Source organism: Mycobacterium sp. 050128 (genome assembly GCF_036409155.1).
Lineage (GTDB): Bacteria > Actinomycetota > Actinomycetes > Mycobacteriales > Mycobacteriaceae > Mycobacterium.
In genome coordinates this window covers 457,653-688,338 of record NZ_JAZGLW010000002.1, presented here as the reverse complement: position 1 = coordinate 688,338, position 230,686 = coordinate 457,653, and the positions used below count along the sequence as shown (strand labels likewise).

Genomic DNA, 230,686 nt, shown 5'->3' with positions numbered 1-230,686 from the left:
GACGGCGCGCGACCACGACGTCATTTTCCACCTGGCGGCGAATATCAACGTGGACAAGTCACTTGACGATCCGAGAAGCTTTCTCGAGACCAATGTGATGGGCACGCACCACATTCTCGAGGCCGCACGCGAGTACGGGTCGCGAGTCATCTTCGCGTCGACCTGTGAGGTGTACGGAGACGGTCACAGCCTCGCGCCGGATGCGCTGCTCGACGAAACGGCCGAACCGAGACCCAACAGCCCATACGCCGCGTCGAAGGCCGCCGCCGACCGGCTGTGTTACTCGTACTTCCGCTCGTACGGCATGGACATCGCGATTGTTCGTCCGTTCAACATCTTTGGTGAGCGACAGAAAAGTGGAGCCTTCGGTGCGCTGATTCCGATCCTGGTGCGCCGCGCCATCGCCGGTGAAGAACTCACCGTCTTCGGCGACGGCTCCGCGACCCGGGACTACCTCCACGTCAGCGATGCGGTGGACGCCTACCTACTGGTGCTCGACACCCCAGATCTCAAGGGCCGCGCGATCAACTTCGCCAGCGGCACGAATACCCGGGTGCGCGACATCGCCGAATACATCGCCGCGAAATTCGACACCCGAGTGGTCAACGGACCCGCGCGGCCGGGCGAGGTGAGTCGGTTCCCCGCCAGCATCGCCTTGGCACAAAGCATCGGGTTTGCACCCAAGGTCGGCATCTGGGAAGGCATCGACCGCTACATCGAGTGGGCGAAAGCCCAGCCGCAAGAGCTAGCCGGTTAGCTTTACCGCTCGCCAGCGCAGCCGGCCGCCGCGCACCTCGACCTCGACGTCGCCGAATCCCGCCGCGCGCAAGCGATCCGGCAGGGTGTCCGGCGAGACGGTGTTGCAGGTGTCGCGGAAATGCAGGATCCGGAACCGCAGCGAATTCACGCTGTCGCTGCCGGCGAAAACACCGCCGGGGCGCAGCACCCGGAAAGCCTCGGCGAACAACCGATCCTGCAGATCGACCGTCGGGACGTGGTGCAGCATCGTGAACGACACCACCGAGCTGAACTCGTCGGCCGGCAACCCGGTATTGGTGGCGTCGCCGTTGATGATTCGCGCCCGGTCGCCGTAGAGGCGCTGCAGTCGCTGCGCCATCGGGGTGTCGATCTCCACCGAGGTGAGCTTCGGCGTCCTGTCGACCAGCACCCGCAGGATGGCGCCGTAGCCGGGCCCGATCTCGAGGGTGTTGTCGCCCAGATCGACGTCGGCCAGCGCCCAGGGCAGCAGATCGTCTTCGACTGCTTTGGCCCAGCGGTCCGAGCTGCAGATCCGTCGGTGCGCGAGGTTCATGGCCATGTGGAAAACGTTAGCCCAGCAGCGCAATAGCATTTGTCGGATGGAGTCGCGTTGGGTCCTGCACCTGGACATGGACGCGTTCTTCGCCTCCGTCGAGCAGCTCACCCGGCCGACGCTGCGAGGTCGGCCGGTGCTGGTCGGCGGGCTGGGCGGCCGGGGAGTGGTGGCCGGGGCGAGTTACGAGGCGCGGGTGTTCGGGGCGCGGTCGGCCATGCCGATGCACCAGGCCCGCCGGATGATCGGTGTGACCGCGGTGGTGCTGCCGCCGCGCGGCGTGGTGTACGGGGTCGCCAGCCGGCGGGTGTTCGACGTGGTGCGCGCCGTGGTGCCGGTCGTCGAGCAGCTGTCCTTCGACGAGGCTTTCGGGGAGCCGCCGCAGCTCGCCGGGGCGTCCGCGCAGGACGTCGAGGAGTTCTGCGAGGGGTTGCGACGACGGGTGCGCGACGAGACCGGGTTGATCGCCTCGGTGGGCGCCGGCTCGGGCAAGCAAATCGCCAAGATCGCCTCCGGGCTGGCCAAACCCGACGGCATTCGGGTGGTCCGGCGCGCCGAGGAACGGTTGCTGCTCGACGGGTTGCCGGTGCGGCGGCTGTGGGGAATCGGCCCGGTCGCCGAGGAGAAGTTGAATCGGCTCGGCATCGAGACGATCGGGCAGCTGGCCGCGCTGACCGAAGCCGAGGTCGCCAACATCCTGGGCGCGACGGTCGGCCTGGCGCTGCACCGGCTGGCCCGCGGCATCGACGATCGCCCCGTCGCCGAGCGCGCCGAGGCCAAGCAGATCAGCGCCGAATCCACCTTCGCCGTCGACCTGACCAGCCTCGAGCAGTTGCACGAGGCGATCGCTCCGATCGCCGAGCATGCGCATCAGCGCCTGCTGCGCGACGGCCGTGGCGCCCGCACCGTCACGGTGAAGCTGAAGAAGTCCGACATGAGCACGCTGACCCGCTCCGCGACCTTGCCGTATGCGACGACGGAGGCCGCCGCGCTGGTCGCGCTGGCCCGGCGGCTGCTGCTCGATCCGCGCGAGATCGGGCCGATTCGGCTACTCGGCGTTGGGTTTTCGGGGTTGAGCGACGTGCGCCAGGAGTCGCTGTTCCCGGACCTCGAGCTCGCGGCGCCCGGACCGGAGGCGCCGCACTCCTTGCAAACGACAACCGAGACCGCGACCGACGCCATGTTCGCGGCGGCCCCCGAGGCCTCGCCGTGGCGGGTGGGCCTCGACGTCGAGCACCGCGAACTCGGGCACGGCTGGGTGCAGGGCGCCGGCCACGGCGTCGTCACCGTGCGGTTCGAAACCCGAAGCAGCGGGCCGGGTCAGGCCCGGACATTCCCCGCCGACACCGCCGATCTCGCCGGCGCCAACCCGATCGATTCGCTGGACTGGCGTGACTATCTGGGCGAGCTGCGCACCGGGGACGCCGCCGGGGCCTCAGCCCCAGCGGGCGATGACGTCGCCGACCGGTGACTGTGCGGCCAGCGCGGCCATCAGCAGCACCCTGGCCTGCGGCGGCCGCAACCGCGGCACCATCACGGCACCGGCTTCGACCAGTTCGTGGCCGGGGCCGTAGCCCGCGCTGACCCCGCCGCCGGGCACCCGGGTGGACACCCCGACGACGATCCCGTTGGCGCAGTGCCGGCGCACGCCGTCGACCACCGCGGCCCCGGCATTGCCCGACCCCAGCGCCTCGAGCACGACGCCCCGCGCTCCCGCGGCCACGAAGGCATCCAGCGCCACCGAGTCGCTGCCCAGGTAGGCCGCGACGATGTCGACCCGCGGCGCGTCGGCCGCCCGCAGCTCACCGAGGTAGGGGCGGATTTTGGCGCCGTAGCGTGGCAGGCCGCCCGGCGTCGCGGCGACCAGCTCGCCGGCGAAGCCGCTCAGGTCCTGGGTGGCCACCTTGTGCATGCCCAGCGGTTGCAGCACCCGCCCGGCGAACGACACCAGCACACCGAGACCCCGCGCGGCCGGGCTGGCCGCGACCGCCACCGCGTCGCGCAGGTTGGCGGGCCCGTCGGAGTCCGGGGCGTCGGCGCTGCGCATCGCGCCGGTCAGGACGACCGGCGGGCTGCCGGCATAGGTGAGGTCGAGCCACAGCGCGCTCTCCTCCATGGTGTCGGTGCCGTGCGCGACGACCACGCCCTGGGCGCCGTCGGCGACCGCGACCCGCACCGCATCGGCGATCCGGTCCCAGTCGGGCGTCGTCAGCTCCGAGCTGTCCACTGCCATCAGGTCGACGACGTCGACGTCGAGACCGGCGGTGAGGTCGGATCCGCTGCGGCTGGGACGGCGCACGCCGTCGGCGCCGGTGCTGGTCGAGATCGTGCCGCCGGTGGCGATGACGGTGATGCGGCCCATAGCCGAATCATTCCGCACGCGCCGGGGCGGCGAGGCCGCACCCGACCGAGCCGGGTGCTAGGGGATGATGGGGAGGTGCCTGAAGAACCAACAGGATCGGCCGAGCCGGTGACGTCCGCGGGGGAGGCCGAAACGTCCGGGGAAGTGGCAGAACCCGAAGCCGGTACGCCGCGGTCCGCTCCGAGGCGGCTGCGGCTGCTGCTGTCGGTCGCGGCCGTCGTGCTCGCGCTCGACGTCGTGACCAAGGTGCTCGCCGTCCGACTGCTGCCGCCTGGGCAGCCGGTGTCGATCATCGGCGACACGGTGACCTGGACGTTGGTGCGCAACTCCGGGGCCGCGTTCTCGATGGCGACCGGCTACACCTGGATGCTGACGCTGATCGCCACCGGTGTGGTGCTCGGCATCTTCTGGATGGGCCGGCGGCTGGTATCGCCGTGGTGGGCGGTGGGCCTGGGCATGATTCTCGGTGGCGCCACCGGCAACCTGGTCGATCGCTTCTTTCGCGCGCCGGGACCGCTTCGGGGCCATGTCGTGGATTTCTTGTCGATCGGCTGGTGGCCGGTGTTCAACGTCGCGGACCCGGCCGTGGTCGGCGGCGCGATCCTGCTCGTCGTGCTCTCGGTGTTCGGCTTCGATTTCGACTCGGTAGGTCGTCGCAAGCCCGACCCGACCAAATGACCAACCGCTCGATGCCCGTTCCGGAGGGATTGGCGGGCATGCGTGTCGACGCCGGGCTGTCGCGCCTGTTGGGGCTGTCCCGCAGCGCGGTCGCGGCCATCGCCGAGGACGGCGGCGTCGAACTCGACGGTGTACAGGCGGGCAAGTCCGACCGACTGACACCCGGCGCCTGGCTGGAGGTGCGGTTGCCCGAGGCGCCGGCGCCGCTGGAGAACACGCCCGTCGAGATCGAGGGCATGGCCATCCTGTACTCCGACGACGACATCGTCGTCATCGACAAGCCGGCGGCGGTGGCCGCGCACGCCTCGGTGGGCTGGAGCGGGCCGACCGTGCTCGGCGGCCTGGCCGCCGCGGGCTACCGGATCACCACGTCGGGTGTGCACGAACGGCAGGGCATCGTGCACCGCCTCGACGTGGGGACCTCCGGGGTGATGGTGGTCGCGATCTCTGAACGGGCCTACACCCTGCTCAAGCGGGCGTTCAAGCAACGCACCGTCGATAAGCGCTATCACGCTCTGGTGCAAGGACATCCGGACCCGTCCAGCGGGACCATCGACGCGCCGATCGGACGGCATCGCGGCGGGGAGTGGAAGTTCGCGGTCACCCAGAACGGTCGGCACAGCGTCACCCACTACGACACCGTCGAAGCGTTCGCCGCCGCCAGCCTGCTTGATGTGCACCTGGAAACCGGTCGCACCCACCAGATTCGGGTTCATTTCGCCGCGTTGCACCATCCGTGCTGCGGCGACCTCGTCTACGGCGCCGACCCGAAACTCGCGAAAAGGCTTGGCCTGGAACGTCAATGGCTGCATGCCCGGTCGCTGGCGTTCGCCCATCCGGCCGACGGGCGGTGGGTGGAATTCGTCAGCCCGTACCCGACCGACCTGCGCCACGCGTTGGGCGTGCTGCGCGACGAGGGCTGATCAGCCGGGCTTGCGGGCCTCGACCAGCACCCGCGTCGGGTGCGTGACGAACCGGCCGTCCGCCTCGATGATGTCGTGCAGGGCGCGCAGTCGCCCGTAGTACGGCTCGACGGTGAAGTCCGGCACGGTCCAAATCAGCTTGCGCAAGAAGTAGATCACCGCGCCGATGTCGAAGAACTCCGCGCGCAGCGTCTCCATGCGGATGTCCACGATCTGCAACCCGACGGCCTGTGCGTCGGCGCGCTGCACGGCCGGCTCGAGGTGGGCACCCAACTCGGGGTGCGGCCCCATCACGAATTCGACCAGCTCGCACACCGTCGCCGGGCCGGGGTGCTGCGCGAAGTAGGTGCCACCGGGCCGCAACATGCGGGCAATCTCGCTCCACCACACCGCAATTGGATGCCGGCTGGTCACCAGGTCAAATGCCTCGGCGGCGAACGGCAGCGGGGGCTCGTCGCTGGTCCGGATGACCACCACGCCGCGGGGCCCTAATCGCCGGGTGGCCAGTGCGGCGTTGGGCGGCCATGATTCGGTGGCCGCCATCGTGGGCGGGAACGACGGCACACCGACGAGCACCTCGCCGCCACCGGTGTGGATGTCCAGGGCGGCCGACACGGCGGCGAGCCGGGCGCTGATCTGCCGCTGGTATCCCCAGGACGGGCGTTCCTCGGTGGCCCTGCCATCCAGCCAGGAGAAGTCCCAGCCCACGAGGGGCGCCGCGACGGCCTCCGCCATCAGCTCGTCGAACGACCGTCGCATCCCGGGCTCAGCTGACATCCGGCTTGCGGGCCTCGACGAGAACCCGCGTCGCATGCGCGACGAAGGGGCCATCGGATTCGATGCGCTCGTGCAGCTCGCGCAGCCGATCGCGGTAGCGCTCGACGGTGAAGTCCGGCACCCACCAGATCACCTTGCGCAGGACGTAGACCACCGCGCCGATGTCGAAGTACTCCTGCCGGAGGCGCTCCGGCCGCATATTGACGATCTCCAGCCCGGCTGCCCGCGCCGCCGCGCTCTCGTTGTCCGGGTGTCTTACATCCGACGCTTCGGGCAGTGGCCCGGTGAAGTACTCGATCAGCTCGGACACCGTCGCGGGTCCGATGTGTTGAGCCAGGTAGGTGCCGCCCGGCCGTAACACCCGGGCGATCTCAGGCCAGAACAGCGTGTGCGGATGCCGGCTGGTGACCAGGTCGAAGGCCTCATCGGCGAACGGCAGGACCGACTCGTCGGGTGTGCCCACCACGACCACGCCGCGCGGGTGCAGGAGCTTGGTCGCCAGCGGGATGTTCGGCGGCCAGGACTCGACGGCCGCCATGGTGGGCGGGAACGGCCCGGCGCCGGCCAGCACTTCGCCGCCACCGGTCTGCAGATCCACGGCGGCCGTCACGGTTGCGAAGTGACGGCTGATCAGCTGTTGGTAGCCCCAGGACGGGCGTTCCTCGGTGGCACGCCCGTCCAGCCACGAGAAATCCCAGCCGTCGACGGGTACCGAATCGGCGGCTGCGACGAGATCGTCGAATGTGCGGCCCACGCTAGGCATTGTGGGGCATCAGGACGTGGTGCAGACGAACTTGGTGCCGTTGAAGTCAATTGTTACCTCGCCCTGGTGCTCCCAGTATTCGGAGCCCTGCCGGCCGTACCTCGCCCCGCTGCCGGACGGCAGCAGAAACAGAATCTCCTGGTTGCCTTTCCAGTTGAGCACCGCCGTGCGCGGGTCGAACTGGTTGTAGAACTGGGCGGTCAGCGGGCCGGCGTCGGCGGGGCAGTGATAGGTGATGACCGGCGGAGCCACCGTGGCGGGGTCGGCGATGGCCAATTGGACGAGCCGGGTCTGATAGGCCTCCAGCACGCAGGTGTGCACATCGACATTGCGGGCACAGTCGTCGCGGGCCGTCGTCCAACCGGTTTGGGCCTCCGCCAGTGCGGCGGGATCGGCGCCGGTGCGGGCGAGCGCTTGCTGATAGGCGGTTTGCAGGCGGTGGTCGAGCTCGGTCAGGTGTGGGTCACTGCAGACCAGCTGCTGCACGGCGTTCGCGGGTTTGCCGCAGTCGACCGCCACCGACGCCGGTGGCTTGCTGGTGACGGTCGGCATCCCCGAACCGGACGGCCGGGTGGACGGCGAGCTGCACGCGCCCACCATCAGTGCCGCGGCGATGACTGCGATCGGCCTCATACGTGTTGACTACCGGCTGCGCCGCGATCGCCGGGCGCGACACGCCCGCGCGCCGGCGAATTCATATCCGCTGTGCGGCTCAGCGCTTGGCAGTGCCGGCGTCGCTCGATGCGATCTCGGGGGCGAGCGGTGCGACGACGCTCAGAATCTCCGTCACCGTCATCGGCGAGACGCCCGCCGCGGCCAGCGCATCGGCCAAATGCCCGGCCACCAGGTTGAAGTGGTGCATCGTGATGCCGCGCCCCCGATGCACTTGCTTCATCGGGGCACCGGTGTAGACATCGGGTGCGCCAAGCGCGGCCGCGAAGAACTCGATCTGCTTGCCTTTGAGGCGGTTCATATTGCTTCCGGTGAAGAAGCCGGCCAGTTGGGCATCGGCGAGCACCCGGACGTAGAAGTCCTCGACGACGACTTCGAGCGCCTCGTGCCCGCCGATCCGGTCGAAGATGGTTGTCGGCTCCGGTTTGTGGAACGTTGCCAAGAGTTTCATGTAACCAGCGGACCACTGCGGCGTTGCCCCTCAGTTAGTCCCCGATCACGCTCGGATTGCCCGACGTAACAAGCCGATTGCCGGCACGTAGCCGCATCTTCGGCCGCTCGGTGAGACGGTTCGCCTCGTTCAGGTGACGGTCATCCGTTCGTCGCCGCCGCGTCATGCCCTAGGTTGGCAGTATGACCCACGTCACACCATCCGCCGTTAGGAGCGACAACCGATGAACCTTGGTGACTTGACGAACTTGGTGGAAAAGCCATTCGCGGTGGTCTCCAACATCATCAACACGCCGAACTCGGCCGGGCGATATCGACCGTTCTATCTGAGGAATCTGCTCGAGGCGGTGCAAGGGCACAGTCTCGGCGAAGCCGTCGACGGCAAGACCGTCCTGATCACCGGCGGTTCGTCGGGCATCGGGGAGGCCGCCGCGAAGAAGATCGCCGAAGCCGGCGCGACGGTGGTGCTGGTGGCCCGCACGCCGGAGAACCTGGAGAAGGTCGCCGCTGAGATCCGACGCGACGGCGGCATCGCCCACGTCTACCCCTGTGATCTCTCGGACATGGACGCCATCGCCGCGATGGCCGACAAAGTGCTCAATGAGCTTGGGGGAGTGGACATCCTGATCAACAACGCGGGCCGGTCGATTCGGCGCTCGCTGGCACTGTCCTACGACCGGATCCACGACTACCAGCGGACGATGCAGCTGAACTACCTGGGCGCCGTCCAGCTCATCCTCAAGTTCATCCCGGGGATGCGCGAGCGCGGTTCCGGGCACATCATCAACGTCTCGTCCGTCGGTGTGCAGACCCGCGCACCGCGGTTCGGTGCCTACATCGCCAGCAAGGCCGCGCTGGACAGTCTCTGCGACGCACTGCAAGCCGAAGTCGTCAACGACGACGTGCGATTCACCACGGTGCACATGGCGCTGGTGCGAACCCCGATGATCGGCCCGACCAAGATGTACGACAAGTTCCCGGCGCTGACGCCGGACCAGGCGGCCGGGGTGATCACCGACGCGATCGTGCACCGGCCGCGGCGGGCCAGCTCACCGTTCGGGCAATTCGCCGCGGTCGCCGACGCCGTCAACCCGGCCGTGATGGATCGGGTGCGCAACCGGGCGTTCGCCATGTTCGACGACTCCACCGCCGCCAAGGGTGACGAAAACTCCACCAGCGCAGCACAATTCAACAGACGCAGCGAGACGTTCCTGCAGGCGACTCGCGGAATTCACTGGTGACGCTATGAGCCTTCCGAAAGCCGGCAGCCAGACGACCGTCGTCATCACCGGTGCCTCCTCGGGGATCGGCGCCGAACTCGCGCGCGGCCTGGCCCGCCGCGGCTTCCCGCTGTTGCTCGTCGCGCGACGGCGCGAACGCCTCGACGAGCTCGCCACCGAGGTGGGAGCGGAGCACTCGGTCGCGGTCGAGGTGATGCCACTGGACCTCAGCGACAGCAAGTCGCGGGCGAAACTGGCGACCCGGCTGCGCACCGAACCGATCGCGGGCCTGTGCAACAGCGCCGGCTTCGGCACCAGCGGGGTCTTTCACGAGTTGCCGGTCGAACGCGAGAGCGAGGAGGTCACCCTCAATGCGCTGGTGTTGATGGAACTCACGCATGCGGCGCTGCCCGGCATGGTCGAGCGCGGCGCCGGAGCCGTGATGAACATCGCGTCGATCGCCGCGTTTCAGCCGCTGCCCTTCATGGCGGTGTACTCGGCGACCAAGGCCTTCGTGCAGACCTTCTCCGAAGCCGTCCACGAAGAGCTGCACGGCACGGGGGTGTCGGTCACCGCGCTGTGCCCGGGCCCGGTACCGACCGAGTGGGCCGAGATCGCCAACGCCAAGCGATTCAGCGTGCCCCTTGCCCAAGTCTCGCCGGCCGATGTCGCGGAGGCGGCGATCGACGGCATGCTGTCCGGCAAGCGCACCGTCGTCCCCGGCGTGGTGCCTAAGGTCGTCAGCAATGGCGGCAGGTACACGCCGCGCAGCTTGCTGCTGCCGGCGATCCGCATCGGCAACCGATTCCGCGGCGGCCCCAGCCACTGAGCTTGCGGCGATGCCGGCGGGTGCCTTCCCGTCGAGTGTGCGTCCAGGGCGGCGACACGCCGAGCCGCGCCGCCCCGCGCGCGCAGTCAAAACCCTGAGCGCGCACTCAAAGCCGGGCTAGGTTGGCTTGATGGCCGCTGTGGAGCTGACCGCCGACGTCCCGATGACCCCGCAGGACATGTGGGACCACGTCTCGGATCTGTCGGACCTGGGCGACTGGCTGACGATGCATGAAGGTTGGCGCAGCGATCTGCCCGACGAGATCGCCGAAGGCACCCAGATCATCGGCGTGGCGCGCGCCAAGGGCATGCGTAACCGCGTCACCTGGACGGTGACCACGTGGGACCCGCCGCATGAGGTGGCGATGTCGGGCTCGGGCAAGGGCGGAACCAAATACGGCGTCACCCTGACCGTGCGGTCCAGCGGTGCCGGATCGACCCTGGGTTTGCGCCTTGAGCTGGGCGGTCGGGCGTTGTTCGGCCCGGTCGGATCGGCGGCGGCGCGCGCGGTCAAAGGCGACGTCGAGAAGTCACTGAAGAACTTCGTCGAGTTGTACGGATAGAAACCCGAGAAACACCTACGCGACACGCCGAGGATACGTCGGTGCTCGGTCATAGACTGGCCTCCCTATGACCGGTTCGATTCCTCCTCACGCGAGTGTTCGCCGCGAGTCCTCGTTCGTGCACCTGCACAACCACACCGAGTATTCGATGCTCGATGGTGCCGCGAAGATCACGCCGATGCTGGCCGAGGTGGAGCGGCTGGAAATGCCCGCGGTCGGCATGACCGACCACGGAAACATGTTCGGCGCCAGCGAGTTCTACAACGCGGCGACCAAGATCGGGATCAAGCCGATCATCGGCGTCGAGGCCTACATCGCGCCGGGCTCGCGATTCGACACCAAGCGGATCCTGTGGGGTGATCCCGGCCAGAAGTCCGACGACGTCTCGGGTAGCGGCTCCTACACCCACATGACGATGGTGGCCGAAAACGCCACCGGCCTGCGCAACCTGTTCAAGCTGTCGTCGTTGGCCTCCTTCGAGGGGCAGCTCGGCAAGTGGTCGCGCATGGACGCCGAGCTGATCGCCGAGCACGCCGAGGGCATCATCGCCACCACCGGGTGCCCGTCGGGTGAAGTGCAGACGCGTCTTCGGCTGGGGCATGAGCGCGAGGCCCTGGAGTCGGCCGCCAAGTGGCGCGAGATCTTCGGTGCCGACAACTTCTTCCTCGAGCTGATGGACCATGGGCTGTCCATCGAGACGCGAGTCCGCGACGGCTTGCTGGAGATCGGCCGCAAGCTGGGCATCCCGCCGCTGGCCACCAACGACTGCCACTACGTCACCCGCGACGCCTCCCATAACCACGAGGCGCTGTTGTGCGTGCAGACCGGCAAGACGCTGTCGGACCCGAACCGGTTCAAGTTCGACGGCGACGGCTACTACCTGAAGTCGGCCGCCGAGATGCGCCAGATCTGGGACGGCGAGGTGCCCGGCGCGTGCGACTCCACCCTGCTGATCGCCGAGCGGGTGCAGTCCTACGCCGACGTGTGGACGCCGCGCGACCGGATGCCGGTCTTCCCGGTGCCCGAGGGACACGACCAGGCGACCTGGTTGCACCACGAGGTGATGGCGGGCCTGCAGCGGCGCTTTGGATCCGGTGTCGGCCAGGAATACATCGACCGGGCCGAGTACGAGATCAAGGTCATCTGCGACAAGGGTTTTCCGGCCTACTTCCTGATCGTGGCCGACCTGATCAACCACGCGAAGTCGATCGATATCCGGGTCGGGCCGGGGCGTGGTTCGGCGGCGGGCTCGCTGGTGGCCTACGCGCTGGGCATCACCAACATCGACCCGATTCCGCACGGTCTGCTGTTCGAGCGCTTCCTCAACCCGGAGCGTCCGTCGGCCCCCGATATCGACATCGACTTCGACGACCGCCGCCGCGGTGAGATGGTGCGCTACGCCGCCGACAAGTGGGGCTCCGATCGCGTCGCGCAGGTCATCACCTTCGGCACGATTAAAACCAAAGCGGCCCTGAAGGATTCGGCACGGATCCACTACGGGCAGCCCGGGTTCGCGATCGCCGACCGGATCACCAAGGCGTTGCCACCGCCGATCATGGCCAAGGACATTCCGTTGTCCGGCATCACCGACCCGAACCACGAGCGGTACAAGGAAGCATCCGAGGTTCGCAGCCTGATCGAAACCGATCCGGACGTGCGCACGATCTACCAGACGGCGCGCGGCCTGGAGGGCCTGGTCCGCAACGCCGGCGTGCACGCCTGCGCGGTGATCATGAGCAGCGAGCCGCTGACCGAGGCGATCCCGCTGTGGAAGCGGCCACAGGACGGCGCCGTCATCACCGGCTGGGACTACCCCTCGTGTGAGGCCATCGGCCTGCTGAAGATGGATTTCCTGGGCCTGCGCAACCTGACGATCATCGGCGACGCGCTGGATAACATCAAGGCCAACAGGGGAATTGACCTCGACCTGGAGTCCGTGCCGCTCGACGACAAGGCCACCTACGAGCTGCTGGGCCGCGGCGACACCCTGGGTGTCTTCCAGCTCGACGGCGGGCCGATGCGTGACCTGCTGCGGCGCATGCAGCCCACCGAATTCAACGACATCGTCGCCGTGCTGGCGCTGTACCGGCCGGGACCGATGGGCATGAACGCCCACAACGACTACGCCGACCGCAAGAACGGCCGGCAGGCGATCAAGCCGATCCACCCGCAGCTCGAGGAACCGCTGCGCGAAATCCTTTCCGAGACTTACGGTTTGATCGTTTATCAAGAGCAGATCATGTTCATCGCCCAGAAGGTCGCCTCCTACACGATGGGTAAGGCCGACGCGCTGCGCAAGGCGATGGGCAAGAAGAAGCTCGAGGTGCTCGAGGCCGAGTACAAAGGCTTCTACGAAGGTATGACCGCCAACGGCTTCTCCGAAAAAGCGGTGAAAGCGTTGTGGGACACTATTCTTCCGTTCGCCGGCTATGCGTTCAACAAGTCGCACGCCGCCGGTTACGGCCTGGTCTCGTACTGGACCGCGTATCTGAAGGCCAACTATCCGGCCGAGTACATGGCCGGGCTGTTGACGTCGGTGGGCGACGACAAGGACAAAGCCGCGGTCTACCTGGCCGACTGCCGCAAGCTCGGCATCACGGTGCTGCCGCCGGACGTCAACGAGTCTCTGGTCAACTTCGCGTCGGTCGGCAAGGACATCCGCTTCGGCCTGGGCGCGGTGCGCAATGTCGGTGCCAACGTGGTGGGCTCGCTGATCAAAACCCGAAGCGAGAAAAGCAAATTCACCGATTTCTCGGATTACCTGAACAAGATCGACATCTCCGCGTGCAACAAGAAGGTTACCGAGTCGCTGATCAAGGCCGGCGCGTTCGATTCGCTGGGGCACGCCCGCAAGGGGCTGTTCCTGGTGCACACCGACGCCGTCGACTCGGTGCTGGGCACCAAGAAGGCCGAGGCGATGGGCCAGTACGACCTGTTCGGCGGCGGCGATGCCGGCGGAGACGCGGTGTTCACCATCCGGGTGCCCGAGGACGAATGGGAAGACAAGCACAAGCTCGCCCTGGAGCGAGAAATGTTGGGGCTCTACGTATCCGGACATCCGCTCAACGGGGTGGCGCATCTGTTGTCCGCGCAGGTGGACACGCAGATACCGGCGATCCTGGACGGCGACGTCAACAACGAGACCCAGGTGCGGGTGGGCGGCATCCTGGCCTCGGTCAACCGGCGGGTGAACAAGAACGGAATGCCTTGGGCGTCAGCCCAATTGGAAGACCTCACCGGTGGCATCGAGGTGATGTTCTTCCCGCACGCGTACTCCGCCTACGGTGCCGACATCGTCGACGACGCGGTGGTGCTGATCAACGCCAAGGTTGCGATCCGCGACGACCGGATCTCGCTGATCGCCAATGAGCTTGTGGTGCCTGACTTTTCCAATGCCCAGCCGAACCGGCCGATCGCGGTCAGCCTGCCCACCCGGCAGTGCACCGTCGACAAAGTGAGCGCACTCAAGCAGGTGCTGGCCCGGCATCCGGGAACCTCCCAGGTGCATCTGCGGCTGATCAGTGGAGACCGGATCACCACGCTGGAGCTCGATCAGTCGCTGCGGGTGACGCCGTCGCCGGCGCTGATGGGCGACCTGAAGGAACTGCTCGGCCCGGGCTGCCTGGGCAGCTAGCGCCCGGCTGTGCGTCCACGGCCGGACCGCTCGGCGTGTCGTCGCCGCCAGCGCGCACTCGAATGCCTAGGCGCACGCTGATTACGACAGCTGGACCCGGACGATGACGCTGTCGGCCCAGACCCCGCGATCGCGCGCCCGGCGCAGCTTCTCCCGCAGACCCAGATCCCGGTGCACGTTGGTCACGCCCGGCACCTTGACCAGTGGGACGATGTTCCATTGCCAGCCGTAGCGCCGGTGCAGGATCCGATTGGCCCGCTGCGCCTCGGCCCCCGACAGCAGCGTGGCGCGCCCGGCCACCGTCGGCGCACCGTCGCGCACCCGGCCGCGGTGGTCGCACGCCCGCAGCTCGATGTCGGGGTGGGCCGTCAGCCGTTTGGTCTTGGGGCCGACCTTGGTCCGGAACACCACCGCGTCGCCGTCCATCGCGAACCAGATCGGAGTGTCGCGGGGGATGCCGTCGCGGCGGAAAGATCGGAGCAGGGCGTAGCGGGCGTCGCCGAGTGCGTTGTGGTGCATGGTGTTGAGTCAACGACTTAGAGTTGACTCGAAGTCAAGTGCTGAGGATTCCGGGAGGTTCGATGGCTGCCGCGGCAACCGGCCGCTCGCTCACGATCGGCGACGTCGCGCGTGCGACCGGGGTGGCCGCGACGACCCTGCGCTACTACGAGCAGATCGGGTTGCTGCCGTCACCGGCGCGGTTGGCGGGCCGGCGCCGCTACGACGACTCGATCGTGGCCCGTCTCGAGGTCATCCGGCTGTGCAAATCCGCCGGCTTCGCGCTGGAAGAAATCCAGCTGCTGTTCGCCGACGATGCGCCGGGGCGCCCCGCCAGCCGCGCCCTGGCCGAGGCCAAACTCGCCCAGATCGACGACCAGCTGGCGTCGCTGGCACGGGCGCGGGCCGTCATCGAGTGGGGGATGAGCTGCACCTGTCCGTCGATCGACGCCTGCACCTGCGGCATCCATCCGGCCTAGAACTGGTAGCGCAAGATCCGCGCTTTGCGGGCCGACACCTCGAACATCCCGGAAACCTTGGTGGCGAACCGAATCCAGCCCGGAAACAGCTCGACCTCGGGCGCGTGGGCGAGGCTGACCTCTTCGACGAGCTTCAGCAGCGGATTCCATTTTTCGGGCGTTCGCGGGTCTTCGAACCCCGGATAACCCCATTGGGCGCCGACGGTGCTGAACATTCGCTGCGGGGCCAGTTTCACCGCAAGCCGGGTGAACCAGCCGATGCGGCCGTAGTCGTTGAAGGCCAGTTCGCCCGAGGTGAAATACGTGGTGATGCGCCGGAAGACGGCGATCAGCACCGGCTCGGACAGGAACGCGAACAGCCCGTCGGCGATCACCATGACCGGCCGGTCGGCGGGAATGGTGTTGGGCCAGCTCTGGTCGGCCAGCGAGGCGGTCACCACATGGGCGCGCTTGCTGGGCGGCAACAGCTGGCGGCGCAGCGCGCTGACACCCGGAAGGTCGACGCTGTACCAGTCGACGGTGGCGGGCGGCTGCACCCGAAACGGGCCCGAGTCCAGCCCGGCGCCCAGATCGACGACAACGGCATCGGGGTGCTCGGCGGTGAAGGCGCGTACCCGCTCGTCGAGCATCTTGGCGCGCAGCGCCGTCTGGCAGATCACGCTTGCCGGGATGCCGAGACCCGCGAAGTCGTAGTCGATCTTGTCGACGATGTCCGCGGCGAGCGAGTCGGCGAGAATGGGCCGCGCCCATTGGCTGTCCAGCGCTCGGGCGTATTGGGTGAGCAACGCGGTCTCCTCGAGCGGCGAGAGATGGCTCGCGCCGATCCGGGGTTGGGGCCGCATCATCCGAACGTACTCGGCGCCCACCGATCGGGCAGGTCGGTCGGGCCGCGAAATGGCGGAATGTGTTCCGTGCCACCCAACGGCGGACGTACGCTCACCGAGGGATGTGGAGAACGCGCATGGTGAGAAGCCGGTCCCGCCACCCGGCGACACCTTAAGGAGAACGCGAATGACGAGAACGGTGCGAGCGGTATGACCGGCCGGCGGCTCGCGACAGCGCGTGAACTCGGCCGCGGTAGAGCACGAAAGCTGTTGCAGCGCAGCGGGATTATCGACGAATCCGTGACGCCGCTATCGACCGATCCGGCTGCCGTGGCCCAGTTGCTGGGCGCGCCGTGGTACGACGAGAGGCTGGCCAAGCTGGCCGACGAGCTCGACCGCGACCCCGGTGACGTGCGGGCCGAGGCGGCTGTCTACCTGCGCGAGATGGCGGCCTCCCTGGACGAGCGGGCGGTGCAGGGGTGGCGCGGGTTCAGCCGCTGGCTGATGCGGGCTTACGACGTGCTGGTCGACGAGGACCAGATCGCGCAGCTGCGCAAGCTGGATCGCAAAGCGACGTTGGCCTTTGCCTTTTCGCACCGGTCGTACCTGGACGGCATGCTGCTGCCGGAGATGATCGTGGCCAACCGGCTCTCGCCCGCCTTTACGTTCGGCGGAGCCAATCTCAATTTCTTCCCGATGGGCGCCTTCGCCAAGCGCACCGGGACGATCTTCATCCGGCGCCAGACCAAAGACATTCCCGTCTACCGGTTCGTGCTGCGCGCGTACACCGCTCAATTGGTGCAAAACCACACGAACCTCACCTGGTCGATCGAGGGAGGGCGCACCCGGACCGGCAAGCTGCGGCCACCGGTGTTCGGCATCCTGCGCTACCTCACCGACGCCGTCGACGAAATCGACGGTCCCGAAGTGTTTTTGGTGCCGACCTCCATCGTGTACGACCAGCTGCACGAGGTCGAGGCGATGACCACCGAAGCCTACGGGGCAAAGAAGCGGCCCGAAGACTTTCGCTTCCTGGTCGGCTTGGCGCGACAGCAAGGCAAGCGGCTCGGTCGCGCTTACCTGGACTTCGGCGAACCGCTGCCGCTGCGCAAACGCCTCGAGGAGATGCGCGGCGAGGAAGCGGTGACCGGGACCGAAATCGAACGCATCGCACTCGATGTCGAGCACCGGATCAACCGCGCGACACCGGTCACTCCCACCGCGGTGGTGAACCTGGCGTTGCTGGGCGCGGACCGGTCGTTGTCGATCAGCGAGGTGCTGGCCACCGTGCGACCGCTGGCCAGCTACATCACGGCGCGAAACTGGTCGGTCGCCGGCGCCGCGGACCTGACGAATCGCTCCACCATCCGGTGGACGTTGCACCAGCTCGTCGCCTCCGGTGTGGTCAGCGTGTATGACGCCGGCACCGAGGCGGTGTGGGGGATCGGCGAGGACCAGCACCTGGTCGCGGCGTTCTACCGCAATACCGCGATCCACATTTTGGTCGATCGCGCGATCGCCGAGACGGCGTTGCTGGCCGCTGCCGAAAACGCCGAGAATTCGGCGGATGGCATGGTGTCGCCGGTGACGGTGCGCGACGAGGCGCTGAGCCTGCGTGAGTTGCTGAAGTTCGAGTTCCTGTTCTCCGGCCGTGCCCAGTTCGAAAAGGAGCTCGCCGACGAGGTACGCCTGATCGGGGCGGCGGACACCAGCCACGCCGCGGCCGCCGCCGACGTGCGCGGGCTGCTGGCATCGGCCGATGTGCTGTTGGCGCACTTGGTGTTGCGGCCGTTCCTCGACGCGTACCACATCGTCGCCGACCGGCTGGCCGCCCTCGCGGACGAGTCCCTGGACGAAAACGCCTTCCTCGCCGAATGTCTGGAGTTGGGCAAGCAGTGGGAGCTGCAGCGCAGAATCGCCAGCGCCGAGTCGAGGTCGATGGAGTTGTTCAAGACCGCGCTGCGGCTGGCGCGCCACCGTGAGCTGGTCGAGGGTTCGGATTCCGAGCAACTCGCCAAGCGTCGCCAGGAGTTCGCGGACGAGATCGCGACCGCGACCCGACGCGTCAACGCGATCGCCGAACTCGCCCGGGCGCAGGTCTAACTCCAAACCGCTTGCGCGCCAATTCGCGCCCGCCCCGCGGCACCGATACGGGCATACAGTGGTGCCATGCCACTAGAAGGTGAATACGCCCCCAGCCCCTGGGATTGGTCCCGCGAACAAGCCGACAAGTACGCCGAATCCGGTGGAGCCGACGCAGCGGACATGAAGGGCAAGCCCATCATTCTGCTGATGACGATCGGCGCCAAGACCGGCAAGCTGCGCAAGACGCCGCTGATGCGCGTCGAGCACGACGGCGAGTACGCCGTGGTCGCCTCGCTCGGCGGCGCCCCGAAGAACCCGGTTTGGTACCACAACATCGTCAAGAACCCGCGGGTCGAGCTGCAGGACGGGTCGGTCACCCGTGACTACGACGCCCGCGAGGTGTTCGGGGACGAGAAGGCCGTGTGGTGGGAGCGTGCCGTGGCGGCCTGGCCGGACTACGCCGAGTACCAGACGAAGACCGATCGCCAGATTCCGGTGTTCGTGCTGACCCCGGTGAGCTGAGCCGATTAGGCAGGTGGCGGGGGGTGCGTGGCACCATTAACCGGTGTCCGCCGAACCGACCCAGAGCCCGAACGTGTCACCGCTGTGCGCGGCCGACATTGACAGCGCTGCTCAGCGGATCGCCGCGGTAGTCACTCCGACCCCGCTGCAGTACAGCGATCGACTGTCGGCGATCACCGGTGCGCAGGTTTACCTCAAGCGCGAAGACCTGCAGATTGTGCGTTCCTACAAGCTGCGCGGCGCGTACAACTTGCTGGTGCAACTGTCCGACGCGGAGATCGGCGCCGGCGTGGTGTGCTCCTCGGCCGGCAACCACGCGCAGGGCTTCGCGTACGCCTGCCGGACCCTCGGCGTGCACGGCCGGGTCTACGTACCGGCCAAAACGCCCAAGCAGAAGCGCGACCGGATCCGCTACCACGGGGAGAGCTTCATCGAGCTGATCGTGGGCGGATCGACCTACGACATGGCCGCCGAGGCGGCACTCGAGGATGTGAAGCGCACCGGTGCGACGCTGGTGCCGCCGTACGACGACCCGCGCACGATCGCCGGCCAGGGCACGATCGCCGTCGAGGTGCTGGACCAGCTGGACAAGCTTGGTTTCGCGGAGCCCGACCTGGTGGTGGTCCCGGTGGGTGGCGGTGGCTGCATCGCGGGCATCACGACCTACCTGTCCGAACGCACGACGACCACCGCGGTGCTGGGCGTCGAACCGGCCGGTGCCGCGGCGATGATGGCGGCGCTGGCCGCCGGCGAGCCGGTGACGCTCGACCATGTCGACCAGTTCGTCGACGGCGCCGCGGTGAAGCGGGCGGGAACGTTGACGCATGCCGCTCTGGCCGCCGCGGGCGACATGGTGTCGATCACGACGGTCGACGAGGGTGCCGTGTGCACCGCGATGCTGGACCTCTACCAGAACGAGGGCATCATCGCCGAGCCGGCGGGCGCCCTGTCCGTGGCCGGCCTGCTGGAAGCCGACGTCGAGCCCGGGTCCACCGTCGTGTGCCTCATCTCCGGCGGCAACAACGACGTGTCGCGCTACGGCGAGGTGCTCGAGCGCTCACTGGTCCACCTCGGCCTCAAGCACTACTTCCTGGTCGACTTCCCGCAGGAGCCCGGTGCGTTGCGCCGGTTCCTCGACGACGTGCTCGGGCCCCACGACGACATCACCCTGTTCGAGTACGTCAAGCGCAACAACCGCGAGACCGGCGAGGCGCTGGTCGGCATTCAGCTGGGTTCGTCGGCCGACCTGGACGACCTGCTGGACCGGATGCGCGAGACCGAGATCCACTTCGAGACGCTGCAGCCGGGCTCGCCGGCCTACCGCTATCTGCTGCTCTAGTCACCGCGAGTACGACGTCAGATAGTCCGGCACCGGGGTAGCGGCATCGAGGTCGTGCGCCGGTATCGGTGCACCGGCCGTCAGACGCAGCGGAACCACGCCGGCCCAGTGGGCCAGCGGGTAATCCTCCGGCTCGTCGACGGGCCCGCCGTCGCGCACCTTGGCCGAGACCTCGACCAGGTCGAGGGCGAGCACCGCGGTCGCGGCGAGCTCGCGCGCATTCGGCGCCCGGCAGTCGGCGGCCCGTCCGGGCGCGATGTGGTCGAGAAATCCGTTCAGCGCCCGCGACTTTTCCGCCGGGTCGTCGACGAGGCGGGCATCGCCGAGCACCATCACCGAGCGATACACCAGCGAATGGTGGAACGCCGAGCGGGCCAGCACGAGCCCGTCGACCAGGGTGGCGGTGACGCACACGGGCAGGCCCTCGCCGGCACTGCGCATCGGCCGGCTCCCGGTCGACCCGTGCAGGTAGAGGGTTTCGCCGAGGCGGGCGTGCGTGGTCGGCAACACCACCGGGCGGCCGGCGCTGAGGTAGCCCAGGTGACAGGTCAGGGCCTCGTCCAGGATGCGATGGACCGTGTCGCGGTCGTAGCGGGCGCGTTCCCGGTAGCGGGTGGGCGTCGTGCGAGACGTGGGGCGATAGTCCATCGGATTGCCTTCACTATTGTAATAGTACATAATGTTAACTGTGCCAGTGCAATACAGCATAGCCGGGACGGGTGCGGAGTCCATAGCCGCCAACATCGAAGAGGGAATCTCGAGTGGTGCCCTGGCGCCCGGCGACGCGCTGCCCCCGGTGCGCGACCTGGCCGCGCGACTCGGCGTGAACGCCAACACGGCTGCCGCGGCCTACCGCCTGCTGCGCGATCGCGGGGCCGTCGAAACCTCGGGCCGGCGAGGTACCCGGGTGCGCCACCGTCCCGCGACCACGCCGCGGTCGCTGCTCAGCCTGGACATCCCGGCGGGCGTGCGTGATTTGTCTACCGGCAACCCGGATCCCGCGCTGCTACCTATTGCTGCTGTGCCACTTAATGATTCGCGTGGACACCCGGTGCTGTACGGCGAGCCGGCCATGTCGCCGGAGCTGGTCGCCGCTGCCCGTGACGCGTTGAGCGCCGACGGCGTTCCGGCCGACCATCTCGCGGTGACCAGTGGGGCGCTGGACGGCATCGAGCGGGCGCTCACTGCGCATCTGCGCCCCGGCGACCGGATAGCCGTCGAGGATCCGGGCTGGGCCAACCTGCTGGATTTGATTGCCGCGCTGGGACTTTCGGTCGAGCCGGTACGGGTGGACGACGACGGGCCCCTGCTTGCCGATGTGGGGCGGGCGCTAAGCCGCGGGGTGCGCGCGCTGGTCATCACCACGCGCGCGCAGAACCCGACCGGCGCGGCGCTGTCCGCACAGCGCGCCGGCGAGCTGCGCGCGCTATTGACCGGCCGTGACGTTCTCGTGGTCGAGGATGACCATTGCGCCGGCATCTCCGGTGTGCCGCTGCATTCGCTGGCCGGGTCGAGCGGTCACTGGGCATTCGTGCGGTCGGCGTCGAAGGCGTATGGCCCCGATCTGCGGGTGGCCGTTCTCGCCGGAGATCAGCGGACCGTCGAGCGCGTGCACGGGCGACTTCGGCTGGGGCCGGGATGGGTGAGCCATCTACTGCAGGATCTCGCGGTCGGGTTGTGGTCCGACGACGCCGCCGAGCGTCTCATTCACCAAGCCGAGCAGCGCTACACCGACAACCGCACCCGGCTGTGTGCCGCGCTGGCCGACCGTGGGATTGCCGCTCACGGCCGGTCCGGACTCAACGTGTGGATCCCGGTGCCCGACGAGACGGTCGCGATCACCCGGCTGATCAATTCGGGATGGGCCACCGCGCCCGGTTCGCGGTTCCGGATCGCTACACAGGCCGGAATCCGGGTCACCATCGCCGATTTGGCCGAGGCCGAGATCGATCCGCTCGCGGAGTCGATCGCCGAGTCGATGCGCAGCGCGGGCCGTTCCAGCGTTTAGACTTGCCGCCTGCTGCCAGGATTTCGTGGAACAGCGCGTTGCGCAGCGCGAGTTTCCCGCGGATCACACATGGCGCGGTGGGTCGAGTCCTATCCGTGCCGCAGGATTGCGACCGAATGCCCTTGCAGCACGGTGCCGCCATCGCCGACGCTCGGCTCTCCCCACGCCAGGACGACATCGCCCGCGGCCGGGACCGTGACCGGTTCGTCGCCGAGGTTGCACGCTATGCGTAACTGCCCGCGTGACAACGTGATCCAGCGCAGCTCCTCGTCGTAGTCGACGGTGAGATGCTCCAGCCAGGGGTTGGCCATGTCGGGGTCGCCGCGCCGCAGGGTGATCAGATCCCGATAGAACGCGAGCAACCGTGCATGCTCCCCGGCGTCGAGCTCGCCCCAGTTCAGCTTGGAGCGCAGGAAGGTCTGCGGATCCTGCGGGTCGGGGATATCGTCGGCATCCCAGCCATGCTCGGCGAACTCGGCCTTTCGCCCCTCGGCGGTGGCTCGGGCCAGCTCCGGTTCGGGATGCGAGCTGAAGAACTGAAACGGTGTCGACGCTCCCCATTCCTCACCCATGAAAAGCATTGTGGTGTAGGGCGACCCGAGCACCAGGGCGGCTTTGATCGCCAGCTGGCCGGCGGCGAGGTACTGGGACGGCCGGTCGCCGAGCGCACGATTGCCGACCTGATCGTGCGTGCAGGTATAGGCGAGCAACCGGCTCGCCGGGATGGCTTTGGTGTCCAGCGGCCGGCCGTGCCGGCGCCGGCGGAACGACGAATAGGTGCCGGCGTGAAAGAAGCCACGGCGCAGCGTGTCGGCCAGCGTGGCCAGCGAACCGAAGTCCGCGTAGTAGCCCTGGCGTTCGCCGGACACCGCGGTGTGGATGGCGTGGTGGATGTCGTCGTCCCACTGCGCGGTGATCCCGTAGCCGTAGTGATCACGCGGGGTGATCAGCCGCGGATCGTTCATGTCGCTTTCGGCGACCAGCGACAGCGGCCGGCCCACTTGTTGTGACAGCCAATCGGTTTCGCCCGCCATCTCTTCGAGGATGTGGACGGCCGTGGTGTCCACTAGCGCGTGCACCGCGTCCAGCCGCAGCCCGTCGGCGTGAAAGTCGCGCATCCACCGCAGCGCGCAACCGATGATGTAGCGGCGTACCTCGTCGGAGTCGGCATCGGCGATGTTGACGCCCTCGCCCCACGGGTTGCTCCCCGACGACAGGTACGGTCCGAACCGCGGCAGGTAATTTCCCGATGGGCCCAAGTGGTTGAACACCGCGTCGATCAACACGCCCAAACCTCGTGCGTGGCAGGCGTCGACGAACCGGACCAAGCCGTCCGGACCGCCGTAGGGTTCGTGTACGCTGTACCACAGCACGCCGTCGTATCCCCAGCCGTGGGTTCCGGCGAAGGAGTTGACCGGCATCAGTTCGACGAAGTCGATCCCGAGATCGACCAGATAGTCCAGCTTTTCGATCGCGGCGTCGAAGGTACCCGCCGCGGTGAAGGTGCCGATATGCAGCTCGTAGATCACCGCCCCTTCGACCGAACGGCCCGCCCAGTCGCCGTCCGTCCAGGTGTCGCCGGGTTCCCACAATTGTGAGCGGGCGTGCACGCCGTCGGGTTGGCGTGCGGATCGCGGGTCGGGCAGCACCTTGGGGTCGTCGTCGAGCAGGAACCCGTAGCGCGCATCCGACGGTGCGTCGACGGTCGCGTGCCACCAGCCGTCCTGTGTGCGTGTCATCGCGTGCACCGCGCCGTCGACGTCGAGGCGTACCTGTGCGGGCTTGGGAGCCCAGACCCGGAATTCAGCCATGGTGGCGCTCCAATAAGACGACGGGCAGGTCTGCGAACAGCTGGGCCGCCGACGTCGGACCGTCGGCGATGGCGCCGGTGAGTGTGTCTTTCCAGGTGCCGTCGGGCAATGCCAAAACAGTATTGCCCCAGCCCGTTTCGGTCAGGCGCACCGTCCAGCGAGTCACCGCGACCACGATGTCGTCACCGCGGCTGAAGGCCAGCACGTGATCGCTGGCCTCGCCGTCGGCGAGCACGGGAAGGTAGCCACCGTGCCCGAAGGTCTCCGGATGGGAACGGCGCACCCGCAGCGCCGTGGTGACGACGCGCAGCTTGGGGTGCGCCAACTCGCCGAGAGCGGCCCGGCGCGCGGCATAGTCGACGGGTCGACGGTTGTCGGGGTCGACCAGGCTGTCGTCCCAGAGCTCGGTGCCCTGGTAGACGTCGGGGATGCCGGGCACCGTCAGCGCGAGTAGCTTCTGGCCCAGCGCATCGCTGGCGGCGTGCGGATTGAGTTGGGCGACAAGCTCGGTCAGCTGGCCGGCCACCGGCCCGTCCAGCACGGCGTCCAACCATCCGTGCACAGCATCCTCGAACTCGGAGTCCGGTTCGTTCCACGAGGTGTGCAGCGCCGCCTCCCGGATGGCCTTCTCGGCGTATCCGTGCAACCGGTGGCGCAGCTGGGCGGTGACTTCGCCGCTAAGCGGCCACACGCCGAAGATGTTCTGCCACAGGAACTGTCCGGTGGCGGCATCGGGGGAGGGCGTCTGGACTTCCCAACGGGCGACGAACTCCGCCCACAGCGAGGGCACCTGGGACAGCACCCCGATGCGGGCGCGCACGTCCTCGCCGCGTTTGGTGTCGTGAGTGGACAACGTGGTCATCGCCTGCGGCCACAGCCGGGCCCGGGTGGCGGCGCGCTGGTGAAACTCCGCGGCGCCGACGCCGAACCGGCGCGGTTCGCCGCCCACCTCGTTGAGCGAAACCAGCCGGGCGTCGCGATAGAACAAGCAGTCCTCGACGGCCTTGGCGGTCACCGCACCGCACAGTTGTTGCAGGCGCGCGGCCGGCTCGCCGCCGTGCGCCAGCGCCGCGGTGAGCACTTGCAGTGCCGGCCCCAGTTCCGGTTGCGCGGCTTGGGTTTCGGCGAGTGCGGTGGGCAGGACGGCGCTAAGGCCCAGGTAGTCGCTTCGGTAGACGTCGATGTGGCTGAGCAGCGCGGCCACGGCCGCGGGCAGCTGCGGGTGATCCGTCCCGGCGGCGCCCACGATCGCCCGCCGCAGCCTGCCCAGCTCACTGCCGAGACTGTCGGTGGCCACCGACACCTTGAGGTCGGCCAGCAACTGGGGGATGCCGTGATAGTCCACACCGGCGGACTCGACAAGCTGGGTCAGCGCGGGGGCCCCTTCCGGGTCGACGAAAACGCCACCGGCTTCCCGCAGTACGTCGTAGCCGGTGGTGCCCTGGATCGGCAATGTCGGCTCCAGCGCCTCGTCGACGGCCAGGATCTTCTCGATCACGATCCACGCCGTGGGCCCCAGCAATTCACGCAGCCACGCCAAATACCCGCTGGGATCGGTCAATCCGTCGGGATGGTCGATGCGCACACCGTCGACAAGTTCCTCGCGGAACCAGCGGGCGATCTCCGCGTGGTTGGCGTCGAACACCGCGCGATCCTCCTGGCGCAGGCCCGCCAGCGAGGTGATCGAGAAGAAACGCCGATAGCCGACGACGCCGTTACGCCAGCCCACCAACCGGTAGTGCTGACGCTCGTGTACCTCGGGGCCGGTGCCCTCGCCGGTGCCCGGGGCGATCGGCAGCGCCAGATCGCCCAACCGCAGCAGGTCGCCGTCGACGGTCAGGTCTGCGGCGTCGTCGTCGGAACCCAGCACCGGCAGCACGATGCGGCCGTGCGAGTCGAGATCCCAGTCGATATCGAAAAACGTTGCGTAGTCCGATGATCGGCCGTGCCGCAACACATCCCACCACCACGGATTCTGCTGGGGCTGGTCGACGCCCACGTGGTTGGGCACGATGTCGACGATCAGGCCCAGGCCGCGGGACTTCGCCGCCGCGGACAGCCGGGCCAATCCTTCGGCGCCGCCCAGCTCCGGCGACACCGTCGTCGGATCCGTCACGTCGTAGCCGTGACCCGAGCCGCTGACCGCGGTCAGGATCGGGGACAGATACAGATGCGATACCCCGAGATCGTCGAGGTAGTCCAGCAGGTTTTCGGCGTCGGCGAAGGTAAAGGCGCTACCACTCTCGGCTCCGCGCAACTGCAACCGGTAGGTAGAACGCACCGGAAAAGCCATGTGTTAGGCGGTCTTTCGCAGGATCAACACCGAGCGCCCAGGCACCGCGATCTTTTCTTCGGCGGCAACAACCAGATCGGCCTTGCCGGCGGGATGATTGGTATCCAGCACTACTGTCCATTCCTGCGCATAGTCGTCGTGCGGCGTGACGAATTCCACGTCGCGGCTGTGGGCGTTGAAACACAACAGGAATGAATCGTCCACAACTCGTTCCCCCCTGGAATTGGGCGCGGTAATCGCCTCACCGTTGAGGAATACCCCGACACACTTGTCCAAACCCTGGTTCCAGTCGTCGTGCGTCATCTCCCGGCCACTTGCCGTCAGCCAGGCGATGTCGCGGACTTCGTCCCCGCTGCGAATCGGCTCGCCGTCGAAGAACCGGCGCCGACGAAACACCGGATGCTTCCTGCGCAGCTTGGTCACCTTGCGGGTGAAGGCCAGCAGGTCGGCATTCTTGTCCACCAAAGACCAGTCCATCCAAGCCAATTCGGAGTCCTGGCAGTAGGCGTTGTTGTTACCCTGCTGAGTGCGGCCGAGTTCGTCGCCGTGTGCGATCATCGGCGTGCCCTGGCTGACCATCAGCGTGGCCCAGAAGTTGCGCATCTGCCGGCAGCGCAGCTCGGTGATCTCGGGGTCGTCGGTGGGACCCTCGACCCCACAGTTCCAGGACCGGTTGTGGCTTTCCCCGTCGCGGTTGTCCTCGCCGTTGGCCTCGTTGTGTTTCTCGTTGTAAGAGACCAGGTCGTTGAGGGTGAACCCGTCGTGCGCAGTGACGAAGTTGATACTGGCGCTGGGGCGCCGGCTGCTCGCCTCATACAGGTCCGACGACCCGGTCAGCCGGGAAGCGAACTCGCCCAGGGTTGCGGGCTCGCCCCGCCAGTAGTCACGCACAGTATCGCGATACTTCCCATTCCACTCGGTCCACAAACCCGGGAAGTTGCCGACCTGATAACCGCCCTCGCCGACATCCCAGGGCTCGGCGATCAATTTGACCTGGCTGACGATTGGGTCCTGTTGGACCAGATCGAAGAACGCGCTCAATCGGTCCACGTCGTGCAGCTCGCGGGCCAGCGTGGCGGCCAGGTCGAAGCGGAACCCGTCCACGTGCATCTCGATCACCCAGTAGCGCAGCGAGTCCATGATCAGCTGCAGGACGTGCGGGTGGCGGGGGTTGAGGCTGTTGCCGGTGCCGGTGTAGTCCTTGTACAGCCGCAGGTCCTCGTCGACGAGCCGGTAATAGGCGCCGTTGTCGATGCCGCGGAAGTTGATCGTCGGCCCCAGGTGGTTGCCTTCGGCGGTGTGGTTGTAGACCACGTCGAGGATGACCTCGATGCCGGCTTCGTGCAGGCTGCGCACCATCATCTTGAATTCGGCGACCGCGCCGCCCGCCTGCCGGTTCGATGCGTACTGGTAGTGCGGGGCGAAGAACCCGAAGGTGTTGTAACCCCAGTAGTTTCGCAACCCGAGGTCGAGCAGCCGCTCGTCGTGCATGAACTGGTGTACCGGCATGAGTTCCAGCGCGGTGACGTTGAGCGACTTGAGGTGATCGATGATCACCGGATGGGCCAGCGCGGCGTAGGTGCCGCGCAGTCCCTCGGGTATGCCGGGATGCGTCTTGGTCAGCCCCTTGACGTGGGCCTCGTAGATCACCGTCTCGTGGTAGGGGGTCAGCGGCGCGCGATCGAAGGCCCAGTCGAAGAACGGGTTGATCACCACGCTGGTCATCGTGTGGCCCAGGGAGTCGATCATCGGGGGAGTGCCGGTGGCCGCGGTGTCGCCGTTCGGGTCGATGGCCTTGAGGTCATAGGAGAACAGCGCCTGTCCCCAGGTGAAATCCCCGTCGAACGACTTCCCGTATGGGTCAAGCAGCAGCTTGCTCGGATCGCACCGATGGCCGGCCGCCGGATCGAACGGTCCGTGCACCCGGAATCCGTAGCGCTGACCGGGGGTGATGTTCGGCAGATAGGCGTGCCAGACGTATCCGTCGACCTCGTCGAGCGGGATCCGCGATTCGTTGCCGCGCTCGTCGATCAGGCACAGGTCGACCTGTTCGGCGATCTCGGAAAACAGCGAAAAGTTAGTGCCCGCCCCGTCATAGGTGGCCCCGAGGGGATAGGCGCCCCCGGGCCAAACGGTGGGCAGCGTGGGTATGGCCTCGTCCGCTGTCGCAGCACCCGATGCTGCGGCCGGTCGGGAAGCCGGGTTGGTTGACGGCACCACTTGACCTTATCCGCGGCGGACGGTCCTGTCCGGGCTACCACCAGCCGGTGGCAGCCGCGATCTGCAGGCCGAGCGCGTGGGCCAAGGTTCGCATGTAGGTGGGGGTCAGGTGATGAGCGCCGTGGTAGATCAGCACGTTTCCCTCGACCGGGCGGCAGACATCGGCGCGGCAGATGGCATCTGACATGTCGAGCACCTTGAGTAGCGGGAATTGCTCGACGAAATCCAGGGTTTGGTTGCGGTCGGACAACACATCGGAGCGTTTGATCGCGCACGACGTCGCGTTGCCGCCCTTCTTGGCCAAGCAGTCGGCGGGGTCGAACGGCTGGCCGTTCTTGACCAGCCACGGGGTGTCGCGCATGCCGAGGATCGGAATGTTGTTGTCGGACAACGTCTGCCAGATCCCGATGTAGGTCGCGGGCATCACGTCGCCGGTCTTGATGTTCCACGGCCGGGTCGTGGTGGTGAAGACGTAGTCGGGGCGATCAGAGATCAGCTTGTCCATCGTCGCCTGCACCCACTCCCGGCACTGGGGGTAGGGCGCGTTGTTTCCCATGATCAGCGGGACCTGTTCGGTGGACAGCGGGCAGCCCATTTTGAGATATGTCACAACTTTGAAGTGATGGGCGTGTCCGAGTACATCCAGTGCCGGCAGCCAGTGTTCGGCGTGCGACCCGCCGGCCAGTGCGATGGTCCGGGTCGCGGCGAGGTCGCCGTAGACGCAGTTGACCACCGCGGGGTTGACGAAGTCACTGATACAGCCGTCCCGGGTGGTGGCCGGCAGGTCGTTTTTGACCTCCAGGACGCTGGGCCGCATCGGCAGCGTCGGGACCCGCACGTGTTCGGTCAGGGCGCGGGCGCCGGGGTAGTCCTGCGGGTTGAGTACGGACAGTTCCTTGCCCGCGGCCCGCAAGACCGTGACGTGCTGGCGCCAGGTGAACGACGTCGCGGTCAGCGTGACGCCCAGCAGCACCACCGCCGCGCCCAGCGCCATCGTCGGCCTGCGCAACCGCGACCACAACGGCAGTGCCGGCGCCGCGACCGAACCCTGGGGCGCCCGATAGCGCAGCGGGTCCTCGACGAGCTGAGTGGTCAGGTACGCCAGCACGCCGGAGATCAGCAGCACCGCCGCGCCCTCGGCGAAATTGGCGTGCTTGTGGCCGGTGTAGGACAGCCAGAAGATGAGCAGCGGCCAGTGCCATAGATACAGCGAGTACGCAATGGCGCCCAGCTCCACCAGGGGCCGGGTGGCCAGCAGCCGATTCGGCAGCGGCAGCCGCCCGCTGGTGTCCGCATCGCCCGGCAGGTTGGCGCCGGCCAGGATCATCAGCATCGTGGCGCCGACCGGTACCAGGGCCCACGGGCCGGGAAACTCGTCGACGCCGTCGATCAGGGCCCCGCAGGACACGACCGCCGCCAGCGCGACGGAGGCGGCCGCGGTCCGCAGCCACATCGGCCACCGGATGTCGGCCACGACCGCGCCGACGAGCGCGCCCAGCAGCAGCTCCCAGCCGCGGGCAAAGCTGTCGTAATAGGCGATCGACTGGTCGTCGGCGTGGGCGAAGATCGCATAACCGAACGAGGCGATCGTCAGGGCGCTCAGCAGCACCACGAACAGCGTGCGCAGGCGGGTCTTGAGCGGGCGGCGGAACAGCACGGCGCAGCCCGCGACCAGCAGCAGGAAGGCGACGTAGAACTGTCCCTGCACCGACATGGACCAGATGTGCTGCAACGGGCTGACGGCCTCGCCCGCCCGCAGGTAGTCCGATGCGGTGTTCGCCAGCTCCCAGTTCTGGTAGTAGCCGAGACTGGCCAGGCTCTGGTCGGCGAAGGTCTCCCAGCGGGTTTGCGGCTGTACCAGGATGGTAAGCACCGCACTCGCGGCCAGCACCACGACCAGGGCGGGCACCAGACGTCGGATCAGCCGGGTGATTTCGGCGACGGGCGACAGCGAGACGGCGGGGTTGAGCGCGGCGCGCAGGATTTTGCCGCCGAAGAAGAACCCCGACAGCGCCAGGAACACGTCCACCCCGCCGGAGACCCGGCCGAACCAGATGTGGAACACGGCGACCAGCGCGATCGCGATGCCGCGCAAGCCGTCGAGATCGTAGCGATAAAACCCGGCAGACCCCTTCGCGCGCACCTCTGACCCGCCCGGATCCGCCGTGGCGGCAGGGGTCTGGGGCGGTGAGGTCGGCATGATCACCAGTAATTTACCCAAAAACGCCACCTGCTCCGCAGCGCTCGCCTGGTGGCGAGGCTGCTCAGCGGAGCAGGTGGCGGTCGGGAACGGTCGCGGAGACTACCGCGCAGGAGCCGGCTGCAGAAGTGTCTGCAGGTTCGGCAGTTGCGGCAGCGCCGGCGGTGCGGGCGCCGGCTGTTGCACGGGCCCCGCCTGGGCAGGCAATTGCTGCAGCGGCGCCTGCTGCAGCGGTGCCTGCTGGGTGGGCAGCTGTTGCAGCGGGGCCTGCTGGAGCGGTGCCTGCTGGGTGGGCAGCTGTTGCAGCGGGGCCTGTTGCAGCGGTGCCTGCTGGGTCGGCGGCTGCTGCAGCGGGGCCTGGCCCGGGACCTGCTGCGCCGGAGCCGGCTGCGCGGGCAGTTGCTGCAGCGGTACGCCGATAACGCGGACCAGGTACGGCGTCATGCCGGCCGTACGCACCGGCGAGACCTGCACGACGTCGCCGACCTCGAGCATCTGGTTGTTGCCGAGGTACATCGCGACGCTTTGCGTGCCTTCAGGGCCGTAGAAGATCATGTCGCCCTTCTGGGCCTGCTGCGGCAGGACCTTCTGGCCGAACCGGTAGATCGCGCCCGACGACCGCGGCAACCTGATGCCGGCGCCGGCATAGGCGTACTGCATCAAACCCGAGGCGTCGAAGCCGACGGTGTTGATGCCCGTCCCGGTGCCGCGGGAAGGGCCGTTGATTCCGCCGCCGGCCCACGAGAACGGCACGCCGCGCTGCGACAGACCGCGCATCACGACGACGTCGGTGGCCTGCTGGTAGTCCATCGACCGGGCGCCCGGGTCGGCGGCCGCGATCTCCGGGGCGGCGGCCATCGGGGCCGCCAAGATGGCGAGACCGATGGCAAACGAATAGATGCGCTTCATTGGAGTTCCAGCCTTCCTGAACTCTGTCGGGTTACGGCCTCGGTGCTGTGGGCGCCGCGGCCGCCGTTCGATGACTCGCGACGACCCCCGCGTTGGGGATCGGCCGCCGCCTCCTTGCGGGGACGTGAATCAGTCGGTTGGCCCGTTGAGTCACACCAGTCACTATAGAAACTTTTACAACAGAAGTTGCGCGCGGAGAATAGCTGGTGAGGTGCACGAAAGATTTGCTGCTGGACCGTGACCCGATGGTGACTGCCGATCCCAAATCTTTATCGGCAGTTGTGATTTCGGTCTCACACCGGTGCTCGGCCGCAACGTTTACGAGCGGACCGGGCAGTTGAGAATCAGTGCCAATAGCGGGCGCTGAACACCGTGAGCGCGTCGCCGATCACGGAGCTGACCATGATGATCGCGAGCGACAGAACCGGCCAGAAGGACATGTACCAGCCCTTGAGCAGGGAGACGAACGGGCCGATCCCCGCCGCGGCGATCGCGGCGCCGATCCCGCCCCACACCACCGGGTAGATATACACGTCGACCTGGAAAGGAACCAGGCCACACGAATCGTCCGAGCACACTTCGCCGAGGAAGCCATAGAGCCGCGTCGGCCACGTCGTCGCCGTGGCCAGCACGACGAGCAGCGTCACCAGCGTGAGCGTGGCGACCAGGTCCCAGGGGGCTACCCGAAGCCGAATGACACGCGGCTTAACGTCAGAGTCGTTGTCGCCGTAGGTCATTGGCCGGAAATCGCCCGGCTCGCCGGCCTCGTTAGCCTGCTGTTGAGACTCGGGACGACCGCCGCGATGCGGATCTTCGAACGGGTACGGCAACGCCATGCCGATAGATGCTTCCCGATGGTCGGCTTTTGTGCGAGCCGGCTGCTTTACGCTCGATCTCTATGCCTGCGGCGAGATCCGGGTTGACGCCCGAGCAAATCAGCGCGATCGACGCCGCTCATCTATGGCACCCGTACAGCACCATCGGCAGGGAATCCATCCCTCCCGTGGTGGCCGTCGGCGCCCGCGGCGCCTGGTTGACGCTGGTCAGAGACGGTGAGCCGGTCGACGTGCTGGACGCGATGAGTTCCTGGTGGACCGCTATCCACGGCCACGGTCACCCGGTGCTGGACGCGGCGCTGACGGCCCAGCTGAGCTCGATGAACCATGTGATGTTCGGTGGGCTGACCCACGAACCGGCGGCCCGGCTCGCCCAGTTGCTGGTGGAGATCACCCCGGCCGGTCTGGAGACGGTGTTCTTCAGCGACTCCGGGTCTGTCTCGGTCGAGGTCGCGGTCAAAATGGCGCTGCAGTACTGGCGCAGCCGCGGCCGATTCCGCAAGCGCCGGCTGATGACCTGGCGGGGCGGCTACCACGGCGACACCTTCACGCCGATGAGCGTCTGCGACCCCGACGGTGGCATGCACTCGCTGTGGACCGACATCCTGGCCGACCAGGTGTTCGCCCCGCAGGTGCCCCGCGACTACGACGCCGCCTACAGCGTGGCGTTCGAGGAGCAGTTGACCCAGCACGCGACCGAGTTGGCGGCGGTGGTCGTCGAACCCGTGGTCCAGGGCGCCGGCGGCATGCGCTTCCACGACCCCCGCTACCTGCGCGACCTGCGCGAGATGTGCAGCCGCCACGACGTGCTGCTGATCTTCGACGAGATCGCCACCGGGTTCGGCCGCACCGGCGAGCTGTTCGCCGCCGACCACGCCGGCGTCAGCCCGGACATCATGTGTGTCGGCAAGGCGCTGACCGGCGGATACCTCAGCCTGGCCGCCACGTTGTGCACCATAGACGTCGCGCACACGATCAGCTCCGGTGCGGCCGGCGCGTTGATGCACGGCCCGACGTTCATGGCGAATCCGCTGGCCTGTGCGGTCTCGGTGGCCAGCGTCGAGGTGCTGCTGGGCCAGGATTGGCGGTCGCGCGTCGCCGACATCGCGGCCGGGCTCGCGGCGGGACTCGAGCCGGCCCGGGACCTGCCCGGCGTGGCCGACGTGCGGGTGTGCGGTGCCATCGGCGTCATCGAATGCGCGGAGCCGGTCGATCTGGCCGTCGCGACGCCGGCGGCACTGGATCACGGCATCTGGCTGCGCCCGTTCCGCAACCTGATCTACGCGATGCCGCCGTACGTCTGCGGGCCCGACGAGATCGCCCGGATCACCTCGGCGATGGTCGAGGTCGCACGGCTCACCGGCTCTCGTAGTCTTTAAGCCAAATGAAGGCACCGATCGAGGTTTCCCCGCTGGCCTGGCTAGAGGCGACCGAGCGGCAGCGCCGCGAGGCCGGGCTGCGCCGGTCGCTGCGGCCGCGCCCGGCGGTCGCCACCGAGCTTGACCTGGCGTCCAACGACTACCTCGGCCTGTCGCAGCACCCCGGCGTGATCGAAGGCGGCGTCGCGGCGCTGCGGGTCTGGGGTGCCGGCGCCACCGGATCCCGCCTGGTCACCGGCGATACCGAACTGCACCAGCAGTTCGAGGCCGAGCTCGCCGACTACGTGGGCGCCGCCGCCGGCCTGCTGTTCTCCTCGGGATACACCGCCAACCTCGGCACCGTCGTCGGCCTGTCCGGCCCGGGCTCGCTGTTGGTCTCCGAGGCCCGATCGCACGCGTCGCTGGTGGACGCCTGCCGGCTGTCGCGCGCGCGGGTGGTGGTGACGCCGCACCGTGACGTGGATGCCGTCGACGCGGCCCTGGGCGCCCGCGACGAGGAGCGCGCCGTCGTCATCACCGAATCGGTCTTCAGCGCCGACGGCGTGCTGGCCCCGCTGCGCGAGCTGCACGAGGTCTGCCGCCGCCACGGCGCGCTGTTGATCGTCGACGAAGCACACGGCCTCGGGGTGCGCGGCGGCGGCCGCGGGCTGCTGCACGAGCTGGGACTCGCCGGTGCGCCCGACGTGGTGATGACCACGACGCTGTCCAAGGCGCTCGGCAGCCAGGGCGGCATGGTGCTGGGACCCGTCGAGGTGCGTGCGCACCTGATCGATGCGGCCCGCCCGTTCATCTTCGACACCGGCCTGGCTCCGGCTGCCGTCGGTGCCGCGATGGCCGCACTGCACGTGCTGCGTAGTGAGCCCTGGCGGCCCGACGCGGTGCTGCGGCACGCGCGCGAGTTGGCCGACATCTGCGGCGTGCCCGAGGAACCGCAGTCGGCGGTGGTGTCGGTGATACTGGGCGACCCGGCGGTGGCGGTGGCCGCCGCGACCGCCTGCCTGGACGCCGGGGTGCGGGTGGGCTGCTTTCGGCCGCCCACCGTGCCTGCCGGAACGTCGCGGCTGCGGCTGACCTCGCGCGCGTCGCTCGACGCCGCCGAACTCGAGGTCGCCCGGCGGGTGCTGACCGATGTCCTTGCCGTGGCGCGCCGTTGACCGTCCTGGCCGTTACGGGTACCGGCACGGGGGTTGGCAAGACGGTCGCCGTCGCGGCGCTGGCCTGTCACGCGCGTCTGGCCGGGATCGACGTCGCGGTGTGTAAACCCGCGCAGACCGGCACCGATTCCGGCGACGACGACCTCGCCGAGGTGACTCGGCTGTCCGGGGTGACCGAAACCGCCGGCCTGGCAAGGTATCCGCAGGCTCTGGCGCCCGTGGCGGCCGCCGAGCAGGCCGGGATGCCGCTGCCCACCCGCGATCAGATGCTGGGGCTCATCCGCGGCCTGGACCGCCCTGGCCGGCTCACCCTGGTCGAGGGTGCCGGCGGGCTGCTGGTCGAACTCGCCGCCGCCGGCGTCACCCTGCGTGATCTCGCCGTCGAGTTGGGTGCCGCGGTGCTGGTCACCGTCACCGCGGAACTGGGCACGCTGAACCACACCGCGCTTACTCTGGAATCACTTGCTGGACAAGGGCTTTCATGCGCCGGTGTGGTGATCGGCAGCTGGCCGTCGCGGCCGACGGTGGTCCAGACGTCGAACCGTTCGGCCCTGGAGCGGCTGGCGCCGGTGCGGGCCGCGCTGCCCGCGGGGGCCGGTGCGCTGAGCGTCGACGATTTCGCCACGATGAGTGCGGCGGCATTCGACCCTGACTGGGTGAGCGCGCTGGCCGGCTGATGGTCCATTCGATCGAGCTGGTCTTCGACCGCGACACCGAGGCCGCGGTCCGCCGGATCTGGGACGAGCTGGCCGGTGCCGGGATCCCCAGCCAGGCCCCGACCGGCCGACCGCACGTCACACTTGCTGTCGCGGAAAGCATTTCGGCCGACGTCGACGAGCTGTTGCGTCCGGTGAGCGAGCGGCTTCCGCTGAGCGCGCTGATCGGCGCGCCGGTGCTGTTCGGCCGCACCAGCGCGGTGTTCGCCCGGCTGCTGGTGCCGAGCGGCGAGCTGCTGGCGTTGCACGCCGAGGTGCACCGGCTGTGCCGCCCGTATCTGGCGCCCGCACCGATGCCCAACAGCCTGCCCGGCCAGTGGACCCCACACGTCACGCTGGCGCGCCGGGTCGGTGGCGCCCAACTGGGGCGCGCGCTGCGCATCGCGGGCCGGCCGTCGCAGATCGAGGGCAGCTTCGCGGGCGTGCGCCGCTGGGACGGCAACAAGCGGGTCGAGTACCCGCTCTAGCCGCCGAAGAGCAGGTACAGGCCGGTGAACGTATAGCCGACCATGACCAGCATCATGGTGAGCTGCCCGGTGAGCTGATGGCCGGCCGGCAACAGCCGCAACGCCCGGTCGTGCGCCGCGATCACCGCGACGATGTGCCCGGTCACCACGCAGGCCACCTTGATGCCGGCCAGCAACGGCGGATGCTGGGACAACACATAGGCCACCCGTAAATGGGCCAGCCCCAACAGGTTCCAGCCGTGCCCGAACGGATCGGCCAGCGCGATCACGGCCTGCTGTCCGCGCTCCACCAGATAGGACAGGTAGTGCGCGAAGATGTAGCCGACCACAATCGGGATCAGCGAGTGTGCCAGCTGACCGGGCAGGGCGCGTCGCTGCTCGCGGTCCACCCCGCCGGTTGCCCGGGCTGCAAGCGAAAAGGTCAGCGCGACAACCGAAACGAAGATCACCAGCCCGACGGTCCGCAGCGCCGACGACATCAATGCCGGCGGCACGTCGTGCGCCAGACGCGAAAGCCGATCGGCGAAGTTGCGCCAGGTCGGCGACGACGAGTAGCTGTCGAACGCCGTCGACCCGAGCAGCACCGCCAGCATCGCGACCACACCGGGCCGCACCGGCAGCGACGGCAGATGGTCGAACGGATTGCCGATGACGATCTGCCCGTTGGCTTTCGAGCGCCAAAACGGAGACAGTCGCGACACCGCCATGCTGTACACGCCGAACGGGTCGACCCTGGCCAGCCAGCGTTGCCCGCACAGCCACGACCCGACCAGCATCACCACCGCGTAGACCAGCAGCCAACCGCGCACCCACGCCGGCGACGCCGAGTTCGGGCTCGCCAACTCCAGCCACACGAAGGCGAACAGTCCGGCCGCGGCCGGACGGTAGCCCCAGCGCTCGGGGTAGCAGAGTCGCGGCCGGCTCAGCCGCTCGGGCACGGCGCGCCGCAGCAGCAGGTACACCGTGCGCACCGGGGAGATGACCCGCCATACCGGCCCGAACGCCAGCGACAGCGGGACCAGCCCGACCCACAGCAGCACGTAGAACGCCCCGAGTAGGCCGTTGGCTTGTGTCTGTGGGCCAAAGACCCCGGCGAGCACCACCCACACCGCGAAGGCCAGCGCCACACCCGCAACCGTCCAGCGCGTCGCGCGGGCGTCGACCAGCGTGGTCACCCATGCGGGCAGCCGATGACCGGGCGCCTCCGGGTCGAAACGCGGGCGCCGCCAAGCGAAGGCGACCAAGGCGAACGTGAACGTCAGCGCCCATGCGGCGCCGACCATCGCGTACGCGTAGGGGACCGGGAGATCGCTCGATCCGCCCAGACCGTGCGCCAGCAGCTGCGTCACGGTCCGACTTGAATCGTCGCTATCGTCCGGTCCAGCTGGTGGAGTTCCACTTCAACGTTGCCGGGGACGTCGACGGTGAAGTGAAAGGTCTGGTTGGGTTCGGCGGCGACCTGAAACTTGTGATCGGGCACCGAGTGCACGTGCAGTTCATCGGTCGCGTCGCTGGTGACGTGCAGGACGATCGGCTGCTTGACCTTCGCCTGCAGCACCGCGTTCGTCGGGGTCACCTGCTTTTGGAAGATCTTCACGTCGATGTCCAAGGCGCCGGGCGCGGGCTGGCCCTGAGGGCCGCCGCAGGCGATCAGGACGCACATCAGCACCGTCACCCACGCCGCATTGACCATGCCGCGCAACGTCATTGGCTCATGCTGCCCGCGGTAGTGGTTGTTTTACCTCGACCGGCTCCGGTTCGGACAGCGCATCGTTGATGCGGCCCGCACCCCACGTCAGACCGGCGATGACCATCAGCGTCAGGACCAGCACGACGACCGAACCGGCGTTGTACAGCCAGCCGGGCGCGTTCTGGTCGCGCTCCCGCTGCAGGATGGTGATCTCGTGCACGAACGGCCGGTCGATCGAGGACAGCGCGGGAACCTCGGCCGCGGGAATGGCCTCGTCGGCCGGCTCGTAGATCGGCACGCCCGTCATCGTGTAGCCGTCCTGAATCCGCAGCAGCGTCTTCCACGATCCCCAGACCGGGACGGGCTGCGTGGACCGGTAGTGGCCCGGGCCGACCTTCTCGAGCCGGTCGATCACCAGACCGCGCTGGTTTTCCATGCGGCCCTGCCAGGACAGAATTGTCAGCCAATCCGGTTGCGAGCCAACGACATCGGGCGGCGTCAGTTGCACGTCGGCGGACACCATGCGCTGGCCCGGAGCGCTGGGCAGCTCGGTCAGTGTGATGGCGGCCTTGCCCTGCTCGGGGACCGCGATGTGCAGGCCGTTGGCCACCGCGCCACCGATCACCAGGACGGTGGCCACCACCGTCGAGACGCCGATCCAGCGGTGCGGCAGCCGCTGCCCCGTCAGTACCATGCCGAACAGCGCCCCGCACATTCCGGACATCACGCCCACCGGAACCGCCATGGCCAGGGCCTCGCCCCACATGCCGACCGGCCATGGGTAGTGGTACACCGCTGCGATCCACAGCGATTCCAGCCAAAGTCCCACCGTCGCCACGCCCAGACCAGACACGGCGCCAAAGGCGATGGGGCGCTTGACCAACGGGGTCAGCGCCACCAGTTCAACCACCAGCGCGGGGCCCAGGTACAGGGGGAACCAGTTGATCGGTGCGCCCAGGATGGGGCCCACCAGCACCGCGACCGCACCGCGCAGCGCGATGGCGAACAACGCCGCGATGATCGCGGCACCGCGGCCCATCGTGATGCGGGCCGCGGCAGCCGCCAGTGCCGAGGCAAAGGCGATCATCATCGGCTGCAGGACCAGGCGGAATTGCTCGACACCGAAGTCGTATTCGATTTGGTAGACCGACAGACCGATGAACATTCCGCCGAACGACAGGTAACGCAGGAAGGTGATGAATACGCCTTGGGTGAGCTTGTCGCCCTCTGCGGCCTCGCCTTCGCGCTCCAGCATCAGCACCGCGAACAGCGAGAAGCAGGCACCACCGATCATCATCAAATGCGTTGGGCCCCAAAGGGTGACATCCTGACCGAAGATGCGGTGCCAGATGTCATCGAGCGGGAAGCCGATCATCGCGTAGAGCCCGCAGCCGGCCATCAGCACGCCGCCGACCGGTGCGTGCCAGGTCCGGGTGATGCGCACCGCCGCCGGGCCGGGCTTGTCGTACGGGATGACGATCGCGATCATGCCGGCCAGGAACACCCCGAACAGGCCGATGATGATGAAGTAGTGCGCCGGGTTGGCCAACGGCCCGGGATCGCGGCCGTTACCGATGTGCCAGCTGACGTCCCAGATGAAGCCGAACAGCGCGCAGATGATCGATGTCGTGAAAACCAGGACCGGCAGCGCCACCCAGTTGGGGCGGTGGAATTTCTCGCCCAGCTTGTCGGCGACGCGTGTCAGCCACGTGATGCGATGAGTGCGGTGCGCGTAGCCCACCCACAGCATGACCAACGTGATGACCATCGCGGCCACCGACAGGCCGATCACCTGGTTGAGTCCGGCCCCGCGAGCCGACGGCTCGGCGAGCAGCGGCAGTCCAGTTGGCACCATTGTCATGTCCTCCCCACAGCGCCGGGACGTCCCGGGAGATCCAATCGACGACTAGTTGTTACTCGCAGGTAAGTTCACGCAATCCAAGGTGTAATGCCCCGATTCGGGGCGTGTCAATCACGCTTTTCGCTCGGCGTGTCGCTTTGCTGGTGGGCGTCGTCGGCTTGTCCGGAGCGACGGTCCTTCAGCGCGGCGTAGAGGATCACGGCGACGACGATGACGGCCGGCAAGAAGGCCGGCAGCGCCAACAGAAGCATGTGGTGTCCCAGGTACTCGACGTGCTGAGCAGCCATGGTTCCCGTATACCCCTGAAGTCGACATATCCACGGCCCGGCTCGCCCACGTCGCGGGCCTGCACGCGCGGGCCGTTACCCTACGTTGAACACCGTTTCGTTCAGGCTGCCACGACGTCGTGGCGGATGTGACCGCTGACGCGGACGCGACAAAAGATGCAGGGGAGTACTTGGTGACTCAAGCGGCAACTCGACCCACCACCGAAGCCGGCCATGAAGCTGACATCCTGGCGGTAGCCCGCCAGCAGGTGCTCGAGGGCGGCGAGGGATTGAGCCGGGACCAGGTCCTTGCGGTGTTGCGACTGTCCGACGACCGGCTCGAGGAGCTGCTGGCGCTGGCCCACGAGGTGCGGATGCGCTGGTGCGGCCCCGAGGTCGAGGTCGAGGGCATCATCAGCCTCAAGACCGGCGGCTGTCCCGAGGATTGCCACTTCTGCTCGCAGTCCGGGCTGTTCGCCTCGCCGGTGCGCAGCGCCTGGCTGGACATCCCCAGCCTGGTCGAAGCCGCCAAGCAAACCGCGAAGTCGGGTGCCACCGAATTCTGCATCGTTGCCGCGGTACGCGGTCCGGACAAGCGGCTGATGTCCCAGGTCGCGGCGGGTATCGAGGCGATTCGCAACGAGGTCGAGATCAACGTCGCCTGCTCGCTGGGCATGCTGACCGCCGAGCAGGTCGACGAGCTCGCCGCGATGGGCGTGCACCGCTACAACCACAACCTGGAGACCGCCAAGTCGTTCTTCACCAATGTCGTCACCACCCACACCTGGGAAGAGCGCTGGCAGACGCTGACGATGGTGCGCGACGCCGGCATGGAGGTCTGCTGCGGCGGCATCCTCGGCATGGGAGAAACCTTGGAGCAGCGCGCGGAATTCGCCGCCGACCTCGCCGAGCTCGGCCCCGACGAGGTGCCGCTGAACTTCCTCAACCCGCGGCCCGGCACGCCGTTCGGCGACCTCGAGGTGATGCCGGTCAGCGAAGCCCTCAAGTCGGTGGCCGCCTTCCGGCTGGCGTTGCCGCGCACGATGCTGCGCTTCGCCGGTGGCCGGGAGATCGCCCTGGGCGACCTCGGCGCCAAGCAGGGCATCCTCGGCGGGATCAACGCCGTGATCGTCGGGAACTACCTGACCACCCTGGGCCGCCCCGCCGAATCCGATCTGGAGCTGCTCGAGGATCTGCAGATGCCCATCAAAGCGCTCAATGCCAGCTTGTAAGCCACTCTGTAGCGGCTAGGTTCGAGTCTTGTGGTTCCAGATCTGGGCGCTCCGGTCAGCGCCGGCGTCTACAACGTCTATACCGGGGAATTGGGGGGTACGACGGTGCCCACCGCGGCCCAGTTGGGCCTTGAGCCCCCGCGCTTCTGCGCCGAGTGCGGGCGCCGGATGATCGTCCAGGTTCGCCCCGACGGCTGGCGCGCGCGCTGTTCGCGGCACGGCGAGGTGGACTCGGTGGATCTGGAGACTCAGCGGTGACCGAACCCTGGGTGCCCGCGGCTCCCGAGCCCGCGGTACCGATGACTGCGGAGCCCGCCGGGCCCTCGCGGGTGCGCGCGATGATCGTTGCGGTCCTTGGGCTTTCGGCGACCGGCGTGTTGGTGGGCGGCCTGTGGGCGTGGATGGCCCCGCCGATTCACTTGGTGGTGGCGATCACCCGCTCCGGCGAGCGGGTGCATGACTATCTGGGCACCGAGTCTGAGCACTTCTTCGACGTGCCGTGCCTGATGCTGGGTCTGTTGACGGTGCTGGCGGTGGTGGCGCCGGTGCTGGCGTGGCAGTGGCGCCGGCTGCGGGGCCCGGGCATGGTCGTCGCCCTGACGCTCGGCATGGTCGGTGCGGCCGGTGTGGCATCGGCGGTGGGGGCGGTGCTGGCCCTGCTGCGCTACGGCGCGCTCGATGTCGACAAGGTGCCGGTGGTGGGCAGCCCCGCGGTGTCCTACGTCATCCAGGCGCCGCCGGTGTTCTTCGGGCCCGGCCCGCTACAGATCGCCACCACGCTGCTGTGGCCCGCCGCCATCGCGGCACTGGTCTATGCCCTGCTGGCGGCCGGAAGCGCCCACGACGACCTGGGCAGCTCCGGGCTCACCGATCCGCCGTCACACGCGCTGCCGATGGAGCCGGAAGCCTCCGTCTCCTAGCGGACGTCTCACAGCGGACGGCGATGAATCTTTCGTCCCGTGAGGACCTTGGCCGCGATCACGCCCAGTCGCATCATGCCGGCGTAGGTCATGGGGTTGAACGCCGTCGGCCAAACGGTCCTGATCAGGTGGTCCTCGATCGGTCGGCGGGCGAAGCGGTCGGTGAGCCAGCGCAGCGTCATCGGCGCCGACAGCGGGTGCAGCAGCATGTGCTCGTTGAACGCGTCGCGGTGGTAGGTGACGCTGGCGCCGCCGGCCGAATAGGCGTCCGCCAGCGCGTCGATGTCGTGCACGTCGATCAGGTAGTCGTGGACGGCCTGCACGATCAAGACCGGCGGCGCGGGTGTCGCGACGCCGAGCTTGATGTTGTCGAAGACATACGACACCTCGGGGGTCGACAAGATGTCCTCGAGCGGCTCGTCGAGATAGTCGCCCATGTTCTTGCCGGCCATTCGCAGCACGGCTTCGACCGTCGTCATCGACTCCAGCCGGTCCAGCAGGGCGCGTCCTTCGTCGTTCGTGTGCTCTTCGATGACCCTGTTCAAATCGGGGTAAATGTGTGCGAGCGCGGCCACCACCATCGCCGGTAGGCCCGCCAGGAAGCCGCCGTTGAGGCGCCGGAAGGTATGGCCCAGATCGCCGACCGGCGATCCCAGCACCGCGCCGACAACGTCCAGCTCGGGCGCGTAGTCGGCGCACATTTCGGCGGCCCAGGCGCTGGCCAGCCCGCCGCCGGAGTATCCCCACAGCCCGATCGGCGCCGACGTAGACGTCGGGATCCGGGCCGAGTTCATGGCGGCCCGGATGCCGTCGAGGGTGCGGTAGCCGGGCTCGTAGGGGGCACCCCACAAACCCAGCAGCCCTTCGTGGTCGGGCACCGAGACCACCCAACCCTCGGCGACGGCCGCGGCCATCAGGAAGAGCTCCAACTGGGCGATGGAACCGAGGGCCTTCGATCTCCTGCGCAGCGCATAGGACGGAAAGCAGCGCGCCGACATGGCGTCGATCGCGCACTGATAGGACAGCAGCGGGGTGTTCGGTCCGACGACGCGCTCGGCCGGGATGAGGACGGTCGTCACGCACGCCTCGGGGGCGCCGTTCATGTCCGTGGTCCGGTAGAGCAGCTGGATGGCCGAAACGGATTGCGGAATCAGGCCAAGAAAGGCCAGTTCAACCTCGCGGGAGCGCAGCACGGTGCCGGGCTCGGCGTGTTGGAAACCGGACGGCGGCTGATAAAACGGGTCGTCCGAGGGCAGCACCGGGCGCGCCCTGGGCTGCAATTCCTCGTGTGGCGGGCGACCGATCCATTCCGCACCGTCGGTACCTGCCAAATTGCCGAGTTCAACCAATTCAGGATCCCTTCTAGGCCATCGGGCATTTTCGCGCATGAACAGTCGGTAACCAAACTGTAATGGCCAGGAAGTGAACGATTCCTCGTCGAGCGGTTGGGGTGACGCGGATCAAGGCTGGCCGGGCGGCCGAAGCGCGGCGAATTCGTCGGTGACTCGCAGCGCGGCGTCGGTGAAGTGGTACAACGCCGCCGGCCGCCCGCCGCTGCGACCCGACTGCGCGATGGTGCCGGTCTGCGTGATCACGCCGCGACGGACCAGCACCCGCTGCAGATTCGTCGCGTCCACTTGATAGCCCAGCGTTGCGCTGTAGATGTCGCGTAGCGTGGAGAGTGCGAATTCCTTTGGCGCCAAGGCGAATCCGATGTTGGTGTAGGACATCTTGGCGATCAGCCGGGCATGTGCGTGCGTCACCATCGGGCCGTGGTCGAACGCCATCGGCGGCAGCGCGCTCACCGGGTGCCACCGGGTGTCCGGCGGCAGCTCCGGAGTGGCGGGGGAGGGCACCAGGCCCAGAAAGGTCGACGCGATCACCCGCGCGCCCGGCACGCGGCCCGGGTCGGAGAACACGGCGAGCTGCTCCAGGTGGGCCAGCTCGCGTAAATCCACTTTTTCGGCCAGCTGGCGCCGCACGGACGTGGTCATGTCCTCGTCGTTGCGCAACCGCCCGCCCGGCAGCGACCAGGAGCCGCGCTGCGGATCGCGCGCACGCTGCCATAACAGCACGTTAAGCTGCGGTTTTCCCTTTCGGGAGGCTCCCTTAACCTGCTCGGTCGTCTGGTGAACTTGGAACACGACCGCGAGCACTTCATGTGCGGTGCTACCATTGGGCATGTTTTCGATTATAAGTCGAAAACCTCCTACGTCGAAAGGAGCCGCCGTGACGGTCATGAATCGCATGGACACGCTCGCCGAAGACATGGTTGCCGGCATCGCCGACTCGCCCACCGGCTACGGCGGTGTGGACGGTGATCAGCAGTGGGCCGACGAGATCCGCCGCCTGGCGAACCTGCGGGGCGCCACCGTGCTCGCGCACAACTACCAGCTGCCCGCGATTCAGGACGTCGCCGATCACGTCGGCGATTCGCTTGCGTTGTCGCGAATCGCCGCCGAGGCGCCGGAGGACACCATCGTGTTCTGCGGCGTGCACTTCATGGCCGAGACGGCCAAGATTCTGAGCCCGCAGAAGTCGGTGCTGATCCCGGATCAGCGTGCCGGTTGCTCCCTGGCCGATTCGATCACTCCCGACGAGCTGAGCGCCTGGAAGGACGAGCACCCCGGCGCCGTCGTCGTCTCCTACGTCAACACCACCGCGGCCGTCAAGGCGCTCACCGACATCTGCTGCACCTCGTCCAACGCGGTCGACGTGGTCGAGTCGATCGACCCCGACCGTGACGTGCTGTTCTGCCCGGACCAATTCCTCGGGGCCCACGTCCGCCGGGTGACCGGCCGCAAGAACGTCCACGTGTGGGCCGGTGAATGCCATGTGCACGCCGGAATCAACGGCGACGAGCTCACCGATCAGGCCCGCGCCAATCCCGACGCCGAACTGTATGTGCACCCCGAATGTGGTTGCGCCACTTCGGCGTTGTACCTCGCCGGCGAGGGAGCCTTTCCCGCCGAGCGGGTCAAGATCCTTTCCACCGGCGGCATGTTGGACGCGGCACACGAGACGCGGGCCCGCAAGGTCCTGGTCGCCACCGAGGTCGGCATGCTGCACCAATTGCGCCGAGCCGCACCGGAAGTCGATTTCCAGGCGGTCAACGACCGCGCGTCCTGCAAGTACATGAAGATGATCACCCCCGCAGCGCTGCTGCGCTGCCTGGTCGAAGGCGCCGACGAGGTTCACGTCGACCCGGAAATCGCTGCGGCGGGCCGGCGCAGCGTGCAGCGCATGATCGAAATCGGCCAGCCGGGCGGCGGCGAATGATGACCCGCCCGGCTTGGACCGATAGCGCCGACGTCGTCGTGATCGGCACGGGTGTCGGGGGATTGGCCGCCGCGCTGGCGGCGCACCGGGCGGGCCGCAAGGTCGTCGTTCTCAGCAAGGCCGACGAAACCCACGGGGTCACCGCTACGCACTACGCGCAGGGCGGGATCGCGGTCGTGCTGCCGGACAACGACGACTCCGTCGAGAACCACGTCGCCGACACCCTAGCCGCGGGTGCCGGGATGTGCGACCCCGGCGCGGTCTACTCGATCGTCGCCGACGGGTACCGCGCGGTCAGCGAATTAGTCTCAGACGGTGCGCGATTCGACGAATCAATGCCCGGCCAGTGGGCGCTGACCCGCGAGGGCGGACATTCGCGACGGCGCATCGTTCATGCCGGCGGCGACGCCACCGGCGCCGAGGTGCAGCGGGCACTCGACCACGCCGCCCGGCTGCTGGACATCCGCAGCAGCCACGTGGCGCTGCGAGTGCTGCACGACGGCACGGCGGTGACCGGCCTGGCCGTAGGCAATCCGGACGGCATCGGGATCATCAGCGCGCCCTCGGTGATCCTCGCCTCCGGCGGCCTCGGGCATCTCTACAGCGCGACCACCAACCCCAACGGATCCACCGGCGACGGAATCGCTTTGGCGTTGTGGGCCGGCGTCGCGGTCAGCGATCTCGAGTTCATCCAGTTCCACCCCACCATGTTGTACAGTGCCAGTCCCGGCCCGAGGGCCGGGAATCGCCGGCCGCTGATCACCGAGGCCATCCGCGGAGAGGGTGCGGTATTGGTTGACCGGCAAGGCAATTCAGTCACCGCGGGAGTGCACCCGATGGGCGACCTGGCGCCGCGCGATGTCGTCGCGGGGGCCATCGACGCACGGCTGAGGGCCACCGGCGACGAATGCGTCTTCCTCGACGCGCGCGGCATCGACGGCTTCGAGGCCCGGTTCCCCAACGTCACCGCCGCGTGCCGGGCAGCCGGCGTAGACCCCGTCCGCCAACCTATCCCGGTGGTGCCGGGCGCCCACTACAGCTGCGGCGGCGTGGTCACCGACGTGCACGGCCGCACCGAGCTGCCCGGGCTGTTCGCCGCCGGTGAGGTAGCCCGCACCGGCATGCACGGGGCTAATCGCTTGGCGTCCAACAGCTTGCTGGAAGGTCTGGTGGTGGGTGGCCGCGCCGGGAAGGCCGCTTCCACACATGCGCTGGCGGCCGGGCGGGCGCTCGCGATCCCGCCCGAGCCGATCGCTCACACCGCGTCGAAACGCCGCGAACTGCAATCGGCGATGACTCGCGACGCGTCGGTGGTCCGCGACGCGTCGGGGCTGCAGCGTCTGTCCGAGACGCTGTCCCGGGCGCGGGTCCGCGCGATCGAGGGCCGTCGCGATTTCGAGGACGTCGCGTTGACGCTGACCGCCCGCGCGGTGGCCGCCGCGGCGTTGGCCCGCAGCGAAAGCCGGGGCTGCCACCACCGCGCCGATTACCCGGAGTCCGCGCCGAACAAGGCCCGCAGCATCATGGTCCGGTCGGCCGACACGGTGTACGCCGAAGACCTGGCGGCGGTGTCCTGATGACGTTGTCCGACGCCGAGCTGGCCGTTGCTCTCGACACCGTCCGGCGTGGCCTGGACGAGGATCTGCGCTACGGACCCGACATCACCACGCTCGCCACGGTGCCCGCCGGCGACGCGACGGCGGCCCTGGTGCCCCGGGAAGCGGGCGTCATCGCCGGCTTAGATGTCGGCCTGCTGGTGCTCGACGAGGTGCTCGGTGCCGGCGGCTATCAGGTGCTCGACCGCGTCGACGACGGTGCCCGCGTGCAGCCCGGCCAGCCCGTCTTGACCGTGCGGGCCGAGAACCGTGGGCTGTTGACCGCCGAGCGCACGATGCTGAACCTGATCTGCCACCTGTCGGGGATCGCCACCGCGACGGCGGCCTGGGTGGACGCCGTCAGCGGCACCAAGGCGCAGGTCCGCGATACCCGCAAGACGCTCCCCGGCCTGCGTGCCCTGCAGAAGTACGCGGTCCGGATCGGCGGCGGGGTCAACCACCGCCTCGGGCTGGGCGACGCAGCACTGATCAAGGACAACCACGTCGCGGCCGCCGGATCGGTCGTCGAGGCGCTGCGCGCGGTGCGCGAGGCGGCACCCGATCTGCCGTGCGAGGTCGAAGTCGACTCGCTCGAGCAGCTCGACGAGGTACTGCCCGAGAAGCCGGAGTTGATCCTGTTGGACAATTTCCCGGTGTGGCAGACCCAGATCGCCGTGCAGCGTCGTGACGCCCGCGCGCCCGCGGTGCTGCTGGAGTCGTCGGGCGGGCTGAGCCTGCAGACCGCGGCGGAATACGCCGGCACGGGAGTGGACTACCTGGCCGTCGGCGCGCTGACTCACTCGGTACGCGTGCTCGATATCGGGCTGGACATGTAGGGCTGGCCCAGATGCGGCAGCTGACCTTTGAAGACGCGGGGCGGTATATCTGGCGCGACGTGCCGGAGCCGCAAATCACCGCACCGGACCAAGCCGTGGTCAGGCCGCTGGTGGTGGCCTGCTGCGACCTCGACATCGCGGTTGCCAACGGCCAGGCGCCGCTACCGCCCGGCTACGCCGTCGGGCACGAGGGGCTGGCCGAGGTCGTGGCCGTCGGCGATGCCGTGGGCACCGTCCGGCCGGGCGACTGGGTCGTCGTGCCGTTCCAGATCAGCTGCGGCAGCTGCTCGGCCTGCCGCCGCGGCGTGACCGGCTCGTGTGGTTCGGTGCCGTTGATGGCGATGTACGGTCTTGGCCCGCTCGCCGGTCTGAACGGCGGCGGATTCATGTCGGACGAGGTGCTGGTGCCCTACGCCGACGCGATGCTGCTGCCCGTCCCGGATGGCGTGCAGCCCAACGCCATCGCCTCGCTGTCGGACAACATCCCCGACGGCTGGCGGGCGGTGGGGCCGTATGCGGCCGAGTTGGCCGCGCTCGATCCGGCCGACCGCCGCGTGCTGGTGGTGGGCAAGCTCTCGATCGGGCTGTACGCCGCCGCGTTCGCGGCCGCGCTGGGTGCCCGCGTCGACTACGTCGACCACGATGTGCGCCGGCTGGCGGCCGCCGAGAAGCTCGGCGCGGTGGTCCACGATCGGGTTAAGCCCGATAAGACCTGGGAGCCTTATCCGGTCACGGTGCACACCTCCGCCGATCCGTCGCTGCTGGCCGCCACGCTGCGAGCGACCTGGCCGGACGGCGTGTGCACCGATACCGGGATCTACTACCAGCCGATCGTCGAGATGCCGCTGCTGCCGATGTACACCCGCGGGGTGCGGTTCGTCACCGGGCGGGTCAACGCACGGTCGGCCATTCCGCGGGTGCTGGAGCTGCTGGCCGGCGGATGCGACCTGTCACCGGCCGTCGACCGGGTGGTGCCCTGGGCCGAAGCACCCTCGATATGGCCGACGATGACCGGCAAGACCGTCTTCACCCGGGCGTAGCGCGGTTGGCGTCGCTCGTCAGGCGTCGAGTGTGCATCCAGGGCGGCGACACGCCGGCGCAGGCCGCCGCCAGCGCACACTCAAAGCCGCCAGCGCACGCTCAACACGGCAGTACGGCGCGCGGCGGCTCAGGCGATGTCGCTGACCAGCACCGCCATCCGGCGCAGCTGCAGACGCACCAGCCGGGGCAGGCCCGTGCCATCGGATCCCGCGGGCAGGATCCGGGGATTGGTGATGTGTACGACGCTGCGGGCAAAGTGCAGGTCAGCCTGCCCGGCGGCCAGCACGTTCTTCACCCAGTCCGTCTTGCCGTGGCCCAGCGCAATCGCCAACACATTGCCGTTGCGATAGGCCGTCACGATGGTCTTGTACGTCTTGCCCGACGTGCGACCGCGATGCTCGATCGTGCCCGTGCCGGGCAGGAAGCGCGCGATCGGCTTCAACGCGGGGTTGACGTATTTGACCTGGAAGTTCTCAAACCACGTCGGATACACCATCGGGATGCCCGGGGCGTTGTTCGGGTGATCCTTTGTGGACATGCCGGCTCCCTTGTGGAACGTCGGTGCGCTGATTATCGGCACTGTACCGGTCGGATATTGATTTGAGTTCCTCTGGGACAATGGACGCTGTGACTGCCACACCCCCCTCTGTGCTGGCCCGCATCGACCTGCGGGGCGCGGAGCTGACCGCTACCCGGCTGCGGGCGGCTTTGCCGCGCGGTGGGGCCGATGTGGAGTCGGTGTTGTCCAAGGTGCGGCCGATCGTGCAGGCCGTCGCCGAGCGCGGGGCCGAGGCGGCGCTGGAATACGGCGAGTCCTTCGACGGCGTACGCCCGGCGGCGGTCCGGGTACCCGGGGCGGCGTTGCAGGCCGCGCTGGACGCGCTGGACGCCGACGTCCGCGACGCGCTGCAGGTGATGATCGAGCGGACTCGCGCCGTACACGCCGATCAGTGCCGGACCGACACCACCACCGTGCTCGGGCCGGGTGCCACCGTCACCGAGCGATGGGTCCCCGTCGAGCGGGTCGGCCTGTACGTGCCCGGCGGCAACGCGGTGTATCCGTCCAGCGTGGTGATGAACGTGGTCCCCGCGCAGGCCGCGGGGGTCGACTCGCTGGTGGTGAGCAGTCCGCCGCAGGCCCGCTTCGAGGGCTTGCCGCACCCGACGATCCTGGCCGCGGCCCGGCTGCTCGGCGTCGACGAGGTGTGGGCCGTCGGCGGGGCGCAGGCGGTGGCGCTGCTGGCCTACGGCGGCGTCGACACCGACGGCACGCAACTGGCGCCGGTCGACCTGATCACCGGGCCCGGCAATGTCTACGTCACGGCTGCCAAGCGGCTCTGCCGCTCGCTGGTCGGCATCGACGCCGAAGCCGGGCCGACCGAGATCGCCATCCTTGCCGACCACACCGCCGACCCGGCGCACGTGGCCGCCGACTTGATCAGCCAGGCCGAACACGACGAGATGGCCGCCAGCGTGCTGGTGACCGCGAGCGAGGACCTGGCCGCGGCCACCGACACCGAGGTCGCCGCGCAGCTGCAGACCACGGTCCACCGCAAGCGGGTGACGACCGCGCTCAGCGGTCCGCAATCGGCGATCATCTTGGTCGACGACCTCGACGCCGGTGTCAAGGTGGTCAACGCCTATGCGGCCGAGCACCTCGAGATCCAGACCGCTGACGCGCCGCAGGTTGCCGGCCGAATACGTTCGGCCGGAGCCATTTTCGTCGGCCCGTACGCACCGGTTAGCCTCGGCGACTACTGCGCCGGGTCCAACCACGTGTTGCCGACCGCGGGCAGCGCCCGGCACTCCAGCGGTCTTTCGGTGCAGACCTTCCTGCGTGGCATCCACGTCGTGGACTACACCGAGGCGGCCCTCAAGGACGTCTCCGGACACGTGGTCACCCTGGCGAAAGCCGAAGATCTGCCCGCCCATGGCGAGGCGGTCCGGCGGAGGTTCGAACGATGACCGCATCCGAACGGCAGGTCACCCTCGACGACCTGCCGCTGCGCGACGACCTGCGCGGCAAATCGCCTTACGGCGCACCGCAATTGGCGATTCCGGTGCGGCTGAACACCAACGAGAACCCGCACCCGCCCAGCCAGGCGTTGGTCGACGATGTGGTCCGGTCCGTGCGGCAGGTCGCCGGCGATTTGCACCGCTATCCCGACCGCGATGCGGTGGCGCTGCGCACCGATCTGGCGAGTTACCTCACCGCGCAGACCGGCACCCTGCTCGGTTTCGAAAACCTTTGGGCCGCCAATGGTTCCAATGAGATCCTGCAGCAGCTGCTGCAGGCGTTCGGCGGCCCGGGGCGCAGCGCGATCGGATTCGTCCCGTCTTACTCGATGCACCCGCTTATTTCCGACAGCACCCGCACCGAGTGGCTCGAGGCCCCGCGCGGTGACGACTTCGACCTCGACATCGACGCGGCCGTCGCTGCCATCACCGAGCGAAAACCGGACGTGGTGTTCGTCACTAGCCCGAACAACCCGACCGGACAAAGCATTCCGCTGCCGGATCTGCGCCGGCTGCTCGACGTGACACCGGGCATTCTGATCGTCGACGAGGCGTACGGCGAGTTCTCGTCGCAACCCAGCGCCGTCGAGCTGATCGAGGAGTACCCGACCCGGCTCGTCGTCAGCCGCACAATGAGCAAGGCGTTCGCGTTCGCCGGCGGCCGGCTGGGGTATCTGGTCGCCACGCCTGCGCTGATCGACGCGATGCTGTTGGTGCGGTTGCCCTATCACCTGTCGTCGGTCACCCAGGCCGCCGCCCGGGCCGCGCTGCGGCACGCCGACGACACCCTGGGCAGCGTGGCCACCTTGATCGCCGAACGCGAGCGAGTCGTGGCGGCCTTGTGCCGCTTGGGCTTTCGGGTGATCCCCAGCGACGCGAACTTCGTGCTGTTCGGCGAATTCGCCGATGCGTCCGCCGCCTGGCAGCGCTACCTGGAGGTTGGCGTGCTGATCCGCGACGTCGGCATTCCCGGCTACCTGCGCACCACCATCGGACTTGCCGACGAGAACGACGCGTTCCTCGAGGCGAGCGCCCAGATCGCCGCCACCGAGCTGGCCCATTCCAGCCCGCTAGGCGCGCTCGCAAGCGCGACGACGCCGCGTGCGGCGGGTCGCGACCAGGTATTAGGAGCCCCGTGATCACCCCCGAAGCAGGAAAAACGACTCGTCGCGCGCGAATTGAGCGCCGCACCAAGGAATCCGACATCGTCGTCGAGCTCGACCTCGATGGCACCGGTCAGGTGCACGTCGACACCGGTGTGCCGTTCTATGACCACATGCTGACCGCGTTGGGCAGTCACGCCAGCTTCGACCTGACTGTGCACACCAAGGGCGACGTGGAAATCGAAGGACACCACACGATCGAGGACACCGCGATCGTGCTGGGCCAGGCCCTCCGGGAGGCCCTTGGCGACAAGAAGGGTATCCGCCGGTTCGGGGATGCCTTCATTCCGATGGACGAGACGCTCGCGCACGCCGCCGTCGACGTGTCCGGCCGGCCGTACTGCGTGCACACCGGGGAACCGGATCACCTGCAGCACACCACCATCGCCGGTAGCTCGGTGCCCTATCACACCGTGATCAACCGGCACGTGTTCGAGTCGCTGGCGGCCAACGCCCGCATCGCCCTGCACGTGCGGGTGCTGTACGGGCGCGACCCGCATCACATCACCGAAGCGCAGTACAAGGCCGTCGCGCGCGCGTTGCGCCAGGCGGTCGAAGCCGACCCCCGTGTGTCGGGTGTACCGTCCACCAAAGGTGTTTTGTGACAACACGATCAGTCGTGGTGCTGGACTACGGTTCAGGCAATCTCCGGTCTGCGCAGCGTGCGCTGGAGCGCGTCGGTGCGACGGTGGAGGTCACCGCCGACGCGCGTGCGGCCGCGGCCGCCGACGGGCTGGTGGTGCCCGGGGTCGGCGCGTACGAGGCGTGCATGACCGGACTGCGCAAGATCGCCGGGGAGCAGATCATCGCCGAACGGGTGGCCGCCGGGCGCCCGGTGCTCGGGGTCTGTGTCGGCATGCAGATCCTGTTCGCACGCGGCGTGGAATTCGGGGTCGAGACGTCGGGGTGTGGGCAGTGGCCCGGATCCGTGACACGACTGGATGCCCCGGTGATCCCGCACATGGGCTGGAATGTTGTCCAATCCGGGTCGGGCAGTCGACTTTTCAAGGGTCTGGATGCGTCCGCCCGGTTCTACTTCGTGCATTCCTACGCTGCGCAGCGGTGGGAAGGCTCGCCGGAGGCCGTGCTGACGTGGGCCACTCATCAGGTGCCGTTTCTGGCGGCGGTCGAGGACGGGCCGCTGGCCGCCACCCAATTCCACCCGGAGAAGAGTGGGGACGCCGGTGCGGCCGTATTGAGCAACTGGGTTGAGGGACTGTAGATGTCATTGATTTTGTTACCCGCCGTCGACGTTGTCGAAGGTCGTGCCGTACGCCTGGTGCAGGGCAAGGCCGGCAGCGAAACCGAGTACGGCTCTGCGCTGGACGCGGCACTGAACTGGCAACGCGACGGCGCCGACTGGATCCATCTGGTGGACTTGGACGCCGCGTTCGGCCGCGGTTCCAACCGCGAATTGCTCGCCGAGGTGGTGGGCAAGCTCGACGTGTTGGTGGAGCTGTCCGGCGGGATTCGCGACGACGATTCGCTGGCGGCGGCGCTGGCCACCGGCTGCGCCAGGGTCAACCTGGGCACCGCGGCGCTGGAGAATCCGCAGTGGTGCGCACGGGCGATCACCGAGCACGGTGAGAAGGTCGCCGTCGGGTTGGACGTCCAGATCGACCCCAGCCATCCAGAAGGCGAGCACCGACTGCGCGGGCGGGGCTGGGAAACCGATGGTGGCGACCTGTGGGATGTACTGGAACGCCTTGACGCCGAGGGATGTTCGCGGTTCGTCGTCACCGACGTCACCAAGGACGGCACGCTGGGCGGCCCCAACCTCGACCTGCTGGCCCGGGTGGCCGAGCGCACCGACGCCCCGGTCATCGCGTCCGGTGGCGTGTCGAGCCTGGACGATCTGCGCGCGATCGCCACTCTGACCGACCGCGGCGTGGAGGGAGCCATCGTGGGCAAGGCGCTCTACGCCGGGCGGTTCACCTTGCCGCAGGCACTGGACGCGGTACGGCAGTAGCACGATGGATCTGCACGCACTGCTGGCCGAGGCGTCGACAATCCTCGACGCGGCAGTGGAGCCGTTCCTGGCCGGCCACCGCGCCGACTCGGCGATTCGCAAGAAGGGCAACGACTTCGCCACCCAGGTTGATCTGGCGATCGAGCGGCAGGTTGTCGCGGCGCTGCAAGCGGCCACCGGAATCGGGGTGCACGGCGAGGAATTCGGTGGCACACCGGTCGATTCACCGTGGGTGTGGGTGCTGGACCCGATCGACGGCACCTTCAACTACGCCGCCGGATCACCGATGGCGGCGATACTGCTGGGCCTGCTGCACGAGGGCGAGCCGGTGGCCGGCCTGACCTGGATACCGTTCACCGACGATCGCTATGCGGCGCTGGCCGAGGGGCCGCTGATGAGAAACGATGTCGCGCAGGCGCCGTTGAACCACACGCCGCTGGCTGACACCCTGATCGGTGTCGGCACATTCAACGCCGACTCTCGGGGACGATTCCCGGGGCGCTACCGACTCGCGGTGCTGGAGAAGCTGAGCCGGGTGTCCTCGCGACTGCGCATGCACGGATCGACCGGCCTTGACCTTGTTTATGTGGCCGACGGAATCCTCTCGTGCGCGGTTCATTTCGGCGGCCAGGTGTGGGATCACGCCGCCGGGGTCGCGCTGGTTCGCGCCGCCGGTGGCACTGTCACCGATCTTCTCGGTCAACCCTGGACCCCCGAGTCTCGCTCTGTGCTGGCCGCCGCCCCCGGTGCGTATGCAGAGATCCTCGAGATTCTGCGCAGTGCGGGCCGACCGGAGGACTACTGAGATGCATTCGGGTACCGACCTTGCCGTGCGGGTGATTCCGTGCCTGGACGTCGACGACGGGCGCGTGGTCAAGGGAGTCAATTTCGAGAACCTGCGCGACGCGGGTGACCCCGTCGAGCTCGCTGCGGCCTATGACGCCGAGGGCGCCGACGAGCTGACCTTTCTGGACGTGACCGCGTCCTCGTCGGGCCGGGCGACGATGCTGGACGTGGTGCGCCACACCGCCGAGCAGGTGTTCATCCCGCTGACCGTCGGCGGCGGTGTGCGCGCCGTGGCCGACGTCGACGTCCTGCTGCGGGCGGGGGCGGACAAGGTCTCGGTGAATACCGCCGCGATCGCGCGCCCGGACCTATTGGCGGAAATGTCAAGGCAATTCGGCTCGCAATGCATCGTGTTGTCCGTCGACGCCCGCACGGTGCCGTCCGGTTCGGCGCCTACGCCATCGGGCTGGGAGGTCACCACGCACGGGGGGCGCCGCGGCACCGGCATCGACGCCGTCGAGTGGGCGGCCCGCGGCGCCGACCTCGGGGTGGGGGAGATCCTGCTCAATTCGATGGACGCCGACGGCACCAAGGCCGGTTTCGATCTGGCGATGTTGCGCGCGGTCCGTGCCGCGGTCACGGTTCCGGTGATCGCCAGCGGCGGCGCCGGCACGGTCGACCACTTCGCACCCGCGGTCCAGGCCGGTGCGGATGCGGTGTTGGCGGCCAGCGTCTTTCACTTCCGCGAGTTGACGATCGGGCAGGTGAAGGCCGCGATGGCCGCGGAAGGGATCACGGTACGATGACACTCGATTCCGGCATCGCCGCGCGCCTCAAGCGCAACGCCGACGGCCTGTTCACCGCCGTCGTGCAGGAGCGGGGCAGCGGCGACGTGCTGATGGTCGCCTGGATGGACGACGAGGCGCTGGCCCGCACCCTGGAAACCCGCGAGGCCACCTACTTTTCGCGATCCCGCGGCGAGCAGTGGATCAAGGGCGCGACGTCGGGGCACACCCAGTATGTGCACTCGGTGCGCCTGGACTGCGACGGTGACACCGTGCTGCTGACCGTCGACCAGGTCGGCGGCGCGTGCCACACCGGAGACCACAGCTGCTTCGATGCCGACGCGCTGCTCGAACCCGAGAATTAGCGCGGCGCCACATCCAGGCTATTGGCTGCTTCGATTGCGGCGCGTGTCCATTCATGACGAAAGACGGCCGGTGAGATGCGATCCCGCCGAATGACTTCGAGGTCAATCGCCTTTCCGGCGGTCACCGCGTTGGGCACCCGGAATGAGTACGCGGGCTCCTCGGTGGCGACGGCAAGGATGGCGTCGTTGTCGGTGAAGTTGTTGGCGCGCATGGCATCCTCGGCCCACTTGAACGGCTTTTGACCGTCGAAGGTTTTGACATACACCACCCACAACCGCGTGCCGCGCGTGTTGTAGAGCGTGGTGAGCGCCCGATTCACCGTGTCGTATTCGATTGGCCCGAGCGCACCCGCTTGGTCGGTGATTTGGCGGGTCAGCTTGATGCCGGGTTTCGCCGAGGCCGGGGCGTGGCCGCTTGACGGCGCGACAGAGTGCGCGCCGCCGTTGCCGGATTGGTGTGAGCCGCCGAACACGCGGACGCCGACGAGTAGCCCAAGGCCGACCAGTGCCAGACCGACGATCACCGCGACCGCTACCGCCGTGCGCCGGGTACTGCGCGCGGGAGCCGTTGCGGCCGACGTGGTTTGGGGACTAGCGATCGCTTCGGTGTCCGCAATCGGGGCCGCTTGAGTCGGGCCGACGGTGTCGGCCGCGGTGCCGAGCTGGCTGCCGAGCGCGGCGGCGAAATCCGTACACGTTGCAAAGCGATCGGCGGGGTTTTTGGCCAAGGCCTTCGCGAGTGCGCCGTCGAGGTCTGCCAAGTCGGGCCGGCGCTCGCTGACCGGCGGTGGCGGCGCCGACAAATGCTGCGTGATGACCACCGCGGGATTGGAATTCTGAAAGGGGGCGGTACCGGTCAACAGGTTGAACGCGGTGCATCCCAGCGCGTACTGGTCGGCACGTCCGTCGATGTCGAGTCCCTGCAGCTGCTCGGGCGCGCAGTAGGCGGTCGTGCCCATCATCATGTTTGTCGCTGTCAGACCGCTGATTTCACCCAGCTCGCGGGCGATGCCGAAATCGGCCAGCAGAATGCGCCGTCGCGGCGCGGCGTCACTGATCAGGATGTTCGCGGGTTTGACGTCGCGGTGCAGCAGGCCGCGCGAATGTGCGTAATCCAGCGCGTCGGCCATGGCGGCGATGATCTCGATGACATCGGCTTTCGGCAACCCCGACGGGTACTGGCGCAGCAGCTGCGCGGCGTCGGTGCCCTCCACGTAATCCATCGAAATCCACAGTTGCCCTTCGTATTCGCCGCGGTCGTGGATGCCGACGATGTGCTCGTTGTACAGGCTTGCGGCGAGATCGGCCTCCCGGTTGAAGCGCTGCCGAAACTCGAGGTTGTCGGTGAGCTCACCGGGCAAGATCTTCAGGGCGTCACGGCGCGGCAACCGCGGATGCTGCGCCAGATACACTTCGCCCATCCCTCCGGCCCCCAGCCGCCGAACGATCCTGAATCCAGCGAACAGCGCGCCTTCGGGTAACCCATCGCTTTGCGGCATGTGAGCATGCTACTGAGGCGATGATTGCGGCGGCCCGCAAATCGCGGCCGTGCGGGCCAGTCTCACGCGGCGCGCCCCGAGGCGGCACCGGACGACGTTTTCGATGAGAATGGCAGGCGATGCGCGAACGGATGTCGTGGAATGTCGTGGTGCCGCTGGTCGCTCTCGTCATGCTGGCACTGACCTGGGGCACGGAGCCGGGGCCCCTGCTTGCGGCGCTCGAGGCGATCGTTCTGATCGGCGCCGTGTTGGCCGCCGTGCACCACGCGGAGCTGGTCGCACACCGGGTCGGTGAGCCGTTCGGATCGCTGGTGCTGGCCACCGCAGTAACCGTCATCGAGCTGGCCCTGATCATCACGCTGATGGCCTCGGGCGGAAACGAGGCGGAGACACTGGCCAGGGACACCGCCTTCGCGGCGCTGATGATCACCACCAACGGCATTGCCGGGTTGTCGCTGCTGCTGGGTTCCCATCGCTACGGCGTGACGTTGTTCAACCCGCAAGGCAGCGGTGCGGCGCTGGCGACGCTCACCACGCTGGCGACGCTGAGCCTGGCGCTCCCCAGCTTCACCACGACTCGTGGTCGTCAGGAGTTCTCGCCCGGGCAGCTGGAATTCGCCGCCGTCACGTCGTTGCTGCTCTATCTGATGTTCGTCTTCACTCAAACCGTGCGACACCGCGACTTCTTTCTGCCGGTTGCGCAGCGAGGTCAGCAGCGCATCTTCGACGACGAAAGCCACGCCGAGCCGCCCAGCACCGCGGCGGCGCTGCGAAGCGGAGGGCTGCTGATCGCCGCGTTGGTCGCGGTGGTGGGGCTGGCCGAACAGGAGTCGCCGGCCGTCGAGAAACTGGTGTCCGTAGCGGGCTTCCCGCACTCCTTCGTGGGTGTGGTGATCGCGGCCCTGGTGCTGCTGCCGGAGACGCTCGCGGCTGTGCGAGCGGCGCGGGCGGGCCGCATCCAGACGAGCCTCAACCTCGCGTACGGCTCGGCGATGGCCAGCATCGGGCTCACCATTCCCGGCATCGCGCTGGCGTCGATCTGGATCAAAGGACCGCTGATTCTCGGGCTGGGCTCGACACAGTTGGTGCTGTTTGCATTGACCGTGGTGATCAGCATGCTCACCGTGATCCCCGGCCGGGCGACCCGGCTGCAGGGCGAGGTACATCTGGTGCTGCTGGCCGTGTTCGTGTTTCTGGCGATCGTCCCGTAACCGCAAGCAGCGCAAGCGATTACGCCGACGAACGTGCCCGCAGGGTCTGCAGTGCCTGGTCGGCGTGGGTGTCCATGCTGAACTCGCTGGAAATCACGTTGAGCACCTTGCGATCGGTGTCGATCACGAACGTCGTGCGCTTGACCGGCATCAACTTGCCGAGCAGACCACGCTTGACGCCGAACTGCGCGGCCACCGTGCCTTCGGTGTCAGACAGCAGCGGGTAGTCGAAGCTTTCCTTGTCGGCGAACTTGGCCTGCTTCTGCACGGCATCGGTGCTGATGCCGACGCGGTTGGCGCCGACCGCCGCGAATTCGGCGGCCAGGTCCCGGAAATGGCAGGCTTCCTTGGTGCACCCAGGAGTCATTGCCGCGGGGTAGAAGAACAGCACCACGGGGCCGTCGGCAAGCAGGGCGCTGAGCTTGCGGGGCGTTCCGGTCTGATCGGGAAGTTCGAAGTCGGCCACCGTGTCACCAGTTTTCATGGGCGTCAGGCTACGCCCGATCGCCCACCAGGTGTTGCCGGGCCGCGAGCGTAACCGCACGGCGGAAAATCGGGCTGAAAGTCGCCGTGGTGTTTCCCCGCAAGCGGGAGGTGCCCCCAGCTCGCGCGAGCCGCCGACCCGGATCTGCGAGGATGGTTTGGTGCACCCACACCTCGCCGACACGACCTCACGGGAGGAATTTCGCCTGCTCGCGGCGGCGCACCGCTTTGTTCCGGTGACCCGGAAGGTCTTGGCTGACAGCGAGACGCCGCTGTCGGCATATCGCAAGCTGGCCGCCAATCGACCCGGCACGTTCTTGCTGGAGTCCGCCGAGAACGGCCGATCGTGGTCGCGATGGTCGTTCATCGGAGCCGGTGCACCCTCAGCGCTGACAGTGCGCGACGGCGAAGCGGTGTGGTTGGGTGCGGTTCCGCAGGACGCGCCGACCGGTGGCGATCCCCTCGAGGCGCTGCAGGCCACCTTGGAGCTGCTGTCCACTCGGCAAACCAGTCAGGCCTCTAGCCAGTCCGAGCCGGGGCTTCCGCCGCTGTCGGGTGGCCTGGTCGGGTTCTTCGCCTACGACATGGTGCGGCGCCTGGAACGCCTGCCGGAAATGGCCGTCGACGACCTGCAGCTACCGGACATGCTGATGCTGCTCGCCACGGATGTCGCGGCGGTCGACCATCACGAGGGCACGATCACGCTGATCGCCAACGCGGTGAACTGGAACGGCACCGACGAGCGGGTCGACGAGGCCTACGACGACGCCGTGGCGCGCCTGGATGTGATGACCGAGGCGCTGGGCCAGCCGCTGCCGTCGACGGTGGCCACCTTCAGCAAGCCCGAGCCCAACTATCGAGCGCAGCGCACGGTCGACGAATACGGGAAGATCGTCGACTATCTCGTCGACCAGATTGCGGCCGGTGAAGCCTTCCAGGTGGTCCCCTCGCAGCGCTTCGAAATGGACACCGACGTCGACCCGATCGACGTCTACCGGATTCTGCGAGTGACCAACCCCAGCCCCTACATGTACTTGCTGCATGTGCCGAATAGTGCTGGTGCGACTGACTTTTCGATCGTCGGATCCAGTCCCGAGGCACTCGTCACCGTCGCCGACGGCCGCGCGACGACGCATCCGATCGCCGGTACCCGGTGGCGCGGACAGAACGAGGAAGAAGATCAGCTGCTGGAAAAGGAGCTGCTGTCCGACGACAAGGAACGCGCCGAGCACTTGATGCTGGTCGACCTCGGCCGCAACGACCTCGGCCGGGTCTGCACGCCCGGCACGGTCCGCGTCGAGGATTACAGCCACATCGAGCGCTACAGCCACGTCATGCACCTGGTCTCCACGGTGACCGGCCTGCTCGGCGAGGGCCGCACCGCCTTGGACGCCGTCACGGCCTGTTTCCCGGCCGGCACGCTGTCCGGAGCGCCCAAGGTGCGGGCCATGGAGCTGATCGAAGAGGTGGAGAAGACACGCCGCGGCGTATACGGCGGCGTGCTCGGGTACCTCGACTTCGCCGGCAACGCGGACTTCGCGATCGCCATTCGCACGGCGCTGATCCGCAATGGCACCGCCTATGTGCAGGCCGGCGGCGGGGTAGTGGCCGACTCCAACGGTCCTTATGAGTACACCGAGGCGAGCAACAAGGCGCGCGCGGTGCTGAATGCCATCGCCGCGGCGCAGACGCTCAGCGCCCCGGATGCCGCCCGCAATGGCTGATGCCCCGCCGGACCGGCGGGCCCGGCTGACGATCGGCATTGCCCAGCTGCTGCTGGTCATCGCCGCGGGCCTGCTGTGGACCGCCTCGCGACTGCCGTGGGTTGTGATCCGGTCGTTCGACGGGCTGGGGCCGCCGAAGGAAGTGATCCTGGCAGGTGCGGCCTGGTCGACGGCCCTGCTGCCGTCGGCGCTGCTGATGCTGGCCACCGCGGTGGCGGCGCTGGCGGTGCGTGGCTGGGCGCTGCGGGCGCTGGCCGGGCTGCTCGCCGTGATCAGCCTGGCGATCGGCTATCTGGGCGTCAGCCTGTGGGTGCTGCCGGATGTGGCGGTGCGAGGATCCGAACTTGCCCACATTTCGCTGCTGACGCTGGTGGGCAGCGAGCGGCGGTACGCCGGCGCCGGGTTCGCGGTGGGTGCGGCGGTGTGCACGTTGATCGCCGCCGTCCTGTTGATGAGGTCGGCGATGACGGCCCGGGGCGGGACGAAAAAATACGCCGCGCCGGCGACCCGCCGCTCAATTGCGAGACGCGAAGGGGCCGACGGGGCGATGCTGGAGGAGCCGGGGGCGCCAGAGATGTCGGAGCGGATGATCTGGGACGCACTCGATGAGGGGCATGACCCGACTGATCGGCCCCGCGAGTCTGACACCGAGGGTCGGTGACGGGTCGCGAGCCGACGGTCGCTACCCTTCATTGACGTCGTCGAAATCGGCTCGGAACCGGTTAGGTGACCGTCTGTATGGCTGTAGAAGGGAAACGACAGGTATGAGTCCGGCGACTGTCCTTGACTCCATCCTTGAGGGAGTCCGGGCCGATGTTGCCGCGCGCGAAGCGCGTATTCCTCTTCCCGAGATCAAAGCGGCCGCCGCCGCAGCGCCCCCGCCTCTGGATGTGATGGCCGCCCTGCGCGAGCCGGGGATCGGCGTCATCGCCGAGGTGAAGCGCGCGAGTCCGTCGGCGGGTTCGTTGGCGCCCATTGTCGATCCGGCGAAGCTGGCTCAGGCCTACGAAGACGGCGGTGCCCGCATTATCAGTGTCTTGACCGAGGAGCGGCGTTTCAACGGCTCGCTCGACGACCTGGATGCGGTTCGGGCCGCGGTGTCGATTCCGGTGTTGCGCAAAGACTTTGTGGTGCAGCCGTATCAGATTCACGAGGCGCGTGCGCACGGCGCCGACATGTTGCTGCTGATCGTCGCCGCCTTGGAGCAGTCGGCGCTGGCGGCAATGCTGGACCGCACCGAATCACTCGGCATGACAGCGCTTGTCGAGGTTCACACCGAAGAAGAGGCGGACCGCGCACTCAAGGCCGGCGCCAACGTGATCGGGGTCAATGCCCGCGATCTCAAGACGCTGGAGGTGGACCGGGATAGCTTTTCGCGGATCGCACCCGGACTGCCCAGCAAGGTGATCAGGATCGCCGAATCCGGTGTGCGGGGTACCGCGGACCTGTTGGCGTACGCCGGTGCCGGCGCTGATGCCGTCCTCGTCGGTGAGGGTCTGGTCAAAAGTGGCGACCCGCGTGCCGCCGTCGCCGATCTGGTGACCGCGGGTACCCATCCGTCCTGTCCGAAACCGGCTCGTTAGTCAGAGCCCCTGCGTTGAAACGTTGAACCCCATGAGCCATCCCCGCGTTGAGCATTGGTGATGGTGGATCTCACTCGCCCCGCCCTTCCGCTTGCGAGCGCGGCCATTTCCGAACCCACCCGACACGACCCTGACTCGGGTGGACATTTCGGTGTGTACGGTGGCCGCTACGTCGCCGAGGCGTTGATGGCGGTGATCGAAGAAGTCACCGCGGCCTACGAGAAGGAACGCGTCAATCCGGACTTCCTGGATCTGCTGGACGACTTGCAGGCCAACTATGCGGGCCGGCCGTCACCCCTCTACGAGGCCACCCGCTTGAGCGAACACGCCAATTCGGCACGCATCTTCCTCAAGCGAGAAGACTTGAACCACACCGGTTCTCACAAGATCAACAACGTGCTCGGCCAGGCGTTGCTGGCCAAGAGGATGGGCAAGAACCGGGTGATCGCCGAGACCGGCGCCGGGCAGCACGGCGTGGCGACGGCCACCGCCTGCGCATTGCTCGGTCTGGAGTGCGTGATCTACATGGGCGCGGTCGATACCGCGCGCCAAGCGCTCAACGTGGCGCGGATGCGGCTGTTGGGCGCCGAGGTCGTCTCGGTCGACACGGGTTCGCAAACGTTGAAAGACGCCATCAACGAGGCGTTCCGGGATTGGGTCACCAATGCCGACAACACCTACTACTGCTTCGGCACGGCGGCGGGCCCGCACCCCTTCCCGACGATGGTCCGCGATTTCCAGCGCATCATCGGGCTGGAGGCGCGCGCGCAGATCCAGGCGCAGGCGGGCCGGTTGCCCGACGCCGTCACGGCCTGCGTCGGCGGCGGGTCCAACGCCATCGGCATCTTCCACGCCTTCATCGACGACCCGGGCGTGCGGCTGATTGGTTACGAGGCAGCGGGCGATGGCGTCGAGACCGGCAGGCACGCGGCGACATTCAGCGGCGGTTCACCGGGGGCCTTTCAGGGGTCGTTCTCCTATCTGCTGCAGGACGAGGACGGCCAGACGATCGAATCCCATTCGATCTCAGCGGGTTTGGACTACCCGGGAGTGGGCCCGGAGCACGCGTGGCTGCGGGAGACCGGGCGCGCCGAATACCGGCCGATCACCGACGCCGAGGCGATGGACGCGTTTCGTCTACTGTGCCGGACCGAGGGCATCATCCCGGCCATCGAATCCGCCCACGCAGTCGCCGGTGCGGTCAAGCTCGGCAATGAATTGGGCAGCGGCGCAGTCATTGTGGTGAATCTGTCGGGCCGCGGTGACAAGGATGTCGAGACGGCCGCGAAATGGTTCGGCCTGATGGACTCCCAGGACAAGTGATGACGGTGGAGCAAAGCCACGCCAGCAGGCTGGCACCGCTTTTCGAGGCGTGTCGGGCCGAAAACCGGGCCGCGCTGATCGGCTACCTGCCCACGGGTTATCCCGACATAGCGACTTCGGTGGACGCGATGACCGCCCTGGTCGAATCGGGTTGTGACCTCGTCGAAGTCGGGGTGCCGTATTCGGATCCCGGCATGGACGGCCCGACGATCGCCCGGGCCACCGAGGCCGCGTTGCGCGGGGGTGTGCGCGTGCGTGACACATTGGCCGCGGTCGAGGCGATCAGCATGGCCGGCGGTCATGCGGTGGTCATGACGTATTGGAACCCGGTGCTGCGCTACAAGGTTGATGCGTTCGCGCGGGACCTCGCATCGGCGGGCGGACATGGGCTCATCACGCCGGACCTGATCCCCGACGAAGCCGAAGAGTGGATGGCCGCGTCCGAGGAGCATCGGCTGGATCGCATCTTCCTGGTGGCGCCCTCGTCGACACCGCAGCGGCTGGTGACCACGGTCGAGGCATCGCGCGGATTCGTCTATGCGGCCTCGACGATGGGCGTGACCGGTGCGCGCGACGCCGTGTCGAACGCCGCCCCCGAATTGGTCCGCAGGGTCAAAGCGGTGTCCGACATCCCCGTTGGCGTCGGCCTCGGCGTGCGATCGCGTGAGCAGGCCGCGCAGATCGGCGGTTACGCCGACGGTGTCATCGTCGGTTCGGCCTTGGTATCGGCACTCGCCGACGGTCTGCCGAGCTTGCGTGCGTTGACCCAGGAATTGGCCGAAGGTGTGCGAGTGTCGACATCATGACGATGTTGCCCACGTATTTCCCCAGCCCACCGCAAGGTGTCTGGCACTTGGGTCCGTTGCCGATTCGCGCGTACGCGCTGTTCATCATCACCGGCATCGTGGTCGCGCTGATTATCGGCGATCGGCGCTGGGCAGCTCGCGGCGGGCAGCGCGGGGTGATTTATGACATCGCGCTGTGGGTGGTGCCGTTCGGGTTGATCGGCGGCCGGCTGTATCACCTGGCCACCGATTGGCGGACGTATTGGGGCCCGGGCGGTGCCGGGTTCGGCGCGGCGTTCCGCATCTGGGACGGCGGGCTGGGCATCTGGGGTGCGGTAACCCTCGGCGTGTTCGGAGCATGGATCGGTTGCCGGCGGCTCGGAATACCGTTGCCCGCCTTCCTCGATTCGGTCGCCCCGGGAATCATCTTGGCGCAGGCCATCGGTCGGCTCGGCAACTACTTCAATCAGGAGCTTTACGGCCGGGAGACCACGCTGCCGTGGGGCCTGGAAATCTTCTATCGCCGCGATCCTTCGGGATACATCGACCCGCACTCACTCGACGGCGTGTCGACGGGGCAGCTCGCGGTCGTGGTTCAACCGACGTTTCTGTACGAATTGTTGTGGAACCTATTGGTTTTCGGCATCCTGATATACATCGACCGGCGTTACGCGATCGGTCACGGACGGCTCTTTGCGGCCTACGTCGCGCTCTACTGTGTCGGGCGCTTCTGCGTCGAGCTGCTGCGTGACGACACCGCCACCCACATCGCCGGTATCCGGATCAACTCGTTTACATCGACTTTCGTGTTCATCAGCGCCATCGTCTACATCGTTCTGGCGCCGAAGGGCCGCGAGGATCCCGAGAGTTTGCGCGGCAAGGAACAGCCGGACGACGCGGAATCCAAAACCGAAGTCGAGCCGACGGAGGAACTCGCCAGTGTCGCCGCGGCTTCGACGGTGGCGGCGACTGCGGCCAGTGCGGACGATGACGCCGGCTCGGCGGGTTCGGCGGAGTCAGTCGAAACGGCGAAGCCCGAAGAGCCCGAAGAGCTCGAAGCGGCCGAGACCGTCGGACCCGAAGCCGAAGCCGAAGAGCCCGAAGTCGAAGAGGCGATTGCTGACGAACCAGAGGCTGAGGCCGAAGTCGCTCAGGCGGTGGCTGAGGAACCAGAGGCTGAGGTCGAAGAGGCGAAGGTCGAAGAGCCCGAAGCGGCCGAGGTAGAGCAGCCGGAGGCGCCGGAAGTCGCTGAGCAAGTAGCCGAGGCAGAGCCCGAGCCGCAAAAGTCGGAAGTCGAAGAGGCAGAGGCCGAGGAGCCGGCGGTCGAAGAGGAAGTAGCCGAGGCAGAGCCGGAAGAGCCCGAAGAGCCGGAAGAGACCGAAGAGGAAGTAGCCGAGGCAGAGCCCGAAGAGCCGGAAGAGCCCGAAGAGCCCGAAGCGCAAGAGCCGGAAGTCGCTGAGGCTGAAGCCTCGGAGCCCGAAGAGCCCGAAGAGCCCGAAGAGCCCGAGGCCGAGGAGCCGGAAGCCGAAGAACCCGAAGCGGAAGAACCGGAAGCCGAAGAACCCGAAGCGGAAAAGTTGGACGCTGATCCCGAAAACGCCGAACCCGAGGCGGAGGCCAGCGAACCCGGAGCGGCTGCCGGAGAAGACGCGGAGGCCGAAGAAGGCGAGCCGGAGTCAACCGCGGCCGTCGACGTGAAGCCCGAGGAACCCGCAGCTGAGCAGCCTGCGTCGGAGACCACGCCCACCGCCGACGACCACCAAACTCGGCGCCGCTGGGCGCTGCGCCGCCGCGACCGGCGTCCCGGCAGCTAGCAAACGACTCGTCGAGGCTGGGGTACACCCAGTTCATCTGGCATGCTGAACACCGTGACCGAACCGTCGTGGAGCACTGCCCCGGACCCCGGCGCACCACCACCGCAGCCGTCGGGATATCCACCGCCATACCCGCAATACCAGCCGTATCCCGGCCCCGTCGGGTACGACCCGTCGGCACCCTACGGCCGTCACCCGGTGACGGGACTGGCGTACTCGGACAAGTCGAAAACCATCGCCGGACTGCTGCAGCTGCTCAGCCTGGTCGGCATCGGCGGCATCGGCCGCTTCTACATCGGCGACATCGGACTGGGTGTCGCGCAACTACTCGTCGGACTGCTCACCTGCGGAGTCGGTCTGATCTGGAGCATCGTCGACGCCGTCCTGATCCTGACCGACAAGGTCAACGATCCGCAGGGCCGACCACTACGCGATGGAACCTGATTCGGCCTCCCGCACGGGAGACCAGCGCCACCGCCACGGCCGCTACATCGCTGCCGGTACCGGAGTCCTGTTCGCCGGCGCGCTCGGCTATGTCGGATCCGTCGACCCGCACAACGCGAATTCGGCGTACCCGCTCTGCCCGTTCAAGTGGCTCACCGGCTGGAACTGCCCCTTCTGCGGCGGGCTTCGCATGACGCATGACCTGCTGCACGGCCATCTGGCGGCCAGCGTCTACGACAACGTTTTCTTGCTCGTCGGCCTCCCGGCCTTGGCCGTATGGCTGCTGGTGCGGTGGCGGCTGGGCCGGCGCGCACTACCGATGACGGCGGTGATCACCATCACGGTCGCGGCGATCGTCTGGACGGTGCTGCGCAATATGCCGGGGTTTCCGCTGGTTCCGACGATGCTCGGCGGGTAGTCGACCGCAAATCGCCGGGCCGCCCGTCGTGGCGATTTTCCGATGGCTCAGCGCGGTTACCTTTGGGTCACCCCGACAGCCGACGGCACGACTAAGCTGATCGGCGTGAGTAGACGCGGGAAGATCGTCTGCACCCTTGGCCCTGCAACCCAATCGGATGAGTTGATTCTGGCGCTGGTCGAAGCCGGAATGGACGTCGCCCGAATGAACTTCAGCCACGGCGACTACGCCGACCACAAAGCCGCATACGAGCGGGTACGTGCCGCCTCGGATGCCACCGGGCGAGCCGTCGGTGTGCTGGCCGACCTGCAGGGCCCGAAGATCAGGCTTGGGCGCTTCGCCACCGGCTCTACCTACTGGGCCGACGGCGAAACGATCCGGATCACCGTCGAAAACTGCGAAGGAACTCACGACCGGGTATCGACCACCTACAAGACGTTGTCCAAGGACGCTGCGGTCGGTGATCGGGTTCTGGTCGATGACGGCAAGGTAGGCCTGATCGTCGAGGCCATCGACGGCGACGATGTCGTCTGCACCGTGGTCGAGGGTGGTCCGGTCAGCAACAACAAGGGCATGTCACTGCCCGGGATGAACGTGTCAGCGCCGGCCTTGTCGGACAAGGACATCGACGATCTCACCTTCGCGCTGGACCTCGGTGTCGACCTGGTCGCGCTGTCGTTCGTGCGCTCGCCGTCGGACGTCGAACTGGTGCACGAGGTCATGGATCGGATCGGTCGGCGGGTGCCGGTGATCGCCAAGCTGGAGAAGCCGGAAGCCGTCGACAATCTCGAAGCGATCGTGCTGGCCTTCGACGCCATCATGGTGGCCCGGGGCGACCTGGGTGTCGAGCTGCCGCTCGAAGAGGTGCCGCTGGTGCAGAAGCGGGCTATCCAAATGGCCCGGGAGAACGCGAAACCGGTCATCGTGGCCACTCAGATGCTCGAATCGATGATCGAGAATTCGCGCCCGACCCGCGCCGAGGCTTCCGATGTCGCCAACGCCGTGCTCGATGGCGCCGATGCGGTGATGTTGTCCGGCGAGACGTCGGTGGGGAAGTACCCGCTGGCAGCCGTCCGGACGATGGCGCGAATCATCTGCGCGGTGGAGGACAATTCGACCGCCGCACCGCCGTTGACCCACGTGCCGCGCACCAAACGCGGGGTGATCTCCTATGCCGCCCGCGACATCGGCGAGCGGCTCGACGCCAAGGCGCTGGTTGCCTTCACCCAGTCCGGCGACACGGTGAAGCGGCTGGCGCGGCTGCACACTCCGTTGCCGCTGCTCGCCTTCACCGCCTGGCCCGAGGTACGCAGCCAGCTGGCCATGACCTGGGGAACCGAGACGTTCATCGTCCCCATCATGGAATCCACCGACGAGATGATCCGCCAGGCCGATAAATCGCTGATCGAGCTGAGCCGTTACAAGCGGGGCGACCTGGTGGTGATCGTCGCCGGTGCCCCACCTGGCACAGTAGGGTCCACCAACCTGATCCATGTCCACCGGATCGGCGAGGACGACCTCTAAGCGCAAGGAGAGCCCGTGCCGGCCGGCCATCAGCCGAATACCGATTGTTCGTCTGATTTTCAAGAACTGCTGGCGGTCCTGGACCTCAATCGCGTGGACGACGACCTGTTCCTCGGGTCGCATCCCAGCAAGAACCCGATGCGGACCTTCGGCGGTCAGCTCATGGCGCAATCGTTCGTCGCCAGTAGCCGTAGCCTGGTCCGCGACGAGCTGCCGCCCAGTGCGCTGTCGGTGCATTTCATCAACGGCGGCGACACCGGCAAGGACATCGAATTCCACGTCTCCCGGCTGCGCGACGAGCGGCGCTTCGCCAACCGGCGTGTCGACGCGGTACAGGACGGGGTGCTGTTGTCCTCGGCGATGATCACCTACATGTCCGGGGGCCCCGGTCTAGAGCATGCCGTCGAACCACCCCACGTCGGCGAGGCAGACGCTCAGCCGCCGCTCGGTGACCTGTTGCGCGGCTACGAGGACACCGTCCCGCACTTCGTCAAGGCGCTACAGCCGATCGAATGGCGCTATACCAACGATCCCGCGTGGGTGATGCGGGACAAGGGTGAGCGGCTGCCCCACAACCGGGTGTGGCTCAAGGCGTTGGGCGTGGTGCCCGACGATCCGGTGCTGCACACCGCGACGATGGTGTACTCCTCGGACACCACGGTGCTGGATTCGGTCATCACCACCCACGGGCTGTCGTGGGGTTTCGACCGCATTTTCGCCGCGTCGGCCAATCATTCGGTGTGGTTTCACCGGCAGGTCGACTTCAACGATTGGGTGCTGTATTCGACATCGTCGCCGGTGGCCGCGGATTCCCGCGGCCTGGGCACCGGCCACTTCTTCGATCGTTTCGGCCAAATCGTCGCCACCGTCGCGCAAGAGGGTGTGCTGAAGTACTTTCCGCCCGCCAACCGATAACGGTTATCGAATAGTTACCCGGCACCCGTTCGATTTCGGTTCTGCGGGACAGTAATCGAGCGTAACGTCGTACGAGCCGGGTATTCGATGGGACAAGCGCCGCGCCCATCGGGAGGTGAAGTATGAACGGCCCGTCGGCAGACCTTCTCCCCAAACTGCGTGCGCGCGAACGTGTTGTGGTTCACGTCGATTCGCTCGCAGCGCGCTGCATCGGCGCCTTGGCTCTGTTGTGCGCCGGGTGCTGGCTGGTCGCCATCGTCGCCCATCACCGCTCTCAGCCCCAATGGCATTACGCCGATCGGCTGGGCTGGTCGCTGACGGTACTGGCCGCGGTGGCGTTGATCGCCCGCGGGATTTTTCTGGGCCGCCCGGTGACGACCATGCACGCGGCAGCGGCCGCGCTGTGCGTGGTGGCGGGCCTGGGCTCACATGTATTGGGGTTCGACCTGAGTGGCGATGTGCTGATCGCCGCCTCGGGACTGGTGTTGATGTGGCCCCTGTCATCGCATCCGCAACCCGAAAATCTGCCCCGGGCATGGGCTTTGGTCAACGCCACCACCGACGACCCGTTGGCACCGTTTGCGATGCAAACGGGCAAGAGTTACCACTTCAGTGCCGCGGGCACCGCGGCGCTGGCCTATCGGACGCGGATGGGATTTGCGGTAGTGGGCGGGGACCCGATCGGTGAGGAGGCCCAATTCCCCGAGCTGATCGCCGATTTCGCCGCGATGTGTCACGCCCACGGCTGGCGCATCGCGGTAGTGGGGTGTAGCGAGCGCCGGCTCGCGCTGTGGAGCGACCGAGCGGTGGTCAAGCAATCGCTGCGAGCGGTGCCGATCGGTCGCGATGTCGTCGTCGACGTGGCCGGTTTCGACATGGTGGGCCGCAAGTTTCGCAACTTGCGTCAGGCGGTGCAGCGCACCCACAACGCCGGTATCACCACGGAAATCGTTGCGGAGCAGGAACTCGACGACAAGCTGCGCGCCGAATTGATCGAGGTGGTGCGCGCATCGCCCAGCGGGGCACACACCGATCGGGGGTTCTACATGAATCTCGACGGCGTGCTGGAGGGCCGATTTCCCGGGATTGCACTGATAATCGCCAGGGACGCCGCCGGGCGGGCGCAGGGCTTTCATCGATACGCGACGGCCGGGGCCGGCAGCGATATCACCATGGATGTGCCGTGGCGTCGCCGCGGCGCACCCAACGGGATCGACGAACGCCTCAGCGTAGACATGATCATGGCCGCTAAAGCGGCCGGTGCACAACGTGTTTCGTTATCGTTTGCGGCGTTTCCGGAGATGTTCGAGGACAAGAATCGGGGCCGACTGGAGCGGTTGTTCTACCGGTTGATCCATCTGCTCGACCCGCTGATCGCCCTCGAGTCGTTGTACCGATACGTGCACAAGTTCCATGCGCTGCACGCCCGACGGTATGCGCTGATATCACTGACACAGCTGGTGCCGCTGGTATTCGTCTTGCTGACACTGGAATTCACGCCACGCCGACGTCACCTCTGAGTACAGGCTCTCAGCCGATGTGCAGCTCGGGACAGCGCACTGCCGCGGGCAGGTGGTGAGTGGCCACCACGACGGTCCGCTCACTGCCCATGAGACGAGACGACGGGGTCAGCAGCTCCATCAAGACCCGTTCCGCGTCGACCGCGTCGAGATGTTCGGTGGGCTCGTCGAGCAACACGATGTGGGCCGGCGACAGCATCGCCCGGGCCAGCAGCAGCCGCCTGCGCTGACCCGCCGAGACCGCGTGCGCACCACCGATCAGCACCGTCGACAGCCCCTCGGGCAGACTTGCGAGCCAGTCGCCGAGGCCAACCGCGTCCAGTGCTGCCGCCAGTTCGTCGTCGCCGCAGTCGCCACGGGCAACCAAGAGGTTGTCTCGAACCGTGGTGGCAAAGATGTGCGCGTCCTCCGCGAAAAAGCAGACAACGCTGGGCAATTCATGCTCGTCGAGCCGACTCAGGTCGGTTCCGTTCAACATTACCTGACCGTGCAATGGCGGCACCAGGCCCGCGAGTGTCATCAGCAGCGTCGTCTTCCCGGCGCCACTGGCGCCGGTGACGGCCAGCCGTGCGCCCGGCTTGAGGTCGACGGTCACCGGGTGTGAGAACGTCCGCGTGTGGCCGGATCGCACGTCGGCCGACAACCTTGCGGTGCCGGCCGGTACTGGCATCGGCGCAGGGGATCCGGATGCGGCCTGCTGGACCGGTGGCGCCAGATCGAGCAGACGTCGCGTGGCGATCCGTGAACGCGTCAGCTGAATAGCGGCCCGCGGCAGGGGAGTCATCGCCTCGAATGCGGACAGCGGCAACAACATCAAGACCGCCAATGTGGTGGGGGCGACCGCGGGTGCGAGCCCGATCCCGGCCACGACCGCGCCGAGCACACTGGCTCCGACCGCGGCCGTCGGCATGGCCTCGGCCAACGCGGCCGGCCTGGCGGCCGCGTCCAGCGCATCACTCCAGCGAAGCTGGCGACGATGCGATTTTGCGATGACCTCGGGCAGGGCGCCGGCGACGCGAAGCTCGGGCGCGTGCTCGAGGGCGATCATCGCCGCCGTGTCGCGCTCGGAATGCTGTTGGCGGGCAACCTCTTCCTGGGTGGCCGCCGCCCTGCCGGCCAGCAGGGGAGCCACCACGCCGGTGATCAGCAGGCATATCGCCAGCATCGTGCCGGCGGCCGGCGAGATGACCGCGACCGCGACCGTTGCCGCCACCGCCAACACCGACGCGACACCGATCGGGATCAGGGCGCGCACCAGGACGTCGGCGAGTTCGTCGACGTCGGCGCCGACGCGCGCGACCAGCTCACCGCTGTGCAGCCGAACGGCCACCGCGGCCGGCCCGTGCGCCAGCCGGTGATAGATCTGCGCTCGCGCGGAACCGGCCGCGCGCAGCGCGGTGTTGTGGGTGGCCAGTCGCTCACAGTAGTGCAGTACGCCCCGCGAGATCGCGAACAAGCGCACCGCGACGACCGCGACCGACAAGTCGAGGATGGGCGGCATCTGCCAGGCCCGCGTGATGAGCCACGCCGATACTCCGGCCAAGGCCAGCGCGCTGCCCAGCGACAGCACTCCCAACGCGATGGCGGCCAGGATGCGGGGCAGCCGCGGCCGCAACAGGCTCGACGCCGCAACGAGCGGATCAGACTCGCGCACAACGCACCTCGCGGTCCGAAACCACTTCGACCAGGTGGTCACCGATCGCCACGACGGGCTGCCGGTGGCCGACGAGCACGACGGTCGCCCCTGCGCGTGCCCGCTCCGCAATGGCCTGCAGCACCCGCTGCTCGGTGTCAGCGTCCAGGTGGGCGGTGGGCTCATCCAGCAACAGCACCGGAGCCGGCGACCCGAACGCGCGGGCCAGGCCCAGCCGCTGGCGCTGTCCCAGCGACAGCCCGGCGCCGTCGCGTCCCAGCGCGGTCTCCAGCCCGTCCGGCAGCTCGGCCAGCACCGCATCGAAACACGCTGCGGCACAGGCGTGTTCGGGGTCATCCAACTCGCCGAACAGGACCAGGTTGTCGCGGACCGTGCCGGGGACCAGCACGGGGCGCTGCGGCAGCCAGGACAATTGTCGCCACCACGCGCTCTGCTCCAACTCCGCGACGTCGATCCCGCCGACCAGGACTCGACCGGATGACGGCATCGTGAGTCCCGCGATCGCCTGCAGCGTGGTGCTCTTGCCGGCGCCGTTGCGGCCGGTCAGCATCGTCACACGGCCCGGCGCGATCACCGCCGTCAACTCGCAGGGCGAATTGCCATCTCGTCCGGCCACACTGAGCTGCTCCAGCCGGATCTCCGTCCCGCTCGCGGCTACCGTTTGATCGCGCCGCGCGGCCACGGTGTGTTCGCCGATGAGCGCGAACGCCTCGTCGGCCGCGGCCCGACCATCTTGAGCGGCATGGAATTCCACGCCGATACGGCGCAGCGGCCAGTACACGTCGGGCGCCAGCAGAAGCACAGTCAAGCCGGTGGTCAGGGTCATCTCGCCGAACACCAGGCGCAGACCGATACCGACCGCGATCAGCGCGACGCCCAAGGTGGCCAGCAACTCGAGCACCAGCGCCGACAGAAATGCGATGCGCAGCGTCGCCATCGCCGAGCGGCGATGAGCCGCAGCGAGTTCAGCGATGCGATGTTCGGGGCCCGAAGCGCGGCCTAATGCGCGCAGCGTGGGGATACCCGCGATCAGATCCAGCAGCCGGCCCTGCAGTGTCGTCATGGCGGCCAGCGCGGTTGCTGATCGCTCCGCTGTCGCGAGCCCGATCAACACCATGAAAATCGGTATCAGCGGCAGCGTGATCACCACGATCACCGTCGATTTCAGGTCGTAGAGGGCGATCACGGCCACGGTCGCCGGAGTCAGGATCGCGGCAAGCAGCAACGTGGGCAGATAGCCGGTGAAATAAGGACGTAAGCCGTCCAGGCCGCGGGTTACCACGACCGCGGCCGCATCCCGCTGCGCGTCGAGTTCGTTGGGTTGCCGGGCGGTGACCGCCGTCAGCACCTGATCGTTGAGATCGGCGATCACCGCGCTGGCGCCGCGCTGGCCCAGGCGCGCCTGCGACCAATGCGCCACCGTGCGGACGACCCACAGCGCCAACAGAATTGACAGCGGTCCCAGCCAGCCCCGCAGATCACGAGCCGAGGGATCGGTGATGATTTTCGCGACGATGCCGGCCAGCACGATCGCCGAGCCGATCGCGCAGCCGGAAATCACCACTCCGCAGCTCACCGTGGCAGCCAGGTAGCGACGCAACGCGGACGATGCCCGCCATAGTCGCGGGTCCAGGGGTGCCCGGGAGTTGCGGGTGCTCAGGACGGGCGCCTTGCCAGGCCGATCGACGGAGGTATCCGGTCAGTCGAGATCCGTTGCCGGAAGACCCAATACGTCCACGCCTGGTACACAACCGTCAGCGGGGCGAAGAATGCGGTCACCCAGGTCATGATCTTGAGCGTGTAGGGCGTCGACGACGCGTTGTAGATCGTCAGGCTCCACTGCTTGTTCAGCGTGGAGGGCACCAAATCGGGATACAGCACGCCGAACAACAGAATCACCACGGCCGCGACGACCAGCGCCGTGCTCGTGAATGCCCAGCCGTCGGAGGCGCGGCGCCACACCAACGCCACGGCGGCAAGCTGTGCGACGACCGCCACGGCCAGCACCAGCCAGGTCCAGGTCTTGCCATGCGCCAGCTGTGTCCAAAGCCCAAAGGCGGCAACCAGTCCCGTAACCGGAAGCGATAGCCGCTGCGCGAATCGGTGCGCGTCGTCGCGGATCGCGCCGGACGTCTTCAACGCGACGAACACCGCGCCGTAGAACAAGAACAGCCCGGCGGTGGCCAGACCGCCCAGCAGCGTGTAGGCGTTGAGCACGTCGCCGATGGAAAGATGAATGTGACCGTTGGCGTCCACCGGCAGGCCGCGCACCAGGATGGCGAACGCCACACCCCACAGCACCGCGGGCAGCCAGGACCCGGCCGCAATGGCGAAATCGGCCAGGGCGCGCCATTTCGTGTCGTCGATCTTGCCGCGCCATTCGATGGCCACCGCTCGCACGATCATGCCGAACAGGATCGCGAGCAACGGTAAATAGAGCGTGGAGAACACGCTCGCGTACCAGCCGGGGAAGGCGGCGAACATCCCGGCGCCGGCGGTGAGTAGCCAGACCTCGTTGCCGTCCCACACCGGGCCGATGGTGTTTAGCGCGGCGCGTCGGTGGTTCTCCCCGTCGCCGGTGCCGGCGCGACCGAACGGTTCCATCAGCATGCCCACGCCGAAGTCGAAGCCCTCTAGGATGAAGAAGCCCAGGAACAGTACGGCGATGATGCCGAACCATAACTCTTGCAGTGCCATTGGTTAATTCCTTCCCGGGTCAGTAGGCGAACGACAGCGGGGCCACTTCGTCGTCGCCGGGTGCCTTCGGCGGTGCGGGTTCCGCATCGTGTTCCATCGGCCCCTCGGCGACGTAGCGCTTCAGCAGCCAGAACCAGATGACCGCGAGCACCGCGTAGACAAGGGTGAATAGCACCAGCGAGGTGACGACCATGCCGGCCGCGTGATCCGATACGCCTTGGCTGACCGTCAGCCGGACCTGCTGGTCGCCGGTCGGATTCGGCACCACAAGCCATGGCTGGCGGCCCATTTCCGTGAACACCCATCCGGCGCTGTTGGCCAGGAACGGAGTCGGGATGGTCAGTAGCGCGAACCAGGAGTACCACGATTGGGTGGGGGTGCGGCCGCCGCGGGTCAGCCACAAGGTGGCGAGCGCGAACAGCACCGGGATCGCCATCAAGCCGATCATCATGCGGAACGACCAATACGTGACGAATAGGTTGGGCCGGTAGTCATTTGGTCCGAACTTGCGTTGAGAGTCTTGCTGTATGTCGCGTACGCCCTGCAACGTCACACCGGTGAATTTGCTCTCGGCGAGGAACGGCAAGACGTAGGGCACCTGGATCACGCGGGTGATGCTGTCGCAGTTGTTGTGCGAACCGACCGTCAGGATAGAGAAGTCCGGATCGGTTTCGGTGTTGCACAACGATTCCGCCGATGCCATTTTCATCGGCTGCTGCTGGAACATCAGCTTGCCCTGCTGGTCGCCGGTGAAGAACAGCCCGACGGTGGCGAACAGTGCCACCCAACACCCGAGGATCGCCGCCGGACGAAACACTTTGCCGAGATCCACGTTCCCTGTCTTCTGCGCGCGAATCAGCCACCAGGCGCTCACCGCGGCGACGAAGGTGGCGGCGGTCAGCAACGAGCCGTTGACCGCGTGTGAAAACGCCGCACGGGCGGTGTTATTGCTGAGGAACGCCCCGATGCTGTCCAACTCGGCGCGCTTGGTCGCCGGGTTGTAGTGCGCACCAACCGGATGCTGCATAAACGAATTCGCCGAGATGATGAAGAACGCGGACACGTTGACGGCGATTGCGACGATCCAGATGCAGGCCAGGTGCACCAGTCGCGGCAATCTGCTCCAGCCGAAGATCCACAAACCCAGGAAGGTGGATTCGAAGAAGAAGGCGGCCAGGCCTTCCATCGCGAGTGGGGCGCCGAAGATGTCGCCGACGAACCGCGAGTATTCGCTCCAGTTCATGCCGAACTGGAACTCCTGCACGATCCCGGTCGCCACCCCGATCGCGAAGTTGATCAGGAGCAGCTTGCCGAAGAACTTGGTCAGGCGGTACCAGGCGGTATTGCCGGTGGCCACCCACACGGTCTGCATGACGGCGACCAAAGGGGCCAGGCCGATCGTGAGCGGCACAAAGACGAAGTGGTAGACGGTGGTGATACCGAACTGCCACCGCGAAATGTCGACGACATTCATCCGTCATCTCCCGTGACTGCAGCGTTCTACGACACAGTGTAGTAGTTAGGCGCTTCCGACGCCATTCCCGAGTTCTTTGGAGGCCTTGCGGATTCCGAAGGACGCGATCACTTCGAACACGCCGATGACGGCCAGCCAAATCCCGACAACGATCGCCAGCGTGATGATCGATGCGATCGGAGATGCCAGCACGACAACACCGGCGATCAGTGTGATGACGCCGACGAAAATCGACCAGCCGCGTCCCGGCAGTGTCGGATGGCTGATCGCGGAAACCGTTGTGGCCACACCACGGAAGATGAATCCGATGCCAATCCAGATGGCCAGCAACAGGACCGCGTACCCCTGGCCGAAGTGGCGAAATGCCAGCACGGCCAGGATCAGCGACGCGGCACCGCTGATGAACAGCAGGATGCGACTGCCCGCCGAAACATGCAGACTGAAAGCGAATACGACTTGTGCGACACCGGTAATCAGCAGATAGACGCCAAAGGCGATCGCGGCGGCCAGGACGGATATCCCCGGCCACGCCAGCACCAGGACACCGACGATCAGCGTCAGGACTCCCGATACCAGCGTGGATTTCCACAGATGCGGCAACATGGTTGGAACAGGGCTGGGCTGCATAGCCTCACTGTGGCACAGCCGCGCGACCGAAAATAGGGGCTTTAGACCGTGGCGCCGTGCGTCGTTCGGGGATTTTCGGCGGCCATGTCACCGGATTCGGCGGCCGCCGGCTTGCGGCCGATCAGGTACCAGGTGTGCATCACGCCTTTGCCTTTGACCTCGATCCGGCCACGCTCGCGCAGCACGAACTCGTCCTTCAGGCGCTCGTACACGTCCTCGGGCACTTGAATCTGTCCCACCGAGTCCGTCGATTCCATCCGGGCCGCGACATTGACCGCGTCGCCCCACACGTCGTAGAAGAAGCGTCGCGACCCCACGACGCCCGCGACCACGGTGCCCGTCGCGAAGCCGACGCGTAGCGGCACCGAAAGTCCTTGTGCATCTTTGATTTTCGCGGCGGCCGCGACCATGTCGAGGGCAAAGTCGGCCAGCGCTTGCACGTGGTCGGGCCGGGGCCGCGGGACTCCGCTGACCACCATGTAGGAGTCTCCGCTGACTTTGATCTTCTCCAGCCCGTGCTTGTCCAGCAGTTCGTCGAAGGCGCCATAGACCCGGTCCAGGAACTTGACGAGGTCGCACGGTGCGGTCGAGCTGGCGCGCTCGGTGAAGCCGACCATGTCGGCGAACAGCACCGAGGCCTCTTCGTATCGGTCGGCGATCACGTCGCGCTCGGGTTCTTTGAGCCGGTCGGCGACGCTGGACGGCAACATGTTGGCCAACAAGGCTTCCGACCGCTCGTACTCCGACTCCATGACGGCTTCGGCGCGCTTGGTGTCGCGCAGCGCGAACCACACCGTCACCACCGCCATTGTGCAGGCCGAGACCGTCGTGATGACAAAGCTCGTCCGCTCGGCCCAGGGCTGCTCGAGCCCGGTCGAGCGGGGGACCAGGAACTGCAGCGCGATCACCAGCCCGGCACCGACGCCTGCCAGCAGCGCGGCCAGGCCGATTCGTTCGATGCCGAGCTGCAGCACCACCAGGCTCGCGTTGGCGATGTAGTAGTACTGGACGCCGGAGCCGGTGCCGACCTCCCAGCAGATGAAGAAGATGACTAGATACGCCGAGACGATGTAGGTCAGCGGCGCAACCAGTTCCCCGAAGCGGTGCAGCCACGGGACGGTGAGGAAGATCATCGCGGCGATCAGCGTGATCAATTGGGTTCGCTGTGCAAAGGACCCGGTCCAGATGCCCAGGATCCCGAAAAGCAGGCTGACGACTACCGCCATCATCGCGTTGATATTGAGCACCCGGGAGCGACGGTCGTGGCTATCCGCGTAGTGGTCTTTGCGGGCGCGATTCTCGGCCCGCACCGCTGCTTTGCAGTCCGGTCGCGCCGAGCCATCTGACGAGTTTGGCGGGGCCCCGCATTTCTTAGGCACCACGCTAAGAGCGTAACCGTTGGCCAGGACATTCCCCAACGCCGCGGTTGGCTAACTGGGGCCGGGACTCCCGGTCGGCGGCGCACCGCGCAAATGGATGTGCGTGTCACGGAGGCGAGTGGTCCGCCGTCCGCCGGATGGGGTGAACCCGGGCAGGTGCTCGACGGGCACCGTTCCGGCATGGGTTCGGACCACGACCGGCATGGCCAGCATCATGGCGAACACCCGCGACTCGCGCTTTGCCTGCTCTCTCGCGATGAACAGCACATCCAGGGGGTACCACAGGCCAACCCACGCCACCACGAGGAACACGCCGTTGCCGAGCAGTTCACCGGCGAGCTCACCCACCATTGGGCGAGTGAAGATGTACGACAGCGCGATGCCCGCAACGAAGAGCACCGAGCCGCTGATGAGCGACCGCATGCCCTGGCGCCAGATCAGGTCATGCTGCCGATCGGCCCGGCGCACTGCCAACGCGCAGTAGCGGCGGACCGACGATTCCAGGGTCGCTGCCAGTTCTTCGGAGCATTCGCCGGTGATATCCAAAACGATGCGCTGAACATTGGAATGTCGTTTCTGGGCCAACATCAGCTCGACGAGTTCGTCCATGCCGCTGTCGATTCGGTGCGCGCCGGATAGCAGGGCCCGCTCGTCGACGGCGAATAGGTCGGCGGGCTCGTCCAGTTCAATGACGATGTCCGACAACGGTTCCTGTCGATCGCGTCGCAGATTCACGCCACCACCTCCCGCACCAGAAGGCACCGCTTGTCACGGCATGCCCGCATAGTACTGAGGTCGGCGTGCGTGGCCCGGTGTTTCACCGAATATATTGGTGTACAAGCAGTCTCAGTTGTCGACTAGTGGCCCGGAAGATGCCTATCCACCCCTCCGCGGAGGGGTGGATAGGACGGAACAACCTAGATGCTGATGCAGGATCCGCCGGGAATGCAGAAGCTTCCGCATCCCGAAGTGGTGAGCGGGGTCAGCACAATAACGACGGCAACGAACAGTTTGCTAAAACGCGACACGACGAACTCCATTCTGGGTGAACGGGGTAAAGCGTGCTTACTGTACGACTGTTGAACAAGCGAAAGACGTTCCGCGAACCAACCGTGTCGTTTCCGGAATTGCGGCGTTATTGCGGTGTTGTCAAAACGCAATAGGCGACTCGTCTGAGACTGAGCTGCCGGGTCAGGCGTGGTGCCCTCGGTGAGATTCGAACTCACACTGCACGGGTTTTGAATCCGTTTCCTCTGCCAGTTGGGATACGAGGGCGTGTCCGGCGTATTAACTTAAGCGGCCTCCCACCATAGAGGATCGGTGCGGTCGTCCGCTCTCACCGCCCCCGATGTCGCTGGTTGTCGCGATCCACGAGACAATGTCCGTCATGACAGGCCCCACGACCGACACCGACGCCGCTGTGCCGCGCCGGGTCCTGATCGCGGAAGACGAAGCGCTGATCCGTATGGACTTGGCCGAGATGCTGCGAGAGGAGGGCTACGACATCGTCGGCGAGGCCGGCGACGGCCAGGAAGCCGTCGAGCTGGCCGAGCTCCATAAGCCCGACCTCGTGATCATGGACGTGAAGATGCCGCGCCGTGACGGCATCGACGCCGCGTCCGAGATAGCCAGTAAACGCATCGCGCCGATCGTGGTGCTGACCGCGTTCAGCCAGCGCGATCTCGTCGAACGGGCGCGCGATGCCGGCGCGATGGCATATCTGGTGAAGCCGTTCACGATCAGCGATCTGATCCCGGCCATCGAGTTGGCCGTCAGCCGATTCGGCGAGATCACCGCGCTGGAACGCGAAGTCGCGACGCTGTCCGACCGCCTGGAGACCCGCAAGGTCGTCGAACGCGCCAAGGGTCTGCTGCAGTCCAAGCAGGGCATGACCGAGCCCGAGGCGTTCAAGTGGATCCAGCGCGCCGCCATGGATCGCCGGACCACGATGAAGCGGGTGGCCGAAGTCGTGCTGGAAACCCTCGGCGGCGAGTCCGACGAGGAGTAGGGCCCGCGCGTCGAGACTGCGCTCAGATCGCGAATTTGGGCGAATCGACGCTCTGGTTGCAGTCTCGGCGGATGGCGAGCCGCCTAGCGGGCGACGATCACCGACGAGCCGTGGCCGAACAGGCCCTGGTTCGCGGTGACGCCGACCGTGGCGTTCTCCACCTGCCGGCCAGTGGCCTGGCCACGCAGCTGCCAGGTCAGCTCGCAGACCTGAGCGATCGCCTGGGCCGGGATGGCCTCACCGAAGCACGCCAGCCCGCCGGACGGGTTGACCGGAACCTTGCCGCCGATGGCGGTGGCGCCGCTGCGCAGCAGCTGCTCGGCCTCACCCTTGGGGCACAATCCCAGGTGCTCGTACCAGTCGAGCTCGAGCGCGGTGGACAGGTCGTAGACCTCGGCCAGGCTCACGTCCTCGGGCCCGATGCCGGCTTCGGCGTAGGCCGCGTCGAGAATCTGATCCTTGAACACCCGCTCGGGCCCGGGCACGACGGCGGTGGAATCCGTTGCGATGTCCGGCAATTCGGGCAAGTGCTGCGGGTACCGGGGAGTGACTGTGCTGACCGCGCGCACGGAGGGCACACCGTCGAGCGAGCCGAGGTGCTTGCGCGCGAAGTCGGCGCTGGCCACGATCAGTGCGGCTGCGCCGTCGGAGGTGGCGCAGATGTCGAGCTGCCGCAACGGGTCACTGACCACCGGGCTGGCCAACACGTCCTCTACCGAAGATTCTTTGCGGTAGCGGGCATTCGGGTTTTGCAGGCCGTGCTGAGAGTTCTTGACCTTCACCTGGGCGAAGTCCTCCGACGTCGCCCCGTACAGATCCATCCGCCGGCGCGCGAGCAGCGCGAAGTACACCGGGTTCATCGCGCCGATCAGGTGAAACCGCTGCCAGTCGGGGTCGTTCTTGCGTTCCCCGCCGACCGGCGCGAACGCGCCTTTCGGCGTGGTGTCGGCACCGATCACCAGCGCGACGTCGCAGAACCCGGCCAGGATGTGGGCGCGGGCGCTCTGCAGCGCCTGCGAGCCGCTGGCGCAGGCGGCGTAGCTGGAGCTGACCGGCACGCCGTTCCAGCCGAGCTTCTGCGCGAACGTCGATCCCGCGATGAAGCCAGGGTAGCCGTTGCGGATGGTGTCGGCGCCGGCGACCAGTTGGATCTGTTGCCAGCCCAGGCCGGCTTCGGCCAGCGCGGCGCGCGCGGCAACGACGCCGTATTCGGTGAAGTCACGACCCCATTTGCCCCAGGGGTGCATCCCGGCGCCGAGGATGTACAGCGGTTCGGGCGTAGTCGTTGTCATATCCGCTGCTCCTCGCCGCTTTTTCCGATCGCACTGCTCTGTTTATCGTCGCCGTCGGAGGCTACCTTCCAGGCGTGCACAATGCGCTCGACACCGTCGTCGTCGGTGAACAGCGGCATGGTGGTCAGTTCCATCTGCATGCCGACCTTCAGGTCGGCGGCCAGCGTGCCCTCGACGACCTTCCCCAGCACGATGATGCCCTCGTCGGCCAGTTCCACCGCCGCGATCGCGAACGGCTCGAACGGATCCGCCGCGGGGTAGGGCGCGGGCGGGGGATAGCGGTTTTCGGTGTAGCTCCACAGCGTTCCCCGGGTCGACAACGCGACGAGCTCCAGGGTGTCGCTGGCGCATGCCGGGTTCGGGCAGTTGTTCTCCCGTGGCGGGAATACGTAGGTGCCGCACGCGGGGCACTTGCTGCCGATCAGATGGGGCTTTCCGGCGTCATCGGTGGCGAACCATCCGTCGATCGCGGGTTCTTGACTGGTGACCTCTGGCACTCGGCCAGACTACCCAGCTCACACACAAAACTGAAACGTGTTGCAGTTCTGCCGCGAGTGACTCGTCATTGCGGATGCCTAGAGTGAGAGCCGTGCCCGTCGCGACCACAATTCCCAGCCAGGAACAGACCAAGCCGACACTGATGTTGCTGGACGGCAATTCGCTGGCCTTCCGGGCGTTCTACGCGCTGCCCGCGGAGAACTTCAAGACCCGCGGCGGCCTAACCACCAACGCGGTCTACGGCTTCACCGCCATGCTGATCAACCTGCTGCGCGACGAGGCCCCGACGCACATCGCCGCGGCGTTCGACGTCTCGCGCCAGACGTTCCGGCTGGAGCGCTACCCCGAGTACAAGGCCGGCCGATCGGAGACGCCCGACGAGTTCCGCGGCCAGATCGACATCACCAAGGAAGTGCTGGGCGCGCTGGGCATCACGGTGCTCGCCGAGCCCGGATTCGAAGCCGACGACCTGATCGCGACACTGGCCACCCAGGCCGAGAACGAGGGCTACCGGGTCCTGGTGGTCACCGGCGACCGTGATTCGTTGCAGCTGGTCAGCGACGACGTCACGGTGCTCTACCCGCGCAAGGGCGTCAGCGAACTCACCCGCTTCACCCCGGAGGCGGTCGTCGAGAAGTACGGGCTGACGCCCGCGCAGTACCCCGACTTCGCCGCGCTGCGTGGCGATCCCAGCGACAACCTGCCCGGCATTCCCGGCGTGGGGGAGAAGACCGCGTCCAAGTGGATCGTCGAGTACGGGTCGCTGCAGGGTCTGGTCGACAACGTCGACTCGGTGCGCGGCAAGGTCGGCGACGCGCTGCGGGCTCACCTGGCCAACGTCATCCGCAACCGCGAGCTCACCGACCTCGTCAAAGACGTGCCTCTGGCGCAAACCCCGGACACGCTGCGGATGCTGCCGTGGGATCGCGACCAGATTCACCGGCTCTTCGACGACCTCGAGTTCCGGGTGCTGCGCGACCGGCTGTTCGAAACCCTGGCCTCGGTGGACCCCGAAGTGGACGAGGGATTCGACGTGCGCGGCGGCGCGCTGGAGGCCGGTCAGCTGGCCGTGTGGCTGGCCGAACACAGCTCCGGCAAGCGATTCGGCCTGGCCGTCGTCGGCACCCACCTGGCCTACGACGCCGACGCCACCGCGCTGGCCATCGTGTCCGCCGACGGCGAGGGCCGCTATATCGACACCTCGACGCTGGATCCCGACGACGAGGCGGCGCTGGCATCCTGGCTGGCCGACCCCGGCCCGCCCAAGGCGCTGCACGAAGCCAAGCTGGCGATGCACGACCTCGCCGGGCGGGGCTGGACGCTGGCCGGCGTCACCTCCGACACCGCGCTGGCGGCCTACCTGGTGCGCCCCGGGCAGCGCAGCTTCGCTCTCGACGACCTTTCGCTGCGCTACCTGCGCCGCGAACTGCGCGCCGAAACCGCAGAGCAGCAACAGCTTTCGCTTCTCGACGATTCCGACGGGGTGGACGACCAGGCGGTGCAGACGCTGATCCTGCGCGCCGTGGCGGTGCTGGACCTGGCCGACGCGTTGGACGAGGAGCTGGCCCGGATCAACTCCACGTCGCTGCTGGGCGGTATGGAGCTGCCGGTGCAGCGGGTGCTCGCGGACCTGGAACATGTCGGCATCGCGGTCGATCTGCCGAAACTGTCGGAGCTGCAAAGCGATTTCGCGGCCCAGATCCGCGACGCGGCCGAGGCGGCCTACGCGGTGATCGGCAAGCAGATCAACCTGGGCTCGCCAAAACAGTTGCAGACGGTGCTATTCGACGAGCTGGGCATGCCGAAGACCAAGCGCACCAAGACCGGCTACACCACCGACGCGGACGCCCTGCAGTCGCTGTTCGACAAGACCGGCCATCCTTTCCTGCAGCATCTGCTGGCCCACCGTGACGCCACCCGGCTCAAGGTCACCGTCGACGGGCTGCTGAATTCGGTGGCCTCCGACGGGCGTATCCACACCACGTTCAACCAGACCATTGCCGCGACGGGCCGATTGTCGTCGACCGAACCGAATCTGCAGAACATTCCGATCCGCACCGAGGCGGGTCGGCGCATCCGCGACGCGTTCGTGGTCGGCTCGGGCGAATCGGGGGCCTACGCCGAGTTGATGACCGCCGACTACAGCCAGATCGAGATGCGGATCATGGCGCATCTGTCCCAGGACGCAGGCCTGATCGAGGCGTTCAACACCGGCGAAGACCTGCACTCATTCGTCGCCTCTCGGGCCTTCGGGGTGCCGATCGAGGAGGTCACCGCCGAGCTGCGCCGCCGGGTCAAGGCGATGTCCTACGGGTTGGCCTACGGACTGAGCGCCTACGGATTGGCCGCCCAGCTCAAGATCTCCACCGAAGAAGCCAAAGAGCAGATGGACCAGTACTTCGCCCGATTCGGCGGCATCCGCGATTACCTGCGCAACGTCGTCGAACAGGCCCGCAAGGACGGCTACACCTCCACGGTGTTCGGCCGCCGGCGCTACCTGCCCGAGCTGGACAGCAGCAACCGCAACGTGCGCGAGGCCGCCGAACGGGCGGCGCTCAACGCGCCGATTCAGGGCAGCGCGGCCGACATCATCAAGATGGCGATGATCGAGGTCGACAAGGCGATCAAAGATGCCGGGCTTAAATCCCGGATGTTGTTGCAGGTACACGACGAGTTGCTGTTCGAAATCGCGCCCGGCGAGCGCGCACAGGTCGAGGAGCTGGCGCGCGACAAGATGGGCTCCGCCTACCCGCTGGACGTGCCGCTCGAGGTTTCCGTCGGCTATGGCCGCTCCTGGGACTCGGCGGCACACTAAGCCGCGCACTAGACGAAGGAGTGGCATGAACGCCGCCTGGATCATCCCGTTCATCGTCCTGGGTGGTGCGCTTCAGACGTGCGGAGCCGCCATGAATGGCCAGCTTTACAAGCACATCATCAACCCGTGGCTCGCGTCCGCGATTTCGTTCGCGGTCATCACCGTTTTCTTCGTCGCCGCGTTCCTGTTGATGCCGAAACCGCTGCCCACCGCCCGCGACGTCGCGTCGATGCCGTGGTGGGCCGTGATCGGTGGCCTGGTCGGAGCGGTCCAGGTCTACGCCGGCCTCACGCTGGTCAACCGGGTCGGAGCCGGCACCTTCATGGCTTTCACGGTCACATCAGCGCTGGTCATGTCGTTGGTTCTCGACCACTTTGGCTGGTTACGGCTGGATCCTCATCCGATCACGCTGCTGCGGGCCCTGGGCGGCGTGCTCATGGTGTGCGGAGTCGTGCTGATCGCCAAGTTCTGACCGGCGAATAGGCGCACTAGCAGTCCCAACCGCAGGCCCTGCCGTTTCGGGGCAGGCATGATGACAACAATCGACCTCAAATTCCGGGTTGCGCGCAGGGTGCCGCGGGTCGAATACTGGGCGTGGCGGACGTGGCGCGCCGGGCGAGTTTGTCCAGCGTGTGACCTGTCGAGTAGCCTTATCAGGTAAATCCCAGTTTTATCCCTACGACCCAACCTGTCCGGAGCACCCCAACAATATGCCGAGTCCCGCCGTCACCTCGCCGCAAGTAGCCGTCAACGACATTGGCTCGAGCGAGGACTTTCTCGCCGCAATAGACAAAACGATCAAGTATTTCAACGATGGCGACATCGTCGAAGGCACGATCGTCAAAGTGGACCGGGACGAGGTGCTCCTCGATATCGGCTACAAGACCGAAGGGGTCATCCCCGCCCGCGAACTCTCCATCAAGCACGATGTCGACCCCAACGAGGTCGTTACCGTCGGTGATGAGGTCGAGGCCCTTGTTCTCACCAAAGAGGACAAAGAAGGGCGTCTGATCCTGTCCAAGAAGCGCGCACAGTACGAGCGCGCCTGGGGCACCATCGAAGCGCTCAAGGAGAAGGACGAGGCCGTCAAGGGCACCGTCATCGAGGTCGTCAAGGGCGGCCTGATCCTCGACATCGGGCTGCGCGGCTTCCTGCCCGCCTCGCTGGTTGAGATGCGCCGGGTGCGCGATCTGCAGCCCTACATCGGCAAGGAGATCGAAGCCAAGATCATCGAGCTGGACAAGAACCGCAACAACGTGGTTCTGTCGCGGCGCGCCTGGCTGGAGCAGACCCAGTCCGAAGTGCGCAGCGAGTTCCTCAACCAGCTGCAGAAGGGCACCATCCGCAAGGGTGTGGTGTCCTCGATCGTCAACTTCGGCGCGTTCGTCGATCTCGGCGGTGTCGACGGTCTGGTGCACGTTTCCGAATTGTCTTGGAAGCACATCGATCACCCGTCCGAGGTGGTCCAGGTTGGCGACGAGGTCACCGTCGAGGTGCTCGACGTCGACATGGATCGCGAGCGGGTCTCGTTGTCGCTCAAGGCGACTCAGGAAGACCCGTGGCGCCACTTCGCCCGCACCCACGCCATCGGTCAGATCGTTCCCGGCAAGGTCACCAAGCTGGTGCCGTTCGGCGCGTTCGTGCGTGTCGAGGAGGGCATCGAGGGTCTGGTGCACATCTCGGAGCTGGCCGAGCGCCACGTCGAGGTGCCCGACCAGGTGGTCGCCGTCGGCGACGACGCGATGGTCAAGGTCATCGACATCGACCTGGAGCGTCGCCGGATCTCGTTGTCGCTCAAGCAGGCCAACGAGGACTACACCGACGAGTTCGACCCCGCCAAGTACGGCATGGCCGACAGCTACGACGAGCAGGGCAACTACATCTTCCCCGAGGGCTTCGACTCCGAAACCAACGAGTGGATGGAAGGTTTCGACACTCAGCGCAACGAGTGGGAGGCCCGCTACGCCGAGGCCGAGCGCCGGCACAAGATGCACACCGCGCAGATGGAGAAGTTCGCCGCTGCCGAAGCCGCCGGGCACACCGACAGCGATCACACGCCGGGCAACGGTGCGTCCTCGCCGAAAGAGGCGGGCGGCTCGCTCGCCAGCGACGCTCAACTGGCCGCGCTGCGCGAAAAGCTCGCCGGCAACGCCTAACCTTCGCCTCGGATGCTGCGCATCGGGTTGACCGGTGGCATCGGCGCCGGGAAATCGGCGCTGTCCGCCACGTTCGCGGAATGCGGTGGGATCGTCGTCGACGGCGACGTCATCTCCCGGGAGGTTGTCCAGCCGGGCACCCCGGGGTTGGCGTCGCTCGTCGAGGCGTTCGGTGAGGACATCCTGCAGCCGGACGGATCACTGGATCGTCCGGCCTTAGCCGCCAAGGCTTTTGCCGACGACGAGGCCCGCCAGAAGCTGAACTCGATCGTTCACCCGTTGGTGGGCAAGCGGCGCGAGGAGATCATCGCGTCGGTCCCGGAGGACTCGGTTGTCGTCGAGGACATTCCGCTGTTGGTGGAATCCGGTATGGCGCCGCTGTTTCCGTTGGTGATCATCGTGCACGCTGATGTGGAACTACGGGTGCGCCGGCTGGTCGAGCAGCGCGGCATGACCGAGGACGATGCCCGCGCCCGGATCGCGGCCCAGGCCAACGACGAGCAGCGTGAAGCCGTCGCCGATATCTGGCTGGATAACTCGGGCAGTCAAGAGGATTTGGTCAAGCGGGCCCGCGAGTTGTGGAACGACCGGATTGTGCCGTTCGCGCACAATCTGGCCGAGCGGCGGTTCGTCCGCGCACCGGCGCGCGTGGTGCCGGCCGATCCGACCTGGCCGGACCAGGCGCGGCGCATCGTCAACCGGCTGTCGGTGTCGTGCGGGCATAAAGCGTTGCGCGTCGACCACATTGGGTCTACCGCGGTACCGGAGTTCGACGCCAAGGATGTCATCGACATCCAGATCACCGTCGAATCACTGACGGTGGCAGATGAACTCGCCGACGTATTGCTGTCGGCTGGTTACCCGCGCATCGAGCATATCGAGCGGGACGACGTCAAGCCCGACGCGCGCAGCACGGTCAGCGATTACGACCACAGCGACGATCCGACCCTGTGGCGCAAGCGAATTCATGCCTCGGCCGATCCTGGACGCCCCACCAATGTGCACATCAGGGTGGCGGGGTGGCCCAATCAGCAGTTCGCCTTGTTGTTCGTCGACTGGCTGGCCGCCAACCCCGCGGAGCGGGTCAATTACCTGGCCGTCAAACACGAGGCCGAAAAACCCGCCGACGGCGACACGGCGATCTACGTCGAGGCCAAGGAGCCGTGGTTCGCCGACGCCTACCGCCGGGCCTGGGAGTGGGCGGATTTCACCGGCTGGCGGCCTTAGCTGCTACGTCGGTAGCGGCGCTCCACACTGCAGCGCACCGTTATTGGGGTCGGTGTTGCCGGGCGTCGGCCGGACCATTTGGTCGGCCTGAGCGAAAACGTTGTCGTCGACGTCGATCTCGCAGTGCACGTTCGCGGCGTAGGGAAAGCGCAGCACGATCCGCAGGCCGGCCTGGGCCGGGTCGGGCAACACGGTGTTGGCCTCGAACGCGTTGCCCGGCATCGACGGAAGGTTGGTGGTGTTGGTCTGGCCGCCGTTGGTGATGAAGGTGGCCTGACTGCCGGTCGTCAGGGCGTCGATCCTGGCGCGGTAGGTGATGTTGTGCAGGTCCGCATGGGCCGTCGCGGGAATCAGCTGCGAGCCGATGACGATCGCGACCACCGGCATAGACCAGTGCTTACGAGGGGTCATAGCAGCAGAGATTACGCCCAGCCGCTAACGCTGGCAGTTCGGGCACCACAACGACATCCGGCCGCCCACCCGGCGATGGCACAGGCGCGTTCCGCAGCGCGGGCAACCCGGATCCGGTTCGTCTCGCACCCTCGTCAGCCATCGGGGCAGTCCGGGCACCCGGCCGTGCCGGACCGCGGTGTGCAGCACCTGGGTCATCGCGGTGTGCAGGCGCTTCACCTCGTCGGCCGCCAGGTCGGCGACCGGGCGGGTGGGTGGCAGCCTGGCCCGCCAGCAGATTTCGTCGGTCAGCAGATTGCCGAGGCCGGCAATCACCGACTGGTCCATCAGCGTCGGCTTCAATTGACCGTGCCGGCCGCCGAGTACGTCGCGAAAGACCGGCAGGCTCATGTCCAGCGCGTCGGGACCCTGCCGCCCGAGTACCTTCGCAAGGTCGTCGTCGCCATCGGCCAGCCACACCCCGCGCAGTTTGCGCAGGTCGGCGTAGCGCAGTTCGCCCTTGTCCAGCGAGACCACCAGCCGCTCGTACTTCTCCCGCTCGGTGTCGGCGTCGGCGAAGTACGGATGCCCGGTCATGCCACTGTGGATCAACAGCGTCGGACCGTCGGTGGGCAGTATCAGCCACTTGCCATGGCGGCGCGGGGTGCGGAAGCGGTGCCCGTCGAGGCGCCGACCCAGCGCGGTGGCGGACGTATTGCGCAGGATGCCGGGGTCGCGGACCTGCACGCGCTGAATACGGCGGCGCGGCAAGGTGTTTGCCAACTCGCGCCGGAAGCCCTCGACGTCGGGTAGTTCAGGCACGGAGCTTCGCCAACCGCTCTTGCGGGCCGGTCAGTGAGCGGGCGTGCCGGTACATCGCTGCCCAGGGATCGCCTTGGCCGGCCAGCCGTTTGGGAATGTCGCGGATGGTGAACCGGTCCGCCCGCAGGCCGCGAGTGTCCAGTTCGTCCCACTCCAGCGGAGTTGCCACGGGGGCGGCGGCGCGAGCCCGGACCGAATACGGTGCAACAGCAGTCTGCGCGTAAGCATTTCGCATGATGTCTAGGTACACCCGGCCGCCGCGCTTGTCCTTTCGGGCTTCCACGGTGCGGTGCGCGTCGTCGTCGGCCACGACGACTTCGGCGACGTCTCGGGCGAATTGCCGAGCGGTATCGAAGTCGGCTTCGGGGCGCAGCGGCACCACGACGTGCAGCCCGCGCGATCCGGTGGTCTGCACATAGCGTGCCAGCCCCAGCTCGTCCAGCACATCGGCCATCGCGTGGGCTGTCGCGCGTACCACCGCGAAGTCGGTGTCCGAGGGGTCGAGGTCGAAGACCAATCGGTCCGGATTGTGTAGCCGATCTTTGCGCGACTGCCAGACATGCAGGGTGATGCAGCTCTGGTTCGCGAGCCAGCGCAGGGCTTCCGGGCGTTCGACCAGCGGGTGCACCAGCGTGCCGCCTTCCTTGGTGACTTCGACGCCGCTCATCCAGTCTGGCAGCGTGTCAGCGAAATCCTGTTGTACAAAGCCCTTTTCACCGATCCCGCGGGGGAACCTCTGCACGGTCAAGGGGCGGCCCTTGAGGTGCGGGAGCATGGTGTCGGCCACTTCGCCGTAATAGTCGGCCAGTTCCCGCTTGGTGGTCCCGCTCTGCGGAAACAAGACACGATCCGGATGGGTGATCTCGACTTCAATGCGTGGCATCAGCGTGTCTCCCGTACTACATCGCCGGGGTCCTTGTCGGTCCGCAGTCCCTGGTAGCGCGGATGGCGCAGCTTGCCGTCGCGCGTCCACTCAGTAAACCCGATCTGGGCCACCAACTCCGGACGCACCCACCGCGCGCCGCTTTGGCGCACCAACCCTCGGGTGAACGGCGGTGTGTCCTGCTCGATCGGGGTCAGGCGCTCGTGCAGGCTGCGCAGCGTGGCCTCGTCGAATCCGGTGCCGACCTTGCCGGCGTAGACGAGGTCGCCGCCATCGTGGTAGCCGATCAGCAACGCGCCCAACCCGATTCGGCTACCATTCGGAATGGTGTAGCCGCCGACAACGAATTCCTGGTCCCGAACGCACTTGAATTTCAGCCAATTCCTCGAACGGCCGCTCTCGTAGCTGGAGTCGGCGAGCTTGGCGATCACTCCTTCGTCGCCGCGCCGGCACGCGGCCTGGTAGGCGGCGAGGCCATCGCCGACGCGGTGGGCGGTGTTGCGCAACGGATCGTCGAAGCTGATCGCGTCGCGCAACAAGCGTTTACGCCACTTCAGCGACAGCTCGGTGGTGCACTTGCCGTCGAGGTGCAGCAGGTCGAAAAGGTAGTAGTAAACCCGGATTCGCGACGCTCGGGCCACCTCCGGGTCGGTGATGCCCAGCCGTCCCTGCAGCCTGGCGAAGCTGGTACGGCGGCCCTGGAATGCGACGACCTCACCGTCCACCACGAACCGGGTGGTGTGCTGGGCGGCGAGTGCGTCGACGAGCTCCGGGTAGGTTGCGTTGAGCGGCTGGCGATTTCGTGACAGCAGCCGGATCCGATCGCCGTCACGAAACGCCAGGCAGCGCATGCCGTCGAACTTGCGCTCGAAGATCCAGTTCGGGTCGCAGAATCTCTTGTCGGTCAGGGTGGCCAACGTAGGAGCTCGCCAGTCCGGCACCGTCTCGTCGCGCAATGCTTCGCGGACCGAGGCGGGCAGGCCGGCGAGATCGGTCATGACGATTCATCCAGGTCGTCCAGCGTGCGGCCGGACAGCACCGATTCGGGCTGGCTCTTGACGGGTTTGCGCCGAGCGTCGGCGTTCTCGTCCTTGCGTTTGAGCAGCAGCCAGGTCTCGTCCTTGCCGTCGCGAATTCTGGTGAGCGCCCATCCGCCCTGCAGCTTCTCGCCCTGCAAACGGAATGACAGGTGGCCGCGGCGCAGACCGTCGGCCATCTCGCGCTCCGTCGCATTGGCGTAGGTGCCGCGGTCCCAGACGATGACCGGACCGGCGCCGTACTCACCCTCGGGGATCACGCCTTCGAAATCGGCGTAGTCCAGCGGATGATCCTCGGTGCGGCGCGCCATCCGCCGGTCCTTGGGATTCGTCGACGGCCCTCTCGGTATCGCCCACGACACCAGCACGCCGTCGATTTCCAGCCGAAAGTCGTAGTGGTCGCTGCGGGCGGCGTGGTGCTGGATTACGAAGGACGGCTCGGTCGCGCCGGCCCGGCGGCGACGTCCCAGCCGCCCGCGCGGTTCGGGGCTGCGGCGGAAGCGCCGTTTACGCCGGTACTCACTCAAGGGCATACCGCAGAGTTACCCGGGGGCCCGCTCCGAAAACTGCTGCCGCCGGCGCCAGGTGAGTTCGATGCCGTCGCCGCGCAGCCAGCGATGCAGGTCATAGCCGTTCCGGGCCAGCCCCTCGACGGCGTGCACGGCACGACGCACCGCCTGCTCGGCAGCCTCGGGTGTCAGCAGCCCCTGCCGTACCGCATCGAATAGCTCGTCGACGTCGGCCAGCCCGGCTCCCGAGCCGGTGCGTACCTCGATATCGAGGTAGTGGTCCTCAGAGCTCCACACGTCGGGGCCGGCGATGTATTCGCCCACGTCGAGGTAGAAGTCGTGGTCGCGCTCATGGCCCGGGTTGAAGTGGAACACCGTGGCGCGCAATCCCAGCGACGGCAGCAGCCACGATTCCAGGTAGTGGAACTGGGCGCGGCCCGGAGTCGGCCGAGCGACATAAAGCCCCCACGGATGCACCGCATACTCGTCGACCGCCCGCACAACGCCTTTGGGATCGGTGTTGGTGCGGGCGCGCAGGTCGAACGTTTCGTGCTTGGGAGGATGGATGGCGTCACCTTACCGGGATCACGACGGTCAGCGGCGCAGCCGGATCTTCCACCGGACAAAGCCGAAATAGAACAACGACAGGCCGGCCAGCACGCCCATGTCGAACAGCCAGGTATTCAAGGTGTGCTGCCAGAACCGGTCCTGGGCGAGCAGCGAATCCGGTACCAGGTGCCGCAGGTCGACCGTCGCGGCCGCCGCGGCGTAGCCCCAGCGCGCCGGCATCACGAACGACAGCTGATCGAGCCCGAGCCGGCCGGTCACCGGGACCATGCCGCCGCACAACACCAGCTGCGCCATCACGGCCACCACGAACAGCGGCATGATCTGCTCGCTGGAGCGGACCAGCGACGAAATCGCAAGGCCGAGAATCGCCGACGCGACGCAGGTCGCCGCAACGGTCGCGAACAGCTCGACGGTGGCCGCGACCGTGCCGTGCCCGAGCAGCAGGCCCCCTCGGGTCGGGGCGCTCTTGCCGATCACGACGATCGCGGTGATGATCGCCGATTGCACGATCGCGAATCCGCAGAAGACCGCGGTCTTGGCCAGCAGGTAAGCGGTCGTCGACAGCCCGACCGCTTGCTCGCGCTGGAAGATGGCGCGTTCACCGACCAGGTCGCGGATCGTCAGCGCCGTGCCCATGAACGCCGCGGCGGGCATCAATAGGGCCAGTATCTGGGCGGCTTCGTCGGGTGTGCCCGCGTTTGCCCCGGGCAGATGGAATCCGTTCGAGCCCGGAACCGTCAGTGACAGCGACCCCAGGATGAACGGCAACAGCGCCAGAAAGACGAAGTAGGCGCGGTCGGCGACGACCAGGCGGACCTGTCGGCGGGCGATCGTCGAGATCTGGCGCCGCACGCTGGTATGGACCGGTTCGCCGAGCTCGCCCGGCTCATCGTCCTTGGCCGCCAACGGTTTCCGGCGCTGGGCCGCGTCGCGTTCCAGGAAGCGCCGGTTGGCCTCCTCGGGATCGGCGCCCACCTTGGTGAAGATCTTGGCCCAGTTGGTGGTGCCCATCGCCGTCCCGATCTGGTCCGGCGGGCCGCAATAGGCCGTCTTGCCGCCCGGCGCCACCAACAGCAGCTGGTCGCACAGTTCGAGGTAGGACAGCATGTGCGTCACCACGATCACCACGCGGCCGGCGTCGGCCAGCTGGCGCAGCATCATCATGACCTGGTGGTCGAGCGCGGGATCCAGGCCCGACGTCGGCTCGTCCAGGATCAGCAGCGACGGACCGGTCAACAGTTCCAGCGCCACCGAGGCGCGTTTGCGCTGGCCCCCGGAGAGCTTGTCGACTCGGGTTTCGGCGTGTTTGGTCAGGTCGAGTTCCTCCAGCACCCGCGTGACGACCTTGGCGCGGTCGGCTTTGCTGGTATCGGGTGGCAGTCGCAGTTCGGCGGCATAGCCCAGCGCTTGGTTCACGGTCAGCTGCCGGTGCACGACGTCGTCCTGTGGCACCATGCCGATCCTGCTGCGCAAGGACGCATACTCGGCGTGAATGTTGTGGCCCTCGAACGTCGCTGAGCCGGAACTGGGCGTGGTGTAGCCGGCGATCAGCCGGGCCAGCGTGCTCTTCCCGGCGCCCGATCCGCCGATGACGGCGGTCAACGTCCCGGGACGGGCGGTCAGCGAGATGTTGTCCAGCAGTTGTTTGCCGTTGTCGACGACGTACTTGACATCGCGCACCTCGAGGCCGCCGGAACGCGTCGCGGCCGCACTGAGCTTGCTCAGAGTGCCGTCGCGCACCACGAGGTCGACATTGCCGATGGTCACCACGTCGTCGTCGTTCAGGATTGCCGAGCCGACCCGGGTGCCGTTGACGAACGTCCCGTTGATGCTGTTGTCCCGGATCTCCAGGCCCAGCGGCGTCGGCACCAACGTGGCGTGCCGGCGCGAGGCCAGGACGTCCGACACGACGATGTCGTTCTCGGGCGCGCGCCCGATCGTCATCGCACCGGCGGTGCCCGCGGCCGACGACGAACGCGGTGAGAGCAACTTCACAAAACGCGTGGCGAGGTTCGACACGTCGGCGGTCTTGGCGTCGATCACGGTGGACTGGGCGGGCGGTGCCTCGTCCACCCGGGGCGGCGACGCGGCGTTGACGACGGTGAGTTCCTCGGGGGGTATCGCGCGCGGCGGCGGTGGCATCCGTGGCGGAGCCTTACGCGGATGTGTCCCGGGATGCCTTGGCGGGCCGGGTATTTGAGCTTGCGAACGCCGGAGTGGCTGCCGTGGCGGCGGGGGGAGCGGCTGCGATGTGGTGGTCGGAGGGTCGGGCATCGCGGACCAGGCGATCGTGGGCGGGCCCGAATCCGGCGTCGGCCTGGCCTGGAGCGGTCGGCTGGACTGGCCTTGTTGCGGTCCGATGGCGAAGGTCAGCCGCGGTCCCTGGGGATTTCCGACGTGAATGCTCTGGCCGTCGTGGAGGTCGACGACCGGCATCCGATAGCCGTTGACGTACGTCCCGTTCAGCGACCCGTTGTCGATCGCCAGCCAGCGGCCTTGATCGAAGCGCAGGATCAAGTGCGCACGGGATATTCGCGGGTCGGCGATGCGCAGATCGGCGTGCTGATCGCGTCCGACGATCACTTCTTGGCCGGCGGCGAAGGTTCGTTGAGACCCGTCGTGCCGAATTGTCAGGACAGGAGGGGCGGGTCGATTCACTACTCAAGTATCCGTGCACGGAGTCAGTGCCCCCCATTGGAGTGACCTGTGACTTAGCTTTGTTTCCGTTCGGACGCTTCATAGCTGGTTCATAGCGTCCAGCGGACTTTCGCCCATCCGCGTCCGGCAGGATGCGAGTCGGGGAGTTGTGCTGACGCGCGCACGAATGCCGACACACGAGGGGGCAATCACACATGGACGAGCTGAAGCGCCCGACCCGGCGCCTCGGCAGCGGCCGACGGCTGCTGACTAACCCGCGACTGGCCGGTGAGGCGTTGCGCGCCGGATTTCATTCGCGCCCTTCGATGACCGTCGCCCACCTCTTTCGCCGCGTCCCCCCGTCGAATCCGAACCCAGCGCCCCAGCCGGCCGACGAGCAGGTCAGCGGCTCGCGCCCGGCGATGGCCAACGGTGCGTCCTTCGCCGGCTACACCATCCTGCGGCCGCTGGGCGCCGGCGGGATGGCCGAGGTCTATCTGGCCCTGCACCCGCGGTTGCCGCGTCGCGACGTGATCAAAGTCCTCGCCGAGGCCGTCACCGCGGACAGCGAATTCCGCGAAAGGTTCAACCGCGAAGCGGATCTCGCCGCGACGCTGTGGCACCCGCACATCGTCGGCGTCCACGATCGCGGCGAATTCGACGGTCAGCTCTGGATCTCGATGGACTACGTCGAGGGCACCGACGCGTCCCGGCTGGTGAAAGAGCGCTACTCCGACGGGATGCCGATCGGGCAGGTGTGCGCCATTCTGGACGCCGTCGCGGGTGCGCTGGATTACGCGCACGATCGCGGCTTGCTGCACCGCGACGTCAAGCCGGCCAACATTCTGCTTACCCATCCCGGTGACGACGACCAGCGAATCCTGTTGGCGGACTTCGGTGTAGCGCGGCATCTGGGCAACATCAGTGGGATCACCGAGACCAACGTCGCCGTCGGAACGGTCGCGTACGCGGCGCCCGAGCAGTTGACCGGATCCAACATCGACGGCCGCGCCGACCAATACGCGTTGGCGGCCACGGCATTTCATCTGCTCACCGGCGCTCCGCCGTTTCAGCATGCCAACCCGATCGCGGTGATCAGCCAGCATCTGCACGAGGATCCGCCGCGGCTCAGCGATTACCGCCCGGACTTGGCCTACCTGGACGACGTGTTCTTCAAAGCCCTTGGCAAGCAACCTGCGCAGCGCTTCGAGCGGTGTCGCGCATTCGCCGCCGCCGTCGGCGCACGGGTCGACGCCGTCGCGGAAACCGGCGGGGTCGGAGACGCGAGCGTCCTGGCGCACCGCCGGCGTGGCGCCGGTGGCCTCGTTTCGGCTGCCTACCATAGGTTTTCGTCGCGGACCCGCTGGTCGGCCGCGCTGGTCTGCGCGGTGCTGATCGCCATCGCGGCGACTTGGTCGACGCTGTACTCCTTTGCGCCGGCAAGCCCGCAACCCAACCCCACGCTGGCTTCGCGACCGTCCGACCCCGCGCCCAGTGCCGCACCGAGACCCGGGGGACCGGTCCTCAACGGCACCTACCAACTGACCTACGACCAAACCAAGCGGACCACCAACGGTGTCCCGATTCGCCACGACGGCTCCGCCACAAACTGGTGGGCGTTTCGTTCCGCGTGCACCACCAACGGATGCGCGGCCACCGGAACCAAGCTCGATGACACCAACCACCAAGTGGCCAGCACCGCCGACGGTGGCGAGACCGACACGTTGCGTTACCTCGGCGGGTATTGGCAGGGCGCGCCGCAGCAGGAGCGGGTCGGCTGCCGCCTGCCCAATGGGCAGGTAAGGGCTACGCAGCAGGAGACCGTCGCCTGGTCGTTGGCCCCTCAACCGGACGGCACGTTGCGGGGCACCAAGACCGAAACCGTGCTGAGCAACGAGTGCGCCGCGCAGGGCGCCGTCGTGCGGATCCCGGTCGTGGCGACCCGGGCCGGTGACGCACCGCCAGGGGTTGTGCTGGCCGATCCCAATCAGGCGATCAGCACCTCCACCACACCCGCGCACCCGGCGCCGGCGGTGCTCGGCGGGTTGTGCACCGACGTCGACAAACTCGCCTACGACCCGACCAGCAACCAGCAGGTCGTGTGCGAAGGCAACACCTGGGACAAGGCGCCCATCGCGACCGGGGTGCACGCCGCGGGCAGCTCATGCGACCTGCCCGACGTCCCGGTATTCGCGATGTCGACCTCGAACGACGGCTATCTGCTGCAGTGCGATCCGGTCACCCGGATGTGGACCAGGCACTGACCGTTGGCGCGCGGACCACACTTGTCGGTGCACGCCTCTACCCTGGGGGCATGGCCTTCGCCACTGAGCATCCCGTCGTCGCGCATTCGGAGTACCGCGCGGTCGACCAGATGGTGCGCGCCGGCGGCCGGTTCGAAGTGGTCAGCCCGCATGATCCCGCCGGCGACCAGCCGGCCGCCATCGACGAGCTGGAACGACGGATTCTGGCGGGGGAGCGCGACGTGGTGCTGCTCGGGGCGACCGGCACCGGCAAGTCCGCCACCACCGCCTGGCTGATCGAGCGGCTGCAGCGGCCCACCCTCGTCATGGCGCCGAACAAGACGCTGGCCGCTCAGCTGGCCAACGAGCTGCGAGAGATGTTGCCGCACAACGCAGTCGAGTACTTCGTGTCGTACTACGACTACTACCAGCCCGAGGCCTACATCGCGCAGACCGACACCTACATCGAGAAGGACAGCTCGATCAACGACGATGTCGAGCGGTTGCGGCACTCCGCGACGTCGTCCCTGCTGTCGCGTCGCGACGTGGTCGTGGTGGCCTCGGTGTCGTGCATCTACGGCCTGGGCACGCCGCAGTCCTACCTCGACCGTTCGGTCGAGCTGCGGGTGGGCGCCGAGGTGCCTCGCGACGCGCTGTTGCGGTTGCTGGTCGACGTCCAGTACACCCGCAACGACCTGTCCTTCACCCGCGGCTCGTTCCGGGTGCGCGGCGACACCGTGGAGATCATCCCGTCGTACGAAGAGCTCGCGGTGCGCATCGAGTTCTTCGGCGACGAAATCGAGGCGCTGTACTACCTGCACCCGTTGACCGGCGACGTGGTCCGCCAGGTCGACTCGCTGCGAATCTTTCCGGCCACCCACTATGTGGCCGGCCCGGAGCGGATGGCGCAGGCGATCTCCACCATCGAGCAGGAACTCGAGGAGCGCCTCGCCGAATTCGAGGGCCAGGGCAAGCTGCTGGAGGCCCAGCGGCTGCGCATGCGGACCAACTACGACATCGAGATGATGCGGCAGGTCGGGTTCTGTTCCGGCATCGAGAACTACTCGCGCCACATCGACGGCCGCGGGGCCGGTTCCCCTCCGGCGACACTGCTGGACTACTTCCCGGAGGACTTTCTGCTGGTCATCGACGAGTCGCACGTGACCGTGCCGCAGATCGGCGGCATGTACGAGGGTGACATGTCGCGCAAGCGCAATCTCGTCGACTACGGCTTCCGGCTGCCGTCGGCGTGCGACAACCGACCGCTGACCTGGGAGGAGTTCGCAGACCGGATCGGGCAGACGGTGTACCTGTCGGCCACCCCGGGCCCGTATGAGCTCGGCCAGGCCGCCGGCGAGTTCGTCGAGCAGGTGATTCGGCCGACCGGCCTGGTGGACCCGAAGGTCGTGGTCAAGCCGACCAAGGGCCAGATCGACGATCTGATCGGCGAGATCCGCAAGCGGGCCGAGGCCGACGAGCGGGTGCTGGTGACGACCCTGACCAAGAAGATGGCCGAAGACCTCACCGACTACCTGTTGGAGATGGGCATACGGGTGCGCTACCTGCACTCCGAGGTGGATACGCTGCGCCGGGTGGAGCTGCTGCGCCAGCTGCGGCTCGGCGACTACGACGTGCTCATCGGCATCAACCTGCTGCGCGAGGGTCTGGACCTGCCCGAGGTGTCGCTGGTGTCGATCCTCGACGCCGACAAGGAAGGCTTCCTACGGTCCGCGCGCAGCCTGATCCAGACCATCGGTCGCGCCGCCCGCAACGTCTCCGGCGAAGTCCACATGTACGCCGACAAGATGACCGACTCGATGACGGAGGCCATCGACGAGACCGAACGGCGGCGCGCCAAGCAGATCGCCTACAACGAGGCTCACGGCATCGACCCGCAGCCGCTGCGCAAGAAGATCGCCGACATCCTCGACCAGGTCTATCGCGAGGCCGACGACTCCGAAAACGTCCAGATCGGCGGGTCGGGCCGCAACGCGTCGCGCGGCCGGCGCGCGCAGGGGGAGCCCGGGCGCGCCGTGAGCGCGGGCATCATCGAGGGCCGCGATACCAGCAGCATGCCGCGCGCCGAATTGGCCGACCTGATCAAAGACCTCACCGCGCAGATGATGGCCGCTGCCCGCGACTTGCAATTCGAGCTGGCCGCGCGGTTCCGCGACGAGATCGCCGACCTCAAAAAGGAACTGCGCGGAATGGACGCCGCCGGTCTCAAGTGACGCGCGGCGCCTAATACGGTGTAGGGGTGGCGAATACGACGAGCCAGACCGGCAGTTGGCGCCAACTGCTGGGCGGCTATCTCGGAACCTCCACCGTGCTGGCCGGTGGGGTGCTGCTGTACGCCACCACCGAGTTTCTGACCACCAGCCTGCTCCCGAGCACCGTCGCCGAAATCGGCGGCAGCCGGCTGTATGCGTGGGTGATCACCCTGTACCTGGTCGGATCCGTCGTCGCGGCCGCCACGGTGAACACCCTGCGATTGCGCATCGGTGCGCGTTCGTCATTCCTCTGGGGCTTGGCCGTCTTCGGCGTCGCGAGCATCGTGTGCGCGCTGGCGCCGAACATGGAGGTGTTGATCGGCGGACGCGCCCTGCAGGGTGTGGCCGGTGGCCTGCTGGCCGGCCTGGGCTATTCGCTGATCAACACTGCCCTCCCGCGTTCCCTGTGGACTCGCGGCTCGGCGCTGGTGTCGGCGATGTGGGGGGTCGCGACCTTGGTCGGGCCGGCGATAGGCGGCCTTTTTGCGCAATTTGGATTGTGGCGGTGGGCATTTGGTGCAATGGCCCTGCTCGCCGTGCTGATGGCGGTGTTGGTGCCGAGGGTTCTCACCAACGCCGACGCCGGCCCCCGCGCCGAGGCGGCGATTACTAAGGTGCCGCTGTTGTCGCTGCTGCTGATGGGCGCCGCCGCGTTGGCAGTAAGCGTTGCGGAGTTGCCGCACAACGTCTTTGCGATGGCAGGCCTGCTGATCGCCGGTGTGTTACTACTCGGCGCCTTCGTGCTGGTCGACTGGCGTATGCATGCAAAAGCATTGCCGCCCAGCGTTTTTAGGCGTGGCCCATTGAAATGGATTTACCTGACGATGGCGGTGCAGATGGCCGCCGTGATGGTCGACACCTACGTGCCGTTGTTCGGTCAGCGGTTGGCCCATCTGACACCGGTCGCTGCGGGATTTTTGGGTGCCGTGTTGGCCATGGGCTGGACCATCGCCGAGCTATCCAGCGCCTCGCTGAGTGACCCCCGCGTGGTCGACCGGGTGATCGCGGTGGCGCCATTGGTGATGGCGTCGGGTTTGGCGCTGGCCGCCGCGACGCAGCGCGCTGACGCGCCGACGGGGGTCGTGCTGGTCTGGGCGGTGGGATTCCTGGTAGCCGGCATCGGGATGGGGATGACCTGGCCGCATCTCTCGATGCGTGCGATGGACACCGTCGACCCGTCCGAGGGCGGTGCGGCCGCGGCGGCGATCAATACCGTCCAACTGATCTCCGCGGCCTTCGGTGCCGGGCTGGCGGGCGTGGTCGTCAACCACGCTGCGGGTGGGGACTTGGCCGCGGCCCGGTGCCTGTACGCCGTCATCGCGGGGCTGGCGGCGTTGGCCGTCTTCGCGTCCACCTTGGCCAGCCGGCGCGATCGTCACGCACCACGCTGATCCTTTGCTGACGAAACGGGAAACCCGCGCCATACGGTGTACGAGTGACCGTCACCAAGGATGAGGCCGGAAGTTGGCGCGAGCTGCTCGGCGAGCACCTGGGGATGTCCACTGTCCTTGCAGCCGGCGTTCTGCTCTACTCCACCAACGAATTCCTCACCGTCAGCATGCTTCCGAGCATCATCGCCGACATCGGCGGAGCCCGGCTGTTTTCCTGGGCGACGACGCTGTATCTGATCGGTTCCGTCGTCTCCGCCTCGGCGGTCCACCCGGTACTGCAGCGCATCGGGGCCCGACGGGCGTACCTGGTCGGGCTCAGTGTGTTTGCCCTCGCCAGCGTGGTGAATGCACTGGCGCCGAGCATGGCGGTTCTTGTCGCCGGGCGCGCGTTGCGAGGTGTGTCCGGCGGACTGTTGGCCGGTCTCGGCTACGCGCTGATCAATACCGCCCTCCCGCGCTCGTTGTGGACCCGCGGCTCGGCGCTGGTCTCCGCGATGTGGGGAGTATCGACGTTGATCGGCCCGGTGGCGGGCGGGATCTTCGCCCAACTCGGGCTGTGGCGGTGGGGGCATACCGCAACCGGCATCGGGGCCGTGCTGGTGGTCGTGTTGGTGCGCAGAGTCATCCAGCCCGGGCACATCGTCCACAATCCGGTGACGCCAGCCCGCAAGGTGCCCATTTGGTCGCTGCTGCTGATGAGTTCGGCCGCATTGACCGTCAGCATTGCGGCCCTTCCGCACCATCTGGTGCAGAACCTGGGGTTGCTGCTCGCCGCCGTCCTGCTGGTCGTCGTCTTCGTCATCGTCGACGGGCGAACGTCAGTAGCGGTGTTGCCGCGCAGCGTATTCGGCCCAGGACCGGTCAAGTGGCTCTTCATCGTCATGTCGGTGGAGATGGCCGCCGCGATGGCCAACATCTATGTGCCGTTGTTCGGCCAGAAGTTGGCGGACCTGAGCCCGGTGGAGTCCGGGTTTCTCGGTGCGGCGCTGGCCACCGGGTGGACCGGCAGCGAGATCGTCAGCGCTTCACTGACCGACCGGCGCGTGATCCGGCGCCTCGTCGTGGCGGGTCCGTTGGTGATGGCAGCGGGCCTGGCGCTGGCGGCGGTGACGCAGCGCGCATACGCCCCGCTTGGGTTCGTCGCGCTGTGGGCGCTCGCGCTGCTGATCACCGGGGCCGGCATCGGGATCGCCTGGCCGCACCTGGTGGTGCGTGCGATGGATTCCGACGACCCTGAGCAGAGCAGTGCCGCGGCCGCGGCGATCAACACGGTCCAGCTGGTGTCTGCCGCATTCGGGGGCGGGCTGGCGGGTGTGGTGGTCAACCTCGCCGAGGCCGACGACGCCACGGCGGCCCGCGCGTTGTATCTCGTTTTCGCGGTGCTGGCGGCCAGCGGTGTCGTGGCGTCGTATCGCGCGGCCCGCGACGAGCGCTGACCTGATCCGCGGCATTGTCATTCCCGGTCACCGGGTGGATTTGACGACCTGAGAGTAGTGGAATTGCCAGCGCTCGACGATGTGGAAGCCGAGGTAGCTGGGGAATTTATACGCCGGCGTGCGGCCGAATGCGCCCGGCGGCAACGACTGACCGGACTGATGATCGGGAAACGAGTTGTCGTAGTTGGTGATGGTCCACAACGTGGTGCACTTGTTGATCTTGGCCGTCGTCAGCCACACCGCGACGTGACCGTCCCACAGCGAACCGACCTTGGGCCCGTACACCCCGCGCTCGACGTCGATCAGCGACCGAAACGCCGCGGGCCGGGTGGCCAGCAGCGCGCGGATCGGGCCGGGCCGCCACGGCACGGTGTTATCCGCCAGCAGGCAGTCGCCGGGAGCGGCATGTGAGCTGATCAGGTCGGCAACCTGGCTGTAGTCCCAGCCTTCCTTGGCGTACGGCCAGCGCTGGACGAACAGGTAGTCGGGCACCGCAGCGACCGCGAACAGCAGCACGACACCGACGATGGCCCACCGCCGTCGTGCCACCGTGATAATGCAGACGGCCAGCAGCACGGCCATCGCGGGCGTGGTCAGGATCAGATAGCGGGGAAAGTACATCGGCTCGCCGATCGCCGAATAGACCACGACCGCGGTGGTGGGCAACAGGATCCACCCCACGCAGATGGTCAGCAGGCGGCGCATGTCGCCCGCCGGGCCGGGCGCGCCGAACCGCCGGGCGACGATCGCGGCCACCATGATCACCCCGCTGAGCACCGCGAACGGAACGCTGTGGTCGAAATACTGCCGTTGGGTGATGTCGAACGCGTAGTGCCAGCTGACCGGGAAAAGCCAGTTGACCTGAAATGCCTGACCGTGCGCGAACAGGATGAACGGCGTCATCACGCCCAGCGCGACGGCCGTGCTGGCCGCCCACCAGATGACCGGCGACTTGCGGGATCCCTTGGGCGCCAGCAGCGCGACCATCACCGCGTAGACGCCGACCAGCAACACCAGGTTGAGGCTCAACAGGATCGACGCCATCAGCGCCACGGCATAACCCACCCACAGGCGGCGCCGATTGCGCCGCACCGCGGTGACCAGCAGAACCGTCAGCCAGATCGCCGCGGCCACCGACATCGCATACGGGCGTGCCTCGATGCCCGCCCAGGTGGTGCGCGGCAGGATGGCGAAGACGACGCCCGCGCACACCGCGGTGCCGCGTCCTGGGGTGAATTGCCTGGTGAACACGACGACACCGGCGGTAGCGACCCCGATCGCGAGCGCGCTGGGAACCCGCGACCAGAACTCGGTCGGCGGAAAGATGGCGAACCACCCGTGCATCACCAGGTAGTACAGGCCGTGCACGGCATCGACATGGCCCAGCAGCCGCCACAGTTCGGGCAAAGTTCGGCTCGCCGCGGCCGAGATCGTGGCTCCCTCGTCGAACCACAGCGAAGGCCGACAGGCCCAGGCGCCGCTGATGACGGCAGCCAGAACCGCGATCGCCCACGGGTCGAGCAACCTGCCACGCGCGGGCCCGGGCCCGGACTCGGCGGTGGCATCCGGGGAGCGCTGCTCGAGGGCGGACGTAGCCATGATGCTTGTCACTGTAAGGCGCACCCGATCGACCTGGTCACCAGCAGTCCGGCCGGCCGGTCGGAGATATCCAGGCGGGGCCGGCGGGCCTCGCCTGCGGCGTCCGTAGGTCCTGGAAAACGCCGCCACGCAACGCCTTCCGGCCTGGGCGGGGACATTTCATCGCCTCATTATCGGGAATTGAGGCCGTTGCTGCAGCGTGGCGCGGTAAATGGAGCCTTGCGCCACACCACTTCGGTGTGGGTAATCTGACCCATCCAGATCGGACAACGCGCTACTGTCCTGAGGTTGGCCTGGCAAACGATACTGGGAGGGTAAATGTCCGCTTATCGGACCGTGGTGGTCGGCACTGACGGCTCGGACTCATCGCTGCGTGCCGTCGAACGGGCGGCAGCCATCGCCGGGGCGGACGCCAAGCTGATCGTCGCGTCGGCGTATCTGCCTCAGCACCAGGACGGCCGGGCCGCCGACGTTCTGAAGGAGGAGAGCTACAAGGTCTCGGGCACCGCCCCGATCTACGCGATCTTGCAGGACGCCAAGGAGCGGGCGCACAAGGCCGGTGCGAAGAACGTCGAGGAGCGCCCGATCGTCGGTGCCCCCGTTGACGCCCTGGTCAGCCTGGCCGAAGACGTGAAGGCCGACCTGCTGGTCGTCGGTAACGTCGGCCTCAGCACGATCGCGGGCCGCTTGCTCGGCTCGGTACCGGCCAACGTGTCACGTCGGGCCAAGGTCGACGTTTTGATCGTGCACACCACGTCCTGACGAACGGATTCCGCCCTACTCCGCGGATCCCCTGGCCCACAAGGCCAGGGACCGCATCAGCACATCGCGCTCCAGCGCCAAGTCCGAGATCTGTTTGCGCAGCTCGTTGATCTCGTCGCGCAGCGTCTCGCCCACCATGCCCTCGGTGGCCGGCGCCCGCTGATCGGTCAACGTCGCCGGGCGATACGCCCCCTCGTGTGGGCCCGTCGCCCGGGCCACCTGCGGAATCACCGCGGGAGAGCCGCCGTAACGGGCCGGCGTCCCGCGATCGGCCGGCGGAGTCGCACCGCGCTGGGACGCGGCGCCGGCGCGTGTGGCCGCGAAACCGCCGCCCGCCGCGCCGCCGCCGCCCGCCGCCGCGGCCATCAGGCTGCCCGGCAGCAATGCGCCGGCGCCGGGGCCCAGCCCGTCTATCGCGGCTTCCGGCAGACCGGCCAGGGCGGCTTCCGGCAATGCGCGCACCGCGCTGGCGAGCACCGGCGCCGCGCCGGCCCAGGCCGGCGGGACCGACAGCCCACCCACCGGAAGCGACCGCGCCATACCCGCCAGCACGCCACCCGACGTTGCGGTGCCCACGCCCGACACGGCCGGGGTGGTGTCGCCGATCAGGCCCGCCGCCGCACCCGCCGCACTCAGGGCGGGGGCGGCAGCACCCAAGATCGTGGGCGGCAGCGCCGCATTGATCGGGCCGGTGAACAACGGGCCGAGAATGAACAACACCCCACTGGCGATGTAGGTGCTGCTCGCGGTGACATTCAGGATGTCCGACAGGCTCGGATCGCCCGGCTGCCCCGCCAGCGTGTCCAGCACATCCGGCACCGTCTGAAGCACTTGCGTCAGGGCTTTGGGGCTGGCCGCGGCCGACGTGCTGGCCTTGCTCACCGCGGCGTCCTGCGCACCGGCCCCGGAGGGATCGGTGGTCTGCGGCGGATCGGTGAACGGCGCGAACCTCGAAGCGGCCGCCGACCCGCTGGCGTAGGTGTACATCGTCGTCGCATCCTGGGCCCACATCTCGCTGTACTGCGTCTCCGTGGCCGAGATCGCCGGGGTGTTCTGGCCGAACAGGTTCGACGCGATTAACGCCAGCAGCAGCGCGCGGTTCTCGGCGATCAAGGCCGGCGGCACCGTCGCGGCAAAGGCGGTCTCGTACGTCATCGCCGCGGCCCTGGCTTGTCGGGCGGCCACCTTGACCTGCTCGGCGGTGGTGTTCAGCCACGACGCGAAGACGATGGCAGCGGCCCGCATCGACATCGCCGCCGGTCCGATCCATGCTTCGCGTGTCAGCCCGGACACCACCGACCGGTACCCGGCCGCCGCGGAGGTCAGTTCCGCGCCCAGCCCGTCCCAGGCCGCCGCGGCCGACCACATCGGCACGGACCCGGCCCCGGCGTACATCCGGCCGGAATTGACCTCCGGCGGTAACGCTGCATAATCCATTTCCGTTCGCCAATCAGTTAATTGGGCACGACCGCCTGCACGGCTGGCGTGAAGTGGACATCTCGGGAATGACGGGCACAGCGGGCGGATGAGCGCCGAAAGGCTGAATTGCCCGCAACCTCTGCGCAGTTGACGACAACCGGGATCACCTTCAATGCGTCGGATATTTGCTCGCATGCTACCGAGCGACGCCTGCGGCGGAGGGTGTTTCGGCGCTGCTCAATCGGGTTTCTGTGCGCGGGCCCGGCAGGTGTGGCGCTGGATCGCTTCGCGCGCTATCAAAGTCGGGGCGACGGGACCCGAATCATGTTCAACCGCAAGGCAATTGCCGAGCGGTTACCAGCCTCGCTCGCGCCATTCGCTCAGATGGGGGCGCTCGGCGCCCAGCACCGTGTCGTCGCCGTGGCCGGGATAGATGACGGTGGAGTCGTCATACACCTCGAACACCCGGCTGGTGACGTCGTCGAGCAGCTGGGTGAAGTCGCCCTCCTGCCAGGTCTTGCCCACTCCGCCGGGAAAGAGGCAGTCGCCGGTAAACAACTGCGTGACGCCGCCCGTCGCCGGACCGTCGAGGGCCAGCGCGACCGACCCCGGAGTGTGCCCGCGCAAGTGGATCACGTGGAACGTCAAATTGCCGATGTGCACGGTGTCGCCGTTGGCAAGAAACCGATCCGGTTTGACGGGCAGCGGTTCGGCGTCGATCTCGTGCGAGGCGGTCGGCGCGCCGGTGGCGGCGGCGACGGCCTCCAGCGCCTGCCAGTGATCGAAGTGCTGATGGCTGGTCACGATCAGCGACACCTTCGGGGCGTACCGTTGGACCAGGTCGATCAGGACGTCAGCGTCGTTGGCGGCGTCGATCAGAAGCGTTTCCCCGGTCGCCGAACATGTCACCAAGTAGGCGTTGTTATCCATCGGGCCCACCGACGCCTTGACGATGGTGACCCCGGGCAGGGTGCGACGGGCGGCGTTACCAGGGTCGACGTGTCCGGTGTAGTTATCGTCCACGATCGTCATGCGCGCCACTCCTCAGTCCCGGCGTGCGCCGGGACATCGTCGCCGGCGCGGGTCATAGCGGTCACGTTACTGCTCCGTCGGTTGGGATGGGTGTCTTGTCGGTGGGGGCACCTAGCATGGAATGCGCCGTGCGCAGTAACCGCCGTCAGGCGGGTAAAGAATCAGTGAGAGGGGCAGCGTGGCTGACCGCCTAATCGTCAAGGGTGCCCGTGAGCACAACCTGCGCGGTGTCGATCTCGACCTGCCGCGCGACTCGTTGATCGTCTTCACCGGGTTGTCCGGATCGGGCAAGTCGTCCCTGGCTTTCGACACCATCTTCGCCGAGGGCCAGCGCCGCTACGTCGAGTCGCTGTCGGCCTACGCGCGCCAATTCTTGGGGCAGATGGACAAGCCGGACGTCGACTTCATCGAGGGTTTGTCGCCGGCGGTGTCGATCGATCAGAAGTCGACGAACCGCAACCCCCGATCGACCGTCGGCACCATCACCGAGGTCTACGACTACCTGCGGTTGCTCTATGCACGCGCCGGCACCCCGCACTGCCCGATCTGCGGCGAGCGGATCGCCCGCCAGACCCCGCAACAAATCGTCGATCAGGTGCTGGCGATGGAGGAGGGCATCCGATTCCTGGTGCTGGCCCCGGTGGTCCGTACCCGCAAGGGCGAGTTCGCCGACCTCTTCGACAAGCTCAACGCGCAGGGCTACAGCCGGGTGCGGGTCGACGGTGTGGTGCACCCGCTGTCGGATCCGCCGAAGCTGAAAAAGCAGGAGAAGCACGACATCGAGGTGGTGGTGGACCGACTGACGGTCAAGACCGCCGCCAAGCAGCGCCTCACCGACTCGGTGGAAACCGCGCTGAACCTGGCCGACGGCATTGTGGTGCTGGAATTTCCCGACGACCGCGACGAGCACGACCACCCGCGCGAGCAACGCTTCTCCGAGAAGCTGGCCTGCCCCAACGGGCATCCGCTGGCCGTCGACGACCTGGAACCTCGTTCGTTCTCCTTCAACTCGCCCTACGGCGCCTGCCCCGAATGCGTGGGCCTGGGCATCCGCAAAGAGGTCGACCCCGACCTGGTGGTGCCCGACCCGGAGCGCACCCTGGCCGAGGGCGCGGTGGCGCCCTGGTCGGCCGGCCATACCGCGGAGTACTTCATCCGGATGATGGCCGGTCTCGGCGAGGAACTGGGATTCGACGTCGACACCCCGTGGCGCAAGCTGCCGGCCAAGGCCCGCAAGGCGATCCTCGAGGGTTCCGACCACCAGGTGCACGTGCGCTACCGCAACCGCTACGGCCGAACCCGTTCGTACTACGCCGATTTCGAAGGTGTGCTGGCGTTTCTGCAGCGCAAGATGGAACAGACCGAGTCCGAGCAGATGAAGGAGCGCTACGAGGGCTTCATGCGGGACATCCCGTGCCCGGTCTGCGAGGGGACGCGGCTCAAACCGGAGATTCTGGCGGTCACGCTGACGGGAGGCTCTGGGGGGGACCGCGGGCCCAAGTCCATCGCCGAGGTCTGCGAGCTGTCCATCTCCGACTGCGCCGACTTCCTCAACGCGCTTACCCTCGGTACGCGCGAGCAGGCGATCGCGGGGCAGGTGCTCAAGGAGATCCAGTCGCGGCTGGGCTTTCTGCTCGACGTCGGGCTGGAGTACCTGTCGCTGTCCCGCGCGGCCGCCACGCTGTCCGGCGGTGAGGCCCAACGCATTCGGCTGGCCACCCAGATCGGTTCCGGCCTGGTCGGTGTGCTGTACGTGCTCGACGAGCCGTCGATCGGGCTGCACCAGCGCGACAACCGGCGTCTCATCGAAACCCTCACGCGCCTAAGGGCTTTGGGTAACACGCTGATCGTCGTCGAGCATGACGAGGACACCATCGCGCATGCCGACTGGATCGTCGACATCGGGCCCGGCGCCGGCGAGCACGGCGGCCAGATCGTGCACAGCGGGACCTATCAGGAGCTGCTGAGAAACGAGGATTCGATCACCGGGGCGTACCTGTCGGGCCGGGAAAGCATTGCCACACCCAAACATCGGCGTGCCGTCGACCGCAAACGCCAGCTCACCGTCGTCGGCGCGCGCGAGCACAACCTGCGCGACATCGACGTGTCGTTCCCGCTCGGCGTGCTGACCTCGGTGACGGGCGTGTCCGGCTCGGGCAAGTCGACCTTGGTCAATGACATCCTGGCGGCCGTGCTGGCCAACCGGCTCAACGGCGCCCGGCAGGTACCGGGCCGACACACCCGGGTCAACGGAATAGACCAGCTGGACAAGCTCGTTCGCGTCGACCAGTCGCCGATCGGGCGCACGCCGCGCTCCAACCCGGCCACCTACACCGGCGTGTTCGACAAGATCCGGACGTTGTTCGCCGCGACCACCGAGGCGAAAGTCCGTGGCTACCAACCGGGCCGGTTCTCGTTCAACGTCAAGGGCGGCCGCTGCGAGGCATGCACCGGCGACGGCACGATCAAGATCGAGATGAACTTCCTGCCCGACGTCTATGTGCCGTGCGAGGTATGCCAGGGCGCCCGGTACAACCGGGAAACGCTGGAAGTGCACTACAAGGGCAAGACCATCTCCGAAGTGCTGGACATGTCGATCGAGGAAGCGGCGGAGTTCTTCGAGCCGATCAGCGGCATTCACCGCTACCTGCGCACGCTGGTCGACGTCGGCCTCGGCTACGTCCGGCTCGGACAGCCCGCGCCGACGCTGTCCGGGGGTGAGGCGCAGCGGGTCAAGCTGGCCTCCGAACTGCAAAAGCGCTCGACCGGGCGCACGATCTACATCCTCGACGAGCCGACCACCGGGTTGCATTTCGACGACATCCGCAAGCTACTCAACGTGATCAATGGCCTGGTGGACAAGGGCAATACGGTCATCGTGATCGAGCACAACCTGGACGTGATCAAGACGGCGGACTGGATCGTCGACATGGGGCCCGAGGGCGGCGCCGAAGGCGGAACGGTTGTCGCCCAGGGCACTCCGGAGGACGTCGCCGCGGTGCCCGAAAGCTACACCGGGAAGTTCCTCGCCGAGGTCGTCGGGCGCAGTGCCCCGTCGGCGGCCAAGACGCCGTCCAGCAGGCGGCGCAAAGTCAGCGCCTGAACCGGCACGTTGCCGCCCGGGGTGGCCGACGGTCACGCAGTCATGCGCATAGCTGCATATCGCGCCGCTCATGTACTCTCGGAGGTCAATCGAAGCCAGGGGGGTTAGGCAGATGCTCGACCGGACGGCTTCGCTGTGCCCCCGACCTGGACTTTCCGGGAACGGCGCCGCGGTGCGGATCGCCCCGCCAACCGACACGGGTGGCTCGGTGCCGCAGTTCTGCTGTGCCGGTTGAGTCGTTCTCGCTTAGTTGACCTCGCGCCCATCTTTGACTTGTGCGCACGCACGACAACCCAAAAAGATCGGACGTTACCCACAATGCTGCGGCTTGCAAGCCTTCCCCGACTGAGCATCGCCGCGCGAACACCCCGCGCCGCTGTGCGCGAACTGCGTTGAACGTCAATGGCTATCACTGACGTCCCGGAATATGCCCATCTAAACGACGCAGATCTCGAGGCGTTCGGGGCCGCGCTGGACGAGATCCGCTGCGACATCGAGGCCTCACGCGGTGCCGCAGATTGTGCATATATCAAGCGCGCCATCACTTTTCACCGATCTCTCGAAGTCGCTGCGAGACTGGTCGTCGGATGCAGCAAGGGCAAGTTCGGCTGGGCGGCCGGAACCGCCGCCCTGGCCGCAGCAAAGTGCATCGAGAACATGGAACTGGGCCACAACATCAGCCACGGTCAATGGGATTGGATGAATGACCCGGAAATCCATTCCACCACCTGGGAATGGGACATGGCCGGCCTGACATCCCAATGGCAGAACTCCCATAACTACAAGCACCACGTCTTTGCCAACGTTGTCGGTGTAGACGACGATCTCGGTTTTGGAGTCCTTCGAGTGACTCGAGACGAGAAGTGGCAGCCCAGCGCCATGATGCAGCCGTTGCGCGCGGCGCTGCTGGCGCTGTTTTTCGAATGGGGCGTCGCGTTGCACTGCTTGTATTCGGTGCAGGAGCGCGAGACGACGAACGCTGGTAAAGCCACGCATAAGGCGGCGCTTCTCCGCAAGATCGCTCGGCAGGTCGGCAAGGACTACGTGGTGTTTCCCGCGCTGAGTCGCCGGCGGTGGTGGCGCACTTTGGGGGCCAATGTGGTTGCCAACCTACTGCGCAATGTGTGGGCCTTCGTGGTGATCGTCTGCGGTCACTTCACCGACGGAGCGGAGAAGTTCGTCCCGTCGGTGCTGGAGGGCGAGACGAAGCCCGAATGGTATCTGCGACAAATGCTGGGTACCGCGAACTTCCGGGCCGGAACGGTGATGGCGTTCATGAGCGGAAACCTCTGCTATCAAATCGAACATCACGTGTTCCCTGATCTACCGAGCAATCGGTACCCCGAAATCTCCGAGCGGGTCCGCGAGTTGTGCGTCGCCTACGACCTGCCGTACACGACCGGCCCGTTGTATCGCCAGTTCCTACTCACCGCCCGCACAATTTGCAAACTCGCGCTGCCGGACGGCTTTCTGACCGCTACCTCCGATGACGCGCCAGAAACCGCGTCCGAGAACAGGTTTCGGAACATGCCACCACGACCGCGCGTTGCGGGTGTGGGGCGACGCGGACTGGCGACGGCAATCCTGGCGCTTCGGACTAAGTGACCGTTTCGCTGCGCAACCGGACCAAACGAGTGGTGCTGGTCTCATCGAGATCGACGAGCTGCGAGCGAGACCGCAGGAAGTCGCTGAACGATTTAAAGCCCAACGCCTTCTCGCTGAACGACGGGTCCATTCGCTTCATCTGGGCCTTGACTGCGGAATTGTGGAGCCACTCGGTGTCGTCCTTCTCCTGGCTTATGCGCAGCGCGCGTTCGAGCAAACCGGTGGCCGCGGTCTGGGCATCGGCCAGCGGCGGCTCGTCGTCGGACTCGGGCGTGTCCTGCCGTCGGCCGCGTTTCTTGTCATCGATGGATTTCACTGCTGCAGTGGGTATTCCGGGCAGTGCATCGTAAGTAACGAACTCGTCGCAGGCCGCGGCCAGGGATCGGCTGCTGGCACCGGCCACACCGATGCCGACGACGTACCGGCCGAGGCGCTTGCACCGTTGCGCCAATGCGATGTAATCCGAATCGCCGCCGACGATCACCACGTGGGTCAGATCGGGTAATCGGAACATATCCTCGACCGCGTCGACGGCTAGCCGGATGTCGGCGCCGTTCTTGCCGTAGGCGGCGGCCGGGAAGAGTTGAACGAGATCGACCGCCCGGCCCACCAGCTGACCGTGGTAGGCGGCGTTGACGTCCGCGGACCAGTCTGCGTAGGCGCGGGTGAGCACGAGTGTCCCGAACGACGACGCGAAGTCGATGATGGCGCCGACGTCGACGGTCGCCGACTGCAGCCGGTCCGTCTCGAGTCCCTTGGCCTTGTCCTTCTGGAATGAGTTGCGCCCGTGCACCTGGTCGTACCGGGAGATCACGATGTTGTCGAAGTCGAGGTAGACCGCGACACGGGGGGTGACAGATTCGGTCATCCTGCGTTCACCCCTGGACTACCGGGTTCAGTGTTTCAATAGCAGCCATCCGGACATGGTGCGCCACCGAATCCAACCCATCAAGCCCGGGCGGTGTAACGTACTGGTTGTTGAGACTTCGGACTAAGCCCATGTCGTTTTGGCTCTCGGGGCCCTTCTTTTCGTCGCGTTGATGGAACTGTCGGGCTTCGCGGTCGGCGACTGCCGCCACTACTGCTAAGGAGCCAGGGTTACTCGGCGCGGCTGCTCGGCTCGGTGTGCCGCAGCTCCGGTTGCGCCAGACTTCGCTTTCGCTGGGAGGCGTCGATATCCCCGCCGAAGCTACGAATAGCGTTGGTGTGTAAATCAATTGGGCGCAGACAGCCGCCCAGCAATTTATCGCGGTGAAGCCGTCGCGGACGCGGTCTCGGTTGCCGATGGGCACCCGCCGACAGCCGCCGCACGTACCGGCTGCGCCGAACAGCTTTGCCCTACCCGAAAGGAAAGCCATGGCGATCAGCAATATCGCCGCTTTCGCTCACCTGTCCGACGCCGAGATCGAGGCACTGGCCGTCGAGCTGGATGCGATCCGGGTGGACGTCGAGGAGTCCCTCGGCGAGCCCGATGCCCGTTACATCCGTCGCACCATCGCCGCACAACGTGCTCTCGAGGCGGCCGGCCGACTCATGCTGGCCGGTAGTTCGAAACGCTCGGCGTGGTGGGCGGGAACGGTGACCCTCGCGTTGGCGAAGATCATCGAGAACATGGAGATCGGCCACAACGTCATGCACGGCCAGTGGAACTGGATGAACGACGCCGAGATCCACTCCTCGACGTGGGAGTGGGACATGACCGGCGTGTCGAAACACTGGCGGTCCACCCACAACTATCAGCACCACAAGTACACCAACATCGTCGGATTGGACGACGACGTCGGCTACGCTCTGCTCCGAGTCACTCGTGACCAGCCCTGGAAGCCATTCAACGCCGGCAACTTACTGTTCAACGCCATTCTGGCGTTCGGATTTGAGTGGGGAATTGGCTTCCAGCCCATCGAATTCGGCAAGTTACTCAAGGCCGGCCCGGAGCGCGAGATGACCGCGCTCAAGATACGGGAGTCGGCGGTCAAGGCGGGACGTCAGGCGGTCAAGGACTATCTCGCGTTCCCGGCGCTCACCTCCCTTTCGCCCGCGGCGAGCTACAAATCGACGCTGAAGGCGAATGTCGTGGCCAACGTGATCCGCAACGTCTGGGCCGACGCGGTCATCTTCTGTGGGCATTTCCCTGATGGTGCAGAGAAATTCACCGAGACCGACATGGTCGGCGAATCGAAGGGCCAGTGGTATCTGCGTCAGATGCTGGGCAGTGCCAATTTTGACGCCGGCCCGGTACTGCGGTTCATGAGTGGCAACCTGTGCTATCAAATCGAGCATCACTTGTACCCCGATCTGCCGAGCAACCGGTTGCGCGAGATTGCGGTGCGAGTGCGCGAGATATGCGACAAGTACGACTTGCCTTACACCACAGGCTCATTCCTGGTGCAATGTGGCGAAACGTGGCGCACCATCGCCAAATTGTCACTGCCGGACCGCTGCTTGCGTGATACCGCCGATGACGCAACGGAGACGCGCAGCGAGCGGATGTTCGCTGAACTGGCGCCCGGTTTCGGCGGCACCGATCCAGCGACCGGCCGTCGCCGCGGCCTCAAGACAGCGCTCGCAGCGGTCCGACGATGGCGTCGAGGCGCTGTGCTCAAACCCCAAGGACTGACTGCGACAGTTGCCGGTTCGCCAGATTAGGACGATATCCATTCCGTCCCAAGGGGTTCCGCGCTGGATCGTTAGACGACGGTCACTTGCACGGCCTTGGGGCCTTTCGGCCCCTGGTCGACCTCGAATTGCACTCGTTGATTCTCCTCAAGGGAACGATAACCGCCGCCCTGGATCTCGGAGTGGTGGACGAACACATCGTTGGTGCCGTCGTCAGGTGCGATAAAGCCAAAGCCCTTGTCGCTGTTGAACCATTTCACAGTTCCCTGTGTCATTCTGTTTCTCTCTTCTCAACTGGCTGCAATTCGGATGCATCCATGATTCTGGCCCGGCCGTGGGGTGTGCAAAAGGTAACGTCACACGTCAACAGCACTCGGCGGGATTCGACTGGCTATCGACTCAACGAGTTTTCGTCAGCGTTTGGCGGGAAGACTTGTCAGACATCACGGCCCTTCGATGGGGGCCTGTGTGGTCCCAATTTGTCCAGTCTACGCCACGTTCGGGGACGGTGATGATGCAACGGCTTCCGCCGGCCCTGACGCGCCCTAGCGGCCTGGCGTCCAACCCACCGCGGACTCGACGGCAGGTGCCGCTTTCAACGGAAGACCGGAACCCACTGCACGCCGACGGGCCATTTGCCGTAACACGCTGGCATTCATCGGTTGTGCTGACGCCGCGACCTCGCCGAGAAAGAGGCTCGCCTCTTGGCCGGAACAGGACGGCGCCAGTACAAAGAGCACGGCGTCACGAGACCTGGTCCCCTTCAGATAAATGGTGTCGCTGAAAACGAGCCGGTAGGGGTCGAGTGAGACCATTTCATTGCGGTGGATCACTCGCGACGGGGCGGGCAACCATGCGGCTGGGTCGTAGACGACTCGGCGCACCCGGTCCAGCCACAAGTTGAACACCGTAACGAGGTCGGGTAGCTCTGCGCCCAGGTCTAGGCTTTTCGGCCACCACACGCCGTCTACGGCGCCCTGGGTGAGGTCGCGTTCGCACAGTGTCAATCGGGTGGGGCTGGAGGGAAACGACGAAACGTGCGCCACAGTGACGCTCCCGTCTACCAATTTTGCCATCGCAGACGGCTACCCGAGGAGGCAGTGCTCGACAAACCCACGACGCCAAGAGCATAACTCCCTCGAGTCCGTGGACGATGTGCGAATCGCCGTAAGCCCGGCACGGTGTGCTCGACGTCGGTTGGCGGCGTGTCATCGCTGCGGGCTGCCGGATGGCGGGGATCGCTGGAAGTTACTCGTGCACAAAGCAATTCAGAGCAAATGCGCGAAAAATCCTTCGTCTCAGCGTGGTTGCGAATGCTCGCGCGGTGGTCACTTGTCAGTTGCTCGCTCTGCGGGCCCAGTCGACCGGTCGCGGCACCTGAATAAGCGGTGGCGTAACGTCGATATGGAGCTGTTTCGTTGTCGATATTGGCCCCGATCGGTTTTCCGCGAACGAGACCATGGGCAATGCGATTCCTCAGTCGGCCCGACGCGCAGTCGGATCGCTTCGAACTTCGAAGGGCTTTTCATGAATCGCGCAGATCCGTTGGTCGGTGTCCTTGCTGCTCAAGAGGATTTAGCGGCGAAAGTCGTCGTGAATTCCGTATCTGCCGGCCCGGTCGAGACGTCGCAGCGCCAGGTCAGCCCGGTGCGACTTACTCTGGCGTCCCGGCTGGGGGACGAGATCGATGGGGCCTGGTGGCCCCGTACGGGACTGATCTCGCGGGAGCTCCCGGAATTGGTCTCCATCTTGGAGGCCCGTTTGGGCCAGGTCATCGACATCAATGTGAACTGGCAGTCGATACAACGCCAGCCGGATCTGAATTGGGCCTGCTGGCAGGTGATAAACCCGCACATAATGACGGTTTGCGGTCACGACGCGCGGGCGAAGATTCTGATCGTTCCATACCGAACCGGCACGGCCCTTGCGGTGATGCTGTTGCGCCGGGCCGCGGGTCTGTCCGTCCTTGCGGCGCATCGCGAGTCTCGAGCGTTCCTTACCGCCGACGGTATTCTCCGCGCGGCCCGGGGTGAGAGGATGTTTGAGCTGCGTCGCGCGCGGCGAGCCGACGTGAAGAGCGGATCGCATTGATTCTTAGCGGCTTTGCCGGGGGTGTCTCAGCGGATGGAAACCAGTTGATCGATCGAATCTCCGGGCAAGTCGCCGTCGACCACGGCCATCACCACCAGCTTGTTGAGTGTGATCGCGCCCTTGTGATTGTCGAGGAACGCGGTGTCGGAGGCATCACGGCCCGTGGCGATGCGGACCAGGGTTTGTCGCGGCGCCAACAGCGTCGCATCGACCACCCGCCACTGCCCTTGCACAAAAGCCTCGGCCACCGCGTGAAAGTCCATTGGGGACAGGCCGGGCGCATACACCGATACCAGGCGGGCGGGGACCTTCACCGCTCGAAGTAGCGCCACGACCAGATGTGCGAAGTCGCGGCACACACCTTTGCCAGCGAGCAGCGTCTCCACCGCCCCGTCGATCGGATCGCTGGAGCCGGGCACATAGTTCAGCCTGGTACCCACCCACGAACTCACGTGCTCGAGCAGCGTCGCCGAATCGTGGTCGTTACCGAATTCGGTTGCGGCAAAACCATAGAACTTGTCGGCCTCGGCATAGCGGCTGGGCCGCAGATACATCGACTGGTCGTATTCGGTCACCGGTGCGGGACTGGTCTGGCCCACGACGGTAGCCGAGTAGTCGACCTTCAGCGTGCCGACCGCGGCGTCGAACTTGTGGATACGGTTTCCGTGCACACCGCTGATTTCCAACGGGTGGATCTGCTCTCCGTTCAAGACGAAGCGCAGCGATTCGAAGACCTCCGCGAGTGGATGCGGTGCTACCGCGATTTGAAACTCCAACGTCGTGGCCGAGGTGATTTCGACTTCGAGTTCCACGCCCACTTCTCGTCTCATAACGCAATACTGCGCCAGTGGTCCTGGATGCGCCAATCGCGTGGCCGGCCTGTCAGGATTCGGTGCGCGCTGTTGGCTTGCGCCGCAACGGTTTAGCCGGGCACCCGGGTCGCCATGTCGTTGGCGATCTGCCTGGGTTGGTTGATGATTCCGGGCGCGCAGCCGTTGACGTCGAGAACCACATTGGATACCGCGGACAGCACGTGCTGGCACACCACCGGGCCGTTGGCCAACGTGTGCTGCAGGGCGATGTTGGGCGGATTGCCGCTGATCTCCCGGAATGTCCACTCCGACGTGGTTCCCTTGTTGACCTGCGTCACGGTCCTGCCGGCGCAGGTTCGCCATTGCTCTGCCTGCGCCGTCACAAATGCCTGGGCCTGGGCAGCTGACGCGAAGATCACCGCACCCTGCACCACGACGTAGCCGGGGTTGCTCTGCGGCTTCTCCATCAACTGGGCCAGCATCGCGGTGTAGCCGCTGCTCTTGTATGTCTTGGTCTGGAAGCCGATCAGCGCTCCCAGGCACCTGTCGTCCGACAAGGTGTTGTCGGGGCCGGGATCCGTCATGTCCGTGGTGGAGTGATCGACGACGATGCCGGTGGTGCTGAGCACGGTGTTGACCAGATCCGGCGACGCCAGCACCGAATTCAGTTGCGCGGGAGTCACTGTCGGTGCGGCACCACGAGACGGGGCGCTGCTGGTTGCCGGGGCCACGGTGGTGCCGGTGAGGGGAGTGTCGGGTCGCGACGCGCCGGGCTTGCGCGCGGCCGCCCAGATCCCGGTGCCGGCGACGGCCCCGACGACGACCGCGACAGCGCCGATCATCAGCCCCAGCCTGCGTTTGGGTGGTGGGGGTGGCGTCCAGGGTGGCGGGTTGGTGACCCAGGCCGGCGGGATGGGCGCCGGTTGGGTCCAGGGCTGCGGCGGTGGGGCGAAGTGCCGGCTGTGGTGGATCAGGTCGGTCGCCCGGTCCTGGTCGGGGGTGCTGAGCGCGTGCAGGGCGGCCTGTGCAAGATCGCCTGCGGTGACGTAGCGGTCGTCGGGGTTTTTCGCCATACCGCGGGCGATGACCGCATCGAATGCCGCCGGGACGGCGGGGTTTCGCTGGCTGGGCCGCGGGATCGGCTCCATCATGTGCGCGGCCATCAGGCTGCTGAGGCTGTCGGTCTGGAAAGGTGTTGCACCCGTGAGGCATTCATACAGTAGGCATGCCAGCGCGTAGATGTCGACGCGGTAGGTGGGGTCCTGCGTGCCGAATCGCTCCGGCGCCATGTAGTTCCAACTGCCCACGGCGGCACCGGTTTTGGTCACCCGCTGGTCGGTGGCCGCGGCGGCGATGCCGAAGTCGACCAGGTAGGCGAAGTCGCCCTCGGTGAGCAGGATGTTCTCCGGTTTGATGTCGCGATGGATGACGCCGGCGCGGTGAGCGGCATCGAGCGCGGACGCGATCTGCTCGACGATGGCGACCGCGCGCGGCGGGGGCAGCGGCCCGCCGCGCAGCACCGAGCCGACGTCCTTGCCTTCGATGAAGCGCATGTCGATGAACAGCTGGCCGTCGATCTCGCCGTAGTCGTGGATGGGCACGATGTGCGGTTCGGCCAGCCGTCCCGCGGTCTGCGCTTCCCGTTGCATGCGCCGGCGAAAGACGTCGTCGGAGCCCACTTGCTCGGACACCAGCTTGAGCGCCACCACGCGGTCCTTGACGGAGTCGTAGGCCTCGTAAACCTCGCCCATCCCGCCGCGGCCCAGCAGTCGGCGCAGCTGGTAGTGCCCGAACCGGCTCCCAACGCGCGTTTCACTCATCGATGCCCCCGGCGTTAAGCCAACAGCCCTAACCCTGATCCGCGCGCATCGACTCGCGGATCTGCGCCAACCTTTCGGCCGCGGCGCGCTGGCGCTCGTCGTATTGCTCGTCGACTGAGCGGCCCTGCGGAGATTCGGCGTCGAGTTCCGCGTCGCCCAGCGACGCCGCGTAGCGGGTTTCGATTTTCTCACGCACCGCGTCGAAGGTCGGTACACCCGCGCTGTCGTACCCGGGGTCGGGTGCGGCGGTACCGGGGTTTGCTGGTTCGTCGGGCATGGTTGCCACGCTACTGCCGCATGGCTGCGTCCTGCCGCTCGCGCTCGAGATAACGCACCATTTGCTCCCAATAGACCAGGGTGAGCGACATTTGCAGCGTGGTGGCGATCGCCGCGGGGGCCAATCGATGGCGGCGGGCGGCCACCAGCGCGACCAGCGCCGTCGCTGCCGTCAGCCCGCTGACCACGGCGGCCCCGTCGAGCGGGCGCCGGCTGATCCACAGCTCCTCGCCGAGCATCGCCCGCGTCGACCAGGCGCGCAGCTGCGCAGGTTTGCCGAAGACGAACGGATTGGCCGCCATCCACACCGCGAGCCAGACCGCATGGCTGCGCCGCCGCGTCCAGGCCGGCACCAGGATCAGCGGCGTGCTGGCCCAGCGGCTCCATGCACTCCAGGGATTGCAGTGCCGGGCGAACAGCGCTCGCCGCAGCCGCGCACCGGATGCCATCCGGCGGTTACCTGGACGCGGTGTTGGCATGCTGCGCCGGGACCACCACCGGCGCGACCGTAGTCGCCTCGGCAGGCGATGTGCCGGGCAACGCAACCCGCGGCACCCCGGGCGTGCCCAGCTGGCCGGCCAGCCACGGCAGCGCGGCCGCGAAGACGCGCTCGGCGAAGGGCCAGTCGTGCTTACCCGGCTGGGGGAGCACCGCGCAGTCGATGCCATTGGCGCGGCCGAGCGCACAGAGTGAGTAGGCGGCCGCCGCCTGGTTGCTCGGGTTGGCGGCGGCATCGCGCTGCGCCAGCCGCATCGCCGCGGTGTCCGCGATCGCGTGCGTGGCGGGCCGGCCGTCCGACGAGATCGCGAACCAGCCGGACACGTCGTGATACCGGCCGTGCCGGTTGATCACCGTGCTCGGGTCGAACGACGCCCACGCATCGGCGTTTCCGCCGAACAGCCGGCTGATGGTTTGCGCCTTGTTGCCGGCGTTGGGGAAGAAGTCACCGGCGACGTCGACGAATGCGCTGAACATGTCGGGGTGCATGACGGTCAAGTCCACCGCGCAGGTGCCACCCATGGACCAGCCGGTCACGCCCCAGTTGGCGCGGTCTCCGCTGACACCGAAGCTCGTAACCATGTAGGGGACAACATCTTTGGTCAGGTGGTCGGCGGCGTTGCCGCGGACGCCGTTGACGCATTCGGTGTCGTTGTTGAAAGCCCCGCCGGAATCCACGAACACCAGCACCGGGGCCTTGCCGTGGTGGGTCGAGGCGAAGTCGTCGATCGTCTTGATCGCATTGCCCGCCCGCGTCCAGTCGGCCGGGGTATTGAACTGTCCGCCGATCATCATCACCGTCGGCAGCGCCGGCGGCGGACTGGTGGCGAACCATTCGGGCGGCAGGTACACCAGCTCGCCGCGGTGCTTGAAGTGCGAGGCCGACGACGGGATGACCACCGGCACCACGCTGCCGTGTGCCGGCCGGCTTCCCTTGGCCGCCATAGCGGTAACGGTGGCCCGATCGGTCTGGTCGGGCAGCGGGCCGGAGGTGAGTTGACCCCACGCGGACTGCACGGTGGGGAAGTAGCCGACCCACAGATTGAGCATCAGCGCGGCGCACAGCAGGCACAGCGGTACCGAGACCAGGGCCGCACCGCGCCGCCAGCCGGGTGCGCCGCGCCAGCCCAGCAGCAGCACCGCCCCGGCCATGCCGGCGACCGCGGTCCACAGCCACAGCGCGGCCGGCGCGGGTTCTTCGGACAGACCCTGATCAACGACGTACCAGTGCGTTCCGTACGCCGCGGCCCCACCGATCGCGGCCGCCAGCGGCAGGCACACCGCCCGCCAGCGCTGTGAACGCCAGCCGACGGCCAGCACCAGCACGATCGCGGTGACGACCTGGACGGTGATCGGTACCCAACCGTGCATCAGCGAGGTATGGCTGCTTGCCAATAACTGCCCGGTGGCATCCGGCGCCGGCGGTGTCACGCGATCCATTGTGATGGATTGTTAACCATCCCGGAACATATTCAAACGAAGTTCCCGGTGCGGCCGCTGAGCCTCCGACACCTGGGCTAATGCGGCCTGGCCAGCGGAAATGGCAGCGTCTCGCGGATACTGCGACCGGTTATGAGCATCACGAGCCGATCGATTCCCATCCCGAGCCCGCCGGTCGGCGGCATCGCGTATTCCATGGCCTGCAGGAAGTCCTCGTCGAGCTCCATGGCCTCCGGGTCACCGCCGGCGGCCAGCAGCGACTGCGCGAGCAGCCGGCGCCGCTGTTCCACCGGATCGGTGAGCTCGCTGTAGGCGGTGCCCAGCTCGACACCCCACGCCACCAGGTCCCATCGCTCGGCGACGCCGGGTTGACTGCGGTGCGGCCGGGTCAGCGGTGACACGGACGTCGGAAAGTCGATGTAGAACGTCGGCGCCTCGGTCCGGCCCTCGACCAGGTGCTCGTATAACTCCAGCACCACCGCGCCGGCATCCCAGTGGTCTCGATACGGAATGCGGGCGCGGTCGGACAGCTTGCGCAGCGCGCTCAGCGATGTGTTCGGGTTGATGCGTTCGCCCAGGGCGTCGGAGACCGCGTCGTGCACGGTCTTCACCGGCCACACCCCGGAGATGTCGACCGGTTCGAGGCGGGTCTCGTCGTCCGGGCGGGGCCGCAGCACCGTCTGGGTGCCGTTGGCCGCTTCGGCGGCGTTCTGGATGAGCTCGCGGCAGCCGTCGATCCACACCCGGTAGTCGGCATGCGCCTGGTAGGCCTCCAGCAGCGTGAACTCCGGGTTGTGGCTGAAGTCGACACCTTCGTTGCGGAAGGCCCGGCCCAGTTCGAACACCCGCTCCACGCCGCCGACACACAACCGCTTCAGGTACAGCTCGGGCGCGATGCGCAAAAACAGGTCCATGTCATAGGTATTGATGTGCGTGACGAACGGGCGGGCCGCGGCCCCGCCGTGAATCGGCTGCAGGATCGGGGTTTCCACCTCGATGAAATCCTTGGCGAACAACGTTTCTCGCACCGAACGCAGCACGCTGCTGCGGGCCATCACCAGATTGCGTGACTCGGCATTGACCGCCAGGTCCACATACCGCGTGCGCACCCGCGTTTCCGGGTCGGTCAGCCCTTTCCACTTATTGGGCAACGGCCGCAAGCACTTCCCGACCATTCGCCAGTCGCTGACGATCAACGAGCGGGTTCCGCGTTTGCTGAATCCCATGTGCCCGGTCATCTCGACCAGATCACCGAGGTCGATGGCAGCGGTGAAATCGGCGGTCCGGCCGGACGCCAGGCGCGAATTGTCCAGCAGCACTTGCATTTCGCCCGACCAGTCACGCAGTTCGGCGAACAGCACACCGCCGAAGTCGCGTATCCGCAGGATCCGGCCCGCTACCGAAACCGTGTCCTGGTCGTCGCTGTCGATGGCGCGCGCGATGGTGTGACTGGGCGGAGAACCCACCGGGTAAGCGTCAATCCCGTTGTGCTGCAGCGTTCTCAGCTTGGTCAGGCGGACCCTAACCTGCTCGGGTAGCCGTCGCCGGTACTCCTCGGAGTCGACTTCGTCGCCGCGCTTTAGCCCGCTGACGTCCGGAGTCGATCCGTCTTCGTGCAGCAACCCGGATTCCGCGAGCCTGGCCGGCACGGCGGAGTGGTGCCCGGTGTGTACCTTGTCACGCCGGCTGAACGGCAACACCAGGAAGCCTTCGGCCATGGCCGAGGCGACACCCACCCGCGGGATCAGCCGGGCGTCTTCGTAGCAGGCGTAGCGGGGAACCCATTCGGGTTGGTATTTCATGTTGGAGCGGTACAGCGTCTCCAGCTGCCACCACCTGGAGAAGAACAGCAGCAGCCCCCGCCACAGCCGTGCGATCGGGCCGGCACCGAGTTGCGCGCCCTGCTCGAACGCGGAACGGAACATGGCGAAGTTCAGCGAAACACGGTTGATACCAATCCCTTCCGCGTTCAGGGCAAGCTCGCTGACCATGAATTCGTTGGTGCCGTTGGGCGATTTGGGGGAGCGGCGCATCAAATCCAGGGAGACCCCGGTGCTTCCCCATGGAACCAGCGACAGCATCGCGACCACCTGCTCGTCCCGATCCAGCGCCTCGACCAGCAGGCATTCCCCGTCGGACGGATCACCCAGTCGCCCCAGCGCCATGGAAAACCCGCGCTCGGACTGGGTGTCGCGCCAGGCGTTGGCGCGTGAAATCGTCTCGGCCATCTCCTCGGCGGCGATGTCGCGGTGCCGGCGGATGCGGACCGTCAGCCCGGCCCGGCGTGCCCGCGTCACGGCCTGACGTACCCCGCGCATGTCCGGGCCGGACAGCTTGAAATCGGAGGTTCGCAGAATGGCCTCGTCGCCGAGCTCGAGGGCATTGAGGCCGCGCTCCCGATAAGACTGGGCCCCTTGGGAACTGGCACCCATCACACCGGGCGCCCAGCCGTAGGTCTTGCACAACGCCAGCCACGCCTCGACGGCTTGCGACCAGGCCCGGGGGTCGCCGACCGGGTCCCCGCTGGCCAGGCAGACGCCCACCTCGACTCGGTAGGTGATCGCGGCGCGGCCACTATGGGCGAACACCACCGACTTGTCGCGCCGGGTGGCGAAGTAGCCCAGCGAATCGTTTTTTCCGTACAGCTCGAGCAGACCGCGGATCGCGGACTCGTCCTCGCCGGTGAGCGCGTTGTCCGCGCGCTGGGATTGGAACAGCACGATCGCGGCCGCGATCAGGGCGAGCGCGCCGAACAACCCGAAGATCGCATTGAGCAGCACGTGCGGCTTGCCGGTGAACAGGTCGGGGTCGGCCAGCGCGAATCCGACGACACGGTTGGCCACGTAGCCCAGCCGATCCTGTCGGGCCAGCGATCCGGGGAAGAGCTCGACCAGGCCCCAGGACAACAGGATTCCGATCACGTCCCCGACGACCAGGACGGCGGCCGCTTTCAACAGCGCGGCCCGTCGGACCTTGGCCCAGAATTCCCGATAACTCAACACCAGCAGGACGATCACGACGATGTGCATCGCGAACCCGAGGTTTTCGCCGAACGTCTCGGCCGCGGTGTTGTCGCCCGCGGCGATGTCGGCGGCGTTCCAGAATGCGGCCAGCACCATTTGGCCCAGCAGTACCCACCACGCGATGCGTTTGCGGGCGGTCAGCGCGGCCGCCAGCAGCGCCAGCACGAACGACCACGCGATGCTGGTGTCCGGGAAGTTGAACAGATAGTCGTTGATGAACTCCCGGGGGCCCTTGATCAACCACCGGATCAGGGGCGACACACTGCCGATCAAGGACAGGGTGGCGATGACGCCAACGGTCCAGCCGGCCGCCGCCGGTACCCACCTGTACCGGGAATTCGACCGGCTGCCCGAACGAGGCCCCGAAGCCGCAGAAGCGAGAGTCACAGACCGCGAGGATAAGCCTTTGAACCGTGAAATGCCTGGCGAAGCGCCAATCACGTCGGGACTAGTTGTCCACCGCGGGCGTGGCGCGACCGCGCGGGTCAGGACGCCTGCCCAGGGTGGCCTCCGGCAGATGAAATGCAGGAAGACGCCTGATGGCTGCTAGACTTGCGTCCGCGACCATCCCGGCTTTGGCCTGGGACAGTTAAGTGGAGTCCCACTCCCACCGCCAGCCGCGAAATGTTTCAAGGCGTAGCGGTCCGGTCACCGGCACCGAAAGGTGCCTGTTTCGCGCATGGCGCGGACGGCCTGAATGCGTTTCAGGTCGTGATCGGTCGGCATTGGGCCCTGCTTCTGCAGGGCTTTTTTGCTGATGGTGTGGCGATTCCACCGCTGAATCCCGACGGGCCCGAGTCACCGGTCGTGGCGAGACGACGAAAAGCCCAACAAGGGAGGCCCCATCAGCACTGAGACCCGCGTCAACGAGCGCATCCGCGTACCTGAAGTCCGACTGATCGGCCCAGGGGGGGAGCAGGTAGGCATCGTGCGCATCGAAGACGCATTGCGCGTAGCCGCGGACGCCGATCTCGACCTCGTTGAAGTTGCCCCGAACGCCAGGCCACCGGTCTGCAAGATCATGGACTACGGCAAGTTCAAGTACGAGGCGGCGCAAAAGGCGCGCGAATCCCGCCGGAACCAGCAGCAGACCGTGGTCAAAGAGCAAAAGCTGCGACCCAAGATCGACGATCACGATTACGAGACCAAGAAGGGCCACGTAATCCGCTTCCTGGAGGCGGGATCGAAGGTAAAGGTCACCATTATGTTCCGCGGACGCGAGCAGTCCAGGCCCGAGCTGGGCTACCGATTGCTGCAGCGTCTGGGCGGGGACGTCGCCGAGTACGGATTCGTCGAAACGTCGGCCAAGCAGGACGGCCGCAACATGACGATGGTGCTGGCACCGCACCGCGGCGCCAAGACTCGCGCCAGGGCGCAGCACCCCGAACAACAGGGACCCGCGCCGGCGCAGGAGGCCGATGAGACCGATGCAACCGGCGACGACGCAGCTTCACCGAACTGACCTGACAGCCAAACAGCGAAAACAGTAAGAACTAGAGGAAACATGCCCAAGGCCAAGTCCCACAGCGGGGCGACCAAGCGATTCCGTCGTACCGGGACCGGAAAAATCGTCCGCCAGAAAGTCAATCGTCGACACCTGCTCGAGCACAAGCCGAGCAAGCGCACCCGCCGGCTCGACGGCCGCACCGAGGTTGCGGCCAACGACACCAGGCGTGTCAACGCGATGCTGAACGGCTGACCTCAGCCACACCGAGCGCCGGCCGGGGCATACACCGACCTGGCAGGGCACCGAAGACCATTTACGTCTGAACGAGAGTAGGAACATCCATGGCACGCGTGAAGCGGGCAGTCAACGCCCACAAGAAGAGGCGCAGCGTCCTGACGGCCTCGAAAGGCTATCGCGGCCAGCGGTCTCGGCTCTATTGCAAAGCCAAAGAGCAGCAGCTGCATTCGTTGCAGTACGCGTACCGCGACCGCCGTGCCCGCAAGGGTGAGTTCCGCAAGTTGTGGATCTCGCGGATCAACGCGGCGGCCCGCGCCAACGACATCACCTACAACCGGCTGATCCAGGGCCTCAAGGCCGCCGGTGTGGAAGTCGACCGCAAAAACCTGGCCGACATCGCGATCACCGATCCGGCGGCGTTCACCGCGCTGGTCGATGTCGCCCGGGCGGCATTGCCCAAGGATGTCAACGCGCCCTCCGGAGAAGCTGCTTAACCCCGGTGCTCACCGAGCGCTCGGCCCGGGTGGCCGCGGCGGTCAAATTGCATCGCCACGTCGTGCGACGACGGGCGAACCAGTTCCTGGCCGAAGGCCAAAATCTGGTCGAGGCCGCGTCGTCGCGCGGCTTGGTCCGCGAGGTGTTCGTCACCGAACTCGCGGCGCAGCGGCACGCGACCCTGCTCGCCGGGCAGCAGGGTCCGGTACACCTGGTCACCGACCGTGCGGCAAAAGCCTTGTCCGACACCGTTACTCCGGCGGGGCTGGTCGCTGTCTGCGACATGCCGGCAACCGGACTCCAGCAGGCGCTGACCGGTTCACCACGGCTGGTCGCGGTGGCTGTCGAGATCGGCGAGCCGGGCAACGCGGGCACGCTGATCCGTCTCGCCGACGCCATGGGCGCCGCCGCGGTGATTCTCGCGGGGCACAGCGTCGACCCCTATAACGGCAAGTGCCTGCGCGCATCGGCCGGCAGCATCTTCTCGCTTCCGGTCGTCGCCGACCCTGACGTCGACGCGGTGCTGGGTGCGCTGCGTGCCGCCGGGTTGCAGGCGCTGGCCACCACCGTCGACGGCGGGATGCGTCTGGACGAGGCCGACGAGCTGTTGCGCAGGCCGACGGCGTGGCTGTTCGGCCCCGAATCGCACGGCTTGCCCGAAGAGATCACCGATCAGGCCGACCATCGCGTGCGCATCCCGATGTCGGGCGGCGCCGAGAGCCTGAATGTGGCTGCCGCCGCGGCGATCTGCCTGTACCAAAGCGCCCAGGCGCTGGGTGTGATGCAGGGTTTCTAAGCGACTTTCTTGCGGCCCCCGGCGGGGCGCAGCCCGGCCAGCGAGAGCGTGGTGTGCACCAGCGACCCGGCGCGCTCGATCAGCGACTTATGCGGGGGAAAATAGTGCATCGGCAGTCCGCGGCGGTCGCGCGGCGGTGCCATGAACGTGGGCGCCTCGACCAGCGGCGCATTCAGCGGAACCCGGCCCTCGGCGCGGCGGTAGGCGGCCAGCGCCCGCGGATGCAGCCGGATCTCGTCGGGCACCGCCTGGAACGCCAGCGCGATCAGCTTGCCGAACACCCGCAGCAGGATTTCGTCGCCCGGCGTCCAACGCATGCCCGCCTTCTCGCGTACGGCCGGCTCAAATAGGCCGGCCGCGATCCAGCGCTGCCCGGCCACCAACGGCTTGAAGATCTGGTCCCAGATCGGCGTCGGCATCAGGACGAACTTCGGCTTCGGGATGCGGATCCGGAAGATGTCCAGCGTCGCCCGGTTGATCTCCAGCTCGTCGCGGCAGACCCGGTCCCAGTACTCCTGGAATTCCTCCCAGGACCCCGGCACCGGCCGCATGCTCATGCCGTACATCCGGTACCACTGCACGTGCTCGTCGAACAGCTGGCGCTTCTCGGCCTCGGTCAGGCCGCCGCAAAAGTATTCGGCGACCTTGACGATGAGCATGAAGAAGGTGGCGTGCGCCCAGTAGAAGGTCTCGGGGTTCAGCGCGTGGTACCGGCGGCCTTCGGCATCGATCCCCTTGATGGTGTCGTGGTAGTGCTTGATCTGCGCACCCGTCAGGGGCGCGCGATCGCCGTCGTAGACCACGCCCATGATCGGGTACACCGACCGGGCCACCCGCTGCAGGGGCTCGCGCAGCAGGATCGAATGCTCCTCGACGCCCGCACCGAGCTGTGGGTACATGTTCTGGATCGCCCCGATCCAGACGCCCATCATTCCGGTGCGCAGGTCGCCAAAGTACTTCCAGGTAAGGGAATCTGGCCCAAGAGGATCAGCGGCTGTGGTCGATGCGGTTGTCATCACGACCTCCTACTTGCCGAGTGAGCTCACGATAACTCTGACAACGCGTGTTGTCTGCGTTTCGGCGGGCGCCACGCGAAGCCGTTACCGAGATTCCACGCCCGCGTGGCAGCGTCGTGATCAGTCGGTTTCATGCGATGTGTGACACAAACCGGACAGGCGTCATTGCCCGGCTCAGCCGAAACTACTTACCCTTGCCAGGTGGAACTCGCGCCGCGCGATCCGGATCCGGGCGAGTCCTTTGACAAGGACTCAGATTCGGTGACGACGGTGCCCCGATCTTCGGTGTCGAGACACACCGCGGCCCAGTGGTGGCAGACCGCCAATCACAGCCCGGGCGTGGTGGCCTTCATCCGGCGGGCGCGGCGGATGCTGCCGGGCGATCCCGAATTCGGCGACCCGCTGTCGACGGCGGGTGACGGCGGCCCGCGGGCGGCCGCCCGCGCCGCCGACCGGTTGCTGGGGGATCGCGACGCGGCGTCGCGCGAAGTCAGTCTGAGCGTGCTGCAGGTCTGGCAGGCGCTGACCGAAGCGGTGTCGCGCCGTCCGGCGAATCCGGAGGTGACGCTCGTCTTCACCGATCTGGTCGGCTTCTCGACGTGGTCGCTGCAGGCCGGTGACGATGCGGCGCTCACCTTGCTGCGCCAGGTGGCCCGCGCGGTGGAGCCGCCGCTGCTCGATGCGGGCGGGCACATCGTCAAGCGGATGGGCGACGGCATCATGGCGGTGTTCCGGCGTCCCGACGTCGCGGTGCGGGCCGTGGTGGAGGCCGACGACGCCCTGCGGGAGGTCGAGGTGGGCGGCTATCGGCCCCGGATGCGGGTCGGGATCCACACCGGGCGGCCGCAGCGGCTGGCCGCCGACTGGCTCGGTGTCGACGTCAACATCGCCGCGCGCGTGATGGAGCGTGCCACCAAGGGCGGGATCATGATCTCGGGTTCGGCGCTGGATCTGATCCCGCAGGACGAGCTGGACGCCATGGGCGTCGTCGCTAAACGCGCACGTAAATCAATGTTTACGCCCAAGACCCCGGGCATCCCGCCGGACTTGGCGATTTACCGCTTGGAATACTATTAGCGAAGTCACAGCGTCCCATCACGAAGACGAAACAATTTAGCCCTCATAATGGAATGAATGTTTGGGGGACTGCTTTCCCGGCTCGGCCGGATCCGTTTCACCGTGGGGTATGCCGCGGTGCTGCTTGCGGTGAGCTGCGCCATCCTGGTGCTCGGCCAGCACGCGCATGACATCATCGTCGCGCGTGCCAGCACCAACCTGCACAACCTGGCGCACGGACACATCGGAACACTGCTGGGCAGCGCGCTGGTCGTCGACGCCGGTCCGCTGTGGTTCTGGTTGCCGTTCCTGACCTGCCTGCTGGCGCTTGCCGAGCTGCATCTGCAGACCATCCGGTTGGTGATCGCGTTCGTGGTCGGCCACATCGGTGCGACGTTGGTCGTGGCGGCCGCTCTTGCCTCCGCGGTCGAGTTCGGCTGGCTGCCGGTATCGATCTCGCGGGCCAGCGACGTCGGGATGAGCTACGGCGCGCTGGCGGTGCTCGGCGCGATGACGGCCGCGATACCGCAGCGGTGGCGTCCGGCGTGGATCGGCTGGTGGATCTCGGCGGGCCTGGCCTCGGCGATCATCGGCGCCGACTTCACCGACGCGGGGCACACCGTCGCCGTGATCCTGGGCGTGCTGGTCTCCGCCCGGTTCCGTCAACCGATCCGCTGGACGCCGGTGCTGATCGCGATGCTGGTGGCGTCGTCCGGCTTCGGCTTCCTGGTCCTGGCTCACCACTGGGGAACGATGGCCGCGGCTCCGGTCGTCGGGGCGCTCGGCGCTTTTGTGGCGTACAAGCTCACCCAGCTCAGGACGTCGCGCAACACGGCGGCAGCCGGCGAGCAAGCACCCACCGCCCTGCAGCCGGCCCTGGTCGGCTAATCCGTCGCTCGGCTCCGAAGCGCGTTCAGTTCACTGGACGCGGTCACATATGATCGGCACTCGACCCGTGCCTGTTTTTCAGCACCGCTCGCTGGCAATACGGGCAGCCCCTAGAGCCTCGTCAGCAAGGAGAGTGTCGCCGCGTGGGTGATCAACCCGTCGACCTGTCGCCGGAAGCGTTGGCCGTGGCAGTCGATGCTGCGCGCGGGGCGTTGGCCGGGGCCGGCAGCCTGGAGGCGCTGGCACAGATCAAAACCGAGCACCTCGGCGACCGCTCGCCGATCGCGGTGGCGAGACAGTCGCTGGGCACCCTGCCCAAGGAGGAGCGCTCCGACGCCGGCAAGCGCGTGAACACCGCGCGTGGCGAGGTGCAGAGTGCCTACGACGAACGCCTGGCCGTGCTGCGTGCCGAGCGCGACGCGGCCGTGCTGGTCGCCGAAAGCATCGATGTCACATTGCCGTCGACCCGCCAACCTCCCGGCGCCCGACACCCGATCACGATCCTGGCCGAACACGTCGCGGACACCTTCATCGCGATGGGGTGGGAGCTGGCCGAGGGCCCCGAGGTCGAAACCGAGCAGTTCAACTTCGACGCCCTGAACTTCCCGCCCGACCACCCGGCGCGCAGCGAGCAGGACACCTTCTACGTCGCGCCGGAGGATTCCCGCCAATTGCTGCGCACCCACACCTCGCCCGTTCAGGTACGCACGCTGCTGGAGCGCGAACTGCCGGTTTACATCGTCTCGATCGGCCGCACCTTCCGCACCGACGAACTCGACTCCACCCACACGCCGGTGTTCCACCAAGTCGAGGGCCTCGCCGTGGACCGCGGCTTGTCGATGGCGCACCTGCGCGGCACCCTCGATGCGTTCGCGCGCGCGGAGTTCGGCCCCGAGGCGCGTACCCGGATCCGGCCGCACTTCTTCCCGTTCACCGAGCCCTCCGCCGAGGTCGACGTGTGGTTCGTCGGCAAAAAGGGCGGTGCCGGCTGGGTGGAATGGGGCGGCTGCGGCATGGTTCATCCAAACGTGTTGCGCGCCGCCGGAATTGATCCCGAGGTCTACTCGGGCTTCGCATTCGGGATGGGCCTGGAACGCACCCTGCAGTTCCGCAACGGCATCCCCGACATGCGCGACATGGTCGAAGGTGACATCCGGTTCTCGTTGCCGTTCGGGGTGGGTCTGTAATGCGTATTCCGTATAGCTGGCTGCGCGAAGTCGTTTCCGCCGGAGCGCCGGGCTGGGATGTCGGCGCCGCCGATCTCGAGCAGACGCTGGTGCGCATTGGCCACGAGGTCGAGGAAGTCGTCACCCTGGGCCCGGTCGATGGTCCGCTGACCGTGGGCCGGGTCGCCGCGATCGAGGAGCTCACCGAATTCAAGAAGCCGATCCGCGCCTGCCTGGTCGACGTCGGCGAGGGTGAAGATCGTAAAATCGTCTGCGGCGCAACCAACTTCGCGGTGGGTGATCTGGTGGTGGTGGCGCTGCCCGGCACCACGCTGCCCGGCGGATTCGCGATCACCGCCCGCAAGACCTACGGCCGTAGCTCCGACGGCATGATCTGCTCGGCGTCCGAACTCGGCTTGGGCTCAGACCATTCCGGGATTCTGGTGCTGCCACCGGGAACCGCCGAACCGGGCGCCAGCGGCGCCGAGGTGCTGGGGCTGGACGACGTGGTCTTCAACCTGGCCATCACGCCGGACCGCGGCTACTGCATGTCGGTGCGCGGCCTGGCCCGCGAGATCGCCTGCGCCTACGACCTGAATTTCGTCGATCCGGCAGACGTCAAGCCGCTGCCGGCCGACGGCGAGGCGTGGCCGCTGACCGTGCAGGCCGAGACCGGTGTGCAGCGGTTCGCGCTGCGGCCGGTCACCGGGATCGATCCGGCCGCGCTGTCGCCGTGGTGGCTGCAGCGCCGGCTGTTGCTGTGCGGCATCCGCGCGATGTCCCCGGCCGTGGACGTGACCAACTACGTGATGCTGGAACTGGGCCACCCGATGCATGCCCACGACCGCAACCGCATCACCGGGGGATTCAAGGTGCGCTTCGCGCTGCCCGGCGAGACCGTCGTCACGCTGGATGACATTGAGCGCAAACTCGATCCGGCCGATGTGCTGATCGCCGACGACGTCGCGACGACCGCGATCGGCGGCGTGATGGGCGCGGCGAGCACCGAGGTGCGCGCCGACTCCACCGACGTGCTGTTGGAAGCCGCGGTGTGGGACCCGGCCGCCATTTCGCGCACCCAGCGGCGGCTGCACCTGCCCAGCGAGGCCGCGCGTCGATACGAGCGCGCTGTCGACCCGGCCATTTCGGTGGCCGCGCTGGACCGCTGTGCCGCGCTGCTGGCCGACATCACCGGGGCAGCGGTAGCGCCGACGCTGACCGATTGGCGCGGGGATCCGCCGCGCGACGACTGGTCGCTACCGCCGATCTCGATTGCCGCCGACCTGGCGGACCGTTTCGCCGGCGTGGCCTACGCCGCGGGCACCACCACCCGGCGGCTCACCCAAATCGGCGCCGCGGTAACCGAAAACGGCGACATGCTGACCGTGACCCCGCCGAGCTGGCGGCCCGATCTGTTGCAGCCCGCCGACCTCGTCGAGGAGGTGCTGCGGCTGGAAGGACTCGAGGTGATTCCGTCTGTGCTGCCGCCGGCGCCCGCCGGCCGCGGCCTGACGAAGATGCAGAAACGCCGCCGCGCGATCGGCAAGTCGCTGGCGCAGTCCGGGTATGTCGAGATCCTGCCGACGCCGTTCTTGCCGGCCGGTGTGTTCGACCTCTGGGGCCTGCCGCCCGACGACCCGCGGCGCACCGCGACGCGGGTGCTCAACCCGCTGGACGCCGATCGCCCGGAGCTGGCCACCACGCTGCTGCCCGGATTGCTGGAAGCGTTGGGGCGCAACGTGTCCCGTGGCCTGGTCGACGTAGCGCTGTATGCCATCGCGCAGGTGGTGCGGCCGACCGAGCAGACCCGCGGCGTGGAACTGATTCCCGTCCACCGCCGGCCGACCGATGCCGAGATCGCGACGCTCGACACCTCGCTGCCCCGCCAGCCCGAGCACGTCGCCGCGGTGCTGGCCGGGCTGCGCGAACCCCGGGGCCCGTGGGGTCCCGGCCGTGCCGTCGACGCCGCCGATGCGTTCGAGGCGGTGCGAATCATCGCGCGCGCCAGTGGAATTGACGTCACGCTGCGCGCGGCGCAGTACCTGCCGTGGCATCCCGGCCGCTGCGCCGAGGTCGTCGTCGCCGACACCGTCGTCGGCCACGCGGGTCAACTGCACCCCGCGGTCATCGAGCGGTCCGGTCTGCCAAAGGGAACCTGCGCCGTCGAGCTCGACCTCGAGGCGCTGCCGATCACCGAGCTGTTGGCGGCGCCCAAGGTGTCACCGTTCCCGGCCGTCTTCCAGGACGTCAGCCTGGTGGTGGCTGCGGACGTGCCGGCCCAGGCGGTGGCCGATGCGGTGCGCGAGGGGGCGGGCGAGCTGCTGGAAGACATGCAGCTGTTCGACGTGTTCACCGGCCCGCAGATCGGCGAGAATCACAAGTCGCTGACCTTTGCGCTGCGGTTCCGCGCCCCGGACCGCACGCTGACCGAAGACGACGCCAGCGCGGCCCGCGATGCCGCGGTGCGGCGCGCCGCCGAGGTGGTCGGCGCCGAAATGCGCGCCTAGGCTTCAGCTTTGGGTGACCGCCGCGCGCAGCTGCTCGCCCGGCAATCGCCACAGCACGGTGCCCGGGGCCGCGGTGGCGGTGGCGGCGCGGGTCGCGCCCGGCCGTAACACGGCGACTTCCCCGAAGATCCTGCCCGGGCCCAGCGCGCGAATGCGTTCGCCGGCCTGGTCGAAGTCGACGCGTCCATCGACGATGAAGTACGCGTCGCGGGCGGGGTCGTTCTCGCCGAAGACGACGGTGGCGGTGTCATATCCCTCGGTGGTCGCGGCGGCCGCCAGGTCGCGGACGGTGTCTGCGGGCAGTGCGGCCAGCAGGGGCGCACTCGCCAGCGCCGCGTCGCGACCGTTGGCGGTCGCGGGCATGGTCGCTTGTCGCTCGGCGGATGCCGCGTCGATGGTTTGGCCCGTCGGGTCAAAGCCGGTCAGCACCGTCAGGAATGCCCGTCGCGGTAGCACCCAGAGTCGGCAGTCCGACGTCGCGCGCACGGTAGCGCTGCGGGTGGTGTCGCGCAGCAGCGCGAGTTCGCCGAAGAAGTCGCCCGCGCCCAGGGAGCGCACGTGGCGCCCGTCGACGCAGACGTCGAGGGTGCCGGACTCGACGATGTAGAAGGAGTCGCCGTATTCGCCTTGGTAGGTAACGACGTCGCCGGCGCCGACCTCTTCACGGTAGATCTGGGTAGCGATCCGTTCCCGCAGCACGTTGGTCAGCGGGGCAAACAGTGCGATCTCGTCGAGGGCACTCACCCGCTCACGCGTGGCCGCGACCCGGGCGTCGGTGCGCAGCAAGGAGCGCGTAACGGCCAGCATGGCCAACACCGTGAGCACGGCCAGGGCGAGCAGGCTGGTGCGCAGCGACCAGCCCTGGGTCACGCGCGTCGTGGCCCACGCGCCCGCGGCCATCGCGAACTGGCTCAGGCCTTCGACCGCCCCGAGCACCCGCCCACCCGCGGACAACGGGATGAGACTTTGGATCTGCACTTGGCCGGCCATCATCACCAGGGCACTCCCGGCGCCGAACGCGATGGTGGAGGCAAGCACTACGGCATCGTGCGGCGCGGCCGCCATCAGCGTCAGCGCTATCGCCATGACGGCCCCGGCGACGACGAACCACGGCCCCAGCCGGCGCTTGCCGATCGCACCGAGCGCCAACCCGCCGAGCAATCCGCCCCCGGCAATCAGGGCGGTGAGGACGCCGGGTCCGGCCTGTCCCCAGTGCAATAGGTCGATCGCCAACGGCACGACGAAGACTTCGCTTGCCGCCAGCATCAGGAACGCCAGCGCGGTCACGACAACGATCGAACGCACGTGCGGCCCGGCGACGGTGCGGACCCCTTTGGCGGTTTCGCCCAGCGCATGCCGGGCACCGGCACCGGTGGCGCCGTGCAGGCGCTCCGCGGCGTCCACCCGCACGGTCATCACCGCGCCCACGGCACCCAGGGCGAAGACGGCGGAGACGCTGAGCGCGGCGGCGGGTGACGTGGAAGCCAGCATCAGGCCGCCCGCGACCGGACCGATCAGGATCCCCATCTTGTCCGTGGTGCCCAGCGCCGCGTGCGCCCGGATCAGGTCCTGGGGTCGCTGGGTGATGGAGGGTAGCAGCGCCGCGGTCGTCGGCCGCACGAACATTGTGGTGGTGCCCTCGACCGCGATCACCGCGACCAGGATGGACACCGCCGGGAAGAATTGCGCCGAGACCGCCGTGACCGCAATCGAAACCAAACGCATCGCAAACACACCGGTGAGGATGCGTTCATGCGGGTACTTGTCGATGACGTAGCCCAGCGTGGGCGACAGCAGCGCGGCGGGCAGAACCGCGGCGACGCTGATGGCCCCGACCGCGCCAACCCCAGAGAGGGTGAACGCGTACACCGTCGTGACGGTGTACCACATCCACTCGGCGACCGTCGCCAGAAATCGCCCTACCACGAGCCGCCGCAGCTCGGGGTTCCGCGACACGGACTCCGGGGTCTGCAGGCGCACCCATCCCACATACCCCCGCCGAGTAACGCCAACCTTCACGACAAGCGAAAACTTCTGCGTCTTGCCACCGAACCAAGACCCGACCTTCGAACTGGATATCGCCCGCGATATCACTTCCGCAAGTCGGGTGATAGTTGCCGCGCGGTACTGGTGGGACGGATGGGGCCAGTATGAATTTGCAATGAATCGCATAACCATGCAGAATTGGCGAAATGGCCGACGTGATACGGGTGGCGGTTGCCGGTGCCAGCGGTTATGCCGGCGGGGAGATTCTGCGCCTGCTGCTCGGGCACCCGGCCTACGCCGACGGCCGGCTGACGATCGGCTCGGTGACCGCCGCGGCGAGCGCCGGCAGCTCGCTCGGCGAGCACCACCCGCATCTGACACCGCTGGCCCAGCGCGTGGTCGAGCCCACCGAGCTCGACGTGCTGCGTGGACATGACGTGGTCTTCCTGGGCTTGCCGCATGGACATTCGGCGGCGCTGGCCGAACAGCTCGGCCCCGAGGCCCTGGTCATCGACTGCGGCGCGGACTTCCGGCTCACCGATCCCGCCGCGTGGGAACGGTTTTACGGATCCCCGCATGCCGGCAGTTGGCCCTACGGCCTGCCGGAGTTGCCCGGCGCCCGGGAGCGGCTGCGCGGCACGCGCCGCATCGCGGTGCCGGGTTGCTATCCGACCGCGGCGCTGCTGGCATTGCTGCCCGCGGTGGCCGAGGATTTGGTCGAACCGGCCGTCACCGTGGTCGCCGTCAGCGGCACCTCTGGAGCCGGCCGCGCTGCCAAACCCGATCTGCTCGGCTCCGAGGTCATCGGATCGGCTCGGGCCTACAACATCGCCGGCGCCCACCGGCACACGCCCGAGATCGCCCAGGGGCTGCGGGCCGTCACCGATCGCGACGTCACGGTGTCGTTCACCCCGGTGCTGATCCCGACCTCCCGCGGCATCCTGGCCACCTGCACCGCGCGCACCAAGGCGCCGCTGTCGCAAGTGCGGGCGGCATACGAAAAGGCTTACGACGCCGAGCCTTTCATCTACCTGATGCCCGAGGGGCAGCTGCCCCGCACCGGCTCGGTGATCGGCAGCAACGCCGCGCACATCGCCGTCGCGGTCGACGAGGACGCCGAGACGCTCGTCGCGATCGCCGCGATCGACAATCTGGTCAAGGGGACCGGCGGTGCCGCCGTGCAGTCGATGAACCTGGCGCTGGGTTGGCCGGAGACTGAAGGACTTTCGGTGGTCGGGGTGGCGCCATGACCGACATCGCTGCTGAAGAGCCCGCCGAGGCGTCCGCTGCGCGGTTGGTGCGCACCCAGGGTGTCACCGCGGCCGCCGGCTTTCGGGCGGCCGGAATCGCGGCCGGGATCAAGGCTTCCGGTGCACGTGACCTCGCGCTGGTGTTCAACGAAGGACCCGACTATGCGGCCGCCGGGGTGTTCACCCGCAACCAGGTCAAGGCCGCGCCGGTGCTGTGGACCCAGCAAGTGCTCACCACCGGTCGGCTGCGCGCGGTGATCCTCAACTCCGGCGGTGCCAACGCCTGCACCGGGCCCGGCGGATTCCAGGACACCCACACCACCGCGGAGGCGGTTGCCAGCGCATTGTCGGACTGGGGAACTGAGACCGGGGCCGTCGAGATCGCGGTGTGCTCCACCGGGCTGATCGGCGACCGGCTGCCGATGGATAAGGTGCTCGGCGGCGTCACGCACATCGTGCACGAGATGCACGGCGGGCTCAGTGGTGGCGACGAGGCCGCCCAGGCGATCATGACCACCGACACGGTGCCCAAAAAGGTTGCGCTGCATCATCAAAGCAACTGGACGGTCGGCGGGATGGCCAAGGGCGCGGGCATGCTCGCGCCGTCGCTGGCCACCATGCTGTGTGTGCTGACCACCGACGCGGTCGCCGACTCCGCGACCCTCGACCACGCGCTGCGCGCCGCGACCGCGCGCACCTTCGATCGGCTCGACGTCGACGGCTGCTGCTCCACCAACGACACCGTGCTGCTGCTGGCCTCCGGTGCCAGTGGAATCACGCCGTCTCAGGCCGAGCTCGACGACGCCGTGCGGCAGGTCTGCGACGACCTGTGTCTTCAGCTGCAATCCGACGCCGAGGGGGTGACCAAGCGGGTCACCGTGACGGTGACCGGCGCTTCCTCCGAGGCCGACGCCGTGACGGCCGCCCGCGCGGTCGCCCGCGACAGCCTGGTCAAGACCGCGATGTTCGGCTCGGACCCCAACTGGGGCCGGGTGGTGGCCGCCGTCGGCCTGGCGCCGGGGGTCTTCGTCGATCCTGATCGAATCACCGTGTCGTTCAACGGGTTTACCGTCTGCGTCAACGGGGCAGGGGCTCCGGGCTCGCGCGACGTGGACCTGTCCGGGACCGACATCGACGTCACCGTCGACCTCGGCCTGGGCGTCGGTCAAGCGTCGATCCGGACCACCGACCTGTCGCATGCCTATGTCGAAGAGAACTCGGCCTACAGCACATGACGACGAACATCAACACCGACGAACTGTCCACGCAAGTCAAGGCACAAGTGCTCGCCGAAGCACTGCCCTGGCTCATCCAGTTGCACGGCAAGATCGTCGTGGTCAAATACGGCGGCAACGCGATGACCGACGAGACGCTGCGCCAGGCCTTCGCCGCCGACATGGCGTTCCTGCGCAACTGCGGAATCCATCCCGTCGTCGTGCACGGCGGCGGCCCGCAGATCACCGCGATGCTGCGCCGGCTCGGCATCGACAAGAGTGACTTCAAGGGCGGATTCCGGGTCACCACACCGGAAGTGCTCGACGTCGCGCGGATGGTGCTGTTCGGACAGGTGGGCCGCGAACTGGTCAACCTGATCAATGCCTACGGACCGTACGCCGTCGGCATCACCGGCGAGGACGCTCAGCTGTTCACCGCGGTGCGGCGCAGCGTCACCGTCGACGGAGTGGCCACCGACATCGGCCTGGTCGGTGACGTCGACAAGGTCAACACCGCCGCGGTGCTGGATCTGATTGCGGCGCGGCGCATTCCGGTGGTCTCGACGCTTGCGCCCGACGCCGAGGGCGTGGTGCACAACATCAACGCCGACACCGCCGCGGCCGCGCTGGCCGAGGCGCTGGGCGCCGAAAAGCTGTTGATGCTCACCGATGTCGAGGGCCTGTACACCAGCTGGCCGGATCGCGATTCGCTGGTCAGCGAAATCGACACCGCCACATTGGCGCAACTGCTACCCACATTGGAGGCGGGCATGATCCCGAAGATCGAAGCGTGTCTGCGGGCCGTCACCGCGGGCGTGCCCAGCGCACACGTCATCGACGGCAGGGTCAAGCACTGCGTGCTGGTCGAGCTGTTCACCCACGCCGGGACCGGCACCAAGGTGGTCCCGGCGTGAGTCAGACCGACACCATGCGGCAGCGGTGGGAAGCCGTGATGATGAACAACTACGGCACCCCGCCGATCGCGCTGGCCAGTGGTGCGGGCGCGGTGGTCACCGACGTGGACGGCAAGAGCTACCTGGACCTGCTGGCCGGCATCGCGGTCAACGTGCTCGGCCACGGCCACCCGGCCGTCATTGAGGCTGTCACGCAACAGCTGTCGACGCTGGGGCACACCTCGAACCTGTACGCCACCGAACCCGGTGTCGCGCTGGCCGAGGAATTGGTGGCCCTGCTGGGCACCGATACCGTGACCCGGGTGTTCTTCTGCAACTCGGGCACCGAGGCCAACGAGATGGCATTCAAGATGTCGCGGCTCACCGGCCGCACGAAATTGGTTGCCGCGCAAGAGGGTTTCCACGGCCGAACGATGGGTTCGCTGGCGCTGACCGGCCAGCCGGCCAAGCAGGCGCCGTTCGAGCCGTTGCCCGGCGACATCACGCACGTGCCCTACGGTGACGCCGATGCGCTGGCGGCCGCCGTCGACGACCAGACCGCGGCGGTATTCCTGGAGCCGATCATGGGGGAGAGCGGTGTCGTCGTCCCGCCGCCGGGCTACCTGGCCGCGGCGCGCGAGATCACGGCGCGGCACGGCGCCCTGCTCGTGCTCGACGAGGTGCAGACCGGAATCGGGCGCACCGGAGCCTTTTTCGCCCACCAGCACGACGGCATCACCCCCGATGTGGTGACGCTGGCCAAGGGGCTCGGCGGCGGACTGCCGATCGGAGCGGTGCTGGCCATCGGGCCCGCTGCCGACCTGTTGACACCCGGCCTGCACGGCAGCACGTTCGGCGGCAACCCGGTGTGTACCGCCGCCGCACGCGCGGTGCTGCGGGTACTCGTCGACGACGACCTGATCCGGCGCGCCGAGATGTTGGGCAAGTCGCTGCGCCAGGGCATCGAATCGCTGGGCCACCCGCTGATCGACCACACCCGCGGCCGCGGGCTGTTGTGCGGCGTGGTGCTGACCGAGCCACGGGCCAAGGCCGTCGAGGCCGCCGCGCGCGAGGCCGGATTCCTGGTCAACGCAACGGGAGCCGACGTCATCCGGTTGGCGCCGCCGCTGGTGATCACCGACGCCCAGATCGACAGCTTCCTCACGGCGCTGCCCGCGATCCTGGACAAGGCCGCGGCATGACCCGGCACTTCTTGCGCGACGACGACCTGTCCCCGGCCGAACAGGCCGAGGTCCTCGAGCTGGCCGCCGAGCTGAAGAAGAACCCGTACAGCCGTCGCCCGCTGGACGGGCCGCGCGGGGTCGCGGTGTTGTTCGACAAGAACTCCACCCGGACCCGCTTCTCCTTCGAGGTGGGTATCGCGCAGCTGGGCGGGCACCCCGTCGTCGTCGACAGCAGCAAGACCCAGCTGGGCCGCGACGAGACACTGCAGGACACCGCGCAGGTGCTGTCCCGTTACGTCGACGCGATCGTGTGGCGGACCTTCGGGCAGGAGCGGCTGGAGGCGATGGCCTCGACCGCGACGGTGCCGGTGGTCAACGCGCTGTCCGACGAGTTCCACCCCTGCCAGGTGCTGGCCGATCTGCAGACCATCGCCGAGCACAAGGGGTCGCTGCGCGGTTTGTCGCTGTCCTACTTCGGCGACGGCGCCAACAACATGGCACATTCGCTGATGCTCGGCGCGGTTACCGCCGGCATGCACGTGACGATCGCGGCGCCGGAGGGCTTCACGCCGGACCCCGCCGTGCTGGCCGCCGCCGAGCAGCGCGCCGCGGCGACCGGCGCTTCGGTCAGCGTGACAGCCGATGCCGACGCGGCCGCCGCGGGCGCCGACGTCTTGGTGACCGACACCTGGACGTCGATGGGACAGGAAGCCGACGGGCTGGACCGGGTCGAACCGTTTCGGCCGTTCCAGGTCAACGCACGCCTGCTGGGGCTGGCGAAACCGGAAGCCATTGTGCTGCACTGTCTTCCGGCCCACCGCGGCGACGAGATCACCGACGAGGTGATGGACGGACCGGCCAGCGTGGTCTTCGACGAGGCCGAGAACCGGCTGCATGCCCAGAAGGCGCTGTTGGTGTGGCTGCTGGAGCGGTCGCGATGACGCGCAGCAAGGCCACTGCCGACATCACCCGGGCCGGGCGTCAGGCCCGGATCGTGGCGATCCTCTCGTCGGCGCCGGTGCGCAGCCAAAGCGAACTCGCCGGGCTGCTGGCCGACGAGGGTATCGACGTCACCCAGGCCACGCTGTCGCGCGATCTCGAAGAGCTCGGCGCGGTGAAGCTGCGCGGCGCCGACGGCGGCGTCGGGGTCTACGTCGTGCCGGAGGACGGCAGCCCGGTGCGCGGCGTCTCCGGCGGGACCGCGCGCTTGTCGCGACTGCTGAGCGAGCTGCTGGTGTCCACCGATGCCAGCGCGAATCTCGCGGTGCTGCGCACTCCGCCCGGCGCAGCTGACTATTTGGCCAGCGCAATCGATCGTGCGGCGTTACCGTACGTCGTCGGCACCATCGCCGGAGACGACACTCTGTTCGTGGCCGCTCGGGAGCCGATGAGCGGCGCCGAGCTGGCCCGAACTTTAGAAAACTTGAAATAGGAGATTGATTCATGTCAGAGCGCGTCATCCTGGCGTATTCCGGCGGTCTGGACACCTCGGTGGCGATCAGCTGGATAGGCAAGGAGACCGGCCGTGAGGTCGTAGCGGTCGCGATCGACCTCGGCCAGGGCGGCGAGGACATGGAACTGGTGCGCCAGCGCGCGCTGGACTGCGGTGCGGTCGAAGCGGTCGTCGTCGATGCCCGCGACGAGTTCGCCGAGGGCTACTGCCTGCCGACGGTGCTGAACAACGCGCTGTACATGGACCGCTACCCGCTGGTGTCCGCGATCAGCCGGCCGCTGATCGTCAAGCATCTGGTCGCGGCGGCCCGCAAGTACGGCGGTGGCATCGTCGCGCACGGCTGCACCGGCAAGGGCAACGACCAGGTCCGGTTCGAAGTTGGATTCGGTTCGCTGGCACCGGATTTGGAGGTGCTCGCGCCGGTCCGCGACTATGCGTGGACGCGGGAGAAGGCGATCGCGTTCGCCGAGGAGAACGCGATCCCGATCAACGTCACCAAGCGCTCGCCATTCTCCATCGACCAGAACGTGTGGGGCCGTGCGGTGGAAACCGGCTTCCTGGAACACCTTTGGAATGCACCCACCAAGGACGTGTACGACTACACCGAGGACCCGACCCTCAACTGGAGCACGCCCGACGAGGTGATCGTCGGCTTCGAACGGGGTGTCCCGGTGTCGATCGACGGCAAGCCGGTGTCGGTGCTGGAGGCCATCGTGGAGCTCAACCGGCGCGCCGGCGCCCAGGGGGTCGGGCGCCTGGACGTCGTCGAGGACCGCCTGGTGGGCATCAAGAGCCGCGAGATCTACGAGGCGCCCGGCGCGATGGTGTTGATCACCGCGCACGCCGAACTCGAACATGTCACCCTCGAGCGCGAATTGGGCCGCTTCAAGCGGACCACCGACCAGCGCTGGGCCGAGCTGGTCTACGACGGGCTGTGGTTCTCGCCGCTGAAGGTCGCCCTGGAGAGTTTCGTCGCCAAGACCCAGGAGCATGTGTCGGGCGAGATACGAATGGTGTTGCACGGCGGGCACATTGCGGTCAACGGCCGGCGCAGCTCGGAATCGCTCTACGACTTCAATCTGGCCACCTACGACGAGGGCGACAGCTTCGACCAGTCGGCGGCCAAGGGCTTCGTCTATGTGCACGGACTGTCGTCCAAGCTGTCGGCGCGCCGGGACCTGGCCGGCGAGGCGTGAGTGTGAATTTTACGACGAGACACGCCGTCAAGCCGTCGCAGGATTCACACTCGCGGCGGCGTGACGGCAGCGTGAGGGCGGCGTGAGCACCAACGAGGGATCCCTGTGGGGCGGGCGGTTCGCCGATGGTCCGTCGGCCGCGCTGGCCGCGCTGAGTAAGTCGACACACTTCGACTGGGTGCTGGCGCCCTACGACATCATCGCCTCGCGGGCGCACACGATCGTGCTGTTTCGGGCGGGGCTGCTCACCGAGGAGCAGCGCGACGGGCTGCTGGTCGGCCTGGACAGCCTGGCCGAGGACATCGCCGACGGCAGTTTCGGCCCGCTGGTCACCGACGAGGACGTGCACGGCGCGCTGGAGCGTGGACTGATCGATCGGGTGGGGCCGGATCTGGGCGGGCGGCTGCGGGCCGGGCGGTCCCGCAACGACCAGGTGGCCACGCTGTTCCGGATGTGGCTGCGCGACGCGGTGCGCCGGGTCGCCGCCGGGGCGCTGGACGTCGTCGGCGCGCTGGCCGCGCAGGCCGACGCTCACCCGACGGCGATCATGCCCGGCAAGACGCACATGCAGTCCGCCCAGCCCATCTTGCTGGCCCACCACCTGCTCGCGCACGCGCATCCGTTGCTGCGCGACGTGGATCGCCTCGCCGACTTCGACAAGCGCGCGGCGGTGTCGCCGTACGGCTCGGGAGCGCTGGCCGGCTCGTCGCTGGGCCTGGATCCCGACGCGATCGCCGCGGAGCTGGGTTTCGCCACCGCCGCCCCCAACTCCGTCGACGCGACGGCCGCCCGCGACTTTGCCGCCGAGGCGGCGTTCGTCCTGGCCATGATCGGCGTCGACCTGTCCCGGCTGGCCGAGGACATCATCATCTGGAGCTCGACCGAGTTCGGCTACGTCACGCTGCACGACTCCTGGTCGACCGGCAGCTCGATCATGCCGCAGAAGAAGAACCCCGACATCGCTGAGCTGGCCCGCGGCAAGTCGGGGCGGCTGATCGGGAATCTGGCCGGGCTGCTGGCGACGCTCAAGGCGCAGCCGCTGGCCTACAACCGTGATCTGCAGGAAGACAAGGAGCCGGTCTTCGATTCGGTCGCCCAGCTGGAGCTGCTGCTACCGGCGATGGCCGGGCTGGTGAGCAGCCTGACCTTCCACGTCGAGCGGATGGCGGAGTTGGCCCCGGCCGGTTACACGTTGGCCACCGATATCGCCGAGTGGCTGGTGCGGCAGGGAGTGCCGTTCCGGTCGGCGCACGAGGCCGCGGGTGCGGCCGTGCGTACGGCCGAGGGCCGCGGCGTCGGGCTCGAGGAGCTGACCGACGACGAATTGGCGGCCATCAGCCCCGAGCTGACGTCCCAGGTCCGCGAGGTGCTGACCATCGAGGGCTCGGTGTCCTCCCGGGACGCCCGCGGGGGCACCGCGCCCGGCCGGGTGGCCGACCAATTGCGCGGCGTGCTGGAAAATTGCGAGGAGCTGCGGTTGCGGGTGCGGCGGCAGGTCGGGGCCTGACTCGCGCCGAATTATCGCGGTTTGCTGTGGCCATTCTCTCAGGTCAGGGCCGTATTGCGGCGCTGGTTGCGCAAAAGGAATAAACTTGCGGCTCGTAGCCACAGGCTTGAACCCGTCGACCTGCATGTTCGTCACCAAGGGGTGGGACCAATGAGCGTCATCGCAGGCGTATTCGGTGCATTGCCGCCGTATCGCTATTCCCAACGAGAACTCACTGACTTCTTCCTCAGCATTCCGGGCTTCGAGGACTACGAGGACATCGTTCGGCAGCTGCACACCAGCGCCAAGGTCAACAGCCGTCACCTGGTCATCCCGCTGGAGCGCTATCCCCGGCTGACCGACTTCGGCGTGGCGAATCAGATTTACATCGACAATGCCGTCGAGCTGGGTAGTCAGGCGCTCTCCGGCGCGCTGGACGACGCGGGGCTGCAGCCGCGTGACGTCGACGTGCTGTTCACGACGACGGTCACCGGACTCGCGATCCCGTCCATCGACGCCCGGATCGCCGGGCGGCTGGGGCTGCGCGACGACGTACGGCGGGTGCCGCTGTTCGGCCTCGGCTGCGTGGCCGGGGCGGCCGGCGTGGCCCGGCTGAACGACTATCTGCGCGGCGACCCCGATGGCGTGGCCGCCCTGATTTCGGTCGAGCTCTGCTCTCTGACCTACCCCGGGTACAAGCCCTCGCTGGCCGGTCTGGTCGGCAGCGCCCTGTTTGCTGACGGCGCCGCATCCGTGGTTGCCGTCGGTGCGGACCGCGCGGCGGCGATCGGCGCCGGCGGCCCGGACGTGCTGGATTCGCGCAGCCACCTCTACCCGGACTCGCTGCGCACCATGGGCTACGACGTCGGCACCGAGGGCTTCGAGCTGGTGCTGTCCAAGGACGTCGCGGCCGTCGTCGAGCAGTACATCGAAGACGACGTCACCGGTTTCCTGGGGGCGCACGGCCTGACCCCGACCGACGTCGGCGCCTTTGTCAGCCACCCCGGCGGTCCCAAGGTCATCGAGGCGATCACCGCGGCACTCAGCCTGCCGCCGGACGCCCTGGAACTCACCTGGCGATCGCTCGGCGAGATCGGCAACCTCTCGTCGGCGTCGGTGCTGCACGTGCTGCGCGACACCATCGCCAAGAAGCCGCCCAGCGCAAGCCCGGGCCTGATGCTCGCGATGGGGCCCGGCTTCTGCTCGGAGCTCGTATTGCTGCGCTGGCACTGATGCCGGCGTATGGATCCCGCCTCGTCTCGTAGCCCCATGAATAGCCCTCCTGAAGAGCTGGTCAAGGCGCTGCGCGCGTCGCTGAAGGAAAACGAGCGGCTGAAGCGGGAGAACCGTGACTACCTGGCCTTGCTAGCCCAGGAAGCGACCGAGCCGGTGGCCATCGTCGGGATGGCCTGCCGGTATCCGGGCGCGGTGGACTCGCCGGAAGCCTTGTGGGAGATGGTCGCCGAGGGCCGCGACGTCGTGACCGACTTCCCGGCCGACCGCGGCTGGGATCTCGCCGCGCTGTTCGACCCCGACCCCGACGCGACCGGCAAGTCGTACAACCGGTGTGGTGGATTCCTGTCCGACGTCGCCGATTTCGACGCCGCGTTCTTCGGGATCGCGCCGAGCGAGGCGCTGGCGATGGATCCTCAGCAACGCTTGCTGCTCGAAGTGTCGTGGGAGGCGTTGGAGCGGGCCGGAATTGACCCGATCACGCTGAGAGGATCGGCCACGGGCGTGTTCGTCGGTGTCTTCCACGGTTCGTACGGCGGTCAGGGCCGCGTCCCCGGGGACCTGGAGCGGTATGGGTTGCGCGGTTCGACGCTGAGTGTCGCGTCGGGCCGGGTCGCGTATTCGCTGGGGCTGGAGGGCCCGGCGGTATCGGTGGATACGGCGTGCTCGTCGTCGCTGGTGGCCTTGCATCTGGCCGTGCGGTCGTTGCGCGCGGGCGAGTGCGATGCGGCGCTGGTCGGCGGTGTGACCGTGATGGCCACCCCGGCGATGTTCGTGGAGTTCAGCCGCCAGCGGGCGTTGTCTGCCGATGGTCGGTGCAAGGCGTATGCCGGTGCGGCCGACGGAACCGGCTTCTCCGAGGGCGTCGGCGCGCTGGTGGTGGAGCGGCTGGCCGACGCGCGGCGGCTGGGTCACCGGGTGCTGGCCGTGGTGCGGGGTTCGGCGGTGAATCAGGATGGCGCGTCCAACGGGTTGGCCACCCCCAACGGGCCGGCGCAGCAGCGGGTGATCCGGGCGGCGCTAGAGAGTGCCCGGCTGGCCCCGGCGGACGTGGATTTGGTGGAGGGCCACGGGACCGGCACCACGCTGGGCGATCCCATCGAAGCCCAGGCGATCTTGGCAACCTACGGGCAGGATCGTCCGGCCGATCAGCCGTTGTGGCTGGGCTCGATCAAGTCCAACATGGGCCACACGTCGGCGGCGGCGGGAGTGGCCGGTGTGATCAAGATGGTGCAGGCGATGCGGCACGGCGTGATGCCCCAGACGCTGCACGTGGATGTGCCTACGCCGCATGTGGATTGGTCGGCGGGCGCGGTGTCGTTGCTGACCGAGCAGCGGTCGTGGCCTCCGCTGGATCGGCCGCGCCGCGCGGCGGTGTCGTCGTTCGGGATCAGCGGCACCAATGCGCACGTGATCCTGGAACAGGCTCCGGTGGTGGAAAGCGTTGCGGCTGAGGGCGACATGCCGGTGGCCCCGTGGGTGTTGTCTGCCCGGTCGCCCGAGGCGCTGGCGGCCCAGGCGCGGCGACTGCTGGCACACGTGCAGGCCGATCCGCGGCTCGGTGTTGCCGACGTGGGGTGGTCGCTGGTGTCAACCCGCTCGGTGTTCGACCATCGGGCCGTGGTCGTCGGTACTCGCGACGAGCTGATGGCCGGGCTGGCCGGGCTGGCGGCGGGGGAGCCGGGCGCCAACGTCGTGACGGGGCGCGCACAGGCCGTCGGCAAGACGGCGTTCGTGTTTCCCGGTCAAGGCTCGCAGTGGGTCGGCATGGGAGCCCAATTACTCGACACCGCACCGGTATTCGCCGAGCAGCTAAACCGGTGCGACAAGGCCCTCGGCGAGTACGTCGAGTGGTCGCTGATCGACGTGATCCGCGGCGCCGCGGGTGCCCCGGGGCTGGATCGGGTCGACGTGGTGCAGCCCGTGCTGTGGGCAATGATGGTGTCGCTGGCCGAATTATGGCGTTCGATGGGTGTACGGCCCGACGCCGTCATCGGCCACTCGCAGGGCGAGATCGCGGCGGCCTACGTGGCCGGTGCGCTGTCGCTGGAGGATGCGGCTCGGGTGGTGGCACTGCGTAGCCGGCTGCTGGTGCAGCTGTCGGGGGCCGGGGGCATGGTCTCGCTGGCGTGCGGCCAGGACCAGGCGCGCGAGCTGCTGGCGCCCTCCGCTGATCGCCTGAATATCGCTGCGGTCAACGGTGTTTCGGCAATCGTCGTCTCCGGAGAGGTGCACGCCCTCGAGGAGCTGATGCGCCGTTGTGAGGGTGCCGGCGTGCGTGCCCGCCGGATCGACGTCGACTATGCTTCGCACTCGGCGCAGGTCGACGCCATTCGTGAGCCGCTTGCCCAGGCCCTCAACGGCATTGAGCCTCGATCCTGCGCCGTCACCTTCTTCTCTACCGTCACCGGCGAGCCCCTCGATACCGCGGGGCTGAACGCCGACTACTGGTACCGCAGCATCCGTCAGACCGTGCAATTCGCGCAAGCGGTGCGCACCGCCAGCGATGCCGGCTACCGGGTGTTCATCGAGTCGAGCCCGCATCCGGTGTTGGCCGCCGGCATCGAAAACACCGTCGCCGACGATGCCGTCGTCATTCCGTCGCTGGGCCGCGACGACGGCGGGCTGGACCGGTTCTGGTTGTCCGCGGGTCAGGCACACGCCGCGGGTGTGGCGGTGGATTGGCGTCCTGTGTTCTCCGGCGCCCACCAGGTGGAGTTGCCGACGTACGCCTTCCAGGGCCGACGATTCTGGTTGCCCCCGATGGGCATTGGTGGCGATCTCGGTGGATTGGGATTGGCCGGAGCCGAGCACGGCTTGCTGGGCGCAGTGGTGCAGCGGCCTGATTCCGGCGCCGTGGTGCTGACCGGCCGACTGTCGCTGGCCGCGCAGCCATGGCTGGCCGATCACGCGGTGGCCGGGGTGGTGTTGTTCCCCGGCGCCGGATTCGTGGAGTTGGCGTTGCGGGCCGGCGACGAGGTGGGCTGCTCGGTGGTCGAGGAGCTGACACTGTCGGCCCCGCTGCTGTTGCCCGCGTCCGACGGTGTCCAGATCCAGGTCGTGGTCGGGCCCCCGGCCAGCTCGGGCCGCCGGGCGGTATCGGTGTATTCCCTTGGCATGGAGCCCGATTCGGAATGGGCACTGCATGCCGAGGGCGCGTTGAGCACGGGTGCGGACAATCCGGCCGCGAACTTGTCGGTATGGCCACCGGTGGGAGCGACCGCCGTGGACATCGCCGACGCATACGAGCACCTGACCCGGCGAGGCTACGAATACGGTCCCGCGTTTCAAGGCCTGCAGGCCATGTGGCGCCTCGGCAATGAGGTCTTCGCCGAAGTCGCCGTGCCCGAGGTCGCCGGGATGAGGGTCGACAGTTTCGGAATCCATCCGGTGCTGGTCGACGCCGCATTGCATGCGATGGGCGTGGTCGGCGACCAGGCCGAGACCATGTTGCCGTTCTCCTGGCAGGGCGTGTGTCTGCACGCCGCCGGCGCGTCCCGGGCGCGGGTGCGGATCGCACCGGTCGGGGTGAGCGCGGTGTCGGTGGACCTGGCCGACGGAGCCGGCCTACCGATCCTGTCGGTGCGGGAGCTGGTGGTCCGGCCGGTCTCGGCGGCCCAGCTTACGGCGGTGGCCGCGGCACCCCGGTCCGGCGGCGGCTTGCTGGAGGTGACCTGGTCGCCGGTTGCCTTGCAGCCCAACGCCCTTAGCAAACAAGACGTAACGGTGTGGGAGCCGGGCTCGGGCGCGACGGTGGCGTCGGTGTATGCGGCCACGCACGAGGCGTTGGGGGTGTTGCAGTCGTGGTTGGCCGGCGGCGACGCGGGGCCGTTCGTCGTGCTGACTCGTGGCGCGGTGGGGCTGGCCGGCGAGGACGTGACGGATTTGGCGGGCGCGGCGGTCTGGGGGTTGGTGCGTTCGGCGCAGGCCGAGCAGCCGGGCCGGGTGGTGCTGGTCGATACCGACGGTTCGCTGGATATTGCCGAGGTGATCGCGTGCGGCGAACCGCAATTGGTGGTGCGTTCCGCCGTCGCGCACGCGGCGCGGCTGATCCCGTCGCGGTCGGTGTCGACGTTGCCCGCGGGGCAGTGGCGGATGAGCGTGGGGGGCGGCGGCACCCTGGAGGATCTGGTGGTGCGCCCGCTTCCCCGCGCGGAGCTGGCTTCCGGGCAGGTGCGGGTGGCGGTGGCCGCGGTCGGGGTGAACTTCCGGGATGTGTTGGTGGCGTTGGGGATGTATCCCGGTGGCGGCGAGCTCGGCGTCGAAGGCTCCGGTGTGATCGTCGAGATCGGTCCGGGAGTTCCGGGGCTGTCGGTCGGCGATGCGGTGTTGGGCTTGCTGGGTGTCGTTGGATCCGAAGCGATTGTGGATGCCCGGTTGGTGACGACGGTGCCGGACGACTGGTCGCTGCCGCAGGCCGCGAGCGTGCCGGTGGTGTTCTTGACCGCCCTGTACGGGTTGTCGGAGCTGGCGGGGCTCAAGGCCGGGGAGAAGGTATTGGTGCACGCCGCCACGGGCGGGGTGGGGATGGCCGCGGTGCAGCTGGCCCGGCATTGGGGTGCGGAGGTCTTCGCGACGGCCAGTCGCGGCAAGTGGGACACGTTGCGGGCGATGGGCTTTGACGACGATCACATCGGCGATACCAGATCCGTGGATTTCGAGGAGAAGTTCCTGGCCACCACCGGCGGGGCCGGGGTCGATGTGGTGCTCAACTCGCTGGCCGGCGAATTTCTCGATGCCTCGCTGCGATTGCTGGTCGGGGGCGGGCGGTTCATCGAGATGGGCAAGACCGATCTTCGCGACCCCGCATCGATGGCGCCGGGCGTGACGTACCGGGCCTTCGACCTGATCGAGGCCGGCCCGGACCTCACCGCGACCATGCTGTCCGACCTGATGTCGATGTTTGACGCCGGTGTGCTGAAGCCGTTGCCCGTCAAGACTTTTGATGTCCGGTCGGCCTCGTCGGCGTATCGGTTCGTCAGCCAGGCCCGCCACACCGGCAAGGTGGTGCTGACGATCCCGGACGGTCCTGGTGACCCGGTCCTGACGGGGTCCGGTGGCGGCCTGGCCGGCGGCAGCGTGCTGATCACCGGGGGCACCGGCATGGCCGGCTCGGCGGTGGCCGCACACCTGGTAGCGCGTTACGGCGTGGCCCATGTCGTATTGGCGAGCCGCAGCGGCGCCCAAGGCGAGGGCGTGCCGGAGCTGGTGGATCAGCTCGAAACGGCCGGGGCCGAGGTGTCGGTGGTGGCCTGCGATGTCACCGATCGAGATGCGTTGGCGGGGCTGCTTACTCGACTGCCCACGCAGTATCCACTCAAGGGCGTGTTCCACGCCGCCGGAGTGCTCGATGACGGGCTGATCGCGTCGCTGACGCCGCAACGCTTGGACACGGTGCTGCGGGCGAAGGTGGACGGTGCCTGGAACCTGCACGAGCTCACCCGGGATATGGATTTGTCGGCGTTCGTGATGTTCTCGTCGATGGCCGGCATTGTGGGTTCCCCGGGGCAGGGCAACTACGCGGCGGCCAACAGCTTCCTCGACGAATTGGCGACCTACCGGCGTGCCCACGGTCTGGCGGGACTGTCGATCGCCTGGGGACTCTGGGAACAGGCCAGCGGCATGACCCAACACCTCGACGAGCGCGACAAAGCGCGGATGAGCCGAATCGGGCTCGCCCCCATGCCAACCGAGCAGGCGTTGCGACTGTTTGATACCGCGATGCTGTCCGACCGCCCGGTGATGGTCGCCGCGCGCATCGACCCCGGCGCGTTGGCCGACAACGGCGCGACACTGCCCCCGCTGCTCAGTCATCTGGTCGCCCGCCCCATCCGGCGTGTCATCGACGAGACCGACACCACCGCCGCCTCGATGACCAGCCTTGTCGCTCGCCTGCAGGGCCTGTCCGCCGAACAGCGGCACAGCGAACTGGTCGACCTGGTCAGCCGCAACGCTGCCACCGTGCTGGGCCGTCCCAACGCCGGAGACATCAACGCGGGCAGCGTCTTCCAAGACCTCGGGTTCGACTCGCTGACCGCCGTCGAACTGCGTAACCGGCTCAAAACCGCGACGGGACTTACCCTTTCGCCTACCTTGATCTTCGACTACCCGACGCCGATCGTCCTGGCCGAACACCTCGACACCCGGCTGGTGGTTCCCGGTGTTGCGAACTCTGCCGAGCAGCCCGACCTGATGGCCCGTTTCGCACGCTTCAATGACATCGCCCGGGAGCTGCAAACGCTGCTGAATCAACCCGATTGGAAGCCAGAAGACAAGGCGCACTTGACCACCCGCATCCAGACGTTGCTGACCACGCTCGGCGCCCACCTGGATCCACACGACCAGCAGGAAGCCGACGACGAGGACATCCACAGTGCCAGCGAAAGCGAACTGTTCGCCATCCTCGACGAAGAACTCGGCTCGTAAGACGCCAAGGAGCGCCCGTGTCGGACACCGACAAACATCTTGATTACCTGAAGCGGCTGACCGCAGATCTGCGGCGCACGCGACGCCGGGTGGCCGAACTCGAGGGCAAACTGTCCGAGCCGGTGGCGGTGGTCGGGATGGCGTGCCGGTATCCGGGTGGAGTGGATTCGCCGGAAGCATTGTGGGACATGGTGGTTGAGGGCCGTGACGCCGTGTCGGATTTTCCTCCGGACCGGGGTTGGGACGTGGCGGGGTTGTACGATCCCGACCCCGATGCCCCTGGCAAGATGTACGTGCGGCAGGGATCATTTCTCGGCGACGCCGGCGATTTCGATGCCGGGTTCTTCGGGGTGGGCCCGAGCGAGGCGCTGGCGATGGATCCGCAGCAGCGCTTGATGCTGGAGCTTTCGTGGGAAGCGTTGGAGCGCGCGGGAGTTGACCCGTTGGGGTTGCGGGGGTCGGCGACGGGCGTGTTTGCCGGTGTGATCCATGCCGGCTACGGCGGGCAGGTGGAAGGCGAGCTGGAGGGCTACGGGCTCACCGGCTCGACGTTGAGTGTGACCTCGGGCCGGGTGTCGTATGTGCTGGGCCTGGAAGGCCCGGCCGTGTCGGTGGATACGGCGTGTTCGTCGTCGCTGGTGGCGCTGCACCTGGCCGCGCAGTCGTTGCGCTCGGGGGAATGCGATCTGGCCCTGGTCGGCGGCGTCACGGTCATGGCCACACCCGCCGCCTTCGTCGAATTCAGCCGCCAGCGAGCGCTGGCCCCCGATGGCCGCTGCAAGGTGTACGCCGGGGCCGCCGACGGCACCGCCTGGTCGGAAGGCGCCGGTGTCCTGGTGGTGGAGCGGTTGGCCGACGCGCGCCGAGCGGGACACCCGGTGTTGGCGATCGTGCGCGGGACCGCCGTCAACCAGGATGGCGCGTCCAACGGGCTGACCGCCCCGAACGGGCCCTCCCAACAACGCGTCATCCGCACCGCGCTGGCCGGCGCCGGCCTGACCGCCGCCGACGTCGATGTCGTCGAGGGTCACGGCACCGGAACCGTGCTGGGCGATCCGATTGAGGCGCAAGCGTTGTTGGCGACCTATGGCCAGGATCGGCCGGCGGACCGTCCGCTGTGGCTGGGGTCGATCAAATCGAACATCGGTCACACCTCGGCCGCCGCGGGCGTCGCCGGAGTCATCAAGATGATCGAGGCGATCCAGCACGGCGTGCTGCCGAAAAGCCTGCACGTGGATGTGCCTTCGCCGCATGTGGATTGGTCGTCGGGCGCGGTATCGTTGTTGACCGAGTCGCGAGCCTGGCCGAGCGGCAATGGGCCACGCCGGGCCGGCGTCTCGTCGTTCGGGATCAGTGGTACGAACGCGCACGTGATCATCGAGCAGCCACCGGCTGCCGAAGCCGAAGATGTTGTCGCCGAACCGGATCCGCGCGAGACGGCGTGGGTGCTGTCGGCTCGCTCCGAGCAGGCCTTGGCCAATCAGGCCAAGCGGTTGCTCGCCCACGTGTCCGGGGACGCGAAGCTGAGCCCGGTGGACGTGGCGTGGTCCCTGGTGACGACACGCGCGGTGTTCGACCATCGAGCCGTCGTGGTCGGCGCGGACCGGGACCATCTGATCGCCGGCTTGAGCGAATTAGCCGCCGGTGAGCCGAGTGCCGGCGTCACGGCTGGGCGGGTCCGCTCGGCGGGCAAGACCGTGTTCGTGTTTCCCGGCCAGGGGTCGCAGTGGCTGGGGATGGGCCAGCAGCTCTACGACCGCTTTCCGGAGTTCGCCCGCGCATTCGACGAGGCGGTCGCCGCACTGGATCCGCTTCTGCGTTTACCACTGCGGCACGTGATCTGGGGCGAGGACGCCGAGCTGCTGCAGAGTACCGAGTTCGCGCAATCGGCGCTGTTCGCCGTCGAGGTGGCGGTCGCGGCGTTGCTTCAGCACTGGGGCGTGCTGCCCGACGTGGTGACCGGCCATTCCGTCGGCGAGATCACCGCGGCCTACGTGGCGGGCGTGCTGTCGCTCGCGGATGCGGCGAAAGTCGTTGCGGGGCGCGGCCGGTTGATGGCGGCATTGCCGCCCGGGGGCGCGATGGTCGCGGTTGCCGCCAGCGAAGCCGAAGTGTTGCCGTTGCTGGGCGCGGAGGTGAATCTCGCGGCGGTCAACGGCCCTGACGCCGTGGTGATCTCCGGTGCCGAGGCCGCGGTCACCGCGGTGTCCGACGAACTCGCGGCCCACGGCCGGCGGGTACATCGACTCGCGGTCTCGCATGCCTTCCACTCCGCGCTGATGGAGCCGATGCTCGGGGAGTTTGCGCAACTGGTCGCCGGCGTCTCACCCGCACCGCCGCGAATAGGTTTGGTGTCCAACCTCACTGGCGAACTGGCCGGGCCCGGCTACGGATCGCCGGAGTACTGGGTCGAGCATGTGCGCCGACCGGTCCGTTTCGCCGACGGGGTGCGCGCTGCCGAGTCGTTGGGCGCCCGGGCTTTCGTGGAGGTCGGTCCGGGTCGCGGTCTCACCGCTGCCGTCGAGCAGTCGTTGACCACCGAGCAGGCGACATCGGTGATTACAGTGGCCAAGGACCGCCCCGAAGCGGAGTCGGCACTCAAGGCACTCGGGCAGTTGTTCACCATCGGCGTCCCCGTGGACTGGGCCGCGGCGGTAGGAAACGGGCACCGCGTCGACCTACCCACGTACGGCTTTGTCCGGCAACGATTCTGGCTGCCCCTTGGAGCGGTGGGATCGGGCAACGTGAGCAGTGTCGGGTTGGCCCGAGCCGCGCATCCGTTGCTGGGTGCGGTGGTGGAGCGGCCCGACTCCGGCGGCGTGGTGCTGACAGGTTCGTTGTCGGTAAGCGGATCGCCCTGGCTGGCCGACCACGTCGTCGACGGCGTGGTGTTGTTCCCCGGCGCCGGGTTTGTCGAGCTGGCATTGCGGGCCGGCGATGAGGTCGGCTGCTCGGTGGTCGACGAGCTGACCTTGTTGGCGCCGTTGGTGTTGCCGCCGGGCGGCGCGGCGCGCGTGCAGGTCGTCGTCGACGCGGCGGGGGAGTCGGGCTCCCGCGCCGTGTGGGTGTATTCGCGTGGTGCGGCCACGGATTCGGTCTGGGTGCTACACGCCCAGGGCTCGTTGAGTGCCGCGGCGCCCGAACCCGCGGCGGATTTGTCGGTGTGGCCGCCGGTCGGGGCTTCGGTGGTCGAGGCCGGCGACGTGTACGAGGTACTGGCGGCGCGCGGCTACGACTACGGCCCGGCGTTCCGCGGTCTGCGAACGCTGTGGCGGCGCGGGCAAGAGGTCTTTGCCGAAGTGAGTGCCGGCGACGGCGTGACCATGGGCGGCTTCGGGATTCATCCCGTCGTGCTGGATGCCGCGTTGCACGCCTGGGGGATTGCCGAGGGTGGCGATTCGACGATGCTGCCGTTCTCCTGGCAGGGAGTCTGCCTGCATGCCGCCGGCGCCTCCCGGGTCCGGGTACGCATTGCGCCGGCCGGTAGCGGCGCGGTGTCCGTGGACTTGGCCGACGGAACGGGTCTGCCGGTTTTGTCGGTGCGGGAGTTGGTGGTTCGGCCGATTTCGATCGGTGCGCTATCGGCCGCCCTGGCCGCTGCAGCCGGCGGCGGCGGCCTGTACGAACTCGCATGGACCCCGGTGTCGTTGGAGCCCGGTGCGGTTGCCACCGAGAACCTGACGGTGTGGGAGCCGGGCTCGGGCGCGACGGTGGAGTCGGTGTATGCGGCCACGCACGAGGCGTTGGGGGTGTTGCAGTCGTGGTTGGCCGGCGGCGACGCGGGGCCGTTCGTCGTGCTGACTCGCGGCGCGGTCAGTGTGGCCGGCGAGGATGTGACGGATTTGGCGGGCGCGGCGGTCTGGGGGTTGGTGCGTTCGGCGCAGGCCGAGCAGCCGGGCCGGGTGGTGCTGGTCGATACCGACGGTTCGCTGGATATCGCCGAGGTGATCGCTTGCGGGGAACCGCAATTGGTGGTGCGTTCCGGCGTCGCGCACGCGGCGCGGCTGGGCGCCGTCGGGGCAGGAGCCGTGCTGGAGCTGCCGCCCGGCGGTTGGCGGCTGGCCGCCGGCGGTGGCGGCACCTTGGAAGACGTGGTGGTCGCTCCGGCCGCGCCGGCGGAGCTGGCTTCCGGGCAGGTGCGGGTGGCGGTGGCCGCGGTCGGGGTGAACTTCCGGGATGTGTTGGTGGCGTTGGGGATGTATCCCGGTGGCGGCGAACTCGGCGCCGAGGGAGCCGGGGTGGTGCTCGAGGTCGGCCCCGGGGTCCAGGGGCTGTCGGTCGGCGATGCGGTGCTGGGCTTGCTGGGAGTCGTTGGATCCGAAGCGATTGTGGATGCCCGGTTGGTGACGACGGTGCCGGACGACTGGTCGCTGCCGCAGGCCGCGAGCGTGCCGGTGGTGTTCTTGACCGCCCTGTACGGGTTGTCGGAGCTGGCGGGGCTCAAGGCCGGCGAGCGGGTGTTGGTGCACGCCGCCACGGGCGGGGTGGGGATGGCCGCGGTGCAGCTGGCCCGGCACTGGGGTGCGGAGGTATTCGCGACCGCCAGCCGTGGCAAGTGGGACACGTTGCGGGCGATGGGCTTTGACGACGATCACATCGGCGACACCCGGAGTCTGGATTTCGAGGACAAGTTCCTGGCCACCACCGGCGGGGCCGGGGTCGATGTGGTGCTCAACTCGCTGGCCGGCGAATTTCTCGATGCCTCGCTGCGACTGCTGGTCGGGGGCGGCCGGTTCATCGAGATGGGCAAGACCGATCTTCGCGACCCCGCATCGATGGCGCCGGGCGTGACGTACCGGGCCTTCGACCTGATGGAGGCCGGCCCGGACCACATCGCCTCGATGCTGTCCGACCTGATCGCACTGTTCGACGCGGGCGTGCTGAAGCCGTTGCCGGTCAAGGCATTCGACGTGCGCTGCGCCTCGTCGGCGTATCGGTTCGTCAGCCAGGCCCGCCAGATCGGCAAGGTGGTGCTGACCCTTCCGGACGGTCCGGACGATCCGGTGCTGGCGAGCTCGACCGGCGGGCTGGCCGGGGGCAGCGTGCTGATCACCGGGGGCACCGGCATGGCCGGCTCGGCGGTGGCCGCACACCTGGTAGCGCGTTACGGAGTGGCCCAGGTCGTATTGGCCAGCCGCAGCGGCGCGCAAGGCGAGGGCGTGGCGGAGCTGGTGGATCAGCTCGAAATGGCCGGGGCCGAGGTGTCGGTGGTGGCCTGCGATGTCGCCGATCGAGATGCGTTGGCGGGGCTGATCGCCGGGTTGCCCACGCAGTATCCACTCAAGGGCGTGTTCCACGCCGCCGGAGTGCTCGACGACGGGCTGATCGCGTCGCTGACGCCGCAACGCATGGACACGGTTTTGCGGAGCAAGGTCGACGGTGCCTGGAACCTGCACGAGCTCACCCGGGATATGGACTTGTCGGCGTTCGTGATGTTCTCGTCGATGGCCGGCATTGTGGGTTCCCCGGGGCAGGGCAACTATGCCGCGGCGAACAGCTTCCTCGACGGTCTTGCCGCCTACCGGCGAGCGCACGGTCTGGCGGGGTTGTCGATCGCCTGGGGACTCTGGGAACAGGCCAGCGGCATGACCCAACACCTCAGCGATCGCGACAAGGCCCGGATGAGCCGGGCCGGGTTGGCGCCGCTGTCCACTCCGCACGCACTCCAGGTATTCGACGAGGCCATGCTCGCCGACCGCCCGCTGCTGGTGGCCGCCCGCATCGACTCGGCGGGGCTGGGCGCGGGCGGTGCCGTTCCGCCGGTGCTGCGTGACCTGGTCAGGCGGCCGGGTCGACGACTGATCAGTGATGCCGACGCAGCGGTGTCGACGTCGGGGCTGGCCACCCGGCTGCAGGGACTCAGTCCCGAACAGCGTCACCACCAGTTGGTGGAACTGGTGTGCACCAACGCCGCTACCGTTCTGGGCAGGTCCAACGCCGACATCGAGGCCCAGCTGCCGTTCCAGGACCTCGGGTTCGACTCGCTGACCGCGGTGGAACTGCGCAACCGCATCAAAATGGCTACCGGGCTTACCCTTTCCCCGAGCCTGATCTTCGACTTCCCCACACCCGCGGCCCTCGCCGCACACATCGACGAACAGCTCGACTCGGTGACCACCGGTGCGCCGGCGGCCGCATCGGACCAGCTGGCGCGTTTCGCACGCTTCAATGACATCGCCCGCGAGTTGCAAACACTGGTCGACCAACCCAATTGGACGCCGGACGAAAAAACCCGCTTGGCCGCCCGCATCCAGGCCATCGTGAACGAGTTGGAATCCCCGTCGCCGCTGACGACCAGCGAATCGCACGTCGTCGACGAGGACATCACCACCGCCACCGAACGCGAACTCTTCGCGATCCTCGATGACGATATCGGCCCCTGATGTCATCCATTGACGTCGCAGTCATCGGCCTCGCCTGCAGGTTGCCCGGTGCCGCCAACCCGCGGGACTTTTGGCAGCTCGTTCGCGACGGATTGGAGGAGACCCGGCTACCCGGTGACATCGCCGAATTCGACGCCGACTTCTTCAATCTGTCGCCACGCGAGGCCAGCGCGATGGACCCACGTCAGCGGGTTGCACTCGAACTGGCCTGGGAGCTGTTCGAAGACGCTTTTCTGATACCGGAAACCCTTCGCGGCGAACAGGTTTCGATCTACCTCGGGGCGATGACCGACGACTACGCCGTGCTGACGCTTCGCGACGGCGCGGACAATCTCGACCACTACTCCTTCGGCGGCGTCACGCGCGCCATGATCGCCAACCGGATCTCCTATGCGCTCGGCTTGCAGGGGACCAGCATGACCGTCGATTCCGGTCAATCGTCCTCGCTGGTCGCGGTGCACCTGGCCTGCGAAAGCCTGCGTGCGGGCGAGTCACCGCTCGCGATAGCCGGCGGGATCCACCTCAACCTGGCCGACGAAACCGCGATGCTCGAAACGGAATTCGGCGCAATGTCGACTTCCGGCCACACCTACGCCTTCGACGGACGCGCGGATGGTTACGTGCGGTCCGAGGGTGCCGGCATGATCCTGTTGAAGCCGCTGACCGCCGCACTGAAAGACGGAAACCGCATCCGCGCCGTCATCCGTGCCAGTGCGGTCGGCAATGCCGGCCACAGCTCCGCCGGCCAGACCGTGCCGTCGGTCTCCGGGCAAGCCGACGTCATCCGCCGGGCGCTGGCCCGCGCCGGCCTGGGTGCCGACGACATCGACTATGTCGAGGCGCACGGCACCGGAACCGAAGTCGGCGACCCGGTCGAGGCGCGGGCACTGGGTGAGATCTTCGCCGAGCGCCAACAGAACCCGGTGCGGGTGGGCTCGGTGAAAACCAACATTGGCCACACCGGCAGTGCCGCCGGAATCGCGGGCTTGCTCAAAGCGGTACTGGCCGTCGAAAACGCGGTGATTCCGCCAAGCCTCAACTACGACCCAGACTCTGTCGGTAATGACCTGAAACGCCAAGGGCTGCAAGTCAATACCGCACTGGCAGCGTGGCCGGACCGGGACCGGCCGCGCCGGGCCGGCGTGTCGTCGTTCGGAATGGGCGGGACGAATGCGCATGTGATCGTCGAGCAAGCGCCCGCGCAGCCGGAAAGTGTTGTCGCCGAACCGCAACGAGTCACCACGCTGCCCTGGGTGCTGTCGGCGCGCTCGGAGCAAGCCTTGGTCAACCAGGCCGGGAGGTTGGCCGCCCACCTCGCGTCCGACGACGCTGCCACCGTGACGGATGTGGCGTGGTCGCTGGCCACCACGCGGTCGGCCTTCGAACACCGGGCGGTGCTGGTGGGCAGTGATCGTCTGGCCCTCACCGCGGGCTTGACGCGGTTGGCCACCGCAGACCCGGGCGCGGTAACCGGCCGCGCTCGAGCAGCCGGCAAGACCGTGTTCGTGTTTCCCGGCCAAGGTTCGCAATGGTTGGGGATGGGCCAACAGCTCTACGACCGCTTTCCGGTCTTCGCTCGGGCATTCGACGAGGCGGTGGACGCGTTGGATGTCGCGCTGCGTTCGGGATTGCGCAACGTGATCTGGGGCGTCGACCGAGAGTTGTTGGCGAATACCGAATATGCACAGCCGGCGCTGTTCGCCATCGAGGTGGCAGTGGCGGCATTGCTGCAAAGCTGGGGAGTCGAACCGGATCTGGTGATGGGCCATTCGGTGGGGGAGATCACCGCTGCGCACGTCGCGGGCGTGCTCACACTCGACGACGCCGCGCGGCTCGTCGCGGCCCGGGGCCGCTTGATGGCCGCGTTGCCGGCCGGTGGCGTGATGATCGCCGTCGCCGCCAGCGAGGACGTCGTAACCCCGTTGCTCACCGATGGCGTGGCCATCGCCGCGGTCAATGCCCAAAACTCCGTGGTGCTTTCGGGCGCCGAGGCCCCGGTGGCCGCCGTGGCCGACCGATTGGCGCAACAGGGGGCGCGGGTACACCGCCTCGCGGTGTCGCATGCGTTTCATTCGGCCCTGGTCGAGCCCATGATGGACGAATTTGCCCGCCTGATAGCTGATGTCAAAGCCGACGAACCGCGGATTGGCTTGGTGTCCAACGTGACTGGCGAGTTGGCTGGCGCCGACTATGCAACGGCAGAATACTGGGTTGAACATGTACGCCGGCCGGTGCGCTTCGTCGACGGCGTTCGGTTGGCGGAATCGTTGGGGGCCAACGTGTTTGTCGAGGTGGGTCCCGCCGCGGGCCTGAGCGCGGCGATGGAGCAGTCGCTGAATACCGAGCATGCCGCCGCGGTGGCCACGCTGATCAAGGAACAGCCGGAAATCGACGCGCTCCTGAGCGCGGCCGGGCAACTCTTCGTCCACGGCGCGGCGGTTGATTGGCCGTCGATCCTGAACGGCCTCGGTGGACGGCGCGTCGATTTGCCGACGTACGGCTTTGCCCGGCAACGGTTTTGGTTGGGGACCCGCGCGGACTCACCGGCGCCGTTGATGGACCGGGCGGCGGATCTGGCCGAGCAGTTGCGAGCACTGGCCCCCGAGGACCAGCACCGGCAGTTGGTGGAACTGGTGCGCGCTCACGCGGCAACGGTGCTGGGGCACTCGAGCGGTCGCGACATCGATATCGAGCGCGCCTTTTCCGACATCGGCTTTGAATCGCTGTCCGGCGTCGAATTGCGCAACCGGCTGAAAGCCGCTACCGGATTGGCCTTGTCGCGCACGCTGATATTCGATTTTCCCACTCCGTCGGCGTTGGCCGATCAGCTGCGTCGCCAACTGCTGCACGACGAACGCGACGCTTCCGACGACGAGAAGACGTGGGCGGCGCTGAGAAAAATTCCGCTGAGCGAACTTCGGCGAACGGGCTTGCTCGACAAACTCTTGCTGCTCGCGGGCGAATCGGAAACACTGCGCGCCGATCCCGCGGTCGACGATGAGCTCATCGACTCGTTGAGCACCGATGCGTTGATCGCTATGGCATTGGAGTCCAATAAAGCGCACGATGCCGAATGACGAAATCCCTGCTGGCGGGCCTGATTCCGCGCGGCCCGATCCGGTGATATCCGACACATGTTGAATAGCCGTATCTTTGCGGCCCTGAACCGGACCGCATAAGCTTTCGTGCAATGGGGGGAACCATTTTAGGCAGAGGTCAGGTATGAGCGTCATCGCAGGTGTGTTCGGTGCAGTGCCACCGCACAGTTACAGCCAGGGCGAGATTACCGACCAATTCGTCAAGTTCCCGGTCTTGCAGGAACACGAAGCGATCGTCCGGCGTCTGCATGCCGGGGCGAAGGTCAACAGCCGCCACCTCGTCCTGCCTCTCGAGCAATACCTGTCGCTGACCGATTTCACCCAAACGAACGAAATCTTCATCGAAAACGCCGTCAACCTCGGCTGCGAGGCGTTGCTGGGTGCTCTCGACGAGGCGGGACTGCAACCCCACGACGTCGACATGATCGTCACCACGACCGTCACCGGCGTTGCGGTGCCGTCGCTGGATGCCCGCATCGCCGGGCGGATCGGCCTGCGTCCGGATGTGCGCCGGGTTCCGCTGTTCGGCCTGGGCTGCGCCGGCGGCGCGGCAGGGGTGGCCGTCCTGCACAACTACCTGAAGGGTGCGCCGGACGGCGTCGCGGTCTTGGTGTCCGTCGAGCTGTGCTCGCTGACCTTCCCGACGGTCAAGCCGACCGTATCGGGGCTGGTCTCGACCGCAATGTTCGGTGATGGGGCGGCCGCCGTGGTGGCCGTCGGCGATCGTCGCGCCCAACAAGACCGGCAGCTACGTGCCAGCGGGCCCGACATCGTCGATTCCCGCAGCCGCCTCTACCCGGAATCACTGCACATCATGGCGTGGAACGTCGGCCCCGCCGGCCTGCAGCCCGTGTTCTCCCCGGAGCTCGCCACGATCATCGAGCGGCAGCTGGCCGGCGACGTCGACCGATTCCTCGGCGGACACAGCCTGACCAGGGGCGACATCGAGGCGTGGGTGGCCCATCCGGGTGGTCCCAAGGTGATCGACGCGATCGGGAAGAGCCTCGAGCTGCCCACCGAGGCGCTCGAGCTGACCTGGCGCTCACTGGGCGAGATCGCCAACCTCTCGTCGGCGTCGGTGTTGCACGTCCTGCGTGACACCATCGCCAAGCCACCGGCCAGCGGCAGCCCGGGCCTGGTCGTCGCGATGGGCCCCGGATTCTCCTCCGAGCTCGTGCTACTGCGCTGGCACTGAGTCGACGATTTCGACGACCAGCCCCGGGCCACCAGCCGGGCAAGCATGACCGTCATCTCGCTCGTCGCCATCACCGCCCCGATGCAGCGGTGCAGCCGCCGCTGAACGGAACGAACTCATGCGGTGCGGGCGTGCGGTTGCTTCCTCATCGTGACTACTCGACCACTTCGGAGAGCTCCAGCCAACGGCCCTCCAGCGTGGCGACCTCGTCCTCCAGGGCCCGCAGCTCGCCCGTGAGCCGGGTGATGCCGACGTGGTCGGACTGGTCGTGGTCAGCGAGTTCGGCATGTTTGGCCGCAATCCGGTCGGCCAGCCGGGCGAGCTGGCGGTCGACGGAGGCCAGCTCCTTCTCGGCGGCGCGTCGCTGCGCGCCGCTCATCGCCGCGGGTTCGGGGGTCGCCCGCGGCGGTTGCGCCCCGGGCGCGGAATCCGCGGTCAACCGCAGGTATTCGTCGACGCCGCCCGGTAGGTGGCGCAGCCGGCCGTCGAGAATCGCGTACTGCTGATCGGTGATGCGCTCCAGCAGATAGCGGTCGTGCGAGACGACGATCAGGGTGCCGGGCCAGGAGTCGAGCAAATCCTCGGTCGCCGTGAGCATGTCGGTGTCGACGTCGTTGGTGGGCTCGTCGAGGAGCAGGACGTTCGGCTCGGACAGCAAGGTCAGCATCAGCTGCAGGCGCCGACGCTGCCCGCCGGACAGCTCGCCGACTCGCGCGGAGAGCTCGGTGAAGCCGAGTCGCTCCAGCAGCTGGGCCGGGGTGACCTCGCGGCCCTCGACCTCATACCCTCCGCGAAGCCGGCCCAGCACGTCGGCGATCCGGTCGTCGGCAATGCCGGCCAGCCGATCGCCTTGTTGATCGAGCACCGACAGCGCAACGGTCTTGCCGCGCTTGACGCGCCCGGTGTCCGGCGCGATGGTGCCGGCGATCAATCCCAGCAGCGTGGACTTGCCCGCGCCGTTGGCTCCGACGATGCCGGTCCGTTCACCCGGCGCGATCCGCCATTCGACATCGCGCAGCACCGGGCGGCCGTCAAACGAGACCGAGACGTCCAGCAGGTCGATCACGTCCTTGCCGAGCCGGGCCGTCGCCAGCTTGGCCAGCTCGACGGCGTTGCGCAGCGGCGGCACGTCGGCGATCAGCTGGTTGGCGGCGTCGATCCGGAACTTCGGCTTGGAGGTGCGCGCCGGCGGGCCGCGGCGCAGCCAGGCCAGCTCCTTGCGCATCAGGTTCTGCCGCTTGGCCTCCACCGCAGCGGCCTGCCGGTCCCGTTCGACGCGCTGCAGTACGTACGCCGCGTAGCCGCCCTCGAAGGGTTCGACGATGCCGTCGTGCACCTCCCAGGTGGTGGTGGCGACCTCGTCGAGAAACCAGCGGTCGTGCGTCACCACCAGCAGCCCGCCGGTGTTGCGCGCCCAGCGCTGTTGGAGGTGGCCGGCCAGCCAGGTGATGCCCTCGATGTCGAGGTGGTTGGTGGGCTCGTCGAGGGCGATAACGTCCCACTCGCCGATCAGCAGCTTGGCCAGCTGCACCCGTCGCCGTTGTCCACCGCTGAGCGTGGAATTTGTTGCATCCCAATCGATATCGGCTACCAGACCGCCGACCACGTCGCGGATACGCGGGTCGCCGGCCCACTGATGCTCGGGCTGGTCGCCGACCAGGGTCGAGCCGACGGTGTGTGCCGGGTCCAGGGTGTCGGCCTGGCTCAGCGCGCCGACCCGCAATCCGCTGCGCTGGGTGACCCGCCCGGAGTTGGGTGACAGCTGACCGCTCAGCAGGCGCAGCAGGCTGGACTTACCGTCCCCGTTGCGCCCGACGATGCCGATGCGCGCGCCGTCGTTGACCCCAAGTGAGATCGATTCGAATACCACTTGAGTCGGGTATTCGAGGTGAACGGCCTCGGCCCCCAGTAGGTGCGCCACCGGCCGACGCTAGCAAGACGGGCCTGGACGCCGCCGCTAAGGCTGCTGCGGAAGATCCCCGAGCTGCCGCTGGAGCGCACCGACGACGGCCGCGACCGTGTCCTGGAGGTGCTGCTCTTCGTCGTCGGCGGCCGCGATCGTGGCCGCCTGCGCCTTATGCAGGGCCTCGTTGATGCGCTGCTGGACCGTTTCGGCGCCCAAGCGCAGCAGTCCGTGTTCGATTTGCAGGCCGGTGAGCCAGCGATCTCCGTTGACGGTCACCGCGACGGTCTCGGTTTCGTCTGTGGCAGTGGAGGTTTCGGTGCTCGTGCGAAACGCTTCGTCCTCGAAGGCCGAGATGAAGCGCTGCAAATGCTGCAGTGCCTCGGTCACCTGCGGGTCGGTCTGGCCGGTCATCCGAAGTCCTTACTCGCGGCACACTTTTGCCGGAGCATACCGATTGTGTTCTCGCCCGGGCCGATCGCCGGTGTACAACGCTTGAATGCTGGGTGACCGAAGAAAGCTTTGCGCCCGGGCCGGGCCGGCGGCGCTGTTAAGCTGACGTCCCACATGGCGTGACGCAATCAGCACCGAGCGTATGCCACCAGAACGTGCTCGTAGACAGATCCAGCTGGTGTAAAGGGGGCTGCGTCGAATGGTGAACTGGGCCAATTTAACCAGTCTGGTTTTGAAACTTACAGCGAACTCCGCAGGCGCCTGGAAGAGTTACGCTCTGGATGGCGATATCGCCGGTATGACCATCAGTGTTGGCACGACATTTCAACTGGTTCTTCAGGAAGGATTGAAGGCGCTCCCCGGTGACAGCATCAAAGATATGCTCGAACTGAAGCCGACAATCTACCTCGAGAACGCCGTGGCGCTGGTCAGCCTGTTGGAATGGTTCAACGGGTTCGGTAAACCCGACAAGGGCACCGTGCTGGCGGACGCGGCGAAACCGAATTTCGATGCGGCCCTGGCTAACTTGAAACTCGCGGCGCCCGATGACCTGCGCTGGTCCGGTAAGGCGTCGCTCGCCTACGGGCAGTTGATCCACGAGTTGCAAGAGTGCATAAAAGCGGTGCAATCGGTCGACAAAGACTTGCAAGGCTATGTGAAATCGGAAGCCGAGCTGGTTTTCAATGTGCGACAGCAATTCGCATATACGAAAGCTGCACTTGCGGCTTGTATTCCGGTGGCGTGGGCGATCTACTTTTATGCCTTGGCGGCAGCTTCCGCTGAAAACGTCCTGTGGATTCCCCCGCTTACTCCTCAGATAATTGCTCTGCAAACGACCAAGAGATGGCAGATTGCATTTATCGTGGCCGCCCTCGGAGCCCTCGGGGTCGAGACGGGAATTCACATTGACAACGTCGCGTCGAACGCGGCCGCCATGCAGGCCGCGGTGCCGGCCAAGTATGACGCCGCTCGCGCCAAATTGACTGTGCCGAATCTGTCGAATGCCGCCGGGGCCCGGCACGCGGTGTCGGCAGCAGGTGGCGGATCGACCGCTCCCGACTTCCGCACGCCGTCCGGCGCCGGCATCTCGGACACCGCGTCGGAACGGCACGCCGTGGCGACCGGCGCGAGGGACCGCGGAGATGTCCCGACGACCGAGCGCGCGCAACCCGAAGCGCCGGCCGCACTGTCGAGCCAGGATGCGTCAACCGCTACGTCCGCGCCGGCGGTCACCTCGCCCGCCATCTCGCGCCCGGCGCCAGTCGCGGCCTCGCAGCCCACGAGCCACCGCAAAGAGACTGCGGCCGGCGAGCAGGCCACCACCGACGAATACACGCCGGGGGTGATCGCTGCCGGAGCAGGCGCGGGCGCCGACGGGGCCGAGCGCGCACCCGTCGACGTCGCGGCGGGCACCGCCGAGCAGGCGCGGGATGCACGCGCGGCCACATGAGTCGGTAGCGAACCAAATCTATTGCAAGAGAAATGTTTTCGCCCAAGGAGGCCACCGCTGTGGAAAATGTCAGAGTTGACCCGACCTACATTGACAAGCTGTGCGACTCCCTTGCCACCGTCCGCACAAGCGTTGATGCGGCCTTCGGGGCACCACGATCTGTGACAGGCGGATATCCCGACAAACTCATCGACAGCCACGGTCTTACCGCCCGCGCGGGCGCCAATGCCATGATGGCGGCGCTGGATGGAAACCGCGCTGCCGTGCAAGCTCGTCTCGCCGAATGCCTGACAGCCTGCGACCAAGCGCTGCGGGCGGCCAAGGCGATGTACGCGGCGACCGATGGGGCGCAGCGTGATGTCCTCGACAATCAGCTCGGCAACTGACCGCGGTCCGATTAGTTCGATTGCACGGCTCGAAGAAAGAGAATGCGATGCCCCGAGACGACGACGGCGAAAGCGACGTTTCCGCCCTTGTTTTCTTCGATACCAACCAGTCCGGTTCTGACGACGACGGCACTGCGGACAGACAAGCCCTGATTTTCGCCGCTGAGGGCGACGGCGACGCGCCCTCGGGTGTCGATGCGCTGAGAGCGCAGGGGACGAGTCAACCCGTGGACGCGGAGCAAGAAGATCGTGAAGGGCCCGGCTTCCTGGCCAAGGTGACCAATCCTCCCGGAACCGTCTCGATCACCGCACTCCCGGACGGCAGCGTCGTGCAGATCGAACTTTCTCCGAAGGTGACGAGCATGACGGAAGCAGCGCTCGTCGACGAAATACTTGCCATAGCCGAGCTGGCCCGGCAAAAAGGACTAGCCAGCCAGCAGGCGTTTGTCGTCGACGCGGTGCGGGCTCTGGGGTTGGGCCCTGGCGACGGGGTAGACGACGAACTCATCGTGGGGGCCGCGGAATTGCCGACTCCGGAACAGGCCGAAGCGGCACAGGCGCAGGTGTTCGCCAGCCGCTACGTCAACTCCGACTGATCCTTCACTTGGCTCCGTCGGCGGCCGGCGGCACAGGCGGAGGTGCGACTGGCTCGGTCTTGCGCGGGCGACGACCGATGACACCTTCGGTCCACGGTCGTTCCTCGGTGTAGACGGCGGCGTCGTCGGGCTGCACGCGCTTCGCTTTGCCGCCGGCTTGCCCCTGACCGGCGCCGAGCCCGCCCATCGCCGCGCCGCCTCCCATTGCCCCACCGGCCGGCGCCGCGCCGCCCGGACCGTGCGGGCCGGGTCCGGGCGCCGGCCGCGCCACCGACTCGGGATCCATCGGCATCTGCCCCCTGGGTATCTGCAGCCCCGTGGGCGGCTGTGCCGCGCTTGGCGGTTGCAGCGGGGGCTGCAACCGTGGCGGCGTGCCGATTCCACTGCCGCCCAACGGTATTCCGGCACCGGCGCCGGCTGAAGCGGCCGGAGTCACATGCGGTGGGTGCCCACCGAGGGGCAGCGGTGGAATCAACGGCGCGCCCGGCTTGGGGCCCGACGAAGCAGGGTTGGGCCCCACGCCCTTTGCCATGTTCGCGAGCTGCCCCGCGGCGCCCATCAGCTTCGACGGCGACGGCAGCGGCAGCTTCGGCATGCCGCCGCCCACCGACTTGGCAAGGGCGGCCTGCTGGGCATTCATGGACTTGGCGAAGCTCGCGGTCATCGCCTTCTGCTGTTCCTGCGCCTTCTCTTGTGCCTGCTGCGCCATGTCCTGCGCCTGTTCGCGTGCTTTTCGCGCCTCTTCCTGCGCTTCTTGTCGTGCCTTGCGGGCTTCCTCTCGTCCCTTCTCCGCCTCCTCTTTCTGCGCTTTCAGCATCGCTTGCATGGGCTGCATAGCCCGTTGCTGTGACCTATCGGCCATCTCCTGTGCCTTCTCTTCGGGCGTCTTGAAGAGGTCCGCGTCTGCTCGGTCGGGCGGCATCGAAAGATTGATGACCGACCACGGCAAACCAGCTTGTTTGCGGTATTCGACCCGCACGTCTTCGGACATCTTCTGCAGCCGCTTATAGGCCTCGTAGTCGCGACTGGAGATTCTCTTTGAAGTCAACCTGGTGTGAAGGGGTTCTACTTGTTCCGGACGGGGGTGTTGAACGACCGCGACACAATGTGCTGAGGCGAGTGCCCGCGCCTGTTGGCTGAGCAGCGCGCAGTTGGCCGCCATCTGGCTCAGCCAAACTCGGTGCAGCTCGAACTGCTTCTCGACCTGGGTAACCGCCGCCCCGCGCCAGGACTCGAAGGGCCGAAACCGCAGCGCGGCGTCCCGCAGTTGCCCCTCATAGGCACCCCAGTTATCGGCAAATCGGAATAACGCTGTTGCGCGCGGATCGCCCGCATTGATTTGTTTCGCCGCGTCTCTGACGCGGAGAAACACGTTGTCCGCCTGTAACACCAACGCTCTGGTCCCGTCTCCCAACCACGACGGGCTGGTGGGCGGGGGGACAAATGAGCCGACAGCGTCGGGTTGGAGTTGATACGCGGACGGGCGTCGCAGCGTGGCCGAGAAAGCCGGCATGGCCGACGTCAGTTTGTTCGCGGCTTCCGAGTCGACGCCGTCGTATTTTCTGGCGGCATCGACCAGCAACTGGGCCAGACGCCGCCACCGCTCTTCGCCTGTCTTGAGGGCCATCGACACGTTGTCGGCGGATCGCTGCAGCACGGTGGCCGCGTTGCGGACCATCGCGAGCTCGCATGGAGCTTTGGGCGCGTCGTCGGGCCATTGCGGCATGGCCTCCGCCAGCTCTTTGGCCCTGTTGATCAGCTCCTGCGGCTCGACACTGAGCGTCGATGGCGGGCGTTCCGGGGGCTTGACGACACTCGGCACGCTCGGTTGCTGGACACTGATCGCCGGCAGTCCGCGTGACGACGGTGGTAGTTTCACCATCCCAATCCTGTTCTGCTGCTACCAATCGGCGCGCTGACACCGCTGCAAATTGACGCGGTGAGCACATGGGGGTGTTGCTACGAGCCGATCCGTATTGCGCCGGGCTGAATTGTCTGCCCAGACGAACCCGACGCCTGGGAGCCTAATCGACATTCGGCTTTTCGGCGTGATATCAAGGCAGTTTCGGCGGGCGGGCCAATCCTGCAGTCGCACTGGCGAATTGAATGAACAGGCGATGTAGAAGAGGTTAATCGGGGACGGCCGCGGATTCACCATAAAGGTCGGCGGTGCGCCGCCGATAAGCCGCGTCGCCCAGTGCGGTGTCACAGAGCTCGGTGAGGTGTCTCCAATACAGCCAGTCGGCGATCGCCGCACGTCGGGTTTCCGCGTCGACCCGACGGTGTGCCGCCCGAAGCGCAAGCTGTTCGGCCGCAGCCGCGTAGGCGTGAAACGCCTTCAGGTGTGCGTCCTCTCGGCCGGTATCGGTGCTGAACATCGGTTCCATGACTTCGAACCACAACATGCCTTCTTCGTCGGCCGGCGGGGTGATGGCCGCGGGCGCGGGCGGCAACCGGTCGCGCAAGCTCTCATCGGGGACCGCCGCCAGCCATTCGGCCGCCCGCGGATCGACCACCTCCAACCGGGACCGGCCGATCATCTCCCCGCTATCCGGGATGTCGTCCGGCCGCAGCACGAACTTCTCCACCCCGGGTGCGGAATCGGCCAACTGCTCCTCGGTGGCGATGACCGCCCGCAGCTCGTACTCGTGGTGCTGCGCCCAGCCCTGCACCGCGATCACCGGGTAGGTCGCCCAGCTCGCCCGGTCGGCGACCGGGATCTCGTCGTCAGCGCTGGCCAGGGTCACCGGTTCGGGCAACCGCACCCCTTCCGGGATATACGCGATGCCATAACTGTTGGCCAACACGATCGCGCCATCGGTCGTCACCGCGGTCACCCAGAAGAAGCCGAAATCACCCTCGTCGTCGTCGTCGCTGCCCGGCACGTTCAACGCGGCGGCGATGCGCCGGGCCAGCAGCAGCGGATCGACCCCGTCGCGCCGTGCTGCGTCCGCGGTGGCGGCCTCGGCGACGGCATCGCGTTCGGCCCGCGCCGGTGATACCGGGATCGAGGCCAGTAGGGCGTCCCGCGTGCGGGGCACCGGTGGTGTGGCGGGTGACCCGCTTGTCGGCTTGGATCCGGAGTCCGAGGCCGGATCGGCAGCGACGGGGGAGGTGCCGGGCGCCACCGGCTGCGACGGCATGCTCGTCGGCGTGGCGGGGGCCGCGGGACCCGGTGCGCCACCACCGATATCCGGGGCCGCCGCCGGCGGAGGCTGCGGCACGGCCGGCGCTGCCGGACCGTGCGGGGCTGTCGGACTCAGCGGGGCTGCCGGCGCCGCCGGGCTCAACGGGGTGTGCGCGGCGGGCGTCCCGACCGGCATCGGTCGGGCCGGCCCGTCGTGGGCCGCGGGGGGCGCCACCGGTGCGTGGTGTGCCGGCGCCGGGTGCGCCGCCGCAGGTCGCAGGGGTGCGATGGGAGGCTTCGGCGTGCCCGCGAGCGACTGCGGGATTCCGCGGCCGCCCGCGCCGGCACCTGCTTGCGACACCGAAAACAGGCCTCGACCGCCCGCGCCCGCGCTCCGCGGCGGAGTCGCCGCCGGTCGATCCTTTTGTGTTGCCGGATCCGGGGCGGTTCGCGGATCGCCCGATGGTTTCGAACCGTCGGCCGTTCCCGGCCCCGAACCGTTCTGCATGCCGGGTTCCGACTCATCCGGTGTTCCGGGGCCGTTCGCCGTTCCCGGTCCATCGGCCGTTGCGGGACCATCGTCGGCGCCCGGGCCTTCGTCGGCTCCAGCACCACCCGGAATTGCCTGATCACCGGCGTTTTGCGGGTCGCCGGACGCGTCCTGATCGGTCGGCGCGTCACCCGCATCCGTCGACGTGTCCACCGATGCGGGTTTCACCGCGCCGTCTGACGCGTCCGGGTCGGCGGGAGCGTCCCACGCCCCGGAGTCGAGGCCATCGCCCGCCTCCGGACCGGCCGGACCTGCCCACGGTCCAGGGTTGAGGGCATCGTCCGGCGCTTCCGGATTCACCGGCGCCGCGCCACCGGCCAAGCCCGGGTCCGGCGTACCGGGACCGCTCGCCGCCGGCGCCGTGGAGTGCGCAAACTGCTCCTGCGCTGCAGGTGGCGCCGACGACAACTGCGGACCGCCGCCCGCCACCGGTGCCTGCACTGCTGAATACGCGGATTTGGGCGGCGTTGCGGCCTTGTCCCCATTGCCGGTGAATTGAGTCTGGTCGAGCCGCTCGCCCAGCTTCTGGTCGGTTTCGGCGTACCTGCGAGCCGCGGCAGCGACCTTGGATCCGGTGGCCGTGATGGCGGCTTGGGCGGCGGGCAACCCTTCAGTCACCGGCGCCTCGATCACCGGCATCGTCACGTTGATCGCTTCCGACACCGCATCCGCCCCGGTCGCGGTCCACGGCGGCGGCGGCTCCGGCAGCACCTGGCTTTGCAATGCCGCCCCGGCGAGCTCGAGATGGAAAGGGTCGACGATCAGGTGTTCAGGCATTGCCCAAATTCCTTGCGCAGCAACGCATTCAATACCCCCGGGCGAACAAGGTCGGTTGCACCACGATCGAGAACCGGCCCACAACAGCGAGCAGACACAACGCCGAGCCGTCGGGAGCCTAACAGCTACCCGACCCGCGGCTTGAGATGTTTCGATGGCGTTGGCCTGATGGGCGTACACGCGTAACCATGCAGCGTCGCGTGCGGCCCCCGACCTTGTCGCGCAAGCAAACAGCCTGACCAGAACCGCTAAGGACAGCGATGTGCCATGATGTCTCAGCTGTCGAGAGTGGGGAGCAGCGGTGGATCTGAACTTGTCGATGATCACGCGGCCGGTGGAACGACTGGTCGCGACGGCCCAGAACGGCCTGGAGGTCTTGCGGCTGGGGGGCCTCGAGACCGGCACCGTTGCGTCGCCGTCGCAGATCATCGAGAGCGTGCCGATGTACAAGCTGCGGCGCTACTTTCCGCCCGACAATCGCCCCGGCCAGCGTCCCGTAGGCGCCCCGGTGCTGATGGTGCACCCGATGATGATGTCGGCGGACATGTGGGACGTGACCCGCGAAGACGGCGCGGTCGGCATCCTGCACTCGCACGGGCTGGACTGCTGGGTCATCGACTTCGGTTCACCGGACAAGGTCGAGGGCGGCATGCGCCGCAACCTGGCCGACCACATCGTCGCGCTCAGCCAGGCCATCGACACGGTCCGCGACGCCACCGGGCGTGACGTGCATCTGGTCGGGTATTCGCAGGGCGGGATGTGGTGCTATCAGGTCGCCGCCTACCGCCGTTCCAAAGCGCTGGCCAGCATCGTGACCTTCGGATCGCCGGTGGACACCCTGGCCGCGTTGCCGATGGGCATCCCGGCAAACTTCGCCCCACCCGTCGCCAACTTCATGGCCGATCACGTCTTCAGCCGGCTGGCCATCCCCGGCTGGATGGCGCGGGCCGGCTTCCAGATGCTGGATCCGCTGAAGACCGCCAAGGCCCGCGTCGACTTCGTGCGTCAGCTGCACGACCGGGAGGCGCTGTTGCCCCGCGAACAACAGCGCCGATTCCTCGAGCGCGAGGGGTGGATCGCCTGGTCCGGTCCGGCGATTTCCGAGCTGCTCAAGCAGTTCATCGCCCACAACCGAATGATGACCGGCGGTTTCGCCGTCAACGGCCAGATGGTCACGCTCACCGACATCACCTGCCCGGTGCTGGCCTTCGTCGGAGAGGTCGATGACATCGGCCAGCCGGCGTCGGTGCGCGGTATCCGGCGCGCGGCACCCGATGCCGAGGTCTACGAGGCTCGCATCCGCACCGGTCATTTCGGCCTGGTCGTCGGATCCAAAGCGGCAGAACAGGGTTGGCCCACCGTCGCCGCATGGATCGAGTGGCTCTCCACCGGTGGCGACAAGCCCGACAACATCGACCTGATGGCCGATCAGCCCGAAGAGCACACCGACAGCGGCGTCGCGCTGAGTTCGCGGCTCACGCATGGCATCGGCGAGGCGTCGGAGGCGGCGATCGAGCTGGTGCGCGGCGCCACCGGCGCGGTGGTCGCGGCCAACAAATCCATCCGCACCCTGGCCGTCGAGACCGCGCGTACGCTGCCCCGGCTGGCCCGGCTCGGGCAGATCAACGACCACACCCGAATCTCGTTGGGCCGCATCATCACCGAGCAGGCCCGCAACGCGCCGCGGGGCGAGTTCCTGCTTTTCGACGGTCGCGTGCACACCTACGAGGCGGTCGACCGCCGCATCAACAACGTTGTCCGCGGCCTGATTCAGGTAGGCGTGCGGCAGGGCGACCGGGTCGGCGTGCTGATGGAGACGCGGCCCAGCGCGCTGGTCGCGATCGCCGCACTGTCCCGGCTCGGCGCCGTCGCGGTGGTGATGCGCCCGGACACCGATCTGAGCGCGTCCGTCCGGCTCGGGCGGGTCAGCGAGATCATGACCGACCCCACCAACCTCGAGGCCGTCCGCGATTGGCCGGGCCAGGTGCTGGTGCTTGGTGGTGGTGAGGCGCGCAACCTGGATCTGCCCGAGGACGACTTGAGGCAAAACCCGGTCATCGACATGGAGCAGATCGACCCGGATGCCGTCGCGCTCCCCGCCTGGTACCGGCCCAACCCGGGACTGGCCCGGGATCTGGCGTTCATCGCGTTCAGCGCGGTCGGCGGCGAGCTGGTGGCCAAGCAGATCACCAACTACCGGTGGGCGGTGTCCGCGTTCGGAACCGCCTCGGCGGCCGGCCTGGACCGCCGCGACACCGTGTACTGCCTGACGCCGCTGTATCACGAGTCCGCCCTGTTGGTTGCCCTGGGCGGCGCGGTCGTCGGCGGTACCCGCATCGCGTTGTCGCGTGGACTGAACGCGGACCGGTTCGTCCACGAGATACGGCAGTACGGCGTCACCGTCGTCTCCTACACCTGGGCGATGCTGCGCGACATCGTCGACGATCCCGCCTTTGTGCTGCACGGCAATCACCCGGTTCGGCTGTTCATCGGTTCCGGTATGCCGACCGGATTATGGGACCGGGTCGTCGACGCGTTCGCGCCCGCGCAGGTCGTCGAGTTCTTCGCCACCACGGACGGACAAGCGGTGCTGGCCAACGTGTCCGGCGCCAAGATCGGCTGTAAGGGCCGGCCGCTGCCCGGCGCCGGGCGAGCAGAACTCGGTGCCTACGACGCCGAGCACGACCTGATCCTGGAAGACGAGCGCGGGTTCGTTCAGATCGCCGACGTCAACCAGGTCGGGGTGCTGCTCGCGGCCTCCAACGGGCCGATCGATCCGACGGCGTCGGTCAAGCGGGGGGTGTTCGCGCCTGCCGACACCTGGATCTCGACCGAGTACCTGTTCCGCCGCGACGAGGACGGCGACTACTGGCTGATGGGCCGGCGCGGCTCGGTGGTGCACACCGCGCGCGGGCTGGTCTACCCCGAGCCGGTCACCGACGCGCTCGGCCTCATCAACGGCGTGGATCTCGCGGTGACCTACAACGTGCCGTTCGGCAACCTGGAGGTGGCGGTGTCGGCGGTGACGTTGTTGCCCGGGGCCACCATCACCGCGGCGGATTTGACCGAAGCTTTCGCCGACATGCCGCTCGGGCTGGGGCCCGACATCGTTTGCGTAGTGCCGGAGATGACGTTGAGCGCGACCTACCGTCCCACCGTCAGTGCCCTGCGAGCGGCCGGGATTCCCAAATCCGGTCGGCATGCCTGGTATTTCGACACCGCCAGCTCGCAGTACCGCCGGTTGACTCCGGCGGTACGGGCCGAATTGGCCGCAACGTATCGAGGTGACGATGCTTGACCAGACCCTGCTGAGCATTCTGGTGTGCCCGCAGGACCGCGGCCCGCTGCTGCTCGTGTCCCAAGAAGACGGGGACGAGCTGCTCTACAACCCGCGGCTGCGCCGCGCCTACCGCATCGAGGACGGCATCCCGGTGCTGTTGATCGACGAGGCGCGCGATGTCGACGAGGACGAGCACGCCCGTCTCATGGAACGAGGCAGTCCGGCAAGTCCCCAGTGAGGTAGCGCTGCAGGTTCGGTGCGATGGTGCGGGCGATCTGTTCGGCCGGCAGCGACGCGAACGGCTCGAGTTGAAATATGTAGCGCGCCATCACCACTCCCAACAGCTGAGACGCGACGAACTGGATGCGGATGATGCCACTGCCCGGGGGATCGTCGACGCGCGAACCCACTTCGACCGCGATGATGTCCTGGATGAACGTGCGGAACAGGTTGACCTCCGCGCCGGCCAGGACCGACCGCAGCACCGCGATGAACCCGGTGCCCAGCTCGGAATCCCACAGCGGCAACAACATCGACGGCAGCCGGTAGCCGATCTCCTCGATCGGCACCTCGCGCAACGGGCCGATGATGTCCATCGGGTCGATCGGGATGTGGACGGCCGCGGCGAACAGCTTTTCCTTGGTGCCGAAATAGTGATGCACGAGTGCCGAATCGACACCCGCCGCCGCGGCCACCGCGCGAATCGACGTGTTGCGAATCCCTTTGCTGGCGAACAGTTCTCGGGCGCTGGCCAAGATGCGATCGCGGGTATCGGAATTACCGGCCGGCCGCCCGGGTCGTCTGCGCCCGGCCTCGGCGGCCGTCACGTTATGGCGTCCGTCGCCGCAGTGTCGCCGCGGCCAGGCACAGCGCCGCGAACGCAGATCCCGCCACCACGACGATGTCGCGCACCGCGACGCCGGTCAGTTCGGTATGCGAATTGACCTGTTGCAGAGCTTCCAACGCGTAGCTGGCCGGCATGACATTGCTGATCCATTGCAGCCAGTCTGGCATCAGCGCCCGCGGGACGATGATGCCGGCCAGCAGCAGCTGCGGCACCATCACCAGCGGGATGAACTGCACGGCTTGAAACTCGGTGCGCGCGAACGCACTACACAGCAAGCCCAGGCCGACGCCCAGCACCGCGTTGACGATCGCGATCACGAACACCCACACCCAGCTGCCCTTGGTGTCGAAGCCGAGGAACCAGAACGACACGGTGCACGCCACCGTAGCCTGGGCCGCCGCGGCGATCGAGAAGGCGGTTCCGTAGGCGATCAGCAGGTCGAGCCGGCGCAGGGGAGTGGTCAGAATGCGCTCCAGCGTGCCCGAGGCCCGTTCGCGTTGCATGGTGATCGCGGTGATGATGAACATCACGAACAGCGGGAAAAGGCCCAACAAAATCAGGCAGGCATTGTTGAACGGCGACGGCGTGCCCGGCAAGTGGCGGGCGTTGTGAAACATGAAGTACATCAACGTGATAACCAGAACCGGGACCGCGAGGATCATCGCGACACTGCGGTGATCGGAGGCCAGCTGACGCAGTATCCGCGTCGTGGTGGCCGTGTACCCCTTGAGCCCTAACCGGCTTCGCGCATGATGTTGCGCTTGATGATGGACAGAAACGCGTCCTCCAGTGACGTGCATCCGGTGTCCTCTCGTAGTTGGGTCGGCGTGGTGTGGGCGATCAAGTTCCCGTCCCGCATCAGCAATAGGTCTTTGCAGTGATCGGCTTCGTCCATCACGTGACTCGAGACCAGCAGGGTGGTCCCGGCGTGGGCGAGGTCGTTGAACTGGTCCCAGAGGTCCGCGCGCAGCACGGGGTCGAGCCCGACCGTGGGCTCGTCGAGCACCAGCAACTCCGGCTGGCAGACCAGTGCGCAGGCCAGCGACACCCGGGTGCGCTGGCCGCCGGAGAGGTTGGCGCAGTACGCGGTCCGATGATCGGTCAGCCCGACCCGCTCGATCGCGTGGTCGGCGGCCTGGCCGTCGAAACCGTATAGCGCCGCGAAGTAGCGAACGTTGTCGACGATCCGCAGGTCGTTGTAGATGGTCGGGTCTTGGGGCAGGTAGCCGACGCGGCGGCGCAGCTCGGGGGAGCCGGCCGGGCTGCCGAGCACTGTCACGGTTCCCGACGTCACGATCTGCGTGCCGACGATGCTCCGGATCAGCGTGGTCTTGCCGCAGCCGGACGGACCGAGCAGGCCGGTGATGCTGCCCTTCCCGATCTGCACCGAAAAGTCATGCAGCGCTGGGCGTTTGCCGCGGATGACGCGGAGATGGTCGATGTCGATGGCGACCTCGCTGCCGCGGGCGATTAATTCATCACGAGATGAAATCATCATGTGATGAATATCCGCCTCCCGGGCGCAAGTGTCAAGGGCTTGTTTGTCGTGAGCTTGGCGGGTCGGGCCCTCCATTGGGTCGCTCAGACGACCTGCTCGACGAACGCCGCGACCTGACGGCTTCGCCACGGCCAGGCGACCACGAGACACTTTTCAGAAGCGATATCACCGGCGATATCGCAAACGAAAAGGACCTCATGGTCAGGTCGCGGTACAGGCGTGACCCATGTGACTACGGGCGCATGGCTCCGGTCAGCTGGGGGAGCCGGGGCGGCGCAACGGCAGATGACCGTGCACGCCTTCGGCGTAGGCGGTCTCGGCGTGCTGCGTGAAGTCGACGCCCGTCGTCTCTTCTTCAGGGCTGAGCCGGAAGCCCATCGTCCGCTCGATCACCTTCGCGAGGACGAACGTCACCGCGAACGCGTAGACCGCGACGACGACGATCGCGAGCGCCTGCTTGCCCAACTGGCCGAAGCCGCCCCCGTAGAACAGGCCCTGCGGGCCCGACGTCATGACGGCCGTGGCCAGCAGCCCGATCAGGAAGACCCCGATCACTCCGCCGACGAAGTGCACACCGACGACGTCGAGTGAATCGTCATAGTTGAAGCGCAATTTCGCGGTGACCGCGAACGCGCACACGACGCCCGCGGCCAGACCGACGGCCACGGCGCCGAGCGTGTTGACGGTGCCGCACGACGGGGTGATCGCGACGAGGCCGGCCACCACACCGGATGCCGCGCCGAACGTCGTGGGCCTGCCGTCGCGGATCTGCTCGACCGTCAGCCAGCCGAGCATGCCGAGGCAGCCGGCGACGAGTGTGTTGAGGAAGATGGCCGCGGCAGTTCCGTTGGCGGCCAACGCGGAACCGGCGTTGAACCCGAACCAACCGAACCACAGCAGTCCGACACCGACAAAGAGCAACGGCAGATTGTGCGGTCGCATGGCGTCTTTTTTGAAGCCGATGCGGGGTCCGAGCACCAGCGCCAGCGCCAGCGCCGAGGAACCCGAGACGATCTCGACGACCAGGCCGCCCGCGTAGTCGAGCACGCCGAGCTTGGCCAGCCAGCCGCCGGGACCCCATACCCAGTGCGCGACAACCGAATACACGACAATCGCCCAAATCGGAACGAACACCATCCAGGCGGCGAACTTGGCGCGGTCGGCGATCGCACCACTGACCAAGGCTGCCGTGATGATCGCGAAGGTCAGTTGGAACGTCGCATAGAGCAGTTCGGGAACCGTGCCGTGCAGGCTATCGGGCGTAATGCCGAGCATCCCGAGATGACTGAGGTTACCGATGAACCCGCCCGCGCCGTCCTCGGAGAACGCGAGCGTGTAGCCGACAAGTAGCCAGGTCACCGTGACAAGCGGGATCGAGACGAAGCTCATCATCATCATGTTGAGCACCCCGGTGGTGCGGACCATCCCGCCGTAGAAAATCGCCAGGCCGGGGGTCATCAACAGGACCAGTGCGGTACTGGCCAGCAGCCACGCGGTGGCGGCGGGGTCGATTGCATGCATTGTCTGGGCTCCTTCGCCACGCGGCAACCGGGAGTTTGCCATGTTCGGGCGCTCGGTAGGTTCGGTGGGTGGGTGCACGCGAGCTGGTAGTCGACCCGGTCGCGGCGGCGCACCGGCTACTCGGCGCCACCCTCACCGGCCGGGGCGTACGCGCGGTGGTCGTCGAGGTGGAGGCCTATGGCGGGGTTCCCGACGGGCCGTGGCCGGACGCGGCGGCGCATTCCTACCGGGGCCCCAGCGGCCGCAACGCGGTGATGTTCGGGCCGCCGGGGCACCTGTACACCTACCTCAGCCACGGGATCCACACCTGCGCCAACGTCTCGTGCGGACCCGACGGCACGGCCGCCGCGGTGCTGCTGCGCGCCGCCGTGATCGAGGACGGCGTCGACATCGCACAGGGCCGCCGCGGGGAGGCCATCCGTACCACCGCGCTGGCGCGCGGCCCGGGCAATCTCTGCGCGGCGTTAGGAATTACGATGTCCGACAACGGGATTGACCTGTTCGACCCGGACAGCCCGGTGTCGCTGGCGTTGAGCCCGACCGATGGCGCGGTGGCGGGACCGCGGGTGGGCGTCAGCCAGGCCGCCGACCGGCCGTGGCGGCTGTGGCTTGCCGGTCGACCGGAAGTCTCGGCGTACCGGCGAAGTCCGCGGGCACCCGCCCCGGGCGCCAGCGACTAGATTCTTACCCCATGATCCTCGACGAGCTGGGCTGGCGTGGACTGATCGCACAGTCCACCGACCTCGACGCCCTGGCCGCCGAAGTGCAGCGCGGACCGCTGACGGTGTACGCCGGCTTCGACCCCACCGCGCCGAGCCTGCACGCGGGACACCTGGTGCCGCTGCTGGCACTCCGGCGTTTTCAGCGTGCCGGGCACCGTCCCATCGTGCTCGCGGGCGGGGCGACCGGCATGATCGGCGACCCGCGTGAGGTCGGTGAGCGCAGTCTCAACGAGGCCGGCACCGTCGCCGAATGGACCGAACGGATTCGCGGACAGCTGGAACGCTTCGTCGACTTCTCGGATTCCGGAGACTCACCCACCGGCGCGATCGTCGCCGACAACCTGGAGTGGACGGGCCAGATGTCGGCGATCGAGTTCCTGCGCGATCTCGGCAAGCACTTCTCGGTCAACGTGATGCTGGATCGCGACACCATCAGGCGGCGGCTCGACGGCGACGGGATCTCCTACACCGAGTTCAGCTACATGCTGTTGCAGGCCAACGACTACGTCGAACTGCACCGGCGCCACGGCTGCGCGCTGCAGATCGGCGGCTCGGATCAATGGGGCAACATCATCGCCGGGGTTCGGCTGGTACGCCAGAAGCTGGGCGCGACGGTGCACGCACTGACGGTCCCGCTGGTGACGGCGGCCGACGGCACCAAGTTCGGCAAATCCACCGGCGGCGGCAACTTGTGGCTGGACCCGCAGCTGACCAGCCCGTATGCCTGGTACCAGTACTTCGTCAACACTGCCGACGCCGACGTGATTCGGTACCTGCGGTGGTTCACCTTCTTGTCCGCCGAGGAGCTGGCCGAGCTGGAACAGGCCACCGCCGAGCGTCCGCAACAACGCGCCGCCCAGCGGCGGTTGGCCACCGAACTCACCGTCTTGGTGCATGGCGAGGCGGCCACCGCGGCCGTCGAACACGCCAGCAAGGCGCTGTTCGGCCAGGGCGAGCTGGACCGTCTCGACGAAGCGACGCTGGCCGCCGCGCTGCGCGAAACGTCGGTCGCCGAGCTCAAACCCGGCGGGCCGGACGGGATCGTCGACCTGTTGGTGGCCAGCGGCCTCTCGGCCAGCAAGGGCGCCGCGCGACGCACGATCGGCGAGGGCGGCGTTTCGGTCAACAACATTCGGGTCGACAGCGACGAATGGTCCCCGCAGGACTCGGATTTCCTCTACGGCCGGTGGCTGGTATTGCGTCGCGGCAAGCGCAATATCGCCGGGATCGAAAAGGTCTAGGAGAAGTATTCAGCGGAGATCTCGTCAATCGGAGGGGAAGCCGATATGAGAGGAGGGGAGCCTCGTTTGGAAGGAGCGACGAGATCCCCGCTGTGAGATCTAGTTTTCCCGGATGGACGGCTCGCGGGTATCCCTCAACCGGTGGAATTGGGGGTGGAAATCCCTTGTCCCCCATTCGGGGGACAGCGCCGTCGGGCACGCCGGCGCTAGTGATCTCAAATCGCCTGTGCGACAAGTGATTTAGTGGACCGGGCTGCTCGACCGTCGCCGGTGGGCGCTCAGCGGCGCAACATATTGCGCCCGAGGTTGTCAAGACATTCGGAGCAAAACGCGTTGGTGTGCAAACCTTTACCTGGCCGTGTCCTAAACGTGACACTCGTTGGCCACTGTAGTCACAGTGATTTTGCGCAGCCGCGAACAATCGACGAGAAGCGAGAGATGACGGCGCAATCAATGGCTTACCAGGGGACCTTACGGGTCGGCGTACAGGCGAAAGCCTGCGGATTTATGGCGCTGACCACGGCATTGATTGCCACGGCCGCGACGATGGCCGCCCCCATCCGCGCCGACATGGCGGGCAACACCTTCCTGTCGGCGCTGACCAATGCCGGTATTGCCGTCACTCAGCCGGCCACGACGCTGGCACAGGGGCAATCGGTGTGTCCGATGCTCATCCAGCCGGGCGGCTCGTTCGACTCGGTGGTCTCGGAAGTGGCGACCGGCAGCGGGATGACCGAGAAGAACGCGGGGATCTTCACGATCATCGCGATCGGCACGTTCTGTCCTGCGATGATCGCGCCGTTGATTCCGGACCGGTTCAAGGCGTAGCAAGATCCTTGCCTCGGTGCCCGTATCCTCTTCAGAAGTACGGGAGCAATCGAGGTGAACGACACGAGTGGCCGACGACAGGCAGCGTCACAACGGCGAACGACGTCCGCGTTCGGCGTCTGGGTGGTCGGGACCGGGTCGGGCGCGCTCGGCCCAGCCGCGGCACTCCGGCGGCGGCGGTGATCGCCCGGCGGACAGCGGGCCCCCGATACCGCCCGACGTGGACCCCAAACAGTTGGCCCCCGAAATCCGCGGTGAACTGAGCACCCTGGACCGCGCGACCGCCGATGCGGTGGCCCGCCACCTGGTCGCCGCCGGCGAGTTGATGGACGAAGACCCGGAAGCCGCCCTGAACCATGCTCGTGCCGCGCGCGCCAGGTCCAGCAGGATCGCCGCGATACGCGAAGCCGTCGGAATCGCCGCATACCGCTACGGCGACTGGGCCCAGGCGCTGTCCGAATTGCGTGCCGCCCGCCGGATGGGCAGCAAGTCTTCGTTGCTGGCGTTGATCGCGGATTGCGAACGCGGCCTTGGCCGTCCGGAGCGGGCGATCGAACTGGCCCGCGGGGAAGAAGCGGCTCAGCTGTCCGGCGATGACGCCGACGAGCTGCGCATCGTGGTCGCCGGCGCCCGCTCCGATCTCGGGCAGCTCGAACAGGCGCTGACCCTGTTGTCCACGCCGCAACTGGATCCGAGTCGCTCCGGCACGACGGCCGCCCGGCTGTTCTACGCCTATGCCGACACCCTGCTGGCGCTCGACCGCAAGGACGAAGCGCTGCAATGGTTTTTGCACTCCGCGGCCGCCGACGTCGACGGCGTGACCGATGCTGAAGACCGGGTCAGCGAGCTCGGCTGACAATGCTGGGTTCAATCAAATGAAAAGCATTGCGCAGGAATATGATTGCCTGCTCATCGATCTGGATGGCACGGTGTTTCGCGGCCACAGTGCCACCGACGGCGCGGTGCAGACACTCGACGAGGTAAGCAGCCGCAAGCTGTTCGTCACCAACAACGCATCCCGCAGCGCCGACGAAGTAGCGACCCACCTGCGCGACCTCGGCTTCACCGCCACCGGCGACGACGTCGTCACCAGCGCCCAAAGTGCCGCACACCTGCTTTCCGGTGAGCTGCCGCCGGATTCGCCCGTGCTGATCGTCGGGACCGACTCGCTGGCCAACGAGATCTCCGCGGTCGGGCTGCGCCCAGTGCGACGCTTCGACGACAACCCGGTCGCGGTCGTCCAGGGACTGTCGATGACGATCGGCTGGCCCGATCTCGCCGAGGCCGCCCTGGCCATTCGGGCCGGCGCGTTGTGGGTGGCGGCCAATGTCGACGCCACGCTGCCCACCGAGCGGGGCCTGCTGCCGGGCAACGGATCCCTGGTGGCCGCGCTGCGGGCGGCGACCGGCGCCGAACCCAAGGTGGCCGGAAAGCCCGCCCCGACACTGCTCGACGATGCGGTCGCCCGCGGGGACTACCAGGCGCCGCTGGTGATCGGCGACCGCCTCGACACCGACATCGAGGGTGCCAATGCCGCGAGGCTCCCCAGCCTGATGGTGCTGACCGGGGTGAGCAGCGCGCGCGACGCGGTGTATGCCGTAGCCAAGCAGCGGCCCACCTACATCGGCCATGACCTGCGCGCGCTGCACCAGGGCAGCAACCTGCTCGCGGTCGGGCCGCAGCCCGGCTGGGCGATCGACGTCGCAGATGGTGCGGTGACGGTCACCGCCAGGGGTGCCTCCGAAGCAGACGACGACGAGGACGGGCTGTCGATCGTGCGGGCCGTCGCCAGCGCGGTGTGGAGCGGCGATTACTCCGATTTCCAAGGGCGGCCGGCGCGCATCCGACCCGGTGACGACCGAGCCCGCGACGCGCTCGAGCGCTGGTCTCTCGTGCATGGGGACTAGCCGATGACTACCGTGGAACCGCAATGAATATCGATCCCGCACAGATTCGCGCCGACATCGACAACCTGCTGGCGCAGCTGCCCGACCTGGCCGACCCGGAAAACCGGGAGACCGGGCCGTCCCTCGCCGAGCTCGAAGACATCGCACGCCGGCTTTCGCAGGCCCATGACGTGCTGCTGGCCGCGCTGGAGTCGGCGGAGAAGGGCTGAGGTGCGGGCATGGCACGACGCGCCCGCGTTGACGCCGAGCTGGTGCGGCGCGGACTCGCGCGATCCCGTCAGCAGGCCGCCGAGTTGATCGGCGCCGGCAAGGTCAGCATCGACGGCATGCCCGCGGTCAAGCCCGGCACCGCCGTTGCGGCGACCGCGGCCCTGACCGTCGCCGACGACGGCGAGCGGCGGTGGGTGTCGCGCGGGGCGCACAAGCTGATCGGCGCGCTCGACGCGTTCGGGATCCCGGTCGCGGGACGTCGCTGTCTGGACGCCGGCGCGTCGACCGGCGGCTTCACCGAGGTCCTGCTGGATCGTGGTGCCGCCGGGGTGGTGGCCGCCGATGTCGGCTACGGCCAGCTGGCCTGGTCGCTGCGCTCTGACTCGCGGGTAATGGTCGTCGAGCGCACCAACGTTCGCGACCTGTCGCCCGAGGCGATCGGCGGGCGTGTCGACCTCGTGGTGGCTGACCTGTCGTTTATCTCGCTGTCCACCGTGTTGCCCGCGCTGGCTGGTTGCACCAACCCCGGCGCGGATATCGTTCCCATGGTGAAGCCGCAGTTTGAGGTCGGGAAGGGCCAGGTCGGTGCCGGCGGGGTCGTCCACGACCCCGCGCTGCGCGCCGACTCGGTGCTGGCCGTCGCGGGACGTGCCGCCGAGCTGGGTTGGCACACCGTCGGCGTCACGGCCAGTCCGCTGCCGGGGCCGTCGGGCAATGTCGAGTACTTCCTGTGGCTGCGCGCCGACACCGATCGGGCGTTGACCGGCGACGGGCTCGTCGATGCGGTGCAGCGCGCGGTAGGCGAGGGCCCGCAATGACCGCCGAACGGACCATCCTGCTGGTCGTGCACACCGGACGCGAGGAAGCCACCGAGACCGCACGGCGTGTACAGAAAGTGTTGAGCGACAACGGTATTGCCCTTCGCGTGTTGTCGGCCGAGGCCGTCGATCGGGGGCCGCTGCCGCTGTCTCCCGACGACGTCCGGGCGATGGGCGTCGAAATCGAGGTGGTCGACGCCGAGCCCGACGCCGCGGAAGGCTGCGAGCTGGTGCTGGTGCTCGGCGGCGACGGAACCTTCCTGCGTGCAGCGGAATTCGCTCGTAACGCGGACATTCCGGTGCTGGGCGTCAACCTGGGGCGCATCGGCTTTCTGGCCGAGGCCGAGGCCGAGGCCATCGACCGGGTGCTCGAACATGTGGTCGCGCAGGACTACCGGGTGGAGGAGCGCCTGACGCTCGACATCGCGGTACGGCATCGCGGGCAGGTGCTCGATCAGGGCTGGGCGCTCAACGAGGCCAGCCTGGAGAAGGGCCCGCGGTTGGGCGTGCTCGGCGTGGTCGTCGAAATCGAGGGACGGCCGGTGTCGACCTTCGGCTGCGACGGCGTCCTGGTGTCGACGCCGACCGGATCGACCGCCTACGCCTTCTCCGCCGGCGGCCCGGTGCTGTGGCCGGACCTCGAGGCAATCCTGGTGGTGCCCAACAACGCCCACGCGCTGTTCGGTCGGCCGATGGTCACCAGCCCGGACGCCGCGATCGCGATCGAGATCGAGGCGAGCGGCAACGACGCCCTGGTGTTCTGCGACGGCCGTCGCGAAATGGTGCTACCCGCAGGAGGGCGGCTCGAGGTGAAACGCTGTGGCACCGCGGTGAAATGGGCACGGCTGGACAGCGCGCCGTTCACCGACCGACTGGTGCGTAAGTTCCGCTTGCCCGTGACCGGTTGGCGCGGAAAGTAACGGCGCCGCAGCGGTGCTGACGCAATGCTGACCGAAATCCGCATCGAGTCGCTGGGTGCGATCAGCTCTGCGGTCGGGGAGTTCGACCGCGGCCTGACCGTACTGACCGGTGAGACCGGCACCGGCAAGACCATGGTGGTGACGGGGCTTCATCTGCTCGGTGGCGCCCGCGCCGACGCCAACCGGGTGCGTTCGGGTGCCGAACGCGCGGTCGTCGAAGGCCGTTTCACCACAACCGATCTCGACGACGCGGCGATCGCGCAGCTGGACGAGATGCTGGACGCGTCGGGCGCGGAACGCGACGAGGACGGCAGCGTGATCGCGCTGCGCTCGGTCAGCCGTGACGGGCCGTCCCGGGCCTATCTCGGCGGCCGCAGCGTGCCCGCGAAATCGTTGGGAGACTTCACTACCGGGCTACTGACCCTGCACGGCCAGAATGACCAGCTGCGGCTGATGCGGCCCGAGGAGCAACGCGGCGCGCTGGACCGGTTCGCGAAGACCGGCGCCGCGCTGGAGCGCTACCGCAAAGTGCGCGACGCCTGGCTGACGGCGCGGCGCGACCTGTTCGATCGGCGCAACCGCATGCGCGAACTCGCGCTGGAGGCCGATCGGCTGAGCTTCGCGCTCAACGAGATCGATGCGGTAAACCCGCAGCCCGGCGAGGACGACGCCCTGGTCGCCGATATCGTGCGGCTCTCCGAGCTAGACACACTGCGCGAGGCCGCAGCCACCGCCCGCGAGGCGCTCTCGACCGAGGATTTGACGGGCGGCAGCGCGGCCGACACTCTCGGACGCGCAAGGGCCGCACTGGAATCCACCGACGACGCCAAGCTGCAGGCGTTGGCCGAGCAGGTGCGCGAGGCGCAGACCGTGGTCGCCGATGCGGCCCAGGAACTCGGCGGCTACCTGGAAGAGCTGCCCGTCGATGCCAGCGCGCTGGAATCGAAGCTGGCCCGCCAAGCCGAGTTGCGGACACTGACCCGCAAGTACGCCGCGGACGTTGACGGCGTGCTGCAGTGGGCGGCCGCATCGCGCGACCGGCTTGCCCAACTCGACGTGTCCGAGGAAGGGCTGGCGGCGCTGGAACGCCGCGCCGACGAGCTCGCCGGTGAATTAGCAGAAGCCGCAATCGATCTCAGTAAGGCGCGACGCAAGGCAGCGAAGAAGCTGGCCAAAGAAGTGACCGCCGAGCTGTCCGGGCTGGCGATGGCCGATGCCGAATTCACGATCGAGGTAAGCACCGACATCGCCACCGAGAAGGACGACCCGGCCGCCCTCACGCTGCCGTCGGGCGAGCTGGCCCGCGCGGGAGGCGACGGCATCGACCAGGTCGACTTCGGCTTCGCCGCGCACCGGGGCATGACGGTGCTGGCGCTGGCCAAGAGCGCCTCAGGCGGTGAGCTGTCCCGAGTGATGCTGGCTTTGGAAGTGGTGCTGGCGGCATCGGCGGCGGGCACCACGATGGTGTTCGACGAGGTCGACGCCGGTGTCGGTGGCCGGGCGGCCGTCCAGATCGGGCGGCGGCTGGCGCGGCTGGCACGCACTCACCAGGTCATCGTGGTGACCCACCTGCCGCAGGTCGCGGCGTACGCCGACGTGCACCTGGTGGTGCATCCGGCCGGGCCGCGGGGGACCAGCGTGGTGCGGCGGGTGACCGACGACGAGCGGGTCGCCGAGCTGGCGCGGATGCTGGCCGGTCTGGGCGAATCCGACAGCGGCCGCGCGCACGCCCGGGAGCTACTCGACGGCGCCCAGAACGACGAGATCTAACCGTCGTGGCCCCGCTCGAGACCATACCGGGATCCGCCTGTTACAGATGTGACTCTAGATAACTTCTGGGGCTAATGTTACGGCGCGCCTCCACCCCTCGGCCGCGCCTGACGGACAGAATCCCCCCATGAAGATGTCAGGGCTGCTAACACGTCACGCTTCCCGGCCGGGTCTGACCGGCACCGCACGGGTGGACCGCAACATCGACCGTCTGCTGCGTCGGGTCTGCCCGGGTGACATCGTCGTGCTCGACGTCTTGGACCTGGACCGGATTACCGCCGAAGCGCTGGTAGAGGCGGACATCGCCGCCGTCGTGAACGCATCGCCGTCGGTCTCCGGCCGCTACCCGAACATGGGCCCGGAGGTATTGGTCAACAACGGCGTCACGCTGATCGACGAGACCGGACCGGACATCTTCAAGAAGGTCAAGGACGGCGCCAAGGTTCGCCTGTATGAGGGCGGGGTGTACGCAGGCGAGCGTCGGCTGATCCGCGGCACCGAGCGCACCGACCACGACATCGCCGACCTGATGCGCGAGGCCAAGAGCGGCCTGGCTGCCCACCTGGAGGCGTTCGCGGGCAACACAATCGAGTTCATCAAGAGCGAGAGCCCGCTGCTGATCGACGGTATCGGCATTCCCGACGTCGATATCGACATGCGCCGCCGCCACGTGGTGATCGTCGCTGACGAGGACAGTGCCGCCGACGACCTACGCTCGCTGAAGCCGTTCATCAAGGAGTATCAGCCGGTGCTCATCGGCGTCGGCAGCGGCGCCGACGTGCTGCGCAAGGCGGGCTACCGCCCGCAGCTGATCGTCGGCGACCCGGAGCAGATCAGCACCGAGGCGCTCAAGTGCGGCGCCCACGTGGTGCTGCCGGCCGACGCCGACGGCCACGCGCCCGGGCTGGAGCGGATCCAGGACCTCGGGGTCGGGGCGATGACCTTCCCCGCCGCGGGTTCGGCCGTCGACCTCGCCTTGCTGCTCGCCGACCACCACGGCGCGGCGCTGCTGGTGACGGCCGGCCACACCGCCAACATCGAGACGTTCTTCGACCGGACCCGCACCCAGAGCAACCCGTCGACGTTTTTGACCAGGCTTCGGGTCGGGGAGAAGGTGGTCGACGCCAAGGCTGTCGCCACCCTCTACCGCAACCACATTTCGGGCGGCGCCATCGCGCTGCTGGCGCTGACGATGCTGATCGCCGTCATCGTCGCGCTGTGGGTGTCGCGCACCGACGGCGTGGTGCTGCACTGGGCCACCGACTACTGGAATCACTTCTCCGTGTGGATTCAGCACCTGATCACTTAGTCAGTTCGAAGGACGTGCGCTCATGATCTCGTTACGCCAACATGCCTTCTCGCTGGCCGCGGTCTTTCTCGCGTTGGCCGTCGGCGTCGTGCTGGGTTCGGGCTTCTTGTCCGACACCCTGCTGTCCAGCCTGCGTGACGAGAAGCGTGACCTCTACACGCAGATCGACGGGCTCAACGACCAGAAGAACGTCCTCAACGAGAAGCTCAGCGCGGCAAACAATTTCGACAACCAGCTGATGGGCCGGATTGTGCACGACGGGCTGGCAGGCAAATCCGTCGTCGTCTTCCGTACCCCGGACGCCAAGGACGACGACGTTGCTGCGGTCTCGAAGATCGTCGGCCAGGCCGGCGGGACCGTCACGGGGACGGTGGCACTGACCCAAGAGTTCGTCGACGCCAACTCCGCGGAGAAACTGCGGACCGTGGTGAACTCGTCGGTGCTGCCCGCCGGACAGCAACTCAGCACCAAACTCGTCGACCAGGGGTCGCAGGCCGGTGACCTGTTGGGCATCGCCATGCTGATCAACGCCGGCCCGGCGGTCCCACCCGTCCCAGAAATCACAGAGACGCAGCGCGACACCGTGCTGGCGGCGCTGCGCGAGACCGGGTTCGTCACATATCAACCCAGCGACCACATGGCCGCGGCCAACGCCGCGCTGATCGTCACCGGTGGCGCGCTGCCGCAAGACGCCGGCAATCAGGGAGTCAGCGTGGCCCGCTTCGCCGCGGCGCTGGCGCCGCACGGCTCGGGCACGCTGCTGGCCGGGCGCGACGGATCGTCGACGGGCGGTGCCGCGGTCGCGGTCGCACGCGCCGACGCCGGCATCAACTCCGCGATCAGCACCGTCGACGACGTCGACGCCGCGCCCGGTCGGATCACCGCGATCCTCGGCCTGCATGACCTGCTCAATGGCGGGCATGTCGGGCAGTACGGCACCGGTCACGGCGCCACGTCGATCACTGTTGCGCAGTAGCGATTCGCAGTCGGCCATCCGGTTGCCGGGCGTGTTAGCCGCGCCGTCGCGTTGCTGGTGTTAGGGTGGGTTTCCGTGGGTCGGCAGGCCCAGCTAGTCAATTTCGACGATAACGACGCCCTGCCCGTCTTCACGGAGGTCGCTTTAGTGCGTAGGCATCCGCAAACCACCACCAAGCACCTCTTCGTCAGCGGTGGTGTCGCATCCTCACTCGGTAAGGGTCTGACCGCCAGTAGCCTCGGACAGCTACTGACCGCGCGCGGACTGCACGTCACGATGCAAAAGCTCGACCCGTATCTCAACGTTGACCCGGGCACGATGAACCCGTTCCAGCACGGCGAGGTCTTCGTCACCGAGGACGGCGCCGAGACCGACCTCGACGTCGGTCATTACGAGCGATTCCTGGATCGCGACCTGTCCGGCTCCGCGAATGTCACTACCGGACAAGTGTATTCAACCGTCATCGCCAAGGAGCGCCGCGGCGAATACCTCGGCGACACCGTTCAGGTGATCCCGCATATCACCGACGAGATCAAGCGGCGCATCCGGGCGCTTGCCGAACCGGACGCCAACGGCAACCGCCCGGACGTCGTGATCACCGAGATCGGCGGCACGGTCGGCGACATCGAGTCGCAGCCCTTCCTCGAGGCGGCCCGGCAGGTCCGCCACGATCTCGGTCGTGAGCACGTCTTCTTTCTGCACGTGTCGCTGGTGCCCTACCTGGCGCCGTCCGGTGAACTCAAGACCAAGCCGACGCAGCACTCGGTGGCCGCGCTGCGCAGCGTCGGAATCACGCCCGACGCGTTGATCCTGCGCTGCGACCGCGACGTCCCCGAGCCGTTGAAGAACAAGATCGCGCTGATGTGCGACGTCGACATCGACGGCGTCATCTCCACTCCGGACGCGCCTTCGATCTACGACATCCCCAAGGTGCTGCACCGCGAGGAGCTCGACGCGTACGTGGTGCGCCGGCTGAACCTGCCGTTCCGCGATGTCGACTGGACCCAATGGAACGACCTGCTGCGCCGGGTGCACGAACCGCACGAAACCGTGCGAATCGCCTTGGTGGGCAAGTACGTTGATCTGTCCGATGCCTATCTCTCGGTGACCGAGGCGTTGCGCGCCGGCGGGTTTCGGCACCACGCAAAGGTCGAGATGGTATGGGTGCCGTCCGACGACTGCGAGAGCGCCACCGGTGCCGCGGCAGCGCTGGCCGACGTGCACGGTGTGCTGATCCCCGGCGGATTCGGCATCCGCGGTATCGAGGGCAAGATCGGCGCGATCCGGTATGCGCGGGCACGCGGGTTGCCGGTATTCGGCTTGTGCCTCGGTCTGCAGTGCATCGTGATCGAAGCCGCTCGCTCGGTCGGTCTGACCGAGGCCAACTCGGCCGAATTCGAACCGTCCACACCGGATCCCGTCATCTCGACGATGGCCGATCAGGAGCACATCGTGGCCGGCGAAGCCGACCTCGGCGGCACCATGCGGCTGGGCGCCTATCCTGCGGTGCTCGAGCCGGATTCGATTGTGGCCCAAGCATATAAAGCCACTCAGGTGTCCGAGCGGCACCGGCACCGCTACGAGGTCAACAACGCCTACCGTGACAAGATCGCCGAAAGCGGGCTGCGATTCTCCGGGACCTCGCCCGACGGCCATCTGGTGGAGTTCGTCGAATACCCGTCGGACATTCACCCGTTCGTCGTCGGTACCCAGGCCCACCCCGAACTGAAGAGCCGGCCCACCCGGCCACATCCACTGTTCGTCGCATTCGTCGGCGCGGCCATCGACTACAAAGAAGGTGAGCTGCTTCCGGTGGAGATCCCTGAGCACACGTCCAACGGCAACCAGCATCGGGACAGTGCCGAACGGTCGATTCCCGAACCCGCCACTCGTGGCTGACCATGACTTCGAGACGGCGTCGAGCGAACTGCTCTACACCGGAAAGATTTTCACGCTGCGCCGCGACGAGGTGCGGATGCCCGGCGGCAACACCGCGGCGCGCGAGGTGCTGGAACACTACGGCGCCGTAGCCATCGTGCCGATGCGCGACGACCACAGCATCGCGATGGTCTACCAGTACCGGCACACCTTCGGCCGGCGGCTATGGGAACTGCCGGCGGGCCTGCTCGACCTCGCGGGCGAAGCGCCCCACCTCACGGCGGCACGCGAACTCGAGGAGGAAGTCGGTCTGCACGCCGACACCTGGCACGTCCTCGTCGACCTCGACACCGCGCCCGGATACAGCGACGAATCGGTCCGGGTCTTCCTGGCCACCGGTCTGACCGAGATCGGCCGCCCGGAGGCGCACGACGAAGAAGCCGACCTGACGACGCGCTGGATCCCGATCGAGGAGGCGCTGCGCCTCGTCTTCAGCGGTGAGATCGTCAATTCCCTTGCCGTATCCGGGATTCTGGCCGCACATGCCGTCACAACGGGGTTGGCCCAGCCGCGCCCGGTGGACATCCCGTGGCCGGACAAGCCCCGGGCATTCGCCGCCCGAAAAGCGGCCGCGCAATGACGACCGCGCTGACGCTCGAGTCGCAAATGCAGGGCTATCTCGACCACCTGACGATCGAGCGGGGGGTAGCGGCCAACACGCTCAGCTCCTACCGGCGCGACCTGCGCCGCTATTCAAAGCACTTGGAAGACCGTGGAATTCACGATCTTGCCAAGGTCGGCGAGGACGACGTCAGCGAATTCCTGGTCGCACTGCGCCGCGGTGATCCCGATTCCGGGGCGGTGGGCTTGTCGGCGGTGTCGGCCGCGCGGGCGTTGATCGCGGTGCGCGGACTGCATCGCTTCGCCGCCGCCGAGGGGCTGACCGAACTGGACGTGGCGCGCGCGGTGCGACCGCCGACCCCGGGCCGCCGGCTGCCGAAAAGCCTGACCGTCGACGAAGTGCTCGCGCTGCTCGAAGGCGCGGGCGGGGAGAGCCCGTCCGACGGTCCGCTGACGCTGCGCAACCGGGCGCTGCTGGAGCTGTTGTACTCCACCGGATCACGCATCTCCGAAGCCGTCGGCCTCGACGTCGACGACATCGACACCCAGGCCCGCTCGGTGCTGCTGCGCGGCAAGGGCGGCAAGCAGCGGCTGGTGCCGATCGGGCGTCCCGCCGTGCAGGCGCTGGATGCCTACCTGGTGCGCGGACGCTCGGAGCTGGCGCGCCGGGGCCGCGGAACGGCCGCGATCTTCCTCAACGCCCGCGGCGGACGGCTGTCGCGGCAAAGCGCATGGCAGGTGTTGCAGGACGCCGCCGAGCGCGCCGGGATCACCTCGGGGGTGTCGCCGCACATGCTGCGGCACTCGTTCGCCACGCATCTGCTCGAGGGCGGGGCCGACGTGCGCGTTGTGCAGGAGCTGCTCGGTCACGCCTCGGTGACGACCACGCAGATCTACACGTTGGTCACCGTGCACGCGCTGCGCGAAGTGTGGGCCGGAGCCCACCCGCGCGCCCAATAGTCGGCCGAATTTCAGCCCAGGTAGTCGGACTCCAGCACCAGGTCGGACACCATCGACTGGTACTCGAGGTGAGCCTTGTGCTCGACGGTGTTCCACAACTTGCCCTGCTGTTGGCGCATGTACTCGCGGTACTTCGGCGCCCCGGGCACCCGCACGTTGTCGGCGACCGCGATCGAGCCCTTATGCAGCCAGCCCCGGTCCATGATGCTCTTCAAATCGTCGAGGTAGGCGTCCTTGTCGTGGTCGAGGAACAGCAAATCAAGTGCGCCAGAAGCGAATCCGTGCTCGTTGGCGAGCGCGTCGAGGGTGCGCCCGCCGTCACCGATGGTGCCGACGACGCAGGTCACCCGATCGGCGACGCCGGCATGCGCCCAGATCCGCCGGGCGTTAGCGGCGTTGGCCTCGGCGAGCTCGACGGAAAACACCTTGGCGTTCGGCGCGGCCCGGGCGATCCGCAGCGCGCCGTAGCCGCAGTAGGTGCCCAACTCCAGCGCGAGCGCGGGGTCGGCCCGGCGTACGGCGGCGTCGAGCAGCAGACCCTTCTCGTCGCCGACGTTGATCAGCATCGACTTCTCGTAGGCGAACTTGTCGATGGTGGCGATCACGTCGTCGATGTCGCCGGCCCGGGCGTTGTTGACGACGTAGTCGACCGCGGCCGCCTCGCGTCCGTCGCCGATCTGGCCCGTCGTGGTGATGTTGCGCGCTCCGGCGGCCATCCGCCATACCGACCACCGCAGCAGCGGTATCCGTCGTTTGAGATCCATACGCCCACCATAGGCATCGTCGACCCAACGGTGGTGTCCAAGACTTGCGTCCCCGCGGTCCCGGCTATACCGTCCGGCCATTGGTGACGGCCGGCAGAGGAGCCAGATGAACGGTTATCGCGAGCTTCACCAGGTCAGCCTCGACGATCCGAGGACATTCTGGGCGCAGGCCGCGGAGGCGGTGACATGGACGCAAGCGCCGAGGCAGATCCTCGACGACAGCCGACCGCCTTTCTATCGCTGGTTTCCCGACGCGGAACTCAACACCTGCGTCAACGCGCTCGACCGGCACGTCGATGCCGGCCGCGGCGGCACGCCGGCGCTGATTTACGACTCACCCGTGACGGCGACGAAGTGCACCCTCTCCTATGCCGAATTGCTAGATCTCACATCGCGTTTCGCCGGGGTGCTGCGCAGCTTGGGGGTGAGCAAAGGCGACCGCGTGGTCATCTACATGCCGATGATCCCGGAAACGGTGGTCGCCATGCTGGCGTGTGCCCGCATCGGTGCGGTGCATTCCGTGGTCTTCGGTGGATTCGCCGCCCACGAGCTCGCCACTCGCATCGACGACGCTCGTCCTGCCGTGATCGTCTCGGCGTCGTGCGGCATCGAACCGACCCGGGTTGTCGAGTACAAGCCCATGCTCGATGCGGCGATCGCCGCCAGCGCGCATCCGCCGCGGCACTGCGTCATCGTGCAGCGGGACCGGCTGCGCTGCAGCATGATCGACGGCCGTGACAGAGACTGGCAGGAGCTGATGAGCACCGCCGAGCCCGTGCCGGCAGTCGCGGTGGCCGCAACGGATCCGCTGTACATCCTTTACACCTCGGGTACGACCGGCCGGCCCAAAGGTGTGGTGCGGGACAACGGTGGTCACGCGGTAGCGCTGCTGTGGAGCATGCGCCACATCTACGACGTCAGTCCCGGCGATGTCTTCTGGGCGGCGTCGGACGTCGGCTGGGTGGTCGGGCACTCCTACATCGTCTACGGACCACTGTTCGCGGGGGCCACCACGGTGCTCTACGAGGGAAAGCCGGTGGGCACGCCCGACCCGGGTGCTTTCTGGCGTGTGATCACCGAGCATGAGGTGAAGGTTTTCTTCACCGCGCCGACCGCCATCCGCGCAATCCGCCGGGACGATCCCGACGGCACCTGGCTACAGCGCTATGACCGCGCCCATCTGGAATCGGTGTTCCTCGCCGGTGAGCGGCTCGACCCCGACACCTACTCATGGGTGTCCGACAAAGTCGGCGTTCGAGTCATCGACCACTGGTGGCAGACCGAGACCGGTTGGGCGATCGCAGCCATTCCGATAGGCGCCGAACCGCTGCCGATCAAGCCCGGTTCGCCGGGCGTGCCGATGCCGGGTTACGAGGTCGCGATCCTCAATCCGGACGGGGCGGCCTGCTCGCCTGGTGAGGAGGGCGCCATTTGCCTGAGTCTGCCGCTCCCGCCCGGTGCCTTCCCGACGCTTTGGCAGGATGACGCGCGGTACGAAGCCTCGTACTTGTGCGAGCATCCCGGCTATTACCTGACCGGCGACGGCGGATATGTCGATCAGGACGGCTATCTGTTCGTGATGGGCCGCATCGACGATGTCATCAACGTGGCCGGTCACCGACTCTCCACCGGCGCGATAGAAGAGGTGCTGGCGTCGCACCCTGCGGTGGCGGAAGTGGCGGTCATCGCCGTCGCCGACGAGATCAAGGGCCAGATCCCGCGCGGGTTCGTCGTCCTGCAGGCCGGGGCGCCGGGGGACGGGCTCGCCGACGAGTTGGTGGCGCTGGTTCGCGACCAGATCGGTGCGCTGGCGTGTCTGAAGCGGGTCGACATCGTCTCGGCGTTGCCGAAGACGCGCTCCGGCAAGATTCTCCGCAAGGCGATGCGCCGCATCGCGCACGGCCACGACGATGAGATGCCGTCCACCATCGAGGACCCCGACGTGCTCCATGCGCTGCGGCCCGTCCTGACCCTGGAGCCCGGCGCGCGGGAGTCGCTGGAACTGGCGTGACCACCCAGACCGGCCGGCAGTGACGCGCGGCGGGTAGCGTCCGTCTCCCCTTCGGCTGGTGCTCGTGTGACTGGTGTTAAGCATGCGAATTCAACGGCACCACGCCCGCGATATCCGCACATATTCGCTGGTAAAACACCCTGCGGGTCGGCCGGTTTACGCGCGCCTACCCGATAGACTTTCGGACGATGTTCACCTTCGCAACACCCCGGGCATGACCGACCAGCCTGACGGCGGCGTCGAGATTGGCCTTACTGGGCGCCCGCCGCGGGCGATCCCGGAGCCCCAGCCACGCACCTCGCACGGCCCGGCCAAGGTGATTGCGATGTGCAACCAGAAGGGTGGCGTCGGCAAAACCACCTCGACGATCAACCTGGGTGCCGCGCTCGCCGAGTACGGCCGGCGGGTGTTGCTGGTGGACATGGATCCGCAGGGCGCGCTGTCCGCGGGCCTCGGCGTCCCGCACTACGAGCTGGAAAAGACCATTCACAACGTGCTGGTCGAGCCGCGGGTGTCGATTGAAGACGTGCTGCTGTCCACCCGGGTCAAATACCTGGACCTGGTGCCCAGCAACATCGACCTGTCGGCCGCCGAGATCCAGCTGGTCAACGAGGTGGGCCGGGAGCAGACGCTGGGTCGCGCGCTGCATCCGGTGCTGGACCGCTACGACTATGTCTTGATCGACTGCCAGCCGTCGCTCGGCCTGCTCACGGTCAACGGGCTGGCCTGCTCCGACGGCGTGGTCATTCCGACCGAGTGCGAGTTCTTCTCGCTGCGCGGCCTGGCGCTGCTCACCGATACCGTGGACAAGGTGCGCGACCGGCTCAACCCGAAGCTCGAGATCAGCGGCATCCTGCTGACCCGCTACGACCCGCGCACGGTCAACGCCCGTGAGGTGATGGCCCGGGTCGTCGAACGCTTCGGTGACCTGGTGTTCGACACCGTGATCACCCGGACCGTGCGTTTCCCGGAGACCAGTGTGGCGGGCGAACCCATCACCACCTGGGCGCCGAAGTCGACGGGCGCCATCGCCTATCGCGCTTTGGCCCGCGAGTTCATCGACCGATTCGGCGCGTGAACGACACAGCCAATGGTGAGGCGGCTGCGCAGAACGGCTCCTCGACCGGTTTCCAAGTCCGCCTCACCAACTTCGAGGGGCCGTTCGATCTGCTGCTGCAGCTGATCTTCGCGCATCGTCTCGACGTGACCGAGGTGGCGCTGCACCAGGTCACCGACGACTTCATCGCCTACACCCGCGAGATCGGCGCCCAGCTCGACCTCGAGGAGACCACCGCGTTCCTCGTGGTCGCCGCCACCCTGCTGGATCTCAAGGCCGCGCGGCTGCTGCCGGCCGGACAGATCGACGACGAGGAAGACCTCGCCCTGCTCGAGGTGCGCGACCTGCTCTTCGCCCGGCTGCTGCAGTACCGCGCGTTCAAGCACGTCGCGGAGATGTTCGCCGAGCTGGAAGCCACCGCGCTACGCAGCTACCCGCGTGCGGTGTCGCTGGAGGACCGGTTCACCGAACTGCTGCCGGAAGTGATGATCGGTGTCGACGCCGAGCGTTTCGCCCAGATCGCCGCGGTCGCGTTCAGCCCGCGGCCGGTGCCGACGGTGTCCATCGGCCACCTGCACGAGCTTCAGGTCTCGGTGCCCGAGCAGGCCCAGAAGCTGCTGTCGATGCTCGAAGCTCGGGGCAGCGGCCACTGGGCCACGTTCTCCGAGCTGGTCGCCGACTGTGAGGTACCGATGGAAGTGGTAGGACGCTTCCTGGCGCTGCTCGAGCTGTATCGCTCCCGGGCGGTAGCATTCGACCAGTCGGAGCCGCTTGGCGTGCTCCAGATTTCGTGGACCGGGGAGCGTCCGACCACCGAAATACGGGACGAATAAATGACTCGCGCCGTGACGATGCAGAGCGCAGCGATGTGGGGGTACCGCCCGCTTGCGGGGGAGAGGAGGGGCGCTCGTGACTGAAGACTTGCCCGACCTCGATCTCGACCCGGGTATCGAAGGCATCCCCGACATCGCCGAAGCAGCGCCGCTGGACGACGAGGAGCTGCGCGGCGTGCTGGAGGCGCTGTTGCTGGTGGTGGACACCCCGGTCGCCGAGGAGGCGCTGGGCGCCGCCACCGGGCAGCCCGTCTATCGGATAGCCGCGAAACTGCAGCTGATGGCCGAGGAGCTCACGCAACGCGACAGCGGCATCGACCTGCGTAAGACCGGCGAGGGGTGGCGGATGTACACCCGCGCCAAGTACGCGCCCTACGTGGAGAAGCTGCTGCTGGACGGCGCTCGCTCCAAGCTCACCCGGGCCGCGCTGGAGACCCTGGCCGTGGTGGCCTACCGCCAGCCCGTGACCCGTGCGCGGGTCAGCGCGGTGCGCGGGGTCAACGTCGACGCCGTCATCCGAACCCTGTTGGCGCGCGGCCTGATCACCGAGGCCGGCGTCGACGAGGACAGCGGCGCGGCCACCTTCGCCACCACCGAGCTGTTCTTGGAGCGGCTGGGGCTGGAGTCGTTGACCGACCTGCCCGACATCGCGCCGCTGCTTCCCGACGTCGACTCGATCGAGGACCTGAGCGAATCCCTGGACAGCGAGCCACGTTTCATCAAACTGGCGGGTGGCCAGACGCCCGAACAGTCGCTTTCGTTTGACGTGGACCAGGATTGATGGCCGACGATCAGGGGATCCGGCTGCAAAAAGTGTTGTCCCAGGCCGGAATTGCGTCACGCCGAGCCGCCGAGAAGTTGATCATCGACGGTCGCGTCGAAGTGGACGGGCAGGTGGTGACCGAGCTGGGCACCCGCGTCGACCCCGACGCTTCCGTGATCCGCGTGGACGGCGCCAGGATCGCCGTCGACGAGACGCAGGTTTATCTAGCGCTGAACAAGCCGCTGGGGATGCAGTCGACGATGTCCGACGACCGCGGCCGGCCGTGCATCGGCGACCTGGTCGAACGGCGAGTGCGAGGGAACAAGAAGCTCTTTCACGTGGGACGGTTGGACGCCGACACCGAGGGGCTGATCCTGCTGACCAACGACGGTGAGCTGGCGCACCGTTTGATGCACCCCTCCCACGAAGTGCCCAAGACATATCTGGCCACGGTCGCTGGAACGGTACCGCGCGGTCTGGGCAAGCAATTGCGGGCCGGAATCGAGTTGGAGGACGGCCCCGCGCGTGTCGACGACTTCGCGGTGGTGGACGCCATTCCCGGAAAAACGTTGGTGCGCTTGACGTTGCACGAAGGCCGCAATCGGATTGTGCGCCGGATGCTGGCGGCGGTGGGTTTCCCGGTGGAGTCGCTGGTACGCACCGAGCTCGGTGGGATCGCGCTGGGTAAGCAGCGGCCGGGCAGCATCCGGGCGCTGAGTCAGGGCGAGATCGGCCAACTGTACCAAGCGGTGGGCTTGTGAGCGGAACGAGCGGAACAAACGCAGTGAGTGACGGGAGTGGAGCGAACCATCGGCCTGTGACGGGCGGTGTCGTGGTGGCGATCGACGGCCCGGCTGGAACCGGAAAGTCTTCGGTGTCAAAGGGATTGGCGGAAGCGCTGAGGGCGCGCTACCTGGACACCGGCGGGATGTACCGAATGGTGACGTTGGCCGTGTTGCGCGCCGGGATCGACCCCGCCGACGCAGAAGCGGTCGCAGGGGTCGCCGAGACGGTGCAGATGTCGGTCGACTACCGCCCCGAGGGCGATCGTTATTTCCTTGCCGGAGAGGATGTCTCGGCCGAGATTCGCGGCGACGAGGTTACCGGTGCGGTGTCGGCGGTGTCCTCGGTTGCCGCCGTACGGACCCGGCTGGTCGCCTTGCAGCGCGAAATGGCACAAGGGCCGGGCGATGTCGTCGTTGAGGGCCGCGACATCGGGACGGTGGTGTTGCCGGACGCGCCGGTGAAGATCTTCTTGACCGCGTCGGCCGAGACCCGCGCCCGTCGGCGCAATGACCAGAACATCGCCGCGGGTTTGGCCGACGATTACGACGGGGTCCTGGCCGATGTGCGCCGCCGGGATCATCTGGACTCTACCCGCACGCTGTCGCCGTTGCGACCGGCGGCGGACGCGGTGATCGTCGACACCAGCGACATGACCGAGGCGCAGGTGATCGATCACCTGCTGGAGTTGGTCAAGCAGCGAAGCGAGGCAGTGCGGTGAGTCAGGACGGTACCTGGTCCGACGAAAGCGATTGGGAGGTCGTCGATTCCGATTCGGGAGACTTCGACGAGCCCGGTCCAGCGCCGGTGGTGGCCATTGTCGGCCGGCCCAACGTCGGCAAGTCGACCTTGGTCAACCGGATCCTGGGCCGGCGCGAAGCGGTGGTGCAGGACATTCCGGGCGTGACTCGGGACCGGGTTTCCTACGACGCGCTGTGGACCGGTCGCCGGTTCGTCGTGCAGGACACCGGGGGCTGGGAGCCCGACGCCAAGGGCCTGCAACAGCTGGTGGCCGAGCAGGCGTCGGTGGCGATGCGTACCGCCGACGCGATCATCCTGGTGGTCGACGCCACGGTCGGTGCCACCAGCGCCGACGAGGCCGCTGCCCGCATCCTGCTGCGCTCCGGCAAGCCAGTCTTCTTGGCCGCCAACAAAGTTGACAGCGAGAAGGTCGAATCCGACGCGGCCGCGCTGTGGTCGCTGGGTCTGGGCGAGCCACATGCGGTCAGTGCGATCCACGGCCGCGGTGTGGCCGATCTGCTCGACGACGTGCTCGCCGTGTTGCCCGAGGTGTCCGAGGCGGCACCGGCGCCCGGCGGTCCGCGCCGGGTGGCGCTGGTCGGCAAGCCCAACGTCGGCAAGAGCTCGCTGCTGAACAAGCTGGCCGGCGACGAGCGCTCGGTCGTGCACGACGTCGCGGGAACCACGGTCGATCCGGTGGACTCGCTGATCGAATTGGGCGGCAAGATATGGCGTTTCGTCGACACCGCGGGCTTGCGCCGCAAGGTCGGGCAGGCCAGCGGGCACGAGTTCTACGCGTCGGTGCGCACGCACTCGGCCATCGATTCGGCCGAGGTGGTGCTCGTGCTGATCGACGCGTCGCAGCCGCTGACAGAACAGGACCAGCGGGTGCTGAGCATGGTGATCGAGGCCGGCCGGGCGCTGGTGCTGGCCTTCAACAAGTGGGATCTGGTCGACGAGGACCGCCGCGAGTTGCTGGACCGCGAGATCGACCGCGAACTGGCGCAGCTGCAGTGGGCCGAGCGGGTCAACATCTCCGCCAAGACGGGACGGGCCGTGCAGAAGCTGGTGCCGGCGATGGAGACCGCGCTGGCATCGTGGGATGCCCGGATTGCGACCGGCCCGCTGAACGCCTGGCTCAAGGAAGTCGTGGCGGCCACGCCGCCTCCGGTGCGCGGCGGCAAGCAGCCCCGCATCCTGTTCGCCACCCAGGCCACTGCCCGGCCGCCGACTTTCGTCCTGTTCGCCACCGGCTTCCTCGAGGCCGGCTACCGACGGTTCCTGGAGCGGCGGCTGCGCGAGACGTTCGGGTTCGACGGCAGCCCGATCCGTATCAACGTGCGGGTCCGCGAAAAGCGCACCGCCAAGCGCCGCTGACTGTCGGGCTGTAACGCCCCCGTCCCTTCGCGTCGAGTGCGCGTCCAAGGCGCCCCGAGCGACCACTCGCCACCCTGACCGCCCACTCGCCGCCCTGACCGCGCACTCGGCGACCCCTCAGGCGCTACTTCCCACAATGCGGCTGATGATGTCTACATCACAGGAATCAACGTTGACTTCAGCGACGACTCAGCACTAACGTCTTCTTGTATAACGGGATGCAATACCCGTGATGCGGGACTTAGTGGAGGCATCGTGAACGCGTCGCGATTCAGCGTGCAGGACAAGTCGATCCTGATCACCGGCGCGACCGGCTCCTTGGGCAGCGCGGCGACCCGGGCCCTGGCCGAGGCCGGGGCGCGGCTGACACTGACCGGAGGCAACACCGAGCGGCTGGCCGAGCTCGCTGCCGAGACGGGCCGGCACGACCTGGCGGTGGTGGTCCGCCGCCCCGATACCCGGCCGACGCCCAGGCCATGGTCGATGCCGCGGTGGCCAAGCACGGCCGGCTCGACGGCGTCCTGGTTGCCTCGGGCATGAACCACGTCCAGCCGATCACCGAGATGGCCGTCGACGACTTCGACGACGTGATGAAGGCCAACGCGCGCGGCGCCTGGCTGGTATGCCAGGCGGCCGGACGCGTGCTGCTAGAGCAGGGCGGGGGAGGCAGCGTCGTGCTGGTTTCCTCGGTGCGCGGCAGCCTCGGTCATCCCGCCGGCTACAGCGCCTACTGCCCGTCGAAAGCGGCGACCGACCTGCTGGCCAAGTCGTTGGCCGCCGAGTGGGGCGCACAGGGAATACGGGTAAATGCCCTGGCGCCAACGGTTTTCCGCTCGGAGTTGACCGAGTGGATGTATGCCGACGACGAGAAGGGACGCAAGACCCGCGAGGCGATGTTCGCACGAATCCCGTTGCGCCGCTTCGCCGAACCGGAAGACTTCATCGGCGCGTTGATCTATCTGCTCAGCGACGCGTCGAGTTTCTATACCGGCCAGGTGATGTACCTGGACGGCGGCTACACCGCATGCTGATACGAAAGGAACTGTCGTGCCAATGAGCTGGCCGCTTGGCGACGCCGAATCGAAGCTGGAGTTCTACGATCTGTCGCACCCCTGGGGACATGGTGTGCCGGCGTGGCCGTACTTCGAGGACGTCAAGATCGAACGACTGCACAACATGGCCAGAAGCCGCGTCCTCACCCAAAAGATCACCACGGTAATGCATTCCGGCACGCACATCGACGCGCCGGGCCACGTGATCGAAGGCACGCCACTGCTCGACGAGATCCCACTGAGCGCATTCTTCGGCACCGGGGTTGTGGTGTCGATCCCGAAGAAGAAGTGGGAGGTCGTCACGGCCGAGGACCTGGAGAGGGCCACGCCGCAGATCCGGCCGGGCGACATCGTCATCGTCAACACCGGCTGGCACCACAACTACGCCGACAGCGCCGAGTACTACGCGTATTCGCCGGGCTTTTACAAGGAAGCCGGGGAGTGGTTCGCGGCCAAGGGCGTCAAAGCCGTCGGCACGGATACCCAGGCTCTCGATCATCCGTTGGCCACCTCGATCGGTCCGCACGGCCCCGCCGAACACACGGGTGGTCTATTGCCTTGGGCGGTAAAGGAATACGAAGAGCAAACCGGCCACAAGGTGCTTGACGACTTCCCGGAATGGGAGCCCTGCCACCGCGCGATTCTGTCCAAGGGGATCTACGGCTTCGAGAACGTGGGTGGCGACGTGGACAAGGTCACCGGCAAGCGGGTCACCTTCGCGGCTTTCCCGTGGCGCTGGGTCGGTGGCGACGGCTGTATCGTGCGGCTGGTGGCGATCACCGACCCCAGCGGCACCTATCGGCTCGAGACCGGAGCCTGACATGAGTGTGGACGCAGAAGAGGCCCGCGGCAGCGGAATTCAGGTCATCGCGCGCGCGGCCGAGATGCTGCGGCTGCTGCAGGCGCATCCCGGCGGGCTGAACCAGGCCGAGATCGGCGAGCGGCTGGGCATGGCGCGTTCGACCGTGAGCCGGATCCTCAATGCGCTCGACGACGAGGGGCTGGTGGCCTCGCGAGCGGCGCGGGGTCGCTATCGGCTGGGACCCGAGATCGCCCGCATGGCCACCACCGTGCGCCGCAGCGTCGTGTTCGACGTACACCCGTTCATCGAGGAGCTGTCCCGGGAACTGGAGGAGACCGTCGACCTGTCGATCCTGGACGGCGACCGCGCGACCTTCGTCGACCAGGTGGTCTCGCCGCACCGGCTGCGGGCGATCAGCGCGGTGGGTGAGTCGTTTCCGCTGCACTGTTGCGCCAACGGCAAGGCGCTGCTGGCCAATCTGTCGGCCGAGGAGCAAGCCCGTGCGCTGCCGAGTCGGCTCGCCAAGCTCACCGCGAACACGATCACGACGCCGGCGGCGTTGCGCAAAGAGCTCGACCGCGTCAAAGCCGAAGGCGTGGCGTATGACCGCGAAGAGCAGAGCGAAGGGATCTGCGCGGTGGGTGCGGTACTGAAGAACGTGGGCGACGAGATGGTCGCGGTGAGCGTGCCCGTTCCGTCGCAGCGGTTCTACCGCCGCGAATCCGAGCTTGCCCAGGCGCTGCTGGCCTGGGTCGAAAAGGTCGACGCCTGGTTCGCCAAAGCCGGCGACCACGAGGCTCGCAGGTCAGCCGGGCAATAGCGGTTCGGCGCCGCGGCTGCGGTAGGCTTTCGACCTGCTGCTGGTGGACTCATCGGCACACGGGCTGTGGCGCAGTTTGGTAGCGCACTTGACTGGGGGTCAAGTGGTCGCAGGTTCAAATCCTGTCAGCCCGACCATAGAAAATAGGCTCTGAGCTGCTTTGATGTCTTGAGCAGTAGTTCAGACGACCCGGCGCTTGCTTGGGCTTGTCTGAGACCACAAGTGCTTCGACAGCAGCTCACCGGCACCCGCACAGTGGGCGATCCGGGTGCAGGAAACGCAGCGTCGTGCGCAGGTCCGCATGACCAGCGATCTTCCGGAGTACGTGCCCGGGCACGCCGGTGCCAGCCATCCACGTCAGCCCTGTGTGCCGCAGGCTGTGATGCTTGAGCTCCTCGTAGCTAAGCGTGGTACGACCTCCTCCCAGCAAGTTGCATCCGAAGCGTGGCCGTGGTGATCCGCCCACACCTCTTGCCGGTGACAAGGCTGGCGCTAGCCAAAGGGCTCGACGTGAGGGACTTTTGACACTAGTGGGCTGCGCTTTTGCATGCATAACGTTGAAAGCGTTTCAGCAGGTTTACAACAGGGACATTAGAGCAGACGGGCAAATCAATGTCTGACAGCGAAAAAGATAACGCCTTCGATCCCTTGAATGATCCGTATCCAGAGGAGTTTGAGTTCCTTCACATCGGCACGGCGATCAATGCAGATACCAATCGCCTCCTCGCCGGTGCCGAGGCATTCGATACGCAACTTTTGGAACAAGCGGGCCTGCTAGACCGTGGCCCCGGTAAGTCGGTGACCGATGTGTACGGCGACGGTTCTAGCACCGAATCGCAAGACGCATGGGCGTGGAGTGTATCTGGGTCCCTGACTCTGAAAACCGGCATTATCGATGCTTCCGCGAAGTTTTACGTTCAACAATCCCTCAACGCCTGCCGGCGTTCATCGCGAATGAAGGTCTTCGGGAGGAGGATAAATTCGACAGCCATCACATTTAAAAAGGGCACCCACCAACAATTATTGGACTGCAGAACGAAACTGTTCGCCGAGAAGATGGATTACGTGTTGAAGGCCGCCGAGGCCTTCAATGAGCGTGACCTCGCCAGCGTCTCAGTCCTAATCGGTGCACTGGCCGACTTCTACGACACCTTCGGCACGGGTTATGTTGACGAGCTCGATGAGGCGGGCGTGGGGATCTTCGAAGGCACTTTGCAAGACACCAGTGTCCTCACGGAGGACACCTTCGGTATCGGGGGTGGCGTCTCGGTGTCCCTTCCTTTGGTCAGTGCGGGGATTGCGGCGGACTACTTGAAGAAGCTAAGGAACGCCACCGCCGCGAAGAAATTCACGGTGCGGGCTGCCGGCCGTCCCCTCGGCTGCACGCCCCTGGATTGGGCGCAGACCCAGGCCGACCGCTTTGAAAATAACGGCATTGAAAAGTGCGCCAATCCCGAGGTGTGGGAGGCGGTGTTCGAGAAGCCTCCGGTGTCGGAGGTGCCGGAAAACGCCCCGAAGGATCTTCCTTCTGGGACGGGCCTATCCAAGACCTTCCTCTCAGCTGACATGTCCCTGGCGGCGGAGTCGGTCTATGCGAGAGAAGATGTGACAGAAGCTGTGCAGACAGATGCGATCAGGGCCGCGATCAGCACCGCGATCGAAATGATTCAGTACGAGCGGCTAGATCCTGAGATCCAGAACAAGTACTCGAACCGCAAGCAGGCGTTGCGGGCCGAGTTCGCCACGCTGCAGAGCCAGGCGCGCACCGCGGAAGAGATCAACGACCTAGCAGCCCGACGGCTACAGTCCAACCCGGCGGCGCTCTCGCCCGGCCCCACGGCACGATCCCTGCTCAACGTCGATGCGGTCTATTCCGCCGGCGCGGCCGTGGAGGGTGCGCGGGACCCATCTTCCGCATATACCCCGCGTAGCTACGTCTACCAGCCCTGGTCGTATCGGTTCCCTGAGCTGGGCGACATTAGCAAGATGTGCACACCCGCCCAGGTCGTGTTCGGCCAAGCCCTGGTCTGGTTTTCGATCCGGGCTGTTTTCGCCCAGTACCTCGACTACTGCGCCCAGTACGAGGATATGCTCGGCCCAGTTATCGCAATTTCAGCCAACCAATTCCGGTACGCGCTGAAGAACGTCGGCGACTTTCTAACCGACAAACTCAAGATCGATAAGACTAAAAAGGACCTCTCCTTCGTCCAGCGTTTGGAAGTTAAACTGAAGCAAGAACTTCATATCGATCCCCATGACCCGAACCAGTTTCCGATGTACCAACACTATGAGTTCTGGATCGATAACTACACATGGCTCAAAGAAATACCCTTCGGCGTAGTGGCTATTATCGAACACGAAGGAAAATACGTTTATCAGGAAAATCCCTATCCGGACTGCCCATTGCTGAGCAAGCGCGATGAAAACAAAACCACCCAAACGCTGGATATCTTCCCGTTGGCCGGAGAGTTGGTGCGGCGTAATGCCTATCGCCTCTATCCGATTATCTCCGCAGACATCAATGGAGAACCCTACTTCATTTGGGTCGGAGAGCCGTCCCGGCTCACTGGCAATCATGACGACGCAGTCCTCAGGTTCAGTGGACTATTGTCTTTTTACCCTCAGCCGTGGGAACACCCATCGTACAAGCCAGGCAACACTGTCGGCGACTTTGATGAGACAACCTTGCCGGTGCTGATCCAGCAGAGCAAAGACGGCGCCGACGCCCTCGCTTGGGCCGAGAATGAATTTCCTAAATTCTTCGCCTGGCCCGCCGATGGCCAGCAGAAATTGAAGGAAAGATGGGACAATCGGATAGCGATGTACGGGATAAATCTGTACCCCGGCTTCGACAAAGAAGACGGCTTCGGCGCAAAATTTCTGCTCCAGAAAGCGGGGCAGCTTGCCAAAGAAGCAAGCCGCCACGGAAAAGTGCTTCCCGACATAACCGGTGAATATGAAAACGGCTGGCCCTTGCTTATCCCGAAAGAAGGGACGGCGACGAAGGCGGCCTATTCCCGCAAGCACGGTGCGATGTTTTTCTGGGGACCCGGGCCAGAAGGATGGGACCTCTTCGACCAGCGCGACATTCGCCTGGTCCCAATCGACTACAACGCGGTAAGGAATGCCAACGGTGTCAAACCCGGCGAAAACTCGCCGTACAGTGTCAAGTCCGGGGGAGGCCCTATGTGGATGCAGCCCCGGACCGATGAGCTAGTGACAAAGTTGAACGAACTCGTCGACGACCAATCGAGGTGACGCTCGCTGAAGGCCAACCCGCGCGATGATCGGCGGTCCTACCCCGCGAGGACGTCACCAGCGCCCGATTGTAAAACGATCATCATTTCACTCGTATTACTCGGGTTTGGCTGGTCAGACCTGCCGAGTTTGCCCTGAGCGGTGAGCTCGTCCGGCGGATCTGGAAAGCAGGTGAAGTGGGTTGAGGGAATCCGTAATGTCTGCTTTGCGTCGCTGTAACCCACCCTCCTCGCAATGACAGTTGCTTCATGGCATCCGCCAACGAAATGCGGATCTTTCCAAGTCCACTTTTTGCCCTGTTCGTTCCACATTACGGGCAATGCCAGATGTATGAATACGGGCTTGTCCAACCCGGTCTTTCCCCAGTAGCTATTATCTTGAGCATTGTAGATGTGAGCGCCCGGCGGATCGGAATAGACTTTGAGATAGTACCAAGCGATTGCATATTTCATTGTTTGAGTAATAACTATGGTAACGGCGCTGGTGTACGCGGGGTTTGCTTCTGGGCACTTTCCGATCTTTCCTTGAGCAGCGAGAACGTCTGGAGGATCCGAAAAGTACTGGAAATCCTCCGGGGCGCGTACTAATCGGACAACCGCATCGCCGTAATCAGGTAATCCTGCGGACAGAGTGATGTTGACATTTCCGTCAGAGAGAAAAAATTCCGGTATCGCCCAAGTGCTCTTCTCGGCATCCCATTCGACAATCTCTTGGTAATCCCACTGGGCGGGCGTATCCACTCCGGTCTTACCGATGTGCACCCAGCCCAGAATGCGAAGATCCACGAACACATCAGCCCCGGGCGGTTGCGTATAAATCTCGAGGTGACGACAGGCTACGTGCACTGTCTTCGGCGTCTCGGCGGGCGTTCCGGCGGGGGCAGAGTCGGCGAGGTCGCTTCGGGCCTCGGATTCGACGCAATTGCCCTGAGGTTCAGCATTTTCCGTAGTCATGGCAATGGACCTCCATTAGTTACTCGTCAGGTTCCGGCGGTGGACGGCACGGCCCGCGGGCCGGATTGTGCGTAATACCCGCAAGGGCAATCGCCCCTCGGGGTGCAGATTAATTGTCATGTTGGCGCCGGAATTCTGGGACAGCTGTGAGCGCGTAAGCGGTCCCGATGCCCGCGTTGAATGCTGTTTTCCTCCGATTGGCTTTTAGCTGCTGGAGGAGTTTTGCCGCCTGCGCGTCATTGTCTTGAACCTGTTTCAATTGATTCAATTGCTTGTCGATGTTTCTTATCTGGCTGACCGTTTCGCTATGAAGTTTCCTTAACCTTGCTGCCGTTGCAGAAGAGTTGTCGATGTCGGCCAGAATGGTATGGACATTGTTGAATGCCGTATAAAATCTAAAGCTGTTGTAACCGTACCCGACAAAGAAGTTTGCCAGGAGCAGTCCTCGTTCCCAGGGAAGCAGTCCCTCTTTGATCAGGGTTTGTTCGATTTTGACCATGCCCATGTCGGCGATTTGGCTGGTAAAAAACTCTCCAACGCGATGTGCGGCCAAGAGAAGATTATGCTTCTCGGCGCTAGAATTTACTGCTTCGATTATTTGGACCGCTTTCTCAACCCTGAAGGCCCACCTATCAAGAACGCTATACACACTGATTAGGGCGGACTCTTTTGAGATTGTCGTCGCAAGTTCGCCAATTTCCACCGTGAGTTCTTGCGCGGCCTGGCGCGCTTCGGCACTTGATAATCTATGCGAATTCAGCGCAAGTTGAAGGGATTCCAATCGGCCTTTCTTTTCGAGATATCTTGACCATAGGATGCCGCTATTGAAATGGTGAGTCTGTAGTGCTTCGGCAACAGGGCCGCCAACCCCGACCAGCAGATCTAAGCAGGTCATCACAGCACCTGTCTGCGCTTCCTGGCTTTCCTGCACCCAGTAGTCGAGTTCTCCTTGCCAGTCGCGTTTGCTTTCCAGTTGTTCCAGTGCGTTAAGGAGCAGTCCTCCGCGGTGAGCAAGATCGGCCCGAATAACGCTGAGACCTTTTTGCCGCTCCCTGACGTCTTTGTGAACTTGGCTTTCAGCTGGCGGTTGGATCTGGCCCGGGTCTTGCGTATAAGTCGGAGTCTGGCTGTCCTGATCAGAAGTAGGGTCCTCATCTTCTGTTTCCGGATAGTCGGAGTGGACGTGCTGGATTTGGCTCTCAAGGTCGGCATACGCATCGCTGAGATCAGGCCAGCCATAATCGGTGTCCATGAAGCGCGCAAACCTCCCTAAGTAGACGGCTCGTGTAGGTGGACGTGCAGAGCAAGGTTGGTTAAGCACGCAAGTCTTCACTTCACAACCCGCCGCCGCTCGTTTCCAGGCGGGCTCCGCACAGTCTTCGGGGGCATTTCATCGACGGGACTGAGCCTTCGCCGCAGCCTTTTTGGGCTGCCTGTTGGGGTTGATTGAGGGTCGCTTTCGACCATTAATCGAGCCGACGGCGCGTTCCAAAGTCTGACCTGGCGCCGTATCCGGGGGTAGCGGGATTTTGAACTGCATTACGTGGTAGGGCCAGGGACCGGGTGCTTTCCACTGGCTGACGAGGAGATGGAAGCCGGCGTCTAGGCGCGAACCCGGGACGATGGAAGGTCCGTACAGCTGGGCCACGGCGTCACCGCCCTCGGCGCCCCAGTCGGCGCCGTGGATCGGGACGTTCATCGGCACGTTGTAGAGGTTGGAGGTGATGTCGGGGAACACCCGCAGCTCAAGCCGATATGCGAAGTTGTTGAAAACCACGAACACCCATTGACCCTGAATGCGCCGAAGGCACATCTCGCCGTAGCCGCCGTCAAGGACCGGCGTCGGTTCGTTGCCCCATGCCCATCCGTTTGCGCCGAAGCCCCACCCCTCATAGGCGCCCGGGTCGGTAAGCCGGTCGGCGGGAACGCGACGCAAAATGATCGGCGCGTCGCGTGCGACGCGGAAGGCTGTAGACATCACGTAGACGAACCCGTCGTCACCAACGTCCCAGGTCCACAGCTGCGCCAGCCCGTTGTGGATCCCGCCGTCGAAGCGGGGCCCTGGGCGGAACCAAGTGTGGCCATCATCGGTGGATTTCCAGATTTCGGTGAATCCGACGTTTCCGAACGGGAAGTGCGCGCTCGCGTGGAGGTACATCGCATTGCCGATCGTCATGACGTCCGAGGGCAACACCGTGGTGTCACCCGAGGGGAGGTGGTGGGGGTACGGCCAGAGTTGTCGAGCGTAGTTCGGGTCTCCGCCGGCCGCCTCGCTCCAAACGATGCCCTGGTCCAAATTTTTGGTATCGGAGAACAAGGCGACAGGTGCACGCCAGTCGCTGCCGGCCACCCGTGGCTCGCGGAACGTGTCGCCGAATACCGCCAAGATGCGGCCCGAGGGGGTGCGGGCCATGACGCCCAGATCCGTTGCCGCCATGCTGAACTGATCGGTTAGGCCGCCAGGGCCGGTGACATCTTTGACCTTGCTTGATAGGGACACCGGTGGTCCAGGTTCAATTGGCTTCGGCAGGACTAGTGCTTCGGGGAGTGGTGGGCGCCATCCGCTGTTCATGGCTTTCGCGAGACGATCCCGATCGGAGAACAATTGCAGCCATGTATGAGGCCCGACTCGGCCGTCGGGGATAAGGCCACGGCTGGTCTGAAACTCTGCGACCGCAGCATGCGTCTTCTCACCGAATTCACCATCGGGGAGCAGACCCGCATGGAAGACCGTGTTCAATCGGTCCTGAATGTGAGCGACATGGTCGCTGACAGACCCGCGGCCAATAGGCTCGACCTGTTCTAAATGAGTCCCCATGTTTGCCGCCGCAGTTGTTACTTCGCCAACATATTCGCTCAGCTTTTGCCGGAAGAAATCCCAGGGAAAGCCCGGGCCCACGTCGGTATGGTCACCCTTTCCGGTTGCGATCCGCACGCCGTTGTGATCTGTGATGCCCGGTTCTCCCCTCGCCGCGTCGGCGGGACTGATTACCCTTGGCTGCAGGCCATACCGGCGCGCATCACGAACCGCGATGTAGGCAGCCACCTCGATGGCGTGCCGCATCCTGTCCAACCAGTCCTGGCGGGACCACCGTGCGAACGACCCTGCGAAAGCCAAATTGATGGATTTAGAGTTGCCGGGCTCAAACACCGCGTTGGCGAGATTGTCGGTGTCAACGACGTTGTACAACTGTCCGTCGTTGTCGACGGTGTAATGGTACGAAACCTCAGAGTCGTTGTTGCACAGATAGTTGGCGAGATTTCGCGCAGACTTGCTGTACCCGTCCTCGGTGTGCAGCACGAACCACAAGACCTCGGCCTTGCGGGAATCGAAATAGGGGCTTTCCATGTCAGTGTGCTCGTCGAAGTCGGGTTTCGGCACTGTCGCGTGGTCTGGTCGGTCAAGACTCCACTGGCCGAAATCGTCTGCGAGAACTTCGTCTTCGTCGACAGCGATGTCGGTCACGCGGGGACCGGGGTGTGACGCGGTGTCGATGACGTCCTGGTAGAGCACCGCCGAGGGCTCCCGGTAACCGCACGACCAGGCTTTCGTTTGCCAGACCCAACGACGACCCGGCGTCGTCGAGTACCCTACGACGCCGTCGTCGATCGCCCAGGCGCATACGCGGGAGTTGCCGTAGATACCGGTACGGTCAACTCCCAGAACAGAGTTGATCCCGCGGAACCACTCGACGGCCACGCTGTTCCAGCGATCGAGATCGATGTCCTCATCGATCGTGAAGAAGATTGGCGCCGAGTCTGGCCCCCCGGCAGCTTTGTGAAGCCGCATCGCGGTCTGCGCATCAGCAACCCCGCCAGCGAAACCGCGGGTAAAATCTGAGGGCGCGGATCCGCCCGGCTTGCCATATTGGAAGTTGCTCACAATTTGCAGACCCTGAGCGCGTAGCGCGTCGGCGTACTCGCGGGCTACGGGCTTTGCGCCGAAGGCGGTGCCGGGACGCGATTCCGACACATAGGCGATCACGCCGCGATACCCGGCAGCTTTGATGGCGTCTGGTGGGATTTGATGGGCAGAAAAATCGATGAGCTTCACAATTTCCCCTTGCCGAAGGCAAACGATTTGCGTGATTTCCAAGTTTTTGCGACGCCGTTCCGCTCCGCGCCTGCTCTCCTGTCCTACTGCGGAAAATCTCCGCAAGTACGAACAAAACAGATTGTTTCCCGCGTAACACGTTTTTAGCCTTCACGTGTTGCCCTCGAGTCTTGGCTTGGGCGTCACCCCGACCAAGGGACTTTAGGCCCCAAGTGTCTCGACGAACGACACCTGTAGTTTCCCGCCCCACTACCGACCCACCCTTGGTGCCTCGACCGGCGTGGGCACACGGGGCTGAGCGTGTGTTTCCCTAGGAGGCGTTTTTTGGAAAATCCTCATTTGTGATATATCAATTTGGACGTATTATGCTACATAGAGTTATTCTTTCCTTTCGCCGCGAGAGTCCCAAACGATCGCCTCACTCGGGGGCTCGATCTTGACGAATCGAATTCGAGGAAAATTCGTCGAATGAACCGACCAATCAGCACGTATAGCCCAAGCCCCGTAATACGCTGATTCGCACGGTCTGCTGACCCTATTCTTCGCGGCTTCGAGGACTGGGGCCGTTCGTCTCTAGCGTCGATGGGCTTTTGGCCCTATATCGGCGCGCACCATCTGGGGAGGCTGGTGACATCCACCAAATAGGAACAGGGAGGGTACCTATGGCTGACGCATTGGCCCACGCCGCCTCCGACGTCGAAGGCGTCTTACAGAACGATGCGCGACGTCGTTCCGTGAGTTTTGGTACCGCAATTCTGGTGGTAGCAGATGTGGTAGTCGCGGCGGGCGCTCCGCTGTGGGATCAATACTTCACGGAATCTGACACGGCGCTGCAGGTAGGCGCTGCGGTGATTGCGGTCACCACCTTTCTGGGTGTTTGGCTTCTGCAGCGGAACGCGGGGGCCGGCCGGCATGATAAGAACTCGATGCGCGATGGCATTGCTGCCGCGTTCGTTGTCACCTATCTTGTCACTGCCGGTTGGGCGGCGTTTTTGATCACGTCGAAGGACAGAACATTGTCTGCCTTGGCTGAAAATTTGATTCCAAACTTCACGGTGCTGACCGGGATCGTTGTTGGCGGTTATTTCGGGGCAGACGCCGTTAAACAGGTCACTTTGATAAATGCACAGCGTCGCCAAGAAGGCAGCGAAGCATGAAGTTTGAGGGATTTCTCTACGTCAAGCTTGGTCGGGTCGGGACGAAAAGCGAGGGACCGGACTACTGGCTGCAGACGCGTGACGGCGATTGCCTGCTCCATTTCCATGAGCGAGAACTCTCCCTCCCGGATTTCGAGCTGGAGTTCTACAACCGCCACGTCGTGGAGTTAGAGGGGGAGCTCGAGAAGCCCAACTTCATTCGAGTGGTCGCCCTGCCGCCTCTACGTGGCCGGGACCTGGGCGGGCCGGGTGGGGATCCTGCTGCAGCTATCGATGTCTACTACGGCGATGTGATGAACGTGATGGAGCGATCCATTCTCTCCAATATTGACGTGGCTGTCGGTGACATGCTGAAAATCCGCCTAGGCTCGAATCCAACCACCGGATACAGTTGGACAACCGACACAGAGATCGGCGATTCCACCGTCGTACAGCAAACCAGTCACGAGTGGGAAGGACCGATCGGCCCGCCGCTGGTTCTGGGGGAACCGGGCCAAGATGTCTGGATGTTCAAGGCTTTGAAGGCAGGCACAACTACCATTACGGCTGACTACAAGCAGCCGTGGGCTGGTGGAGAAGAAGCGTGCACTTTTGAGTGCTAGCGTTACCGTGCACTAGTAGCTCCACGCGGACCTGAGTTCAAATCAGGCGCGTATTCCTGACACGTGCCATGGTGATCGATGTGCATCGGCGCGCCGGCCCGGACCACGAAAGCCGTTGGCCTCGTGATGCAACGGAGATGCGTCACCTTTCCTGTTGACGTTGCCTAGACGATGAGAAAAAAGCCGCTCGCCCGTCAGACCACCAAGACGATTCGTCGAGTGTATTGCGAAGGTGGACCAGCGCTTGACGGGCCTGAGCCAAATGCCGCGCCCGCTCGAAATTTGCTTGAGCCAAATCGCAGCCGCAGTAGACGCATTCCCCATGCACCGGATCCGAATACCGCCCGCAATCGGGACACAGCGCGAGTCTTCGCGGCACAGGTCGCTCGGCGCGATCACGCGTGTCGGGGCGAGACCAGACCGGCGGGACCTGAACCTCGCCGAGACCGCGCCCATCCTCGGGTTCAAGGATCAAAATGAATTCGCCCATATCGAACGGCTCACCCGGCGGTGCGCTGACCCGTTGCACCCGCTCGCGAAAACCCTGCTGCTGAAGCGCGAGCGCCCGGTGGTGGCAGTACGGATTGTTGCCCGGCCGGCCCAGGAAGGAATGACTGACCCAAGTACACCCGGCCAGGCAGTCGGCGGCGTACACGCACGTGCGACAGAATCCCCACAGATCGTCTACGGTCCGGGTGCGGAGGTATCGTGCCCCGTCGGAGCGTTGCCAGAGTTGTTCGATCGGGAATTCGCGCACGTTACCGGCGGCGTAGTCTTCGCGAGGCAGCGACGGACAGGCTTTGAGCGTGCCATCGGATTCCAGACCCATGCCGTTGCGACCGGCGTTGCAACCTGTCCAGTGCACGCGCGTATCGCCGCCCTGTCGTAGCAGCGCCTCGTCGGGGCCGAAGTAGCCCATGGTGTTTCCCGGCATGATGACCAGGCCGCGGAGTTGACCGGCACGGGCCAGCGCCGCCAGCCGCGGAACCAGCTCGAGCAAGTCATACGGTTGCAGCAGCAGAGTCGGGTCGTCGGCTGCCCGACCCATGGCCACGTTGATGCCGACCTGCCAGGTGGATACACCGGCTTGGATAAGCCGCTCGAACATCTCCTCCAGTCGCGTCAACGCCGGGGGCGTCACAGTTGTGTTCACAGTCGTCGGTAGTCCGCGATCACGGCACAACGTCAGCAGGCGCCACGCCGATGCGGCGGATCGCGGGACGCCGCGCAGCGCGTCGTGCACATCATCGGGTCCGTCGATTGATACCCCAACCGAACGCAGACCAGCGGCGATTGCGGCGTCGAGAACGTGTGGGTGAAGCCCACGGCCACCGGTCTGCATGGTGGCGAGGATCCCGTGCTCGGAGATGGCGCGAACCACCTCGACCCAGTCACGTCGCAGATAAGCCTCTCCGCCGATGAGCGTGATCTCCCGGGTGCCCAGTGCCGCGAGCTGCTCGATCACGTCGCGGCATTCGTCCAACGTGAGCTCGCCACTGCGTTTGCTTCCCGCTCGAGAACCGCAGTGGCCACAGTGCTGGTTGCAGGCCAGTGTCAGCTCCCACACCACATATACGGGCCGTGCGGCCGTCCAGTCCTGCGCGCTCGGCAACCGCGTCGGTTGCGTCACGCGTCAATCCTTCAGATTCGCCAGCGCGTCGTCGAGGTCTGCCAGGGCAGCGCGAACATCGGCGACGTGGCCGGCGTCAAGTGCGCAGGCTTGACCGAGCTCGGGATGTGCATCTAGCGCGCCCAACGCGTTTCGAACGACCTCAGCCTCGGCTCGCATTTCATTGACATCGCCACGCTGGGTGAGATCCCGAAGCGGCATGCCGTAACGCATCTGGATGGTGCCCGCTGGATCGGCAGCGAAGAGCCGGGAATCAAAAAGTGGCACCACCGACGCCTCACCCACTGTCAAGTACCACAGGTTTGCTTGCGGGTACTCGATCAGCTTGACATCGTCCGTTGATGCTCCGCGAGCGTCCAGAACCCACAGGACTCGGTTATGGCCTTGGGGGTCAAGAGCTTTCATCGCTGTCGCCGTCGCATCTCGACGCATAACGGCCATCTTGGTGCATCCGCCGTGGTCACCCCAGCCGTCGAGAGTGCAAGTATTCGGGTCAAGAGTGAGCTGGCCGTTCATATGCCCTGCTTCTGACTCGTCGAGCCGAAGCGAGATAGTGTGGGCGCCTAGCACGGGCGCTTGCATGTATGTGGACACCAGGTCCAATTGCCGTAATTCCCCCATAATCTCCTCCTACCCGGGTGGTCGAACTATGCGCCGCAGCTGCAGCTTCGAGACGGCCGTCTCAACTTCACCGCACGAAGTGAGCGTGCGCGTTAGCACACCTTGGGGCTAGGGCCGTTGGTCCCATGAGTTGGCGAGCCCGCGCAGCGGATGGACCGCAGGTCGCCGGACGAGGACCGAATAGACGGGTTGGACACCACAGGCTAGGCAACAGATCGCCTGAGGAACTTGCGATATCAGCCCGGCAAACTCAAGGGCCTCCCGCTTGAGCGACCTCCCCGCCGGAATCCGCTGCGGTGCTGCCGCGCGTCATGGTGCGGCCGCGGAAGAAGTCCGGGGATATCGCCCACCACATCACCATCAGGATCGATCCCAGCAGCATCGCGCCGATGCCGACCGCCGCGACGGCGCCGACTCCGAGGATCGTGATGTTGTTGCCGTTGTCGTCGGTCAGCCACTCGGGCCGGGCGTACTGGTTGAGCCCGTAGATGAGCACGATCAGTAGCGTCACGCCGCCCAGCAACGGGACGACGCCGCGCGCCACAAGATTTCGCACCGATCTGGTCAGGGTGTTGCGGTAGTACCACGCGCACGCAAATCCGGTGAGCCCGTAGTAAAACGCGATCATCAGCCCCACCGATCCGATCAGCGCGGCGAGCAGGTTCTCGCTGATGAGTGTGAAAAGGACGTAGAAAAGGATGGACACGACGCCGACCGCGACGGTGGAGGTGGTCGGCGTGAGGTAGCGATGGTGGGTCTTGGCGAACGACTCCGGCAGCGCCTTGAACACGCCCATCGATAGGGTGGTGCGCGCCGTCTTCAAGATTGTCGTCTGCGTCGACGCCAGGGCCGACGTCAGGATCGACGTCGCGAGCAACAGCAGTGCGATCCTTCCGGGGACGCCGTTGCCGAACAGTGCTGGGCCGATGGCTGCGAAGCTGTCTTTCGAGTTGTGGGGGTTGCTCAGCCCGATGCCCTGGGTCCCGACACCGGCGAACGCGATGGCCGACACGGTCACCAGGGTGTAGGTCGCCAGCAGCAGCAGAGCCGAGATGATGGCGGCGCGGCCAGGTGTGCGGCTGGGGTCGTCGGATTCCTCGTTGCATGCCACGGCGGTGTCCCAGCCCCAGTACATGAAGATCGCCATCAGGGCTGCTGGGGCGATGGTCGACCCGAAATCAAGACCGCCGGGCCAGAACCAGGACAGCGATGGGTGCAGCGAAACCCCTTGGGCGTCAAGAGAATACGTCTTGACCAGTGCGACCACCGAAAAGGCGACCAGCACCACGATCTGAAAGGCCAGCAGCGCGTGCAGCACTCTGGCCGAGACCTGGGTTCCGCGGTAGCAGATATAGGTCATCGTCACGATCCAGAAGACGCCTACCACCGTCGGCCAGACCCTGTCGTTGGTCACGTCCGCGAGCGAAAGCCAGCCCAGGTCTGCGGCGAATCTGAACGAATAATCCGCGGAGATCTCGGCCAGGTTGGCCATCACGATCACTTCTGCCGCGATGATGCCCCAGCCGCCCAGCCAGCCGACGATGGGTCCAAATGCCCGCGACGACCAGGTGAACGTGGTGCCGCAGTCCGGTATGGCCCTGTTGAGTTCCTGGTAGGCGGTGGCGATCAAGTACATCGGGATGAATGAAATGAGCACGACGGCTGGGGCTTTGACGCCGCAGAGTTGGGCGCCGCCACTGGCTACGATCAGACCCAGCGTCGCGGCGAGGCTATAGGCCGGCGCCATGGACGCCAACCCGACGACCACGCTGGAGAGCAGCCCGAGTGCACCGCCCCGGAGGCCTTTACTCTCGACGGTCGCCGCCGCAGCCCCGCTCTCCGGACCGGTCATGACCTCACCCTTGCTCATCGCACCGCTCCGCACCACATTCCACCGGCGCGGCCATGAGGCCGAATTCGCCGAGACGGGCGAGAAGCGACTCCTCCCGGGGCCGAAAGTGACTGCGGCAGTGGCCGTCTGCTCACTGTTCTGGTCGTAAGGACTTTGGACCCTATTTCCTTCATCCGCGCGTGTGCAATCTTAATGTAACCGCATGACACATGTACATTGCGCCAGCGATAGATAGATAACTGAGGAGGTTTCGTGTCCAAGGACCTGACGAACGTGCAGCTACTCCGCGAACTTGAACCGGTCGTTGAACAGCTATTCAACCGCCACCTGTCGATGTTCAAGGAATGGAATCCGCACGATTACGTGCCCTGGTCGGATGGCAGAAATTTCTATGCGCTGGACGGCCAAGATTGGGAGCCTGGACAGACCCGATTGCCTGACGTCGCCCAGGTGGCGATGGTGCAAAACCTGCTGACCGAGGACAATTTACCGTCCTATCACCGTGAGATCGCGATGAACTTCAGCATGGACGGCCCGTGGGGGCAATGGGTGAATCGGTGGACCGCGGAAGAGGCCAGGCACAGCACGGCGCTCCGCGACTACCTGGTGGTCACCCGCTCCGTCGACCCGGTAGAGCTGGAAAAGCTCCGCATGGAGCAAATGACGCGGGGCTTCAGCCCCGGCCAGAATCGGCAGGGCGATACGTTTGCTGAGAGCTTGTTTGATTCCGTCATGTATGTCTCGTTTCAAGAATTGGCCACCCGCGTCTCGCACCGCAACACGGGCAAAGTCAGCAATGACACGATCGCAGAACAGTTGATGGCCAGGGTGTCGCACGACGAGAACCTGCACATGATCTTTTATCGGGATGTCAGCGCGGCAGGTCTGGACATCGCGCCCAATCAAGCGATGAAATCGGTGCACCGAATCCTGCGCAACTTCAAGATGCCCGGGTTCACGGTCCCGGAGTTTCGGCGCAAGGCGGTAATCATCGCCGTTGGCGGTGTTTACGACCCGCGCATCCATCTCAACGAGGTGGTCATGCCCGTGCTCAAGAAGTGGCGCATCTTCGAACGGGAAGACTTCACCGGCGAGGCCGCAAGGATGCGTGACGACCTCGCCTTGCTGGTCAAGGAACTCGAAGAAGCCTCCGACAAATTCGACGAATCCAAGCAGCGCTATCTGGAGCGCGAGGCGCGTAAGACCGAGAAAATCATCGCCAGCAAAGTGCTTCAAACGAAGGGAACGCTGACGCTGAGCGGGCACTGAGGATGCGCCACTCGGAGCCGCCGCGGGCTCAGTGCCCCGCGGCGGTGAGCTGGTAATCCGCCTCGAGCAGCATCCACGCGCTCAGCTGTATCGAGAGATCGCGGCCCGGGTTCGGCGGGGACGCGTGCGACGAGTCCGCAAGCTGGGTAAAGGTTTCCAGACCAGCCGGCGCGGTGACCGGGCGGTTCCAATGCGCACCGAACAGTGGCAGGCCGTCCACTTCGGCGCGGTTGTCCCAGGCGGCCCGCGCCGAGGCGTGCACGAGCTGCGCGGCGGTGGTGTCGCCCAGGGCCAGCGCGGTCTGAGCGAGATACCTGGCGAGGATGCCCATGAACAGCCCGGAGTCGTTCCCGGCGCACCCGGCGATCACACCCCCGTCGGCCAGCCTGTCGGCGGTACGGGCGACGAGCGCTGCCGCGCGGTCACGATGGATCGAATCGTTTGTGCGCAGCGCTAATTCGGTCTCCAGGCCGATGGCCACGCCCTGACAGTAGGTCAGCAGGGAGCGATCCATCCGCCCGCTGGGTTCGTGCACGCCGTCGAAGATGAGGCCGCTTTGGCTGTCGCGCAACCGGGTGTGCAGGTAATCGGCGAGCCGCTCGGCGCGGGACAGGTTGCCCAGGCGCGCCATCGCGATGCCGGTCGGACCGATCCCGGAGGTGCTGTAGTAATCGTGGCCGATCTTCCAGGGCACCGCGCCGACGGCCGGGTTCCAGCCGTCGAGCAGCGCGGTCCGCAGCTTCGGAATGGCGTCGTCGAATCGGACGCCGAGCAGCCTGTCGGCGCGTTCGAGCGCCAGCACCAGCCACGACATGTCGTCGCAGTAGGAGTTGGTCCAGGTGGCGAGATTGCGGGTGTGAATGCCGCGCGCGATGGCGCCGATGCGGTCGATGCGTTCGGTGGTGCGCGCGCGGTACGCGGCATCCACTGCGCAGTCCAGCAGGTGCGCCTGCCACCAGTAACACCAACGGAACAACAACAATTGGTCGAACAGGGACGACGGCCAGTGCAGCGTGCCCAGTTGCATCCCCGACTGCCACCAAAGCGTGTGCACGTGCCGCTCCATGACAGCCCGCTCCGCCAGGTCCGCGCGCTCCGCGGGCCCCACCGGGCCGGGGGACGACTTCTGCATAATCGCCGCCGCTTGCGTCGGCTGGTTCACCGCGGTGAGCGCGATGGCGCCCGCGACCGCGAAAATCAATCCGCGTCGGCTGATCCCCTTGTTTGGGCGATCCATCCGCTCGAGCTCCCCTTTGCTGAACAACGATCGGCGGCCGGAAACCGTGCAGCCGAGTTTATTCTGTCATCGACGAAATCCTGAAGGGCCAGAAAACCGGGCGCGTCCGGACGTTGAGTCGGCGAACAGGGTCACCTACGATCCGACGCGACCGTCCGCGCTCTAAATCGACTGTCGTGCAAGCAGACTCGACTGGGGTGCGGTAAGCCGTCATTCACCGGGGGCCTCTCCGGTTGCCTGAAATATGACACGACGTCCGATTTCGACGGCGTGGTCGGCGAAGCGCTCGTAAAAGCGACCTAACAGAGTGACATCGACGGCGGTCGATACGCCGTGCGGCCAGTCTTTCTCTTTGAGGACGGTGAATAGGTGTTGGTGAAGCCGGTTCATCTCTTCGTCATCCCGGCTGATCTGTGCGGCCTGCTCCGGATCGCGTGAGAGCACGACATCTCTTGCGCTTCGGCCCAAATCCACCGCAATCCGGCCCATCTCGGCGAAGTCGCCGGTCACTTCTTTAGGTAGTGCGCGGTCTGGGTGGCGGCGGCGCGCGATCCTGGCGACGTGCAGCGCCAAGCCTCCCATCCGCTCGGCATCCGCGACGCTCTGCATGGACCCGACCACGGTTCGTAGATCGCTTGCGACGGGCGCTTGTAGAGCCAGCAACACAAATGCGGCCTCCTCGGCCTCACTTCGCATCTGGGCAAGGCGCGCGTGGCTGGCGATCACAGCTTCGGCCATCGTCAGATCCGCCTGTAGTAGTGCGTGAGTCGCCCCCTCCATCGCCTCACCTGCCAGGCCGCACATCTCGCTCAGTGTTTCGCTGAGCGAATCGAGCTGCTCATGGAACGCTGTGCGCATGTCGCAACCTTAAGCGGACGAGTACAAACGGTGGCCCCGTCGGACAAACTATTAACAGGCTGTTTCTGATGGGTGAAAGGGGTTCCCTGCTGGTGGCGGGACGAGCAAGGGTTGTTAACCCAGGGAGTCGAAGAGCGGGGGAGTCGATGTCGCTGTCGGATGTGGTGATGCGGGCTGTTGGTTTCCTGCGTGCCGGCTACCCAGAAGGTATTCCGACCCGCGACTACGTGCCGCTACTCGCCCTGCTTCGTCGCCGCCTTTCCGACGACGATGTCATCGCTGTCGCCGCGGCGGTGATCTCCGGCAGCGACAAGTCGGTCGACGGCACAGACGTGCGAGTCGCAATCACAAAGCTCACCGACGAGATGCCGTCGCCCGAAGATACCGAGCGGGTAATGCGGCGGTTGGCCGCAGTCGGCTGGCCGGTCGATGACGAGGTCGAGCGATAATCCCCGGAGATGCAATGCAGCTCTACGCTGCGGCCGCTTGCACGAATCATGACAAGGCACAGGGAGTTTCGGAGGCTGGCGGCCCTTGATTCATGCCCGCAACCAACAGCAAGTATGAAACCTATTGTGCTGCAACAATATGTTAGGGAATTTGGCCTTGATGGCTAGGGCAGTAGACCGTCACTGACGCCGTGACGAATTTGACGGCGGTGCGGGTCACGCGATCGGGAACCAGGTGTAAGGACGGACTGCCCGCGTACGTCGTGTTCGTCTCCTCGTCTACGACGGACTGGAACGACCCGCCGCGATCGAGTTCGCCGCAGATTTCGCGAGCCCGGTAGACCAGCCCGGGCACGTTGTCGATGACGGGAATCTGTAGCTGCGCGAGCGTCGCCACAAACTGATCTTCCTGCGCGTCGGCGCCCGCCGCGCCGGCACACGTGATTGCGGCGGCAAGCAACGCCGACGCGCTAACCACAGCGCCTGCAACCCTGGTGATGTGGATGCGCACGGCAAGTTTCCCGCTTCGTCGGTGTCACCTGCGCGGCGTCTCATTAGATCGACACCAACCGGTAACAATGGAGGCAACCAGCGCCTGCAATGATGGAAATCGTAACTGGCTATAACCGTGAATCACCACTCGGCTTTCGCGCGCACTCGCAGATGAGGGGAGGGGCGCGACGGTCGCGCAGGGGTATGACCGAATCGAACCGTCGCGAGATGGGGCCGTTCAGCGCGATGGCTATCGGCCGGCGGCCGATACCCGCTCTGGTTGTGGTGATCGCCGCCCTGATCGGCTCGAGTGTGGCCGGTGCGACCAGCGGGCCGATGCACTGGGCCGTCGCGAGCGTGCCGAACGGGGCTCATTCGGCAATTATTTCGTCATATGGCGAGCGCGGCTTGCTGCTCACCGGACTGATCCGGCCGGCTCCCTTGGGGGACATCACACCGGACCCGCCGCCAGGCATCCCGGCACCGACGGCCAGACCGCTCGAGCCACCCGTGGCGGCGCCGCCACCGCGAGCACAACAGCCGCAAGTCCCTAAACCGCAAGCACCCGCACCGCAAGAACAAGGACCCGCACCGGCACCGGATGCGCCTCCGCCTCAGGCTCCGCCGCCGCCTCCACCGCCGCCGCCGCCGCCGCAACCTCCCCCGTCGCCGCGGCCGCCGGGGGGCCATGTCCAGCTCTCGCCCTGAGACAGACGATGCCAGAACCCGGATGCTCCGAGACGCTGCGCACGGCCAGTGGCGCGGGCACACTGGGGGGCATGCAGATACGTGAGCACACCGTGTTGACCGAAGCCGCCCGAGCCTCGACGTCACCGCGACAGGCGTGATCGTGGCGCCGGAGCCCGAGCGTCGCGTGCTGAACGGCCTGTCCGACATACGTGCGTTCTTTCACACGAACAAGGTGCCGCTGTACTTCATCTCGCCGACTCCGTTCAATCTGCTCGGCGTTGACCGCTGGATACGAAACTTCTTCTACCTCACCTACTTTGACTCTTTCGAGGGCACCCATTCGCGCGTGTTCGTGCCTCGGCGACGCGACCGCCGTGATTTCGATTCGATGGACGAGGTGTGCAGTCACCTGCTGTCCGATCCTGAAACGCTCGACTTCATCGGGGGTAAAGGTCCCGGCGGCAAATGTTGCTTTGTGATGATGAACGAGGAAATCCAGGGCCTCGCACGACAGGCGGGTCTCGAGGTCATGCACCCGCCGATCGAGTTGCGCAATCGCCTGGGCTCCAAGATCGTCATGACGCGCCTGGCCAACGAGGCGGGCATACCTAGCGTGCCCAACACGATCGGGCGGGCCGGCTCCTACGACGAACTGCTGGCGCTCGCACAAGACGCCGGATTAGGAGACGACCTGGTCATCTCGATCGCCTACGGCAACGCCGGCAGCGGGACGTTCTTTGTGCACGGTCAGCGTGACTGGGACGAGCACGGCGGCGACATGGTCGGCCAGGAACTCAAAGTCATGAAGCGCATCCGCAACGTCGAGGTGTGCCTCGAGGGCGCCGTCACCCGCCATGGCACCGTGGTCGGCCCCGCGATGACGAGCCTCGTCGGTTATTCGGAGCTCACTCCGAGCCGGGGCAGCTGGTGTGGCAATGACATCTGGCACGAGGTGCTGCCGCCTGCCCAGACCCACGCCGCGCGAGAAATGGTGACCAAGCTGGGCGACGTCATGCGCCGGGAGGGTTACCTGGGCTACTTCGAGGTCGATCTTCTGCATGACCTCGACTCCGACGAGCTGTACCTCGGCGAGGTGAATCCGCGTCTGTCTGGCGCCAGCCCGATGACGAACCTGACCACCGAGGCGTACGCCGACATGCCGCTGTTCCTCTTTCATCTGCTCGAGTACATGGACGTGGACTACGAGCTCGACATCGACGACATCAACGCGCGCTGGGAGCGCGGTTACGGCGAGGACGAGGTCTGGGGCCAGGTGATCATCACGGAGACGTCGCCGGATCTGGAGATCTTCACCGCGACGCCACGCACCGGGGTATGGCGCATCGACGACGATGGCCGGGTCTCCTTTTCGCGCACCGCCAACGACTGGGCCACGCTGCTCGACGGCTCCGAGGCCTTTTACATGCGTGTCGCGGCGCCCGGCGACTTACGGTCCGAGGGCGCCCAACTCGGCGTGCTCGTCACGCGCTCACACCTGCAGACCGACGACTATCAGCTCAGCGACCGCTGCCAACGCTGGGTCAAGGGGATGAAGGCGAAGTTCGTCTCGACGCCCCTGACGCCGGCCGCGCCGATCGTCTCGCGGCTCGTCGCACGAGCGTGAGCCGCCCGGCCGGTATTTCGCTGGACAATTGGCTGTCGCCGCCGTATGCGCATTGGTCGTTCCAGCACATCGAAGACTTCGTGCCGACCGCGGTGATCTCGCGCGGGGACGGACCGGTTGCGGTGTTGCCCGCAGCCGGTGCCCCGATCGCCGAGATCCCGGTGACCAGCACCGAGGGGACGGCCACCACCGTGGGCGCGGTGATGGCCGGCACCGCTACCGACGGGTGGGCCGTCGCCCACCGCGGGACGATCGTGGCCGAGGAGTACCTCGACGGTATGGGTGCCGAGACCCGGCACCTGCTGTTCTCGGTGAGCAAGTCGCTGGTGGGTGCGGTGGTTGGCGCGTTGCACAGCGCCGGTGCGATCGAGCTGGACGCGCCGGTCACGAAATACGTTCCTGCCCTTGAGAACTGCGGTTACGCCGGAGCGACGGTGCGCCACCTGCTGGACATGAGGTCCGGTATCGCGTTCTCGGACAACTACCTTCACCCGACCGCGGAGATCCACGTTCTCGATCAGGCGATGGGATGGGCACCCACGAGCAGCTCCGACGTCCCGTCCACGCTGCGCGACTTCCTGCTGACCCTGCAGCAGAAGTCGGCGCACGGCGGCCCGTTCGAATATCGCTCGTGTGAAACCGATGTGCTCGGTTGGATCTGCGAAGTGGCCGGTGCCCAGCGGATGCCCGGGCTGATGTCAGAGTTGGTGTGGAGCCGCATTGGCGCCCAATGCGATGCCACCATCGCCGTCGACGCCGCCGGTACCGGATTCTTCGACGGCGGCATCAACGCCTGTCTTACGGACATGATCCGGTTCGGGTCGCTGTTCTTGCACGACGGTGTCTCGTTGACCGGACAGACTGTGGTGCCGGCCGCCTGGATCGCCGACACAATCGACGGCGGTCCGGACTCACGTGAAGCGTTTGCCGCCAGCCCCGACGACACCCAAATGCCCGGCGGCATGTACCGCAATCAAGTGTGGTTTCCCTACCCGGGCAACAACATTGTGTTGTGCCAGGGAATGTGTGGCCAGATGATCTACGTCAACCGGGGCGCCGAGCTGGTCGCCGCCAAGCTATCCACTCAGCCGGATGCCGGGGATCCGCAGATGCTGTGGGACACGCTGCACGCATTCGACGCGGTGGCAAGGGAATTGGCGGGAATCACAACCGAGTAGCACGTCAGACGTCGTCATTGATTCGGCTGGTAGACCGTCGGCGGTCCGAAGCCCGGGCCGGTAAGGCAGCTGGGGCCGTTTTGTTTGGTGCAATCCAATATTTGACCCGGCGGTGGTGTCGGCGTGGTCGTTCCGGTGCCCTGGAAAGTGAAGTTGAGGCCAGTCGCGCTTCCGGCACCGGCGCAGGATCCATAGGCGGGGACGGTCATCAATGGGTATTTCGGCCACGATGAATCGGTGGGGACCTCGACTTGCCACCGCCCGTCGGTTACAACCCCGCAGCCGGTGTCGTAGCCACCCGGCGGCTTCGGACCGATCATCACGTACATGCCGACGACGTCTTTTTGGGCAGAGCCCGACACGGGAAGTTTCCCGTTCTTGAGCGGACCGAACGTGAGCCCGCTATCCGGCACTTTGAGCAACGTGGTGGTCGTCGGCGCCGTGTTTGTCAGCAACGGCGGTTGCTTGTCGCTGCTGAGCAAATTGATGGACGGCGGGATCGCGGTGATAATGGCCGCACACAGCGCGAAGAGTCCCGTTATCTTGGCCGCCGTCGCCACGGAGTCGCCCGGGCCGTTTCCTTTGTGTCCACCGATTCCCAACATCGCTCTACCTCCAAAACGCAGAGCTTCTCGCGCACAACGACATTGGGTACGCAACCCGGCCTGTGCGCACATAGCGCTCTTGCTCTTGGCATCTACTTTCGGTTAGAGAATTGTCACGCCAGATCGTGCGCGACGGCACGAGTAGTCCACTACTCCATTGGTTGGGTCTTCGTCTGGCCCTGCATGCGGTAGCGCTGGCGTTAGTCGCCCACCGGGCGCAGGGCCGCGGTGACCGAGGCGTACATCGTCGTTTTGATCGCTCCGAGGGTGCCGCGGTCTTTCCCGAGTAGCGGCTGCAGCCGGTTGACCGCGGCACTGACCAACTCCCCGTCTGAGGCGGTGTCGTCGACGAGGCCGGCGGCCTGTGCATCGGGTCCGGTAAAACGGCGGCCGGTCGTCATGGCCGTCACCGCCGTCTGCGGCGACAGTTTGGCTTGCACCAGTGCCGCCATGCCCTTGGTGAAGGGGATCTTGATGTCGACTTCGGGAAAGCAGTAGTAGCCGCGGTCCGACCGCATCACGCGGTAGTCGTGGGCGATGCCCAACATGGCGCCCGCGCCGAAGGCGTGGCCGTTGACCGCTGCGACCGTGGGCCGCGGAAAGGTAAGCAGGCGAGCAAGCAGACCTTGCACCGCGTCGATGTACCAATCGGCGCGAGTGCTGTTCGCGGACAGCCAATCGAGGTCGAGACCGTTGGAGTAGAACTTGCCGGTGCCCACCGTAACCAGAGCCTCGGCGTTGTTCTCGATGTCCGTCAGGCGAGAGTCGACGGTATCGAGCCATTCTGGTGAGAAACGGTTTTCGTCGTCTCCCAAGGTCAAAATGGCGATCGACCCATCGCGTTCAATCGTCACGGTCATGGTGTGTTCCCTTGCTTCTTTTTGGTGGATGCCTTGATCGGGGGTGTTAGCGTCAGCACCGCACGCACGGCGACCTCGAGTCGTTGCAACGCCGCGGTGTCGGGCGGCTCCTGGCCGCGAATCACCAGCGCAGTTGGCAATTCGACGACGCAGGCGCGAATGGCGGCCACCGCGCAGCGGTCGCGTCTGTTCCACATGCGCTCGCTGAGCTCGATGAGCAAACCGCCCAGCTCGTGATCGAGCCGACGCAAATCATCGGCCAACTCGGCGGGTAAGTCACCGGATTCGAAGAGGTCGTCGCGGTGCACCGCGAGCAGGAATCGGGCCGAGACGGGGTCCTGACTGAAGAAGGTCGCGGGACATCGGGCGGCGGCGACCACCGCGTCGACAACGGGCTCCCGCGAGGTGCCGGACGACAGTGCTTGCGCGACCGCCGTACGTTGGACGCTGAGATATCGCTTCGCGGCACGCAGCCATACGTGACCCAGCAACCCGGCGCGGGATCCAAATGCGTGGTAGATCGCCCCATTCGATATCGACGTTGCCTCCGAAAGAGCGCGAATGGTGACGGCACGAGGTCCGGATTCCGCGGCCAGCCGCTCGGCCATATCCATCAACTGGGACAGATCGAGCACCCTGGGGCGAGGCATGTCGACACCATAACAGAGCAACCGCTCTGTTATAACCGCGCCCGACGATGTGAACGTGAAGTGTCTCCGGGGTGACGGTTCGGCATGACGTCTGGCGATTCGACGCGCCGGGGTGTGCGGCGCAGGCTATGAATCTACGGTGAGCACCCACCATGTGAACCTGACCCAGCAGGAAAGCACGTTGATCGGCGAGAGTCATCCCGAGGTTCTCCAGCGCATGGACGAGCAGTCGCTGAAGGACTTACAGACCAGGCTCCGGCAAGCGCGTGAGAAGAACTTCAGCCTGTTGCGGCGTCAGGGTGCGGCTCGGGTCGAGGCCGAAGGCGCCCGCGGGGCCGCGCAGCCCGCCAACGAAAAGCGCGGCGAAAAAGTGGAGATCTTCGACGAGGCGCTGGCTCGGGTGAGCGAGCGCCTCGCTGCCATTGACGCCGAATAGCAGGAGCACCGGCACGGGAAGGCCGGCAGCAGCGTGCGCGTTGCAACGCAGAGCGCTGCCCTGCCTTAGGAGACCTCGATGGGACTGCTCGACCACAAGACCGCTGTCGTTACCGGTGCCAACTCGGGTATCGGCCTAGCCACCGCCGAGCGCTTCATAGCCGAAGGTGTGCACCGAGTGTTCATCACGGGTCGGCGCCAAACCGAATTAGACTCCGCGGCAATGCAACTGGGCCCTCGCGCAGTCGCCGTGTGCGGCGACGTCGGGAGGCCCGAGGACCTCGACCGCCTCTACGCCACGGTCGAGGAGGCCGGCAAGGGTCTGGACATCGTCGTGGCCAACGCCGGCGCCACCAGGGTCTCCCGCCTGGGTGAGATCAGCGATGACGATCTCGACACGCTGTTGACGACGAACGTCAAAGGCGTCGTTTACACGGTCCAAAAGGCGCTGCCGCTACTCAACGACAACGCTTCGATCATTTTGACCGGGTCCACCACCGCCGACCGCGGCCGCCCCGGGCTCAGCATCTACGCCGCCACCAAAGCAGCCGTACGGTCGTTTGCCCGCACCTGGGCCAGCGAACTCGCTTACCGCAACATTCGGGTCAATGTCGTCGTCGCCGGCTCCACCGCTACCCCGGGAAGCGACGCGCTGGCGGCTCAAACCGACCCCAACGCGTCGATCGAAGAGTTTCGCGCGGGTCGTGTCGCATCGATCCCGTTGGGACGCTTCGCCGACCCCGTCGAAATCGCCCACGCCGCGGTGTTTCTCGCCAGCGATCTGTCGAGCTTTACCACCGGGTCGACGCTCACCGCGGACGGCGGATTCAACCAAGTCTGAATTGGTCGGCGATTCAAATTCGGCACCCATTTTTGGCGCCGAATTCGCGATCGTCGCCCTCTGGCGTCCCTGAACTTTCGCGGTGCCTACTGCTGGTAGACCGGCAGGTTGTCCGACAATTCGTCGAACACCGCC

Annotated in this window: 192 protein-coding genes, 2 tRNA genes and 5 pseudogenes (2 of these 199 only partly in view); 119 read left to right on the top strand and 80 right to left on the bottom strand. The window is 66.8% G+C overall.

Annotated elements, in window-relative coordinates:
• Positions 1–757: the 3' portion of a dTDP-glucose 4,6-dehydratase gene (locus tag SKC41_RS20535; protein WP_330979584.1), read on the top strand. It extends 194 nt beyond the left edge of the window; only the last 757 of its 951 coding nucleotides appear in the window; its start codon lies off the left edge, out of view; the stop codon is at positions 755–757.
• Here the strand turns inward: SKC41_RS20535 and SKC41_RS20530 are convergent.
• Positions 746–1,318, bottom strand: coding sequence for a class I SAM-dependent methyltransferase (locus tag SKC41_RS20530; RefSeq protein ID WP_330979495.1), 573 nt, complete (start codon positions 1,316–1,318; stop codon positions 746–748). The two genes, SKC41_RS20535 and SKC41_RS20530, sit on opposite strands and share 12 nt — an antisense overlap.
• 40 nt (positions 1,319–1,358) lie before the next feature.
• Between SKC41_RS20530 and SKC41_RS20525 the strand changes: the two genes are divergently transcribed.
• Entirely contained in the window at positions 1,359–2,783 is a 1,425-nt protein-coding gene (locus SKC41_RS20525; RefSeq protein WP_330979494.1) for a DNA polymerase IV, read from the top strand.
• Here the strand turns inward: SKC41_RS20525 and SKC41_RS20520 are convergent.
• On the bottom strand, positions 2,748–3,674 hold the full coding sequence (locus SKC41_RS20520) for an asparaginase (protein ID WP_330979493.1): 927 nt from the start codon (positions 3,672–3,674) through the stop codon (positions 2,748–2,750). The two genes, SKC41_RS20525 and SKC41_RS20520, sit on opposite strands and share 36 nt — an antisense overlap.
• A gap of 75 nt (positions 3,675–3,749) precedes the next feature.
• Here SKC41_RS20520 and lspA point away from each other — a divergent pair, with 75 nt between their 5' ends.
• Together lspA and SKC41_RS20510 are read left to right on the top strand one after the other, a co-directional pair.
• Entirely contained in the window at positions 3,750–4,352 is a 603-nt protein-coding gene (lspA, locus tag SKC41_RS20515; RefSeq protein WP_330979492.1) for a signal peptidase II, read from the top strand.
• On the top strand, positions 4,349–5,275 hold the full coding sequence (locus SKC41_RS20510) for an RluA family pseudouridine synthase (RefSeq protein WP_330979491.1): 927 nt from the start codon (positions 4,349–4,351) through the stop codon (positions 5,273–5,275). The genes lspA and SKC41_RS20510 overlap by 4 nt, the downstream gene beginning before the upstream one ends.
• On the opposite strand, the gene SKC41_RS20505 is transcribed toward SKC41_RS20510, so the two are convergent.
• From SKC41_RS20505 to SKC41_RS20490, 4 genes are all read right to left on the bottom strand, one after another.
• Positions 5,276–6,034, bottom strand: coding sequence for a methyltransferase domain-containing protein (locus SKC41_RS20505; RefSeq protein ID WP_330979583.1), 759 nt, complete (start codon positions 6,032–6,034; stop codon positions 5,276–5,278).
• Positions 6,035–6,041: 7 nt separating this feature from the next.
• On the bottom strand, positions 6,042–6,806 hold the full coding sequence (locus tag SKC41_RS20500) for a class I SAM-dependent methyltransferase (protein ID WP_330979490.1): 765 nt from the start codon (positions 6,804–6,806) through the stop codon (positions 6,042–6,044).
• A gap of 18 nt (positions 6,807–6,824) precedes the next feature.
• Complete coding sequence (locus SKC41_RS20495) at positions 6,825–7,448, bottom strand: lysozyme inhibitor LprI family protein (protein WP_330979489.1); 624 nt, start codon at positions 7,446–7,448, stop codon at positions 6,825–6,827.
• A 79-nt stretch (positions 7,449–7,527) separates the two neighbouring features.
• On the bottom strand, positions 7,528–7,938 hold the full coding sequence (locus SKC41_RS20490; RefSeq protein ID WP_330979488.1) for a group I truncated hemoglobin: 411 nt from the start codon (positions 7,936–7,938) through the stop codon (positions 7,528–7,530).
• A 223-nt stretch (positions 7,939–8,161) separates the two neighbouring features.
• Between SKC41_RS20490 and SKC41_RS20485 the strand changes: the two genes are divergently transcribed.
• The 4 genes from SKC41_RS20485 (at position 8,162) to dnaE (ending at position 14,182) form a co-directional block, all read left to right on the top strand.
• Complete coding sequence (locus SKC41_RS20485; protein WP_330979487.1) at positions 8,162–9,178, top strand: SDR family NAD(P)-dependent oxidoreductase; 1,017 nt, start codon at positions 8,162–8,164, stop codon at positions 9,176–9,178.
• 4 nt (positions 9,179–9,182) lie between these two features.
• Positions 9,183–9,986 (top strand): SDR family NAD(P)-dependent oxidoreductase, encoded by an 804-nt coding sequence (locus tag SKC41_RS20480; protein WP_330979486.1) that lies wholly within the window; start codon positions 9,183–9,185, stop codon positions 9,984–9,986.
• A gap of 130 nt (positions 9,987–10,116) precedes the next feature.
• Entirely contained in the window at positions 10,117–10,548 is a 432-nt protein-coding gene (locus SKC41_RS20475) for a type II toxin-antitoxin system Rv0910 family toxin (RefSeq protein ID WP_330979485.1), read from the top strand.
• Positions 10,549–10,615: 67 nt separating this feature from the next.
• Positions 10,616–14,182, top strand: a complete 3,567-nt coding sequence (gene dnaE / locus SKC41_RS20470) for a DNA polymerase III subunit alpha (RefSeq protein WP_330979484.1) — start codon at positions 10,616–10,618, stop codon at positions 14,180–14,182.
• An 81-nt stretch (positions 14,183–14,263) separates the two neighbouring features.
• Here the strand turns inward: dnaE and SKC41_RS20465 are convergent, their stop codons facing one another.
• The gene (locus SKC41_RS20465; RefSeq protein ID WP_330979483.1) at positions 14,264–14,701 is read right to left on the bottom strand and encodes a PPOX class F420-dependent oxidoreductase; all 438 of its coding nucleotides are present in this window, start codon (positions 14,699–14,701) and stop codon (positions 14,264–14,266) included.
• Between the two features lie 62 nt (positions 14,702–14,763).
• Between SKC41_RS20465 and SKC41_RS20460 the strand changes: the two genes are divergently transcribed.
• Positions 14,764–15,159, top strand: a complete 396-nt coding sequence (locus SKC41_RS20460; RefSeq protein ID WP_330979482.1) for a MerR family transcriptional regulator — start codon at positions 14,764–14,766, stop codon at positions 15,157–15,159.
• On the opposite strand, the gene SKC41_RS20455 is transcribed toward SKC41_RS20460, so the two are convergent.
• Positions 15,156–16,001: a class I SAM-dependent methyltransferase gene (locus SKC41_RS20455; RefSeq protein WP_330979481.1), complete on the bottom strand. Its 846-nt coding sequence runs from the start codon at positions 15,999–16,001 to the stop codon at positions 15,156–15,158. The genes SKC41_RS20460 and SKC41_RS20455 overlap by 4 nt on opposite strands.
• A 192-nt stretch (positions 16,002–16,193) precedes the next feature.
• Here SKC41_RS20455 and SKC41_RS20450 point away from each other — a divergent pair, with 192 nt between their 5' ends.
• From SKC41_RS20450 to ilvA, 3 genes are all read left to right on the top strand, one after another.
• Entirely contained in the window at positions 16,194–18,086 is a 1,893-nt protein-coding gene (locus SKC41_RS20450) for a lysophospholipid acyltransferase (protein ID WP_330979480.1), read from the top strand.
• Positions 18,087–18,152: 66 nt separating this feature from the next.
• Positions 18,153–18,590 carry a nitroreductase family deazaflavin-dependent oxidoreductase gene (locus SKC41_RS20445; protein WP_330979479.1) on the top strand — a complete coding sequence of 146 codons (438 nt, stop codon included), beginning with the start codon at positions 18,153–18,155 and terminating at the stop codon, positions 18,588–18,590.
• Between the two features lie 43 nt (positions 18,591–18,633).
• Entirely contained in the window at positions 18,634–19,929 is a 1,296-nt protein-coding gene (gene ilvA / locus SKC41_RS20440; RefSeq protein WP_330979478.1) for a threonine ammonia-lyase, read from the top strand.
• On the opposite strand, the gene SKC41_RS20435 is transcribed toward ilvA, so the two are convergent.
• Positions 19,930–20,607, bottom strand: a complete 678-nt coding sequence (locus SKC41_RS20435; RefSeq protein WP_442931725.1) for a pyridoxamine 5'-phosphate oxidase family protein — start codon at positions 20,605–20,607, stop codon at positions 19,930–19,932.
• A 10-nt stretch (positions 20,608–20,617) separates the two neighbouring features.
• Between SKC41_RS20435 and SKC41_RS20430 the strand changes: the two genes are divergently transcribed.
• Positions 20,618–21,937: an aminotransferase class I/II-fold pyridoxal phosphate-dependent enzyme gene (locus SKC41_RS20430; RefSeq protein WP_330979477.1), complete on the top strand. Its 1,320-nt coding sequence runs from the start codon at positions 20,618–20,620 to the stop codon at positions 21,935–21,937.
• 89 nt (positions 21,938–22,026) lie between these two features.
• On the opposite strand, the gene treZ is transcribed toward SKC41_RS20430, so the two are convergent.
• The 6 genes from treZ to SKC41_RS20400 form a co-directional block, all read right to left on the bottom strand.
• Positions 22,027–23,748: a malto-oligosyltrehalose trehalohydrolase gene (treZ, locus tag SKC41_RS20425; RefSeq protein ID WP_330979476.1), complete on the bottom strand. Its 1,722-nt coding sequence runs from the start codon at positions 23,746–23,748 to the stop codon at positions 22,027–22,029.
• Complete coding sequence (gene treY / locus SKC41_RS20420; protein WP_330979475.1) at positions 23,741–26,041, bottom strand: malto-oligosyltrehalose synthase; 2,301 nt, start codon at positions 26,039–26,041, stop codon at positions 23,741–23,743. Before treY ends, treZ begins: the two co-directional genes overlap by 8 nt.
• A gap of 3 nt (positions 26,042–26,044) precedes the next feature.
• The gene (gene glgX, locus SKC41_RS20415; protein WP_330979581.1) at positions 26,045–28,192 is read right to left on the bottom strand and encodes a glycogen debranching protein GlgX; all 2,148 of its coding nucleotides are present in this window, start codon (positions 28,190–28,192) and stop codon (positions 26,045–26,047) included.
• Positions 28,193–28,295: 103 nt separating this feature from the next.
• Positions 28,296–30,464, bottom strand: a complete 2,169-nt coding sequence (locus SKC41_RS20410) for an acyltransferase family protein (RefSeq protein WP_330979580.1) — start codon at positions 30,462–30,464, stop codon at positions 28,296–28,298.
• A gap of 99 nt (positions 30,465–30,563) precedes the next feature.
• Entirely contained in the window at positions 30,564–31,370 is an 807-nt protein-coding gene (gene ripD, locus SKC41_RS20405; RefSeq protein ID WP_330979474.1) for an NlpC/P60 family peptidoglycan-binding protein RipD, read from the bottom strand.
• Positions 31,371–31,714: 344 nt separating this feature from the next.
• Positions 31,715–32,107, bottom strand: a complete 393-nt coding sequence (locus tag SKC41_RS20400; RefSeq protein WP_330979579.1) for a hypothetical protein — start codon at positions 32,105–32,107, stop codon at positions 31,715–31,717.
• Between the two features lie 161 nt (positions 32,108–32,268).
• Between SKC41_RS20400 and SKC41_RS20395 the strand changes: the two genes are divergently transcribed.
• The 4 genes from SKC41_RS20395 to SKC41_RS20380 are packed head-to-tail and all read left to right on the top strand — an operon-like array spanning position 32,269 to position 35,922.
• Positions 32,269–33,585, top strand: coding sequence for an adenosylmethionine--8-amino-7-oxononanoate transaminase (locus tag SKC41_RS20395; RefSeq protein WP_330979473.1), 1,317 nt, complete (start codon positions 32,269–32,271; stop codon positions 33,583–33,585).
• 5 nt (positions 33,586–33,590) lie between these two features.
• Complete coding sequence (locus SKC41_RS20390) at positions 33,591–34,739, top strand: 8-amino-7-oxononanoate synthase (RefSeq protein ID WP_330979472.1); 1,149 nt, start codon at positions 33,591–33,593, stop codon at positions 34,737–34,739.
• On the top strand, positions 34,736–35,416 hold the full coding sequence (gene bioD / locus SKC41_RS20385) for a dethiobiotin synthase (protein ID WP_330979471.1): 681 nt from the start codon (positions 34,736–34,738) through the stop codon (positions 35,414–35,416). The genes SKC41_RS20390 and bioD overlap by 4 nt, the downstream gene beginning before the upstream one ends.
• A complete protein-coding gene (locus SKC41_RS20380) occupies positions 35,416–35,922 on the top strand; it encodes a 2'-5' RNA ligase family protein (RefSeq protein WP_330979470.1) in 507 nt (168 codons plus the stop codon). Before bioD ends, SKC41_RS20380 begins: the two co-directional genes overlap by 1 nt.
• Here SKC41_RS20380 and SKC41_RS20375 read toward each other — a convergent pair.
• From SKC41_RS20375 to SKC41_RS20360, 4 genes are all read right to left on the bottom strand, one after another.
• Positions 35,919–37,271 carry a hypothetical protein gene (locus tag SKC41_RS20375; RefSeq protein ID WP_330979469.1) on the bottom strand — a complete coding sequence of 451 codons (1,353 nt, stop codon included), beginning with the start codon at positions 37,269–37,271 and terminating at the stop codon, positions 35,919–35,921. The genes SKC41_RS20380 and SKC41_RS20375 overlap by 4 nt on opposite strands.
• Positions 37,268–37,630 (bottom strand): hypothetical protein, encoded by a 363-nt coding sequence (locus SKC41_RS20370; protein WP_330979468.1) that lies wholly within the window; start codon positions 37,628–37,630, stop codon positions 37,268–37,270. Before SKC41_RS20370 ends, SKC41_RS20375 begins: the two co-directional genes overlap by 4 nt.
• 4 nt (positions 37,631–37,634) lie before the next feature.
• On the bottom strand, positions 37,635–39,467 hold the full coding sequence (locus tag SKC41_RS20365) for a hypothetical protein (RefSeq protein ID WP_330979467.1): 1,833 nt from the start codon (positions 39,465–39,467) through the stop codon (positions 37,635–37,637).
• Between the two features lie 113 nt (positions 39,468–39,580).
• Complete coding sequence (locus tag SKC41_RS20360) at positions 39,581–39,760, bottom strand: hypothetical protein (RefSeq protein WP_330979466.1); 180 nt, start codon at positions 39,758–39,760, stop codon at positions 39,581–39,583.
• A 173-nt stretch (positions 39,761–39,933) separates the two neighbouring features.
• On the opposite strand from SKC41_RS20360, the gene bioB reads away from it, so the two are divergent.
• From bioB to SKC41_RS20345, 3 genes are read left to right on the top strand one after another with little or no spacing between them, the layout of a single operon-like run.
• The gene (gene bioB / locus SKC41_RS20355) at positions 39,934–40,971 is read left to right on the top strand and encodes a biotin synthase BioB (protein WP_330979465.1); all 1,038 of its coding nucleotides are present in this window, start codon (positions 39,934–39,936) and stop codon (positions 40,969–40,971) included.
• A 30-nt stretch (positions 40,972–41,001) separates the two neighbouring features.
• Positions 41,002–41,229 carry a biotin synthase auxiliary protein BsaP gene (gene bsaP / locus SKC41_RS20350; protein ID WP_330979464.1) on the top strand — a complete coding sequence of 76 codons (228 nt, stop codon included), beginning with the start codon at positions 41,002–41,004 and terminating at the stop codon, positions 41,227–41,229.
• Positions 41,230–41,270: 41 nt separating this feature from the next.
• Entirely contained in the window at positions 41,271–41,891 is a 621-nt protein-coding gene (locus SKC41_RS20345) for a DUF2567 domain-containing protein (protein WP_330979578.1), read from the top strand.
• Positions 41,892–41,899: 8 nt separating this feature from the next.
• On the opposite strand, the gene SKC41_RS20340 is transcribed toward SKC41_RS20345, so the two are convergent.
• On the bottom strand, positions 41,900–43,240 hold the full coding sequence (locus SKC41_RS20340) for a lipase family protein (RefSeq protein ID WP_330979463.1): 1,341 nt from the start codon (positions 43,238–43,240) through the stop codon (positions 41,900–41,902).
• A gap of 111 nt (positions 43,241–43,351) precedes the next feature.
• Entirely contained in the window at positions 43,352–44,074 is a 723-nt protein-coding gene (locus tag SKC41_RS20335; RefSeq protein ID WP_330979462.1) for an NUDIX hydrolase, read from the bottom strand.
• 46 nt (positions 44,075–44,120) lie between these two features.
• On the opposite strand from SKC41_RS20335, the gene nadA reads away from it, so the two are divergent.
• Genes nadA through SKC41_RS20315 form a run of 4 tightly spaced genes read left to right on the top strand, consistent with a single transcriptional unit; the run spans position 44,121 to position 48,641 of the window.
• Positions 44,121–45,170, top strand: a complete 1,050-nt coding sequence (nadA, locus tag SKC41_RS20330) for a quinolinate synthase NadA (protein WP_330979461.1) — start codon at positions 44,121–44,123, stop codon at positions 45,168–45,170.
• Positions 45,170–46,747 (top strand): L-aspartate oxidase, encoded by a 1,578-nt coding sequence (locus SKC41_RS20325; RefSeq protein ID WP_330979460.1) that lies wholly within the window; start codon positions 45,170–45,172, stop codon positions 46,745–46,747. The genes nadA and SKC41_RS20325 overlap by 1 nt, the downstream gene beginning before the upstream one ends.
• Positions 46,747–47,601 carry a carboxylating nicotinate-nucleotide diphosphorylase gene (gene nadC / locus SKC41_RS20320; RefSeq protein WP_330979459.1) on the top strand — a complete coding sequence of 285 codons (855 nt, stop codon included), beginning with the start codon at positions 46,747–46,749 and terminating at the stop codon, positions 47,599–47,601. The genes SKC41_RS20325 and nadC overlap by 1 nt, the downstream gene beginning before the upstream one ends.
• Before the next feature lie 11 nt (positions 47,602–47,612).
• Positions 47,613–48,641, top strand: coding sequence for an alcohol dehydrogenase catalytic domain-containing protein (locus SKC41_RS20315; protein ID WP_330979458.1), 1,029 nt, complete (start codon positions 47,613–47,615; stop codon positions 48,639–48,641).
• A 128-nt stretch (positions 48,642–48,769) separates the two neighbouring features.
• Here SKC41_RS20315 and SKC41_RS20310 read toward each other — a convergent pair whose 3' ends face one another.
• Positions 48,770–49,180 (bottom strand): nitroreductase family deazaflavin-dependent oxidoreductase, encoded by a 411-nt coding sequence (locus SKC41_RS20310; protein WP_090608898.1) that lies wholly within the window; start codon positions 49,178–49,180, stop codon positions 48,770–48,772.
• Positions 49,181–49,290: 110 nt separating this feature from the next.
• Here SKC41_RS20310 and hisD point away from each other — a divergent pair, with 110 nt between their 5' ends.
• Genes hisD through hisI form a run of 8 tightly spaced genes read left to right on the top strand, consistent with a single transcriptional unit; the run spans position 49,291 to position 55,726 of the window.
• Positions 49,291–50,607: a histidinol dehydrogenase gene (hisD, locus tag SKC41_RS20305; RefSeq protein WP_330979577.1), complete on the top strand. Its 1,317-nt coding sequence runs from the start codon at positions 49,291–49,293 to the stop codon at positions 50,605–50,607.
• Entirely contained in the window at positions 50,604–51,797 is a 1,194-nt protein-coding gene (locus SKC41_RS20300; protein WP_330979457.1) for a histidinol-phosphate transaminase, read from the top strand. Before hisD ends, SKC41_RS20300 begins: the two co-directional genes overlap by 4 nt.
• Positions 51,794–52,426, top strand: coding sequence for an imidazoleglycerol-phosphate dehydratase HisB (gene hisB / locus SKC41_RS20295; protein WP_330979456.1), 633 nt, complete (start codon positions 51,794–51,796; stop codon positions 52,424–52,426). The genes SKC41_RS20300 and hisB overlap by 4 nt, the downstream gene beginning before the upstream one ends.
• Positions 52,423–53,043 (top strand): imidazole glycerol phosphate synthase subunit HisH, encoded by a 621-nt coding sequence (hisH, locus tag SKC41_RS20290; RefSeq protein WP_330979455.1) that lies wholly within the window; start codon positions 52,423–52,425, stop codon positions 53,041–53,043. Before hisB ends, hisH begins: the two co-directional genes overlap by 4 nt.
• Complete coding sequence (gene priA, locus SKC41_RS20285) at positions 53,044–53,790, top strand: bifunctional 1-(5-phosphoribosyl)-5-((5-phosphoribosylamino)methylideneamino)imidazole-4-carboxamide isomerase/phosphoribosylanthranilate isomerase PriA (RefSeq protein WP_330979454.1); 747 nt, start codon at positions 53,044–53,046, stop codon at positions 53,788–53,790.
• Positions 53,791–53,794: 4 nt separating this feature from the next.
• The gene (locus SKC41_RS20280; RefSeq protein WP_330979453.1) at positions 53,795–54,595 is read left to right on the top strand and encodes an inositol monophosphatase family protein; all 801 of its coding nucleotides are present in this window, start codon (positions 53,795–53,797) and stop codon (positions 54,593–54,595) included.
• Position 54,596: 1 nt separating this feature from the next.
• Entirely contained in the window at positions 54,597–55,382 is a 786-nt protein-coding gene (gene hisF / locus SKC41_RS20275) for an imidazole glycerol phosphate synthase subunit HisF (RefSeq protein ID WP_330979452.1), read from the top strand.
• Positions 55,379–55,726 carry a phosphoribosyl-AMP cyclohydrolase gene (hisI, locus tag SKC41_RS20270; RefSeq protein ID WP_330979451.1) on the top strand — a complete coding sequence of 116 codons (348 nt, stop codon included), beginning with the start codon at positions 55,379–55,381 and terminating at the stop codon, positions 55,724–55,726. The genes hisF and hisI overlap by 4 nt, the downstream gene beginning before the upstream one ends.
• Here the strand turns inward: hisI and SKC41_RS20265 are convergent.
• Positions 55,723–57,225 carry a serine/threonine-protein kinase gene (locus tag SKC41_RS20265; protein ID WP_330979450.1) on the bottom strand — a complete coding sequence of 501 codons (1,503 nt, stop codon included), beginning with the start codon at positions 57,223–57,225 and terminating at the stop codon, positions 55,723–55,725. The genes hisI and SKC41_RS20265 overlap by 4 nt on opposite strands.
• A 119-nt stretch (positions 57,226–57,344) precedes the next feature.
• Between SKC41_RS20265 and SKC41_RS20260 the strand changes: the two genes are divergently transcribed.
• Positions 57,345–58,436: a calcium:proton antiporter gene (locus tag SKC41_RS20260; protein ID WP_330979449.1), complete on the top strand. Its 1,092-nt coding sequence runs from the start codon at positions 57,345–57,347 to the stop codon at positions 58,434–58,436.
• A 19-nt stretch (positions 58,437–58,455) separates the two neighbouring features.
• Here the strand turns inward: SKC41_RS20260 and SKC41_RS20255 are convergent, their stop codons facing one another.
• Positions 58,456–58,920 (bottom strand): peroxiredoxin, encoded by a 465-nt coding sequence (locus SKC41_RS20255; protein ID WP_330979448.1) that lies wholly within the window; start codon positions 58,918–58,920, stop codon positions 58,456–58,458.
• Positions 58,921–59,080: 160 nt separating this feature from the next.
• On the opposite strand from SKC41_RS20255, the gene SKC41_RS20250 reads away from it, so the two are divergent.
• The 11 genes from SKC41_RS20250 (at position 59,081) to SKC41_RS20200 (ending at position 70,969) form a co-directional block, all read left to right on the top strand.
• Positions 59,081–60,643 carry an anthranilate synthase component I gene (locus tag SKC41_RS20250; RefSeq protein ID WP_330979447.1) on the top strand — a complete coding sequence of 521 codons (1,563 nt, stop codon included), beginning with the start codon at positions 59,081–59,083 and terminating at the stop codon, positions 60,641–60,643.
• Positions 60,636–61,304: a TIGR02234 family membrane protein gene (locus tag SKC41_RS20245; protein WP_330979446.1), complete on the top strand. Its 669-nt coding sequence runs from the start codon at positions 60,636–60,638 to the stop codon at positions 61,302–61,304. Before SKC41_RS20250 ends, SKC41_RS20245 begins: the two co-directional genes overlap by 8 nt.
• 103 nt (positions 61,305–61,407) lie before the next feature.
• Positions 61,408–62,226 carry an indole-3-glycerol phosphate synthase TrpC gene (gene trpC / locus SKC41_RS20240; RefSeq protein WP_330979445.1) on the top strand — a complete coding sequence of 273 codons (819 nt, stop codon included), beginning with the start codon at positions 61,408–61,410 and terminating at the stop codon, positions 62,224–62,226.
• 60 nt (positions 62,227–62,286) lie between these two features.
• Entirely contained in the window at positions 62,287–63,549 is a 1,263-nt protein-coding gene (gene trpB, locus SKC41_RS20235; RefSeq protein WP_442931722.1) for a tryptophan synthase subunit beta, read from the top strand.
• Positions 63,546–64,355, top strand: a complete 810-nt coding sequence (gene trpA, locus SKC41_RS20230; RefSeq protein ID WP_330979443.1) for a tryptophan synthase subunit alpha — start codon at positions 63,546–63,548, stop codon at positions 64,353–64,355. The genes trpB and trpA overlap by 4 nt, the downstream gene beginning before the upstream one ends.
• Positions 64,352–66,148: a prolipoprotein diacylglyceryl transferase gene (locus SKC41_RS20225; protein ID WP_330979442.1), complete on the top strand. Its 1,797-nt coding sequence runs from the start codon at positions 64,352–64,354 to the stop codon at positions 66,146–66,148. Before trpA ends, SKC41_RS20225 begins: the two co-directional genes overlap by 4 nt.
• A gap of 42 nt (positions 66,149–66,190) precedes the next feature.
• The gene (locus SKC41_RS20220) at positions 66,191–66,592 is read left to right on the top strand and encodes a TM2 domain-containing protein (RefSeq protein WP_330979441.1); all 402 of its coding nucleotides are present in this window, start codon (positions 66,191–66,193) and stop codon (positions 66,590–66,592) included.
• Positions 66,582–67,010, top strand: coding sequence for a DUF2752 domain-containing protein (locus SKC41_RS20215; RefSeq protein ID WP_330979440.1), 429 nt, complete (start codon positions 66,582–66,584; stop codon positions 67,008–67,010). Before SKC41_RS20220 ends, SKC41_RS20215 begins: the two co-directional genes overlap by 11 nt.
• 105 nt (positions 67,011–67,115) lie before the next feature.
• Positions 67,116–68,534, top strand: a complete 1,419-nt coding sequence (pyk, locus tag SKC41_RS20210; RefSeq protein WP_330979439.1) for a pyruvate kinase — start codon at positions 67,116–67,118, stop codon at positions 68,532–68,534.
• 15 nt (positions 68,535–68,549) lie between these two features.
• On the top strand, positions 68,550–69,449 hold the full coding sequence (locus tag SKC41_RS20205) for an acyl-CoA thioesterase II (protein ID WP_330979438.1): 900 nt from the start codon (positions 68,550–68,552) through the stop codon (positions 69,447–69,449).
• Between the two features lie 122 nt (positions 69,450–69,571).
• A complete protein-coding gene (locus SKC41_RS20200; protein ID WP_330979437.1) occupies positions 69,572–70,969 on the top strand; it encodes a bifunctional lysylphosphatidylglycerol flippase/synthetase MprF in 1,398 nt (465 codons plus the stop codon).
• 10 nt (positions 70,970–70,979) lie between these two features.
• Here SKC41_RS20200 and cydC read toward each other — a convergent pair whose 3' ends face one another.
• The 8 genes from cydC to SKC41_RS20160 form a co-directional block, all read right to left on the bottom strand.
• Complete coding sequence (cydC, locus tag SKC41_RS20195; protein ID WP_330979436.1) at positions 70,980–72,623, bottom strand: thiol reductant ABC exporter subunit CydC; 1,644 nt, start codon at positions 72,621–72,623, stop codon at positions 70,980–70,982.
• Positions 72,610–74,199, bottom strand: coding sequence for a thiol reductant ABC exporter subunit CydD (gene cydD, locus SKC41_RS20190; RefSeq protein ID WP_442931721.1), 1,590 nt, complete (start codon positions 74,197–74,199; stop codon positions 72,610–72,612). Before cydD ends, cydC begins: the two co-directional genes overlap by 14 nt.
• 80 nt (positions 74,200–74,279) lie before the next feature.
• Positions 74,280–75,320 carry a cytochrome d ubiquinol oxidase subunit II gene (gene cydB / locus SKC41_RS20185; RefSeq protein WP_330979434.1) on the bottom strand — a complete coding sequence of 347 codons (1,041 nt, stop codon included), beginning with the start codon at positions 75,318–75,320 and terminating at the stop codon, positions 74,280–74,282.
• A 19-nt stretch (positions 75,321–75,339) separates the two neighbouring features.
• On the bottom strand, positions 75,340–76,794 hold the full coding sequence (locus SKC41_RS20180) for a cytochrome ubiquinol oxidase subunit I (protein WP_330979433.1): 1,455 nt from the start codon (positions 76,792–76,794) through the stop codon (positions 75,340–75,342).
• Positions 76,795–76,839: 45 nt separating this feature from the next.
• A complete protein-coding gene (locus SKC41_RS20175; protein WP_330979576.1) occupies positions 76,840–77,439 on the bottom strand; it encodes an HdeD family acid-resistance protein in 600 nt (199 codons plus the stop codon).
• Positions 77,440–77,462: 23 nt separating this feature from the next.
• Complete coding sequence (locus SKC41_RS20170) at positions 77,463–78,803, bottom strand: adenylate/guanylate cyclase domain-containing protein (protein WP_330979432.1); 1,341 nt, start codon at positions 78,801–78,803, stop codon at positions 77,463–77,465.
• 48 nt (positions 78,804–78,851) lie between these two features.
• The gene (locus SKC41_RS20165) at positions 78,852–79,535 is read right to left on the bottom strand and encodes a hypothetical protein (RefSeq protein WP_239722957.1); all 684 of its coding nucleotides are present in this window, start codon (positions 79,533–79,535) and stop codon (positions 78,852–78,854) included.
• Positions 79,536–79,998: 463 nt separating this feature from the next.
• Positions 79,999–80,075: transfer RNA gene (locus tag SKC41_RS20160), tRNA-Leu, on the bottom strand.
• A gap of 112 nt (positions 80,076–80,187) precedes the next feature.
• On the opposite strand from SKC41_RS20160, the gene SKC41_RS20155 reads away from it, so the two are divergent.
• Complete coding sequence (locus tag SKC41_RS20155) at positions 80,188–80,808, top strand: ANTAR domain-containing response regulator (protein WP_330979431.1); 621 nt, start codon at positions 80,188–80,190, stop codon at positions 80,806–80,808.
• An 83-nt stretch (positions 80,809–80,891) separates the two neighbouring features.
• On the opposite strand, the gene SKC41_RS20150 is transcribed toward SKC41_RS20155, so the two are convergent.
• Positions 80,892–82,100 (bottom strand): lipid-transfer protein, encoded by a 1,209-nt coding sequence (locus SKC41_RS20150; RefSeq protein WP_330979430.1) that lies wholly within the window; start codon positions 82,098–82,100, stop codon positions 80,892–80,894.
• The gene (locus SKC41_RS20145; RefSeq protein ID WP_330979429.1) at positions 82,097–82,597 is read right to left on the bottom strand and encodes a Zn-ribbon domain-containing OB-fold protein; all 501 of its coding nucleotides are present in this window, start codon (positions 82,595–82,597) and stop codon (positions 82,097–82,099) included. Before SKC41_RS20145 ends, SKC41_RS20150 begins: the two co-directional genes overlap by 4 nt.
• Before the next feature lie 74 nt (positions 82,598–82,671).
• Between SKC41_RS20145 and polA the strand changes: the two genes are divergently transcribed.
• The 4 genes from polA to coaE all read left to right on the top strand — a co-directional run bounded on the left by polA (position 82,672) and on the right by coaE (position 88,796).
• Entirely contained in the window at positions 82,672–85,413 is a 2,742-nt protein-coding gene (gene polA, locus SKC41_RS20140) for a DNA polymerase I (RefSeq protein ID WP_330979428.1), read from the top strand.
• Between the two features lie 25 nt (positions 85,414–85,438).
• Positions 85,439–85,885, top strand: coding sequence for a DMT family transporter (locus tag SKC41_RS20135; protein ID WP_330979427.1), 447 nt, complete (start codon positions 85,439–85,441; stop codon positions 85,883–85,885).
• A 238-nt stretch (positions 85,886–86,123) separates the two neighbouring features.
• Complete coding sequence (gene rpsA, locus SKC41_RS20130) at positions 86,124–87,569, top strand: 30S ribosomal protein S1 (RefSeq protein ID WP_330979426.1); 1,446 nt, start codon at positions 86,124–86,126, stop codon at positions 87,567–87,569.
• Positions 87,570–87,581: 12 nt separating this feature from the next.
• Positions 87,582–88,796: a dephospho-CoA kinase gene (gene coaE / locus SKC41_RS20125; RefSeq protein ID WP_330979425.1), complete on the top strand. Its 1,215-nt coding sequence runs from the start codon at positions 87,582–87,584 to the stop codon at positions 88,794–88,796.
• Between the two features lie 3 nt (positions 88,797–88,799).
• Here coaE and SKC41_RS20120 read toward each other — a convergent pair whose 3' ends face one another.
• The 7 genes from SKC41_RS20120 to SKC41_RS20090 all read right to left on the bottom strand — a co-directional run bounded on the left by SKC41_RS20120 (position 88,800) and on the right by SKC41_RS20090 (position 95,665).
• The gene (locus SKC41_RS20120; RefSeq protein WP_330979424.1) at positions 88,800–89,207 is read right to left on the bottom strand and encodes a hypothetical protein; all 408 of its coding nucleotides are present in this window, start codon (positions 89,205–89,207) and stop codon (positions 88,800–88,802) included.
• Positions 89,208–89,231: 24 nt separating this feature from the next.
• A complete protein-coding gene (locus SKC41_RS20115; RefSeq protein WP_330979423.1) occupies positions 89,232–90,008 on the bottom strand; it encodes an Fpg/Nei family DNA glycosylase in 777 nt (258 codons plus the stop codon).
• A complete protein-coding gene (ligD, locus tag SKC41_RS20110) occupies positions 90,001–90,891 on the bottom strand; it encodes a non-homologous end-joining DNA ligase (protein ID WP_330979422.1) in 891 nt (296 codons plus the stop codon). The genes SKC41_RS20115 and ligD (SKC41_RS20110) overlap by 8 nt, the downstream gene beginning before the upstream one ends.
• Entirely contained in the window at positions 90,891–91,889 is a 999-nt protein-coding gene (gene ligD, locus SKC41_RS20105) for a non-homologous end-joining DNA ligase (RefSeq protein WP_330979421.1), read from the bottom strand. The genes ligD (SKC41_RS20110) and ligD (SKC41_RS20105) overlap by 1 nt, the downstream gene beginning before the upstream one ends.
• The gene (locus tag SKC41_RS20100; RefSeq protein WP_330979420.1) at positions 91,886–92,461 is read right to left on the bottom strand and encodes a DNA polymerase ligase N-terminal domain-containing protein; all 576 of its coding nucleotides are present in this window, start codon (positions 92,459–92,461) and stop codon (positions 91,886–91,888) included. The genes ligD (SKC41_RS20105) and SKC41_RS20100 overlap by 4 nt, the downstream gene beginning before the upstream one ends.
• 9 nt (positions 92,462–92,470) lie before the next feature.
• A complete protein-coding gene (locus SKC41_RS20095) occupies positions 92,471–92,938 on the bottom strand; it encodes a DUF402 domain-containing protein (RefSeq protein ID WP_330979419.1) in 468 nt (155 codons plus the stop codon).
• Between the two features lie 93 nt (positions 92,939–93,031).
• Positions 93,032–95,665, bottom strand: a complete 2,634-nt coding sequence (locus SKC41_RS20090) for an FHA domain-containing protein (RefSeq protein ID WP_330979418.1) — start codon at positions 95,663–95,665, stop codon at positions 93,032–93,034.
• Positions 95,666–95,859: 194 nt separating this feature from the next.
• On the opposite strand from SKC41_RS20090, the gene SKC41_RS20085 reads away from it, so the two are divergent.
• Genes SKC41_RS20085 through SKC41_RS20070 form a run of 4 tightly spaced genes read left to right on the top strand, consistent with a single transcriptional unit; the run spans position 95,860 to position 102,984 of the window.
• On the top strand, positions 95,860–97,908 hold the full coding sequence (locus SKC41_RS20085) for a serine/threonine-protein kinase (protein ID WP_330979417.1): 2,049 nt from the start codon (positions 95,860–95,862) through the stop codon (positions 97,906–97,908).
• A 50-nt stretch (positions 97,909–97,958) separates the two neighbouring features.
• Positions 97,959–100,118, top strand: a complete 2,160-nt coding sequence (uvrB, locus tag SKC41_RS20080; RefSeq protein ID WP_330979416.1) for an excinuclease ABC subunit UvrB — start codon at positions 97,959–97,961, stop codon at positions 100,116–100,118.
• A 26-nt stretch (positions 100,119–100,144) separates the two neighbouring features.
• Positions 100,145–101,548 (top strand): MFS transporter, encoded by a 1,404-nt coding sequence (locus tag SKC41_RS20075; RefSeq protein WP_330979415.1) that lies wholly within the window; start codon positions 100,145–100,147, stop codon positions 101,546–101,548.
• A 44-nt stretch (positions 101,549–101,592) separates the two neighbouring features.
• On the top strand, positions 101,593–102,984 hold the full coding sequence (locus SKC41_RS20070) for an MFS transporter (protein ID WP_330979414.1): 1,392 nt from the start codon (positions 101,593–101,595) through the stop codon (positions 102,982–102,984).
• 27 nt (positions 102,985–103,011) lie between these two features.
• Here SKC41_RS20070 and SKC41_RS20065 read toward each other — a convergent pair whose 3' ends face one another.
• Positions 103,012–104,583: a glycosyltransferase family 39 protein gene (locus SKC41_RS20065; RefSeq protein WP_330979413.1), complete on the bottom strand. Its 1,572-nt coding sequence runs from the start codon at positions 104,581–104,583 to the stop codon at positions 103,012–103,014.
• Between the two features lie 318 nt (positions 104,584–104,901).
• Here SKC41_RS20065 and SKC41_RS20060 point away from each other — a divergent pair, with 318 nt between their 5' ends.
• Positions 104,902–105,345 carry a universal stress protein gene (locus SKC41_RS20060; RefSeq protein WP_330979412.1) on the top strand — a complete coding sequence of 148 codons (444 nt, stop codon included), beginning with the start codon at positions 104,902–104,904 and terminating at the stop codon, positions 105,343–105,345.
• A 15-nt stretch (positions 105,346–105,360) separates the two neighbouring features.
• Here SKC41_RS20060 and SKC41_RS20055 read toward each other — a convergent pair whose 3' ends face one another.
• Entirely contained in the window at positions 105,361–106,782 is a 1,422-nt protein-coding gene (locus SKC41_RS20055; RefSeq protein WP_330979411.1) for a PPE family protein, read from the bottom strand.
• Positions 106,783–107,118: 336 nt separating this feature from the next.
• On the bottom strand, positions 107,119–107,796 hold the full coding sequence (locus SKC41_RS20050; RefSeq protein ID WP_330979410.1) for an MBL fold metallo-hydrolase: 678 nt from the start codon (positions 107,794–107,796) through the stop codon (positions 107,119–107,121).
• A 178-nt stretch (positions 107,797–107,974) separates the two neighbouring features.
• Between SKC41_RS20050 and uvrA the strand changes: the two genes are divergently transcribed.
• Together uvrA and SKC41_RS20040 are read left to right on the top strand one after the other, a co-directional pair.
• Entirely contained in the window at positions 107,975–110,899 is a 2,925-nt protein-coding gene (gene uvrA / locus SKC41_RS20045; protein ID WP_330979409.1) for an excinuclease ABC subunit UvrA, read from the top strand.
• Between the two features lie 402 nt (positions 110,900–111,301).
• Complete coding sequence (locus SKC41_RS20040; protein WP_330979408.1) at positions 111,302–112,504, top strand: fatty acid desaturase family protein; 1,203 nt, start codon at positions 111,302–111,304, stop codon at positions 112,502–112,504.
• On the opposite strand, the gene SKC41_RS20035 is transcribed toward SKC41_RS20040, so the two are convergent.
• Positions 112,497–113,372: an NYN domain-containing protein gene (locus SKC41_RS20035; RefSeq protein ID WP_330979407.1), complete on the bottom strand. Its 876-nt coding sequence runs from the start codon at positions 113,370–113,372 to the stop codon at positions 112,497–112,499. The two genes, SKC41_RS20040 and SKC41_RS20035, sit on opposite strands and share 8 nt — an antisense overlap.
• A gap of 488 nt (positions 113,373–113,860) precedes the next feature.
• Between SKC41_RS20035 and SKC41_RS20030 the strand changes: the two genes are divergently transcribed.
• Positions 113,861–115,150 carry a fatty acid desaturase family protein gene (locus SKC41_RS20030; protein ID WP_330979406.1) on the top strand — a complete coding sequence of 430 codons (1,290 nt, stop codon included), beginning with the start codon at positions 113,861–113,863 and terminating at the stop codon, positions 115,148–115,150.
• A gap of 41 nt (positions 115,151–115,191) precedes the next feature.
• Here the strand turns inward: SKC41_RS20030 and SKC41_RS20025 are convergent, their stop codons facing one another.
• A complete protein-coding gene (locus SKC41_RS20025) occupies positions 115,192–115,395 on the bottom strand; it encodes a cold-shock protein (RefSeq protein ID WP_330979405.1) in 204 nt (67 codons plus the stop codon).
• A 270-nt stretch (positions 115,396–115,665) separates the two neighbouring features.
• Positions 115,666–116,196: a DUF5994 family protein gene (locus tag SKC41_RS20020; RefSeq protein ID WP_330979404.1), complete on the bottom strand. Its 531-nt coding sequence runs from the start codon at positions 116,194–116,196 to the stop codon at positions 115,666–115,668.
• A gap of 328 nt (positions 116,197–116,524) precedes the next feature.
• Between SKC41_RS20020 and SKC41_RS20015 the strand changes: the two genes are divergently transcribed.
• Positions 116,525–117,211 (top strand): DUF5994 family protein, encoded by a 687-nt coding sequence (locus SKC41_RS20015; RefSeq protein ID WP_330979403.1) that lies wholly within the window; start codon positions 116,525–116,527, stop codon positions 117,209–117,211.
• 26 nt (positions 117,212–117,237) lie between these two features.
• Here SKC41_RS20015 and SKC41_RS20010 read toward each other — a convergent pair whose 3' ends face one another.
• The 6 genes from SKC41_RS20010 to lysX all read right to left on the bottom strand — a co-directional run bounded on the left by SKC41_RS20010 (position 117,238) and on the right by lysX (position 125,467).
• Positions 117,238–118,041, bottom strand: coding sequence for a transglutaminase-like domain-containing protein (locus SKC41_RS20010; protein ID WP_330979402.1), 804 nt, complete (start codon positions 118,039–118,041; stop codon positions 117,238–117,240).
• Between the two features lie 92 nt (positions 118,042–118,133).
• Positions 118,134–119,843, bottom strand: coding sequence for a serine/threonine-protein kinase PknH/PknJ (locus SKC41_RS20005; protein WP_330979401.1), 1,710 nt, complete (start codon positions 119,841–119,843; stop codon positions 118,134–118,136).
• Between the two features lie 28 nt (positions 119,844–119,871).
• Entirely contained in the window at positions 119,872–120,120 is a 249-nt protein-coding gene (locus SKC41_RS20000; protein WP_330979400.1) for a hypothetical protein, read from the bottom strand.
• Positions 120,121–120,130: 10 nt separating this feature from the next.
• Positions 120,131–120,568, bottom strand: coding sequence for a DUF6653 family protein (locus SKC41_RS19995; RefSeq protein ID WP_330979399.1), 438 nt, complete (start codon positions 120,566–120,568; stop codon positions 120,131–120,133).
• 7 nt (positions 120,569–120,575) lie between these two features.
• Positions 120,576–122,057, bottom strand: a complete 1,482-nt coding sequence (locus SKC41_RS19990) for an alpha/beta hydrolase (protein ID WP_442931719.1) — start codon at positions 122,055–122,057, stop codon at positions 120,576–120,578.
• A gap of 77 nt (positions 122,058–122,134) precedes the next feature.
• Positions 122,135–125,467: a bifunctional lysylphosphatidylglycerol synthetase/lysine--tRNA ligase LysX gene (gene lysX, locus SKC41_RS19985; protein ID WP_330979398.1), complete on the bottom strand. Its 3,333-nt coding sequence runs from the start codon at positions 125,465–125,467 to the stop codon at positions 122,135–122,137.
• 457 nt (positions 125,468–125,924) lie between these two features.
• Here lysX and infC point away from each other — a divergent pair, with 457 nt between their 5' ends.
• From infC to SKC41_RS19965, 4 genes are all read left to right on the top strand, one after another.
• Complete coding sequence (gene infC / locus SKC41_RS19980) at positions 125,925–126,542, top strand: translation initiation factor IF-3 (protein WP_330979574.1); 618 nt, start codon at positions 125,925–125,927, stop codon at positions 126,540–126,542.
• 42 nt (positions 126,543–126,584) lie between these two features.
• Positions 126,585–126,779, top strand: a complete 195-nt coding sequence (gene rpmI, locus SKC41_RS19975) for a 50S ribosomal protein L35 (protein WP_330979397.1) — start codon at positions 126,585–126,587, stop codon at positions 126,777–126,779.
• Positions 126,780–126,868: 89 nt separating this feature from the next.
• The gene (rplT, locus tag SKC41_RS19970) at positions 126,869–127,258 is read left to right on the top strand and encodes a 50S ribosomal protein L20 (protein ID WP_330979396.1); all 390 of its coding nucleotides are present in this window, start codon (positions 126,869–126,871) and stop codon (positions 127,256–127,258) included.
• Between the two features lie 5 nt (positions 127,259–127,263).
• On the top strand, positions 127,264–128,055 hold the full coding sequence (locus SKC41_RS19965) for a TrmH family RNA methyltransferase (RefSeq protein ID WP_330979395.1): 792 nt from the start codon (positions 127,264–127,266) through the stop codon (positions 128,053–128,055).
• Here SKC41_RS19965 and SKC41_RS19960 read toward each other — a convergent pair.
• Entirely contained in the window at positions 128,052–129,071 is a 1,020-nt protein-coding gene (locus SKC41_RS19960) for an oxygenase MpaB family protein (RefSeq protein ID WP_330979394.1), read from the bottom strand. The genes SKC41_RS19965 and SKC41_RS19960 overlap by 4 nt on opposite strands.
• 201 nt (positions 129,072–129,272) lie before the next feature.
• On the opposite strand from SKC41_RS19960, the gene SKC41_RS19955 reads away from it, so the two are divergent.
• The 4 genes from SKC41_RS19955 to pheT all read left to right on the top strand — a co-directional run bounded on the left by SKC41_RS19955 (position 129,273) and on the right by pheT (position 134,688).
• Entirely contained in the window at positions 129,273–130,148 is an 876-nt protein-coding gene (locus SKC41_RS19955) for an adenylate/guanylate cyclase domain-containing protein (protein ID WP_330979393.1), read from the top strand.
• Between the two features lie 57 nt (positions 130,149–130,205).
• A complete protein-coding gene (locus SKC41_RS19950; RefSeq protein WP_330979392.1) occupies positions 130,206–131,015 on the top strand; it encodes a rhomboid-like protein in 810 nt (269 codons plus the stop codon).
• 143 nt (positions 131,016–131,158) lie between these two features.
• Positions 131,159–132,202: a phenylalanine--tRNA ligase subunit alpha gene (pheS, locus tag SKC41_RS19945; protein WP_330979391.1), complete on the top strand. Its 1,044-nt coding sequence runs from the start codon at positions 131,159–131,161 to the stop codon at positions 132,200–132,202.
• Entirely contained in the window at positions 132,202–134,688 is a 2,487-nt protein-coding gene (gene pheT, locus SKC41_RS19940; protein ID WP_330979390.1) for a phenylalanine--tRNA ligase subunit beta, read from the top strand. Before pheS ends, pheT begins: the two co-directional genes overlap by 1 nt.
• A 3-nt stretch (positions 134,689–134,691) precedes the next feature.
• Here the strand turns inward: pheT and SKC41_RS19935 are convergent, their stop codons facing one another.
• Positions 134,692–136,668: an MFS transporter gene (locus SKC41_RS19935; protein ID WP_330979389.1), complete on the bottom strand. Its 1,977-nt coding sequence runs from the start codon at positions 136,666–136,668 to the stop codon at positions 134,692–134,694.
• Positions 136,669–136,880: 212 nt separating this feature from the next.
• Between SKC41_RS19935 and argC the strand changes: the two genes are divergently transcribed.
• From argC to SKC41_RS19870, 13 genes are all read left to right on the top strand, one after another.
• Positions 136,881–137,924: an N-acetyl-gamma-glutamyl-phosphate reductase gene (gene argC, locus SKC41_RS19930; protein WP_330979388.1), complete on the top strand. Its 1,044-nt coding sequence runs from the start codon at positions 136,881–136,883 to the stop codon at positions 137,922–137,924.
• Positions 137,921–139,159, top strand: a complete 1,239-nt coding sequence (gene argJ, locus SKC41_RS19925; protein ID WP_330979387.1) for a bifunctional glutamate N-acetyltransferase/amino-acid acetyltransferase ArgJ — start codon at positions 137,921–137,923, stop codon at positions 139,157–139,159. The genes argC and argJ overlap by 4 nt, the downstream gene beginning before the upstream one ends.
• Positions 139,156–140,052 carry an acetylglutamate kinase gene (gene argB / locus SKC41_RS19920; protein ID WP_330979386.1) on the top strand — a complete coding sequence of 299 codons (897 nt, stop codon included), beginning with the start codon at positions 139,156–139,158 and terminating at the stop codon, positions 140,050–140,052. The genes argJ and argB overlap by 4 nt, the downstream gene beginning before the upstream one ends.
• A gap of 14 nt (positions 140,053–140,066) precedes the next feature.
• Positions 140,067–141,233, top strand: a complete 1,167-nt coding sequence (locus SKC41_RS19915; RefSeq protein ID WP_330979573.1) for an acetylornithine transaminase — start codon at positions 140,067–140,069, stop codon at positions 141,231–141,233.
• Entirely contained in the window at positions 141,230–142,156 is a 927-nt protein-coding gene (argF, locus tag SKC41_RS19910; protein WP_330979385.1) for an ornithine carbamoyltransferase, read from the top strand. The genes SKC41_RS19915 and argF overlap by 4 nt, the downstream gene beginning before the upstream one ends.
• Entirely contained in the window at positions 142,153–142,647 is a 495-nt protein-coding gene (locus SKC41_RS19905) for an arginine repressor (protein WP_330979572.1), read from the top strand. The genes argF and SKC41_RS19905 overlap by 4 nt, the downstream gene beginning before the upstream one ends.
• Positions 142,648–142,658: 11 nt before the next feature.
• On the top strand, positions 142,659–143,864 hold the full coding sequence (locus SKC41_RS19900) for an argininosuccinate synthase (protein ID WP_330979384.1): 1,206 nt from the start codon (positions 142,659–142,661) through the stop codon (positions 143,862–143,864).
• Between the two features lie 82 nt (positions 143,865–143,946).
• Complete coding sequence (gene argH / locus SKC41_RS19895; RefSeq protein WP_330979383.1) at positions 143,947–145,371, top strand: argininosuccinate lyase; 1,425 nt, start codon at positions 143,947–143,949, stop codon at positions 145,369–145,371.
• A gap of 150 nt (positions 145,372–145,521) precedes the next feature.
• Positions 145,522–146,583, top strand: coding sequence for a type III polyketide synthase (locus SKC41_RS19890; RefSeq protein WP_330979382.1), 1,062 nt, complete (start codon positions 145,522–145,524; stop codon positions 146,581–146,583).
• Between the two features lie 36 nt (positions 146,584–146,619).
• Complete coding sequence (locus tag SKC41_RS19885) at positions 146,620–153,009, top strand: SDR family NAD(P)-dependent oxidoreductase (protein ID WP_330979381.1); 6,390 nt, start codon at positions 146,620–146,622, stop codon at positions 153,007–153,009.
• A 17-nt stretch (positions 153,010–153,026) separates the two neighbouring features.
• Positions 153,027–159,392: an SDR family NAD(P)-dependent oxidoreductase gene (locus SKC41_RS19880; RefSeq protein WP_330979380.1), complete on the top strand. Its 6,366-nt coding sequence runs from the start codon at positions 153,027–153,029 to the stop codon at positions 159,390–159,392.
• Complete coding sequence (locus tag SKC41_RS19875; protein ID WP_330979379.1) at positions 159,392–162,469, top strand: type I polyketide synthase; 3,078 nt, start codon at positions 159,392–159,394, stop codon at positions 162,467–162,469. Before SKC41_RS19880 ends, SKC41_RS19875 begins: the two co-directional genes overlap by 1 nt.
• Before the next feature lie 145 nt (positions 162,470–162,614).
• The gene (locus SKC41_RS19870) at positions 162,615–163,685 is read left to right on the top strand and encodes a type III polyketide synthase (RefSeq protein ID WP_330979378.1); all 1,071 of its coding nucleotides are present in this window, start codon (positions 162,615–162,617) and stop codon (positions 163,683–163,685) included.
• Positions 163,686–163,708: 23 nt separating this feature from the next.
• On the opposite strand, the pseudogene SKC41_RS19865 reads toward SKC41_RS19870, so the two are convergent.
• The 3 genes and pseudogenes from SKC41_RS19865 to SKC41_RS19855 form a co-directional block, all read right to left on the bottom strand.
• Positions 163,709–163,821 (bottom strand): annotated as a pseudogene (locus SKC41_RS19865) (cytochrome P450); the annotation flags it as partial.
• Positions 163,822–163,839: 18 nt separating this feature from the next.
• Positions 163,840–165,606 carry an ABC-F family ATP-binding cassette domain-containing protein gene (locus SKC41_RS19860; protein ID WP_330979377.1) on the bottom strand — a complete coding sequence of 589 codons (1,767 nt, stop codon included), beginning with the start codon at positions 165,604–165,606 and terminating at the stop codon, positions 163,840–163,842.
• A gap of 36 nt (positions 165,607–165,642) precedes the next feature.
• On the bottom strand, positions 165,643–166,002 hold the full coding sequence (locus tag SKC41_RS19855) for a YbaB/EbfC family nucleoid-associated protein (protein WP_330979376.1): 360 nt from the start codon (positions 166,000–166,002) through the stop codon (positions 165,643–165,645).
• A gap of 238 nt (positions 166,003–166,240) precedes the next feature.
• Between SKC41_RS19855 and SKC41_RS19850 the strand changes: the two genes are divergently transcribed.
• Genes SKC41_RS19850 through SKC41_RS19840 form a run of 3 tightly spaced genes read left to right on the top strand, consistent with a single transcriptional unit; the run spans position 166,241 to position 168,473 of the window.
• The gene (locus tag SKC41_RS19850) at positions 166,241–167,491 is read left to right on the top strand and encodes an EspA/EspE family type VII secretion system effector (RefSeq protein WP_330979375.1); all 1,251 of its coding nucleotides are present in this window, start codon (positions 166,241–166,243) and stop codon (positions 167,489–167,491) included.
• Between the two features lie 59 nt (positions 167,492–167,550).
• Complete coding sequence (locus tag SKC41_RS19845; protein WP_330979374.1) at positions 167,551–167,877, top strand: type VII secretion target; 327 nt, start codon at positions 167,551–167,553, stop codon at positions 167,875–167,877.
• 47 nt (positions 167,878–167,924) lie between these two features.
• On the top strand, positions 167,925–168,473 hold the full coding sequence (locus tag SKC41_RS19840; RefSeq protein ID WP_330979373.1) for a YbaB/EbfC family DNA-binding protein: 549 nt from the start codon (positions 167,925–167,927) through the stop codon (positions 168,471–168,473).
• Between the two features lie 4 nt (positions 168,474–168,477).
• On the opposite strand, the gene SKC41_RS19835 is transcribed toward SKC41_RS19840, so the two are convergent.
• Both SKC41_RS19835 and SKC41_RS19830 read right to left on the bottom strand, forming a co-directional pair.
• Complete coding sequence (locus SKC41_RS19835; protein ID WP_330979372.1) at positions 168,478–170,355, bottom strand: PPE domain-containing protein; 1,878 nt, start codon at positions 170,353–170,355, stop codon at positions 168,478–168,480.
• Between the two features lie 247 nt (positions 170,356–170,602).
• Positions 170,603–172,927: a hypothetical protein gene (locus tag SKC41_RS19830; protein ID WP_330979371.1), complete on the bottom strand. Its 2,325-nt coding sequence runs from the start codon at positions 172,925–172,927 to the stop codon at positions 170,603–170,605.
• Positions 172,928–173,246: 319 nt separating this feature from the next.
• On the opposite strand from SKC41_RS19830, the gene SKC41_RS19825 reads away from it, so the two are divergent.
• Both SKC41_RS19825 and SKC41_RS19820 read left to right on the top strand, forming a co-directional pair.
• Positions 173,247–176,225 (top strand): acyl-CoA synthetase, encoded by a 2,979-nt coding sequence (locus SKC41_RS19825; protein WP_330979571.1) that lies wholly within the window; start codon positions 173,247–173,249, stop codon positions 176,223–176,225.
• A complete protein-coding gene (locus tag SKC41_RS19820) occupies positions 176,218–176,445 on the top strand; it encodes a Trm112 family protein (protein ID WP_330979570.1) in 228 nt (75 codons plus the stop codon). The genes SKC41_RS19825 and SKC41_RS19820 overlap by 8 nt, the downstream gene beginning before the upstream one ends.
• Here SKC41_RS19820 and SKC41_RS19815 read toward each other — a convergent pair.
• The 4 genes from SKC41_RS19815 to SKC41_RS19800 all read right to left on the bottom strand — a co-directional run bounded on the left by SKC41_RS19815 (position 176,411) and on the right by SKC41_RS19800 (position 180,073).
• Positions 176,411–177,034 carry a TetR/AcrR family transcriptional regulator gene (locus SKC41_RS19815; protein WP_330979370.1) on the bottom strand — a complete coding sequence of 208 codons (624 nt, stop codon included), beginning with the start codon at positions 177,032–177,034 and terminating at the stop codon, positions 176,411–176,413. The genes SKC41_RS19820 and SKC41_RS19815 overlap by 35 nt on opposite strands.
• A gap of 1 nt (position 177,035) precedes the next feature.
• Positions 177,036–177,854 carry an ABC transporter permease gene (locus tag SKC41_RS19810; protein WP_330979369.1) on the bottom strand — a complete coding sequence of 273 codons (819 nt, stop codon included), beginning with the start codon at positions 177,852–177,854 and terminating at the stop codon, positions 177,036–177,038.
• Positions 177,788–178,552 (bottom strand): ABC transporter ATP-binding protein, encoded by a 765-nt coding sequence (locus SKC41_RS19805; RefSeq protein ID WP_330979368.1) that lies wholly within the window; start codon positions 178,550–178,552, stop codon positions 177,788–177,790. The genes SKC41_RS19810 and SKC41_RS19805 overlap by 67 nt, the downstream gene beginning before the upstream one ends.
• A 252-nt stretch (positions 178,553–178,804) precedes the next feature.
• On the bottom strand, positions 178,805–180,073 hold the full coding sequence (locus SKC41_RS19800) for an ammonium transporter (protein ID WP_330979367.1): 1,269 nt from the start codon (positions 180,071–180,073) through the stop codon (positions 178,805–178,807).
• A 68-nt stretch (positions 180,074–180,141) separates the two neighbouring features.
• On the opposite strand from SKC41_RS19800, the gene SKC41_RS19795 reads away from it, so the two are divergent.
• The 14 genes from SKC41_RS19795 to xerD all read left to right on the top strand — a co-directional run bounded on the left by SKC41_RS19795 (position 180,142) and on the right by xerD (position 194,233).
• On the top strand, positions 180,142–180,753 hold the full coding sequence (locus SKC41_RS19795; protein WP_330979366.1) for a DNA-3-methyladenine glycosylase: 612 nt from the start codon (positions 180,142–180,144) through the stop codon (positions 180,751–180,753).
• Positions 180,754–180,764: 11 nt separating this feature from the next.
• On the top strand, positions 180,765–182,036 hold the full coding sequence (gene tyrS / locus SKC41_RS19790; protein ID WP_330979365.1) for a tyrosine--tRNA ligase: 1,272 nt from the start codon (positions 180,765–180,767) through the stop codon (positions 182,034–182,036).
• A gap of 507 nt (positions 182,037–182,543) precedes the next feature.
• Complete coding sequence (locus tag SKC41_RS19785; protein ID WP_330979364.1) at positions 182,544–182,864, top strand: DUF732 domain-containing protein; 321 nt, start codon at positions 182,544–182,546, stop codon at positions 182,862–182,864.
• A 67-nt stretch (positions 182,865–182,931) separates the two neighbouring features.
• On the top strand, positions 182,932–183,720 hold the full coding sequence (locus tag SKC41_RS19780) for a tetratricopeptide repeat protein (RefSeq protein ID WP_330979363.1): 789 nt from the start codon (positions 182,932–182,934) through the stop codon (positions 183,718–183,720).
• A 19-nt stretch (positions 183,721–183,739) separates the two neighbouring features.
• Positions 183,740–184,771, top strand: a complete 1,032-nt coding sequence (locus tag SKC41_RS19775) for an HAD-IIA family hydrolase (protein WP_330979362.1) — start codon at positions 183,740–183,742, stop codon at positions 184,769–184,771.
• A gap of 23 nt (positions 184,772–184,794) precedes the next feature.
• Entirely contained in the window at positions 184,795–184,980 is a 186-nt protein-coding gene (locus SKC41_RS19770; RefSeq protein ID WP_090601765.1) for a hypothetical protein, read from the top strand.
• Positions 184,981–184,989: 9 nt separating this feature from the next.
• A complete protein-coding gene (locus tag SKC41_RS19765) occupies positions 184,990–185,799 on the top strand; it encodes a TlyA family RNA methyltransferase (RefSeq protein ID WP_330979361.1) in 810 nt (269 codons plus the stop codon).
• Positions 185,796–186,719: an NAD kinase gene (locus SKC41_RS19760; RefSeq protein WP_330979360.1), complete on the top strand. Its 924-nt coding sequence runs from the start codon at positions 185,796–185,798 to the stop codon at positions 186,717–186,719. Before SKC41_RS19765 ends, SKC41_RS19760 begins: the two co-directional genes overlap by 4 nt.
• Positions 186,720–186,743: 24 nt before the next feature.
• On the top strand, positions 186,744–188,489 hold the full coding sequence (gene recN / locus SKC41_RS19755; protein ID WP_330979359.1) for a DNA repair protein RecN: 1,746 nt from the start codon (positions 186,744–186,746) through the stop codon (positions 188,487–188,489).
• Positions 188,490–188,616: 127 nt separating this feature from the next.
• Complete coding sequence (steA, locus tag SKC41_RS19750) at positions 188,617–189,798, top strand: putative cytokinetic ring protein SteA (protein WP_330979358.1); 1,182 nt, start codon at positions 188,617–188,619, stop codon at positions 189,796–189,798.
• A 22-nt stretch (positions 189,799–189,820) separates the two neighbouring features.
• Positions 189,821–190,774: a copper transporter gene (locus SKC41_RS19745; RefSeq protein ID WP_330979357.1), complete on the top strand. Its 954-nt coding sequence runs from the start codon at positions 189,821–189,823 to the stop codon at positions 190,772–190,774.
• Between the two features lie 147 nt (positions 190,775–190,921).
• Entirely contained in the window at positions 190,922–192,673 is a 1,752-nt protein-coding gene (locus SKC41_RS19740; RefSeq protein ID WP_330979569.1) for a CTP synthase, read from the top strand.
• A complete protein-coding gene (locus SKC41_RS19735) occupies positions 192,666–193,292 on the top strand; it encodes an NUDIX hydrolase (protein WP_330979356.1) in 627 nt (208 codons plus the stop codon). The genes SKC41_RS19740 and SKC41_RS19735 overlap by 8 nt, the downstream gene beginning before the upstream one ends.
• On the top strand, positions 193,289–194,233 hold the full coding sequence (xerD, locus tag SKC41_RS19730) for a site-specific tyrosine recombinase XerD (RefSeq protein WP_330979355.1): 945 nt from the start codon (positions 193,289–193,291) through the stop codon (positions 194,231–194,233). Before SKC41_RS19735 ends, xerD begins: the two co-directional genes overlap by 4 nt.
• Positions 194,234–194,244: 11 nt before the next feature.
• Here xerD and SKC41_RS19725 read toward each other — a convergent pair whose 3' ends face one another.
• A complete protein-coding gene (locus SKC41_RS19725; RefSeq protein WP_330979354.1) occupies positions 194,245–194,997 on the bottom strand; it encodes an O-methyltransferase in 753 nt (250 codons plus the stop codon).
• A gap of 106 nt (positions 194,998–195,103) precedes the next feature.
• On the opposite strand from SKC41_RS19725, the gene SKC41_RS19720 reads away from it, so the two are divergent.
• The 11 genes and pseudogenes from SKC41_RS19720 to SKC41_RS19670 all read left to right on the top strand — a co-directional run bounded on the left by SKC41_RS19720 (position 195,104) and on the right by SKC41_RS19670 (position 205,373).
• Positions 195,104–197,008: an AMP-binding protein gene (locus SKC41_RS19720; protein ID WP_330979353.1), complete on the top strand. Its 1,905-nt coding sequence runs from the start codon at positions 195,104–195,106 to the stop codon at positions 197,006–197,008.
• 214 nt (positions 197,009–197,222) lie between these two features.
• Positions 197,223–198,086 (top strand): ParA family protein, encoded by an 864-nt coding sequence (locus SKC41_RS19715; RefSeq protein WP_330979352.1) that lies wholly within the window; start codon positions 197,223–197,225, stop codon positions 198,084–198,086.
• Positions 198,083–198,898, top strand: coding sequence for a segregation/condensation protein A (locus SKC41_RS19710; RefSeq protein WP_330979351.1), 816 nt, complete (start codon positions 198,083–198,085; stop codon positions 198,896–198,898). The genes SKC41_RS19715 and SKC41_RS19710 overlap by 4 nt, the downstream gene beginning before the upstream one ends.
• 88 nt (positions 198,899–198,986) lie before the next feature.
• Positions 198,987–199,679, top strand: a complete 693-nt coding sequence (gene scpB, locus SKC41_RS19705; protein WP_442931730.1) for an SMC-Scp complex subunit ScpB — start codon at positions 198,987–198,989, stop codon at positions 199,677–199,679.
• Positions 199,679–200,422: a pseudouridine synthase gene (locus SKC41_RS19700; RefSeq protein WP_330979349.1), complete on the top strand. Its 744-nt coding sequence runs from the start codon at positions 199,679–199,681 to the stop codon at positions 200,420–200,422. The genes scpB and SKC41_RS19700 overlap by 1 nt, the downstream gene beginning before the upstream one ends.
• Positions 200,423–200,478: 56 nt before the next feature.
• Positions 200,479–201,165 carry a (d)CMP kinase gene (gene cmk / locus SKC41_RS19695; RefSeq protein ID WP_330979348.1) on the top strand — a complete coding sequence of 229 codons (687 nt, stop codon included), beginning with the start codon at positions 200,479–200,481 and terminating at the stop codon, positions 201,163–201,165.
• Positions 201,162–202,562, top strand: coding sequence for a ribosome biogenesis GTPase Der (der, locus tag SKC41_RS19690; RefSeq protein ID WP_330979347.1), 1,401 nt, complete (start codon positions 201,162–201,164; stop codon positions 202,560–202,562). Before cmk ends, der begins: the two co-directional genes overlap by 4 nt.
• Positions 202,563–202,814: 252 nt before the next feature.
• Positions 202,815–203,593: pseudogene (locus SKC41_RS19685) on the top strand (SDR family NAD(P)-dependent oxidoreductase).
• Between the two features lie 16 nt (positions 203,594–203,609).
• Positions 203,610–204,434, top strand: a complete 825-nt coding sequence (locus tag SKC41_RS19680; RefSeq protein WP_330979346.1) for a cyclase family protein — start codon at positions 203,610–203,612, stop codon at positions 204,432–204,434.
• Position 204,435: 1 nt separating this feature from the next.
• On the top strand, positions 204,436–205,236 hold the full coding sequence (locus SKC41_RS19675; protein WP_330979345.1) for an IclR family transcriptional regulator: 801 nt from the start codon (positions 204,436–204,438) through the stop codon (positions 205,234–205,236).
• 60 nt (positions 205,237–205,296) lie between these two features.
• Positions 205,297–205,373: transfer RNA gene (locus tag SKC41_RS19670), tRNA-Pro, on the top strand.
• A 101-nt stretch (positions 205,374–205,474) separates the two neighbouring features.
• Here SKC41_RS19670 and SKC41_RS19665 read toward each other — a convergent pair.
• Complete coding sequence (locus SKC41_RS19665; RefSeq protein WP_330979568.1) at positions 205,475–205,588, bottom strand: hypothetical protein; 114 nt, start codon at positions 205,586–205,588, stop codon at positions 205,475–205,477.
• Between the two features lie 260 nt (positions 205,589–205,848).
• Between SKC41_RS19665 and SKC41_RS19660 the strand changes: the two genes are divergently transcribed.
• Positions 205,849–208,494: a hypothetical protein gene (locus SKC41_RS19660; protein WP_330979344.1), complete on the top strand. Its 2,646-nt coding sequence runs from the start codon at positions 205,849–205,851 to the stop codon at positions 208,492–208,494.
• Between the two features lie 38 nt (positions 208,495–208,532).
• Here the strand turns inward: SKC41_RS19660 and SKC41_RS19655 are convergent, their stop codons facing one another.
• The 4 genes and pseudogenes from SKC41_RS19655 to SKC41_RS19640 all read right to left on the bottom strand — a co-directional run.
• A complete protein-coding gene (locus SKC41_RS19655; protein ID WP_330979343.1) occupies positions 208,533–209,447 on the bottom strand; it encodes a hypothetical protein in 915 nt (304 codons plus the stop codon).
• 109 nt (positions 209,448–209,556) lie between these two features.
• Positions 209,557–210,699: a hypothetical protein gene (locus tag SKC41_RS19650; RefSeq protein WP_330979342.1), complete on the bottom strand. Its 1,143-nt coding sequence runs from the start codon at positions 210,697–210,699 to the stop codon at positions 209,557–209,559.
• A 138-nt stretch (positions 210,700–210,837) separates the two neighbouring features.
• A complete protein-coding gene (locus tag SKC41_RS19645; RefSeq protein WP_330979567.1) occupies positions 210,838–212,796 on the bottom strand; it encodes a DUF4185 domain-containing protein in 1,959 nt (652 codons plus the stop codon).
• 48 nt (positions 212,797–212,844) lie between these two features.
• Positions 212,845–213,543: pseudogene (locus SKC41_RS19640) on the bottom strand (DUF1906 domain-containing protein); the annotation flags it as partial.
• Positions 213,544–214,163: 620 nt separating this feature from the next.
• Here SKC41_RS19640 and SKC41_RS19635 point away from each other — a divergent pair.
• Both SKC41_RS19635 and SKC41_RS19630 read left to right on the top strand, forming a co-directional pair.
• Complete coding sequence (locus SKC41_RS19635; protein WP_330979341.1) at positions 214,164–214,658, top strand: hypothetical protein; 495 nt, start codon at positions 214,164–214,166, stop codon at positions 214,656–214,658.
• Positions 214,655–215,260, top strand: coding sequence for a protease inhibitor I42 family protein (locus SKC41_RS19630; RefSeq protein WP_330979340.1), 606 nt, complete (start codon positions 214,655–214,657; stop codon positions 215,258–215,260). Before SKC41_RS19635 ends, SKC41_RS19630 begins: the two co-directional genes overlap by 4 nt.
• A gap of 142 nt (positions 215,261–215,402) precedes the next feature.
• On the opposite strand, the gene SKC41_RS19625 is transcribed toward SKC41_RS19630, so the two are convergent.
• From SKC41_RS19625 to SKC41_RS19615, 3 genes and pseudogenes are all read right to left on the bottom strand, one after another.
• Positions 215,403–216,890: a radical SAM/SPASM domain-containing protein gene (locus tag SKC41_RS19625; RefSeq protein WP_330979339.1), complete on the bottom strand. Its 1,488-nt coding sequence runs from the start codon at positions 216,888–216,890 to the stop codon at positions 215,403–215,405.
• 3 nt (positions 216,891–216,893) lie between these two features.
• A complete protein-coding gene (locus SKC41_RS19620; protein ID WP_330979338.1) occupies positions 216,894–217,295 on the bottom strand; it encodes a hypothetical protein in 402 nt (133 codons plus the stop codon).
• Positions 217,296–217,809: 514 nt separating this feature from the next.
• A pseudogene (locus SKC41_RS19615) lies at positions 217,810–219,381 on the bottom strand (APC family permease); the annotation flags it as partial.
• 234 nt (positions 219,382–219,615) lie between these two features.
• Here SKC41_RS19615 and SKC41_RS19610 point away from each other — a divergent pair.
• The gene (locus SKC41_RS19610) at positions 219,616–220,632 is read left to right on the top strand and encodes an acyl-ACP desaturase (protein ID WP_330979337.1); all 1,017 of its coding nucleotides are present in this window, start codon (positions 219,616–219,618) and stop codon (positions 220,630–220,632) included.
• A gap of 28 nt (positions 220,633–220,660) precedes the next feature.
• On the opposite strand, the gene SKC41_RS19605 is transcribed toward SKC41_RS19610, so the two are convergent.
• Positions 220,661–221,869, bottom strand: a complete 1,209-nt coding sequence (locus SKC41_RS19605; RefSeq protein WP_330979336.1) for a glycoside hydrolase family 76 protein — start codon at positions 221,867–221,869, stop codon at positions 220,661–220,663.
• Positions 221,870–222,079: 210 nt separating this feature from the next.
• Positions 222,080–222,727 carry a phosphate signaling complex protein PhoU gene (gene phoU / locus SKC41_RS19600; RefSeq protein ID WP_330979335.1) on the bottom strand — a complete coding sequence of 216 codons (648 nt, stop codon included), beginning with the start codon at positions 222,725–222,727 and terminating at the stop codon, positions 222,080–222,082.
• A 146-nt stretch (positions 222,728–222,873) separates the two neighbouring features.
• Between phoU and SKC41_RS19595 the strand changes: the two genes are divergently transcribed.
• Positions 222,874–223,176, top strand: a complete 303-nt coding sequence (locus SKC41_RS19595) for a DUF3349 domain-containing protein (RefSeq protein WP_330979334.1) — start codon at positions 222,874–222,876, stop codon at positions 223,174–223,176.
• 142 nt (positions 223,177–223,318) lie between these two features.
• On the opposite strand, the gene SKC41_RS19590 is transcribed toward SKC41_RS19595, so the two are convergent.
• Positions 223,319–223,654 (bottom strand): DUF732 domain-containing protein, encoded by a 336-nt coding sequence (locus SKC41_RS19590; RefSeq protein ID WP_330979333.1) that lies wholly within the window; start codon positions 223,652–223,654, stop codon positions 223,319–223,321.
• Between the two features lie 218 nt (positions 223,655–223,872).
• Between SKC41_RS19590 and SKC41_RS19585 the strand changes: the two genes are divergently transcribed.
• From SKC41_RS19585 to SKC41_RS19575, 3 genes and pseudogenes are all read left to right on the top strand, one after another.
• On the top strand, positions 223,873–224,376 hold the full coding sequence (locus SKC41_RS19585) for a hypothetical protein (RefSeq protein ID WP_330979332.1): 504 nt from the start codon (positions 223,873–223,875) through the stop codon (positions 224,374–224,376).
• A 136-nt stretch (positions 224,377–224,512) separates the two neighbouring features.
• Positions 224,513–225,982 carry a biotin carboxylase gene (locus tag SKC41_RS19580; RefSeq protein ID WP_330979331.1) on the top strand — a complete coding sequence of 490 codons (1,470 nt, stop codon included), beginning with the start codon at positions 224,513–224,515 and terminating at the stop codon, positions 225,980–225,982.
• Positions 225,979–227,224: pseudogene (locus SKC41_RS19575) on the top strand (serine hydrolase domain-containing protein). The gene SKC41_RS19580 and the pseudogene SKC41_RS19575 overlap by 4 nt, the downstream one beginning before the upstream one ends.
• On the opposite strand, the gene SKC41_RS19570 reads toward SKC41_RS19575, so the two are convergent.
• The 3 genes from SKC41_RS19570 to SKC41_RS19560 form a co-directional block, all read right to left on the bottom strand.
• The gene (locus SKC41_RS19570) at positions 227,175–227,765 is read right to left on the bottom strand and encodes a hypothetical protein (RefSeq protein WP_330979330.1); all 591 of its coding nucleotides are present in this window, start codon (positions 227,763–227,765) and stop codon (positions 227,175–227,177) included. The pseudogene SKC41_RS19575 and the gene SKC41_RS19570 sit on opposite strands and share 50 nt — an antisense overlap.
• 200 nt (positions 227,766–227,965) lie before the next feature.
• Complete coding sequence (locus tag SKC41_RS19565) at positions 227,966–228,625, bottom strand: enoyl-CoA hydratase-related protein (protein WP_330979329.1); 660 nt, start codon at positions 228,623–228,625, stop codon at positions 227,966–227,968.
• Positions 228,622–229,260: a TetR/AcrR family transcriptional regulator gene (locus tag SKC41_RS19560; RefSeq protein WP_330979566.1), complete on the bottom strand. Its 639-nt coding sequence runs from the start codon at positions 229,258–229,260 to the stop codon at positions 228,622–228,624. The genes SKC41_RS19565 and SKC41_RS19560 overlap by 4 nt, the downstream gene beginning before the upstream one ends.
• Before the next feature lie 154 nt (positions 229,261–229,414).
• Between SKC41_RS19560 and SKC41_RS19555 the strand changes: the two genes are divergently transcribed.
• Positions 229,415–229,711: a hypothetical protein gene (locus SKC41_RS19555; protein WP_330979328.1), complete on the top strand. Its 297-nt coding sequence runs from the start codon at positions 229,415–229,417 to the stop codon at positions 229,709–229,711.
• Positions 229,712–229,789: 78 nt separating this feature from the next.
• Positions 229,790–230,551 (top strand): SDR family NAD(P)-dependent oxidoreductase, encoded by a 762-nt coding sequence (locus SKC41_RS19550; RefSeq protein ID WP_330979327.1) that lies wholly within the window; start codon positions 229,790–229,792, stop codon positions 230,549–230,551.
• 86 nt (positions 230,552–230,637) lie between these two features.
• Here SKC41_RS19550 and SKC41_RS19545 read toward each other — a convergent pair whose 3' ends face one another.
• Positions 230,638–230,686: the 3' end of a biliverdin-producing heme oxygenase gene (locus SKC41_RS19545; protein WP_330979326.1), read on the bottom strand. It continues 602 nt past the right edge of the window; 49 of the gene's 651 nt are visible here — the last part of the coding sequence; the start codon falls outside the window, past its right edge — the gene reads right to left on this strand; the stop codon is at positions 230,638–230,640.

Excerpts from the sequence above, each read along its gene's own strand:
- SKC41_RS19800 (WP_330979367.1), bottom strand. The coding sequence starts at position 180,073 with ATGCATGCAATCGACCCCGCCGCCACCGCGTGGCTGCTGGCCAGTACC.
- SKC41_RS20030 (WP_330979406.1), top strand. The coding sequence starts at position 113,861 with ATGGCGATCAGCAATATCGCCGCTTTCGCTCACCTGTCCGACGCCGAG.
- SKC41_RS20455 (WP_330979481.1), bottom strand. The coding sequence starts at position 16,001 with ATGCGGCCCCAACCCCGGATCGGCGCGAGCCATCTCTCGCCGCTCGAG.
- SKC41_RS20010 (WP_330979402.1), bottom strand. The coding sequence starts at position 118,041 with ATGAGACGAGAAGTGGGCGTGGAACTCGAAGTCGAAATCACCTCGGCC.
- trpB (WP_442931722.1), top strand. The coding sequence starts at position 62,287 with ATGGTGGATCTCACTCGCCCCGCCCTTCCGCTTGCGAGCGCGGCCATT.
- nadC (WP_330979459.1), top strand. The coding sequence starts at position 46,747 with ATGACGTTGTCCGACGCCGAGCTGGCCGTTGCTCTCGACACCGTCCGG.
- SKC41_RS19550 (WP_330979327.1), top strand. The coding sequence starts at position 229,790 with ATGGGACTGCTCGACCACAAGACCGCTGTCGTTACCGGTGCCAACTCG.
- SKC41_RS20120 (WP_330979424.1), bottom strand. The coding sequence starts at position 89,207 with ATGACCCCTCGTAAGCACTGGTCTATGCCGGTGGTCGCGATCGTCATC.
- SKC41_RS19995 (WP_330979399.1), bottom strand. The coding sequence starts at position 120,568 with ATGGCATCCGGTGCGCGGCTGCGGCGAGCGCTGTTCGCCCGGCACTGC.
- ligD (WP_330979421.1), bottom strand. The coding sequence starts at position 91,889 with ATGACCGATCTCGCCGGCCTGCCCGCCTCGGTCCGCGAAGCATTGCGC.
- SKC41_RS20100 (WP_330979420.1), bottom strand. The coding sequence starts at position 92,461 with ATGCCCTTGAGTGAGTACCGGCGTAAACGGCGCTTCCGCCGCAGCCCC.
- hisF (WP_330979452.1), top strand. The coding sequence starts at position 54,597 with ATGCATTCGGGTACCGACCTTGCCGTGCGGGTGATTCCGTGCCTGGAC.
- SKC41_RS20390 (WP_330979472.1), top strand. The coding sequence starts at position 33,591 with ATGAAGGCACCGATCGAGGTTTCCCCGCTGGCCTGGCTAGAGGCGACC.
- SKC41_RS20020 (WP_330979404.1), bottom strand. The coding sequence starts at position 116,196 with ATGGCAAAATTGGTAGACGGGAGCGTCACTGTGGCGCACGTTTCGTCG.
- SKC41_RS19850 (WP_330979375.1), top strand. The coding sequence starts at position 166,241 with ATGGTGAACTGGGCCAATTTAACCAGTCTGGTTTTGAAACTTACAGCG.
- SKC41_RS19700 (WP_330979349.1), top strand. The coding sequence starts at position 199,679 with ATGGCCGACGATCAGGGGATCCGGCTGCAAAAAGTGTTGTCCCAGGCC.
- rplT (WP_330979396.1), top strand. The coding sequence starts at position 126,869 with ATGGCACGCGTGAAGCGGGCAGTCAACGCCCACAAGAAGAGGCGCAGC.
- cydB (WP_330979434.1), bottom strand. The coding sequence starts at position 75,320 with ATGGCACTGCAAGAGTTATGGTTCGGCATCATCGCCGTACTGTTCCTG.
- SKC41_RS20485 (WP_330979487.1), top strand. The coding sequence starts at position 8,162 with ATGAACCTTGGTGACTTGACGAACTTGGTGGAAAAGCCATTCGCGGTG.
- SKC41_RS19820 (WP_330979570.1), top strand. The coding sequence starts at position 176,218 with ATGCTTGACCAGACCCTGCTGAGCATTCTGGTGTGCCCGCAGGACCGC.
- SKC41_RS19675 (WP_330979345.1), top strand. The coding sequence starts at position 204,436 with ATGAGTGTGGACGCAGAAGAGGCCCGCGGCAGCGGAATTCAGGTCATC.
- SKC41_RS20025 (WP_330979405.1), bottom strand. The coding sequence starts at position 115,395 with ATGACACAGGGAACTGTGAAATGGTTCAACAGCGACAAGGGCTTTGGC.
- SKC41_RS20480 (WP_330979486.1), top strand. The coding sequence starts at position 9,183 with ATGAGCCTTCCGAAAGCCGGCAGCCAGACGACCGTCGTCATCACCGGT.
- SKC41_RS20335 (WP_330979462.1), bottom strand. The coding sequence starts at position 44,074 with ATGCCCAATGGTAGCACCGCACATGAAGTGCTCGCGGTCGTGTTCCAA.
- SKC41_RS19990 (WP_442931719.1), bottom strand. The coding sequence starts at position 122,057 with ATGGATCGCGTGACACCGCCGGCGCCGGATGCCACCGGGCAGTTATTG.
- SKC41_RS19630 (WP_330979340.1), top strand. The coding sequence starts at position 214,655 with ATGAAGTTTGAGGGATTTCTCTACGTCAAGCTTGGTCGGGTCGGGACG.
- rpsA (WP_330979426.1), top strand. The coding sequence starts at position 86,124 with ATGCCGAGTCCCGCCGTCACCTCGCCGCAAGTAGCCGTCAACGACATT.
- SKC41_RS19855 (WP_330979376.1), bottom strand. The coding sequence starts at position 166,002 with ATGACCGGCCAGACCGACCCGCAGGTGACCGAGGCACTGCAGCATTTG.
- SKC41_RS20445 (WP_330979479.1), top strand. The coding sequence starts at position 18,153 with ATGCCACTAGAAGGTGAATACGCCCCCAGCCCCTGGGATTGGTCCCGC.
- SKC41_RS19570 (WP_330979330.1), bottom strand. The coding sequence starts at position 227,765 with ATGTTGGGAATCGGTGGACACAAAGGAAACGGCCCGGGCGACTCCGTG.
- argJ (WP_330979387.1), top strand. The coding sequence starts at position 137,921 with ATGACCGACATCGCTGCTGAAGAGCCCGCCGAGGCGTCCGCTGCGCGG.
- argC (WP_330979388.1), top strand. The coding sequence starts at position 136,881 with ATGGCCGACGTGATACGGGTGGCGGTTGCCGGTGCCAGCGGTTATGCC.
- SKC41_RS19905 (WP_330979572.1), top strand. The coding sequence starts at position 142,153 with ATGACGCGCAGCAAGGCCACTGCCGACATCACCCGGGCCGGGCGTCAG.
- SKC41_RS20135 (WP_330979427.1), top strand. The coding sequence starts at position 85,439 with ATGAACGCCGCCTGGATCATCCCGTTCATCGTCCTGGGTGGTGCGCTT.
- SKC41_RS20450 (WP_330979480.1), top strand. The coding sequence starts at position 16,194 with ATGACCGGCCGGCGGCTCGCGACAGCGCGTGAACTCGGCCGCGGTAGA.
- SKC41_RS20435 (WP_442931725.1), bottom strand. The coding sequence starts at position 20,607 with ATGTACTATTACAATAGTGAAGGCAATCCGATGGACTATCGCCCCACG.
- SKC41_RS20460 (WP_330979482.1), top strand. The coding sequence starts at position 14,764 with ATGGCTGCCGCGGCAACCGGCCGCTCGCTCACGATCGGCGACGTCGCG.
- SKC41_RS20360 (WP_330979466.1), bottom strand. The coding sequence starts at position 39,760 with ATGGCTGCTCAGCACGTCGAGTACCTGGGACACCACATGCTTCTGTTG.
- SKC41_RS20510 (WP_330979491.1), top strand. The coding sequence starts at position 4,349 with ATGACCAACCGCTCGATGCCCGTTCCGGAGGGATTGGCGGGCATGCGT.
- steA (WP_330979358.1), top strand. The coding sequence starts at position 188,617 with ATGAAGATGTCAGGGCTGCTAACACGTCACGCTTCCCGGCCGGGTCTG.
- SKC41_RS19765 (WP_330979361.1), top strand. The coding sequence starts at position 184,990 with ATGGCACGACGCGCCCGCGTTGACGCCGAGCTGGTGCGGCGCGGACTC.
- SKC41_RS19645 (WP_330979567.1), bottom strand. The coding sequence starts at position 212,796 with ATGGAAAGCCCCTATTTCGATTCCCGCAAGGCCGAGGTCTTGTGGTTC.
- argB (WP_330979386.1), top strand. The coding sequence starts at position 139,156 with ATGACGACGAACATCAACACCGACGAACTGTCCACGCAAGTCAAGGCA.
- SKC41_RS19635 (WP_330979341.1), top strand. The coding sequence starts at position 214,164 with ATGGCTGACGCATTGGCCCACGCCGCCTCCGACGTCGAAGGCGTCTTA.
- SKC41_RS20055 (WP_330979411.1), bottom strand. The coding sequence starts at position 106,782 with ATGGATTATGCAGCGTTACCGCCGGAGGTCAATTCCGGCCGGATGTAC.
- SKC41_RS20475 (WP_330979485.1), top strand. The coding sequence starts at position 10,117 with ATGGCCGCTGTGGAGCTGACCGCCGACGTCCCGATGACCCCGCAGGAC.
- xerD (WP_330979355.1), top strand. The coding sequence starts at position 193,289 with ATGACGACCGCGCTGACGCTCGAGTCGCAAATGCAGGGCTATCTCGAC.
- SKC41_RS19805 (WP_330979368.1), bottom strand. The coding sequence starts at position 178,552 with ATGATGATTTCATCTCGTGATGAATTAATCGCCCGCGGCAGCGAGGTC.
- treZ (WP_330979476.1), bottom strand. The coding sequence starts at position 23,748 with ATGGCTGAATTCCGGGTCTGGGCTCCCAAGCCCGCACAGGTACGCCTC.
- argF (WP_330979385.1), top strand. The coding sequence starts at position 141,230 with ATGACCCGGCACTTCTTGCGCGACGACGACCTGTCCCCGGCCGAACAG.
- SKC41_RS20255 (WP_330979448.1), bottom strand. The coding sequence starts at position 58,920 with ATGAAAACTGGTGACACGGTGGCCGACTTCGAACTTCCCGATCAGACC.
- SKC41_RS20040 (WP_330979408.1), top strand. The coding sequence starts at position 111,302 with ATGGCTATCACTGACGTCCCGGAATATGCCCATCTAAACGACGCAGAT.
- recN (WP_330979359.1), top strand. The coding sequence starts at position 186,744 with ATGCTGACCGAAATCCGCATCGAGTCGCTGGGTGCGATCAGCTCTGCG.
- SKC41_RS19830 (WP_330979371.1), bottom strand. The coding sequence starts at position 172,927 with ATGCCTGAACACCTGATCGTCGACCCTTTCCATCTCGAGCTCGCCGGG.
- pheT (WP_330979390.1), top strand. The coding sequence starts at position 132,202 with ATGCGTATTCCGTATAGCTGGCTGCGCGAAGTCGTTTCCGCCGGAGCG.
- SKC41_RS19565 (WP_330979329.1), bottom strand. The coding sequence starts at position 228,625 with ATGACCGTGACGATTGAACGCGATGGGTCGATCGCCATTTTGACCTTG.
- hisI (WP_330979451.1), top strand. The coding sequence starts at position 55,379 with ATGACACTCGATTCCGGCATCGCCGCGCGCCTCAAGCGCAACGCCGAC.
- SKC41_RS19760 (WP_330979360.1), top strand. The coding sequence starts at position 185,796 with ATGACCGCCGAACGGACCATCCTGCTGGTCGTGCACACCGGACGCGAG.
- SKC41_RS19775 (WP_330979362.1), top strand. The coding sequence starts at position 183,740 with ATGAAAAGCATTGCGCAGGAATATGATTGCCTGCTCATCGATCTGGAT.
- ligD (WP_330979422.1), bottom strand. The coding sequence starts at position 90,891 with ATGCCACGCATTGAAGTCGAGATCACCCATCCGGATCGTGTCTTGTTT.
- SKC41_RS20490 (WP_330979488.1), bottom strand. The coding sequence starts at position 7,938 with ATGAAACTCTTGGCAACGTTCCACAAACCGGAGCCGACAACCATCTTC.
- trpC (WP_330979445.1), top strand. The coding sequence starts at position 61,408 with ATGAGTCCGGCGACTGTCCTTGACTCCATCCTTGAGGGAGTCCGGGCC.
- SKC41_RS19595 (WP_330979334.1), top strand. The coding sequence starts at position 222,874 with ATGTCGCTGTCGGATGTGGTGATGCGGGCTGTTGGTTTCCTGCGTGCC.
- SKC41_RS20155 (WP_330979431.1), top strand. The coding sequence starts at position 80,188 with ATGACAGGCCCCACGACCGACACCGACGCCGCTGTGCCGCGCCGGGTC.
- SKC41_RS19950 (WP_330979392.1), top strand. The coding sequence starts at position 130,206 with ATGTTTGGGGGACTGCTTTCCCGGCTCGGCCGGATCCGTTTCACCGTG.
- rpmI (WP_330979397.1), top strand. The coding sequence starts at position 126,585 with ATGCCCAAGGCCAAGTCCCACAGCGGGGCGACCAAGCGATTCCGTCGT.
- SKC41_RS19890 (WP_330979382.1), top strand. The coding sequence starts at position 145,522 with ATGAGCGTCATCGCAGGCGTATTCGGTGCATTGCCGCCGTATCGCTAT.
- SKC41_RS19770 (WP_090601765.1), top strand. The coding sequence starts at position 184,795 with ATGAATATCGATCCCGCACAGATTCGCGCCGACATCGACAACCTGCTG.
- SKC41_RS20300 (WP_330979457.1), top strand. The coding sequence starts at position 50,604 with ATGACCGCATCCGAACGGCAGGTCACCCTCGACGACCTGCCGCTGCGC.
- SKC41_RS20035 (WP_330979407.1), bottom strand. The coding sequence starts at position 113,372 with ATGACCGAATCTGTCACCCCCCGTGTCGCGGTCTACCTCGACTTCGAC.
- SKC41_RS20465 (WP_330979483.1), bottom strand. The coding sequence starts at position 14,701 with ATGCACCACAACGCACTCGGCGACGCCCGCTACGCCCTGCTCCGATCT.
- SKC41_RS20245 (WP_330979446.1), top strand. The coding sequence starts at position 60,636 with ATGGCTGATGCCCCGCCGGACCGGCGGGCCCGGCTGACGATCGGCATT.
- SKC41_RS20315 (WP_330979458.1), top strand. The coding sequence starts at position 47,613 with ATGCGGCAGCTGACCTTTGAAGACGCGGGGCGGTATATCTGGCGCGAC.
- SKC41_RS19665 (WP_330979568.1), bottom strand. The coding sequence starts at position 205,588 with ATGGCTGGCACCGGCGTGCCCGGGCACGTACTCCGGAAGATCGCTGGT.
- SKC41_RS20265 (WP_330979450.1), bottom strand. The coding sequence starts at position 57,225 with ATGCCGCAAAGCGATGGGTTACCCGAAGGCGCGCTGTTCGCTGGATTC.
- SKC41_RS20060 (WP_330979412.1), top strand. The coding sequence starts at position 104,902 with ATGTCCGCTTATCGGACCGTGGTGGTCGGCACTGACGGCTCGGACTCA.
- SKC41_RS20370 (WP_330979468.1), bottom strand. The coding sequence starts at position 37,630 with ATGACGTTGCGCGGCATGGTCAATGCGGCGTGGGTGACGGTGCTGATG.
- SKC41_RS19655 (WP_330979343.1), bottom strand. The coding sequence starts at position 209,447 with ATGACTACGGAAAATGCTGAACCTCAGGGCAATTGCGTCGAATCCGAG.
- SKC41_RS19650 (WP_330979342.1), bottom strand. The coding sequence starts at position 210,699 with ATGGACACCGATTATGGCTGGCCTGATCTCAGCGATGCGTATGCCGAC.
- SKC41_RS20280 (WP_330979453.1), top strand. The coding sequence starts at position 53,795 with ATGGATCTGCACGCACTGCTGGCCGAGGCGTCGACAATCCTCGACGCG.
- SKC41_RS20325 (WP_330979460.1), top strand. The coding sequence starts at position 45,170 with ATGACCCGCCCGGCTTGGACCGATAGCGCCGACGTCGTCGTGATCGGC.
- priA (WP_330979454.1), top strand. The coding sequence starts at position 53,044 with ATGTCATTGATTTTGTTACCCGCCGTCGACGTTGTCGAAGGTCGTGCC.
- SKC41_RS20005 (WP_330979401.1), bottom strand. The coding sequence starts at position 119,843 with ATGAGTGAAACGCGCGTTGGGAGCCGGTTCGGGCACTACCAGCTGCGC.
- SKC41_RS20200 (WP_330979437.1), top strand. The coding sequence starts at position 69,572 with ATGAACGGCCCGTCGGCAGACCTTCTCCCCAAACTGCGTGCGCGCGAA.
- SKC41_RS20345 (WP_330979578.1), top strand. The coding sequence starts at position 41,271 with ATGACTGCGGAGCCCGCCGGGCCCTCGCGGGTGCGCGCGATGATCGTT.
- SKC41_RS20015 (WP_330979403.1), top strand. The coding sequence starts at position 116,525 with ATGGAGCTGTTTCGTTGTCGATATTGGCCCCGATCGGTTTTCCGCGAA.
- SKC41_RS19620 (WP_330979338.1), bottom strand. The coding sequence starts at position 217,295 with ATGAAAGCTCTTGACCCCCAAGGCCATAACCGAGTCCTGTGGGTTCTG.
- SKC41_RS20525 (WP_330979494.1), top strand. The coding sequence starts at position 1,359 with ATGGAGTCGCGTTGGGTCCTGCACCTGGACATGGACGCGTTCTTCGCC.
- SKC41_RS20310 (WP_090608898.1), bottom strand. The coding sequence starts at position 49,180 with ATGTCCACAAAGGATCACCCGAACAACGCCCCGGGCATCCCGATGGTG.
- polA (WP_330979428.1), top strand. The coding sequence starts at position 82,672 with ATGCCTAGAGTGAGAGCCGTGCCCGTCGCGACCACAATTCCCAGCCAG.
- ripD (WP_330979474.1), bottom strand. The coding sequence starts at position 31,370 with ATGAAGCGCATCTATTCGTTTGCCATCGGTCTCGCCATCTTGGCGGCC.
- coaE (WP_330979425.1), top strand. The coding sequence starts at position 87,582 with ATGCTGCGCATCGGGTTGACCGGTGGCATCGGCGCCGGGAAATCGGCG.
- SKC41_RS20530 (WP_330979495.1), bottom strand. The coding sequence starts at position 1,318 with ATGGCCATGAACCTCGCGCACCGACGGATCTGCAGCTCGGACCGCTGG.
- phoU (WP_330979335.1), bottom strand. The coding sequence starts at position 222,727 with ATGCGCACAGCGTTCCATGAGCAGCTCGATTCGCTCAGCGAAACACTG.
- dnaE (WP_330979484.1), top strand. The coding sequence starts at position 10,616 with ATGACCGGTTCGATTCCTCCTCACGCGAGTGTTCGCCGCGAGTCCTCG.
- SKC41_RS20050 (WP_330979410.1), bottom strand. The coding sequence starts at position 107,796 with ATGACGATCGTGGACGATAACTACACCGGACACGTCGACCCTGGTAAC.
- SKC41_RS19585 (WP_330979332.1), top strand. The coding sequence starts at position 223,873 with ATGACCGAATCGAACCGTCGCGAGATGGGGCCGTTCAGCGCGATGGCT.
- SKC41_RS20395 (WP_330979473.1), top strand. The coding sequence starts at position 32,269 with ATGCCTGCGGCGAGATCCGGGTTGACGCCCGAGCAAATCAGCGCGATC.
- tyrS (WP_330979365.1), top strand. The coding sequence starts at position 180,765 with ATGATCCTCGACGAGCTGGGCTGGCGTGGACTGATCGCACAGTCCACC.
- SKC41_RS19870 (WP_330979378.1), top strand. The coding sequence starts at position 162,615 with ATGAGCGTCATCGCAGGTGTGTTCGGTGCAGTGCCACCGCACAGTTAC.
- SKC41_RS20150 (WP_330979430.1), bottom strand. The coding sequence starts at position 82,100 with ATGACAACGACTACGCCCGAACCGCTGTACATCCTCGGCGCCGGGATG.
- SKC41_RS20260 (WP_330979449.1), top strand. The coding sequence starts at position 57,345 with ATGCGCGAACGGATGTCGTGGAATGTCGTGGTGCCGCTGGTCGCTCTC.
- SKC41_RS19785 (WP_330979364.1), top strand. The coding sequence starts at position 182,544 with ATGGCGCTGACCACGGCATTGATTGCCACGGCCGCGACGATGGCCGCC.
- treY (WP_330979475.1), bottom strand. The coding sequence starts at position 26,041 with ATGGCTTTTCCGGTGCGTTCTACCTACCGGTTGCAGTTGCGCGGAGCC.
- SKC41_RS19720 (WP_330979353.1), top strand. The coding sequence starts at position 195,104 with ATGAACGGTTATCGCGAGCTTCACCAGGTCAGCCTCGACGATCCGAGG.
- SKC41_RS20380 (WP_330979470.1), top strand. The coding sequence starts at position 35,416 with ATGGTCCATTCGATCGAGCTGGTCTTCGACCGCGACACCGAGGCCGCG.
- SKC41_RS19915 (WP_330979573.1), top strand. The coding sequence starts at position 140,067 with ATGCGGCAGCGGTGGGAAGCCGTGATGATGAACAACTACGGCACCCCG.
- SKC41_RS19875 (WP_330979379.1), top strand. The coding sequence starts at position 159,392 with ATGTCATCCATTGACGTCGCAGTCATCGGCCTCGCCTGCAGGTTGCCC.
- SKC41_RS19715 (WP_330979352.1), top strand. The coding sequence starts at position 197,223 with ATGACCGACCAGCCTGACGGCGGCGTCGAGATTGGCCTTACTGGGCGC.
- SKC41_RS19825 (WP_330979571.1), top strand. The coding sequence starts at position 173,247 with ATGATCACGCGGCCGGTGGAACGACTGGTCGCGACGGCCCAGAACGGC.
- SKC41_RS19725 (WP_330979354.1), bottom strand. The coding sequence starts at position 194,997 with ATGGATCTCAAACGACGGATACCGCTGCTGCGGTGGTCGGTATGGCGG.
- SKC41_RS20180 (WP_330979433.1), bottom strand. The coding sequence starts at position 76,794 with ATGAATGTCGTCGACATTTCGCGGTGGCAGTTCGGTATCACCACCGTC.
- SKC41_RS19745 (WP_330979357.1), top strand. The coding sequence starts at position 189,821 with ATGATCTCGTTACGCCAACATGCCTTCTCGCTGGCCGCGGTCTTTCTC.
- SKC41_RS20065 (WP_330979413.1), bottom strand. The coding sequence starts at position 104,583 with ATGGCTACGTCCGCCCTCGAGCAGCGCTCCCCGGATGCCACCGCCGAG.
- SKC41_RS20220 (WP_330979441.1), top strand. The coding sequence starts at position 66,191 with ATGCTGAACACCGTGACCGAACCGTCGTGGAGCACTGCCCCGGACCCC.
- SKC41_RS19840 (WP_330979373.1), top strand. The coding sequence starts at position 167,925 with ATGCCCCGAGACGACGACGGCGAAAGCGACGTTTCCGCCCTTGTTTTC.
- SKC41_RS19660 (WP_330979344.1), top strand. The coding sequence starts at position 205,849 with ATGTCTGACAGCGAAAAAGATAACGCCTTCGATCCCTTGAATGATCCG.
- SKC41_RS19810 (WP_330979369.1), bottom strand. The coding sequence starts at position 177,854 with ATGCACGTCACTGGAGGACGCGTTTCTGTCCATCATCAAGCGCAACAT.
- SKC41_RS20365 (WP_330979467.1), bottom strand. The coding sequence starts at position 39,467 with ATGGTGCCAACTGGACTGCCGCTGCTCGCCGAGCCGTCGGCTCGCGGG.
- SKC41_RS19605 (WP_330979336.1), bottom strand. The coding sequence starts at position 221,869 with ATGGATCGCCCAAACAAGGGGATCAGCCGACGCGGATTGATTTTCGCG.
- SKC41_RS20085 (WP_330979417.1), top strand. The coding sequence starts at position 95,860 with ATGGACGAGCTGAAGCGCCCGACCCGGCGCCTCGGCAGCGGCCGACGG.
- SKC41_RS19885 (WP_330979381.1), top strand. The coding sequence starts at position 146,620 with ATGAATAGCCCTCCTGAAGAGCTGGTCAAGGCGCTGCGCGCGTCGCTG.
- SKC41_RS19835 (WP_330979372.1), bottom strand. The coding sequence starts at position 170,355 with ATGGTGAAACTACCACCGTCGTCACGCGGACTGCCGGCGATCAGTGTC.
- SKC41_RS20215 (WP_330979440.1), top strand. The coding sequence starts at position 66,582 with ATGGAACCTGATTCGGCCTCCCGCACGGGAGACCAGCGCCACCGCCAC.
- SKC41_RS20520 (WP_330979493.1), bottom strand. The coding sequence starts at position 3,674 with ATGGGCCGCATCACCGTCATCGCCACCGGCGGCACGATCTCGACCAGC.
- uvrB (WP_330979416.1), top strand. The coding sequence starts at position 97,959 with ATGGCCTTCGCCACTGAGCATCCCGTCGTCGCGCATTCGGAGTACCGC.
- SKC41_RS20000 (WP_330979400.1), bottom strand. The coding sequence starts at position 120,120 with ATGCCCGACGAACCAGCAAACCCCGGTACCGCCGCACCCGACCCCGGG.
- SKC41_RS19900 (WP_330979384.1), top strand. The coding sequence starts at position 142,659 with ATGTCAGAGCGCGTCATCCTGGCGTATTCCGGCGGTCTGGACACCTCG.
- SKC41_RS19960 (WP_330979394.1), bottom strand. The coding sequence starts at position 129,071 with ATGACAACCGCATCGACCACAGCCGCTGATCCTCTTGGGCCAGATTCC.
- SKC41_RS20400 (WP_330979579.1), bottom strand. The coding sequence starts at position 32,107 with ATGACCTACGGCGACAACGACTCTGACGTTAAGCCGCGTGTCATTCGG.
- SKC41_RS20495 (WP_330979489.1), bottom strand. The coding sequence starts at position 7,448 with ATGAGGCCGATCGCAGTCATCGCCGCGGCACTGATGGTGGGCGCGTGC.
- SKC41_RS20225 (WP_330979442.1), top strand. The coding sequence starts at position 64,352 with ATGACGATGTTGCCCACGTATTTCCCCAGCCCACCGCAAGGTGTCTGG.
- SKC41_RS20505 (WP_330979583.1), bottom strand. The coding sequence starts at position 6,034 with ATGCGACGGTCGTTCGACGAGCTGATGGCGGAGGCCGTCGCGGCGCCC.